The sequence below is a fragment of the Fodinibius sp. GM108 genome, assembly GCF_058386985.1.
This window is the reverse complement of sequence record NZ_JBYEIR010000006.1, coordinates 1-230,686: the sequence shown is the minus strand read 5'-3', so window position 1 is coordinate 230,686 and position 230,686 is coordinate 1. Positions and strand designations below refer to the sequence as shown.

The following is a 230,686-nucleotide window of genomic DNA, read 5'->3' as shown; positions in this document are numbered from 1 at the left end:
CTGCACCTTCAGAAAAAAGATGGAAAACTGCTCGTTACGAGTATTATCGACAACCTGGTGAAAGGTGCCTCCGGACAAGCACTGCAAAATATGAACCTGATGTTCGGACTCGAAGAAACGTCCGGACTTCAACTCAAAGCCACTCATTTTTAACCATGGAAATTTTTGATGTATACCCTCTTTTAGATCTCGAACCTGTTAAAGCGCAGGGAAACTATGTGTTTTGTGATGACGGTAAGAAGTACCTCGACTTTTACGGCGGGCACGCTGTGATTTCTATCGGACACTCCCATCCGCATTATGTGAATAAAATCTCCAAACAGCTAAATGACATCGGCTTTTATTCGAACTCGGTTCAAAATCCACTGCAACAAAAGCTGGCTGAAAAGTTGGGAGAATTATCGGGATACAAGAACTATCAGCTATTTTTGTGTAATTCCGGTGCCGAAGCCATCGAAAATGCACTCAAAATGGCCTCATTTCATACTGACAAATCAAAAGTTGTTTCCTTTAACAAATCGTTTCACGGACGCACAACCTCTGCCCTAAGCATTACCGATAAGGATGAATACACCGCTACGATCAACAAAGGAGGCGAAGTAATTTTTCTCGAACTCAATGACATCGAAAATCTTGAAAAGGAAGTATCGAAAGGTGATGTATGCGCTGTAGTTATCGAGGGGATTCAGGGGATTGGCGGCATTCATATTCCTGATGAAGAATTTCTCACAAAAGCCGAAGAACTGTGTCAACAGCATGATACCATACTTATCTGTGATGAAATACAGTCTGGGTTTGGGCGAACAGGCAAATTTTTCGCTCATCAATATGCGGGCATTGAGCCCGATATAATTACTATCGCCAAAGGAATGGGTAACGGATTTCCTGTTGCCGGTACGATATTGAGTCCGAAATTTGAGGCAAAACATGGGCGACTCGGTTCTACCTTCGGCGGCAATCACCTGGCTTGTGTTGCATCAACGGCGGTGCTGGAGGTGTTGGAAAACGAACAGCTTATTCGCAATGCAGCCAACAAGGGTAAAAAACTAATGGACGGGCTACCAAAACTTTCGGACGTTCAGGAGGTACGTGGCCGCGGCCTGATGATCGGTGTAGAATTTCCATATGCGATCAAAAATCTACGGCAAAAGCTAATCGAGGAGGAGCAAATTATAACCGGTGTTTCTTCGAATCCCAATGTACTGCGGCTGCTGCCCCCGCTGACAATCACCAACAACGAAGTCGAACAGTTTCTTAACGCAATGAAAAACGTATTAAAACACCACCAACCACAATGAATAATTTTACTTCTGTAACAGACGTCGAAAATCCATTAAAACTTGTGCAACAGGTTCTTGAAATAAAGAACAGCGGCACACAATCCGACTTGGGCAAAAACAGATCACTGGCTCTTATTTTCTTTAATCCCAGTTTACGCACGCGAATGAGTACACAAAAAGCGGCACAAAATATTGGTATGGATGTGATCGTCATGAATATCAGTGCTGATGCCTGGAATATTGAATTCGAAGATGGTACTGTGATGAACGGATCCACGCAAGAACATATCAAAGACGCCGTGCAGGTGATCAGCGGTTATTGCGATATACTGGGCGTGCGTACTTTTGCCAATCTTGAAAACCGGCAGGAAGATTATGAAGAGAAAGTACTCAGCAAGTTTTTGGAATATTCTTCGGTACCTGTCATCAGCCTGGAGTCGGCAACCCTGCACCCACTGCAATCGCTGACCGATCTGGCAACTATCACAGAATCCGGAATTGATAAACCGAAAGTAGTGCTGAGTTGGGCTCCGCATCCCAAGAAACTACCACAGGCCGTAGCCAATTCATTTCTGGAATGGATTGTAGAAACCGATGCCCAGATCACGCTTACTCATCCTGAAGGATATGAGCTTAGTAAACAGTTTACGGATGGAGTTACAATTTTGAATAATCAGAAAGAGGCCTTCGAAGATGCCGATTTTGTTTATACCAAAAACTGGTCCAGCTATTCAAATTACGGGCAAACGCCGGATGTAAAGAACAATTGGACCATAACCACAGAAAAAATGGATCTGACCAATCAGGGGAAGTTTATGCACTGCCTGCCAATCCGCAGAAATGTGGTAGCTACAGACGATGTCATTGACAACTCAATCGTTCACCAGCAGGCTCAAAACCGAGAATATGCGGCGCAGGCTGTGCTAAAGAATATTGTGGAGGCATTGTAATGGATACCTTGCAAGTTGTTAAAATTGGCGGCAATATTGTCAATGACGAGCATAAGCTTGATGAATTTTTAAGTGACTTTATCCAGCTAGACTATCCCAAAATATTGGTGCATGGCGGAGGTAGTTCTGCCACTGAATTATGTGAAAAACTGGATATCTCCATCCAAATGACCGATGGGCGACGCATTACCGATGGTCCGGCGCTGGAGGTTGCCGTGATGGTGTATGCCGGACTCATTAATAAAAAGATCATTGCCAAGCTCCAGGGCCATTCGTGTAATGCCCTGGGACTTTCGGGTGCGGATCTGAATACTATTCCTGCCGAAAAAAGAACCGGCACCAAGATTGATTATGGTTTTGTCGGTGATATCGAAGCTGACAATATAAATACGTATTTCATCAGGCGTCTGATGGATGAACAAATCGTGCCTGTTTTCCCGGCTATTACTCACGACACTAAGGGGCAATTGCTCAACACCAACGCTGATACCATTGCATCTAAACTCTCGGTAGCCTTGAGCAATGATTTCAACACTTCACTGATCTATTGCTTTGAAAAGCAAGGGGTACTTCAAAATGTTGAGGACTCTGATTCTTTGATTCCCCTGTTATCACAACAAAAATTTGCAGTATTAAAGGATGAAAAGAGTGTTCACGAAGGAATGATCCCCAAACTCGATACCGCCTTTGAGGCGTTGAGTCAAGATGTGGATCAGGTGCATATAAAACATGCCGAAAATTTATTAACGGATATCGGAACCGAGTTAGCATTATGAATAATCTAACAAAGCAGAGCATCGAATTGCTAAAAAAGCTTATTGCCACTCCCTCCTATTCAAAGGAAGAGGACGAGACGGCAAAAATTCTTCAGCAGTTTTTTAAAGATCATGACATCCCAACAAGGCAGCATAAAAATAATATTTGGGCAACGAATAAACATTTTGATGAGGACAAACCCAGCATTCTGCTGAATTCGCATCACGACACAGTAAAACCTAACTCCGGCTATAGCAAAAATCCATTTACCGCTATGGTGGAAGATGGCAAACTTTTCGGACTGGGCTCCAACGACGCCGGAGGTCCGTTGGTCTCACTTATAGCTACCTTTGTGCATTATTACGAGAAAGAAAACCTGAATTACAATCTCGTATTCGCGGCCTCCGCCGAAGAGGAAATATCCGGTGATAATGGCATTGTCGCTATTCTTGATAAGATACCAGAAGTTGATTGTGCTATCGTTGGCGAACCCACACAAATGCGAATGGCTATCGCTGAAAAAGGGCTGATGGTGCTCGAGTGTACTGCCAAAGGAGTCAGCGGACATGCCGCACGTAATGAAGGTGAAAATGCCATTTACAAAGCAGTCCAAGACGTTGAGTGGTTTCGAAACTATGAATTTCCCAAAGAGTCTGAAGCACTGGGACCAGTAAAGATGACGGTGACTGAAGTTCACGCCGGAAGCCAGCACAACGTTTTGCCAGACACCTGTGATTTTACCGTGGATGTCCGCAGTACAGACGCCTATTCCAACAAAGAAATTCTAGAGATTATTCAGGAAAGTATCGAAGCCACAATTCATCCACGATCTATTCGATTAAATCCGTCATTTATCCCGCTGGATCACCCGATTGTGAAAGCCGGTCAGGATTTGGGATTGGAGCAGTATGGTTCTCCCACGCTTTCCGACCAGGCATTTTTATCGGTCCCATCACTAAAAATTGGCCCGGGGAAATCGGCACGATCGCACACGGCGGATGAGTTTATTCGATTAGATGAAATTGAGAAAGGAATTGAAATTTATATCAAACTACTGAATTCAGTTATAAAATAAATTTTTACCAACCACCCCTACACCCCTCCTTGATAAGGAGGGGATAAAAATGCTAGCTAACAAAATTCTCCCCTTGCCAAGGGGAGACGTAAGAGGGGTTGAAAAAACAGGTGCTTAAATATGCTAATAAATACCACAGAGTTTCGCCGAGGATTACACAGAGTATCACTGAGTTACTCTGTGACTCCTCCGATCCCTCTGAGGTTAATAAAATTTTGCATTACGAAGCAGGAGCATCGTAACGAGATAATAACCAATTAACAATTAACCAATAACCAACACAATGAAACTCTGGGACAAAGGCGAACATTCGACGAGCAAAATCATCGATCAGTTTACGGTGGGCAACGATCGTATCCTGGATATGGAGATAGCCGAATACGATCTTCGGGCCTCCAAAGCACATGCGGAGATGCTAAACAGCGTCGGGCTTCTGACCGATGAGGAATGGAAGCAAATCCGTGATGAGCTCGATCAGCTGATTGAGGAGTACAAAAACGGCGACTTTGAAATCGAGGAGCAGTTCGAGGATGTACACTCCAAAATCGAATATGAACTTACGCAGGCACTGGGAGATACCGGTAAAAAAATCCACGCCGGACGTTCGCGTAATGATCAAGTACTCGTTTGTCTGCATCTGTATGTGAAAGATCAGATCGAGGAGATTAAGCAGCTCATAAAGGCTCTTTTTGATCGATTGATTAACCTTAGTGAAGAGCATAAAAATATTATTATTCCCGGCTACACCCACATGCAGGTGGCCATGCCCTCATCATTCGGATTATGGTTTGCCAGTTATGCAGAATCGCTGATCGATGATCTTCACATGCTGAATGCCGCCTATGAAATTGCAGACCAAAACCCGCTCGGATCAGCCGCCGGATACGGCAGTTCGCTCCCTTTGGATCGCAAAATGACGACGGAGCTACTGGGGTTTTCAACCCTGAAATACAATTCTGTAGCAGCACAGATGAGCCGTGGACGCCTGGAAAAAATGACGAGTTTCGGACTAAGCGCCGTAGCAAGTACACTATCCAAAATGGCAATGGATATCTGCCAATATATGGGGCAGAATTTTGGGTTTATCTCTTTTCCTGATGAGTTGACGACTGGATCGAGCATTATGCCGCATAAGAAAAATCCGGATGTTTTTGAGCTCGTCCGTGCAAAATGCAACAGCATACAAAACCTGCCAAACGAACTCACGCTCATTACCAATAATCTGCCAAGCGGCTATCACAGAGATTACCAGCTGCTGAAAGAACAATTATTTCCCGCTGTTCAGACACTTAAATCCTGTCTTCGTATCAGCGAGTTTATGCTTCAATATGTTGAAGTCAATAACGAGGCGATTGAGGATGAGCGATACAAATATATCTACAGTGTGGAGGAAGTAAATAAAAAAGTGCTCGAGGGCGTACCGTTTCGTGAAGCTTATCAGCAAATAGGAAAAGATATCGAAGAGGGAAGTTTTCAACCTGACCGGAATATTAAACACACGCATGAGGGCAGTATCGGGAATCTTTGTAATGATAAAATCAAGAAGAAGTTTGATCGTGTATTTGAGATTAAGGATCAGTCATAATTTAACTCTCGCATATTACGCGCGGATTTCACAGATAATTTGTAACTAAACAAATAAAAATTGATTCTATGAAAACAAAAGTCGCAATATTAGGCGGAGGAAATCTCGGTACGGCATTGGCTAACGGGCTGACAGGAACCGAAAAAGCAATCAAAAAATACAACACCACAGTCACGCGTCGAAATGTAGAGCTTATCCAACATCTCGAACAAAAAGGTATTGCTGTAACTTCCGATAACAAGAAAGCAGTAAAGAAATCAAAGCTAATTATTCTGGCTGTCCAACCTACGCAAATTGAAGGGCTGATTGAGGAGATCAGACCGGTGCTTGATCCCGAAAAGCACATTTTGATATCAACCATTACTGGTGTTACGGGCGAAGAAATTGCGGAATTAACCGAAAAAACGTTACCCATTATCCGCGTGATGCCTAATACTGCATCATCGATCAATCAGTCAATGACATGCATTGAGAAAACATCCCATAAAGAAGCAGAAAAAGCTACGATTGAACTTTTTAATACATTAGGACAAACACTACTCATTGAAACCGAATTGATGGAAGCATCTACCGTACTTGGTGCTTGCGGTATTGCCTTTTTTCTGCGCTATATACGGGCAGCATCACAAGGAGGAATTGAAGTAGGTTTTCACGCTGAGGAAGCCCAATTAATCGCTGCACAAACAGCACTCGGAGCATCGGGCTTGCTACTTAAATCCGGCGGACATCCGGAACAGGAAATAGATAAAGTAACCACTCCCAAAGGCTGCACGATAGCAGGATTGAATGAAATGGAGCACAATGGATTGAGCTCTGCCCTTATCAAAGGGATCAAAACCTCACACCAGATGATTGAAAAGATTCGGTGAATGCCTGTTGCTCGTGTGAATAGTTTGTTTCCTCCCAAACGGAAGCTTGATAGGAAAATATAAGACTGCACGATGAACGGCTCTCACTCCAGGACTTGATGGCTGTTTCAGAGTACAAGCTTGAACAAATGCACTAAAGTGATAAGGTGGACGCTTACCACAGCTATGAGAGGTTTATCACAGATCGGGGCGCTTATCACAGCCAAGGTGGACGATAACGACCAAGATTTATCAAACCAAGTCTTATCAACCCGATTAATGGCTATGTTTCATCACCGACAAGCGCCGCTTTCATATAATCCCGGCGCATTTCGGCAATAGCAGAGATCGAGATTCCAACCGGACAAACAGCTTCGCATTCGGCATAGTTGGAACAATCACCAAAACCTTCTTCTTCCATCTGCTCGACCATTGCTACCGTACGCTCTTTACGCTCGGGTTTACCTTGTGGCAATCGGTTTAGATGTGCCAGTTTAGCACCCGTAAACAGCGATGCCGAAGAGTTCGGACAGGCCGCTACACAGGCACCGCATCCGATACACGTTGCATAATCAAAAGCAGTGTCGGCAGTTTTTTTCTCTACGGGGATGGAGTTAGCTTCCGGAGCAGATCCTGTTTTGACAGAAACATATCCGCCCGCTTCAATAATACGATCGAAAGCACTTCGATCAACAACAAGATCTTTGATCACTGGAAACGCTTTGGCACGGAAAGGCTCAATGACTATCGTATCGCCATCACTGAAATTGCGCATGTGCAGCTGACACGTGCAAGTTAAATCTTTTGGTCCGTGAGGACGACCGTTGATCATTAGATTGCAAGAACCGCAAATACCTTCACGGCAATCATAATCAAACTCGACAGGAATACCACCATCTTTCAGGATTTGTTCATTAAGCACGTCCAACATCTCGAGAAATGACATATGCTCGTTGACGCTGTCAAGCGTATAATCAACGAATTCGCCGGGTTGATCGGGCCCTTCTTGTCGCCAGACTTTTAAATGTACGGTAAATGTATCAGACATAATTTATGTGCTCTAAAATATTTTAATAGTCATTCCGTAGAGAGAAACGACGAGAAATCTCAAGTAATAAAAGCTGCTTTCTATCTTTTGAGATCCTTCGCTTCGCTCAGGATAACTTCGTCATTTATAACTGCGTTGCTTCAGTTCTACAAATTCAAATTCCAGATTTTCTTTATGCATCTCTTCCTGCAGCTCGCCGTTAATGCCCTGGAACTCCCAGGCAGCTACATATGAATATTCCTCATCATTCCGCAGCGCTTCACCTTCCTCGGTTTGATGCTCTTCTCTCAGATGACAACCACAGGATTCATCTCGATGCAAAGCGTCTTTGGCCATCAATTCACCAAGCTCAAGGAAATCGGCGACGCGTCCGGCAAATTCAAGATATTTATTATAGTTTGTTGATTCACCGGGAACACGCACATTGTTCCAAAACTCTTCGCGAAGGTTCTGGATCTCTTTAACTGCCTCTTTCAGGCCTTCTTCACTGCGGGAAATGCCAACCTTATCCCACATAATTTGCCCCAGCTCGCGATGGAATTCGATTACACTCTTATTGCCATCGACACTCAGCAACTTATCAATATGACTCTGGGCATTCTGCGCCGCTTCATCAAAAGCTTCATGATCCTTGCTGACCTCATCGAGTTCAGTTCCGGCTATATAATTTCCGACGGTATAAGGAATGATAAAGTAGCCGTCCGAGAGTCCCTGCATAAGAGCACTTGCTCCAAGCCGATTTGCACCGTGATCAGAGAAGTTTGCCTCACCCGCTACAAACAAGCCGGGAATATTGCTCATCAGGTTGTAATCGACCCAAAGCCCGCCCATCGTGTAGTGCACAGCGGGGAAAATACGCATAGGCTCTTCATAAGGATTATCATCCGTGATATTCTCATACATCTCAAAAAGGTTGCCGTACTTCTCTTCGATAGATTTATGGCCTTCGCGTTCAATGGCATCACGGAAATCCAGATAAACCGCTCGTCCGGTTGCTCCAACGCCCATGCCGTCATCACAAACCAGCTTTGCGTTTCGGGATGCTACATCACGCGGTACGAGATTTCCGAATGCCGGATACTTTTCTTCTAAATAGTAATACCGTTCATCCTCGGGAATATCATTGGGATGACGATCGTCATTCTTGTCTTTAGGCACCCAAACGCGTCCATCGTTTCGAAGGCTCTCACTCATCAGCGTTAGCTTTGACTGATAATCTCCGGAAACAGGAATGCAGGTCGGGTGAATCTGCACGTAACAGGGATTGGCAAATCCGGCTCCGCGTTTGTGGCAGCGCCAGGCCGCCGTTACATTAGAATTTTTTGCGTTGGTAGATAGATAAAAAGCATTTCCATATCCTCCACTGGCCAGCACTACTGCATCGGCCATCCAGCGCTGAATTTCTCCGGATACAAGGTCCCGGGTCACAATGCCGCGGGCTTTGCCATCAATGATCACAAGATCAAGCATTTCATGGCGGGTGTGCATCTCAATTTTGCCCTCGTGCACCTGACGCATCATCGCCTGGTATGCACCCAATAGCAATTGCTGTCCGGTTTGTCCCCGGGCATAAAATGTTCTTGAAACCTGCGCGCCGCCAAACGATCGGTTGGCAAGTAATCCGCCGTATTCACGGGCGAAAGGCACACCCTGCGCAACCGCCTGATCTATAATTTCATTTGATATCTCGGCCAGTCGGTAAGTGTTAGACTCTCGCGAACGGTAATCGCCGCCTTTAATCGTATCATAAAAAAGGCGCCAAACCGTATCACCGTCGTTCGGATAATTTTTCGCAGCATTAATGCCGCCCTGCGCTGCAATGCTGTGTGCGCGACGGGCAGAATCCTGGATACAAAAACTTTTGACGTTATATCCAAGCTCGGCCAGACTTGCGGCAGCAGATCCCCCTGCCAAACCAGTACCCACAACAATTATATCGTGCTTTCGCTTATTGTTGGGAGCTACGAGTTGAATATCATTAAGATGATTGGACCACTTCTCTTCTATTGGTCCGGAAGGAACTTTTGAATCTAGTTTCATAGTTCTATGAATGATTTACAAAATGATTATTGGCATTGAATCAGGGCTGCTTCACAACCTCCGCCAAAATAGATATACAGAGGGATAAACAGGAATCCGACAGCCATCAAGACTGCGAAAATAATGCCGATAGAATAAACAACAGCTGAATATTGATTGTGCTTCATCGTCAAAGATGTAAAAGCACTCCAAAAGCCGTGACCAAGGTGGAATCCCAGTAAAACCATTACGGCTGTATATCCAAAGGCATAAAGCGGCTTTTGAAAAGTAATAATAAGCAGTTCTTTTAAGTCTCTGGCCTCTTCACCACTGGGCAGAGTAATCATATCGGTCGCTGCAAATTTGAAGGTATCGAGATGGATCACCAAGAATACCAGCAGTACAATCCCAGTAAATATCATAGATCGGGATGCCCAGGTCATATGGCTCGGCCCACCCTTACTTTGATACTTTTTATATCCTTTGGGACGCGCCTTTCGCCGATTCCACCAGATCGAAATTCCAATATAAGCATGTAGTAAAAAAGCTATAGCCAGCAATGCTTCAAGAAAATATAAAAGCCAACCCAAGTCTTCGAGAGCATACGCAGCCTCATTAAAGGCATGAACATCCCCAAAAACCTGGAGATTTGTATAAAGATGAAAAATGATAAAAATGATGAGCCCAACTCCGGTTATTCCGGTAAGAATTTTGCGACCGACCTGGGATTTAAGTGCGTCTAGAAATGATGGCATTGTAAATATTCAGTATTTAAACCATTAGTTAAATCATTAAAGAACGCCAACGTTGTCGTTCTCATTTCAGAGGCTTGAAGATGTGGTGAAATCGATAAAAAGGCAAGCAAACTAACTCTCGTTTGGATGCCATAATCTTATTCAGAAGTGTTCTAAATTGCGGCCTATATTTTTGATTTTTTCACCACTCCTGTTCCTTTAACGACAGCAATTTTAAATAAATGTTGGGCAACCAATGGCTGTATCACGAATCAGACAATACCTGTGCAGGCATTTGAGACTCTTCTCCATTTTCCTTCCGGCAAATTCATCTGAATAACAAAATAGCAAATCATAATCACCGTCACAGGCGGCTTCGCTTTTTAGCGCAAAACAAAAACTTGCGGTCATTCCCAAGAACCTTCGGGTGAAGAGGAATCATCAAGTGTGATGAACTGTATCAGAGGAAAATTTAACCCCTTCGGCAAAAACAAAAATGAGTCTTCACCACAAATAACTTATTATCCATTAACCGCTAAATACGATAAAGATAGTCCAAGTGAAAACTGTCAAAGAAAAAGTTAAAGCCGCCTATCGCGATAAGGGTTCCAAATTCATTGGATACCTGTTCCCAGTTTCATCTGTAAAAGAGTTTGATGAAACGTTGGAGCCTATAAAATCAAAATACCCCGATGCTACGCATCACTGTTATGGCTGGCGGATCAATCCCAATAATATTGAAGAATTTGCACAAGACGATGGCGAACCAAGCGGTACGGCGGGGCTGCCAATTCTGAATCAACTGAAATCATACGAGGTTGTAAACAGCGGATGTGTAGTCGTGCGATATTACGGTGGGACAAATCTTGGCAAGTCGGGATTGATACGCGCGTACAGTCATACGGCAGAACTGTGCCTGCAACAGGCTGCGCTGCAATCGTTAATTCCTACTCATCATTTTAAAATCACCTATCCATATTCTAAGCAGTCGCACATCGACCAGCTAAAGAATCAGTTCGACCTGAAGGAGATCAACAGCCAGTATCTTGAAAAGATAACGCTGGAAATTGCCTGTCGTTCGGAGCAGGCAGATGATTTTTTCAATTCTCTTGAGAGGCTCAGACATCACAATATTATATCCGAAAAGAAAGGCGAGGGATTTGTGACGATATAAGGAAATTAACTGGGTCTCAACACAGAACATTGCGACCAGATTGGAGAGGAGCAAGAGATTTATCTCCTTCCCTCGTTACAATGCTCCGCCTTATAACGAATTAATAGTCCGCGGGTGTAGGTTTGAAACAATTCGAAGTGTTTGTGCCGAGATATTTTCACACACTATCTACTTACCGCTTGTTTAATCCTGAAGTGGAATTTAAGTCATTGCCGTGCGGGATTGCGGGTCGGGGCCTGCAATGACGATGTTAAGTGATGTGCATAATATATAATGCCAGCTAAAAAACAGAAGATAAGATGAATTTGGCAGAACAATCTGAAAAGTAGCCGGAACGAACATCCCACCTCGACGTCATCCCGCACCCCGATGCGGGATCTCGCGCGGCAGGAAAACACCGACATGACACGATATACTAAACAGCGTTAAAAAATATTATTAAGTCGCAAAGCTCCGCGTCGTAACGAATAGAAAACAGCGCTGATGACATGGTGAGCAGATCCCAAATCTCCTTGAAATAATTTACAAACGAGTCAATGACTGGCATTTAGATACTACGCGAACTTTTTATTGGAGATCCTTCGGTTCCGCTTCGCTACTCTCAGGATGACATTGCTTTTATGTAGGATAGATTTGAATTCTGTGCGAGCCAACGCAAGTAACAATTTATGTTGCAATGAAAACTTTTTCACCTGAAAAACTGCCTGCCACTCCGTACCTTATCATTTGTTCAGAAAAACCCAATTATTACGTTATGAAGATCTATACTAAAAAAGGAGATTCAGGCGACACTTCGCTCTTTGGCGGTGATCGCGTTTCAAAATCGAATGAACGCATCGAAGCCTATGGCACCGTTGATGAGCTCAACTCTTTTGTAGGATTAGCTGCCAGCTATGGTCTCTCAGACAAAGGAACTGAACTCTTGCGAAAAGTACAGGAATTACTGTTTGCGCTGGGAGCCGATCTTGCTACTCCTTCCTCTGCCGAAACACGGATTGATCGTATCCAGGAAAGTGATATTACTTTTTTAGAGAATGCCATTGATGAGCTGGAAGAAGATCTTGAATCGCTGAAGAATTTTATCCTTCCCGGCGGATCACAAGCCGGTGCTACTCTGCATGTGGCACGAACGATATGCCGTCGGGCTGAACGCGCCGCCGTTGCCTGTCACAAAGTAGATGAGATCTCCGATACTTGTATTAAGTTTCTGAATCGATTGTCAGATTTCTTTTTTGTCATCGCACGATACGAAAATAAACAAGCAGGCATTCGCGAGGAAACGTGGAAACCGGAAAGACAGTAAGGTGTGGCAGTAGGCGGGTTGCAGTGGAAATAGGCCACTGCCTATTGCCAACTGCTAACTTTGAAAAAAACTAAGGAATTCAATTCACTTTATTTAAAACCAATTATTAAACTATGTCGCTAATGATTTCCGTCTCGGGTATCCGGGGCATTTTTGGAACAGATCTTACACCAGAAAACTTAACGCGTTTTACGGCGGCTTTCGGCAGCTGGACCGACAGTGGTAAAATCGTAGTGGGGCGCGATACCAGAGTTACGGGACAAATTTGTGAGGATATCGTTGCGGCAACATTGCAATCGGTAGGATGTGATGTCATCAAAGTGGGTGTTGTACCTACTCCTACTGTTGCAATGGCTGTGCTTAATCATCAAGCTGATGGAGCCATTATTATCTCGGCCAGTCATAATCCCGAGGACTGGAATGCCCTGAAGTTGTTAAACAGCAAGAGTGAGTTTCTCGATGAAGAACAAGGCAAAGAAGTTATTCGCATTAGCGAAGATCAATCATATACGTACAAAAAATTTGATGAAGTCGGCTCCGTAACTACGGACAATAAAGCGTTAGATTATCACATCCAGGAAATACTAGATCTGGACTATATTGATGCGGATCTGATTGCCTCTAAAAACTTTTCAGTGGCTATTGATCCTGTAAATGGAACCGGAGGTATTGCATTGCCGCCTTTGCTTAGGGCACTTGGTGTTAACACTATTCACTCGATCAACGATGAACCAACCGGCATCTTTGCACATGTTGCCGAACCACTGCCCGAGCACCTCCAGGATATCTGTGAACTGGTGAAAGAAAAGAATGCTGATCTGGGAATTGTCACCGATCCTGATGCCGACCGGCTGGCACTGGTCACTAATAAAGGTAATTTGTTCGGTGAGGAATACACACAGGCAGCGGCTTTTGATTTTCTGCTGGCTAAAAAATCTGGTCCATGTGCTACCAACCTTTCATCTTCGCGCGTGGCCGAAGATGTTGCCAAAAAGTACGGACAAAAATGCTATCGCTCCTCTGTAGGTGAAATCAATGTGGTAAAGAAAATGCAGCAAATAGATGCGGTAATCGGCGGTGAAGGCAACGGCGGTGTTATTAATCCGGATCTGCATTACGGGCGTGATGCACTAGTAGGAGTGACTATGATTTTACAAATGCTTGCTGAGCGTGATATAAGCTCCGAAGAATATCGCAGCAGCCTGCCAGACTATTACATGCGAAAAGATAAAATGAAGCTGACTGATGTAGATGGAGATGCTATCCTGCAAAAAGCAAAAGCTATTTATAAAGATTTTAATCCCGATACTACGGATGGCGTTAAAATAGATTTTGAGGATGGTTGGGTACATCTGCGGAAATCCAATACCGAGCCCATAATACGGATCTATTCGGAAGGAATAACCCTTGAAAAAGCCAGGGAATTAGCGGAAGAAGTGGTCCGGAGAGTGCAATGAAAAAGATGTTCATAAAACTGAAATAGCCAGTCCGGCACTATTTTTGGTCGCAACGCAGAACATTGCGACCAGATTAGGGGATTGGTCAAAGATATTTATCTCGTTACGATGCTCCGCGTCGTAACGAATAGCTTTGATTTGATCCTGTATCTTTCGGGCGGCGACACACTCAAATTTATTTAAGCCCTACTAATTTTCGAAGCATAGCAAAGCTGCCTCTATCCCTGATTTTTTCGGGGCTCATACTTTGTTATCTTTGGCATCATACTAAAATCAATATCGGAAAATTTTCTTATGATCACTTCAATGACTGGTTTCGGCCGTGGAGAAGCATCGGCCGACGGTATTTCTGTGACCGTTGAACTAAAAACGGTAAACAGCCGATATCTGGATATTTCACTGCGGCTTCCGCAATCTATTCAAGAAAGAGAGCTGGATTTCAAAGAACTGCTTCAACAACATATGGAACGCGGAAAAGTGAACACTAATGTACGTGTTGATAAAGCTGATACCGGTCAGCCGGAAATAACGTTCAATAAAAACCTGGTTCGGGGTTACAAAAAGATGCTCAATAACTTAAAAGACACTGCCGGAATTGACGCCCCGATTACCCTGGATTCGTTTTTAGAGTTTAAGGATATTTTTGAGTCGCGCGAGCAGGATCAGGAAACAAAAAATAAAATTTGGAAACTAACCCAAGATGCTACTTATGAGGCCGTTGAAAAGCTTAAAGAGATGCGTCTTCAGGAAGGGCGTCAGCTCGAAAAGGATCTTCTGGAACGTATTAATCATATAGAAAAAATGCTTACGATCGTTCAGGATAAAATTGAAGATCGACCTGAACAGATTAAAGAAGAGTTAATTGAACGGATAAATGAGCTGATAGAAAGCGACAAAATCGATCCCGATCGCCTTGAGATGGAAGTTGCCATGCTGGTTGACAAGGCTGATATTACTGAAGAAATTGTGCGCACAAAATCGCATATCAAGTTTTTTCGACAGGCTGTCAAAAATGAAGATTCCGTAGGCCGGCGACTTAATTTCTTGAGCCAAGAGATCAATCGCGAAATTAATACTATTGGCTCAAAAGCGAATGACTCAGAAATTTCTCAGTATGTCGTTCAGGCAAAAGAAAGTTTAGAACAGATCAGAGAACAGGTACAGAACGTTGAGTAAACCCACGCCAGGTAAAGTTATCGTATTAGTGGCTCCCAGCGGAGCAGGAAAAACAACAATCGCCAAACGCTTGTTGGCTGACTTCCCTCAGATTCGATTCTCAACCTCAGCCACCACTCGTCCTCCGCGTAAAAATGAGAAAGATGGCGTTGACTACTACTTTCTTAGCGAAAAAGAGTTTGATAAACGCGTGAAAGAGGGGGCATTTCTAGAGTGGGAATTTTACAGTGGAAATAAGTATGGAACCTTACAGTCTGAAGTTGATAAACTAGTGGAAACTGGGTATTTTCCACTGCTTGATATCGAAGTCAAAGGAGCACTGAATGTTCAAGAGCTCTATGATTCAGATGCCATTTCTATTTTCATTAAACCGCCATCATTGGAGGTGCTTAAAAAACGCCTCTCGAAACGTGGAAGTGAAACAGGCGATATGCTTGATAAACGTCTGAAACGAGCTGAAAAAGAAATGGAGTATGCTGAACACTTCGACTATTCTATCGTCAATGACGATCTGGAAACTGCATATGCAGAAATCAAGACGATAATAGAACCTTTTATTACGGATTAAAGCTGAATATACATTATGGCGATTAAAACACTTGATATTGAGAAGCTGAATAAAGATACCGGTAACCAATATGAGCTTATTTCGATTATGTCGAAACGAGCTCGTCAAATTGCCGCTAATGAAAAACTTCAGCTGGATGAAAAACTGAAATATTTTGAAGGCTTCGAAGATGACGATGACTTCTCTTTTAATGAAGAGCAGGAAAACATCTCTAAAGAGTTTGAACAACTTCCGCATGCCACACAGCGGGCAATTGATGAGATGCGGCGGGGAGAAATTTACTTCCGCTATCCACAGGAAGAAGACTAACTTATTATGTTATCCGGAAAACGGATAATTCTCGGTGTTACCGGAGGAATTGCAGCCTATAAGGCTGCTTTTCTTTTACGTGCCTACCAAAAAGCGGGCGCCGAGGTACGCGTAACCATGACGCCAGATGCTACGCGGTTCGTGGGCGTTGAAACATTTGCTTCTCTTTCAAAAAACGAAGTGGCCGTTGAGGTTTTCCCGGAAAATCAATCGGCTACGGAATCGTGGACGCAACATATTTCATGGGGCGAATGGGCAGATCTCTTTGTCATTGCGCCATGTACGGCTAATACTTTGGGTAAAGTCGCTCACGGCATTGCAGATAATATGCTGACCTCTACAGTGTTGGCGGCACGTTGTCCTATTCTGATATGTCCTACGATGGATGGAGAAATGTATGAAGCTCCGGCCGTACAGAAAAATTTATCCGAAATAGAATCTTTCGGATATTATATCCTGGAACCCGAGGAAGGATATTTGGCCAGCGGATTGGAGGGCAAAGGGCGTCTGCCCGAAACAGAGATCATTTTGGATAAAAGCGCTAACATTATTGAAAACTCACGCGCAAACGGGCCCTTGGCGGGAAGAAAAATTGTTGTAACGGCCGGTCCAACCCGTGAGCATATGGATCCCGTACGCTTTATTTCAAATCCCAGCTCCGGGAAGATGGGATTTGCCATGGCCGAGGCGGCACAGCGGCTGGGTGGCGATGTCACCATCATCCACGGACCCGTAACAATTCCTCATCCTCAAGGTGTATCAGCCAGGGAAATTACATCGACTGATGACCTTTTTGAGGAAGTAAAAAATCATGCTGATGCTGATGTTATCATCATGGCTGCGGCCGTTTCTGATTTTACGCCTACCGTATCCAGTGACCAAAAAATCAAAAAAGAGGATTCCAGCTCCTCGATTGAGCTTAAACGCACGCCTGATATTTTGGCTTGGCTCGGAGATCATAAAAAAGATGGTCAGGTACTTATTGGGTTTGCTATGGAAACGGAAAATTTGATAGAAAATGCCCGGGCCAAACTACAAAAAAAGAAAGCCGACTGGATTGTTGCGAATTCATTGACAGAAGAGAACGGAGGCTTTGAATCGGATCAAAATACGGTTTATCTGCTGGGGAAAGAGAACCAGGATAAGATATCGGGATCCAAAAAAGAGGTGGCAAAAAAAATTCTGGATCTCATCTTTGGTAGCTCATAAATTTACCCACGGATGAATCCGTGGGCTAAGAATTTTATTTAAAAGCTCACTTAAAGTGAGCTTCAGTTTTTGATTCTAGCCTGGTGATTCATCTTCGGGCTTGTAGGAAACAACATAACAACACTCCTCAACTATCAAAGTCACCAACTTTCTACTGGATCCCATACTCTGCTCGGAGACAGTAATCTGCAATTTTACGTTGTACAGCGAAGCAACACAATGAGATAAAGGCTGTTTACCCATTAAAGTTATAACGGAGCTCTGCTCCCGTTTTTTATCTCATCCACCCCCAATCTTCTGCTTGGGCATGTATTCATTTGGAAGCAGATCTTCTTCAGGCCCTTCTGATGCAAAAGCTTCGGAAAGAGATTCTACGCGAATCAATAAAAAAGATCCTTCGATTCCGCTATGTTTCAGGATGATACTGCTAGTTATTAATGCATTGTGAGGAGATTGCACCTCCGAACCACCTGGCAGATCGTAAATCCAGCCATCAGCCGGAGTAATATAATCAGCTGTCTTCAGACAGCTTTTGGTTTTTTCTTCATAGCCCGGTTCTTTTAAGGCCGGGACCAATGGCGGGAGATCCAAAAGCCCCTATCAACATTATTTCGACCAGAATCCGCCCACCGACGGATGGAACGGCAAAATCCATCATGGCAACTTCTCTATCTATTGGCTGGGTCCGATAAATTTGGAGCCCCCTATAATGTAAAAAACTTTCCCTACTCTTCCTCTGTGATCTGCTGTATTGCCGAATCATTAAATCGCTTTGACTTTTCAAACTGAATCCTGAAACATCCTCCCCCACTGTTTGATATCTCCAGTGATCCATTAAGCTGCTCGATCAATGTCTGTATAATATTCATTCCAATAGATGATTGTTCTTCAATAGAAAATCCCTCCGGCAGTCCTATACCATTATCTTTTATCTCGATAAATATCTGATCATCTACATTCCTCATATTCACCCAAATATTGCCTGACTCCTTCTCCTGAAAGGCATGTTTGTATGAGTTAGTGACGAGCTCATTTATTAAAATAGCACATGGAATAGCCTGATTAATATCCAATGTCACATCTGCAGTGTTTATCTCTATATCGATATGCTGATGATCGAGCGGCAATGTTCTTTTTACCTCGTTTATTAACCGTTCCACATATGTTTCGAAGGAGATATCTATAAAATCATTCGACTGATAAAGCATCTCATGTACAATAGCTATAGACTGAATACGCAACTGACTGTCATTAAGTACTTCTTTGGTTTTTTTATCATCAATTTCGAAAGCTTGCAGCTGTAAAAATCCGGAAATGATAGCCAGATTATTTTTAACCCGGTGATGAATCTCTTCTAACAGTACCTGTTTTTCTTTCAGCGATTTTTTAAGCTTCCGCTCTGTTTCTTTCCGATCGGTGACGTCTATATAAATACCAAAACCAGCAATAGGCTCTCCATCCAGATACACTGGAATAGCACCCAGTAAAATATCACGCGCCTCTCCCTTTTTGGTATATCGGACCACATCATCATAAAACTTGCCCTCCCGAAAATCATTACCCGGCATACGTGGTACAGAATTATACTGTTCTTTTGATACAATAACTTTATCCAGGTCCCTTCCAATAAGTTCTTCTTCCGAATAGCCAAACAGGTCTTCAAAACTTTGATTAACCATCTTTATCCTGTTCTCCTTATCCACCATAATAAGAGCTCCGGGAGCTTTCAGAAAAAGTTTGCGAAACATTTCTTCACTTTTTCTCAACTTTTCCTGAGCCTTTTTCTGCTCAGTCAGATCACGAACGATAGCTTGTACATATACCTCATCTCCCAACTCCAGCTTGTTTAAGCTTACTTCGGTATCTACAGGAGTCCCATCTTTCTTTTCATGCTTCCACTCAAAAACCTGCGGATCTCCGGCAAGAGCATTTGAAATTTTTTCATGTGCTTTCTCATCAGATCGGCGCCCGTCCGGCTGATAATCAGGCGAAAAATCCATAGGTGTACAACCAATAATTTCATTTTTACTGCAGCCGTAGATGTTACATACTTCCTCATTGCATTCAATAAACCGGTCTTCTTTCATCAGAAATATGCCGTCGTTAGCATTTTCGAACAGCCGCTGATATTTAAGTTCGGCTTTTTTCTGCTCTGTCAAATCCCGAATTATCGCCTGCAGATAAACCTCTTCTCCCAGATCCAAGCGATTTAAACTAACTTCTACATCAATAGGAGTGCCATCTTTTTTTAAATGCTGCCACTCAAACACCTGTGGTTTTCCTTTTAGAGCTCGTGCAATTTTTTTCTGTATCTTTTCAGAAGATTTACTTCCATCAGGTTGCTCTTCCGGAGAAAAGTCCAAGGGAGATTTTCCCAGGATATCTTCTCGTTCCGCTCCTAATAACTGTAGAAGTTTGTCATTGCAATCTATCCACTTATCTCTTTTTGCTAATAAGATACCGTCATTTGCATTCTCAAACAGTCGCTGATATTTCTGCTCAGCTTTCTTCTGCTCTGTTATATCCTCTAAAAAGGTCAGTGCCGAAATTAACTTTCCCTCATCATCACGCAATGCTGAGCCGTGAACCCGCAGATAAACCACCTGCCCTTCTCTGTTTTCAATCTGGATATCAAACTTAGATAAATCTTGATTCCCCGATAAAACTTCTTCGATTTTTTCCTCAACTACAGCACGATCCTCAACAGTATGGAAATTTATAATGTCAGCTGATTTGCCAAGGACCTGCTCTCTCCTATATCCAAAAATCTCCTGAGCTCGTTTCGACCACTCAATAATATTGAACTCTTTATCCCACTTTATCATGGCCAACGGACTCTCATCAATATGATGACTTAGCTCAAAAAATGCTCGCTCAGCCTTCCGCTCGGTCATCACCCGCTCCGTTACATCGTGGATAAAAACAATTCGGGCCTCCCGATCATCATAAGGATATGGATGGGCAGAGAGATCAACATAAAATATTTCTCCCTCTTTAGATTTATGCTGTACTAATTTCTTTTGGTTGTCCCCTTCTTCGTTCAATTTCTCTAGCACTTTATGCAACTGTTCAATCTGATCCTCAGGACGAATACTCTCAAGCGTAAGTTCTTCTACTTCTTTTTCTGTATATCCATACTTTTGCAGAAATGCTTTATTAGCCTCTAATATATACAGGGAAGTCTGATCATAAATAATGATCGGGTTGGGGTTCAGTTCAAATAAAAATCGATCCATATCCTAATGTCGATTTACTTTTGGATTAACCTAATAAGAACAACTAATCAGGTTTTTGCAATAGCAGGTAAATAATTTTAGAATTCCCATTTGTAGGTACGATGGGTTTTATGATGATGACATCCCAGCGCCTCAAGGCTTCGCTGCATCAACCAGTTTTCTTCACTCACCCAGGCTCCTTCAAGATACTCCAGTGAGGGAGCAGCTTCTTTTGTATACTGTATTCCACGAGTAAATGTAAGCGCCTCAAGTCCCATCTTTCGATATTTCGGACGCGTTCCATATACCAGTGTTCGCAAATGTTTGGCTCGCCGTTTAAACCAAAACAATTTGGGGTAATGCCACCAACGCAGACGCCCGTCTGTTTCTCTGGAAATCTCATTTAAATCGGGCACACATACTATAAATGAAGCCGGTTCTCCATCCACAAAAGCAATAAGTACACTTTCCGGAATCAATACCGGCTTAAGTTTATCAATCATATCTTCAACTGTATCACGGGCCAGTTCGGTAAATTCCTCTTCGCGTTCCACAATATCCTGATCACTCCAGGCTTCGTTATAGATCTGGCGAATATATTCTGCATCCCTGTAAATATTGTTCTTATCCAGCGGGCGCAACTCCACACCACGACGACTTTCTATACGATCGGTAATCTTTTTCATGCGATCCGGAATTGGCTGGTTGAAATGCCGTTTATAACTCCAGTGATCGTCAAGCTTTTGAGCTCCTGTCTCTTCCAACAGCTTTTTGTAATATGGTGGGTGGTAAAACATGCCATATATAGGAGGCTCTTCATAATTTTCAACTAATAATCCCCAATACGTATCATTTTCACCAAAATTAATGGGACCCCGCATAGCACTATAGCCGCGCTCCCGGTGCCATTCTTTGGCAAAATCAATTATGGCCTGGGCAAGAGCTGTATCGTTTTCCATTTCGATAAAACCGATGCCACCCATTGTGGGATCCAATACTTTATCTCGCTGTGGCGTGTTCATTACAGCAAAACGACCCACAACCCGTCCGTTATTTTTCACAACAAACCGCTCGCATTCTCCTTTATCAAAAAATGCGTTTTCCTCGGGGTCGAAAATATTCTCAATCTCAAAACGAAAGGGGGGAGCCCACTGCGAATAATCCTCATAAATACGAAAAGGAAGCGCGTGAAAAGCATCCACCTGTTCGGGTGATTCAACAGATTCTACAGTATAAGCCATAATTTTAGCTTCGCTTGAGCAAATTGGATTGTACCCCGCCGTATTTACCGAAATTTGAATAGATTTACAACAGAATAACAGCTATAATTACACGGCTCAAAGCCCAACTAAATATCAGTATCTGGATTGAAGGAACAAAAGAAAAAACAGCTGATAGCTTCATTGCTGCTCATCTCATGTATCATCAGCGGATATATGCTATTTGCCGGACCTGGGGGGGAGGGTAAACGACTCAACAGCCTGGCACAGGCCGATTCATTAATTCAGAATAAACTCTCGGAATTCAATATTAATGACGACCAAGTTCGCATATCCACGAATCGGGTAGACTCAAACTTCATCCGCAAAACCTATCATATTGGCCTCCCCTATCAGTTCTCCAAAACACAGTTTCACGCCGAATTAAACCGCACTCTACACCAGTATTCGATTAAAACACCTGCCAAAGTCACTTTCCCGGAACAAAATATTGATATCCATTTACTTATAAATGGAACAGTTATCCGCACACTGTCGCTGCAAACCGACCCGGAACTGGTTATGAACCGTAACAAGGTGAGTATTCTTATCACTACCGAAGAATTACCGGGAAAGACGCTAATTGCAAAGCTCGCAAGCCTTGGTGAACCTATTCCATTAGTCATAAAGATTGAAGATCCCATGCACGCTAATGAACTCAAAGAGATCGGAAGTCAGTATAATCGCATAATTTTTTGGCTGCAAAACAGCGATGGCGAAAATCTGATGACTGTAAATCCTGATAACGCCATTATAAAACTTAAACAACTTGAGGATATTCTGCCCAAAGCCCATATATTACAGCTCCGGCAAAATGATCAGAAGCAGCAACAGCTGATGACAAAAACGAATCTTACATTTATAAGCGCTGCCGATGCTTTTTTACTGCATGAAGAAATGGGGAAAGCCTCTTTTTTTGAAGAGCTGGATAAATTACGCAGCCAACCTGAACATTCTATCGCCATTATCAACGGAAGTAATCAGACACTGAACTGGCTTAAAGAAAAGCTTCCAGAACTGAAGAAGGCGGGTATTGATCTGGTACCACCGCCACAAACAAGTTTTTGATATGATCGATCGACTTAACGCCGATAAATGGCTTAAAAAATTTGAACTGACGGAATTTCCCGAACCTGAAGTTGTTGACCTGCAACACCCGGTACTGCTTTGTCACGGTTATGGTGCCATCGCATCTATCATTAAACCATCGCCCCTCTATGATGTATCTATGTTATTGCGTTCGCATAATGTGCTAGCCTATGCTCCAAACATTGTGCCTTATGCTACTATCGAAACGCGGGCCAAAGGCTGGGTGCGTTTAATTGAACAGCTTACGGAAAAATATGACTACGATAAGATTAATGTGATCGCACACAGCATGGGTGGACTGGATATGCGCTATGCATTATCAAAACTGGATATCAAAGATCAAGTTGCATCTTTTACTACAGTATGTACGCCTCACCGGGGGACCAGCCTAGCAGAGTTGACGCTTAAAACACCTGAGACTATCCGAGACAGACTGGCTGATTTTCTCGACTGGATGGGTGATCGCATCTATCCGCAAACCAAAAGTAACTCAGTTGATTCGGCCGAGCAGCTTACGCGAAAATATGTTACCAATGTTTTTAATCCCCAGATGCCCAATGTAGAGGGAATCCCCTATTATTCTTACAGTGCGGCCGTAGGCAAGGGAACTAATGAACCGATACGTGTTATTGCACGTTATCAAAACAATCACATCTTCGAAGAAGAAGGACTTAATGACGGTATGGTCTCGGTAGAAAGTGCCAAGTGGGGAGAGCATATAAAAACATCCAATCTTTCACATCTTGAGCAGATGAACTTGAGGCTCAAAGAAGACAGGAGAGCGCTGTTTGAAGACTTCTGGTTTGATGTAGTAAAGATGCTGGAATCGAAAGGGCATTAGGGATAATTAATATCGAATGACGAACAAGGAATTTCGAAGTTCGATAATCAACATTCAATAGCTCTAAAATGTTACCCACGGATGAATCCTCTAAAGTTACAAGGGAACTCTGCTCCCGCTTCTTTATCTTTTCCTGCTTAACACTTTTGGAGACAAAAATGATAGTATTACCCACGGATGAATCCGTGGGCTAAGAACTTTATTAAAAGCTCACTTAAGTGAGCTTCGGCTTCTTTGCTTCTTAGCCTGATTATTTATCTTTAGGCAACAGGCAAAAAACAGAATATAATCTAAGCTACTGCCGTACGAGATCGACTATATCGAATGACGAAAAGGAATTTCGTAATTTTTCATTCCATATTCCCTGTTCGATATTCTAAAGCTCAATATGCTCTTTCTCTTTTAACAGTTTATAAGCCGTCATATCATACTGGATAGGTGTTAGAGAAGCGTATCCTTTTTCCAATACATTGACATCAAGATCTTCGCCCTCATCGAGCAGCTCCAGTTTGCCCGTCATCCAGTAATAATCTCTGTTATTAGGGTCCACGCGACCCTCGAACTCTTCGACATATCGGCTGTTAGCCTGCCGTGCCCATTTTATTCCTTTTAACGGACCGGCCGGAACATTGAGATTTAGCGTTATTCCCTTGGGTAAACCTTCACTCAAAACGTAACCGATCACCTTACGTGCTGCCTCTTTTGGTCCGGATAGATCCGTATTCTCATCATAATCGGTACAACTTATTGCTATCGAAGGATAGCCAAGTATAGTACCTTCCGTTGCCGCACTAACCGTGCCCGAATACAAAATGTTAATGCCGGCATTACTTCCATGGTTAATTCCACTTACAACCAGATCCGGTTTTCGCTTCATCAGCTGATCGTGAGCCAATTTAATCGAATCAGCCGGTGTACCTGTCACTGCCTGTCCGCTAAATCGGCCGTCGATCTGGAATGAGCGCGAACGGAGCGGCGTATTTACCGTTACAGCGTGTCCGGCCGCACTTTGTTCACGATCCGGGGCAATAATCTGCACTTCACCGAATTCAGCCGATACTTCTGCCAATGCTTTAATCCCCGGCGAAAAAATTCCATCATCATTACAAACTAAAATAAGCGGCTTGTCGTCAGAATCACTCATACTATTCGTATTGCTCGTTTTCATTAGGAAAATCTCCGGATTTAATATCAGATATATATTGCTGAACCGCCTCAGTCATTGTCGTATGCATATCGGCGTAGCGGCGGAGAAATCGCGGTTTAAATTCTTTATTAAGCCCAAGCATATCATGTGTAACAAGTACCTGTCCGTCGCAATGTGAACCAGCTCCAATTCCAATGATAGGGATGGAGCATTGTTCTGAAACTTTTTTAGCCAGTGTAGCCGGAATCTTTTCGAGCACAATAGAAAAACATCCAGCCTCTTCGAGCCTTTTCGCGTCTTCCAACAGCTGTTCGGCCTCGGATGTTTCAGTAGCACGCACTTTATAGGTACCAAAATTATAGATGCTCTGCGGCGTCAGCCCAAGATGCCCCATTACCGGTATACCCGCCTCCACAATTTTGGTGATCGTCTGCACCACTGGCTTTCCCCCCTCCAGTTTCACACCGTGGACACCGGCTTCTTTCATCATGCGTCCTGCATTATTGAGGGCTTCTGTGGTTGTCACCTGATAACTCATAAAGGGCAAATCGGCAATTACAAGCGCCCGATCAACTCCGCGCACTACGCACGAAGCATGATAAATCATGTGGTCCATTGTCATAGGAATGGTGGTATCATAGCCCGCCATGACATTACTAGCTGAATCTCCAACCAGAATTATATCTATTCCCGCCTGATCAATTATACGAGCCATCGTATAATCATATGCGGTAAGCATACTTATATTATCCCTCCGCTCTTTCATTTCCATGAGCGTTTGGGTGGTAACTTTTTTGGGCCTGTCAGAAGATTGTTGGGTGCTCATCTAATTTTCACTTGGAACTATAGCAGCCGTTGCATCCAATTCACAAACAACGTCGTCGCCAACACGGGCTTCGGCTGTCATATTATAAAAATTTCTTTTCTCCTGGACGAGCTTTACTTCCATCTTAAGCTGATCACCGGGCACTACAGATTTGCGAAATTTTGCCTTGTTTATTCCGGTAAATACAGGAATATAATCCTCGGGATTATCAATATGCGAATGCATCAGCATTAAGCAACCACTTTGAGCTATAGCCTCAACTTGCAAAACACCAGGCATAATCGGACGCTTGGGAAAATGACCATTAAAAAACTCTTCGTTGGCCGTCACATTTTTTATTGATAATATTCTACCCTCCTCTACTTCCAATACTCGATCTACAAGTAAAAAAGGATATCGGTGCGGAATTAGCTTTTTGATTTCATCAATTTGTAAACTATCCATAGGTGTTAATACTTTTTATGAAATAAATAATAATATAGGTTTTATTTTACTGATCCTACATAGACGTAGGCGATACCACCGGTTAATTTTTCAAACATATGAGAAGTAAAAGATCCAGCTTCCTTCATCAGTTTAATAAAATCATTACCGGCCGGAAAATTTGCACTGGTACGAGGTAAATAGGTATAGGCTTCACGATTCCCGCTGATCCACCCCCCCAGCGTTGGCATTATATATTGACTGTATAATTCATACGGATATTTTAGCAATCCATTAGGTTGACCAAACTCCAATACGATAACTTGTCCGCCAGGTTTAACTACACGCGCCATCTCTTTTAGCGTCTGTACTGGATCATCAACATTGCGAATACCAAAAGCGATGCTTGAGATATCGAAACGATCATCTTCATAGGGCAGATCCATTGCATCAGCTACCTCAAAATCGACATCAAGATTCCTTTCTTCTGCTTTACCGGGAGCAGGCTCGATCATCTCCTTGCAAAAATCAGTCCCTAAAACATATCCACTTTCGCCCACTTTCTCTTTAAATTCCAGGGCCAGATCACCAGTTCCGGTGGCACAATCGAGCACATGATCACCTGGTTGTGCGCCACTAAGCTGTACCGCTCTTGTCCGCCAGGCATGGTGGACCCCAAATGAAAGTATGGAGTTTACCCGGTCATAGTCATCGGCGATATCAGCAAACATGCGGCGTACTTTTTCACTCATAAATCCAGTCTATAAAAATCATTTGCATTAGAACTTCGGAAGTTATCGGTTGATATTTCCGCTAACTTTTTACTTTAATCTGATTATTCAGATGTTCTGTTTTGTGAAGATATACCGGTTCAAACTGCCCACCATCCCAGCGGAGGTGATATAACGCTCCGTTAGAATGAGAAACACGATGCATATTACTTAAACCATATTCCAACCAATGGGATAGCAAAATACGAAGAAGTCTCCCATGTAGTACAAATAACAAATTTGTATTCGGCTGATTATCTATAATACTCTCAACTCTCTTTGCGGCCCTCTTTAAAACAGCTTGCGGACTTTCACCATTCTCACAGGCACAATCAACATTACCCGACTTCCATTTTTGATGCAGCTCTTGCAGCTCAGCTTTTATTTTTGAAGCCGGCTGTCCTTCAAAAACACCGAAATTCATTTCATCCAGGTCTTTATGTTCTATCACACTGCATTTATACGATTCAGCAATCACATCAGCTGTTTCGCGGGACCTCTTGAGACTACTGCAGAAAATTCCATCCAGTACCACATCTTGCAGATACGTGCCAATAGCCCGTGCTTGCTGAAGCCCGGTCTTATTTAGTGAGGCATCAATTCCACGTCCCTGAATTTGATTACGTCTGTTGTATTCGGTCTCCCCGTGTCGGGCCAGATATATATTTGTCAAAGCCAACGTTATTCTTTTCCCTGTTTACGACTTGTTGCTAAATCCACAAATTGATCTTCCATCTTCTGTACTTCTGTGGGTGGCAAATTATAGTACATACCGTATTTCACTAAAATCATCTTGAATACACGATCATTCAAGGGTAATTTTTTTTCTACATTTTTATCAATCTTATCCCATAACTGCTTTAACAATCCCAACTTCATCAGAAAGAAAAAAACCAGTCCAATTCCCGCTGCCAGATATTGTCCATTCATACCCACCGCACTAATAATAACCAGCGATGTTATTAATAAGTAACCATCTGAATTGAGCAGTTTTAATACTTTACCCAGATAAATAGTGACAAACGCACTTTTTGAGCGGTACCAAAAAAAGTGAAAGGCTATTGCAACAGCCGCAGCCAACACGGGATGAATAAATAACAGTAAGACTAATAAAATCGTCAAGGCCAGACTATCAGCACTGCGGACCCACGCCACGGCTTCTTCTACCAGCTTGTCAAGCGAGCGTTTGTCCAAAAGCCCCGGCACAAAATTTTCAATTTGATCCGAGGTAATATGGAACCAATCGCCTGTTCTGGTAACAATACCAAGCTGGGTTTCCAGGAATAAATTATTTGCTCGTGATTCACGATTTCTCATAGTGCCCAAAAATATCCTTCTTTTTGCAAAAAATGAATTTTTCTAATGTATGAAAGCTACGCCTGTGCAATGGTTAGTATCACTATCGGACCAGAACCTGCCTGTTGCAGAGAATGAGCAAGCTCAAAAGTAGTGGCTCCGGTAGTAAAGACATCATCAATGATAACCACAACCTTATCCTTAATCATTCTCTCATTTTTAACACTAAATGCATTCTGCATGTTTTTAAGACGTTTTTCAAGTGAAAACCCTGTCTGACTAAGGGTATTCTTTGTTCGAATAACATCTTTGATTCCGCTAATAGGTATTTCATCCCAAACCTCCTGAAAACCCTGCGCTAACTTAAAGGCTTGATTAAAGCCTCGATACCGAAATTTCAGGAAATGCAAAGGAACCGGCTGAATAACAGTCTCATTCGCATTAAATAACTCCGCCAGTAGCGGATGTTTTGTTACTCGATAACCTAATTTTCGGCCTAGATCAATCCCAATCGTAGTTAACCGTTCATATTTTAGCCGATGCAACAGGTTTTGCAAGTCTCCCCCTTTATCAAAGTTCCATAATGCATGCTGTGCAATAATTCCTTCAGGCAACAGCGTATCACTTGAAACACGTTCATTTTGTGGATTACCATCTTCAAAACGATGTTCCACACAAAATGAACATATTTGCCGCTCTTGCTGGGTATTCTCTCTTCCGCAACAGACACAAACATTGGGAAAGGCAATACGGGCTAATCCCTTCGTTATTTGATGTAATATACGTTTCACAACAACTTTTTATACATAAGACCCTTTTTGCAGGCTAATCCTTACAAGCTTCTTTGGTAAAAACTTTTGCCAACCGCTATATTTGTTTAGATTATGTGCCGCATAATTGGTTTGCCACCTTTTAAATTGATAATCGCTTATGGCATCACTCGGAAATGATCTTGCTCAAATTCGCAAAAAGCGGAATTTAACCCTCGAGGATCTTCAGGAAGCTACAAAGATTCCCAAACGGATCTTACGTTCTATTGAGGATGATTCAATCTTTAGTGATTTTGAAGAAAATCCTACTTATATCCGTAGCTATATTCGTGGATATGCCAAAGCCATATCCATTGATGACAAGCAGATTATCCGTGCCCTGGATAAATGGGAAGTAGGTGCATATGAGGGTTTTCTCCTTGAAATCGAGGGTATCGAGACATCCGATGAAGATAAAGCGGAAACAGAAGAAAAAGAAGAAAAAGATGAAAAAGAGGAAGCTCCCTCCCCCCCGGATGAAGATGAGGATATGATTCATGATCATTCACCGGCCTTTAAGTATGGGGGAGATCAAGATCCGGAATCAGATTCTGGATCTGTATCCAAGCCCAGCAGGTCCTCGGATAGATCCGATGTTCATTCTGTTAATTGGGCCCAAATGGGACAGCAGTTTGCCCCTCTTGAGTCAAATCGATCAAGAATATGGCTCGCTGTTATCATTGTTTTGGTAGTTGGGTTAGGAGGATTTTTCTACTTTTATTTCAATTCTGGCAGCGAACAGATCGCTGAATCTCAAAACAGTAATTCAGAGCAACAACAGGAAACTGAAGCAGCACTTAGCACTGATTCGCTGGAATTAAACATTTCACCATCTCCGGGAGATGACACCGTTGCTCAAACCCAGACAGAAGAGGTTGATACAAGCGGCTCAATTCAAAGTGAAAGAATGACTGCTCTTCCCGATACTCTTAATATGATTGTTTATGCTGCCTATGGCAGACTCGAGCCTGTACGGGTCTATACCGATATTATGGGTGATATAAACCCATACTGGATTGAAGAGGGAGAAGCAGTGCAATTTGACTTTGTCAATGAAATTCGAATCCGGGGACAACACAGTAATATCGTTCTTATCATGAATGGACATGTAGTTGAAGATTATCGGGAGCAGTTCTATAATCCGGATACTCGTCTTGTTGAAATCAACCGATCTTATTTCGAAGATGATCCCAAATGGTTACAACCCGCGCCGGATTCGCTTGGGATTGATGCCCCCTCCCCGTCGGTTATTAGAGAACGTCCTACTTTTAACTGATTTAATCGATTTAAGTTACTGCGCAAATGGATAGATCACAGGCGAAGCAACGCGTCAAAGAACTTCGCGAACTATTAGACAAAGCCAACAAGGCTTACTACCAGGAAGCACAACCATTCATATCTGACAAAGAGTTCGATGAATATCTCGCTGAGCTCGAAGAGCTCGAAAAAGAATATGATCTCGTCGATCCCACATCGCCGACTCAGCGGGTTGGAGGCGAGCCCAGCAGTGATTTTGAAACGGTTGAGCATCCCATTCCGCTACTCAGTTTAGATAATACGTACAACGAAGAAGAGCTCAACGACTTTGATCGGCGGGTGCGTGAAATACTTGGTCATGAAAATTTCACGTATCTGGCAGAACTTAAATTTGACGGTGCCGCTATACGTCTGCGATATGAAAATGGCGAACTGGTGCTCGGGGCCACACGCGGTGATGGTGAACGCGGTGATGACATTACCCGAAACATTAAAACGATCAAGGATATTCCGCTGCATCTGAAAGATAATTATCCCGAGGTAGTTGAAGTGCGTGGTGAAGCATATATGGAACGCGAAGCTTTTGCCCGTCTCAATGAACACCGCGAAGAACAAGGACTTAACACTTTTGCCAATCCACGAAATTCCACGGCTGGCTCATTAAAGATGCAGGATCCCCGCGAAGTTGCACGTCGCCCGATCCGTTTCTACAGCTTTGATCTAATATCGGAAGGGAATGATGAAAATATTACTCAATATCAGAAAATGGAGCTTTTGAAAGCCTATGGCCTTCCGGTATTCGAACATTACGAACAATGTGCAAATATTGATGAAATCCATAAACTGATCGGTGAATGGAAAGAACTTCGCAATGATCTTCCTTTTGAAACCGACGGCGTTGTTATTAAGGTCAATGAGCACAAACTGCGCGACAAGCTAGGTTCGACCTCAAAAGCACCCAGATGGGCTATTGCATACAAGTTTGAAGCAGAGCAAGCTACTACAACAATTGAGGATATCACTTTGCAGGTAGGTCGACTGGGGAAAATTACACCCGTAGCCGAGCTAAAAGCTGTGCAACTGGCCGGTACGATTATTAAACGGGCTTCACTGCATAACGAGGATGAAATTCATCGCAAAGATATCAGGGTTGGCGATCGCGTAGTGATAGAAAAAGCCGGAGAAATTATTCCACAGGTAATAAAGGTTGTAAATCCAGACCGCAAAGATCGCGGGCCCCGGTTCACTATGCCTGAATACTGTCCTGCCTGTGGCGAAAAACTGGTAAAACTGGGGGAGGATGTAGACTGGCGCTGCATCAATCCCGATTGTCCTCCACAAATTCGTCAGCGCATTGAACATTATGCCTCCCGCGATGCCATGGATATTGAAGGCCTTGGTGAAGCGGTCGTAGATCAGCTGGTAACGCAGGGTTTAATAAGAACATATGCCGATCTGTATGAACTTACCAAAGATCAACTTTTGCCCCTGGAGCGCATGGCTGATAAAAGTGCACAAAACCTGCTGGATGCTATTGAAGAAAGTAAAAAGCAACCGCTTGACCGCGTTATCTACGCGCTAGGCATTCGTTTTGTAGGAAAAACAGTAGCCCGTGATTTGGCTGATGGTTTTAAAAAGATGGATGCGCTCATGAAAGCTGATGCCGAAAAAATTGCTGAACTTGACTCTATTGGTCCTACTATTGCCGAATCAGTTGTCGAATTCTTTAATCAGCCACATAATCGTAAAATTGTGGAATCATTAAAAGAGCACGGGCTTACGTTTGAGATGAAGGAAAAAGAACAGGCCTCACAAAAACTGGAAGGAAAAAAGTTCGTACTAACGGGCAGTTTGCCATCGTTAACGCGCAAAGAGGCAACGGCTCTTATCGAAAAACATGGTGGTACCACTACCTCATCGGTGAGCGGTAACACAGATTACGTTCTTGCAGGTGATTCACCCGGCAGTAAATATGATAAAGCGCAAGAGCTTGATATACCTATTTTAAATCAAAACACCTTTCTTGAACTCATTAATGAAGAATTATGACGATCAACTTGTTGGAATAATAAGGTTATAAGAACGATAACTAAGGTTGGTATAGTTTTATAAACCAAGTATCTTACTCAAACAATATAGTTTTTCAGGTACTTTGACACTGAATGACTGATCACAACGACATTTTATGGGTATTCTCGAAAAATTAGGACTTGCTCCCAAAAAGCAAGAGGGAGCTCCTGTTATCGGAGAAAAGAAGAAAAGACAGGAAGAATCTTCATCTCTGAAATATAATCCTTACATCCGGGTTCTCATTTTACTCGGCTTTCTCGTGGTCCTTATCCTTTCTGTGCCACAGACCTCATTCAAAGAACCAGTCAGCTATGACATAGGTGAACCCTGGCGTGCTGATGACTTAACTGCTCCCTTTACTTTTGCCATCCAAAAAAGTAAGGAGGAGCTAGAGGAAGAGCGTCAAACTATTCGGGAGTCAACACCACCCATTTTTCATGTAGATTATGATGCTGAGATTTCAATGCAATCAAAGCTAGACTCGCTGTTTCAAAGATTAGAACCGATTACCGACAGCTATGAATCCTGGCAACAGTCCAAACAAGAAGGAAGTAGTAATACCGCCCGCGACAGTCTCGAATTTGCAAAGCTAAAGCAGAATTTTCCTGTAAATTTATCTAATGATTCATGGCAGACCCTGATGGAAAATTATCAGGCAGTTCAGGCCGAGGATCGTAATCCCAATCCAAAATCGGCATCTGCCAATCAATTTATTGCCGTAAATTTAAAACAACAGCTTGAGGAACTGATTAATGAACTGCTTGATGACGGTATCATTGATAGACCTAAAGACGAGCTTACCAATGATGAAATTACAATTCGGGATCTCAAAGAGCGAACAGAGAAAACGCTCAACCTTGTAAATGTACGTGATTTAACCGAGGCGCGGGAATATGCCCGTTACCGGCTCTCTCGAAATTATTATGAAGAGATGGCCAATGTGGGAACGGAGATTTTTAATCAAATTGTTGAGCCTAATCTCGTTTTTAGCGAAGAAGATACACAGACCCGTATAGAAGAAGCCCTTGAAGAAGTTTCAACTTCCAAAGGAGCTGTAGCCCAGGGACAGGTTATAATCCGCCGTGGTGATATTGTAACGCAAGAGAAATATAATATGCTTCAAAGTTTGGCAGAAGCACGCGCTCAAAACGCCTCCACTTTTGAACGCTGGCTGCGCTACGGCGGAGATGTGCTGGCTATTATCGCTATCTTAACCATTTTCTTCTTCTATCTGTATCTGTATCGCAAGTATATCTTTATGGACAATGCCATGCTGCTATTGGTATTGATAGCCATGTCGCTGATTGCCGTAGGAAGTTCTATCGCTTATGGATTTGATAACATCTCACCCTATATCGTACCTGTTGCCATAGCACCCATAATATTAACTATCATTTTTGATTCCCGGGTAGGCTTAATGTCTACCATTACCCTGGCATTGCTTACAGGACTCATTAATGGCAATAACTTTGAATACGTCACAGCTACAACAGTAGCTTGCAGCCTTGGATTATTCTCTGTGCGGGACATCAAAAAACGTTCACAGTTCTTCTTCACTACGCCGGGTATTGTGTTCATATCATATCTCGTTATCATCGTCGGCTTTAGTATGACGAGTTTTGACAGCTGGACACAGTTGGGCAATGAACTCTTTTTTGTGGGAATCAATGCTATCTTTATTCTCTTTACCTATCCATTGATTCTTCTTTTTGAAAAATCATTCCGCATCACTACCGATTTTACCCTGCTCGAACTCAGCGATACCAATCTGCCTATACTTAAAGAACTTATGACCCGAGCTCCCGGGACCTTTCATCACAGCCTGCAGGTTTCGAATTTGGCCGAAGCCGCAGCCGGTGCTATAAGGGCCAATAGTTTACTTTGTCGGGTAGGTGGACTCTATCACGATATTGGAAAAATGGAGAATCCCGGCTACTTCACCGAAAATCAAACTGAAGTCAACGAGCATGATAAACTGAAGCCACGGATGAGTGCCTTGGTTATTAAAGCTCACGTTTCCAACGGAGTTAAGATGGCCGAAGAGCATGGGCTTCCGGAAGTGGTAATTGATTTTATTCGAACTCACCATGGCGACTCGTTGATCAAGTTTTTCTGGGAAAAAGCCAAAAAGCAGGCCGACGCCGGCAAAAAAGAAATTCGTGAAGAAGATTTCCGCTACGATGGTCCATTGCCTCAAACAAAAGAGACGGGAATTCTGTTGCTTGCTGACTGTGTTGAAGCAGCATCGCGAGCGATGAAAGATCCGAATTATCAGAAACTTGAAAACCTCATCGATAAAATGGTTGATAAGCGGGTCAACGAGGGACAACTAAGCAAAACCCCCCTTACATTTCAGGATATCCGTATTATCAAAGAGACATTTTTGAATATTCTTGTGGGTATTTATCACAGTCGCGTTGAATATCCTGAGGAAGAAAAAGAAGAAGCTACCCAAAAAGAGATTAAAGCAGGAAAAGATATTCAAGAACATCCGGGAGCACCCAAAAGTCCACCGCCGGTTGACGAATACTATAATTCGTAAGCCCCATGCATTACGACGAAGAGCTTAAACGATATCTCCAGTTCATTAAGCTGGAAAAAAGCCTTTCCGAAAATTCCGTTGTCTCCTATAAAAATGATCTCGACCGGTATCTGAGGTTTTTGGCGAACGACCTGCGAATTCAAAAGCTGGATGGGGTCACCCTTCAACATATTGAAAAGTACCTGGAAGAACTTTCAGCAATGGATCTGTCCACGAGCTCTATTGCCCGCAACATTTCCAGCATACGCGGTTTTCACGAATTTGCCGTTGTTGAAGGATTAGCTGACGCTAATCCCGCCGAACTGGTGGAGCTGCCGAAAAAAGCACAAAATTTACCCGAGGTTTTAAATCCTGACGAAGTGGCTGCAATTATCGATATTCCCAACCGCGAATCTGATGCCGGTATTCGCAACGCTGCCGTCCTGGAAACTCTTTATGCTACTGGAATGCGGGTAAGTGAGCTCGTTAGCCTGGAACTTGATAATCTCATCTTTGAAATTGGATTTATCCGCGTGATTGGCAAAGGGAACAAAGAACGCTTGGTTCCGGTGGGAGAAGCTGCACAATCGGCTTTAGAGCATTATATAGAAGTTGTACGTCCTAAATTTCAAAGTGATAAAAACCCTCAAAAAGCCAAAAATAAAGTATTCTTGAGCCAGCGCGGCAACCCCCTTTCACGCATGAGCATCTGGAATATTGTAAACGACGCTGCCGAACGCGCTGGAATCGAGAAAAATGTATATCCTCACATTTTTCGCCACTCTTTTGCCACCCATCTGCTCGAAGGCGGTGCCGACCTACGGGCCGTGCAAGAAATGCTGGGACACTCATCCATTATCACCACCGAAATTTATACTCACGTAGATCGATCACTGCTGCACCAGGTGCATAAAGAGTTCCATCCGCGGGCCTAAAGCTTTAATCACAAGCTTGTCTTAAGCAATTCCGTAATTGATTTACGATCTCTTCTTATTTTAACTTCAATTTATAGTGTTAACTTATTATTAAAGGAAAAACTTTATAAGTTAACAGATAGATTATTTATAACAGAAGAGGGGGAGCCATGGACAACAAATCTGAACTTAACGATCTGTTAATAGATATTCGGCAGACAAGTGGTGACAATCTAAAAGAAAAAATATTTCCCTTGATCTATGGGGAACTCAAGAGAATAGCCTATTCCAAATTAGAGAAAGAGCAAAATATTTCACTTACTGCAACTGCCCTTGTACATGAACTGTATTTAAAAATGATTGATCAAACGAAGATCAGGGCTAAAGATAAAAATCACTTTATAGCTATCGCCGCTCGATGTATGCGCCAGATTTTAGTTGATCATGCACGCAAAAAGAATGCTGAAAAACGCGGGGGCAACCAAGAGGATGTCACCTATATTGATGAGTTATATAAAGCCCACCAAGAATCGGAAGATATAATAGATCTTGATGATAAGTTAAAAAAACTCTCTCATTTGGACCAACGCATGGCTGATGTTGTAACCCTTCGTTTTTTTGGCCAAATGACCGTTGAAGATACAGCTGATGCTCTTGATGTCTCAAAACGTACGGTAAAACGTGACTGGGCCAAAGCCCGGGGATGGCTCTACAAAGAGCTTAAAAAAAAAATAGCTGTTAGCTGCTACTAATGAGAGGTTAATTTATATTGACAGTACAATGAATCAACAGCTGTGGAAAAAAATTAACAAAATTGTTGATACAGCTCTGGAGTTAAAAAAAGAAAAACGCAAAATTTTTATACAAGAGCAGTGCCAGGGAGACCAACAACTGAAACAACAAGTCAACGACCTGCTCATATCTATTGAACAATCCGATAGCGAAAATTTTCTGGAAAATACTGCTGAATATCCAAAGTATCTGGCACAAGAAATTTCTGAAGAAAATATTGAAGAAGAAAGCACGACTCTGATTGGCACTACTATCGGCCGATATAAAATTATTGAGCTAATCGGACACGGGGGAATGGGATCGGTATATCGGGCCGAACGGGCAGATGAAATACACAGCCAAAGAGTAGCTCTCAAGTTGATGCGCCGCGGCATGGATACTCCATCCAATATTGCCCGATTTAAGCGCGAGCGCAAAATTCTGGCAAAACTCAATCATCCCCATATCGCACGTTTGATCGATGGTGGTGTAACTGATAACGGCCTACCCTACTTGGTGATGGAATATGTAGAAGGTAAACCGCTTTACGACTATTGTGATGATCACAATCTTTCCGTTAATCAGCGCCTTGAGCTTTTTAAATCGATTTGTGAAGCTCTGCATTACGCGCACAACAATGCAATTATTCACCGGGACCTTAAACCTTCGAATCTATTAGTTACTGAAGAAGGTCAAGTAAAGATTCTTGATTTTGGTATAGCCAAACTTTTAGAACCTGAAGATCCCGAAAGCAATATTTTTGAAACTCAGACCGGTGCCCGGATTCTGACTCTCGGTTACGCAGCTCCCGAACAAGTTGAATATCAGGCTGTTACCACAAAAACAGACATATATATCCTGGGAATTTTACTGTATGAACTATTAGCTGGCCTTCATCCTTTCGACATAGCTAAGAAGAAAATGGGCAAAATTGAGCAGCTTATCTGCCATAAAACTCCATTAAAACCCTCCAAACATTTTCGAAAACTTGATCCTGTTCGTCAACAAAAAATCGCCCAGTCTCGAGATTTATCTCCCGACAATCTGATAAAAAAGTTAAAGGGAGATTTTGATGCTATAGTAATGAAAGCCTTGCGCAAAGAACCTGAGGCACGATATAATGCCGCAAGCCAATTGCTGGAAGACCTTGAACGTAAGGAAAATAACCGCCCAATTATTGCCCGGAAAGATACCTTCAGATACAAGAGCCGGAAGTTCATCAAACGACATAAAACGGGATTAAGTGTTGCAGCGGGATTTTTATTGCTTATCATCGGTTTTTTCAGCTTTTACACCTGGCAAATTACTGAAGAGCGTAATATGGCTGAACAACAAGCTGAGAAGGCCCAGCAAATTTCAGGTTTTTTAGTGGATGTTTTCGAAGCAGGAAACCCCCATGTTGCTGAGGGAGATACCGTAACTGCTGTGGAGTTATTGGAAAAAGGAGTAGCAAAAGTTAATCAGCTAGAAAATAATTCTATAAAATCTGAAATGCTTACCATTTTGGGCCGATCATACACCGGCCTCGGCGAATATGAAACCGCGTCTGACCTTTTGGAAAGAGCAATTAATTTGAGCAAGCAAGCAGAGTCTGGGGATAACAGAATAACCCATGCAAATGCTTTGTACAGTTTAGGCTCACTTCATGCATATCAGCAAGATTTTGAAAAATCTGTCCCTTTTCTAAGGAAAGCATATAACATTCAATCAGAGGAAGTGGGCCATTCTGATCCTCAAACGATTCGCACTTTGACTACAATCGGAGTTTCTCTAAGAAATACCGGGAAACTAGATTCTGCCGAATATTATGTGCGAAAAGCTTTGGACATCCAAAATAATAATTCCTCTGTAGGCTCTGACAGCCTATTATTAAAAACCCAAAAAGATCTGGCTTATATACTGAGAAAAAAGGGAGATCACGGGGAAGCAGAAAAATTATACAAAGAGATTATTGAAGAAATTGGAGCGGAATCAAACAGTAACCAGTCAGATCTTAATCAAGTGTATAATAATCTGGCATACCTCTATAATGAGCAGGAAGAATATGAGAAAGCTGAAGAATATTATAAAAAAGCTTTGAGACTCTCGTCACAGATACGAGGTGATTCACATCCGATTACAAATATGATTCGCAGCAATTATGCTTCTGCCTTGGCTGTGAATAATAAATTTGAAGAGGCTGAAAATCTTTTCAAGGAAAACATTAAACTAAAAGAAGAAAGATATACTAAAAACCACTGGAGAACCGGGCAAGCATATACAACCGTAGGCTACTTTTTAATTATTGATAAAAAAGCATATGAGGATGCGAAAAGCTATATAAAAGAAGGAATTCAAATTTATGAAGATGTACTTGGTCCAGAACATCTGTGGACAGGCTATGCCAAAGGTTTATTAACGGCTACTGAATACATGAAGGGGAATCACGGAAGATCCGATTCTCTCTTTATCATCCACTATAACATCTTCAAAGAAAATGCAGATTCATTGGACAGTACGAACAAGGGACAAATCCAAAATTTAATAGACATCTATACCTCCGAAACAGACACCTCAAACAAGCGCTTTGTCAACGCCTATGAAAAAATTTTAGCAAATAGATAAACCTCCAATGATCTAGCTGAATACTATCCTTATCTATAGCTATTTAGTCAGGCAGTTGGTATCCCAATAGTTTGCCAAGAGATGACAGAGTTCTCATAATAAATTTCGGGGGCTTTTTGGAGATAACTTCCTGCTCATGATCCGTAAACAGCATACCCATCAGTACAAATGACTTGAAATTACCGGGAGGTAAAGTAACGCCTTCTTCAGTTACCAGCTTGTGAAAACGCCGGAAAAAACGCTCATACTCGAGCGCGGGTTGATGTACGTTTATTAATTCCACCGGTTCTTTATTTCTAAAAGTATGCGGGGTGCCCGGCGAAACGCTGTGTTTTTCGCCGGCCGCTACCTCCTTCCACTCATTTTCTACATTTACCTCCAGCACGCCCGAAATAACTTCATAACTTTCCGTGGCATGAGGATGAACATGCAGCGGTGGAGAATCCCCTGTAGTGCCATTAATCTCAAACCGCATTTCCAAATATTCCCCATTCGTATCCTTTGTAGATTGCGTAATTTCCCAGCGTCCTGGAAACCCTCCAAAATCCAAAACTCTGCTCTGTTTGCCAGTTTCCATAACATTGCTTTTTAAACTATCCATGTTTCAAAGATCAAAAGTGATCTATTTATAGGCCACAGCCGCGCTCGATGGTCCGGCCAACGGGATAAGCTCAGAAGAAGAATATCCCACATCGTTACACCACTCTTTAAATTCATTAAAGGTGAAATCAAATCCCTCCCTGGTCTCGATCAACATATTAAGAGACATGGTTAACCCAAATACATTTTTGGATCGGTCGTTATCGATAATATTTTCAATCACGATACAGGCACCGCCTTCAGGCAGACTATTATATGCCTTTTCAAGCAGGATTACTTTCTCTTCAAGCCCCCAATCATGTAAAATATTACCCATTGTAATAATGTCAGCCTCGGGTAACTCTTCTTCCCAGAAATCGCCGGCTATAGCTTCAACACGATCTTCCATTTCCCACTGCTTAATTTTTTCTTCAGCGATGGATGTTACTTTGGGCAGATCATACGTAATACATTTCATATGATCATGTTTACTGGCGACCTGTAAACTTAATTCTCCATCGGCTCCTCCCATATCGCAGAGCGTCTTATATTGGGAAAAGTCGAACTTATTAACCAACGCTTTAAAATTACCCATTTGAATACCGGCCATTGCCCGCGTCATTTGCCGTAATCGGTCTTCATCCTCATAAAGTATTTCAAAAAAGTCGGTTTCCTTGTGTTTTATTTCATTTTGGGGATTTCCTGTTTTTAAAGCCTCTTCGAGATCATCCCAAAAAGGATACAGACGATCATTTGCCATCTCCAGAATTCCACCTATATAACCTCTTTTATTTTGGTCCAGAAATCGATCTGAATCCGGAGAATTGCTATAAATTGCATTTTCTTTAATTCCTTCACGCTCCAGAAATCCCAAAGCAACAAGAGCATCCAGCCAGTCATAAAGTCCCCGGCCGTCCAGATCAAGTTCTTTACGTATCTGTTCTGCCGACAGTGAATTCTGAGAAAGCTTCGTAAAAAGCCCGAATTTAACTGCTGCCAGCAACACTTTGGAGCTCCAAAATCCAAAACCTACTTTCATGATATTTTTAGGCGTTATCTGCTTCTGTTCTTTCTGATCTTTTACTTTAGTATCCATAATCATCTCTCCTAATTTTGAATTGTAGTTATCGTGTTAAAGATATCTTAAGTATGCCATTGTTCCATATGGTAACGATGTGTGTCACTTAAGCTTTCCGACCGATAATGCTCATTGTAAAATCCCTCATCTACATGCCCGGCCTGGAATCCCATCAGGGTGTGAAACGGCGGATAGGTGGCCGGGAAGCGGCCATAGCGATCCCAAATATATTCGAGACACGAAACGGTGGCCGAAACTGCTTTTTCACTTATTTCAGGGACCTCGGAACTGACTTGATCTGGTTCCTGCCAACCGGCGTTTGCTTTACGATGTTCAAACACTCCCCGTTCACCGCCGCCGTAAACACCTCCTGACCTGTACTTATCGTCGACCACTGCCTGAACCGCATCTTCCATTGAGGAATAATAAGGTGGGGCGTAGGATTTTAGCAATACCTTGCCATCTTTTTCAAGCCCCACCGGATAGGACATATTTGGATTTTTTCCGGTCAATTTGAGCATTGTTGACGCAGGAAAAGGAACTGCCATGAATTCTGTGAGCGGCATAGATTGCATCCTAAAACCCAAAGCATCGAGCCATGATTCTTCATGTGCCGCATAAGCAGGAAATCCTGACAACCCCATAGCCTGACATGCAAGTCCGAGGTTCTGAAGAATCATGCCCTGTTCCACTGCCATTATCTCACCTCCTATTCTCTCAAACAAAGCAATTGGCATAGCTTTGCCGTTCTTGGGATCGTCATCAAGATGGCCACCATTGCTCTTTGCGAACTCCTTCAGGCCTGCCGGCAAATACATCCTGCGCTCGTCGAGTACAAAAAACTCGTTTCTCTCACTTAGAAATTCCAACATTGCGTTGATAGCTGCGTAGGTCAAGCTACTTACCGGCAGAAAGAAGGTGGTCCCTTCTGCATAAAGCGACCACCGGTTGCCGGCGATATTGAATGGTGATTCTGTAGGAGGAGCAATCCGCTCGTCAGCAATTTTAACACGCATCTTGCGCCAGGCCTTGACAAACTGCTCAGCTTGTGTCAGCTCTATAACATCTGCCAACACTTCCGGATCCAGATCCTGAGGTCTGCGTGCCAACCACGTTGTATTATCATCAATAACAAATACCGAAGCAGTATGAACGGCGTCGCCGCTGCTGACTGTTCGTCCCACAGAACGAGCCATCATGGTGCCACCGGCACCTTCAGCGTACGACCAGTCCGCCAATGAAGCTCCGGTGATTCCACAGGCAGCGAATGCCAGTATAGCCTGCTCTTCCTCCGTTAGCGGATATGGTTCTTGTTTGCTGCTGTACTTCGTAGGGCCGGACTCAATTTCCATTCCCCGGGAGAATCGTCGTGAGCGCCGTTTGAGCAAAGCCTCCAGTAATCCGTAGTCCTTCATTTTTTTATGTCCGCTGAAGCCATTGGATGATTGAGTAGAATTGTTAGATTTCATAGGGTATTATTTTCATTGTTATCCTCGGTTATCCGTTCTATCAATTACTTCATTTCTCATAATTGACCGGCCACATTGCCAATTCAGGATGAATGTCTCATTTTAAATATTCCTGCTTTCAATCTATTTGTCTTCATATTTTTCACACTGCTATTTTTACGCCGGTACAGCTTCTATTATGCTAACCGGTGAATCTGTCGGGATCACCTGCTCCAGATTAAAGCCAGCCTTGTTCAGGAGCTTATCATATTCTACCTTGGTTCGTTCTTTGCCGCCGGTCAACGCAAGCATCACCATATCGAGTTCATAACCCGGATGAGATGATCCATTTTCCGGAAGCACCATCTCTACAATCAGTAAACGGCTTGAGGAAGGCATAGCCTCACGGCAGTTCTGGAGAACTGAGAGACATCGGTCTCTTGGCCAGTCATGAAGAATGTGCGAAAGAATATAGGCATCTCCCCCCTCGGGGACTTCTTCAAAGAAATCTCCCTCCCTAAATGTAATTTTATCAGCTACACCCCTTTTTTTTAACAGTTCCGATGCTTGCTCAATAACCCGGGGAAGTTCGAATAAAGTACTATTGAGCCCCGGATAATTTTCATAAATCGTAGCAAGCATGTTGCCGGTGCCACCCCCGACATCCACCACTGTCTCGAAATTGGAGAAGTCGTACGCTTCGGCCACAGCCGGTGGTTCCGCACCATGAAAGCCGATCATTGCATTATTGAAATGAGTATTCATCTCCGGATGGTTGTCAATATATTCAAAAAAAGACATGCCAAACGCTTTCTCGAAACCGGGTTCTCCGTCCTCTAGTGTTTCAGGAAGTTTGAAAAATGCATTCCAGAATACCTCACCGGCCACTGTCAGAATGGTGGAACGCGCCTTACCCGGTGCACCGGTCTGAAGTGCTTCCCCCAATGGTGTAAGAGAAAAGCTCCGGTTATTCTCCATAGACAGAATACCGAAGTGTGCTAACGCCCGCATCAATCGGTGCAACGATGATGCATCGGTATCAGTCTGTTTGGCTAACTCCTCGGCTCTTTTCGGGCCCTCCGACAGATAGTCTGCCAATCCGATTTCAGCTGCAGAATATAACACGCGTGACTGTAAAAAGGCAGAACTCATCTGAATTAGTTTAACATGCGGTGGTAATATTTCTTCGGTCTGCTGACTTTCATTCTTAGCCATATCATTCACCTGTTAATTTTTTTGAGCTTCTATTTCGTCAGTAGTCGCAAAAGCCATCAAATCTCTGCGGGCAGAATCTTCTTAATTAGAGATATTATTATGTATCAGTTTCCGGATCCAACTCTTGGATTAGTTGGATGGAAGATACCTTCTGGATTGGGATACCAGATCCATGCGTGAAGCGTCCAGGCATGTATTTCATGTTCATGATGCCAGATTTTACCGTCTACACCGGGAAATTTTCCGTCAAGGTCAGATTGATCTTCAACTAAACTTTCGGGGATGAGATATTCTACCGCCACCAGTCGGCGCTTACTGTCATCGGCCGGATTGTCAACATACACGAGCGCCTCGGGCTGGGTCGGTATAACTTCCGTATCCATCAGGCTCTCTTTTAAGTAGTGATATCCCATTCCCGGTACGAACGGACTGACTTGCTCGTAGCCCGCTTCTTCAGCTTGGGTAACATCATGATATCGAGCTGTCGCTCTGCGGACTTGTGCTAATGTGGCACGCAGGTCGGAACCCAAATTTGGCTGCACTACATCTCCATCAGAATGACTCTCGATAGTTTTGATCTCACTGTTGTCTGGGCCGGGAACAGGATTATCAGAATCACAAGTAATCAAAAAAAATGTCGTCAAAAAAAGAACCGATATTTGAAGTAGTCGTAGCATAATGAGATAGCTTTGTGTTAGTATTTTATTCTTGTGAATGTATCTACATAGCATACTGCGTAATAGCTCAGAAAGTGAGGACAATTCTTTAAGATATTGAATAATAAAGTAGTATCATCTGTTTAACTCCTGAAACGAAAGGATGTGATTATTTTTATTTTTCACGACTCAAACCTTACACCATTTGATCATAGATTATACACTGCTGCACAATGCATATAATGAATTTCAGCCACAGGCAGAACTCTGCATATTCGGTGCTTTTACCCATAGATGCATAAAGACACGACCGCAAGCCCAAAAAGTGTATGATTTCTTCGATTGCTTTTTGTTAATTGGTATTTAAAGCGTTTTGCAGGCATTAAGGGGTCAGTATAATCATCACCAAGGGAACGATATGGATCAACAAAAGTGGGAAAAAATCAATGGTATCGTAGATGCTGCACTAAAATGTAAAGCAGAAAAACGTTCAACTTTTATCCAACAAAAATGCAGAGGAGATCGGGAACTTCTGCACCAGGTAACAACATTGCTTGAAGCAATTGAACAGTCCGAAACTAAAGACTTTCTGGAAGGTTTCGATAGCCTGGGGGAGTATCTGGCCAGCAATACATCCGATGGAACAAAGAACACTTATACCTCTTCCCTGATTGGTGAAACTATCGGCAAATATGAAATTACGGAATTGATAGGCTATGGAGGTATGGGATCAGTCTTTATGGCCAAACGGGCAGATGGGACTTATAACAAAACGGTTGCTCTCAAGATAATGCGGCGCGGAATGGACACTCCTTCCAATAATGCTCGCTTCAGACGTGAACGTGATATTCTGGCTCGACTCAACCACCCCAATATTGCTCGTCTGATAGATGGGGGCGTCACTACTGACGGTCTGCCGTACTTTGTTATGGAGTATGTTCAAGGGACTCCATTCATTGAATACTGTAATCAGAATCAACTTTCTGTAGAAGAAAGACTCAACCTATTCAAAATTGTATGCACGGCGGTTCGGCATGCTCACCGCAACGCCATTATTCATCGTGATTTAAAACCCTCCAATATCTATGTGACCGATGACGGAGCCGTAAAAATACTCGATTTTGGTATCGCCAAGCTAGCAGAATCAAACAATTCTGATATCACTTTTTTTCAAACCCGTACGGGTGCCCGAATTCTGACTCTTGGCTATGCAGCTCCGGAACAGTTCAAAGATGAAGCTATTACCACAGCGACGGATAGTTATACACTGGGTACCCTTCTTTATAAATTATTGGCAGGTGTTCACCCTTTTGATATAGCGGGTAAAAGTTTTGCGGCCACAGAAGAAATCATCTGCAATCATACACCTCTTCGACTATCAGAACAGTTTGCAAAACTCTCTAAACCAGAGAAAGCAGAAATTGCTGAACAACGGGGTACGGTTCCTTCTAGTTTAACTCAACAACTGAAAGGGGATCTTGACGCTATTGTTTTGAAGGCGCTTCGCAAAGAGCCGGAAGCACGTTATCAGTCCGTCGAACAAATGCTGGAAGATCTCACCCGGTATGAACAATCCCGGCCGTTGATAGCCCAAAAGGATACCTTTCGTTACAGGTTCAAAAAATTTGTCAGTAGAAACTATCGTTCTGTAATAGCTGCAACATTGATTTTAACTGCTGTTTTGGGATTTGGAAGTTATCATATCAATCAGGTTACAGAAGAGCGAAATATTGCTGAAAGAGAGACACAAAAAGCAGAGACTGTTAAAAACTTTTTAGTTAACATTTTCGGATCCTCGAATCCCGGCTCAACGAACTTTGAAGGCAGAGATGTATCTGCCAAAGAACTATTGCTGAATGGCAAAGACAAACTCGATCAGGAACTACACGGACAACCCGATGTTTACACCGAAATATTAATAGCCATTGGTGATGCATTAGGGAATATTGATGCTTTTGAAGAAGCTGAAAAAAGTTACAGACAGGCACTGTCAAAAGCCTCTGAATCTTCTGTCCCTCTTGAGAATAAAGTCAAAATTCATGTAAAACTTGGTCATTTGATACTGACCTGGAAAAGAAATGAACACGCTCGTCCGCTAGCTCTTAAAGCTCAGTCTCTATTACATGAAATAAATAATCCACCTACTGGCTTAGAGGCGTCTGTATTCGGCTTACTTGGTAAGATTATATCAGTAGCAGACAACTACCAAGAGGGCAACAGATACTTTGAGAAAGCTGATAGTCTATATAAAAGTGCCAGTATGCAAAACAGTGATGATTATATTCAGATGCTTACAGAATATGGCAGGTCACTACTCTACGTCTTTAACTTCAAAAAATCCGAAGAGATACTGATAAAATCCAATAAACTACATCGCCAAAAATATGACAAACCCACCCTTACTATCGCTGAAAATTATAAGTTTATTGCATGGACAAACAGGGAGATGGGACGTTTTAAACGATCAAATAACTTTTTTAAAAAATCAATTGAACTAAAAAAAGAGCTTACCGGACCGGAGAGTATACCTACTGCTAAATCTATGTATCACCTTGCACGAAATCATGCACTTATAGGTAATTTCAGGAAATCTGAAAAACTGGCTCAAAAGGTACTAAGTATTTATCAGGAAAAACTACAATCTCCGAACAATTTTATTCATCAGGCAAAAAATTATATAGCTATAGCCAAGTACAATCAAAATAAGTTGATCGAAGCAAGGAAGTTATTTGAAAATATAATTAGTGAAAGGCGCGAAATGAAAACTAATAATAAAATGTACTTAGCCGGCGTAATGTCCCACTTGGCCATAGTGTTTCAAAAAACAGGGAACTTCCAAGATGCTGTTTCTCTTCTTGAGGAATCGATTCAAATAAATGAAAAGAATCTGGGAACTGAAAGCCGCGGCGTAGCTGTCGATATGGTCAAGTTAGCCACAGTCTATCGCGAAATGGGGAACTACCGACAAGCCGAAGAATATTTTTTGCAAGCTAAATCAATTTTGAAGGAAGAAACACCGGAAAATCACTATCGCAGGGGCGAACTTTATCTTCAATTCGGCAAATTGGAACGGGACACCAATAACTTTCGCAAAGCCCAGGAATGTTTTAACAAAGCTTATAATATTTATCTCGATATTTTTGGAGAGGATAGTAACCGGACCAGAGAAGTGGCGTCTCTTTTAAAAAAAATAGCTCAGGCCTAGCGTATTTTAATCAAAAATAAACCGGATTAGAAGGACCTGATTTAATTTGGCCCTTTTTTCATGCAAATTTCGCATGTACTAGTAAACAAAGGACATTTATCAGGTTTATGGATCAAAAACGCTGGCAAAAAATTGAATCTGTTCTCGATAAGGCCTTGGATATGGACAGTTCAGACCACCAAACGGAAAAATTCATAAGAAGGACTTGTAAGGACGATAAACAGCTTTACAAACAAGTAATGCAGTTATTCATATCGGTAAAGCAAGCTGATGAGAATCAATTTCTGGAGAAGAGTTCACACTCATCTGATTACAAATCGTAAAACAAAATTTATCCCTTCTCATATTTTTCTATATTTGCGGTGTTGAACAAAAAATTCTGACATCTATCCAGAAAAATGAATACCGTATTCCGATCTCTTCTCATAATCCTTTTTGTCTTTTTCAGTCAATTAGAAATAGCAGTAGGTCAAATAGGCTGGTCCAAATCCTATGAAAATGGTATAGTAGTTACAGCCGACAAGCACGCTTCTGAGATTGGCCAACAGATATTAGAACAAGGTGGCAATGCCGTCGACGCCGCCGTAGCTGTACAATTTGCCTTATCAGTTACCCTGCCACGGGCTGGGAATATCGGCGGAGGTGGATTTATGGTGCTACAACTTGAAGACGGTACAAGCAGAACTCTCGACTTCCGTGAAAAAGCTCCGCTTCAGGCAACAAGCGATATGTATGTTCGAGACGGAGAATATGTCTCGGATCTAAGTCGTGAAGGCGGATTGGCTTCCGGTGTCCCCGGTGTTGTCGATGGTATGATTAAAGCCATTGAACGGTATGGCCATCTGCCACTTGAAACAGTTATACAACCCTCTATTGAGCTGGCACGCAAGGGATACAAGCTATCGTGGACACAGGCTAATGATCTAAATAACCGTTCCGATGTACTTAGCAAATATGATGGATCAAAAAAATATTTTGTGAAACAGGATAGTCAGGAATGGAAAGAAGGAGATCTCTTTATTCAGGAAGACTTGGCTCAAACTCTGGAACGAATTGCTAATCGGGGACGTGATGGGTTTTATTCCGGCAAGACGGCCGACCTGATTGTCGAAGAAATGGAAAAACAAGGCGGACTTATCTCATATAAAGACCTGGAACAATATGAAAGCGTTTGGCGTGATCCTGTTACCGCCTCGTTTCGGGGTTACGACCTGAATATTATGCCGCCGCCAAGTAGTGGCAGTATTGCTGTACATCAAATTCTGGATATGCTTAAACCATACGACCTGAAGCAGTTAGGATTCAATTCCGCCAAATACGTCCACCTTGTCACCGAAGCTATGCGCCGGGCCTTTGCAGATCGAGCGCACTTTTTGGGTGATCCCGATTTTGTGGATATCCCCACCGAAAGGTTATTAAGCAACGATTACAACAAGAATCGCATGCAAAGTTTTGATTGGAATCAGGCAACTTCCAGTGAAGAGCTCAGCCACGGCGATATCCCTTCATTCAGTGAATCCACAGAAACAACCCATTTCTCTATTGTCGATGAAGATGGAAATGCCGTTGCTGTAACAACCACACTTAACGGCAGCTTTGGAAGTAAAGTGGCTGTGGATGGGGCCGGATTTTTGCTCAATAACGAAATGGATGACTTTACAGCCCAACCGGGCGAACCCAATATGTTTGGGCTTATTCAGGGTGAGGCAAATGCCGTAGAACCGGAAAAGCGAATGCTCAGCAGTATGTCGCCCACTATTGTATCAAAAGGCGGAGAAGTCCGCATGGTGCTTGGCGCTGCCGGTGGTCCACGCATAATCACGGCTACCTTACAAAGCTTCCTGAATATGAGTGTCTTCGAAATGGATCCACAGCAGGCAACATCGGCCCCGCGTTTTCATCACCAGTGGATGCCGGACGAGCTTTACTACGAAGAATTTGGATTAAGTCCTGACACCCGTGAAAAGCTGGAAGAACTGGGACATGATCTTACCGTCTTCTACGGAGTGGGACGTGCACACAATATTTTTGTAAATGAAGATGGAATCAAATTCGGAGCACCAGATCCGCGTGGAGATGGGGCAACAAAGGGTTATTAAAAAAGGCAGATTAAAGAAACTAAACTTTTATAAATTCTTTGATCACCATAAGTTTTAATCACGTATTTTATAAAAGGTGATGATACCGACATCCCTCTTCAATAACATTTCAAAACAAAGAGGAAACACTTTATGGCCACAGATACTGAAACAGTTGTAGAATCGATTCAATGGCGGGATGATCACGTTCGCATTCTCGATCAAACTTATCTTCCCAAACGTGAGGTTTACAGTGATATTCGTGATGTAGGCCGAATGTGGGAGGCGATAAAAAAATTGCGCATCCGCGGAGCGCCTGCCATCGGCATTGCCGCAGCTTATGGTATGTATTTGGGGATTAAGGATCTGCCCGAAAACGCTTTCGAAAGCTTTTGGGTAGAAGTCGAACGTGTGGCAGAGTATCTCGAAAATGCCCGACCGACGGCCGTGAATCTAAAATGGTCATTGAACCGAATTAAAACCACGATACAAGCACATAAAGACAAAGATATTTCTGAAATTAAAGAAATTGTCCTTAAAACTGCCCGAACCATCCACGATGAGGATAAACGCATTTGCAAGAAGATTGGAGAAAATGGTGCAGAACTGGTAAGTAAAGGTGATAAAATCTTAACTCATTGCAATACAGGAAGCCTGGCTACAGGACAATACGGCACAGCTCTCTCTGTCATTTTTCATGCTCACGAAGCCGGCAACGATATTCAGGTATGGGTTGATGAAACACGTCCCCTGCTGCAGGGAGCGCGCCTTACCTCATGGGAACTGATGAATGCCGACATCCCGATGAGGCTGATCACAGACTCTACCGCCGGTTCTCTAATCAGGCGCGGCGAAGTAGATATGGTGATCGTCGGCACCGATCGTGTTGCAGCAAACGGCGATACCGCCAACAAAATCGGCACCTATCCCCTGGCTGTTATTGCCAATGAAAACGATGTGCCTTTTTATGTAGCAGTCCCACTTTCAACAATAGATATGAAACTCGAAAGCGGTGATGAAATCCCCATCGAAGAACGTGAAGGAGATGAAATCACAAGTTTCAACGGATCACAGGTTGCCCCTAAAAAGGTAGAAACGTATAATCCCGCTTTTGATGTGACGCCCCATAAATATGTGACAGCTTTCATCACTGAGAAAGGTATTATAAAACCGCCTTTTGAGGAGAACTTCAAAGCTCTTTTTGAAGATTGATACCGAAAAGCTAAATAAATTGGGAATGAGATGGAATAGGAACTTAAGAATAGACAAAAATGATGCTGTCATTCCGAGGAGGCCATGATTTTGGACGACGAGGAATCTCAAATGAATTAAAGGAAATTACTTTCTTACAATAAAAACCACTTTTACCATTTGAAACCCCTCTCCCGCAATTTCTCCGGATCGGAATGACAGTATTAGAAGAAACTGATGTTGCTTCGTCTTATCTCATCCGGAAGCTCTGCTCCCAGTTAACCCCAGCCAAATTCCAATGCGGAGCGCCCTTGGCTCTTTCAGATGACTACGTCCGAGATTAACCTAAATTTGAGGCAGTTTATAAGCCATTCCACACATCAAGAATTTCATCACCGTCTATACTGCCGTGAGAGCCGTGCCAAACAGCTTCTCTATTACTGATTAGTATGGCTTGTGGAGATTCGTGGCGAACGTCCAGCTCCGAGGCGATGTGATTTGACGCTTCGCGTTTTTTTACCACATTCACAAAATGCATATCAGCATACTCGAGGATATCTGCAGCGGCTTGTTCCAGATTTCCTTTGGCTACAAAACAGACGCTGCAGCGGTGGCTGTGTTTATAAACCAGCTGTGGTTTGTTTTCAGATTTCTTCAGAATATCATCAACCTGTGCTGTTTCGTTGATAGTATTCCATATTTCATCAGTGTCTGATCCGGAAAAAGAATTCTTTACGGCGTCGAATAAACCCATAAAAGATATTAGAGCTAAAATTGTTACAGATTGAAATCATGCCCATAAACAAAGGGGAGACTCTATATCATTCCGTTTAATCTCCGAGGCAAATGCCTATGTCGCGAGCTGTCTGTACGGTATCACTTTCCAGGGCTACCGATTTCATTTTGCCCGCAATGCTGGTTATAGGAATTCGCGTCAGTTTATTATCCTGGAGCACAACCAATTTATTATAATCCCGCTCCTGAATGCATCGGATCGCTGCAGCACCGAATCGTAATGAGATCAGGCGATCATAAGTAGAAGGTGATCCGCCGCGTTGCAGATGCCCCAGCACCACAGTCCGGGATTCTTTACCCGTCCGCTCACTGAGCTCTTCGGCGACCCTGTCGGCTATTCCTCCCAGCTTTTCCTGCTGCCCCACCGCTTTACCTTTTGTGACCACTTCGCCATCCTTTTCAATAGCGCCTTCGGCCACCACAATCATCGTATAGTGAAGACCGCGTGCTTCCCGCTCCTTAATCTTTTCTTCGATGGAATCATAAGAAAACGGTATCTCGGGGATCAACACCACATCAGCTGAGGATGCAATACCCGCATACAAAGCAATCCATCCGGCATAACGTCCCATAACCTCTACCACCATCAATCGGTGATGTGACTCGGCCGTAGTTGTAATCCGGTCGATAGCTCCGGTGGCAATATCGATAGCCGTATCAAAACCGAGCGTTACATCACAGCCGTAAATATCATTGTCAATGGTTTTGGGTACGCCAACAATATTAAGACCCTTTTTAATGAGCTTGCTGGCGATATTCATCGATCCGTCACCGCCAATGGCTACCAAAGCATCAATGCCATATTCATCAAATGTCTCCACGAGACGGTCCGACACATCCTTGGTATCCCAGGTCCCATCTTCTTTTTTATAAGGCATTTCAAAGGGATTGCCGCGATTGGCAGTTCCTAAAATAGTTCCGCCCTGCAGCGTTATTCCCTGCACAGCCTTCGCATCTAACTTCACGAAAGGTTCATCCGTATAAATAGAACCATATCCATTCTTAACGCCATAAACTTCCCATCCTCTCTTTAACGCCGCCAATGTTGCAGCTCGGATAGCCGCATTAAGTCCCGGAGCATCACCGCCCCCCGTATTAATTGCTATTTTCATAAATTATTAAATGTTTTCTTCCAGTGGCTCTCGTTGGGTTCGAAACACTTCTTCTACCCGATCAATTCCAAGTCCGCGCCGCAACACTTTTGTGTTGTCATCAGTCATGTCCAGAATCGTGGTCTCTCTGGCAGGCAGATCTTGTTGATTATCGATCGTTACATCCACAAGTTTTTCAAACTCGCGAAGAAATGGTTCCCGCTCAAACTCTTTCAGGTCCTCACCATCGATCCCCGGCTTTTTGGCTGTAATTGCCAGCATAGGATGACCCAACTCACGCACCAACCCTTCAGCAATAGGATAGTCGGGCACCCGAAATCCTACGGTTTTTTTCTTTGGATGGATTAGCAGCTTGGGTACTTCTTTGGTTGCAGGTAAAATAAATGTATAGGGACCGGGAATAAGCCGCTTGATCAGTTTAAAATTATAGTCAGAAATATGAGCAAACTTTGCAATTCCCGACAGAGAATCGCAGAGAATAGTCAAGTGATCGTCTTTCCCCAATTCACGGATTTCCCGGATACGCTTAATACCTTTTTTATTTTTGTAATCACAGCCGATAGCATACTGGCTATCGGTCGGAAACAGCACAACTGCTCCCTCTCTGATTTTGTCAGATACTTCAAAAAGTCGTTTAACATGTGGCGTTTCGGGGTGCAGTTTGATTCGTTCTGCCATGAATAAGACCTCAGTTTTTTTAATGTTAATACGAACTGGATAAGCAGTTAAAGTGCAGGGAATGATACCTTTTAGAATGTTGTGATAATAAACTAAATGAAGTGGTTTTTCTTATCATTATTTTCTTCTAATTATCTGCACTTGATTGTTATTAATAACACATTGATTTCGGATAATCAATACAATTTAAAACAAACCCAGAACTAAATTATTACAATTATGGAAACATCAGTTCAAGCTCAGTGGTTAGGGCATTCAGCATTTAAATTAACAACTCCAAACGGTAACTCAATATTAGTTGATCCTTTTTTATCGCAAAATCCCACAACACCCGAAGAATATAAAGAGCAAACCGATGTAGATTATATTTTGCTCACTCATGGACATGCCGACCATGTGGGTGATACGCTCGATATTGCCGAGCAAACAGGATGTACAGTAGCAACCATGGTTGAGCTTTCTCGGCTACTGGTGAGTAAGCACGATCTTAATGAAGATCAGGCTGTTGAATTTAACAAAGGAGGCACCGTTGAATTTGATGATTTCTCCGTAACAATGGTTTCTGCTAACCACAGTTCATCCTTCCAAAGCGATTACGCAGGCGAACCGGCAGGACTAATTATCTCTTTTGATGATGATATTACTTTTTATCATTTAGGTGATACAAATATCTTTTATGATCTTGAACTCTATGGTGAACTTTATGAGCCGGATGTTATTGCTGTGCCTATAGGCGGACACTACACAATGAGTCCAAAAGAAGCAGCTATGGCCTGCGATTTGATTCAAGCCAGCTACGCTGTCCCCATTCACTACAGCACAATGCCGGTTATGGTGGATGATCCTGAAGAGTTCAAAGAGCTTACTGAAGAATCTACAGATACTGAAGTTTGGATTCCCGAAGCCGGCGAAGATTTTTTGGCATAATTCACAAATTTCCAAACTCAGCAGTAGGGGCACGGTGCGCTGTGCCCCTGCGCTATTTATCGCCTTCTGTTTATCATGCTTTTCGCCGGCTGACAGTTCAGCACATCCTGCTAAATTTTTCTGTCATGTGATAGAACACCCATTCCGTTACTTCCTGCCGCAAAATTCTGCATAGGACCTGCTTTATGAACCACTAAAGGATCACTACGCCCGAAAGTAGCTTGGCTATGTAGGGCTAATACTGCATGATGATTATTATTGATACCGCTTTCATCACAGTCATTACAGACTGGCACAGCCTGTGGATTGATCCGCAATATCCTGACCTGTTGAAGAATGTAATCAGTGAAATGGCATTTTGATAGCCGCTGTTCTGAACGATTGCTATATATATCTTTCAAGCCGTGTGGGATGACGATAAGAATGGGGGTTTAGACTTCTGCCCGTTGACGTCATTCCGACTAAACTCCGAAAGCATTCGGAGCTCACGGAGTAATCTGCAATAGCACCAGGCGGAGACTTGCCATCATATAGCCCGGCCTTGAAAGGACCGGGCTACAAAGAAAACCAGAAGCTGTCTGAAGACAGCTTGATATCGTAGCTTGCTATCATCATGTGCAGTTTTGACGTCATTGCGGATTTGATCACAATCCGCCAATAATTGGACAGGGCTCGTATAGCAATAAACAGAAATACCTGTTAGCTAACCAGAACAACGTTTCTATAGCACGAGCAGACGCTCGCGCTATCATTTCTTTTCTTAATTACATTCCCAAGCTGGAGCTTGGGAATGAGATATGAGCTCGTTTCGGCTACGCACCAGAGGTACGTTAAACAAGATGTTAATGGTAAATCGCCACAGCCTACTCTTAAATATATCTCGCGCGGGAAGTAAGTCCCGCGCTAATGATGATTACAAACATAACGACACAAACTGCTTAGATATGGCAATAACTGCCTGTTAGTGTTTTTAATCATATACTATTCACGAATAAACCCGCAGGAGAAAAAAGATGAGAACGCCCGTTACAGATACATATAACCAAACGGGCAATGTTACTTTAGAAATTTTGCGATGAAGCCGCAGTTTACCGGAAAATGCCAAATAAAAACTAGTCAAGATCATAGGCATAACCACTGCTGAAAGGATGATGTGTGTAATCAGAATAAAAAAGTAAATCGGCCGGATAAGCCCCTCTCCCGTGAAAGGAGTACTGCCATGAAAATTGTGATAAATGACATAACTGATCAGAAAAAAAGTAGAAGTTACAAAGGCCGTTAGATTAAATTTCATGTGACGACTGAAATTACGGCGTAAAATCGCCCGATATCCCAAAAGAAGAAGAACAGTGCTGGCACTATTTAATAAAGCATTAAGCGCCGGAAGGCTGGTAATCAAATTTGAGCTGTAATCGCTCCCTCCCTTGTAATAGATGAGCCAGATTAAAAAAACGAATGCCACAGTACTTATTAATAATATAACGCCAATAGCTTTTGCCAAGCTGATATCCTTCAGCAGATCAATCGTAAACGGTTCGTCAGAAGTCATTCTGCAATTCTTATTCAAATTTTAGCAACGCCTAAAGTAAAAAATATTGGTGATTTTTTATCATTATAAATCAGAAAGTCCGAACAAAATAGATTCCAAGAAGCTGTCAGTATCAGCGATTAGCTACTCGAACTGCTTGTTACTATTTATATGCCGGTCGTTCAAGCCAACTCTAAACACGACAGATACTTTCAAATATTTTTTAAGAATATTATCAAAATCCCGTTAGGCATTTTTGGAAAATAGATTATATCTTAGGCCTCTTGATTTTCGACCCTAAGGAATTGATCTACACATAATCTATTTAGAATCGATTTAAATATGAAATTAGACATTTTTTGAGGTTCTAAATGAATGGGATTTTCCATACTTTCAGGCCGAACTTTCCAGAGAACATCTGCTAAACTAAGCAACGATAAATCTTAAGATCCAATGGCTCAGATTTTTCCCAAGTGGGCAAATGAAGTACCTCAACGTATTTTGCTCGGGCTTATTATTTTCGCAACTGTAACTGTAGCAGGAGTTTGGTATTATTTTTCTCCCGAATATACCGATGTTGGATATGCTCCCGAGCAGCCCATCGAATACAGCCATAAGTTGCATGCCGGCGAACTTGATATTGACTGCCAATATTGCCACACCAATGTTGAAGAATCGCAACATGCCAATGTACCGGCAACTCAAACCTGTATGAACTGCCACAACCAAATTGATGGATCTCAAAATCCTGAGGAAGTGCAAAAAGTTCGGGATAGCTGGGAGAATAAAGATCCAATTGAATGGGTTCGAGTTCATAATCTGCCTGACTACGCGTATTTCAATCATGCCGCTCACGTAAATGTTGGCGTGGGATGCGAAACCTGCCATGGAAGAGTTGATCGTATGGAAAAAGTGTTCCAGAAAGAACCATTGAGCATGAGCTGGTGCCTTGACTGTCATCGCAGCCCTGAAGAGTATGTACGTCCTGTTGAAGAAGTTACAACTATGGGATATGAAGCTGAAGATCAAATAAAAGTGGGAATGGAGTTGGTTTCCAAGAACAATATAGATCCCCCAACAGACTGTCAGAGTTGTCACTATTAATTTCTAGGTACCACCGAACGAATCTGAATTAACGCAATCGTAACGGAATGAGCGAAGAAGTAAAAAATCCAAATTACTGGAAAAGTCTGGGCGAACTTGCCAGAAACGATGAATATGAAAAGTACGTCGAGCGTGAATTTCCAGAAAATGCTACCGAACTAAATGATGAAGTATCCCGGCGCAGCTTTCTGCGCGTGATGGGTGCTTCTATTGCATTGGCGGGATTCACTGCCTGTCGGCGCCCTGTTCAGAAAATTGTGCCGTTCACCGAGCAACCGGAAGATATTACGGAAGGCAATCCTCTTTACTATGCTTCGGCAATGCCTTTTCAGGATTCGCTGTCGGGATTGGTTATCGAAAATAACGAAGGACGCCCCACCAAAATTGAAGGAAATGAACTGCACCCTGCAAGTAACGGCAATACCAGTATTTTCGGCCAGGGAGCAATTCTTGACATGTACGATCCCGATCGCTCGCGGTTTATCCGAAATGAAGGTGAACGATCTTCGCTAAATGCTTTCGTTGATTTCTGTAATCAACATTTTTCTGATACCAACCAGAATGTTGCTTTTATATCAGAAGCAAACTCCTCACCTACGTTCAACCGATTAAAAGAGCAGGCCAAACAGACTTTTGCCAACACACAATGGATTACATATGAACCGTTTGGCGAAGATAATGCCCTTGAAGGCACAAACATTGCTTTTGGGCAGCGGTTACGAACTTCGAACAAGTTTGATGAAGCAGAAGTCATTATAAGTTTTGACGATGACTTCTTAAATCCAGCCGCTAACAAGAACAGTGTTGAAGCCACGAGACGTTATGCAGATGGACGCGAAATTATGTCCACCGAAGATGATATGTCTCGGTTTTATGCTATTGAAAGCACTCATACACTTACAGGCTCCAATGCCGATAACCGACTGAGAGTTAAATCAGGCGAAATCGATCTCTTTATATATGCCCTTGCCGCTGAGCTTGCGAATTCTGTCAGCGGATTGTCAGCTTTCCAGGGATATTCTAACAAGTTTTCTGATCACGAATGGATTCCCGTCCTGGCAGAAGAATTACTTACCAATCAGGGTGATTCCATTCTTACAGTGGGACGTGAGCATGCACCGGAACTTCATGCTACAGTAGCTGCAATGAATGCAGCACTTGGCAATGCGGGAGAAACGGTAATCTATCTAGAAGTTCCTCATATCGAACAGCAAAACAATCGAAATGCTTTTGGCGGATTGGTCAACAATCTAAACAACGGACAAATCGATACGGTTGTGATCGTTGGCACCAATCCTGTTTTTACCGCTCCGGCTGATCTGAATTTTGAGGAAGCACTTTCTAACGCCGGACAGGTTATTCATTTATCTGACTATTACGATGAGACCTCAAAGCAGGCAAACTGGCACATCAATCGTGCTCATTTCCTCGAAGCATGGGGCGATGGATACTCTTATGAGGGGACGCGTTCTATTATCCAGCCACAAATTGAGCCGCTGTATTCAGGTGTAAGTGAGATTGAATTTCTCAACATCATTGTAAATGGTGAACAAACAAAGGGATATGATCTCGTTCAGGAAACATGGCAAGATTTTTATCCTTCAAATTTTGAAAGCCAGTGGGAACGTGCCCTGCACGATGGGACCGCAGGAGAAGAACTGTTCTCTGCCACATCGCCACAGATTTCGAACCAGTTTAATTCAGAAGCAAGCAATTTTATAGCTGACGCTAACCCCTCGGAGGGTATGGAACTGGTTATCCGGGCAGATTCTACCGTGTTTGACGGGCGGTATGCCAATAATGGATGGCTACAAGAGCTTCCCGAGCCGATGACCAAGATTACCTGGGATAATGTCGCGCTGATGAGCAAGAAGACCGCCGACGAGCTGGGGGTTAAGGAAGCAGGTTTGGGCAAAGCTGAAGTAGAGATGATTGCAATAACTGTCGATGGCACAACGGTTGAGATGCCCGCATGGGTCCAGCCGGGTCACGCTGACGACAGTATCACTGTTACCGTAGGATACGGGCGCGAAGGAATTGGCCGGGTTGCAAACACAACAGGCTTCGATACCTACCCTCTTCGCACCAGTGAAAATATGCTTTTTGCCAGCGATATTTCCGTAGAGAAAACGGACAAAACCTATGAAGTTGCCTGTACGCAAGATCATCATTCCATGGAAGGACGATCGCTATTGCGTCATGCAACGCTTCAGGAATATCGCGACAACCCGGATTTCTCCACCTATGATTCTGCTTATGATGCAGAAATGCCGGGACTGGCTTATGCTGAAGAACAGGGACATGATGCGCCACTCAGCATTTTTGATGCTATTACGAAAGAAGATTACCCCGATGATGAACCGCAGTGGGGTATGGCAATCGACTTAAATGCCTGCACAGGTTGCGGCGTATGTACTATTGCCTGCACGGCAGAAAATAACATCCCGGTGGTAGGTAAGCGCGAAGTCAGCCGCGGACGAGAAATGCACTGGATTCGCAACGATCGCTATTTTGATGGTGATGTAAATGAACCCAAAGCACTGCACCAGCCGGTGCCTTGCATGCACTGCGAGTTGGCACCGTGTGAACAGGTTTGCCCCGTAGCGGCAACAACACACAGCGATGATGGCATGAACCAAATGACGTACAATCGCTGCATAGGAACCCGCTATTGTGCAAATAACTGTCCCTACAAGGTTCGGAGATTTAACTTCTTCAATTATTCAGAAGAATTTTTAACCGGCGGCGATGATCCGGAAATTATTCAGATGGCTATGAATCCGGAAGTGACAATACGTTTCCGCGGTGTGATGGAGAAATGTACTTACTGCGTGCAGCGTGTTAACCGGGCCAAAATTGAAAGATCTATTGAAACGAACGGTGAGACGAAAAAACCCGAAGATGGTGCTGTTGAAACAGCTTGTCAGCAAGCTTGTCCCGCTGATGCAATTTACTTTGGTGATCTCACCGATCCCGACAGCCAGGTAGTGCAAACGAAGAAAAACAATCGCAACTACCTGATGCTTGAAGAGCTTAACACGCGTCCAAGAACGTCATATCTCTCAAAAATCAGCAATCCCAATCCGAAACTGGCTTAATTTCCAACAATTCTACGATGAGCACAGATTATCAATACGTACCGGAGCCAAAACTCGTAAAAGGTGATCATACCTTTGGGAGTATTACTAATCTTATTGCTAAAACTCCCTTGTCTCCCACGCCCAAATTGTGGTATCTCGCATTTGGACTTGCTAACCTCCTACTTATCGCAATGCTCGGGGCAGTTGCATACTTGGTCTGGGATGGAACAGGTATCTGGGGATTGAACAACCCTGCCGGATGGGGTTGGGCCATTATTAACTTTGTTTGGTGGGTTGGTATCGGTCACGCAGGTACGTTGATTTCTGCTATTCTCTTCCTGTTCCGTCAAGGCTGGCGTACGGCCATTAACCGCTTTGCGGAAGCTATGACAATCTTTGCCGTAATGTGTGCGGGCTTGTTTCCGGCCATTCACGTGGGACGTATCTGGGTAATCTACTGGGTTTTCCCCATCCCTAACCAGATGGCTGTTTGGCCCAACTTCTCAAGTCCGCTGTTGTGGGACGTATTCGCCGTTAGTACCTATTTCACGGTATCACTACTCTTCTGGTATGTAGGCTTAATTCCCGACTTTGCCACATTGCGAGACAAAGCAAAAAGCAAAATTGCCAAGATTTCATATGGTATTGCTTCACTTGGCTGGACAGGCAGTTTTCGCAACTGGTGGAATTATGAAAAAGCCTACATGATATTGGCCGGACTTGCCACTCCGCTGGTACTTTCGGTACACACAATTGTATCGTTCGACTTCGCCGTTTCGGTGATTCCGGGCTGGCACAGCACAATATTTCCGCCCTACTTTGTTGCCGGCGCCATTTATTCGGGTTTTGCAATGGTTCTTACGCTGATGCTGATCGCCCGCAAGATCTACAATCTTGAAGATATTATGAACATCGACATCATGGAGAAAATGAATCTCGTGATGATGGTAACAGGCAACTTAGTTGCCTTTGCATACCTTATGGAAGGATTTGTTGCCTGGTATAGTGGCTATATTTATGAACAAGGAATTTTCTGGCTCTATGTCGTCGGCCCCTATGCATGGGGTTTTTGGATCCTGATGTTCTGTAATGTTATTACTCCGCAATTTCTCTGGTTTAAGAACATCCGGAGGAATGTAGCTATAACTTTTGTTATTTCGATCATCGTGAACATCGGCATGTGGTTTGAGCGATTTATGATTGCCGTTGCTTCACTTTCAACCGACTTTATGCCTTCGGCCTGGGATTATTATTCCCCCACATTCTGGGATATACTCACTTATGTAGGAACCTTCGGATTATTTTTCACTTTCTTCCTGCTGTTTCTGCGCTTCTTACCCATGGTCGCGATTGCAGAAGTAAAAGGTGTTATGCCGCAGGCTGATCCGCATAATTACGACGAAGAAACACAAGAATTTGATATAGAGAAAACCGAACCTGTTGTGGTTCAAGAAGAGCAAACTGTTTAGTAACTGATTATATATGGACGCAGAAAACAAACAAGTTTATGGCGTTTTAGCTGAGTTTCGTAATCCGAAAGAACTGGTTGATGCAGCCGCTTCGGTAAAAAAATCCGGCTATCAGGATTTTGATACATATGCTCCATTTCCTATTCATGGAATGGAAAAAGCGATGGGACTGAAAAACTCTCCTCTCGGCTGGATTGTACTGGTTGGCGGATTGATCGGTATGGTAGGAGCGCTTACCCTCATGATTTGGGTTATGGGATATGAATATCCCATAAATATTAGCGGAAAACCATTCATAAACTTGCCTGTATATGTACCTGTAACTTTTGAGCTTACAGTACTGTTGTCTGCTTTTGCCGCCACCTTCGGAATGCTTGCACTAAATAATTTGCCACGGTTGCATAATCCGCTTTTTAATGTAGAACGTTTCGAAAAAGCTTCTGATGACGGATTCTTTGTCTGTATAGAAGCTACTGACGATCTATTTGCGGAAGAAAAAGTTATCAAGTTGTTCCGCGATAATGGAGCGACACATATTGAAACCGTGTACGATTCGGAATAATTGACTTAAAAAATCTTAGTTTGCACAACAATCAGATGAAAGTTACCAAGCATATATTATTAGCAGCTTTTGTTCTACCACTGGTATTGTCTGCATGCCGCGGGCAGCTCTCCGAGAAAGAACCAATTCATCCCAACATGAATATGGACCAACAACGGCGCTTTGATGCTCAGGAAAAAAATGAATTTTTCGATGATAATCGTGCTATGCGTAAACCGGTTGAAGGGACCATTGCTCGTGGCAAACTGAAAGATGATCCTGCCCTGTACCAAGGGATAAATGAAGACAGCAGCTTTGTTGACGAAATTCCTGTGGATGTAACAAAATCATTTATTTATCGAGGGAAAGAACGATATGAAGTGTTCTGTACGCCATGTCACGGCCTTACCGGAGATGGGAACGGGATTGTCATGGCTAATAACTATGGCTATGTACCTGCACCCAGCTTCCATATAGAGAGAATACGTAATCAAAGTGATGGATACTTGTATTCAGCAATCACTAACGGTATCCGTACAATGCCTTCTTACGCTACCCAGATACCGGTAAAAGATCGCTGGGCTATTGTCTCATATGTAAGAGCATTACAACGCAGCCAACATGTTCCTGAAGAACAACTGGAACAGTATGATGTGGATATTGCAGAACTACAGAAAGAGTATCAAGAAGAACAGCTGGCGGCACAGGCACGTGAAGAGGCTGCAGCTGCAGGTGAAGACGATGAAGTTTCGGTAGAACGCGGTGAAACCGTAGCTCAGGACAACGGGTGTATGACTTGTCACTCTACCGATGGTACCAAACTGGTAGGCCCCACCTGGGAGAATCTATACGGGCACGAAGTAACACTGGAAGATGGATCAACAGTAACTGCTGATGAAGATTATATACGCGAATCTATCGTTGATCCCAATGCCAAAATTGTAGAGGGATTTCCCCCGTCAATGACGCCGTATGATTATTTGAGTGAGAGTGAAATTAATTCGCTTATTGAATACATCAAGTCATTGAGCGACGAAGAATAAAATTTTAACACAGTTAAGTATTTAAACAATTGGTTTAGTTTATGAGCAAGCCTAAGATAACCGATACGCTGCAGTTTCCTTCTGATCTTAATATTACCAAAACGCTCTTTGGTGTGGGGATTGTAGGTCTGTTGGCCAGCGTTATTGGCTATTTCCTGGAACACGATCAGTTTTTCTTCTCTTACCTGGTGAACTTTGCTTTTTTCTCCAGCATTGCACTGGCAAGCTTGTTCTTTGTAATGCTCCAGCATTTGACACGCTCAGAATGGAGTGCTGTTCTCCGCCGTATCCCTGAAGCGATTTCTTCTAATATGTGGATATGGGCACTGTTTATTATCCCTATACTTTTAGGCATGCATTCGCTATATCACTGGACACACGCCGATGCTGTTGCCGCCGATCCGGTTCTGCAGGGTAAGGAACCATATTTGAATACTCCCTTCTTTATTATCCGTCAGGTTATCTATTTTGGACTTTGGAGCTTCTTGGGATACCAGATGTACCAAAAGTCCGTTGAAATGGATGAAACCGGAGACTGGGGCCTGCAAACACTGTTACGACGAACCAGCGGACCGGGGATCTTCTTCTTTGCTATTACTCTTGCTTTTGCTTCTTTCGACTGGCTGATGACGCTTGACCCGCACTGGTATTCTACTATTTTTGGCGTGTACTATTTTGCGATGAGCTTTCAGGGACTTTTTGCAGCTCTGATTCTTATTGTGCTGTTCCTCTGGAAACAAGGATTGCTTACGAATACTATTAAGAAGGGACATATTTACGATCTTGGCGTACAACTCTTTGGATTTACGGTATTCTATGCCTATATCGCATTCAGTCAATTTCTTCTAATTTATTATGCCAATATTCCCGAAGAAACCGTTTGGTATCTGGAACGGCTAAACGGCGGATATGAATATTTAGCATACTTCTATTTGTTTGGTCGATTTGTAATTCCATTCGTAGTACTACTGCCAAAATGGACAAAATCGAACTTCAAAATTGTCGGCACCATATCTGCATTAATCCTTGCCTCACATCTGGTTGAGCTCTACTGGATTGTTATGCCGGTGCTGCACCATCATGGTTTTCATTTTGATTGGATTACTATCACCAGCTTTCTGGGTCTTGGAGGTATTTTTATGGGACTGTTTTTCTATCGTTTTAAGCAGAGTAAAATGGTTCCCATTAACGATCCAAAGCTGGCTGATTCACTTGATAAACACTAATTTTAACCAAGCTAATACGCTGAAAGCAGTAAGGGTCTGCCCGCTGCGAAAAAAGCCTTTACACTTATATGGCAAGTGAAGAACAAAATTATTCCGCCGCATTTAAGAAAGAAGTAGCCCAAAAGGCACTCGATCGTTCAAAACAGAACTTAGACGAGCTCTCTGAAGAATATAATGTGCCCGTATCAGTAATATTGATGTGGGCGACCGAGCTTGAAAAAGGCGGGGAAAATGTTTTTGAATCCGAAAAAGATATTGAAGAGGAATCGACCGACGAACACGAGCGGGTCGATGTAGAAATTTCGGATGGCAAAGTAGCCGATTCAGTGGGTCATGGAGTAATGCTTGATCAACTGAACTATAAGCGGCTCGTTTTTTGGAGCGTTTTCGGCATAATTATCGTTAGTGTAATTGTACAGGCTCTCTATGAATTGTATCATTATAATCAATCGTTTGTAGAAGAGCGTGTATCTTCGGAGAGCCAATATTACCAGGCAAACCAATTACGTCAGGAAGCAAAACAACAATTGGATAGCTTTGGTGTTGTAGATCTTGAAAATCGTATATATCGAATCCCAATCGACAGCGCTATTTCAAATATGGCTGCCGATGAAGAATAACTGGTTAGTACTATGAGATACACAGGCGTTGCGATTGCTCTTTTTTGCCTGTTCCTGCATCCAATCACAAGTTTTGCCCAATTAAATAAGCAAAAACCAGATGATTTAGACGATGTAGGAGTAACCGAGCGTTTAGGTGAGCATATACCGCTCAATTTAACATTCGCCAACGCTGAAGGCGATTCAATAGCACTACAGGAAATATTTGAAAAAGAAAAACCGGTACTGCTTAATCCGGTGTATTATGAATGCCCGCAGTTGTGCTCTATGATTAAAGAGGCCATCTATAAAGGTGTTAATGACCTAAAATGGTCTCCGGGTAGTGAATATAATATTATTACGTTCAGCATTGACCCAACAGAAAAAACGGATCTGGCTGCTGACAATAAACAACAATATTTAAATAAGCTGGATAGACAAAATGCCCAGGAAGGTTGGCATTTCTTAACCGGCAATGAAAAAAATATAAAACAACTGACTGAGGCGGTGGGATTCGACTACCAAAAGCTCCAAAATGGCGAATATGCACACGGAGCTGCCATCATGTTTTTAAGTCCCGATGGTAAGATTACCCGCTACCTTTATGGGCTCGAGTTTGATGAATTTGACATGCGGAATGCGCTCTATGAAGCAGCTGATGGCGATATTGGAAGCACGGCAGAACGAGTACTTCTCTACTGCTATCAATATGATGCGGATTCCAATTCTTATGTGCCGGTGGCCTGGAAAATTATGCAAATCGGTGGCTTTGCTACCGTGCTAATTCTGGGTATATTTATCGGTTTTATGTGGATGCGATACAGATATTCTAATAATGAAAAGAAAATAAAAGATACGAATGGACGCGCTTAACGATCTATTTCTTCCACCAGCAAAATCAACGCTGGCTGAACATACCGATACATTATTTTGGTTTGTTCACCTAAGTAGCTTGGTGTTAACAGTTGGACTAATTGCAGTAATTATATATTTCGTATATAAGTATCGGCGAAAGTCAGAAGATGAAGTAACACCGCTCATAACTCACAACAACAAACTCGAAGTTACTTGGTCTGTAATTCCCCTCATTTTGGTGATCATAGTTTTTGGATGGGGCTATCAGGTATTTTTGAATCAACGCGTTGTGCCCGATGACGCCTATGAAGTGCAAGTAACAGCACAAATGTGGACCTGGCAATTTACTTATGAAAATGGAGCGCGATCCAATAATGAATTACACGTACCTGCTGACCGACCGGTGAAACTGATCATGAATTCCAATGATGTGATCCATTCCTTTTTCGTACCGGATTTCCGGCTGAAGCAAGATGTGGTACCTGGCCGCTACACCGAAATGTGGTTTAATGCTCCAGAGCCGGGAGAATCGATCATCTATTGCGCAGAATATTGTGGTGACGGTCACTCCGACATGCTCGGAGAAGTAATTGTACATGAACAAGAAGAGTTTGAAATGTGGCTGGCTGAAAATGAAAGCGGAGGCTCTAAACCCGAAGATCTTGCTCCTGCTGAATGGGGCGAACAGTTGGTACAAGAGTACGCATGTAATACTTGTCACTCGACAGATGGCACACGACTAACCGGTCCAACATGGCAAGGCAAGTTTGGAAGTGAAGAGGCTCTGTCCGATGGTTCTACCGTAACTGTTGATGAAAATTACATACGAGAATCTATCTTAGAACCTAGTGCTAAAGTTGTTGAAGGTTTTCCTGATGTCATGAATACCTATCAGGGACAGCTTAATGACGAACAGATCAACGCTATTATAGAATATATCAAAACACTGCAATAACAAACATGGATACAGCAGAAGCAAGTTCTCCACTCAAAAAAATACAGGTACAACGGTTTAAACCCGATAATGACCCTGACACACATTATCTAAATGAAGAAACAGGCCTTTGGGCTTGGATGACAACTGTCGATCACAAAAAGATCGGCATCATGTTTCTGGCAGCCCTGACCTTCTTTTTCTTTGTCGGAGGTATCATGGCTTTGCTGGTTCGGACCGAGCTGTGGACCCCCGCAAAAACTTTTATTCAGGCAAACACCTATAACCAGCTCTTTACCCTGCATGGGGCAATCATGGTTTTCCTGTTCTTGATTCCCTCCGTGCCGGCCGCACTGGGTAACTTTATTCTACCATTGCAACTGGGTGCCAAAGATGTGGCATTTCCCAGGCTTAACTTATTAAGCTTTTATCTGTATCTGGCTGGAGCCTTCATTGCTATTTTCGCTATCCTCAGTGGTGGTATCGATACAGGATGGACCTTTTATACCCCCTATTCCAATACTACGGGTGGAGGGGTTACCATTATGGTTTTCGGAGTTTTTGTAATAGGATTTTCATCTATCCTTACCGGCGTTAACTTTATTACAACCATTCATAAATTGCGAGCTCCAGGACTCACGTGGGATAAATTGCCTCTCTTCTGCTGGGGATTGTATGCAACCAGCGTTATTCAGATCTTAGCAACGCCCGTGCTTGCTATTACACTGGCACTCGTTGGAATGGAACGTATTCTGGGAGTCGGAATATTCGATCCTGCTATGGGCGGTGACCCGGTTCTCTTTCAGCACTTTTTCTGGTTTTACAGCCACCCGGCTGTGTACATTATGATTGTACCGGGATTTGGTGTAGTCTCCGAAATTATAACAACCTTCTCGAGAAAGCACATTTTCGGTTATTGGGCTATTGCCCTTTCTTCTCTGGCTATTGCCTTTATTGGCTTTCTCGTCTGGGGACATCACATGTTCGTGTCCGGACAGGCGACACTGGCATCAATGGTATTCTCATTCCTGACATTCCTCGTTGGTATTCCAACAGGCATTAAAATGTTCAACTGGACTGCCACCCTCTATAAAGGCTCGATCGATCTAAAATCTCCACTACTATACATATTTGGATTCTTCTTCCTGTTCCTTGTCGGTGGTTTTACAGGAATTGTACTTGGCACTATCGCCCTTGACGTTCACCTGCACGATACCTATTACGTAGTCGCACACTTCCACTTTGTGATGGTAGGTGGTATGGTGATGGCATTCCTCGGCGGCTTACACTATTGGTGGCCGAAAATTACCGGTAAAATGTATAATGAGACATTAGCTAAAATTGCCTGTTTAACCATCTTTATAGGTTTTAATGTTACCTTTTTACCACAGTTTGTAATGGGTTCCCAAGGTATGCCCCGCCGCTATTTTAATTATATAGAGCAATTTCAGGGAATGCATCAAATATCAACGATCGGTTCTTACATATTGGGAATAGGCTTTATGTTAATCTTTTACTACCTGATGAAGTCTATTTTTTCCGGAGAAAAAGCAACAGCCAACCCATGGGGCAGCCGCGCTATGGAATGGCAAGTAAATAGTCTACCGCCCTTGCACAACTTCCATCACACACCTGTTATCATCAACGGACCGTATGACTACCACAAGCCCATGGAAGAATTCCAGCTTGGGTTAGCAGGCTCCGGCGACGGACATGGTGAGGAAAGCGACTTTGATGTACATGCCGAAGGCGATAAAATCGAAGCTGAATAACAGTTTAACTTTAAAACAGTACAATACTGATTATGGCAAATCATTCTTCATCCACATCAGAAACCAGGTTTTTGCAGCATCATTTTGTGGATGCTGATCAGCAGTTCGACGCTGCCAAAATGGGAATGTGGATTTTTCTGGGTACCGAAATATTAATGTTTGGTGGATTATTTGCCGCCTATATCGTCTACCGATTGTGGTATCCCGAACTATTTACGTTAGCTTCAGAAGAGCTTGACACTATTTTAGGGACAGTAAACACGTTAGTGCTTATTGGCAGTAGTCTGACTGTGGCCATGGCTATTAGATCGGCTCAGATTAATAAAAATAGAAATATTATCATTTATCTGGGCATTACACTAGCACTGGCCGCCACATTTATGGTTATTAAGTATTTTGAGTGGACTCACAAATTTCATCTCGGGATATTTCCGGGACAATTTTATTCCTTTGAAGGTATCGATCACCCACAAGCAAATGTATTTTTTAGCCTCTATTACCTGATGACAGGCCTGCACGGTTTTCACGTGGTAATAGGAATGGGATTAATGGGCTGGTTGCTGTGGCGATCATTCAAAGGGCATTTCAACAGCGAGTATTATACGCCCGTTGAAATCACAGGTCTCTACTGGCACCTGGTTGATATTATCTGGATTTTCCTTTTCCCACTGTTCTATCTAATTGATTGATAACTCTAAAACGATTTACAGCTCATGAGTGGACACCATATATCCTCAAGCAAAACATTACTCAGTGTAGCAGGAGCACTATTTATCTTAACAGTACTGACTGTTGCGGTTTTTTATCTACATATCCCTGAGCCATGGAATGTTATTGTCGCGATGGGAATTGCAATTTTTAAAGCTGCACTTGTAGCCCTGTTCTTTATGAATCTTTGGTGGGATGAAAAATTCAACAGTATGATACTGGTATTCTCCTTCCTGTTTTTTGGACTTTTAGTTGGTCTGACACTGATCGATACCTTATTCCGGTCAGAGGTTATCCCTGGTTTTTAACCCACAATCCTTTTCGTGTTATTAGCCGGTCGAGATTTCGACCGGCTTTTTTATTTTATCTACTTCTTTCTTCTCCTTTTTCCTTCCTCAATAGTTAACTAGTTCAAAGGTTAGGAAGATGCTCACGAGAATGCATCACTAATAGAAACAGTAAAAATTCGAAAGCAATAAGAAGGGCAACACCTACCAGATGCACAACTTGATATACAGGCGGCAATCCTAAATAGTATAAACCGACACCTGTCAATATTTGCAATACAATCATTACAAAAATAATTGCACCCAACTTACTAAGCTTTTCAGATTCTGTTCTCTGACAAATATAAGCCACACCAGCACCCACAATAAAGACAATCCAGGAGAAACTTCGATGGATTTCATCTATTAGGCCTACACGTTGAATCCACGTTTCTCTTGGCGGGGGTACTGCCATATTTTTAAGCAGATCAATCCCCTCTCTGACTTGTGTCCCAAAAATAAGCTGTACAAATGTAGTAACCATCAATACAATGACAGACCAAAAAATCCAGCGGGATGCTTTATCACTGATCTCTATAGAAAAGTTCTGAGCAGAAGCTTTAAAAACGGCATAAATGAGTGTCATCATGATCACCATCGCCAAAAACATATGAAGGGTTATCAACCATTCATCAAGTCCGGTCATAACAACCTGTCCCCCAAGCCAGCCCTGTATCAAAACCAACACAAAGGCCGTCGCCGAACTGTAAAATACGGCAGGCTCGCTTTTGCGATATCGAAAAGATAAAACAAAAGTAGCGGTAATTAATAAACCAATAATCACACCAATCAGACGGTTAATATATTCGGTCCACGTTTTAAAGACATTAAATTGAGAGGCATCAAATTGGGCAGGCAAATCTGCTACTGATGTGGGTGGTATCCATGATCCAAAACATTTTGGCCAGTCAGGACATCCCAGACCAGCGCCTGAGGCACGCACAAGTCCGCCGACAAAAATTAAAAATATGGTTGCTCCTACCGTAGTAAGTGCAATCTTTTGATAGGTGTTAAGTTTCATTCTTACGTAAGATAAAAAATGCTAAAAATGGGGTGAGTGGATAATACTAACTGTAAAAATTACTACAAAATATCTTTTAGATTCTTTAACGCAGGGTAACAATTTTAATAAGAAATATGTATTTTAGACCCCCTTATTAAAGACAAGCCGACATGAAGTTAAGCACCGTACTCTCCCTCTCAAAATTCATCAATACCGATAAAATTTCGGCGTACTATGAATTAACCAAACCCGGAATTACATTAACGGTATTGGCTAGTATGGTTATAGGTTTTGTCTTGGGATCCGGGAGTCAAATTAATTTTGTTACCCTTGCTCACGCCACATTGGGAACATGGCTGATTGCATCGGGCACCGCTGCTCACAATCAGTTTATGGAATGGCGTTTTGATGGAAGAATGAAAAGAACAAAAAAAAGACCTGTCCCATCCAGTAAAATAAGTCCTCGTAAAAGCAGCCTCTTTTCACTGGGATTAATCTTCGGCGGACTTTTTTACCTGCTTTTTGCTGTTAATTTTGTTGCAGCTGTTGTTTCACTGCTTACCACTCTTATTTACCTGGGGATATATACCCCCATGAAGCGCGTATCGTACGCTAACGTCTTCATCGGAGCCATCCCCGGAGCATTGCCCCCTGTTGGTGGCTGGGCCGCTGCAACGGGACATCTGGGGAGTACAGGCATGTGGCTGCTCTTCGGGATTGTCTTTCTTTGGCAAATTCCACACGTGATGGCTATCGCATGGGTTTGCAAAGATGATTACTCCAATGCAGGATTTAAAATGCTTCCAAAGGATGACCCCCAAGGCTTAAAAGCTGCCGGCTGGATGATCTCTTGTCTTGTTACACTGCTTCCGGTCTGCTATGGCCTATATTATATCGGCATGAATAGCTGGCTGTACCTGACAGGTACCCTTATCAGCAGCGTAGTCTTTCTTTACTACGGGCTAATCTTTTTAAAAGATCGAGACAAATCATCGGCGAAAAAATTGATGTTTGCTTCATTTGGATATCTGCCAATCGTCTGGGCATTCATCATAGTTGATCTTCTTGTTCTCTAATTTTCCTCCGGAATTCTGACAACCACTCTGCTCGTTTCTTTTATACATCGTATTATTTTTTTGTCTAATTTATAGATGAGAAATTAAAGGAAGAGAGTATGATGCACCGATCACTCATATTTATAATAATTATTATCGGGATATTTGCAACTTCGTGCGGCTTAAACTTGAACGCTCCCGATAACGGAGGCAACGGCACTGATCCCGATACTACCGCCATCTACCGCAACGCTACCTCTTCACATCTGCCCGAACTACCAGGCACTTCTACAAAGGCCAAAGCTGGTGATATTGACAATGATGGTGATCTTGATCTTGCTGTAGCATCAGAATTACAGTCCAATAAACTGCTGATTAACAACGGGTCCGGTGAATTTTCGGATGAATCAAATTCGCGTCTGCCTGCACAGCAATACGATTCTCGAGATCTATTAATTGCCGATTTAAATAATGATGGAAATCAGGATCTCTTTTTCGTGGGCAATCAAAATGAAACCAATGAATTATATATTAACGATGGTGGAGGCACCTTTTCCGATCTTACAAACCGTATTCCGCTGTCAGGTACGTCAACATCAGTAGCAGCAACAGATGTAGACGGAGATGGATCGACTGATATCCTGATAGGAAATCTCGGCCAAAATGTGATGCTAATGAACAGTGGAAACGCCTTCTTCAATAATCAAACAACCCAGCGACTACCACAAATTTCAGACCCTACACGCGATATCGAGTTCGCTGATATTAATGGGGATAATCGCCGTGATATCATCATCGGCAACGAAAACATTAATCGTATCTGGATCAATACAGGACAGGGATTTTTTTCGGATCAGACAGAAAATCGTATACCATTGATCAATGAGCTGGAAGAAACATACGATGTAAATATTGCAGATATCGATGGAGATGGAGATCGCGATCTGTATTTTGGCAATACAGGTTTTGAAAATAATGCCAATCCCCAAGACCGGATTTTAATTAATGACGGCCAAGGCTTTTTTTCGGATCAGACCACCGATTTACTACCAACCATCACCACTAATACATATGACGCCGAACTTGCAGACCTTGATGGAGATGATGATTTGGATCTGGTTGTCGGAAATTATGATGGAGGTATTCGCATACTTGTTAACAATGGAGATGGATTTTTTTCGGATCAAAGCAGTTCATGGATTCCCGATAATTTTACTCCACGCATAACCGATCTGGAAATCGCTGATTTTAATGATGATAACCTACCTGATATCTATATCAGCGTCCGCGACGGGCAAGATCAGCTTTTGTTGCAACGAGAACCGTAATAGATATTAGCGATTGGGATACCAGTCTCTCAATCGCACATCTATATTCTCATTCTCCCAGTTCACTATCTCTTTAAATCGCTCAATATCCTGTCCCCGGTGATGATAGGGATACATAACTGCAGGCTCAAAATCCAGCACTGCACTGGCGGCTTGGTAGATATCCATCGTGTAAGGCAGATTCATACAAACAAATGCCACATCAATGTTTTCAAGTGACCGCATCTCGGGAATATCCTCGGTATCGCCGGAGACATAAACATTTTTGCCGCCAAAAGTCATAACATAACCGTTGCCCCAGCCTTTGGAATGACGAGCTGTTTCATCATCAGGCAGATTGTACATTGGCACCGCCCGTATAGCAATATTCGAATACTCCGCCTCTTCTCCGTTTGCCAAAATAACAAGCTGATCGGAAAACTCATCCGGTAATTCATCGGCCACAGACTGCGGTACGATCATAGCGGCTCCTTCTGTATCCAAAGCTTGTAGCGTTTCAACATCCATATGATCTCCATGAGCATGAGTAATCAGGATCAGATCCGGTGAGTCTATATCCTCAAAAGCTTCAGCCCCACCTGTAGGATCTACATATACCTGCTGATCATCCCAGCTCAACACGAGCGTACCGTGCTGAATGGGATGGATTGTTAAAAAACCATCCTCAGTTTGTATCTGATCAGTATTTGTTTGCTGAGCTGCAACATTAAATGACAGGAAGAAAAACAGTACAGAAGTATAAAATACTATTATAGATTTCATCGGTCTTCTTACGGTTTAGAATCTAATATTGATTGGATTTGTTGCTTAAGTTCGGGCAAGTCATTTTCAATTGTCGACCACACCTCATTTACATCAACCCTGAAATATTCATTTAGAGAGTCTTAAAAATCCCCACCATGTCATGCTGAACTCCTGTCCTGAACTTAATTCAGGATCTCTTCAGCATCTATTGCTAGTTTTAGTTTAAAGCTATTAAAACAAATTTCATCTATAGATCCTGAAATAAATTCAGGATGACATGACGGAATCAGCAAGATTTCCTTACGTTCAGCCTTTATTATTTATCAGTATTTGTAAAACCTTTTATCGGTATTTCACTCTTAGCAAATCTTTTGTACCATCGTTTAAACGTTATCAATTAAAAGCCTTTTTTCCAATGCATCTTTTTAAACGCTCTACCTTCCTCTTAGCATTTCTCTTACTCACTACAACGGTCTTTGCTCAAACTTCGGATACATACTTTCCCACCCGTTTCGACTGGGAGCAGAAATCCCCGGAAGAAGTTGGGATGAATGCAGCTGATATTGAGGCAGCGGTGGAATTTGCAAAAGATAACGAGTCATCGAATCCCAAAGACCTGAACCTTCACCTTAATACCCGCACTAATGAGCCATACAACAACATCATTGGTCCGGTAAAAGAACGCGGTCCTATGACGGGCATGATTATCAAAGATGGCTATCTCATGGCCGAATGGGGCAAACCACACCGGGTGGATATGACATTCAGCGTCACTAAGAGTTTTCTCTCAACAATTGTTGGTGTAGCCTGGGATAAAGGCATGATTGCGAGTATCGATGATAAAGTGCAAAAATATTCGCCGGTCGAGCATTTTAACTCTGAGCATAATTCTAAAATTACATGGGATCACCTGCTGCGCCAGACCAGTGACTGGGAAGGTGAACTTTTCGGCAAACCGGACTGGGCTGACCGTCCACAGAAAGAATTAACAAAAGAAGTCATTAATAGAGAGCGGAATGAGCCCGGAACCGAGTGGAAATACAATGATGTACGCGTAAATTTACTTGCCCTGGCCGCACTTAAGGTGTGGAGAGAACCGCTTCCCAGCGCTCTTAGAAAGCATGTAATGGATCCTATTGGTGCCTCGAATACCTGGCGCTGGTACGGCTATGAAAACTCGTGGGAAAATATCGACGGTATAAAGATGCAGTCGGTGAGCGGCGGCGGACACTGGGGCGGCGGTATGTGGCTCAGCGCTTACGACCAGGCAAAATTTGGTTATTTATTTCTTCGGGATGGTAACTGGGACGGTGAACAGATTATCTCGGAAGATTGGATTGAAATGGCTCGTACGCCCACCGAAGCAAATAGCGGCTACGGATATATGAACTTCTTTTTGAATTATGATCAGGAGCGTCTGCCCAGTGCGCCCGAAGATGCTTATGTTTTTCTTGGATCCGGTATCAATATGGTCTATATCGACCAAGAAAATGATCTGGTTATCGTTGGCCGATGGATTTCAGATTATGAAGCCATGAATGAGTTTGTGGGACGTGTGATCGAAGCGATAGAGTGAATTCATAAATCTGAATCAATTCAGGAATCTTTCGAATCCTAATTCAAGATACCAGTCACTTTGAGTGCCTGATATACTTTTTGAAAAAATTCTGTAAGGATCTCCCCTTCTAAAGAGACTTACTATGTAGATCGAGATTCATCTCGATCTATGTTTATTTCTAGTCCTTGGATGGGATCGCAATAAACTTCGATCTACATTTTAATGATTGGGATCCAACTGTTATGGGTAGTTATTACAGAAGAAATTTGCCACATTATCAACCGGAATGTGGAGAGTTTTTTGTAACATTTCGCTTGGTTGACTCTCTCCCAAAGGCTGTAGTTGCTAAACTGAAGCAAGAAAAGAAGCAGGTGCTAAGTAAAATCAATCCTGATGATAAACTATCAATAGCTAATTATCGTAAGCGTCATTTTGCCAAATTTGATGAACAGCTTGATAAGTCAGTTACCAGCAACCACTGGCTTAAAGAGGATAATATTGCCAAGATTGTAGCAGAAAGACTTCACGAATTTGATAATTTAAAATATATATTGATTTGTTACTGTATCATGTCAAATCATGTGCATTTGTTGTTTAAATTGCTGGAGCAAAAAGACCCTGCCCAAAATAACTCTTATCCGGTTACAGATATTATGAAATTAATTAAAGGGGGTACTGCTTATCGGGCTAATAAGCTATTGAATCGTAAGGGACAATTTTTGCAACACGAAAGTTATGATCATTTGATCAGAAATGATAAAGAAAGAAAAAATATAATCAGATATATCTTATTAAATCCGGTCAAAGCCGGGCTAATTAATAACTGGAAATGGAGTTATTGCAAAAAGGATTATTTGCTAGCATAGATCGATTTAATTTCAACAATCTAATTCTGGAGCACTTACATAGCTCAACCCCCTTACGTAAATCGAGATTTATCTCGATTCGAATTTTATACAGTGATCGAAATAAATTTCGATCTACCTTCGTACTCAAGCTCGACTGCTATAATGGATTTCAGATTATGAAGCCATGAATGAGTTTGTGGGACGTGTGATCGAAGCGATAGAGTGATTATTTTTAGTTGGATTGCACGAATGCTAACCGTCCGGAGGCTGGTTCTGCCGTCGGGCGGGTAGAGAAGACTAAACCTCTCCTTCCGCTCATCAAACTACAAGGTGCTTATTGGCACGAGCGGACGCTCGCGCCATGAGGTTGGGCCTCTTTAGTTTTTCCCTACAAGTGGGGAGAAAAACTTCATAATAGATTCAATCTCTTTAAAAGAATCTTCCTTCCCTGCCTGTAGGGAAGGAGTCAGGGGAAGGGTTACACTTTAGGCATCCTTTCCATTCGCCGGAAGGCCAATTTCAGCCGCCCGACGAAAAAATCACTCATAAATCGGCGGATACTTTGCCGGATTGGCTTCGCTCATCAGTGCATATACCGCCTCGAAAATATCCTCTTCATTAGGCTTGGAGAAGTAGTCACCGTCTGAGCCATAAGCTCCTCGGTGCTCCTTTGCAGTAAGGCACTGCGGCTCAGAATCGAGGTAATAATACCCTTTCTGCTCCTGGATTACCTTATTCATCATAAATGCAGAGGCACCGCCAGGCACATCTTCATCCACAAAAAGTATGCGATTGGTCTTTTCAAGTGACTTCACGATGTCATGATTGCGATCAAAAGGCAGTAACGTACGAACATCAATAAGTTCTGCCGAAATACCTACATCTTCCAACTCCGGCAGCACTGATTCACAAATATTACAGGTAGAACCATATGAGACAATAGTAATATCGGTGCCTTCGGAAACGACATTTGGAATTCCGAGGGGTACGGTAAATTCACCAAGGTTGCTCGGCAGATCTTCTTTCAATCGATAAGCATTCAGAGGCTCAATAATCAGCGCGGGATCATCACCGCGCAGCAGCGTATTATACATTCCGGCAGCATCTGTCAAATTTCGTGGCACGCATACATGCACACCGCGAATCCCGTTGATAATCATTCCCATCGGCGATCCCGTGTGCCAGATACCTTCGAGTCTGTGCCCGCGAGTACGGACGATAACCGGGGCTTTTTGTCCGCCCATACTTCGGTAACGAACAGTCGCCAGATCGTCGCTTAGCCCCTGAAAGCAGTACAGAAGATAATCCAGATACTGAATTTCCGCTATGGGACGAAGCCCGCGCATAGCCATGCCAATCCCCTGGCCCAAAATTGTCGCTTCCCTAATTCCAGTATCGCTTACTCGCAGCTCACCGAACTTTTCCTGCATATTTTCGAGACCTTTATTCACGTCTCCAAGCTGGCCGGTATCTTCACCGAAAACGAGTATCTCTGGATATTTCTCAAAGAGTTTGTCAAAGTTATCACGCAGTACTACACGACCATCCACGCTTTTTGGTTCATCAGGATAGGCAGGCGGCACCTCTTCGATATTCAAAGGCGACTCATCAGTTTCGCTGTAAAGATTACTAGAATACCGCCATTCGTTAGCCTTTGTATTTTCTTCAAGCCAATTTTTTAGCTTCTCTTTCGCCTGTAAATCTTCATCCCTAACTGTTCGGAGTGCTTTTCTGGCACCTGAAAATGTATGCTTGCGAAACGGCACCAGCGCAGTCTTCATTTGCTTCTTAATCTCCTTCAGCTGGTCGGAACGACCACTCTCCTGAATCAGCTCATCAAGTATCCCACTGACCGTATTCATATCAGTTTTCAACTCATCTGTATATGCTTTCCAGGCTTCTTTTTGAGCCTTTTTAGTTTGATCTTTAGCTTCTTCTTCAATCTCCCTGAGCTCTTCTTCAGTTGCAATATCTTCTTCAAGTAGCCATTCTCTCATCTGATTAATACAGCAATACTCCTCCTCCCACTGCAGCCGTTCCTCAGATTTATATCGCTCGTGCGATCCGGATGTCGAATGTCCCTGAGGTTGAGTTACCTCTTTAACATGCACCAAAACCGGCACGTGTTCTTCACGAGCTACAGTTTCTGCCTTTTCATACGTTTCCATCAGCGCCGGATAATCCCACGCCTTCACAGTCAAAATTTCGACCCCTTCCTTGTCTTCGGTTCGCTGAAATCCCGATAAAACTTCGGAAATACTTTCTTTTGTAGTCTGATACTTTTTTGGGACTGAAATTCCATATCCATCATCCCAAACAGAAAGCACCATCGGCACCTGCAAAACACCGGCCGCATTTACCGTCTCCCAAAAAACCCCTTCGGAAGTACTGGCATCACCAATTGTTCCCCAGCCAATTTCATTACCGTTATTAGAAAATTTCTGAAACTTGTCCTTATCGAGAAGCGTTTCGTGATTTCTATATACTTTTGATGCCTGTGCCAGTCCCAGCAATCGCGACATCTGTCCTGCTGTCGGTGAAATATCGGCGGATGTATTTTTCATCTCAGTTAAATCTTTCCAGCTGCCATCATCGTTCAGACTACGCGTGCTAAAATGAGCATTCATCTGACGACCGCCGGAATGAGGTTCAGCATCGACATTGGCATGCGCATAAAGCTGGGCAAAAAACTGCTGGACGGTCACCTGTCCAATTGCCATCATAAAGGTTTGATCGCGATAGTATCCGGCCCGGAAATCCCCATCTTTAAAATATTTTGCCATTGCAATCTGTGGTATCTCTTTGCCATCTCCGAAAATACCAAACTTAGCCTTTCCGGTAAGTGTTTCTTTACGCCCGATATAAGAGGCCTCTCGGCTTTTGACAGCCAATTTATAATCTTCTAGAATTTCTTGCTTCTTTTCACCGGTCACAGAAATAGCCGATGACTTACTATCCTTTTTCTTAGTTTTAGTAGGTGCCATAACATTTCCTTCATTAATTCAATAATTATCTATAAAGCACTCTTTCTTGCTTCATAGAAAACAGCCAAAACAAAAAGAAGTTAGAAATTAGAATTATATGTCTGAAGGTTTGCAATTTCATATTTTCCAAACTCCATCTTCAAACTTCCAATTTCTAAAATTATTCCATAAATCCGCCTTTTGTCATCTTAATAGGATCCAGTGCCTGGTCAAGTTCTTCGTCGCTCAGATCGGTCATTTCTCGTGCTACTTCTTTAACGGGACGTCCCTCAGAAAATGCTTTCTTTGCTATTTTTGCAGCATTATCATAGCCAATCAGAGGATTCAGCGCTGTTACTAATACGGGATTACGTCCCACCATATCAGCAATCCGCTCTTTATTTACCGTTAATCGCGAAACTGATTTCTTAGCGAGATTTAGTGCTGCATTTCCAAGAATATTGATCGACTCCAACAGATTATGAGCCACAACTGGTAACATTACATTAAGCTCAAAATTGCCCGACTGTCCCGCCACAGTGATGGCCGAATCGTTGCCAATAACCTGCGCACAGACCATCGTGACAGACTCTTCGATTACGGGGTTTATCTTGCCCGGCATGATTGAAGAACCCGGCTGAAGCGCTTCCAACTTGATCTCTCCGATTCCGCTATTGGGACCCGAATTCATCCAGCGCAGATCATTGCCAATCTTCATAAGTCCGGTAGCTATTGTTTTAAGCTGGCTACTTAATTCAACGGGAGCATCCACCGTTGCTTGTGCTTCAAAATGATTTTTCGCTTCTCTGAACTCGTAACCTGTTTCTTCCGAAAGAGCCTTGGCCATTTTAGCTCCAAACTCGGGATTGGTATTCAACCCCGTTCCTACAGCCGTTCCTCCCTGTGGGAGCTCGGTTATTCGTTCCAGCGCCGACTCCAACCGCTTAACCCCCAACTCCAGTTGACGGGCGTATCCGTCAAACTCTTGCTTGATCGTCACGGGCATAGCATCCATCAGGTGCGTTCGTCCTGTTTTTACCACTTCAGCAAACTCATCACCTTTCTCCATAAAAGCTTTTTGCAGCCGTTCCAGTGCGGGAATTAAGTTTCTATTTACAGCCAATACAGCAGATACACGAATTGAGGTGGGAATTACATCGTTTGAACTCTGTCCGTAATTTACATGATCATTGGGGTGAATCGTTGTCTCCACATCATCATCCTTAATCTCATTTGCCCGCTTTGCAATAACTTCATTGGCGTTCATATTTGTGGATGTACCCGAACCCGTCTGAAAAATATCAATGGGGAAATCATCATCAAACTTACCTTCGCTTACTTCGCTGGCAGCCAGCTCTATGGCATCCGTAATACCTGCGTCCAATTCACCAAGCTCAGCATTTACGCGGGCGGCATTTTTCTTTATCAGGCCCAGTGCTTCGATAAAACCTCTGCTGAATCGGATATGACTTACTGGGAAATTTTCGACTGCACGCTGGGTTTGTGCGCCGTAGTAGGCATCTTTTGGTACTTTAACTTCTCCCATTGAATCTTTTTCGATTCGGTATTCGCTCATAATTGATTAATAATTTTAGTCAAAAATTATTTTTATTCTTTGACAGTAAGGTGCTCTAAGGTAGGAAATTTTTAGGAATTTTCGGAGTAATCCCTTTACCTAAATGAATTGCCATTCATGTAAAAAGCTTTCCTCGGGTATATTTTATATGATAGTAGAATCGTCCTTGAAAGCTGGTTTTACCTTCAAATCATCCGTTTACTCCAGAATAAAAAGAGTTAGCCAGTGAATTCACAAAGAACTATAAGGCAAAAGGGTAAATATTCAACATAAACTTATTAGATATTAGAATTGCTTTAAATTTTCTTTGATGTGTTAAGAATTCCTCAAAACAGCTCAAAGATCCTTGCAATACATCCGATAGGTTTTTTCGATCTCCGCACCTAATTTTTCGGCTACTCGAATCATGCCTTTGTTGGATTCAAGAACCCAACTCAGCTCTGAAGAATTGTAACCAACTTCTCTGCCATTGAGAATAGCTTCTTTATGGAGTAACGCATCAATGCCTTTACCACGATACTCAGGTATAACTCCCATGAGTGCGGTACGAATTTGATCTATGTTTCTCCTATGCCAGAGCAGTTTAAAAATTCCGGTGGGAAACAATGTGCCGTCCATATGCTTTAAAGCCTGATTAAGATCGGGCAGAGCAATTGAAAATGCCACCGGCTCTCCCTCAACTTCGGCAATATGAGCAACTTTGGGATCCAGAATAAGCTTCAGATCCTTGGCCAGATCTTCCAGCTCTTTTTTTGTTAGAGGGATAAATCCCCAATTCTCCGACCATGCACTGTTAAAGATATGACGCACAATCTCAACCTCCTCCTCGAGATTTTTCAGATCAACTTCTCGTATCTTAAGCTTTGGAATCCGCCGCCGCACAATTTCCTCTGCCCGATACATCCGCTCAAGATTCACCGTAGACTGGGTTACACGAAAAGCGTACAGGTCCATTTTTTTTGCAAGCCCTGTACCTTTCAGAAGTTTGTCATAATAAGGCTTATGATAGGGCATCATGATACTGGGATCGTATTCAAAGCCATCCACTAATATCCCGATTTCATCCATCATACTGGGATTGGCAGGGCCCAAAACATCTGTATGCCCCCGCTGCCGAAGCCAGTCGCCGGCTGCTTTAAAAAGCAAATTTGCAACCGACTGGTCATTTATACACTCAAAGAAGCCAAAAAAGCCTGTTTTATTATTGTGGTGCTCATTGTACCGGCGATCTTGAATCGCAGCGATACGACCACAAATTTCTCCATCTTGTTCGGCCAAAAAAAGTGCTATGTCACCATTCTCATAAAATGGATTTTTGTCTTTATCAATAAGCTTTTTCTGCTCCATCTTAAGCGGAGCGATCCAGTGCTCATCACCAGAATAGTGGTTATAGGGAAAGTCTATAAATTGTTTACGCTCGCTTTTGGATGTTGCAAGCGTAATACCATTAATACGTCGAGCTGCAGAAGTCTTCAAAATTTATTCTGTTTCGTCGATCAGTGAATGTCCATTTCGATCGATAATACCCTGTTCTATTCCCACTTTGCGGAAGGCTTCGAGAATACGATCCAAATGTTCGTCGGTATGTGTAGCCATATAGCTGGTGCGTACAAGTGATTGACCGCGCGGTACACCCGGAGGTACAACAGCATTCACATAAACACCGGCTTCGAATAAACCTTTCCAGAATTGGAAACAATCGGTCATTTCACCGATAACCACTGGAATGATGGGAGTCTGGCTGCTCCAGACATTAAAACCCATATTTCGCAGAGAATTTCGCATATAATTCGATATCTCTTCGAGACGCTCCAGCCTCCAGGTTTCTTCTTTCAGAATTTCAAGTGCTTTTAAGACTGTTGCTACATTTGCAGGCGGCATGGAAGCGCTAAAAATATGTGCCGGGGAATTATGTCGGATATATTCTATCACCGCTTCATCACCAACCAAAAAGCCACCCAGTGAAGCAAATGATTTCGAAAATGTTCCACTAATCAGATCTACATCATCCATCAATCCAAATGTAGAAGCCGATCCTCGACCTCCATCTCCTATTACGCCAATAGCATGTGCGTCATCAAGATAAAGACGGGCATCGAAACGTTCCTTCAGCTCCACGAGCTTCGGCACCTTGGCTATTGTCCCCGACATGGAAAATACGCCATCACTGACAATAATCTTTCCCGCACTTTGATCGGCACGTTCAAGCTGCATTTCCAGCTGTTCCATATCATTATGACGGAAACGCATTGTCTTTGCGTTCGAGACTAATGTTCCCGTTACGATACAGGCGTGATTATCTTTGTCGGAAAATATAATATCTTTTCGTCCTGCAATAGTCTGAATAGCTCCTTCATTTGTCTGATATCCTGTGCTAAAAAGCACACAGGAATCCTTATTCATAAAATCAGCCAGTTTTTCTTCCAGCTCGAGGTGCAAATCAAGGGTTCCATTTAAATACCGTGAACCTGTACAGCCTGTACCGTATACTTTTAGAACATCTCTGGCAGCCTCAACAACTCGTGGATCATTGGTCAGACCAAGATAATTATTAGAGCCGGCCATGATAACTTCACGGCCATCAATCTGAACGGTTGTACCGTCAGTGGCTTGTAATGGTTTAAAGTAAGGATAAAGACCCTGCGATTTTATTTCATCAGCTTTAGTAAAATCGTAAGCCTTCGTAAAAATATCGTTTGTAGTTACTTCAGATTTAGAATCAGCCATTCGTCTTTTTTTCGGCTTTTGAAAAGTGCTCATCGTTGCAAATATACCTCCATATTAAGCATCAATCAAATTATGACTTAGATAAAGTTATTTCTAATATTTGTGGGTGTACTGATTGATAACATTCTCCAAAAAATCTATATACTGCTGGGCTACCCGGTTCCAGCTGAATTGTTTCATTACGTAATTACGGGTTTGCTCAGAGAAATGTTCCAAATTATCCGAAAGGATCTGATGAACTTTCTCTGCAAACTGGTGGTCATCACGCGGAGGAACGCGAAATCCATTTTTACCTTGAGCTATTACATCCTTTATCCCCTCCAAATCAGCTGCTACTGCCGGTGTACGGGCCATATTAGCTTCTAACAACACAATACCAAATCCTTCCATATCTCCTTTGACAGGAACATTAGGCATTATAAAAAGATCAGCAGCTGCATACGCTTGCTTTAGTACTTCATCGGGTTGTCGACCCAGCAAGAAAATATGTTCTTCCTTTTCAGATTCTCCGGCGGCGTCCTCAATACTATCAAATTCAGGTCCGTCGCCAATTGTAACATATACACATCGTTCATCTATTTTGGGAAATACTTCACGAATAAACCATTCATGTCCCTTGCGTTCTACTTTTCTTCCCACGGTAAGCAGCATAAAATTGTTCTCCAAAGGTATGCGAAAGTTCTGCTGCAGACGATTGCGCGACTCTTGTTTATCGGGAAAATTATTAAGCTTCTTGAAGTCAAAACCGTTTGACAACGCTACTCCCTTTTCGGGATCCATTTCCCGCTTAATGCATTCCTCACGCGTAGCTCGAGAAACAGATATCACGCCGTCGAGACTGGCAAATATTTTGGGTACAAACCATTGATATGGTTTCACTGACAAAGTAACATCGCGTCCGTGATTAATGGTAACCATCGGCACAGATACTTTATGCCTGATAAAATAGGCCAGACTTGCAGTTACCATAGATGAAAACAAAACCACATCAGCCTCGTATTCGCGAATGGTATGAGGCAGGCGAAATAACTGGTTTCCTAAAAAGCAAAGAGTACTTATTGCTATGCGCCCTTCACCGGATACATTTATTGTCTCCGTAAAAATTTCAACTGAGTCTTTGCGTCTTAATTCCTGCACAAGTTGCTGGCTTACGCGCTGCATGCCTCCCACATTTTCCAGAATTTCACCTTCAGGAGGATGAGTATGTGATACGTAGAGAATTCGCACTTATAAATATTTAAAAGCTAAAATTTAAGGGTGGGTCGAGGTTCTTCCAATGCTTCATGATAATTATCAAGCAACTTAGTGTTGACGTTTTCCCAGGAATAAGCCAGCGCCTTTTGTCGCGCCGCCTTACTCATGGCATCGGCAAGATTCGTATCTTCAGTAATATTTGCCACACATTCTGCAAATGCTTCGGTATCTCTGGGAGGAGCTAAAAATCCATTAACGCCCGATTCAACAAGTGATCGACTACCGGTGGCATCGGCAACTACACAAGGAAGACCGCTCGACATTGCCTCCAGTGTTACATTGCCAAAGGTCTCGGTTTCGGAGGGAAATAAAAACACATCACTACTGGCATAAGCCCTGCTCAATTCATCACCCGTGACAAAACCGGTAAAATGAGCCTGCGGGAGCATATGCTCTAACTCTTTCTTGGCAGGTCCATCACCCACGATCATAGCTCTAATATTGGAGTGAGTCTGCTGTAACTTTTTTATGGTGTCAACAAATGTCTGCAGGTTTTTCTCCCATACCAAACGCGATACAAACGTCACAATCTTTTCTTCATCATCAAATCCAATTGACCGGCGCCATTCCATATCGCAATAATCGGGACTAAACTGATCCGTATCGACTCCGCGAGCCCAGATCCGGATTCCATCAGTAATACCTTCGTCATTCAGCTCATTAGCCATAGAAGGAGATGGTACATAAATATGCTTACACTGACTGTAGAACCACCCCAAATACTTCCATCCCAAAACCTCTAACATATCGAGGTTGTAATACTTCAAATAACTGGTGAAATGTGTATGATACGAGGCAACAATCTGAATATCATTGGCCTGACCCCATCGCATGGCACGAAATCCCAATACATCAGGCGTAGCCAGGTGTATCAGGGTAGGATCAAATTCACGGAGCCTGTTTTGAGCTGCTTCGGGAAATCCTACAGTAATACGATATTCCGGACGTCCCGGCATAGGAACAGAGGGCACTGAAATAAATTCACCCTCATGATCAATTTCAGGTTCATCGACGGTGGGTCCAAAGACAATAACGGGCACATCTTTTTCCTGCAAAAAAGCCACTAATCGGTTGAGCGTCAGCGACACCCCATCCTGAATATGGTTATAATTTCCTGTAAAAATTGCGACCCGGAGCTCACTCATAAATTTTCCAATCGATCATTCATATTTGTATCTTCTGCTTGTAAAACTTGAGATTTTTCAAACAGGCCCCAAATATACAAAATTTGATGAAAGCCTTCGTAACCGGCGGGACAGGTTTTATTGGAAGTCATCTGGCAGACAAACTAATTGAAAATAATAGCTTTTCAGAAGTCCGCTGTTTAATCCGGAACAATGAAAAGTGGCTGAAAGGCAAAGATTTTGTACGTGTAAAAGGTGATCTCAACGATCTGCCTGTGCTTAAAAAAGCCGTACAGGATGTGGATGTAATCTTCCATATAGCCGGACGCGTTAAAGCTCCAACGTATGAAGAACTGGAACAGGCTAATGTTGAGGCTACGGAAAATCTTTTGCGTATTGCTCAACAGGCAGGAGTGCCAAAAATCGTTGTGCTTTCATCACTGGCTGCCGTCGGTCCCAGCCAAAACGGACCAGTTACCGAAGATGCTTCTATGCATCCTGTTAGCATGTACGGTAAATCCAAAAAGCAGATGGAGCATGTAATTCATGATCTGGCCGATCAAGAAACATCGATCACGATATTACGCCCACCGGCCGTCTACGGACCACGTGAAGAACAGATCTACAGCTTTTTCAGAATGGTCAATAATCGCATTTGTCCGATTATCGGGGATGGTAAACATCCCAAAATATCGATGGTGTATGTAGGAGATGTAGTAAATGGAATACTCAAAGCAGCCGATCAAAAAACACCGGGTGTTCACACTTACTTTATATCAGGTCCTAAAATTTATACATGGAACGAAATACGCGGAACTACAACGAAAATATTGGGTAAAAAGAATATCCCCATTTACGTAAAACCCCAATTTGTAAAGAAGATTGCGGGGGCCGTAGAAAAAGCTGCATCATTTTTCGGAGTTTATCCCGTTCTTAACAAGGATAAAGCAAAAGAATTAATTCTAGAATGGACTTGCTCCAATGAAAAAGCTCAGCGCGAAATCGGCTATACCCCTGAATATTCTCTTGGCGAAGGGATCTCCCGAACAATTCACTGGTATCAAAGACATCATTGGCTATAGGTTATGAAAAATTGGATCGTCCTTTTTACTGCTCTGTTCATAAGCATTTCGACAAGTACAACAGCGCAACCTGCGCTTGAAAAAGATTATTCCTATGTGATGGAAATCCCATCATTAATTGCGATGGATAGTTCTCCTGCACATTTATATGCGCTATCAGAGTCGGAGGGAATGACTGTATTTCGAACACATCCCGATACGCTGCAGTGGCTGTACTCTTCTACCGGCATGGAGCAGAGAGGAAATACAATGACCTCCGACATCCGTTTTGCATACCTGTATGGAAACGGCCGACGTCTTACAGTGCTTGAACCTACGTCGGTGCTGGGCGTTTATTCATCGACGCTGTTGCCGTCCAACCCACGAGATGCCAAACGAATTGATCAGAATTTATATGTAGCTCTTGGTGATAAAGGACTCGGTAAAATTTCGCTGCGCACCCCCGCCTCTGTGGATTCAACCATGGACTTTATTGAACGGTCGCGTCTTAGTGAAGAATACATTGTTGATCTTGAAGCTTCGGGGGATCAACTTTTTGCCCTGGCGCGGGATGAAATGCTCTTTCAATTTAAATACAGTGATGAAGAACTCTCACTCTCCAGAGAGTTTGACCTGTCAGAAAATATTGACAGTATTTACCTGATCGACCGCACTCTTTTTGGTTCGGATGGGGATGGAAACATCTATGAAATCGACAGCAGTGGCAACTTGTCTTCACTGGGTAGGATCGGCGAACCCGTTAAGAAAATTGAATCATGGGATGACTGGTTGATCATTAAGGGTAACTCCAATCGGATTTGGACATCCTATCAAAATAGAAGCCCGGAACTCTGGAAAGAAAATAGTGATGCTGGAAATTATTTTACGGTCACAAAGGGTAACCTCTGGCTCAGCGAATATAATAAAGTGAGCAAAGTTGTAACAAGAACTCCTCAAGCTGCATCCGGCACCACACAGAAAGATCAACAGCGAGGATCAACAACTAATCTGTCGTTGAAAGAAATTCCCAATCAAACCATCCCTCATTCACAACCCCTGCTTCTCCCTATCGAGATAGGTGACAATATGCCTGCAAATGCAGTGCAGTTTACCTATCAATCTGATATTGATGATGCTGAAATACGCGGGCAGAGTTTCTATTGGCGTCCCACATCAAGTGATGTTGGCAATCACCGGGTAAAAATTATAGCCTCTACAAACAGCGGACAGATCGACAGTACAAGCTTTAACATTGAGATTAAGTCTTTTAATGCTCCGCCCCGCTTTGCGCCCATTCGTCCGATAAGCATACCAGTTGGTGAAGAGTTTACACTCCCTTTCAAGGCTACTGATCCCGATGCAACGGACAGTAATATGGTACGCATAATGGGGGTAAACTTACCCGAAGGGGCTACCATCAATGAAGCGACAGGAAGATTCACATGGACTCCCTCGGTCCGCCAAATTGGCGAAAATAAATTCCGTGTTATTGCTACAGATCAATATGGAGCTGCCAATTCTGTTGATGTAACCATCAATGTTGTTGAGAATAAGCGAGTAGAAGATTCCGGAAATTAATTTCGTACTGAAACACACTTGTCATCCTCTGCCCTATTCGAGATCTTATCTGGCAGCCTCTAGCTACTTTTAACCTTCACATTAATTACGTTTTGGAAAGCTCGGTTTTTCAGGAAAAATTACTTGCCTGGTATGATCAAAATAAACGAGAATTACCGTGGCGCGATTGTGGAGATCCATATAAAATCTGGCTCTCCGAAATTATGTTACAGCAAACACGGGTTGATCAGGCCACTCCCTACTTTAAACGCTTTGTGGAACATTTTCCTACGGTTCATGATTTAGCCGATGCTGAACAGCAGGATGTGCTAAAAGTGTGGGAAGGCCTCGGCTATTATAGTCGAGCGAGACATCTGCACGATGCCGCGCAGCTGGTCGTCGAAGAATTTGACGGGAATGTACCCGACAGCTGGGATGAAATCACTGAACTAAAAGGTGTCGGTCCATACACTGCTTCTGCTATCCTGAGTATTGCGTACGATAAGCAACATGCTGTTGTTGACGGCAATGTAATACGTGTGCTTAGCCGCTATCTGGGTATTGAGGATGACGCCCGAAGTACGAAAACTAAAAATACTATTCAAGAAGCAGCCGATGATCTGATTCCGAAGAAACGCCCTGGTGATTTTAACCAGGCTGTGATGGAACTGGGAGCTACAGTCTGTACACCCTCAAATCCTGACTGCTCAGAATGTCCTTTGCAAGCAAATTGTGTGGCTTATAAAACGCTAAAAACAGATGAAATTCCATACAAATCCCCCGCAAAAAAACGTCCGCACCACCAGATTGGTGTAGGCATCGTTATGAATGATGATGAGGATGTGCTTATTGCTCTTCGTCCTGAAGATGCTATGCTTGGCGGACTTTGGGAATTTCCCGGCGGTAAGCAAAAAGAGGATGAGAAGATAGAAGAAACTGTTATCCGGGAGCTAAATGAAGAGCTGGGAATTGAGGTTTCTATCACTGAACCGTTTATGAAACTTGATCATGCATATTCGCACTTTAAAATTACCTTGCACGCTTATTTATGCACTTTGGAGAATGGCACTCCGGAACCCAAATGCAGCCAAGAGGTGCGCTGGATTTCGATCGAAGAGCTGGAGGATTTCCCTTTCCCAAAAGCCAATCGGAGGCTGACAGAAAAACTGATGAATTTAAATAAAGGTCAGCAGGAGTTGGAAATATAGTCTGATTGATCCGCCATCTCTTATTTGTTTTTGTAGACACTCTGTATCCTTATAGGAAAACTGCCAGGATAGATGTCTCCGCTTCGTTCCCTACGGGAACTTCGGTCGAAATGACGTCGTTGGTAGTTTTTTCATGGTAAGCTGCTTTAGCAGATTTCTGACAACCGATTGACTATAGAGTTTAGGTTTTTTCGCTTTTACGTCATTCCGAGCGCGCGGAAGAATCTGCAAAAGCGCCTTACTTTCTCCATCTGTTCGCTGGGTTTGCGAGCCGATGGATATTCAGGCTTCCTTTGTTCGAGGGAACAACCCTCTCACAACTAAGAGAAACAATCAGAGGTAAATAATTAGCGCGGGAATTAATTCCCGCGCTCGTGATGATTTACAACCTTAATGAAGCACTAATTCCCGAAAAAATGGTTTGGCTTTATTTTGATTGAAATCAAATACATTATAGCCTTGACAAATATCTTATATGATCCGGATAGTATCTTGATTTATCTTAAATTCAGATTTTCACCTAATCTAAGAAGCCATACGTAATGCCTACTGCAGAACTTAAAAAACGATCTCCTGAACAGGTCAGAGAACTTAAACCTTTTCTCGACCGCTGGGTGGAGAAAATTGAAGAACCTGGTTATATCAACTCTGATCCGGTGCTCTTTATGCATGCCTTCCAGGAAAAAGAAGATCAACTGTTAGCTGGTTTTTTTGCTGCTACTATGGCGTGGGGACGACGTGATGTTGTGATCCGAAAAGTGCGTGACTTTCTGGATCGAATGGATAATCGTCCCGCTGATTTTATTGCCAATTTTTCCGATCGCGATGCCCGCCGGTTTGAGGGGTTCAAACACCGTACGTTTAAACCGGTGGATATGAAGTGGCTGACCAAGATATTACAGTCGATTTTATTAAAATACGGCTCTTTTGAAGATTTTTGGGAGGTTTGCTATAAGCAGGCCAATGCTAATAATCGACCTCTAATGGCTGTATTCCATGAACAGTTCTTCGCCCAGCACCCGGAGGCTCCACAGCGCACCCGAAAGCATGTCTCCAATGCTGCCAAAAAAAGTTCTTGCAAGCGGCTTTATTTATATCTTCGGTGGGCCATCCGCGAAGACAGTCCGGTTGATTTGGGATTGATGAACTTTATGCCAGCATCTGAACTGATGGTTCCACTGGATGTTCACGTTGCTCGTCAGGCCAGAGTACTCGGATTACTTACCCGCACTTATAATGATTGGTGGGCAGTCCAGGAGTTAACGGAATCGTTACAGCTACTGGACCTTGAAGACCCTGCAAAATATGATTATGCCTTGTTTGGACTGGGCGTCCACCAAGATGAAATCCCAGATAAGTTTATTCTAAACAAAGAGTTCTTAGCAAATTAAAGGTCATGGATAAAGCCTGGTTCCTGCCACCTTTTTGTCATTCTAATGAGCGAGTAAGGCACATAAAGAAGAATCTCAAATGTAATAACTGTCGTTCCCTTCAGGCTTTGCCCGCAGCTCTTTAATCGTTTGAGCTCCCTCGAAAGACCACTCGGGATGATTTAATCATATGACAGAGAAAACCTGTGTTACTGAAATGATCTTGATATTTTCTGTGTTATAATTATGCACATTTCCAAAAAGATGTTTATATTTGGCGTCCGAGAATTGAAATAAAAAGGTAATTTAATATATGGTTGGAGTAGAAGTAAAAGATAACGAAAGCATTGACCGGGCGATCAACCGGTTCAAGAAATTGGTAACTCGTTCACGCATTCTGAATGAGTATAAAGAAAATCAGCAGTATACAAAGCCCTCGAAAGAACGACGAGAGGCTCTGAAGAAAAGTATTCGTGAACAACGCCGACGTGATCGCAACCGGTATTAAGAGTTTTTTTATTCTTGTATATAAGCTCTTCAGTTAATCCTGAAGGGCTTTTTTTATCGAAGCTGATATATTTGTTACATCTGTGACAGTTAATTCATCACTTGATGTTACTTTATTGGCTTTCGGGATTATAGCATGCTCAAAGCCGAGTTTACGGATTTCGCCGAGCCGCTGCTCAATTTTGTTTACAGTGCGCACTTCGCCTCCCAGCCCCACTTCACCGAGAAATGCCATTTTATTAGAGATTGGCTTATCAATCAAGCTGGATACTAGTGCCGAGGTAACCCCCAAGTCAGCAGCGGGATCGTTTATTTTTAATCCACCCGCTATATTCAGATATACATCCTGCCCCGAAAATTGATAGCCGCCCCTCTTCTCTAAAACAGCCAACAACAGAGACAGGCGCCGATAGTCAAAGCCGTTAGCCGTCCGCTGCGGAGTTCCGTAGTTACTTGGTGTTACGAGCGCCTGCACCTCAACCAATAGCGGTCGTGATCCTTCTACGGAACAAATTACCGCATTCCCACTAATCTTCTCATTATATTCTGAGAGAAACAGCTGTGACGGATTCAGCACATCAATCAGTCCTGATTCTTTCATCTCGAACACACCAACTTCCTGGGCCGGACCAAAGCGATTTTTGATACTGCGAAGCATCCGGTAGTTGTAATTGCTATCCCCCTCAAACTGCAGGACCGTATCTACCATATGTTCGAGCACACGCGGACCTGCAATATCTCCCTCTTTCGTAACATGACCGATCACAAGCGTTGTTATATCCTGTTTTTTAGCCAGCTGCTGTAAAAGTGCTGCACACTCTTTCACCTGTTGAATACTACCGGCCATGCTTGTAAGCTCAGTGCGATAAACGGTTTGTATTGAATCAACAATCAGTAAGTCAGGATTCAACTTTTGTGCTTGTTTTAAAACTTTATTGATATCCGTCTCGGTAAATATGTAGAAATTGTTCGAACTAACACCAAGACGCTTAGCCCGCTGCTTTATTTGGGCTGCCGATTCTTCTCCTGCACAGTACAAAATATCCAGATCAGGACGTGCTTCCCCAATTTGAAGTGTAAGCGTGCTTTTACCGATACCGGGCTCACCGCCAATTAGGACAAAGGAACCAGGCATAAATCCACCGCCAAGCACACGATCAAGCTCTTGAATATTACTGAAAAACCGCTCCTCAGCTTCTGCTTCAATCTCATCCAGCTTTTGCGGATCTTCGGATTCTTTTAATCCCTCAACTTTCCCCTTGTGCTCCTTTTCTGATTTCGTCTTGCGCTCAACCTTAAACTCTTTAAAGGTATGCCAGCTACCGCAATTGGGACAGTTTCCCAGCCATTTAGTCGAAGAATGTCCGCACTCTCCGCACACATATTTCATTCGATCTTTAGGCATTATACTGACTTAGATGAGAGATCACTTTCAACTGGCTCTTCCGATGAATCATCAAAAGTATCAACTACGGATCGATTTACATACCAGGTAGTAGCCATCATACCCAGTCCCACAGTGATATAGTAACTGATTATCCGCCATGCAAATACGGCCAGTCCGATAAATGCTTTACGGTCAATGAGCGGTCCCTGGAAAATAGCAAACAAGCCCTCTACTCCACCACTTCCGCCCGGCGTAGGCATAATTAAAAATGCGAGATTCATTGCCAAACTTCGCAATATCGATAGAATTACATCCGCCGGCAGTAGACTTAAGACTACTATAGTAGGTAATGCTACACGACAAAGCCAAGACATCGTGGATAGAAAAAAAGCTTTGAACAAAAAGCTCTTGGGCTTTTTTCTAAGTTCATGCGAATATTCTACAAGATTATCGGCCTCTTCCCTGACCTTGGCTCTCCACCGTTTCAAAAAAGGCAGTCGAAATACAAAATTGACAACTCTCTTTATGGCATTTGGATTTTTGAGCACTCCGTAAGCCATCAATCCAGCATAACTTAACAAGCCTATATATAGTAATGCCATCGAAGCGTGCCCCACCATACCCGTGTTATTGGGAACTACCTCGAAAAAAAGTCCCGATACTACTAAAAGCGGAACCGCGAGGGCAAACCAAAGCTGGTCGAGTAACAGGCTGTAAAGGATAATAGCAGTGGACTGGCCGAAGTTGAAACCCTCTTTTGTCATTGCATAGGTAGCCATGGGCGCCCCGCCAACCACAGATGGTGTAATAGAAGAAGTAAAATCCCAGCTGAGCATCACCCGGAAAGAAGCCATCCAGTCCAACGCTTTTTCAGATAGATACCTGATTTTTGCAGCCGAAAATCCAAGTCGAAGAAATGAAACCACAACAGCGAGAATAAGTCCCGGCAATCGTTTTGGCTTTAGGTGCTCCAAAACCCCTGGCGTATAGGTTAGATAAATCAGAAACGCCATTGTGGCGACACTTAAACTGATCGATATGACAAGATATTTTTTTGAAAAATACCTTTTCGGATCATCTTGTATGTGCTCTTCCTTGGTGGTCAACTACAGCTAAGTCTAAATTTATAAGTGCGGATTTAATATAATACAAAAACACAGGAGAAAATCGGGAACATCTGATCCACAAATAAAACAAACCGAGACTATAAAAAAGGCCTTATGGAAATCACCATAAGGCCCCGTAATAGAAAGTTGTAAATTTATGCCACGGTTATATCATCATCCAGGTACACATCCTGAATCAAGTTTAGTATCCGGACTCCCTCGTCCATAGGTCGCTGAAATGCCTTTCGCCCGGTAATAAGTCCCATGCCACCGGCACGCTTGTTAATTACAGCTGTGCGAACTGCCTGGGCAAAATCGTTTTTACCGGATGCACCGCCTGAGTTGATGAGCCCGGCACGTCCCATATAGTTATTTGCTACCTGATAGCGAGTTAAATCGATTGGATGTTCACTACTGAGTTTATCATAGATATCTTCGTCGAGCTTACCGTATGACGAATCACCCATATTCAAAGCTTTATAACCGCCGTTGAGGGTAGGCTGTTTCTGTTTAATGATATCGGCCTGAATGGTTGCTCCAAGATGATTTGCCTGGCCAGTTAAATCAGCAGCGGAATGATAATCAGTACCATTAACTTTAAAAGCAGAATTGCGTGTATAGCACCATAAAATCGTAACCATACCCAGTTCATGAGCACGCTCAAATGCTTTCGATACTTCCTGTATTTGCCGGCTGGACTCTTTGGATCCAAAGTAAATCGTGGCACCAACAGCCACAGCTCCCATATCAAACGCGCGCTCAACAGAGCCAAACATAATTTGATTATACTCATTGGGATAAGTCATCAGCTCGTTATGATTAATCTTAACGATAAACGGAATTTTGTGAGCATATTTCTGGGCAACCGATCCCAATACACCAAAAGTAGAAGCAACTCCGTTGCATCCGCCTTCGATGGCAAGCCTTACAATTTTTTCAGGGTCAAAGTAATCAGGATTGGGCGCAAAAGAAGCACCACCGGAATGTTCAACACCTTGATCAACAGGTAGTATCGATACATATCCAGTTCCTCCGAGTCGACCATGTCCCAACAATGTCTCCATATTTCGCAATACACGCGGGCTGCGATCAGAATCAACTAAAATATCATCAACATAATTTTCACTCGGAATATATAATTTTTCTTTGGGTATGGTCTCACACTTATGTGTTAGTAAATCTTCAGCCTCATCCCCAAGTAGTTCTTCAATACTCTTTGTTGCTAAAGCCATGGCTTAGCTCCCGTTATTTTTTAGTAATGTTATTTATTTAGAGACCAATAATATAAGTGATTCATAATGAAATGACTAGTCATCTGTGACAGGCAAAACCATATAACATTAAATAATACCTTCCATCGATCTTCATTAAAAAAATCTATATCTTTATCGGCTAAATAAGGATACATTCAAAAGTTTGTTATGAAAATAGGTAGTCTTGATCTGGGCGACAACCCCATTCTTCTTGCTCCAATGGAAGATGTCACGGATTCTCCGTTCCGTACTATTTGCAGGCGGCGGGGAGCGAGTATTGTATACACAGAATTCATCAGCTCGGAGGCTATTGTTCGAGATAATGATCAAGCCATTCATAAAATGGATTTCACCGAAGATGAACGTCCGTTCGGTGTACAAATTTTTGGTGCACGAGAAGAAGCAATGGAAGATGCCGCTAAGTTTGCCGAAAGTCAGAATCCTGATGTTATAGATATTAATTTCGGGTGTCCTGTATATAAAATTGCTAAAAAGGGTGCCGGAGCCGGATGCCTGCGTGATCTTGACATGATGGAAGAAATGGCGGCTAGTGTTGTGGATGCAGTTGACAACATTCCGGTTACAGCTAAAACCCGCCTGGGCTGGGATGACCGGACAATCAAAATTCGAGAAGTAGCTCTACGACTCCAGTCGGTAGGCATCAAAGCTCTTGCCATCCACGCCCGTACACGTTGTCAAAAATACAAGGGTGATGCCCGGTGGGAGTATCTAAAGCATGTTAAAGAAACTCCAGGTCTCGAAATTCCGATCATTGGAAATGGTGATGTAACGTCTCCACAGGAAGTAAAACGGATGTTTGAGGAAACGGGAGTTGATGGTGTAATGATCGGCCGCGGTGCTATCGGTAATCCCTGGATATTTGAACGATCTCGGCATTACCTGGAAACGGGTGAATTGTTGCCTGAACCCTCTGTTGAAGAACGTCTTGAGCTGTGCGCTGAACAGCTTCGCCGTTCGGTCGACCATCACGGTGAACGGTATGGCGTAATCATTATGAAAAAACATTACGGACAATATCTGAAAGGAGTTCGTAATAGCCGTCAACTGCGAGCGGATATCATGAAAGAAAAAGAGATGAAACCTATTCTTGAACTCTTGCTCAACTTTAAGGATCAGGAAATGTTCGCCGTAGCTTCTTAGCAGCTAATTCTCAAATAATCAGAGGTGGGTTTTCTCAAATGAGTGTCGGAGGAATCATATCCTGTAGACTTTCCTGAAATAATAAAACCGAATCCTCTTCCATAGGAACTAGGATGAATGGAAAGGATAATCTACAAACCTGTACCACAGAGTTTCACAGAGCATTCACAGAGGTTCACAAAGAGGTTTTTCTCTGTGGTTCTTTGAGCTTCTCTGTGAAACTTTGTGTAATAACGTATTTTCTCAGTCAGGGCTAATTTCCACCATCGGTTTATGGAATAGCCTCATGCTGCCCTGTTATGGTTAGGAGAATTCATCGGTTATTTTTGAATCAATTATCCTGATCGAACGTAAGCTGTTGATGAATCCCAAGAAATGTAATTTCCATGCTAAATCGAATCCTCCGCCTGCTTGCAGCCGGATTAAATGCTTATAGTTTTTACTCCAATCCGGTACGGTTTATCATCAGTGTCCTCTGCATAATTTTCATTCCCTATCTTGCCTATGTCTTCTGGGGCGCCCTTGTAATCATAATCCTTTCGGCATTAGGAATTTATTTCATATATAAAGCCATCACCAATGGAAAGAATAATACAACATACTACTAACTGCCATCCTGCTGTAATTTCGATGCTTTATCAACCATCTCAACCTGCAAAGGCTTAGATTCTGATCCAGTATAAAATGAGACATGTGGAAATGGAATTTCAATACCTTCTTCGTCAAATCGTTTCTTGATCTCCTCTTGTATTGAATTTTTGAGGTGGATCCATTCATCGACAGGTGCCCATATCCTGAAATCCAGATCAATGGAAGAAGTGCCAAACGCCTCAAAAATAATTTGCGGCTCGGGTTCGCTTAGCGAATACTGATTCTTCTCGGCCACATCCAGCAAAATCTCCCGGACCTGATTTATATTTTCTTTATAGGCTACGGAAACTTTTGCATTGAATCGCCGGATTGGGAACCGGGTCAGATTAATGACTTCAGTTTTAATGATCGTTTCGTTGGGAATGCGTACAAACATATTATCAAATGTGCGAAGTTTCACAGAAAGCACATCAATAGACATCACGATGCCGATGGTGCCTCCCACATTGATGATATCATCCACCTTGAATGGCTGTTCTGCAATCAAAAATAACCCGCTTATTATATTTGATACGCTGGTTTGTGAAGCAAAGCCAAGTGCAACACCGACAATACCAGCTCCTGCAAGCAGTGGAGCCAGGCTGATTCCCAGCTGTCCCATTATGCTGATAATCATCAACACTAAGCCGGTGTAAAACACGATTTTACCGGCCAGCATACCATAATGGGGAGCATATTTTTTAGAAAAAAATGAGCGGGCCCATCCCCTGAGAACAAACAACAGCGGTAAAGTGATAACGATGATTAGAAGTACTTTAATCATCAGGTGAAACGTATCTTGGGAGACGTAATCGGTTATATCAAACCAAACTTGCTGGATATATTCCATAATATAAGTAGTAGGTGTTGTCTAAATTTTTTGGATTTCAGAAAAAGCGCTTAAAAGTACGGGTAGCCAAGCTTTTCTGTATCTTTTTTCGCGGTTCGGTAATCAGCTTATCCCTACTGATACCATCAGGGAGTTTCCCGCTCATGATTACATCGCTGTTTAAACTTTCGCCGTGATAGATGATCTCGGTTTCGTCGGCCCATAATTCGTTCTCTTGCTCGAACATTTTCAACCGCTCCACTCGATAGCAAAAGTTCTCAAAATTAAGGTCATCTTCTGATTTATTAGAAACAGAAATGGGACAGTTTACCAGGTACGGCTTGGGATCAACCTGTGATAAACTTCTGCGGGCTTTCGTAGTAGCATGATAGCAAAGCTCTCCTTCGATAAAGTCACCAAACCAGGTGCGCGAAAGCTTAACTGTCGGTATTTCTAACAGTTGATAATTAATGGCCGGAATCCGGATACAGACCCATATTGGTATTCGAGCAAAAATATCGATCTTGGTACCGGGACTGATCTTCAACGGATACTCTGATTTCACAACCAAAGGCTTATCCGGAAATACAGGCTGCAGTTTTATTTTGCGAATCTCACTCTTTATAGCCCATCTACTCCACTCCAGATCATCCGGAGGATCAGAAATATTTTTCTTGTTAGAATCCTCATACTGATGGCCAATCCAAATGTCGGCATCTTTTAATAAGATCCACAGTCGAAGGTCCCCGATAGAAATCGATTCAATTTTTCCGAGCTCGAGTTCCCATTCACCCCAAATATTTTGAACTTCTGTCATATTTGTTGAGTATAGCTTGTCTTTAAAATCAGTTGATCACATTCGTATTCATATATGGCTGCAAAACGTCAGGCACTTTGATGCTACCATCCTTTTGCTGATAAATTTCCAGGATAGCCGCTACCACCCGCGGAAGCGCCAGTCCAGAGCCATTTAATGTATGCAATATTTCTGTATCTCCATTTTCTCTGCGATGCCGCAACATCATCCGCCGCGCCTGGAAACTGCCAAAATTAGAGCAAGAACTTACCTCTAACCAACGCTTCTGGCCCGGACTCCAAACTTCCAGATCGTATTTTTTTGTCTGTGTAAAACCCATATCTCCGGTGCACATCAACAATGTACGGTAGGGAATATTGAGCTCTTCAAGCAGAGATTCAGCATATTCGCGTAAGCTTTCCAGCTCATCATAAGCCGTATCGGGATGTACCATTTTTACCAGCTCCACTTTGTCAAACTGGTGAAGGCGATTCAGCCCCCGTACATCTTTTCCGTACGATCCCGCTTCGCGGCGCCAACATGGGGTATAGGCAACATAATAAAGGGGGAGATCTTCATTTTTTATGATCTCCTCACGATGGAAATTTGTTACCGGTACTTCAGCGGTGGGAATCGTAAAAAAATCATCGCGCGGTATCTCGTACATCATATCTTCTTTATCGGGGATCTGTCCCGTGCCGCGAGCAGAATCTTCATTCACAAAATAAGGTACCTGCAGTTCGGTATATCCCTGCTCTGTGGCTTTATTGATAAAATAATTGATCAGAGCACGCTGCAACCGCGCCAGCGGCCCCACATAGAAAGGAAATCCAGCACCGGTTACTTTGGCTCCCCGCTCAAAATCAATATATCCTTTCTCTTCGACAAGCTCCCAGTGAGGTTTTCGCCATTCTTCCTCATCAGGTGTTCCCCACGTTTTAAAAACCTCGTTATCATCTTCCGTCTGTCCAACCGGCACCGACTCATGAGGCACATTGGGAATTTGCAACAACAGATCTTCACGAGCTTGTTTTAGTCCTTTAAGCTCATCTTCTTTCTCCTGAATATCTTCTTTCAACTTACTGGTGTATTGGATGATTTCCTGGGCCTCTTCTTCTTTGCCCTGCCCCATCAACTGCCCAATTTTTTTGGCCTTCGTATTACTTTCGTTTCGTAGATTATCGGTTTCTTCCACCAGTGAACGCCACCGTTCGTCAACACTCAATACTTCATCTACAATTTCGGGAGCATCTACTCCCTTATTCTTCATTGCTTCTTTTACTTTTTCGGGATTTTCACGAATAAAAGCGACGTCTAACATTGAAATTATTTTTAACGATTCAGATTCATTTGGGCTAAAGATAATAAAACTTGGGGATTTGTAAGGAAAGGATATAGATAATGGAGAAACCGTAAGCTGTCAGTATTCAACTGCCAGCAAAGCTAGTAATTGGCGGCTAATAACTCACTCTCCTTTACGCTCTGTGGCTAAGAATATGGGCGCCTCCGCATCCTGCCATACACAGAGCGTATACTTCTTGTCCCGACGCGGAGCATCGGGACAAGATAGTATATAAAACTATAGCCTCTCGTGAGCAAGAGCCACTTGCTCCTCGTTCCAAAGCTCCTGCTTCGGAATAATTTGCTACATTCCCGAGCTGGTGCTTGGGATGAGATTGGAAGGTTATTTAACCGCTGAACGGGTAATATACTAATTAATAGCTATTCTCTTATTCTTTAAAATTTTGGTCGATTTATCTTTAAAACTGTTTGATCTCCTAAGTAATTTAGGTTATTTTCCAAAAAAAATAGAAAATTAAGGAAAATTCCCCTAATTATGGCTCAAGGTTTAGATGAGATTGATATTCAAATATTAAAACACTTGCAAAAAGACGGCCGCTCTCAACGGAATAAGCTGGCTGAAATCGTGCACCTTTCTGTGCCTTCCGTCTCAGAACGTATGCGTAAACTCGAAGAAAAAGAATTGATAACAGAATACCGTGCCATTCTGGATGGAAAACGGTTCAAGTTTGATATAACGGCATTTGTATTTGTTGAAGTAGACAGTTCTGATAACTACCCAAAGTTTGTAGAGAAAGCAGTTGAGGAACCAGAAATACTGGAATGTCATTCCATCACCGGTGATGGCTCTCATATCCTGAAGATAAGAACTGAAAATACTGCATCATTTGAAAAACTTCTCTCTCGAATTCAATCATGGGACGGCGTAAGCAAAAGCCGATCTAATGTTGTACTAAGCAGTTTTAAAGAAACAACAGAACTGCCGATTGAGAAGACAATTGACCCGAAATAAATATCAGACCTACAAACATTGACAAAAATTCGGTCCCGCCTTCTATTACTTGTGTTAATCATACTTTCAGGGTCCCATTTTTCGGCTTACGCACAGCGCAGCGTGGGAGTACAATGGGAGGAACCCGAAAGCCAGAAGACGGCAATCGAACAGCTTCAGCGATATAACCAACTTGGTGTTTCGATACTTGAAGTTAAATCACCGCTTTCGCCGAATATCTGGGAAGAAACAGACAGTTTGGGATTAGAGGTATATGGCAGTTTGGATATTCAATTTCCAACTGCCTCCCTCTTTTCAGATCCGGATTCAGCCCTGATTGAGACAATAGAAAGCAAGACATCGGCTTACCTGTCTCAACAATCTGTTCGGGCTATAAATCTCTTTGAATATGGAGCTATTCATGATCCGTCTTTTTGTCAAGGCCTGCAGATTATTGCTGAACAGATTAAAGAACAACGGCAGATTAACTTATATTTTACCCATCGACAAACTGCCGATCTTGATACACTATCTGTTGATTACATGTTTTGGGATGTGTTCATTTCATCCGCAAATATAGATACACTTTCTATTCCCCGGCATTCGGCTGTTGGCGGATATCTTTTTTCTCCCTCTCAAAATTTGCAGGAATATTTAACGCCGTTCAAAAAATTCCTGAATCTCACCAGGTCTGCCTCTGACAAGCCCATCATTTTAAAACAACAATGGCTCAACTCTACTTTGGATAACCATCCACAATTCTCAAAAACGCTACAGTCTATATCTTCAAAATCAGAGGTGGTTTTCCCCCTTCCGGAAGAATCGTTACCCACTTCACAAGTTTCAGTTCTGCCTATATTATTATTACTTGCTGTATGGGGAACACTTGCCCTGCATTTTAATTCCAGTCCTCTGTATCGCAAATCTTTGTTCCGTTATTTTACCGCCCATAAATTTTTTATAGAAGATATTTTTCAGCGATACATTCGATCTTCATTACCGGCACTGCTTATTATTCTGCAAAATAGCTTCTTATTGGCTGCTTGCATTTATGCGACTCTTTTTGGCCTTTTAACACCCCTGGGCGAAGAAGCACTTACCTATCACTTTTCTTGGTTCAGTACTTTTGATTCCGGCCTTTTCTCCATATTTATCTGGAGCTTACTACTAATTTTACTGACTTCTTTTTTGAGCATTCTATGGCTTTATCTAAGTCACAAGAGAATCAGCTCATTCACCCAAATCGCAACAATATACGCCTGGCCACAGCAAGTAAATATAATATTGGGCACAATAGTAATCACTCTTTTCTCGGCAGGTGCAGATCCTAATACCGTTACTGCCTTTACTCTTATAGCTTTGGTTGTATTTATATTAAGCTTTCTTTTTGCATCGATAGATACAGCCCGGTTTGCACGATCCAAAATACTGCATCAGGCAAAAACAAGTTTCCTTTATCTGACATTGTGGGTGGGAGCAATGGTTTGGATCGTCAGTACTGAAGAATGGATGGAAGTTATTTTTCTGTCGCTAAATCTTAAGTGATCTGCTTGCGAAGGCGTGCTACCGGAATATTAAGCATTTTACGATATTTGCTAACCGTACGGCGGGCCACCTTGTATCCCTGCTTTTTCAGCTTTTCAGCAATGGACTGATCGCTCAGAGGGCTATCTTTATCCTCATTATTTACAATCTCCCGAACGGCATTCTTCACTTCCCGGCTCGACACTTCTTCACCGTTCTCCGTTTCGATTCCCTCACTGAAAAAATATTTCAATTCAAATACACCAAAATGTGTCTGAACATATTTACCATTTACCACACGAGAAATAGTTGAAATATCAAGGTTTACGCGCTCGGCGATATCTTTCAGAATCATCGGCTTTAATCCTTCACCATGCTTGAAGAAATCTTCCTGCAGCGCCACGATCGTTTTCATGGTATTCATCAACGTATTCTGGCGCTGGCGAATTGAATCAATAAACCATTGGGCCGACTCTATTTTATTCTTAATAAAGTTCTTCGTCTCTTTTGTCTGCTTGGTCTTCTTTTTTTTCTTCTTGAGATCATCCCACATCTCTTTGTAGCGGGGAGAAATGCGCAGTGGAGGAACATTGCCGTTATTTAGTGTTATTACAAAATCACCGGCGTCTTCGTCATCGTCATTTTTCTTTTCAGAAGGCTGATAATAAACCTCAAAATCCGGTTCAATATAATTTTGTGTATCATCAACGGCATTTCCCACGCCGCCCGGTTTCGGATCCAATCCTTTAATACATTCAAAAGCTGCTTTTAACTTTTCACTACCTATATCCAGCTTCTTCTTGAGCTTTTTAAAATGCTTCTTCTCAAACAGATCCCAGTGGTCGCGCAGCATTTGAATGGCTATTTGACGAGCTTCCGAATCATTCTCCATCATCTCAAGCTGAACCAGCAGACAATCACGCAAATCACGAGATGCTATACCTATGGGATCTAATCGTTGGATCTGCTTTCTTACTTTCTCAACCTCTTCTTTTGAAGTAAGTGTACCTTCATTAAAAGCAATATTGTCGACAACCGCTTCGATCTCGCGTCGAAAGTATCCATCATGATCCAATGAACCTAAAATCTGATTGGCAATTAATTTTTGTTCCTCACTTAGATTCAACAGGCTTACCTGGTGCTCCAGTTCTTCAAGCAGCGTTTCATGATACGGATTCGGCAAGTCGCGCCAGCTCTCATCACCGCCACCGCCTCCACTATAACTTCCACTACCGCTATAGCTTTCGTCATCGTCATGCATATACTCATCCCAATCGATCTCATCATTCTGATCTACCGGATCAAGCTCTTCATTATTTTCAGTCTCCGTTTCCCACTCCTGGCTTTCCATTTCATCCAGTGAATCATTCTCTGCTTCTTCCAACACAGGGTTAACTTCCAGCTCTTCTTTAACACGTTGTTCTAACGCTATAGTAGGAAGCTGCAGAAGCTTAATATACTGTATCTGCTGCGGTGACAGTCGCTGTTGTTGCGACTGCTTCTGATTCATCTGTTGGCCGGTTTTGAGCATTACTTCAGCCTCTTTTATTTGTTCTTAAAACTTCTTGTCTCCAAGATACCTTTTCTATCAACTAATATAAATCCCCAATTCTGATTTTTGGCATTAAATTTGTGTAATAAAATTTTGGAGATATTAATTACGAAAAAAGAGCTACATTTTTTAAGGAGGAAATTCGAAAGACCATCCATGTCGTGCTGAATCCTGTCTTAAAATCGATTCAGGGTGATCTGATGCTAAGTTTTGCTTAAAAAGCCTTTAATCGATTTTCACCTATAGATCCTGAAATAAATTCAGGATGACACCTCCCTGAGAATTTTTACTTAACAAAGCTCAAAATTCTTTCCTGCTTTCTGTGTTATACATCCTTTCATCTCTAATTCAAGCAGTTTGGGCAGCAACTTGTGAGATTCGACTTCCAGCTCTTCGGCAAGAGTGTCAATATGCAGAGGACGTGATTCGAGCACCTGACAAATTTGAGAAGAAAATTCATCCAGCTCTACTGTTTTCCAAATTTTTTCTGTAAATGCTTTTTCCGGCTTCGCCTGATCATGCTCGGGATCATAATGAACTTTTATCTCTTCCATAATATCCTCAACATTCTGAACCAGCTTCCCCATAGCACGTTTAATCAGAGTGTTACAACCTACCGAATTAGGATGCCCCAAAGCATGGGGAATAACAAATACCTCCCTGTTTTGGTCAAGAGCCGATTTTGCAGTAATCATACTACCGCCGTCAATTCCTGATTCCACAACCAGCGTACCATAACTCATTCCACTGACAATACGGTTACGGACGGGAAAGTTTCCCATATCGGGTTTTGCACCAAGTGGAAACTCCGAAATTACAGCTCCGCCCGTCTCAGCAATTTTTCCGGCCAGCCCAATATGATCTTCAGGATAAATCCAGTCGATACCCGATCCCAATACAGCCACTGTTTTACCTCCTGCATCAACTGTCGCCCTGTGGGCAACTCCGTCGATCCCAAATGCCAATCCACTGACGATTGTCAGCCCCTGCTCTACCAAAGTCCGGGCAAATTTATCCGCCATTTTGCGACCATATTTACCTGCTTTTCGCGTGCCGACAATAGATATGCTGTGGGTATCCAATACGCTGCGATCTCCTTTAATCCAGAGCATGATAGGCGGATCATAAATTTCGCGCAGCAAAGTGGGATAATCGTCATCCCAGTAGGTCATAATCTGTGCACCGATGCGATCCGTTTTCTCCAGAATCCGATCCACCTCATCCCATTCGTTGAAGGTGACTATATCATCGGCCGTCTTAGGACCAATACCATGGATTTGCTCCAGTTCGTGACGTTCCAGGCGAAAGATCAGCTGTGGATGGTCAACGCCCTGTAGTAACATCCGAATACGTTGCGCACCCAAATTATCGATAAGATGTAAGGCAATAAATTCTCTAACCGGTGGATTCTTTGTCTTCTCTTGATGATTCAATGTCTTGCAATTGGTTCCAGATGAGTTCTTTAAGTTCATCTATATGGTAGCCCGTTGCAGCGGAAATTTCAACTACCGGTATATCAATATCAATTTCCTGATCCAATTCATAGTTTTCCTGAAGATCCATTTTAGTAATAGCAAGGATGCGCGGCTTATCAAGCAGGTCTGAACGATAGGCTTTTAACTCATCTAAAAGCGCATTGTACTCGTATTCCACATCCTGTTGCGAACTCACCATAAAAAGCAGCAAATTATTCCTCTCAATATGTCGCAGAAACTGCAATCCCAGGCCACGTCCGTCGTGAGCTTCCTCAATAATACCGGGTATATCGGCCATCACAAAGGTACGGTAATCGGCCATCGTTATGACCCCCAGGTTGGGCTGAAGCGTTGTAAATGGATAGGAATCAATTTTTGGTTTGGCACCCGACATCGCCGAAAGCAGTGTGCTTTTACCCGCATTCGGAAATCCCACTAAACCTACATCGGCAATCAGTTTAAGTTCAATTTCGATAGCCCGCTCTTCGCCTTCTTCCCCATCCTGTGCATGACGCGGCGTTTGATTGGTTGAGCTTCGAAAATGCCAGTTTCCCAGACCTCCTTTGCCGCCTTCGGCCACAACAATCTCCTGATCATGCTCAGTAAGTTCGCCAAGACGCTCTTTCGTGTCGGCATCATAAATAACACAGCCCAGTGGAGCTTCTAGTATTTCATTTTTACCATCTTTACCCTTCCGCTTGCTAGACTCTCCTCGCTGTCCATCTTCGGCGTTTACATATTTTCGATAACGGAGATCGAGAAGCGTATTCAACTGTTCGTTACCTTTTAAAACGACATCGCCTCCATCGCCGCCGTCACCACCATCAGGGCCACCTTTGGGTACATACTTCTCTCGTCGAAAGTGAACAGCTCCGGGTCCCCCGGATCCACCGGTCACATAAACTTTAGCATAATCAGCAAAATGTACTCGGCCCATATCTATAGATTTTCCAGAATAAAATTATTCAACTTCTTAAACAGATGTTTACGGGTATTTCCGCCGTATATTCCATGCGTCCTGTTGGGATAAAACATCGTTTCAAACTGTACTCCAGCTTCAATAAGCTTATCTACAAACTGAACAGTATTTTGGAAATGAACGTTGTCATCACTGGTTCCGTGAACCAGCAGATAATTTCCCTCAATCTGATCAGCATAGTTCATAGGAGCCCCTTTTTTATATCCCATGCTGTTCATTTTTGGTGTCTGCATAAAACGTTCGGTATAAATGGTGTCATAAAACTTCCAGTTTGTAACAGGTGCCACAGCAATAGCAGTATTAAACAAATCGCTACCTTTCGCCAGCACGAGTGTTGATAGAAATCCGCCGTAGCTCCAGCCCCAAATTCCCAACCGTTCCTCATCGATATAATCATAGTTTTCTATCAAATATTGGGCGGCATCAATCTGATCCTGTACCTCGTATTGTCCCAGCTTACGGTAAAGCTGCTTTTCAAAATCCCGGCCACGGCCTCCTGTTCCCCTGTTATCAACACTAACTACAATATAACCTTGTTTGGTTAGGTAGCGGTGCCACATCGCACGTTGGCCCGATGAAAAAGATTTAGTCACCGTTTGGCTGCCGGGTCCGCCATAAGCATAAAATAAAACCGGATATTTCTTTTTCGGATCAAAATCGTGAGGCTTCAAAATATAAGCGTTGAGCGTGGCCTGCCGCAACGGAACTTTAATATACTCTTTTTCGGGCATCTGGTACTGCGACAGTGTATCTTCGAGAACAGTGTTATCTTCAAGCGTACGTACCTTTTCGCCATCGTCTGTATACAGGGTAAACTGGGGTACGGTATCCGGATTAGAAAAGGTTTCGATATAAAATTTGTAATCGCGACTCATATTGATCTTGTTCCATCCCTCACCGTCGCTGATCTTTTTCTTTCCCGTACCGTCAAGATTGATACTGTACAGATGGCGCTGAAGAGGAGATTCTTCGGTACTCACATAGTAAATCTTGCCGGAATCCTCATCACATCCCACAAAATTGGTAACCTCCCAGTCACCTTCTGTTATCTGGCGGACCAGTTCGCCATTCATTTTATATAAATAGATATGATTATACCCTGATTCTTCGCTGGTGTAGATAAAATGTTCACCGTCATTCAAAAATCTCAAATTATCATTTACGTCAACCCAGGCATTGTTGGTCTCCGTTTTGATGATTTTTGTATCTCCTGTGTTCACATCGGCCAACATCAAATCCTGTTTATTCTGCAGGCGATTCATGCGGCGGATAGCCAGCGTATTGGGATCTTTTGTCCAGTTAATACGTGGGATGTATTGATCGTTTTCAGAATCGATATCCATCCATGTCGTTTCTTCTTCTGTCAGATCGTAAACCCCAATTTTAACGATCGAATTCTCTTCACCGGCTTTTGGATATTTAAAACGTGTTAGTCCCGGATACAGATCCCCCCATTCGGTCATCACAAATTCTTTAACCCTCGACTCATCGAAGCGGTAGAAGGCTATTTTTTCTCCGTCCGGAGACCAATACCAGGCTTTGGCGATGCCAAACTCCTCTTCATAAACCCAATCGGCTGCTCCATTAATTATCTTATTGAATTCTCCATCCGTAGTTATTGCTTTTTCTTCTCCTGTCTCCAAATCCACCCAATAGATATCATTCTCCTGCACAAAGGCTGCTTTATCACCGGTCGGAGAAAGTTTGGCGTATTGCTGCTTTTGATCCGATTCAGTCAATCGTTTTAGCTTTCCGGTTTCGATATCGTAGATGAAATAATTTTCCCGCGTACTGCGGCGCCAGATTGGCTCTACATCACTTTTCAGCAAAATTTTTTGCTCATCCGCAGAAAACTGGTATCCCTGAATCAGGATTGGCTTATGGCGATTTTTCAGGACCAGATCGGTTGAGGAAACTACTATATCATATTCACCGGTAACAACATCATATTTTCGCAGCTCTATATTTCGGGAAGTTCGTTCCAGCGTAGTATAATAACGGCCATCTTTCATCCAATTTATATTCTGGATTCCATTCGGCGTAAAACTCTCATCAAAAATATGATCGAAAGAGATGGATTTAGCCTGCTGGGCCGAGAGAGGTTGAGTAATCCAGCCAACAAATAAAATCAGGAACAAAATTTTTCTCATTGGCATGTTCACTACCGTTGAAATGTATTAAAATATCTACCGCGGTGGGTAAAGGATAAGAGCCGTTATCGGGCCTATCAGACCAACTGGGTAACTTTTACTCCTCAAATTTATGCTGTAGAATTTTTATGAGCTTTGTAAGTTTATCTTTGATCTGTGGCCGTGGCGTGATAAAATCCAGGAAGCCATGCTCAAGTAAATATTCCGACCGCTGAAAACCCTCCGGAAGATCACGTCCGATTGTTTGACGAATAACACGCGGACCTGCAAAACCGATAAGAGCTTCAGGTTCAGCGATGTTAAAGTCGCCGAGCATGGCAAAACTGGCCGTTACACCTCCTGTAGTGGGGTTGGTCATCAGCGATATATACGGTACACCGGCCTCTTCAAGCTGTGCCAGTTTTGCTGATGTCTTGGCCATCTGCATCAAGCTTAGCACACTTTCCATCATCCGTGCTCCACCAGATTGAGAAATAATAATCAGCGGGAATTCATTTTCGCGTGCATGATCAATGGCCCGGCCGATACGTTCGCCTACAACCGATCCCATACTTCCGCCGATAAAATCAAAATCCATACAGGTTATTACCACATCAAGCTCGTTCATCTTGCCAACTCCCACACGTACGGCATCACTGTGACCTGTTTTTTCCTGATATTCTTTTAAACGATCGGAGTATTTTTTACGGTCCTCAAATTCCAGCGGATCTGTAGGAACAATATCCTGACCAATCTCCTCAAATTCTCCGTCATCAAACAGAAAAGAGAAATACTCATTACTGCCAATACGAAAATGATACCCACTCAGCGGATCGACCCACAAATTGTCTTCGAGCTCGCGCCGATGCACCGTTTCTCCAGTCTTGGGAACTTTCACCCATACGCCCTCGGGCATCTCTTTCCGCTGATTGGTTTGAATGTTTTTGTCTTTTCTCTTAAACCAAGCCATAAGGAATTAAATTTCTTTTAAAAGGAACCCAAAAATAATGATTCTGGCTCGAAGCTAAAATATTTTTATTCGGATGTAATTAGGTTCTGCAAGTTATTTAATTACAGGAATAAAAAATGTGTAATAAAGAAATCAACTGTCAACAAACATATAAATCAGAAATAATAAATAATTAAACCTGATTGGATGTATAGTATTTCGGATCAAATAATTCAGCGTCCGTTTGATGGTAAAACTGATCAGCTCCTGAGTTATATAATTTGATCAATGAGCTTGCCGAAATTTTATCCGCCCCAAAAGTTTTAGCTTTCTGGCACACATTTTTATCAATTCGTTGTATGCCTGTTCCGACTATAGCATCTCCGCTGCGAACCATCTTTTCAAATGCTCTAATAGGGATAACTTCTACTTCGTCATTAGAATATAGTTGTCCGCCATCATACTTAAATTTTTGGTGATAAACATGAACGCGTCGTGCATCAATAATACTATGAATAGTTTTTGACGAAGTATCTGCATCCACTGCATTTATAGCAAACGAAGCTAGTGTATTTACCCCATATAGTAGCACTTTTGTCTGAAACAATAATCCTTTGACAGCACTGGCGCTGATCCGTAATCCGGTATATGAACCCGGACCCTCACTTACCAGCACAGCATTTAAATCGGGAACTGCAAAATTATGCTCGTCTTGCAGCTCTTCAATGAACAAAAAAAGCTGCTCGGAATGTGACCCGCGCTTTTCGATCCGTTTTTCAAAAACAGATCCACGGTCATCACAAAACGCCACGGCGCAGACTTTTGTCGCTGTTTCAAGTGCTAGTATCATTGATTGTTCTATAATTTATCAGATGCTCTTTTTTTAACACCCAATATAATAAAAAGCTAACCTGTGTGATTTCTAAAACTTTTTACCCACGGATGAATCCGTGGCCTAAGAATTTTATCAAAAAAGCTCACTTGAAGTGAGCTTTGTTTTTTTTGCTTCTAAGCCTGATGATTCATCTTCAGGCTTTAAACAACTCCGTCGTCACTCCGCACCAAGACAGTGTCCGACTACTCATCCGACGAATAAAACCAGAAAATCAGTCCTCTATCAACCAGGCTGTATTACTTAACTCGGTCCAGTGCTTATATAGCTCATAAAGCTGTGGAAAATAGTCGGCAGAAAATTCTTTCTGCGAAATATCGATCTCATATCCATAATCTAATCTGCCTTGATTCATATCGTATTGTTCCCTGAATTCGGCACCCACAAAATTCAGTGATTCATTCTGTCGCCCTTCATCCACCGAATATCCCGACGGCAATGTTATAGAATAGGAAACATCTAGTTTTTCGGGCGAATCTAATGTGATTGGGAACTTTCTGGTGGCTTCATCGAAAGGATTTTCTGAACGATACCCAACGATCATCGGTCTGAATTTGAGTCCGTCGGTAAAACTGGTTGCATAGTTTGGAATTTCAAAGTGACCTGAAATTTCAATAGGCTCTCCGATTTTATCAATATTATCAATGCTAACATCATTTAATATTACTTGAGGATAACCGTCAAAAAGCGTTTGCTGTAAAATTTCTGCATTGCCACTCCCGTCAGCTTTCTGACGACGTACAAGCTGGGCCGGATATCCCCGATGTGTGGCATCAACTTTACCCTTCAGCGTACCATCAGGATCAAGTTGGGCATCAATAATTACCTGGAGCTCAAATTTACTTTCTGCAGGTTCAATATTGATCCATTTGTAGTCATTTTGTTCGAATACAATTCCTCGACTGCCATACGTATCAGAGGGGACTAAACCCGGATAGCTATGAGGAAAGCTTGCATCCATAAAATAATATTGGCCCGCAATCTCAGATCGTACCAGCTGCCCGTTAAATTGATAAAAGGATGGGAAATCCATATTAATTTTCCCCGCCTCGCGCGTTGATGTAACCACCGGATCGGCCTCGATTCCCGCTCCACGAAGCATAGCAATCAGCGTTTGGTTTATAGCTGCCTGATCTGCTGACTGCCCGCCAATTACCGCTTCACCTCGCATACTGCTATAGGGAGTATGTGATCCCGAAAAATTAACCCGGCGATTCAAATAATGAAATATGCTATCCTGAATAACCTCTTTGGTATGCTCATTCAATGAACGGGCGATAGAATCTCCTTTCGCCTCGGCCATTTTATTTTGACTGATTTGCTCCCACGGATTTGTCTTTTCACGCATGCGAGCTACCACAACCTCCCAGCTGTTCTCCAACTGCTGACGCGGATTACCAAATTCACTGAGCATAAACTGTATTTTGCCCCGATAATCATCCAGCGACGAAATAAATGCTTCCTCAGTAACTGCCGGGACATCACGGGCGATCCATCGTTCTGTTACCACCGGCGGCGGCTGAGGCACAGTAAAAACTTTAGGGACCGAGCTGGTATCAGTGTAGACAATATCATTCTGAAGTTGGCCGTCATAATTTTCAATATGTGCCTGGTACCGCAAATATTTAGGATACGTAATCGTCACTTTCGCATTCGATGTTGGTACCTGGTGGGACAGAAAAAAATCGGGCAGCTCCTCGATATACCGGCGCTGAATCTCATAGCGGTATTCCACTACGGCTCCTTCTTCTACTGCCGGCATCCCAAACTCTTTTACATTATATCGTGGATTTATATTGATAGTGCGAATGTCCTGCTCTTGCAACGGAATCTGTTTTCCTGAGGGTAGATGGGTGTATCCCTCAATAGACATAATCTGTTCCATATTATTTTCAAAATAGTACGGGATAGTAATGATGGAAGCTTCTGGATCTTCTGCATCAAAAACTTTCCGGCGTACATGATACTGCAGAACAGCAATAATCGATCCCTCTGTTTCCCGAAAAGAAATATCAAGCTCTTTATTTACTATCTGGTGTGAAAACTCCTCGCCACTTGGAGATTGCATCTCGAATAAAGAATCGGGAACACTGCCAAACTCGGCATCAGGAATCTGCTGAGCGTTAGCAACAGCGCCAAGGAACAAAAACAGTAAAAGAGTACTAGTTAAGTAATGATGCAAAGAGGTTATCATGTCGTTGAGATTTTAGAACTCAATAACGATCAGCCGGCAGTTTCATTCTATATATTATTTATCACGAAGTGATTCTTGTTATAAATGGCCTCCGCTCGTCCCAGCATGGTATCACCGAGATAAGGAGAGTTCGTCGATTTGGAATGCACCACCTCTTCAGTATAGGTCCACTCTTCATCAGTATTGAATAGCGTCAAGTTTGCATTCACACCTTCTTCAATTTCAGGAACTTCTAGATTGAGGATTTCACGCGGTCTTTCAACGAATTTCTCAATCAGCTCGCGCAGAGATAATACTCCGGAATCGAGCAATCGCCGCACGCTCACGCTCCAGGCTGTTTCTAATCCAATAATACCATTGGGAGCATAAACAAACTCTACCTCTTTTTCCTGAATGGCGTGAGGAGCATGATCTGTGCAAATTACATCTATCGTACCGTCGGCCAGTCCTTCAATCATTGCATCGACATCTTCTTGTGTACGAAGCGGTGGATGCATTTTCACATTTGTATCAAAATTGCGGCGCTCAATTTCCTCATCCGTCAGATCAAAATGATGCGGACAAACTTCCGTGGTAATATTGATTCCCCTGGCCTTGGCTTCTCGCACCAGATCTACCGCTTTGGCGGTACTGATATGTGCCACGTGAATATGTCCGCCGGTATATTCAGCCAGCAAAATATCGCGGGCAATCATCGTCTCTTCGGCAATGCCGGGTGTCCCATCGATGCCGAGTCGCGCCGAAACCTTGCCCTCGTTCATGTGTCCCGGACGCGAAAGCTTCAGATCTTCTTCGTGGTTGATGATCGGCATATTCAGCATCGAAGAATACTCCAGCGCCACTCGCATCAGCTGCGAATTAAACACCGGATCACCATCATCGCTGAAAGCCACTGCTCCACCCTCTTTCATATCTGCCATCTCAGCAATTGAATCACCCTCCCGCTCTTTGGAGACACAACCAATGGGATGCACCTCAACCGGTAAATCCGCAGCTTCTTTTTTGATGAACTCTACCACATCGCGCGTATGAATCGGCGGATTCGTATTGGGCATACAAGCTACTTCGGTAAATCCTCCAAACGCTGCAGCACTACACCCGGTTTTGATCGTCTCTTTGTGTTCATATCCCGGTTCACGCAGGTGGACATGCATATCAATCCATCCGGCCGAAACATAAACACCGTCCCCGTCATGTACTTCTTCATCTTCCTCTTTGGGATCTAATTCATTGCCAATTTCTGAAATTATTCCATCCTTAATTCGGATATCAACCGTTTCAGATCCGTCAAAATCAGTCCCGACAGGACGTACATTTTTCAAAAGTAAATTTGGAGTGTAACTCATAAAAACTTTCCGTTATTTTTGATGCTAATATACAAAAAGCATAGAGCTGATGAAGTTGATTTCACTGATTTAACAGATTGCCTCTTAATACTCTTTAAATAAGGTACAGGGACTTAACAACCGTACCCAAAAACTGATAACTGATCACTATTAACTGATACACTGTGCATGTCACAAGCAGACCTTTTTACTCCGCAAACACTCACTGTCTCCGAGCTGACGCAGGAGATAAAAGTCATTTTAGAAGGCAACTTTCTGGATATCAAAGTGGAGGGTGAAATCAGTAATGCCTCCACCAGCCGGAACGGACATACCTATTTTACGCTTAAGGATGAAGATGCACAGCTTTCGTGTGTTATCTGGAGCAGTACTGCCCGCAGGCTCAACGTTGAACTGGTTGACGGGCAGCATATTATCGCAGGTGGCGATATCCAGGTTTATCCCCCACACGGCAAATACCAGCTGATTGTACGATCGGTGGAACAGGCCGGAAAAGGAGCGCTGCAGGAGGCGTTCGAAAAACTAAAAAAGAAACTGAAAAAAGAAGGATTATTTGATGATATCCACAAAAAGCCCCTGCCCAAATTTCCATTCAGAATAGGTGTGATTACCTCAGCAACGGGCGCCGCTTTTCATGATATTACAGATACGCTGGAACGCCGTTGGCCTATGGCAGACGTGTTATTGCATCACGCAAGCGTGCAGGGAGTCAATGCCGCGCCGGAGCTGGTAAAAGCAATAAACTGGTTCTCTCAAAAACAGAATGTAGACTTATTGATCATTGGTCGCGGCGGCGGATCACTCGAGGACCTCTGGCCTTTTAACGAAGAAGCCGTAGCCCGTGCGCTCTTCAACTGCAAAGTTCCTACTATAAGCGCAGTAGGACATGAAGTGGATTTTAGCATTTGCGATTTTGTGGCCGATGCCCGGGCTGCAACACCAACGCAAGCTGCTACTTTGGCCACTCCTGATATCAATGAAGTCCGCATGTTTACCGATGATCTCTCAACCCGGCTGCATGATATTATGGATAGACGAGTCTCTGATCACAAAGAAGCCATCAAAAAACTTGTAGAATCTCATGCCCTGATGGCGGTAAAACAGAAAGTGAACAATCTCCATGAAAAGGTGAACTACCTCACTGACCGGCTGCAACACAAACGCGAAGTACAGTTCATGCAAAACCGCGAAAAATTGAATGCGCTACGACACCGGCTGGAGCTAAAAAATCCCAATGCACCTCTGGAACAGGGATATTCACGCGTCTGGCAGGGTAATAAATGGATTCAATCGAGTGATGATTTTGAGACTGAAAAAGAGGCTTTACTAGAATGGAAAGATGGAGAAGCAGAGATTAATTGAGATGACATACGAATTCTACATTTTAGGCAGCATGTGTATAGAACCAATCTTGTCCGTACCTCCGGTGCGGAACGCCAGACATTCCCAAGCTGAAGCTTGAGAATGAGATAAATCGGAATGGAAAAATAATTCCTCTAACAAAACCGAAATGTGTAGGTCGAACAGGCTGTCCGACCAGCCGGGCAAGCCGCCCGGCCTACGTAAATTCATTGTCAGTTAATTCCGATAATGAAGTTTAATTTTGTGTCATCCTGTCCGACGACTGGCGGATCAGGATCTGATGCAAGAAATCAAAATAGAGCTTCTAATAACACAGATATCTACAGATGCTGATCCGAAAGCTTTCTGGACAGATGACATGTGAAGTGCTTTCCACAACAGAACATTAATATATCTTTGATCATCTGTGATAATCTGGTTGGCATCCAACATCTGCGAGACAAGAAATAAAATTGTATAATGAAGTAATGACAGTCTGATTAAACTACCAGCTTATGCTTGAACAATATCGGATTCAGGTTCAATACAAAACACGTCAGCGACAGATCTGGAATGCACTTCTTGCACTGGCAACGGGGATTTTAACAGTAATCTATCCCAATTTTCTGTATTTAATTGCGGGTGGGTATCTTATTGCACTGGGACTATTGTTTATCACTTTTCGGATACCGGCCACCTTAGCCGCAGTGCCGATTGTTGCAGGAACTATCATTTTTATATTTCCGGAGTTAATCCCCATCACTTTTGCCGCATTCCTTGGCGTTTTCGGACTGATATTTTTGTTCGGCTTCCAATTTGTATTACTGGGAATGATCACTCTAATCATTGCCATACTCATTGTCGCCAACCCAGATTCCGTAGCATACCTGATAGCCACATTTCTGCTCATATATTCTGTTTCTAATCTTATTCGCTACTATCAAAATTGGCACAGGGGAAATGGCAGCGGTTCTGCCGGTGAGATTCATTTTTAGTTCGAGCCGCAGATATACGCGGATAAATATTTAGCCACAGATTTGCAGAGATATAAACAGAGATTAAATCCGTTTTTGACCTGTGAATATCTGTGACCACAAATCAACTTCTCAACTTATTCATCGCCATTGCCTACCTGTGCCGGGTAGCAACCGAGCACTTTCAGTGAACTGGCTTTGCGTTCCAGTTCTTCAAGGGCAACACGCGTATCAGGATTGGCAATATTCCCCTCAATATCCAGATAAAACTGATATTTCCAGGGCTCATTGGGCTTGGGACGCGATTCAAGTTTTGTCATATCAATCCCGTGATCGGCAATAATATTAAGGCAACCAACAAGAGCTCCCTGTTCATGCGTTGTTACCATCAGTAATGAGGTTTTGCAAGGAATCTGCGTATCCACTTCAACAGGCTTTCGAGCTACTACAACAAAACGAGTGAAATTCTCCGGTTGGTTAGCCAAATCTCGTTCTAGAATTTCAAGCCCATAAATATCAGCCGCATAACTTCCAGCAATAGCTGCTTGTGAGAGATCACCGTCTTCAAGCACTTTTTTTGCCGACATCGCCGTATCGATATATGACTCTACTTTGCAGTCATGCAGATTGGCCAAAAAGTTACTGCACTGGGCAATAGCCTGTGGATGCGAAATAATACGTCGAATACGGACCGGTGATACTTTCTCAAGTGTCAGTAAGCAATGAATTACCCGAATGGCTTCCTCGCCTACTATATGAAGTTGATCATCTCCCAGAATGTCATAAGTCTCATTAATAGATCCGGCAGTGGTATTTTCTATCGGCAGGATAGCATAATCCACTTCTTGATTTTCTACCGCTTCTGCAGCTTGGCGAAAGGTATCATAGCCGAAGCAGTGGACTTCGTCGTATCGCTCTTCAAAATGACGAATAGCTGCCTGATGACTAAATGCACCATCCGTTCCCTGATAAGCTACGCTCACAGTATCAGCATCCTTACGAGCATTCTGGTGATCGACCAGCGAATGAGTCTGAAAACGTACAGAATGATGAATGATATCTTTAAACAACTGTTCGGCGAAATAACGATCAAGCCCAGCTTCACGAGCTAGCTTGTTAATTTTTGCCAAAAGTTCTTCTTCTCGATTCCTATCACGGATATGTTTTTTGTCATTGATTTTAAACTCTGATACTTCACGCACCAATTCCTGCCGCTTTGCCAGTGCATCAATAATCTTCTTATCCGTTTGATCCAGTAATTTTCGTATTTCTTCTAATCTATCTGCCATATTCTTGCTGCTGCTATTAAACTCAGTAAAGCTGATAGAATATCAGAATATATCCTTTAATGAAAGCAAAACTTTGGGAACCGAATAATTTTGAACAAGGAATTATGAATGATAGAACGCGGAGAACACTGGTTGAACAGATTACCGCTGATAATATAAAAAAGGGACTCCAACTCAACATTCTGCGGTTCGAATTTGCTTGTTCTGCGGTTCTATGCCGTTGATTTACGATAACGGAAAATGGCTGCGGGTAGAATAATTGCCGCCATCAGTCCGAGTATTCCCGCCAGATGCTGTACTTCGGCCCACCCCGCTCCTTTCAGCAACACCATCCGCATAATATCAATAAAATGAGCTATGGGATTTAACAACGTTAATTCGCGAGCCCAATTCGGCATGCTTTCTATGGGAGTAAACAATCCGCCCATAAGGATAAACACCACCATTAAAAACCATGCAATAAACATCGCTTGTTGCTGAGTGTTCGTGACTGTAGATATAAACAGTCCGATTCCCTGTACTACAAGCATAAATATTCCTGCGATACCAAAAAGCAGCCACACACTCCCCACGAAAGGAATTCCAAATCCATACCGGGCGATGACTAGTCCCACAGCCAGTTCAAACAAAGCAATAATCCAAAACGGTAATAACTTACCGGTGATAAACTGGTAACGCTTTATTGGTGTTACATTGAGCTGTTCGATCGTACCGATCTCCCGTTCACGAACAATATTCATTCCCGACAAAAACATGCCGATCATCGACACCAGCACGACCAGGATACCCGGCACCATATAGTTGATATAATCCAGGTTTGGATTGTACCAGCTGGCGGTAATGATATCGATCTCTTGCCGATTAGAGAGCTGAATATTTTCTACTATTGGTTGGATATCGGAGTTAAAGTCCTGAATAATGGAGCGTCCATATCCCTGGATGAGCCCGGCAGTAGCACCATCTACGGCATCAATATTCATCTGTACACTAGTGGGCTTTCCGGCCGAGAGGTCACGCTGGAAATTTCTAGGAATGACTAAGCTCATTCGCACATCATTGCTCCGCATCTTTTCAATTCCGTCATCAGTATCAAAGGAACGATCTTGCAGGGTGAAGTATCCTGATGCCTGGAATTTCTGCACCAGTTGTCGAGAAGCTTCTGACTGATCAAAATCCACAAGGTGGAACTGAACTTCACGGAGCTCATAGGTAGCGGCAAAAGAGAGAACAACCAGCTGCACAACAGGCATTAAGAAGATAATGGGTAGCATTCCCTTGTTGCGGAAAATCTGGAGGAATTCTTTTTGAAGTAAAAACTTTATTATTCTCATTTTGAAGTTATTGATATTTAATTTATTGAATTGTTGAATTACTGAATCAACATCATTCATTAATTCATAAATCAACAATTTTACTCCAATCTCACTTTAAAATTCTTGATGCTAAGTGCGATGAATCCTAACGTCATCACGAGCAGAATCAGCGTTTCCTTCCACAGGAACAGCAAGCTAGAATCTTTAAGCATGATACTCCGGACAATCACCAGGAACCAGCGCGCGGGAATAAGATTGCTAATCCACTGCAAAATCATCGGCATGCTCGAAATCGGGAAAATAAATCCCGAGAGCAAAACCGTCGGCAGCAGCAAACCTGCCAGTGATGCCATCATTGCCGTCTGCTGATCGTTAGCTTTCGCAGAAATAAATACACCCAACGCCAAGGCAGTAAAAATAAATAGCAGAGATTCAGCCAGGAAAAGGCTGTATGATCCCCTAAAAGGAACATCAAATACCCAGCGGGCCAGCGCCAAAATGGTTAATACGTTTATGAAAGATAGTACTAAATAGGGCAGTACTTTTCCTATGATGATCTGACCCGGACGAAGTGGCGAAACGAGTAAAATTTCCATATTGCCCATCTCTTTTTCACGGGTGATGGAGATAGAGGTCATTAGTGCAGAAATGAGCATCAAAATGACGGCGATGAGTCCGGGCACAAACAAGTTTACACTTTCGAGCTCGGGATTGAAAAGCATATTTGCACTCATGGTAATGCCACCTCTTTCGATCTCCGGTCTCTCCCCTGAACTTTGCTGGTAATCCACAATAATCGATTCGGAGTACTGCTGGATGAGCTGTGCCAGATTTGGATTGGAGGCATCGGTAATAATATTTACAGTGGGCCCCTCTCCCCGCTGCAGTTTGCGGGCAAAATCAGATTCAAAAACCAGTACTTCGTCAACTTCTCCCTGCTGAAAAAGAGTTTCAATATCTTCATAACGCTGAATCTGTCCCTCAACCGTAAAATATTTTGAGGCGTCAATCTTGCTTATAATCTGCCGTGTCACCTGGTCATGTGAGGCATCCAGAACCATTACTTCTGCATTTTGCACTTCATTGCGAATAGCAAATCCAAACAGCAGCATCTGGATAATCGGCATCCCGAACAGCACAAGCAGCGTCCGTTTATCACGGTAGATCTGCTTGAATTCTTTTATGACAAAACCTATGAATGATTGCATTATTTTTACCACTTTGGCACTAAGGACACTTAGTTATTTTCTTAATGATATAAGTGTCTTAGTGGTTGATTAATCACTGCGTTTTGCACCTCTTGCCAGTTCAATAAATACCTCTTCGATATCATCAGCATTAAATTTCTTTTTCAGTCCAGCCGGCGTATCCAACGCATCAATCCTACCGTCGACCATAATGGAAACACGATCGCAATATTCGGCTTCATCCATATAGTGTGTCGTCACAAAGACGGTCGTGCCATCATCAGCTACTTTGTAGATCTGTTCCCAGAACTGCCGACGTGTTATGGGATCAACGCCGCCCGTTGGTTCATCCAAGAAAATAATTTTGGGATTATGAAGAAGCGCCACAGAGAAAGCCAGCTTCTGCTTCCATCCAAGCGGCAGCGAGCCAATTTTTTTGTTTTGAAGCTCTTTCATATTGAGCATTGTAACAAGCTCCCCGGATTTCTGTTTAATTTCCTGACTCGAAAGACCATAAATCCCGCCGTAGAGACGAATATTTTCACGCACCGTCAGATCCTCATAGAGCGAAAACTTCTGACTCATATACCCGATCTTTCTTTTAATCTGTTCAGCCTGGGAATAGACATCATACCCCGCAACTTTTGCCTCACCTTCGGTCGGGACCAGCAATCCTGTCAGCATTCGCATCGCGGTGGTTTTACCCGCGCCGTTGGCTCCGAGAAATCCGAAAATTTCTCCCTGTGCAACCTCAAACGAAATATGATCGACGGCGGTAAAGTCACCGAATTTTCGTGTCAGATTATTTGCTTTTAATGCTACTTCAGCCATAGTCTTCTAATTCTAATTCAGGCCACAGATCCTTACAGATGAAAATTTATCGGGTGTTTATCTGTGTAAATCTGTGGCATATTACTTTTCCTTTTCCATCAAACGAATAAACATATCTTCAATTTCAGGGGTAATCTCCCTTACCTCAGGATTTTCGATCCCATGTATTGCCAAATACGACGTTAGTTCTGCCGGGCTCACATCTGATCGTTGATCTGTATAATGCACGAATTCGCCAAAGGGCTGTACCGAATCAGCAAATTCATATTCTCGAAGTACCTGGATCAGCTTATATTTTTCCGGGGCTTTAATCGCCCACAGCTTTTCATCAAACTGATGAGTTATTCTGGCCGGGGTATCGATGGATAAAATTTTCCCTTCCTGCATCAATGCTATGCGATCGCACTGCTCAGCTTCATCCATATAAGGAGTGGAAACCAAAATTGTAATTCCTTCATCTTTAAGCCGGTGAAGCATCTGCCAGAATTCTTTCCTGGATACGGCATCCACACCAGTTGTTGGCTCATCTAAAAACAGTACCTCAGGCTTGTGGATAAGGGCACAGCTCAACGCAAGTTTCTGCTTCATTCCTCCGGACAATGCACCCGCCAAACGATCTTTGAATGGCTCCAGCTGACTGTATATAGGCTTAATTAGCTCATAATTTGTTTCGATCGCGGTACCGAAAACCGATGCAAAAAATGACAAATTCTCTTCAACCGACAGATCCTGGTACAATGAAAAACGACCGGGCATATATCCAACTTGAGGGCGAATCTGCTTGTAATCATCGACAGCGTCCAATCCCAGAACAGTTGCCTGGCCGGAATCGGGTTTTAACAATGTTGTCAAAATACGGAAAATCGTAGTTTTCCCGGCGCCATCGGGCCCGATCAAACCAAACAGCTCCCCATTATTTACTTCAAAAGAGATTCCTTTCACGGCTTCAGTCTTGCCGTAGGATTTTTTGATATGTTGGACTTTAATTGGCTTCATAATAAAAATTGTGTCATCCTGAACTTGTTTCAGGATCTGTTGCAGTAGATGCTGATCCGCCAGCCGGCGGACAGCATGACATGTATAAACCGCTTCTTTAAACAGTTTTTAAAAATCCCTGGTGATGATCTGCGGCTAAGAGAAATTAAAAATTAACTTCTCCGGGCATTCCAATTTTTAGAATTCCATTAGGGTTCGGAACTTTAACTTTGACAGCATATACCTGGGTGACTCGTTCTTCTTTTGTCTGTATCATTCTGGGTGTAAACTCAGCATCCGACGCTATCCAGCTAATTCGCCCGGTCATTGACTGATTTTCTTCCGCATTTTTGTCCACTAGCACTTCCACCGTCTGTCCCAATTTTACGGACGGAAGTTGTGCCCCGCTAATATAAATCCGCAATTCCAGCGTATCCAGATTGGCGATTTGATATAGCGGTTGTCCTTTTTGAACCAGCTCGTATGGCTCAACAAAAGTAGTAAGCACCGTACCATTAATGGGATTAATAATTCTGGCATCCTCAATCTGATCTTCGATCTGGGCTATCTGTGCTTGTGTCGCATTTATTTCTGCCCGAACCGACTGCTTCTGTGTTTGCAACGCATCAATCTGTTTGTGGATGGTGCGAACACGGGCCTGCGCATCATCCAGCTGTTTTTTTGTAGCTGCACCATCCTTGTGAAGTGCCTGAATTCGATTGAGATCATTTTGCGCCGTTTCCAACTCACTTTTCTGCACCTCCACCTGTGCATTAATATTTTCAATCCTGGCCTCAATAGATTCCAGCCGGGCCTCCAGTTCATTTCTCTGTAGTACAAGTTTTGACGTATCCACTAATCCAACTTGCTGATCTGCTCTTAAATCAGATCCTTTTTCAACTTTAAAGCTCAAGAGCTTCCCTCCCACTTCTGTTGAGATAGTTGTCTCCGTTGCTTCAAACTGCCCATAGGCATCGGACTTATCATTATTGTTACATCCGGAAATGACCATTCCTAACAAGGAGAATGCCATTAATTTCAAAGGTAGTTTCTTGAATAGACGCACCCGGTTTGGGGAATTATTTATAGTTTGTGTCCAATCTTTCATTGTTGAAACAGATTTCGTTAGCAGCGTTTTCATGTTAATTTCCTCTTACCACACTTGTTAAAATTCTCTGCTTTTCTGGCTCGGAATTCTCGTACCCCCTGAGACTTGTAATCTGGTTGATTTCTTTGCCTTCTAATACCTCAACTAGAAACCTGCTCACAAACAGTGAGCGGGTATAGTCGGCGTGGTTATGGATTACATCACTGCAATCAATGACATGAACTTTGCCATACGATTCCAAAGCGCCTTCAAAGTCTGATAAACCTGCATATCCAAGCGCCTGCTCCCATTCAATAAAACGAAACCAATATTTTAATATGCCATCATTGCGATTATAAAAAGCATATAGACTCTGTACCTTTTCTAGTAGCTGAGGTGGAATTTCTTTCTTTAAAAGGATGTCTTTCGAAATCGCGGCACCAAAGGAAAAAATATTCCTAATTTTAATTGGTGCTTCTTTCCTGAGAGTTTTAAACCCCACCACCGCAGCCAAACTATGCCCCATAATATCAATGGTGCAGTTGGCTTCTGTAAGTGATATTAGCCAATTCCGCATGCTTTGCGCGGCTTTATCAGTATTTTTCTTGGCATGAAAGTAATCCAATTCGGAATTTCCAGCTGGCCAAGTGTATCCCAGGATATAATCGTACTTGTTTTCCAGGAGACGCGACCACCGAGTTTTAAGTCGGAGGTACTCCTGCACTACATAGCAAAATGGATTATTGAAACCATGGATAATCAGCAAGACGTTTTGTGAGGCGACTTTTGACAGAAGCATATCCCTTGAGAGCCTAACCTGCCTGTTCGGCCCTCCAATGTATCGAACTCGATCTTTCTCACTGAATCTCTTCCCGTCGGTAAAATTTTTTCTCGAGCTAATCAGATACATAACGTTTTTCATCTTTATTTTAAATTACCCGACAGGAAATATTCCACCCTGCCGGGTAGTAGGGATTATGTGTGGGTTATCTAATTTTTTGTTATTCCCTGAATAGGAATACCGAGCGTAGTCAGGTATTCAATTTGTGCCTCTGCAAGTTCCACTCGGTTTATAAAAAGAGACAGCTTTGCCTTGTTTGCTTGCGTCAATTCTGTGACATACTCGGTTGCGGTTATAACACCATTTTCGAGCTGACTTGCACTTTCTTTCACTACCTGATTTCGGAGTTCTACGATCTTCTTGTCACGCTCTATATTCTCTCGGATGGATAAAATCCGCTCACTAATTCGATCCAGAGAAGCATATAGTTGTTTTGTAAAAGCCTGTTGGTTCTGAGTAACTTTACGCTGCTCTAATTGTAAAATCTGCATCTCACGACTCGTGTTGAGGAAATCAAACAGGTTCCAGCGCAACTTTAATCCTACCATGTAATAGTCGTGAAAATCATCATTCAAGAAATTGAGTCCTGGCCTTCCATAGTTTGCAGAACCAAAAGCTGAAATGCTGGGTACTTTTTTTGTCCGGGCCAGCTCCTGCTGCTGCTCCAGCATCTTCTGAGTACTATTAAAAAGATCATATTCAGTACGAGTGGGTTGCAGAGATTGATAATCAACCTCTAATTCAGGTAGTTTCAAGCTGGTTGTAATTTCCACCTTTTCACCGATAAGCTCACTCAAAACCTGGTAATTCCCCCTGATGTTGGATTGAATACGAGCTGAGTCCTGACGTGCTTTAATAAGTTCAGCTTCCAAAATGTATTGTTGGCTTGATAACAGCACGCCATTTTTTACCTGGGAACGGACAGATTCCAACCGCTCCTGCAGTTCTTCGATAAGCAAGCTATTGACCCTGCTCTGCTGTTGCGACAATAGTATTCCGAAATACACCTGATCCACCTGCGATCGAATCTGATGCAATTCAACCTCCGTGGAATGCACTTCTTGTTCACCTTTTGCTTCCTCTAACTTTTTGCGGATACCTATGGCCCCTCCATTGAAAATCTTCTGCGTAACACTTACCGAAGCTTCGTATTGATCCTTGCTCACAGCCGCGGGGCCCGCGCCACCTGGTAATGAAATGTTGGTCACTTCCGATTGATAACTTGCCTGCCCACCTACATTTACTTGCGGATAATATCCCGTTTGGGCAATGTTAACATTCAAATCTGTAATCTTTTCCTGTAGCTCTATGTTTTTTGCAATGGGATAGTTCTCTTTAGCTTGCTCATAACAATATTGCAAACTGATAGAATCAGCCGGTGCCGACTGTTGAAAACTGCCCATCGCTAAAAAGATGACGATTAGTATCTTCATTATCTTTTGTAGTTAATGGCGTTCAAAATAAAGTCAGACAGAAATGCTTTCCGCTCTCTGATAAATTCCACATAGTCGGATTCATCCATCCCAAATATGGTTTCTATCATTGTTCTTCCAATAAAAGGGAAGAGTATTAGCCCGATAATGCTAATCATGAGCTGTTCCGGTTTAACCGGATCCATATTCCCCTGCTCTATCTCGTTCTGGATCTGTATGAGAAAACTTTTGGGAGGGTGGATGTTTTCCTTTTCGATAAAATCTTTAAAACGGTCAGGATGCTGATGCATCTCGTGTAATACAAACTGGACCAAATGCGGATTGTCCTGTAAAAAGGCATAATACGTATCAATCAGCTGATCAATCTTCTCAGTAAGACTATCTTCCGAATTTAAAACACCAAAAATAACTGGAAATAAACGCTTTATCTCACGCTGAAAAACCTCCTGAAAAAGCTTGTCCTTGCTTCGGTAATAATAGTGCAGCATTGACTTGTTGATTTCCGCCTCATTAGCAATTTCCTGCATGCGTGCCCCGGCATATCCCTTCCGCTGAAAAACACGACATGCCGCTTCAAAAATTTGTTCTTCGGTATCCAGTTCTTTGTCTGTCATAAGCAGTATGTTTTTGATTTCAATAGTAGTTTAAGTCATTCAACTATTTGATTCAACCATATGGTTGAAATTTTTGGTTGAAAATATAAAGTCCGTAAGTATATACAATTCAACGGGTTATAGAAAGTCCAGGGAGAATAGGAAAATGATAGGACAGAGTTTCAGCTACTTCACTGTGCGGAGAGCTAGCCGATCCGATATTTCAGCTCTTCAATTTTTTGGAGGATTTCTCCGCGGTCCATCTCTTGATACCGCTCGGGCAGAAGCTCTTTAGATGTGCATTCAATAACGGCACTGAGCGTTTGCAGTTCGACTTCTTCCGGATAGGTGGGCGGGAGGAAGTCATTAAGAGCGGCATCCAACACTTCTGGTGTAACTTTTTCCAAATCTTGGGCAGCGGCACGAAACTTGGCTCGCGTCAGCGCCGCTTCCATATCGGCTCCGGAGAAAGATTTTAGTCCCTGTTTAATAACTTGTGGGATATAATCTTCCGTAAGCTGCAATCCCGTTTTCTTTTTCATTACTTCAAAAAGCTCGATCCGCTCCTCTTTGGTGTGCGGCGGAAATAGTGCCAGGTGCTCTTCGGCCCTCCCCTGTCGCTTGAGATCAACAGGCATCAGATCTGGACGTGCCGTCATCAAAAACCAGATAATCTCACCACGATTACGGGTATCACTCATGAATGTGGAAATTTGCGAAAAGACACGACTGGATACACCACTGTCGCCGCTGGCATCACGGTCACCAAGATAAGCATCGGCTTCATCGATCATCACAGTAACTGGAGCCATAGCTTTGAGCAGTCCCAGAATCTTTTCCAGGTTACCTTCCGTCACACCTTGCCACTGACTACGGAAATTTTTGAGTTTAACCATAGGAATACCTACCTCGCTTGAGAAACAGGTCACCATAAAAGTTTTTCCCGTACCCACTGGTCCACAAACCAGATATCCCATTGGCATTACATCCTGATTTCCATTTTTCAATGCTTTCACTGCCTGACGAAGATGCTTCTTCACCTTTGTGTGCCCGGCTACATTATCGAGCGTATAGTCGGTTTCCACAAATTCCAGCAATCCATACGCCTCGGCCTCAATAAGTTCTTTTTTTACGTCAGCCAGCCGGTCATGCGTTATCTTTTGCCGATTTTCCCTGGCATTAGAAATAATACTTCGCAGATTTATGAAATTAAGTCCCGCCGTCTGCTGGGCTACTACCTTTTCACTTACCTCAGACACCTCTCCAAAGTCATTACTCGATAGCTCATAGTTAATAAATGCCCGCCGCTGTTTCTCATCCGGAATATCAATTTTTATATCATTGGTATATGGATTCTGAACCAGTGTTTTATTCAGATCAGCCATATTTTCAGAGATAAGCACCGTTGTAAAGTCCGCAGCTAAAAACATGGGATCGTGCGCCCAGCGAGAGAGATAAACAAGTGAGTTACGATCTTCTGATCCGGTCGTACCGCCCTCACTCATTGGCACTATGGTATCCGCGTAATCGATAATCAGGGCAATGCTTTTTTTGTTATCAATTCGAACACGGAAATACTGCTCAAGAAGTGAGAATACGCGAACCGGATCCTTGGGCAGATTATTGGCATAGTCGGTGCCCATCAGCGAGTCGCGTCCGGAAAGGGCACGATTAAAATCTTTCTGACTCTGCTGATCCCGAAAGTAAATACCCGATGAACGATCATAGAAGATCACAAAATCCCGGGCCCCAAAAAACTCCTCAGATAAAAAGGATTTCAGCCGGACGAAATCCGTACCTTCTTTGCGCTCCAGCGGCACCAAATCATGTACATTGCCATGCAATATAAACTGGTTTATTGTACGGCTAAGATATTTTTGGGCAAATTCTTGAGCCCATTTGGGATAATGATCGAACATACAGGTTGTCAGTTGTCAGTTGTCAGTTGTCAGTTGTCAGTTGTCAGTTGTCAGTTGTCAGTTGTCAGTTGTCAGTTGTCAGAGGTTGCTGGTTTTTGGAATTGATGTCAAATTTCATTTCCGAAAATTTAAACTATTTCTACATTTCATTGCTAAAAAACCCTCCTATTCACTGCTTTCTCCACACCCGCCTGCTGTCTCCTGCCAACTTGCTTACGGTTCCATAACAACCAACTTAACCGTTTCGATGCGGCTGGGTGTGGCTTTGCTAATGATAAATTTATGACCGTCAATCAGTAGCTCTTCATTCACTTTGGGAATCCGGCCAAGCGTATTAATAATATAACCGGCCACAGTTTCATATTCGTTTGATTCTTCCGGAAGTCCAATTTCGGGGTGCTCAGCAATCAAATCCTCAATCTCAACGCCTCCACTCAAGATGTAAGTATTGCCAGACAGCTTTTTAACAAAATGTTCTTCGGTATCATATTCATCCTGAATATCACCCACTACTTCTTCAAGCAGATCTTCGATCGTCACCATTCCGGCTGTTCCGCCATATTCGTCTATAACCACAGCTACCGAAATATTCGAGCTCCTGAATTCCGAAAGCAGATCTTTTGATTTCTGTGATACCGGCACCAACTTTATGGGACGAATTATCTCAGTCAAATTTTTAGGATTGCTAAACAGATCGTAAGCGAAAATCACCCCGATAATATCATCTATACTTTCCTGGTAAACAGGTAGTTTAGAAAATCCCGAGGAAATAAAAAGCTTCAGCGTTTCTTCTATGCTTGTATTTTTTTCTACGGCAACAATATCCGTACGCGGAATCATCGATTCTTTTACGCGCTTATTCGATAGCTCAAGCACGTTATGCAAAATTTCTGAATCCTCTTTATCGAGATCTTCGCCCCCGGTATCACGCAATTCACTAAAGATAAGCTCAACATCCTGGCGGCGGAATACTCTTCCCGACCGGTCTATTTCTGGATTAATCAGTCCGATTATAAAATCCGATGCCTTGTCGGCTATATAGATCAACGGACGAAATATCCAGTTGAATATTTTTTGTGGTACGGCCACAACTTTTATCCACCAATCGGCGTGGATCCGAAATAATGCTTTAGGCAATATTTCGCCGAAGAGCATGATAATAACAGAGGCAATTATTGTTTGAATAACCAATACGGTAGCGTTTGATGGAATTGTCCCTACCCACTGGCTATAAATTTCGGTAATCGGTCCCACCAAAAATATCGTCATCAGCGTGGCGTAAATTACATTTATTATATTGTTGCCGACCAGCGTTGTTGTGAGAAATGTCTGTGGATTCTGAACAAAATAGTTAACGTTGCGACCTGCCAAAGAGTTTTTTCGCGACTCAATCTCCAGCTTTAAGCGGTTGGCACTGACAAAGGCGATCTCCGATCCCGAAAAAAAGCCGCTGAGAATGATGGTTAAGATTATGAGTAGTAATTCGGTCATTTAGAATATCGGGGTATAAGGGTATACGGTATAAGGATGTAACTAGCTAGATTTTTCCTTTCTCTTTTTTACGTAGCTTATATAGCCATTTATGATTTTCTTAGCCTCTTCAATTAACGTAATACCTTCATCGAACAATGTTCTATCAATAAAATTTAAATCGAGACAGGTAATCAGATGATCCTTTAGCTCATAAACCGAGGCGCGAGAGATTCTGTAAAACTGTATTCCTTCCTGATAATGAAACCGTCCATAACCTTCAGCAATGTTTGCTGTAGCACTTACTGATGCGTCTCTGATTTGTCCTCCAAGCTTGTACTTTTCTTCTTTGGGAAGTGTAGGTAACACTTTTTTATAGAAGAAAAGCTTAACTCTTCTGGCCCGCTTCCAAGCATTTAGTGAGGTAAAATCCCTATCCTTGTTATAGGATTCCGAGTTCTCTGCAACAAACACTTCACCTGAATTTTTGATGATATCAGAATCCATACCTATATCCTTATTTCCTTATATCCATTACTTGCCTTTGAAGTCAGGTTTTCGTTTTTCCAGGAATGCTGATGCTCCCTCTTCGAAATCTTCCGTTTCACAAAGTTGTCCAAAAAGATCCGCTTCAACCTGGTAACCTGAATGGGTATCGGAATGGAAAACAGCTTTTATAGCACTACGTATAGCCAGAGGACCATTCTTTAGCATTTTTTCAATTAGCGATACAGCTGCTTCTTTGGGATCTTCATTCGTTATATCATTCACCAATCCTATTTCACGTGCTTCATCAGCTTTAATCTGTTTGCCGGTCAATATCATTTCCAGCGCCCTGGCGCGACCGACCAACTGCGAAAGCCGTTGTGTACCTCCGTATCCAGGGATAAGTCCCAACCCTACTTCTGGCAGACCAAAGACAGCATTTTCTCCCGCGATACGCAGGTGGCATGCCATAGCCAGTTCGGCACCGCCACCAAGAGCATAACCGTTGACAGCAGCAACTACGGGCTTGCGGGTATCTTCAATCAGCTGAAAAATTTGCTGTCCCTTCTGCGATGCCATACGACCCGACCGTTTACCGAGCGAACTTAATTCCTTGATATCAGCCCCCGCAACAAAAGCTTTTTCACCAGCGCCCGTAACAACAACAGCTTTCACCTCTTCATCAATCTGAATATCCTTGAAGGTACTGGCAAGCTCGTTAAGCACCTCATCATTTAACGCATTAAGTTTATCGGGGCGATTAATAGTAACTGTAGCAATGCCATTATTATCGGTTTCAACGATAATAGTGTTATAGGATTGGCTCATAAATAATGTTATTCTTTAACGCGGTTCGAAGTATCAATTTTTGATTCAGATTCTGATTCCTGCTCTTCATCGATTTCAAGAAAGTCGGAATCTAAATCAAGATCGTCAAGGTCAGAGTGCAAAGGTAAGATATCTCGGTCGAGCTCATCAATAATCTGTGAGGTCTCTTCAACTTCTTCAAGCAGATTATCCAGCTGAAAACCGATCTCTTCGGGATTACTCATCGTCATCGATTGCTCATAAATGTAGCGGATGGCATCTTCAATCGTCTCGAGATGAGTTTCGCAGATTAGATATTTCTCTTTTGCAATCTCAAATTTCTTCAGCCGTTTCTTCAGAATCCCCAATCGGCGTGCCTTCGTCCGCTTTAAACGATCCGATTCCATATTTTTAATTTTATGCTCCTCTTCCCGCACCTCTTTCTTAAGACGTTCTTCAACCGATGTATTCATATACAGCTGATATCGCTTGTGCAGATCCAGCAGCGTCAGATAATTAGAGATAAGCTCTTCGATTTTATTCCGGATATTTTCGAGCAGCCCCTGTGAACTATAAGGAAGCTTATCAAAATTTTCTTTGATGAGTTTTGCCAGATGCTTAAGCACCAAAAAGCGTTTTTGGCTTTTTTGATCCAATTCCTGAAAAGTTGACTTTTCTTCAGCTGCCGGATTTCGTTCACGAATTTTCCGCAGCTTTATATTTTTCCGGAAGCGGGGCAGGCGCGGGACAATCCCCAAGTACATAAGTTCAACACCAAACGTAATAGTTAGAATTACATTCGAAACCAGCCCCATTCCGCTCATTGCAAATGCTGAAACAGTTGCCACCAGCAGTACTCCTAAATTCAGCGGATGCAAAAATGCTTCCTTGGTAAAATTAATGGATTCTTCTTCACTCATAATACTACTCCTTTTCACGGGATTCGGTGTCTGTTTCTGAGTTCCGGCTGTCCGGACCACCTCCGCTGCCAATGGTTTTGTTGACTTCAAGAGAGTCGGCCTGGTCTTCGATTTCCTTATATAAAAGCCCCATTTCCAGCTTCACCTGCCGCAAGGTGTTTTTGGCTTTTTCTTTTGTCATCTCTTCATCAAGCTCCTGCTCTTCAACTCCTGAAACATTCTCATCCGCTAAACTTTCCATCGCTACATCCAGCCGGGCTTCTACCGAAGCCAGCTTGTGTTTTACGGAATGCAAAAAATCATCGAACGAATCGAGCAGCTGACTCTTATCCATATTCTTGAGGGCTTCGGTAATGTTCTGAGTTCTCTTAGCCCTCGAATAACGCTCTTTGGTCTGCCGAATCTTGCGATAATGCTCTTTATACTCCTCCTTCAACCGCTCGCGCTCGCTACGACTATCCTCAGACATGATATTTAGGCTTTATGATTTCGATCGTTCTTTATTACCGATCGTCTTGCTTTGTTCTTTATCTTTTTCAGGAGATTCTTCCTCAACTTCAATTTCTTTACCCTCAGAAGAACCCACACTTTTCTCTTTTTCGGGAGCCTCTTCTTTGCCCATATCACTCTTAAACTGTTTTACCAGCTCCTGGGCTCTTAGTTTCTCAGCATTAGCCTCAATTTCCATCGTTTCGGTATCCACACTGTCCAGCGCCAGCTCCATACGGGCTTCGTTTTTGGCCGTTTGTTCGTTCAGGCGATTAACCATTTCATCATGTGTTTGATCAAGCCCACCCGTTTCAAACTGCTCAAGCGCATCGGCTACACGACCCTGCCATTCGGCCCGTTCGCTGGCACGCAATGCTTCTTTTGCTTCCTGGATCTTGCGATCCTTCTCACGGACAAATGCTTTCTTTACCTTCAATGCTTTCTCATACGCCTGCTCAGCATATTTAAGCTGATCTTTTGCCGATGCAAGATTCTCCTTCGCATTTTCAAGCTGCATGGCATATCCTTCGGCGATATCATCACGGTCGGCATTAATCGCTGACTTGATTTTCGCCGTAAGGTCTTCAATCCGCTTTTCATATTTCTTAACCTCTTTCTGAAGCATGATCATGTTTGCCTTAACCGTGGCAATATTCTCATTCATCTGTGGTATCTGATCGTTAAGATCCCGGATATTCTGTTCCAGAATAAGCTTCGGGTCTTCCATAGAACTGACAAATCCACCAAATAGCGACTTTATTGCGCGAACAAATCGTTTAAACATAGTATTATTTATTTTTTATTGGTCTTACCCTTGCCCTAATCGATTATCTCTGACACTTCATATTGTAATATACATCATTTTAAACTTACGTAAAGAATATCGAAATGTTATATCAAATTTAAGACCGCCTTGTTAGCTAATACAACTTATTAAACAAACAGAACTACTTTCTTAATTCATTTCTATAAGATAAAAGCCAACTGTTGTTATCAAGCTTTTGCTATTGCTTAACATTCTTAAGAGCTAATAATTATTAAATCCTTATTACGTAAATGAAAGATTTTGTTGCGAATTTTCTTGGTTTATTGCCATAACTTTCACCTTGATAATTGTCAAGGAACATTAAAAAATACATTAATCTTGAATGGAATGGATTCCATCACAGTCAACACGATGAGTAATCATAGACGAAGCTTTTGGCTTTTCTGCATCAACAGTAAATGCCTTCTCTAAATACTCCTTCGAAGCCTCCACTGAATTGCGATCGTTGGTATAACCAGTTGCAAGTGTGTCGCCTTTTTCTACCTTTGCACCAACTTTATGATGCAACTCAATACCCGCGGCCGGATCAATTCCATCCTCTTTCGTCTTCCTTCCAGCCCCTAGTTCTAATGAGGACATACCAATATTATAAGCGTTTATTCCGGTGATATAACCCGATGCAGGAGCTTCAAAAGAAAACTTGTGTGCAGCCTCAGGATAGCCATCAAAATTTCTCAGTACGCTTGTGTCACCTCCCTGAAGTTCTGTAAGTTGCAACCATTTTTCAAAAGCCTGTCCGTTGGCAACCGCCTCTTTACTTTTCTGAATTCCCTCTTCAACAGTAGTAGCCTTGTCCCCCAACATAATCATCGTTCCAGCCAGCATATGAGTGACTTCCATCACATCATCAGGCCCATTACATTGAAGCGCCTCCATCGATTCCTCTACTTCCAGCCAATTACCAACCTTATATCCTAACGGCTGGTTCATATTAGTAAGATAAGCAACCGTTTGCTTTCCAAAATCTTCACCAATTGCGACCAGAGTCTCAGCTAACTTTAGTGCATCTTCTTGCGTTTTCATAAAAGCACCCGAACCGAATTTAACATCCAGCACCAAGGCATCAATACCTTCGGCAAGTTTCTTGCTCATGATGCTGCCGGCAATCAGTGGAATCGACTCAACAGTTGCCGTAACATCGCGCAGAGCATACAGACGCTTGTCGGCCGGTGCGATATCATCGGTTTGTCCGGCCATCACCATTTTGCATTCGGATAGAATCTGCCGGTAACGATCCAGAGAAATATCCACAGAAAACCCCGGGATAGATTCCATTTTATCCAGCGTACCGCCGGTGTGTCCCAGTCCCCGCCCCGATATCATGGGTACCGGTATATCATAACTGGCAACAATCGGCGCCAAAATGAGAGAGAGCTTATCCCCCACACCTCCCGTTGAATGTTTATCTACTTTTTTGCCTGGAATATCGCTCAGATCAAGTATCTTTCCGGAATGCAGCATAGCTTTAGTCAATGCCGCACATTCATCATCATTCAAGCCATTTAAAAAGGCCGCCATCAAAAAAGCACTCATCTGATAATCGGACAGCTGATCCTGGGCATATTGATCTATTAAAAAAGAAATTTCATCGCGCGTCAATATCTCTGCATCTCTCTTTTTGCGGATTAGTGAAACAGGATTAAATGATTTTGAAGCCATATAAAAAATGATCTAACTTAAGTTTATTCTAAAATAACGTGTTTTTCTTCAAAAATTGACAGCCCCAAAGTTTCTGATGATCAATGTCTTAGCAGATAAGTACTTATATAATATAAGCACTTATTTATCCCCGGAAATTAACCTTACCCTCTATAATCCAGCCAACGGATTGCCTGACCTTGAGGAGGTAAATGCACTTCTTATTCGCACAGTGAATCCTATCAACAAAAGAACTGTACCCAATATTCCTACATCGCTTTCTTTTGTGGGTACGGCTTCTGCGGGTAGTGACCATGTAGACATTCATTACCTTAAAGAGAAAAATATAACATTTTCGGATGCGGCGGGATGTAATGCCCGATCAGTGGCAGAATACGTGGCAACTGCTCTATTACTCTGGTCTGAAAAACGAAAGGTTAACCTGTCCGAACTCTCTGTCGGCGTTATTGGTGCAGGACATGTGGGCAGGCAGGTGATCCATCTTCTCAAAAAACTAGATATTCCCTATAGGGTATATGATCCACCAAGAGAATATCGTGATGAAAAATTCAGCTCATGCTCACTCGATGAAGTTCTACAGTGCCATATCCTTTCTTTTCACACCCCATTGACCCGGGACGGAAAATATCCTACCCATCACTGGCTCGACAAACAAAAACTTTCGAATCACCAATTTAAGCTGATTCTGAACACATCGCGTGGCGGTGTTATCGATGAAAAAGCACTATTGAAAGCAAAAAGTAATGATACAGTTGGGGATATCATTATAGATACCTGGGAAGATGAGCCACACTTTCATTTATCGACCGCCCGGCAGACTTTTATAAAGACACCGCATATTGCCGGATATTCCCAACAGGCCAAATCCAATGCCTCAAAAATTGTTGCCGATGCTTTGCTGCATCACTTTAAATTGGATCCGCCGGAAAACAGAAAGAAAGAAAGTGCTAGAATCGTTAAAAAAGATATCGCAGAATTCAATTCACTTTCATCAGTATTGACGGAGCTCCATCCAATAAAAAGATATGAGAATGAACTGGAAAATATTATTTGTGATTATCCTGAAGAAAGGGATATGCGATTCAACAAATTACGTGCAGAATTTCCGCTACGCCAGGAGTTTGCCCAAACCTACTTGCCAAACAACTACTTCAAAAAGTTTCCGATTTTGCAGGATTTAGGTTTTTCAAAAAAAGATTAACTGTGATTTGTACCACAGAGAAATCAGAGTCAATCGCAGAGGTTCACTGAGGGTATGTGTCCTCTGCACTCTCGGCGGTATCCTCTTTACAACTCTGCGGTCAATACTAGCAACAATGAGCCAGTTAATCGAATAGATAAATCTGAGGCAGTTATTGTCAGCCGGCGATTCCGAATAAATTAAGTGCATTTCTGTCGGTAACTGCGATAATTTCTTCGAGCGGCATATTCATCACTTCGGCCAATCGTTCAGCAGTATATTTCACAAAGGCAGGCTCATTGCGTTTGCCTCTTTTCGGATCAGGTGCCAAATAAGGAGCATCAGTTTCGAGCATCATTTGATCGAGCGGTAACTGGGCTACAGATTCATCAACACCGGCATTTTTAAAAGTAAAAATGCCTCCTATTCCCAGTTTGAGCCCCAAATCTATCGCCCGCTTACCCTCGTCCGCCGTACCTGTAAATGAATGCCAAATCCCCTGCAGACTACCATCCTGTTCTTCTTCAATAATACCAAGCAGGTCTTTGGTACTATCCCGGTTGTGAAGAATAACCGGCTTTTCGACTTCTTTGGCTACTTCACAATGGACATGCAAACTTTCTTTCTGACCGGCTTTGTAATCATCACTCCAATAATAGTCCAAACCAGTTTCACCCACAGCAACAATATCATCGTGCTGACAAACGTCAAACAGTTCCTTCTCTGTTATATAAGTTCCTTTATTTATGTCGGTAGGATGGATTCCCGCCATTTTGTGAAGTTGTATCTTGGGATGATGAATGGCATCCATCTTCGGCAGCGAACCAAAGTTTATAGCGGGCATAAAGATATGTGTTACTCCAGCCTCGGCGGCCCTGTTCAGCACTTGATCTCGATCATCATTGAACTGGTCGGAGTAAATGTGGCAATGGGTATCTATCAAAGTACTACGCTACTTCTAATGTGTGAAATTCTTCGAGACGTGCCATGGGATCTTTAACAAATAAACCAGGTCTCAGATCATGTTTCCTCAATATCTCCTTAATCATTTCTTGGTGTGCATATGCCACTGAACCAATAAAACGCACTTCATGATCAGTAGCATTGGTGTATTTCAAGACAATGCGAGAAATGAAATTTTCAAATCCTTCGTACAACATCTCTTTAATAAAGGGATGATCGGCATGCTCACCCAAAAAAGCACCATAAGAAGCTATAAATCTGCTTTTTTGAGATCCGTCATACAATCCCTTATTAATATGATCAAGCGACATGTTATAATTTTTCTCAAGATCTTCTTTGAGATCATCAGGTATTTCGTAGCGGAAGTATTTGTTAATCAGCTTTTTGCCAAAATATCCGGCACTTCCCTCATCCCCCAAAATAAACGCCAGTGAAGGTATGTGCTCGAGAATTTTTTCCCCATCATAAAGACAAGAGTTCGATCCTGTACCAAGGATACAAGCTATTCCGGGCTCATTATGGAAACAAGCGCGGGCGGCCCCCAGTAGATCATGATAAATTTGGATTGATGTATCCGGAAAAGTATAATCCAGTGCTTCTCTTACAATGCTTTCTTTTTCTTCACTGTCACAACCAGCTCCATAAAAAAAGAGCTCTTTTACAGTTGAATCGAGCTCTGGCAGTAAATTATGTTCTATAACTTCTTTAATACTTTCTGTGGTATGATAATAGGGGTTCAGACCCTCGGTGTACATCGTTCGACTATCGGTGCCATCAGTCAAACACCATTCAGTTTTAGTAGCACCGCTATCAGCAATTAAAATACTCATAATATCCTACTTATTATTAATTAGCCGCCCAATCTAAGTAATTTATATTGAAACGTGAAGGAAAGATCTCTCATAGAGACTATCCGAAATTCTATCTATAATAGACAGTATAATAATGTATAAAAATACTCACAGCGGATGAAACTTACCTATAGCAATTATCTGAAAATTGATGAGCTTCTCGAACTACAAAAACTCCGTTCGGAGCCTGAGGAGCATGATGAGATGCTTTTTATCATTATACATCAAACCTATGAGCTCTGGTTCAAGCAAATTCTGCACGAGTTAGAAAAACTACGTCCTGATCTTGAAGCGGGAAAAACCTGGGCGGCCGTAAAAACGATGAAACGAATTTTGACAATCTTGAAGACGATGGTTGCCCAAATTGATATCCTGGAAACAATGACCCCGCTGGAGTTCGACAGCTTCCGCGGTTTTCTGGATGAAGCCAGCGGTTTTCAATCGGTGCAATTCCGGGAATTGGAGATCGTGTGCGGACTCCGATCAACACATATCCTGAGAGTTCACGAAGATCAGCCGCAGTATGTAAACCGAATGAAACAGCGTATGGAGGAGCCTACCCTGTGGGAATCTTTTTGTTCGTTTTTGCAGAAAAAAGGATACGAAATCCAAATGCCTGAACGAGTAAACGAAAACGGATTGCTTTACGAGCCTTCACAACATAACCAGGATGTCTTGCTCGATGTAATGCAGAATGATCCCGAAACGGCGATGCTCTGCGAGCTGTTTGTGGATTTTGATGAAGGAATGCAGGAATGGCGATATCGACATGTAAAAATGGTGGAACGCACAATTGGCAATAAAATGGGAACAGGGGGATCTAGTGGTGTTGATTATCTGCGCGGAACCTTACACCAGCGAATTTTTCCCGATCTGTGGGAAATTCGATCGGAAATTTAAATACCTGCTTCCTTCATGAAACTTAGCATATCAGCTATGCTCATAGCAAACAGAGATTCACAGACAAAATCAATGTAATGAATAATATTGATCAACTAGCTAACAGACTGGCGCCACACTATTCTTATTTTGATGTGCAAAATAGACTGCTTTTTACTGGTCATTCCCATCAAGCCTGGCCTGATGTTGCTCTTGAGGGATTGAAAGAGTCATTCACCTCAGCGGCTTCCGAAGTGGACAATAAATGGGAGCCGGCTTTTGAAAAGGCTGAAATGTTACGTGGCTATCTCCGGGATTACTATGATGACCCTGATGGTTTATACTGCCTGGGACAGAATACTCATCAACTGTTGGTTTCATGGCTTTCTAGTTTTGATCTCAAAGAAAAACCGAAAGTAATTACCACTGGCAGTGAATTCCACTCGATGCACCGACAACTGCAACGATTAGGAGAAGAAGGGCTCAAAATTGCAACAGTGGATGGACATTCGAACGATATCACCGAGCAAATTAAGCAGCAGGTCGACGATCGAACTTCGGCGATCATGCTTTCCCGAATCTATTTCGAAACCGGAATAGTAAATCAGCATATATCCGAAATTGCACAACTAGCTCGTAATCATGGTATACCACTATTAATTGATGATTATCACGGCACTAATGTTGTACCTCTTTCGATTCAAGAGCAGAACCTAGAGGACTGTTTTTTTCTGATAGGCGGCTACAAGTATCTACAGTGGGGGGAAGGCAATTGCTTTTTGCGCTTCCCAGAGGACTGTGCCTTGCGTCCTGCTATCACCGGCTGGTTTGCCTCATTTAGCTCGCTTGATGAAGCACGGGATGACAGTGCTGTACAATTTGATGATGGAAATCAGCGTTTTGCTTCGGGCACGTATGATCCGGCATCACAATTTAGGGCGGCTAAAGTTGTAGCATTCTTCCGGGAACAAGAGTTGACACCCCCAGTTTTGCGCCGGCAGTACTTAAGTCAGGTTGAGTTGCTAAAAGAACTGTTCTTAGAGAAGGATTTTGATCCGGAGATTATCACTCTGCGACATGATCGGCCTCTTGAAGAGAACGGCGGTTTTCTGGCATTGCGATCTCCGTTCGCGCGAACAATTTGTGCTCAGTTAATGGATAAGGGCGTCTTCACTGATGCCCGCGGCGATGTGCTTCGATTCGGCCCGGCTCCCTATATAAGCTCTTCGCAAATCGAACAAGCCATCAACAGGCTTGGTGACATAGTCGAACAACTCAACCCCTGATTTTGTAAGGATTGCTCTTTTAAAGGATCTTACTAACAAACTCGGTGAAACTCCGTGCCTTCTCTGTGGAACTCAGTGTAATATTTCACAGAGATTCACCGAGTAGTCACAGAGTTGCTCAGAGAAAATAATGCAATTAAATAAACTGACAGAAAATATTATTGGTGCTTCTATTGAAGTACACCAAAAACTCGGGCCCGGACTTTTGGAATCCGCATATCAAAAAATGTTTATCCTATGAAATAAGTCACCGCGGACTTTCAGTTAGAGAACAAGTCCCCTTGCCAATTACCAATTATCTATAAAGAAATTCATCTAGAACATGGTTATAGAATAGATTTAGTTGTTGAAGAAAGAGTTGTCATTGAAATTAAAACAGTTGAAACATTAACTGATGTGCATACCGCCCAATTGTTGACTTATTTAAGACTGGGAGACTTTAAACTGGGGCTGCTTATAGATTTCCATGTTACTTTATTGAAAGATGGAATCAAGCGACTTATCAATTGAATAGCTTTAAATATTGTAAGGAATCACCTTTCTACCGGTCTTACTATTAAACACTTTGCGAAACTTCGTGTATTCTTTGTGTGGCTTTGTGTGGAATGATCAAATTTCATTTATCAATTCACAAACAGATAAAACAATGCCTAAAGCTGTCAAATATGATCTTGAGGAACGAACGTTACAATTTGCCAAAGCGATAAGAAAATTTGTCAGAGAACTACCTAAAGACATTGGCAACATTGAAGACGCGAAACAATTGGTTAAAGCTTCGGGATCAGTAGGTGCAAATTATATAGAGGCCAACGAAGCCGTTAGCAAAAAAGATTTCAAATTCAGAATTAAAATATCCAGAAAAGAAGTTAAAGAATCTCGCTATTGGTTAAAGTTGATTGATACTAAAAAAAGGAAAGAATCTGAAACTATACGAGAGGAACTAATTCAAGAATCTACGGAACTCCTTAAGATATTCTCTTCAATTTTAATCAATTCAAAGTAATAGCTTAGATTTAAGATTCTTTGTTATTTGAATTCTGGATACTTGGAATTTAGTATCAGCTGACACTATGTTGTCAGTTTTATTTAATATATTAGCGGGTAAAGCTCAAAAAACTAATTATATCTCAACTTATGTCTGACAACCAAGATCGCGAAAAGGCACTGGAAATGGCCATCGGCCAAATTGAAAAACAGCACGGAAAAGGCACCATTATGCGGCTGGGCGACGAAGCTAAACAAAATGTCCCCAGCATCTCCACCGGTTCTATTATGGTAGATTATGCTCTGGGTGTGGGGGGCGTGCCCCGCGGGCGTGTGACTGAAATTTACGGACCCGAAGCCAGCGGTAAAACAACACTGGCTCTGCACGTTATTGCCGAGGCTCAAAAAGCAGGAGGCTATGCCGCCTTTGTTGATGCCGAGCATGCTTTTGATCCCCGATATGCCAAAAACCTGGGTATCAACACCGATGAACTGCTCGTCTCGCAACCAGACAGCGGTGAGCAGGCACTCGAAATTACCGAAACGCTCATTCGCTCCGCGGCCCTTGATGTTATCGTTGTGGATTCGGTAGCCGCTCTTGTACCCCGCGCCGAACTCGAAGGAGAAATGGGCGATTCGCACATGGGACTGCAGGCGCGTCTGATGTCACAGGCCATGCGTAAAATCACCGGGATTATCAACAAAACCCGAACCTCTGTAATCTTTATTAATCAGATCCGTGAGAAGATTGGAGTCATGTTCGGTAATCCCGAAACAACTTCCGGCGGACGTGCACTCAAGTTTTACTCATCAGTACGTATGGATATTCGACGCATCGGATCGCTTAAACAGGGGGATGATGTTGTCGGAAATCGCACAAAAGTTAAAGTTGTCAAAAACAAAGTAGCTCCCCCCTTTAAGGAGGTAGAATTTAATATTATTTATGGCAAAGGGATTTCTCGCATGGCTGAAATTCTCGATATGGCCGTAGAATTTGATATCATCGAAAAGCGCGGTAGCTGGTACCGATACGATGGAGAACCTATCGGACAGGGTACGGATAATGCTATCGAATTTCTCGAATCGGATCCTGAACTGACCGAAAAGATTGAAAAACAGGTACGGGAGCAGATGAATCCCCCTGAAGAAAGCGAAAAAGCAGAAGAAAACGGACAAGACAAATCCGACGACGATTCTGACAGTGACGATTAACTATGGATGATGATGCGGCCGAACTACTGCCCGGGGCAATTTCTTCAATCCAGGTTCAAAAAAATAACAAGGAGCGATATTCCATTTTTGTTGATGGTGAATTTCTGCTCGGTGTCGCTGAGCAGACGCTCCTTGAATATAACCTGAGAAAAGGCGTTGAAATAACCCCTGCCTTTTTTCGAAAACTGCAACGCAAGGAAGGGCGATTCAAAATAAAATCCTACTTGATGAAGCGCCTGGGGAGACGTGATCATGCGCGCAGGGAGTTATTCAATAAAGCAGTGCGCAAAGATTATCCCAAAGATGTTATAAATAGTGTATTGGATGAATTAGAGGAAAAAGGGTATCTGGACAATACCAAGTTCGCAGAAAAATTTGCATCCGATAAAGGTAAATACAGTAAATGGGGACCGGCCAAAATAAAAGCACATTTGCTAAAAAAAGGCATTTGTAAACCTGTTGCTGAACAAAGCATCAAAAAAGCCTTTGAAGAGATAGATCTTGAAGAGACATTTTTTAATTTGGTTTTAAAAAGGAAAAGGCGCTTTTTGAGAGAAGAAGATCCTTATAAACGCAAGAAGAAAGTGCTGAATCATTTAGCACGAAAAGGATATCGAGCTTCAGATATATATGATCATCTGGATGAGCTAATGAAAGTCATAGAGCAATGAAGAATATTACTCTTGAACGTGTAGTAAAAGCATTATTGGTTCTGGCTGGTATATCAGTCGTAGGCCTCCTGATGTACAACTACAGCACGCTTTTGGGTTATGCTATTATAGCGATGATATTCAGCTATATTCTCGATCCGCTGGTAAATCGAATGCAGGCAGCGGGGCTAAACCGTACCTTTTCTATTGTTCTCACCTTAAGTGCACTGGTGCTTATTCTTGTTTGGATTTCAACCAATGTCATTCCTATAGTTGCAAATCAAATGGTTGAACTGGCAGGGCAATTGAATGTCCAGAATATTGAAAACATAACCCGCCAAATCGAATACAGAATTACACAGAAATTCGGATTCTTGCCTGAAGGATTTCTTAGCGATAATCTGATTGACGTCCTCCAGGAGTTATTTGATGTTGGAGAAATACCAACAGCAGTAAGTAATATTATCGGCATTTTTACGAACATCTTTTCAGCAGCAATTATTATCCCATTTGCTACATTCTTCTTTTTAAAAGATGGTACCAAAATTCGCCGCGATCTTCTGCAAATTGTACCCAACAAATATTTTGAAACTACGCTCAGCCTCATTGACAAGATTGAAAGCCGATTGGGTCTTTACTTCCGGGCCGTAATGCTGCAAAGTTTTATCGTTGCCTTTGCTTCATATGTTGCCCTTTCTATCGTCGGTCTTAATAACGCACTTTCGGTAGGTATAGCTGTTGGTATTGCGAATACTATTCCTTACTTCGGCCCTATTATCGGCTATGTGTTATCAATAATCGTTTCTATTATTGAAGTGGGTAATTTTTCACTGGTTCTGCCTTGTGTGTTGGCCATTCTTTTCGTTCAAATGCTCGATAATGTTGTACTGCAACCGCTCATCTTTTCAAAATCTGCCGACATGCATCCGGTGGCCATCCTGTTTATTATTATGATTGGAGCCGAAACAGCGGGAATCCTGGGTATGCTTGTAGCTATCCCTATTGCCACAATTATAAAGATCACATTCAATCAGATAAGCTGGAGCCTTAACAATTACTATGTATTCCGATCCGAATCTACCGACTCGGCATAAGTCATATTTTCCCACCAAGAAAAATTGGAGCTTAATCTGTCCACTTTTTTGATTATCTTTGCGGCGAACAAGCTGAAAATTATCTGCTCTTCACTTTGGTTAATATTGTTGTTTTTGCTTCCGGATCAGGTACGAACTTTCAATCTATTATTGATGCCGCCGAAAATGGCCAAATCAACGGCCAAATCCGCGGACTCATCACCAACAAATCCGAAATAAAGGCCATTGAACGTGCTCAAAATCACGACATTGAGCATGTGGTTCTAACCCCTTCAGATTTCTCGGACAGACAGGAGTACACAGAAGCACTTCTGGATCAATTGAAGAGATGGGAGACCGATCTGATTGCACTGGCCGGATATATGATTAAAATTCCGACAGAAGTTATCGGCAACTATGAAGATCGAATTGTTAATATCCACCCCTCCCTGTTGCCCAAATATGGCGGCAAAGGTTTTTATGGGATGAATGTGCATCAGGCCGTGCTTGAAAATGAAGAGGTTGAATCCGGCTGTACCGTGCACCTGGTAACGGAAGAATATGATGCCGGGCCCATTCTTGATCAAACCAGAGTTCCAATCAAGTATTCTGATGATGCCACTACGCTGGCCAAACGAATTCTTAAAGAAGAGCACAAGCTTTTTCCAAAGGTAATCGCAAAGTTAGCTGATCAACTAAATAAATCTAACAAATAACGTGTCACTACAACCACTTTCCGAACTCCCTCAAAACGCCCTCACTATTAACAGAGCCCTGATTTCTGTTTCCGACAAAACGGGAATTGTTGATTTGGCAAAACAACTGCATACCACAGGTATCGAAATCATATCAACCGGTGGGACGGCAAAAAAAATTCGCGAAGCCGATATTCCTGTAACTGATGTTAGTGAGATAACCGGATTTCAAGAGTGTCTCGACGGGCGGGTAAAAACGCTTCATCCCATTATACACGGCGGAATATTGGGAAGAACAAGCTATCAGCCGGATCTGGATGAAATGAAACAATTGGATATCAAGCCTATAGAGCTTGTAATAGGTAATTTATATCCCTTTAAAAAAACAGTGGCACAACCCGATTGTACACCGGCAATTGCTACCGAAAATATTGATATCGGCGGACCTACCATGATCCGGGCTGCAGCTAAAAATTTTGCTCATGTTTGTGTATTAACATCACCAGATCAGTACAGCGAATTAATCGATGAGCTTAAAGAAAATGGCAGCATATCATTTGAAAAACGACGACAGTGGGCAAAAAGCGCCTTTAATCATACTGCAAATTATGACGCCGCCATTGCCAACTATTTTAATGAGTTGGATAATAAAACCAAAGAACTGCCGGAACAGCTTAACATCTCACTGCCAAAGTCACAGACACTGCGCTATGGAGAAAATCCGCATCAAAAAGCAGCAGTTTATGGTGATCAATCAACATATATTGATTGTTTCCATGGCAAGCAGCTAAGCTACAACAATTTTATGGATGTGGATGCTGCCCTGCGTTTGATTACTGATTTCAAAAATTCGAAACCAACTTGTGCCATTTTTAAACATACGGTACCCTGCGGCGTAGCCTCGAATAAACAGCTCTCTGCAGCCTGGGATAAAGCTTTCCAAACAGATACAATGTCTCCTTTCGGCGGCATAGTGGTTGTTAATAAAGAGCTGGATCTTGACACCGCCCAAAAAATTGACGAGATTTTCACAGAAATTATTATTGCGCCATCATACAGCGATAGCGCCCTCAAGCTGCTGAAGCAGAAAAAGAAAAGGCGGCTTATCCGCATGAAACAGTTCCTCAATGTAGAGGATACAAAAAATTTCAAATCGATATTCGGCGGTGCCCTTAGCCAGGATACTGACTCTCTGACTACTACAAAAGCGGATCTGAAAACCGTCACAAAACGTAAGCCTACAGAACAGGAAATTGAAAACTTACTGTTTGCCTGGAAAGTTGTGAAACACGTAAAATCAAACGCTATAGTGTATGCTAAAAATGAGCAAACTATCGGGATCGGGACGGGACAAACCAGCCGTGTAGAAGCTTCGGAAATTGCCATTGCAAAAGCACAGCAAGAAGGCCTATCACTTGAAGATACAGCTATCGCTTCAGACGCTTTTTTCCCTTTTGCCGATGGTATAGAAGCAGCTGCCGAGGCAGGTGCTCGCTGTGTTATTCAACCTGGCGGCAGCATTCGGGATGATGAGGTTATTGAAGCAGCTGATAACCTGGATTTAGCTATGGCATTTACCGGGAATCGGCATTTCCGCCACTAAATATCGCTGCTAATTTGTTTTTTACTTTTAATCACCATTAATTCGCAAATAGATCTACAAAATTGTATTTTCACCCTTATTATTTTGAGATTGAATTGATTACTCTCAGCTCATCTACAGAAAACAATCATGGATAGAAACACACCTAAAGAGAAAAGGAAGCAGAAAAAACAAAGCTGGTTCGATTGGTTATACACCGACATTGCAATTGATCTTGGGACGGCAAATACGCTCATCTACTCCCGCGGTGAAGGAATTGTTCTCAATGAACCTTCTATTGTGGCTTTAAACATGCAGAACGAGCCAGTCGCCAGCGGTCATGAAGCCCGTCTGATGCATGAAAAAACACATAAAAATATTCGTACTGTTCGACCACTTCGAGATGGAGTTATTGCCGATTTTGAAGTAGCCGAACAAATGATCCGCGGAATGATCGACAAGGTTAAAATGAAGTGGTATTCCAGCACCAGACAAATGGTCGTTTGCGTACCTAGTGGCATTACCGAAGTCGAGCGGCGGGCTGTCCGCGACAGTGCCGAACATGCCGGTGCCAAGGAAGTACATCTTGTTGATGAGCCGATGGCAGCCGCAATTGGTATTGGTTTGAATGTGCACGAGCCGATCGGTAATATGATTGTGGATGTAGGCGGTGGAACTACTGAAATTGCTGTCATTGCTCTTTCAGGAATAGTATATGCCCAATCGGTGCGGTTAGGCGGTGATGAGCTTAATGAAGATATTATTAACTATTTTAGACGAAATCATAATCTGCTGATTGGAGAGCGAACAGCAGAAAATATTAAGTGTGAAATTGGTTCGGCTGCTCCACTTAATGAAGAACTTGATATGGAAACGAAGGGTCGGGATTTGGTGAACGGTGTCCCACGCATACGCCATGTGTCATCTAAGGATGTTCGTGAAGCGATTTCGGAGTCAGTCAATACAATTGTAGAATCTATTACCAAGTCGCTGGAACAGACACCGCCCGAACTCTCGGCCGATATTTTGGATCGTGGAATTATGCTAACCGGTGGTGGAGCCAAGCTCAAGAATCTTGATAAACTTATTATGGAAACAACTGACCTCCCGGTTCATATCGCCGAAGATCCATTGACGGCTGTAGTACGGGGTACAGGAGCCATCCTTGAGGATCTTGAATACTACAGAACAGTCATTTCATAAAGGAGAATAAAGTGAATGCGGTTCAGACTTCCCAGAATAGCGGATGCAAAGGATCATATTATTACAGCTCTGCTTCTGACTATTGCCATCGCGCTGATGATCGGAAGGTACCAAGGCGGCTTAGATAATCTGCGGAAAGCTTCTATTACTCTTTTTAGTTATCTCGAAGAACCGCTTTCTAACGTTAGGGTATATCGACAGGCTTTAAAAACAAACACCTATCTGCGAAAGCAAAATGTGTTGTTGCTCGATGAACTCAGCCGCTTGCGATCTGCGGAACAACGTAACGAGCGACTGCGTGAAATGCTTCAGTTCAGTGCCGAAAGCGATTTAACGCTGTATCCGGTTCAAATTGTTGGAAAAGAGCTTAATCAAGTAACGAACTCACTGACTGTTGATGCAGGCTCTGAACAAGATATTAAAAAAGGAATGCCAATGGTTTCATCAGACGGCCTGGTTGGCAAAGTTATACTCACTGCTCAGGGATATTCACAAGTTATGCCCTTTTTGAATTCGATGTTCAGAGTAAGTGCCAAACTTCAACAATCAAATGCGTATGGCATTGTTTCCTGGGATGGAAAATCAATTGAAGAGTTACAGCTCAATTATGTTCCACAAACCATTCAGGTGGACAGCGGCGAAGTAGTGGTAACATCGGGATTAAGCAATCAGTATCCACCCGATATTCCTATTGGAGAAGTCGTTCGAACAGAACCGCAGGTAGGCAAAGAAACACAAATAATTTTTATACGACCATTTGTAAACTTATTTGAAATCGCAGAAGGATTTATCACCAAGTTCGAACCCGATACAACGATCCAAAGACTTAACGAACAGTACCAGAATATTTTAGAATGAATCCGGAACGGTTAAAAAATGTAGGGATCGGCCTTGTATTTCTGCTAATGCAGGTGATGCTTTTTCGGCATCTTAAAATTTATCAGGTTCAGCCTGACCTAATACTCATTTTTCTGGTTTGGTACATGGCCCGCAAAAACCGAACAGCAGCATTATTTATGGCCGCCGGACTAGGATTTTTACAAGACGCTTTATTGGATCTATGGGGACTACACATGTTCACAAAAACGTTATTAGTTTTTATAGGATACAACTTTATCCCTCAGGGTGCCAAAAAAAGGTTATTAGTAGGACAGGTATTCTTGATTATAGCCATTGCCAGTCTGTTGCATAATCTCATCTTTCTGGGACTTAATGCGTTAATCGAAAATTATTCGGGAGAAATGTTCTTTTGGCGTCAATTGCTGGGAAGCAGCCTGTACACCGCAGTTGTTGCAAGCTTTATTCAACTGTTCAGAACCAGATAATAAGTAGTTATGGAATATCGAAAAAAACAACGAACGCAGATTTCCGTCCGTGTTTTACAAGTCTGTATTATCGTACTCGGCTTGGTTATTCTGGGTCGCCTGTTTCAGTTGCAAATTCTTGATTTTGATACATATCGTCCCCTTAGCCGCGAAAATTCACTTCGCCAAGAAGTAGTTACACCAGCCCGTGGATTAATATACGATCGTAATGGACGCCTGCTGGTAGATAATGAGCCCATTTATTCAATTACCATCACACCAGCTAATTATAATCCCGAAAATACCCCCTTGTTGGCCGATTTAATGGGTGTGCCTGTTGAAACAGTGGAAAAACGAATTCAGGAAGCTCGTGACTATTCTTACTATCGTGCATCACGACTTTTTACTGAAGTTGAATTTAAAACATTCTCTGTAATTCAGGAGAATATCTGGAAACTGCCTGGTATTGGTCATCAGATCGAAAGTAAGCGGCATTATCCCATTGACAGTCTCAAGGCGTCGCATATGCTCGGATACCTGCGAGAAGTATCAAAAGAAGAATACCTTAAAACCAAGAATTATCATTTAGGTGATAAGGTGGGCAAAAGCGGCTTGGAAATGGCCTACGAAGAGCATCTGCGAGGCACAAAAGGTATGAAGTACATCAAGGTAAATGCTATGGGCCAAAGTCTGGGATCATATCAGGATGGAAGTATTGACGAAGCTCCACAAAAGGGAGCTGATCTTTATACAACAATAGATACTGATCTGCAGATTCTGGCCGAAGATCTTATGGAAGGTAAAAGAGGGGCCGTTGTGGCTTTGAATCCCGATGATGGTTCCGTACTTAGCTTGGTAAGTTCACCCCAGCACGATATCCGCAAACTTTCGGGGCGTATTGACAGCGATTATTGGCTTTCTTTAAATGCTGATACCACTAATCCTCTTTACAACCGTGCCCTTTCAAGCAGCCAACCTCCCGGTTCAACATTCAAACCTCTTATGGGTTTAATGGGATTAGAGTTTGGGATCATTACGCCGAAAACTACTATTGACAATCCCGGATATTATTCTCGCGGACGGCGATATAACGATCTTGCAGATCCGGGAAAATATAATCTCGGGAAAGCTATACAGGAATCGAGTAATACTTTTTTCTTTTGGCTGATGGACGAAATTGTAAAAAAAGAGGGCATCAATCGCTGGCATGAACTGGCATCCTCCTTCGGACTGGGACAAAGAAATAATATCGACATACCGAATGAACATATAGGTACACTTCCAGACAGCACCTATTTAAATAGAGTACTTGGCGAAGGGAATTGGGGTGTCGGGGATCAGCTTAGTCTGGGCGTAGGCCAAGGATTTTTAGGAGCTACCCCCTTGCAAATGGCTCTTGTAGCTGCACAAATTGCAAACGGTGGATATCACATTCAGCCACACTTAGTTCGATCTATTGAGGAAAGTGACGGATCAGTTATGTTTACGAATCCTGGAAAAGAAAAAATTTCCTGGATTGATCCTGCTAACCTTACAGCTGTGAAAAAGGGCATGCGGCGTGTTGTTACCAACGGCAGCGGTCGATATTACGCAGATCTTGACAGCATTAAAGTAGCCGGAAAAACAGGAACTGCTCAAAACCCACACGGCCAGGATCATGGCTGGTTTATTAGCTTTGCTCCGGTGGATGATCCCGAAATTGCCATTGCAGTGCTGGTTGAAAACGCAGGCTATGGCTCTATTTCAGCGGCACCAATAGCATCACTTTTAATTGAAAAGTATTTAACCGGCGAAATTAACCGGTCCTATGTTTACGACTACGTGAAAAATTTTAAACCCCGAGCAGAAAATACTGAAGAGGAAGAATCGAATGATCAATCTGCGGAAACTTAGCTGGTCGCTAGTTCTTTTATGGGCAAGCTTGATTATAGTGGGCCTGGTGGCAATTTACAGTGCCACACAAGGTCCCGTCGCTGAATTTTTGCCCAGCTATGTGCAAATTAACTTTTATAAACAACTGATCGCCTTTGGCATTGCCATACTGATTTTAGTTGGCTTGCAGTTCATCAATCCCCGCACCTTTCAGGAAGGGTCATATGTGTTTTACGGCATTGGTATCTTACTAATGATCCTTACTCTGTTCGTTGGTAAGGAAGTTAGTGGATCCAAAAGCTGGCTTGTAATTGGCCCTTTCAATTTGCAGGTCAGCGAATTGATGAAGATTGCTACCATACTGGCCGTTGCTAATTATTTAACGAGCCGTCGAAATATCTCAGCCGAAAATTTAAAATCGGCTCTGATAACAGTCCTACTCATTTTATTTCCCGCAATACTGGTTCTTCTTCAAAATGATACAGGTACTGCTATTATTTTTATAGCACTAATACCTGTCGTACTTTTTTGGTCGGGTCTTCCCTACGGAATCTCGTTGTTCATAATTTCTCCGGCCATCATCGGATATATGAGTATCATAAGTTGGTATTGGGGGCTTATTGCAGCGGTTATAATTACGCTCATTATTTTTGCGTTGCAGCACAGGACCTGGCTTACTTTCACCTCATTTGCCACAGGCGTTTTAATTGTCATAACTGTTCAAGTTGCCCTCTTTCAAGTACTGCAACCGCACCAGCGCAATCGCATCGAAGCATTTACCAACCCCTCGTTTGATCCACAGGGAGCAGGCTGGAATGTCATACAGGCAAAAACAGCTATCGGCTCCGGCGGCCTATACGGCAAAGGATTTATGGAGGGTACCCAAACTCAGCTACGGTTTTTACCCGAGCAGTGGACCGACTTCATTTTCTGTGTGATTGGCGAAGAGTTCGGATTTATTGGAGCTGCTTTTGTAACTCTGTTAATGCTGGCACTACTATTACGGCTGCTACAGGCTGCCGCAACTCACAAACACCCTTTTGCACAACTTGTGATTGTGGGTGTCATGACGGTATTCCTGACCCACTTCTTCATCAACGTAGGATCTGCTTCGGGTCTGTTACCCGTAATAGGCTTACCGCTGCCATTTATTAGTTATGGAGGATCTGCCCTTATAACAAATACCTTAATGCTCGGTATCTGTTTAAATCTCGACTTCTATAAACGACAACTCAGTATCTATCGATAAGTTAAAGAAAGGAAAAAATCTACTCCAGAAACCGATCAACTATTATTCATCAATAAAACTTTCGGTTCGTAAACTGAAGCTCTGCCGATGCCATTTAGTAGCCCCATGTTCTTCCAGTCCCTCAAAGTGCTGAGGTGTGGGGTAACCTACATTCGTATCCCAGCCGTAATGGGGATACTCTTCATGTAAATCAATCATCCATTCATCTCTGTAGACCTTTGCGATAATCGAAGCCGCAGCAATACTCATTGAGCGATCATCGCCACCTACCAAACATTTATGGGGGCACAAACCCGCGCTAAAGCGATTACCATCCACCAATAAATAATCGGGATTAGCACCTTTTGCTTCTGTGCATTTTGTCATCGCTTTAATGGACGCATGCAAGATATTTAGCTCATCAATTTCTTCCGGGCTACACCACTGGATCGTCCAAAATTCGGCTTTTTCTTTTATCTCCTGCGTCAGTTCTTTTCGTTCTGCCAGCTCTAATGTTTTGCTGTCTCTGATCGCATCGATGAATGTACCGGGTTTGAATATTACTCCTGCAGCAACTACCGGACCAGATAAGCATCCTCTGCCAACTTCATCGAGCCCCATAACGCGTTCATAATCTTCATCCCAAAGCCGCCGCTCAAAAGCAATTCGATCGACAGGGTCCCCGTTTAAATTGCTGGAATTATTCATTACTATGAATTAAAAGAATCTTCATTGCGTTAATAATACACCTGCTAAAGTCAATCTTTTTCGTATGCATTTCAAGTACCAAAAATGGGACGAACGATTTGCCAGAAACAAAGGGAAATCCCCCTTTGACTCGCTTTGGGACACATTTCAAGAATTGCTGACCATTGCCAGCGGTGATGTTTCCCAAGCTCTCAAGTGGCTTAATGAGCTAGACAATGAATACGGCCTAACTGAAGAATTTGATGATTACGGTATAGGTGATTTTATAGATGAGTTAAAAGAGCGGGGCTACATCGAAAAAGACGATGAGCAGCAAATTTATGTCATTACCCGCAAGGCAGAACGCAGCCTGCGCAAACGTTCACTAGAGGAAATATTCCGAAGTCTTGACAAAGGGGCAGACGGCAGACATCAGACCGTCTACACCGGCAAAGGGCTCGAACGTCAGCCTGAAACCCGTCGGTGGCAACAGGGTGATGATATCGCCAATATCGACAGTGTAGGCACTATGATGAACATGCTGAAACACAGTAATATCGATCAGATGGGCCTTAAAGAGGATGACATCCGCGTACACGATACAGACCACTACACCTCGATGGCAACCGTTCTGCTGATCGATTTGAGCCACTCTATGATTCTTTATGGCGAAGATCGCATCACTCCCGCCAAGAAAGTAGCAATGGCTCTTTCCGAACTCATCCTAAACAATTATGCAAAAGACTCACTGGATATAGTTGCTTTCGGAAATGAAGCCTGGAAAATAGATATCGAAGATTTACCCTATCTTGAAGTAGGACCCTATCATACAAATACACAACAGGCTCTGCAGGTAGCAAGACACATACTGCATCGTCGAAAATTTGCCAACAAACAAATTTTTATGATTACTGATGGCAAACCATCGTGTATCATCGAAAATGGCAAGATGTATAAAAACAGCTTTGGGCTCGATCGTAAGATTGTCAACAGAGTACTTAATGAGGCCGTAAAATGCCGTCGCGATAATATAGATATCACGACCTTTATGATTGCACAGGATACCTATTTGCAAGATTTCGTTCGCGAACTGACAGAAACCAATAAAGGGCGAGCTTATTTTGCGTCTCTTGATAACCTGGGCGGCTATATTTTTGAGGATTATATACGGAACCGTAAACGACGAGTCGACTAAATGAAAAAGGGCAGCCGGTATGAGCTGCCCTTTTAGTTTCTACAAGTCCTGGAAGTGGCTTTATATACCCAGTTCTCTCATTACCTGATCGGTAATGTTGTACTTCTGTTCAGCCTCATCAGAAGTATAGAGAATAATAGCATCGCCTTGACTCGTTGTTGTATTAATCACATAAGTAAGCCCTCTTTCTTGGGCTACAGTGCTCACTGCAGAGTCGATTTGATCCAGTAACGGACTTACCAATTCTTGTTGACGCTGCTGAATTTCTTGCTGAATTTGAGACTGAAATTGTTGCAACTCAGCATTCAGCTTACCAAGCCGTTCTTCTTCTTTTTTCTTAGCTGACTCAGAAATAACCGACTCCTTTTGCTGATATTCCGATACCTGTTGCTGAAATTCCTGTTGCTTTTGAGCGAACTCTTCTCGTTTACGTTCAATAAAGTTCTGCAGCTTTTGTTGAACTGCTTTCATTTCAGGCATCTTATTAAGAATAGACTGGGGATCTACATAGCCAATTTCAAGATTTTGAGTTTGTTGTGCCTGTATTGTTGAAAGGCCGGTAAAACCGACAACAAATAAGCAAAGAAGAGTTACTGATAGTATTCGTTTAATCATAGTCCCGTTATTTTTGTTAATTAATTCTGAGCAGATGTTCCGTTAATGTGTTCTAAAACTTCGTCTGTAATATTCAGCTGCTGACTTTCCGAATAATAGATAACATTCTCACCAGTGTTGGTAGCTTCATTTATGACAAAATCCAGATTCCTTTCTTCTGCTACAGCAGCAATGGCCTCATCCATCTTCTCATATAATGGTTGTAATAACTGAGCTCTTCGCTGCTGTATTTGTTGTTGTAATCCTTGCTGAAACTCCTGCAATGATGCCTCCATCTGTGCCAACTGCTGTTCTTGTTGACGAGCCTGAGCATCTGTCAAATTTTCTTGATTTTGCTGGAAAGTAGCCACTGAATCCTGAAACGATGCTGTTCGCTCTTGCAGCTCTTGTCGCTTTTCCTGAATAAAGCTGTTAAGCTGCTGTTCAACTTCAGAGCGTTCAGGCATCTGATTTAAAACTTCCTGTGCATTCATATAACCGATATTAACCTGGCCGAATGCAGTTGTGCTTGCAATAAACAAGAACAGGAAAAATATACTTCCTAGCTTTCTAAACATTATTTCTGCTTGTTTTGAGATTCAAAGATTTCAGGCGTGTGAGTATAACAACAATTTTAATTAATTGCTTGTATCATTCAACGTAATTCCAAGCTCTTGTAGTACCTCTTCGTTCAAATTCCATTCTTCGCCGCCATAGAGCATATTTGAGTCTTGTGCCCGATCAAAAACAAAATCAAAGTTTTGCCTTTGTGCCACTACATTTACGGCTTCAAAAACTTTACGCTGTATCGGTTCAAGGAGCTCTTTCTGCTTCTGAAAATATTCTCCTTCAGCTCCAAATTTCTGATTCAGATATTGCTGACGTTCTTCTATTTTATCCTGAATTTCCTGCTTTTTCTTAGCTTTTTGCTCATCAGTATACAAAATCTCCTTCGACTGATAATCTTCCTGCAGCTGATTTATTTCCTGCTCGAGTTCTTCCAGCTCGTTCTTCCATTCTTTGCTGATAGAACTCAGCTGCTGTTCAATGCCTTCATATTCCGACATCTGTGACAGGATATAATCAGTATCAACATATCCAATCTTTTGATCCTGAGCCTTTAAATCCATACTTGCCACAGTGAGCAAGCAGCACAAGATCATGCTATGTAAAGCCCCTTTTATCATTAAAATGGTGCACCAATATTAAACAAGAACTGCCATTCACCGGGTTGAACATCATTTTGTACTCCCGGCAGATCAATACCATCCAGACGATAGCCATAACTAAGATCAACCAGTCCAAGAATAGGTAAATATATTCGGGTTCCCACACCTACGGCACGTTTTACATCAAATGGAGCAAATTCTGACGGTTCTAAATAAGAATTACCCGCATCCATAAAAAGGTACGGATAAACCTGAGCCTGCTCTTCAGTAATAGCGGGGTAGCGTAATTCAAGTGAGTATTTGGTATATAAACGTCCACCAACCGCTTCACCATCCTGAATCGGGGATATAGATCCATTTTGGCCACCGGGGAAACCGCGGAGATCAATATTATCATCCAGAAAACTTTGTCGTTGCTGTAACTGTGTACCGCCCAGTTTAAAACGCTGGAAATTACTTCTCTGTCCTTCTATGAGATATCCCAGATAGCCGTACTCTACCGTATTGGTCAGAACCAGTTTTCCAGCAACAGTGGTATGATTCTGGTAACTTGATTTCAACTTATAAAACTGTGAAAAACCTGGCAGTGGAGGCGCAAGTTCGCCTGATAAACTTATCTTTGAACCGGTAGAAGGAGAAATAGGATTATCTGTTGAGTTACGCTCCAAAACCTGCTTGATACTCAAAATGCTGGAGGTACCCTCTGCCAAAAATGAGGCTCCGCCAGCCACATCATACAATTGATATGAGAGCACCGATCGGTGTGTAAAATAGTCGTCGGGCCAATTCAGACGACGTCCAAGTGACACACTACTTGAAAGCAACTCATTGCGCTGTGAACTGCCTCGATAGCTTATTAAGTCATAACTGGTATTCACACCCAGGGATAAAGGTTTACCACCCAGCCATGGCTCCTGAAAGCCCAAGCTATAGCTCTGATAACCGCTTCCCGTCACCTGTACTCCAAGCGACAGTTTTTGTCCGTCACCGGAAGGAATGGGATTCCAGCCTTCTCCCCGAATGGCACGTTGCATTGAAAAGTTATTGAAATTGAGCTTGGCTGATAAAATAAGCCCGATACCTTGTCCTCCGAACCCACCGGAAAACTCAAAATTGTCTGTACTCTGTGACTCATCAAGGATATAATTAATGTCAACAGTATTATCTTCACGATTGGGAGAGAGATCCGGCGTTATAGCCTCAGGACGGAAATATCCCAACTGACCAAGTTCACGTATTGTGCGAATGATAGCCTCTCGGTTATACTTTTGACCGGGAACCGTTCGCAGCGTTCGACGCACAACATCATCATGTGTTTTGGTGTTTCCTTCAAATGAAACCTCTCTCACATGGGCAATTTCATCCTCCGTTATTCGGATATTGAGATCAACCGAATCTTCTGCTACCATTTCCATCTGGGGATCAGCTCTAAAAAACAGGTATCCAATATTTTGATACAGGCTGGTTACATCAGGACCAGACTGATTTTGGTGTAGACGTGTTTCAAATTTCTTCTGATTGAAAACTTCACCTTTCTCAAATCCAAGAGTCTGAGTCAGCTCATCGTCTGTATAAACCGAATTACCATCCCAGTTAATTTCGCGCACCTTGTATTGTGGCCCTTCAGATACTTCTAAATTCACTTTGAGGCCCTGTGCATCATTAGTTAGAAAAAGAAGACGGCGCTGCGTGTAAGGAAAAGTATAAACGGTATCACTCATTATCCTGAAATCCAGAAAACCGTGTTCGCCGTAAAAATCCCGCAGATTATCTTTAGCCGTCTCAAAATCTTCTTCTTTGAACAATTTCTTAGAGAAAAACTTCCACCAGCGATCTTCCTTTATTTCTCCCAGTGCTTTGCGCAGTTCTTTGTCGCTGAACTGTTCATTACCGTCGAAGGTAATTTCTTTTACCTCAAGGCGTTCACCGGGATCAACATCAAAATTGACGGTGACACGATTACGTGCAGAATCGGTTAACGCTCTTGAAACATCAACCTCTGTAAACCAGTAGCCTTCATCTTCATAGTATCGCTCGATCGTATTGATCGCCTGCGCTATGGACGATTCCGTAACAGCATATCCTCTAATAAGCGTGATTCTGTCACGCAGATCACTCCGCTGTGATCTTTTTACTCCGTTAATTTCATATTCTTCAAGCCGCGGTTGTTCCTGCACAACAATTTTTAAGTAAATGCCATTACCTTCCCGCCCGGTCTCCAAAATTTCAACATTCGAAAACAAGCCGGTTCGATGTAAACTCTTAATGGCACGCCCAAGATCTTCACCCGGAATAGTAATTTCGCTACCCGGCTGCAAACCGCTTGTTCCAACGACAAACTCCTCTCGAGAAGTGGTAAGTCCTTCCACCTCAACACCCAATACCTCAAATTGCTGAGGCATTGCATTCATCGGGTTGTGAATATCAATCGAAGAGGTGGAATCTGAAGTAACTTCTTGTGCTAAGAGTGGACTGCTTATAAAGCAAAATACAAATAGAACAAAAAATAATTTCTTCACGTGGGTTAATCCTTGAAACAAAATGAGCTTTAGGTTATTTGTATGAAGGTTAGGATGTCAGCTCTTGAACGTATAGACTTGGTGAATTCTTTTGATTTTTCTCAGAAAGTTTTCCAAATCTCCGTTCTCGTTGTTGAAAAGATTGGATAGCTTTATATAATTCATCCCGCCGAAAATCGGGCCAATAAGTCTCGGTAATATATAATTCAGAATATGCAAGCTGCCACAGTAAAAAGTTACTGATCCGATATTCACCGCTGGTACGAATAATCAGCTCTGGATCGGGAATGTCTGCCGTTGACAAATGAGCACTGATCAGTTCATCATCGATATCTTCCGGGTCAACTTCGCCCTCTTTTACCTGGTGGGCCAGCTTTTTAACTGCTTCTGTAATATCCCAACGTCCTGAATAGCTTAATGCCAGACATAAATGCAACCGATCATTATCTTCTGTAAGTTCTATGGCTTCGCGTAATTCGCGCTGGCATCGTTCAGGAAAACGGTCAATTTGTCCGATCGTTTCGAGCTTAATGTTATTCTCATTAAGATTATCGGCCTCTTTTCGGAGCGAACTGGCTAGTAAACGCATCAATGCGTTTACTTCCATTTTCGGGCGCCCCCAGTTTTCTGTTGAAAAAGCATATAATGTAAGATATTTGACACCAATTTGAGCACAAGCCTCGGTTATATCTCTCACCGAATCTACACCAGCTTTATGACCGTAAGAGCGAATATTACCACGACTTTTGGCCCATCGGCCGTTGCCATCCATAATAATAGCGATATGTTCAGGAATCTGACCTTGCTCTGTCAGCATAGCCTGCGATTCCTTATCGCTATCTTCCTGTGCGTTATTTGTCAGCGAAATTGGTTTCAATGCTAGTATCCGTGTTTTGTTAAGCTATCAATATTAGAGTATTATACTCGTTATATCAAACTTATAAGCTTATAATTGATCAATTTCTCTTGTCAGTGTAAGCATTTCCAAGAGGGCCAACGTGGCTTCTGCTCCTTTATTACCTCTATCCCCTTTGAGGCCGCTACGTTCCCGGGCCTGCTCTACAGTATCTGTAGTTAAAACGCCAAACACCACCGGCTTATTTCCCACCAAATTTAAATCCGTAACTCCACGATTAGCGGCGTCACAAACATAATGGAAATGTGGAGTTTCGCCACGAATAATGGCTCCCAGCGTTATAATACCATCAACCTTGGGCAAAAGTCGATTCGTTGTAAAAGGAATTTCATAAGCTCCGGGGCAACGAGCTACGATAATTTGTTCATCTTTAAATCCTTTATTTTGCAAAGTCTGCAAAGCTCCCTTCAATAACTCATCTGTTATAAAAGAGTTCCACTTAGCAACAACAATTCCAATTTTAAACGATGTATCCTCACTATTTCCCTCAATAATTGTATGACTCATAAACTTGCTTCAATTTTTTTACGCTTCTGGGTCATGCGCTCAAGACGATCTACAAATTTGGTATTAATCGTTGCCACTCCAAAAAACTTTTTATACTCCTTATTTCCGCCGTGAAAATCGCTGCCACCAGTTTTCAATAAATTATGCTTTTTAGCAAACTCTTCAATATACTTTTGTGTGCTGTAATCATGGCTGGGATGAATAAACTCAATGCCATCTACCCCATCATCAACCAAGGCTTCAAGCTCATCCTCACTAAAAATATTACCTGGATGAGCAATTACAACCGCCCCTCCTGCTTCTTTGACTGTTTCTATTACCTTTCTGTGAGAATGATATTCATTATGGATTTCACCCAGTGATTCATCGCTCAAATATCTGATAAAAGCTTCCTTAAATGAAGCCACATATCCCTTATCAATAAGTACCGAAGCGATGTGCGGACGTGCTAAAATTCCACCGTTGGCCTCAGCTTTAACTTCTTCAACGGTAAGCTCGAGTCCTTCTTTAGAAAGCTCATTGATAATCCATTTCGCGCGCTCTATACGTGAATGATAATGTTCGGCCATCATCTGCTTAAACTTCTGGTTTCGGGGATCAAAGCAATAAGCCAGCAAATGACATTCACGTCCATTGAAGTCGGCAGTGATCTCGACGCCTGGCAAAATTCTTACACCATACTCTTCAGCAACTTCTCGTGCTTCCAGATATCCGCGAATAGTATCGTGATCGGTGATTGAAATAACATCTAATTTATGCTCGCGGGCACTTTGTACAATTTCTGTTGGCGTAGAATGTCCATCAGAAGCTGTGGTGTGAATATGGAGATCTGCTTTAGCCATGGGTTAATTCGAAGCGGACAAAATATTATTATATCGATTAGAATCATAAAGCAGACTGACAGCCTCGTTTACAAAGGAATCATGAGGTAGTGATGCCTCTGTCTGCCCTTTTTGTCCTTTATAACGAGCAATAAGTTCCAGATACAATTTCTTTTCAAGCTCATCTCGTTCTTCTGAAAATGCCTGCTTCTTATATTCTTGAATATTTTGTTCCAGTGCTTCTATATGATTATTAGCCTCTAAATCTGTTTTCTTGAATGAAGAATCAATTTTTGCCAAATATCTTTCTGAGGGCGTTTCGTAATTGAAATCCCGATCCTCAACAAAAGACAAAAAGTCATTGTACAGCTTTTCAGAACCCATTTTTTCGATCAATGTATCATTATTGGCAGCAAAATAATTGGCATATTCAAAAAACATATTCTTTTGCATCAATGAAGTCTGAAGCAGAGATGGTTTTTCAGCAGACACTTCAACATCGGGTGCAATACCATCCCCATCATAAACTACACGTCCGTTACTTGTTTCAAAAGCTTTCTTTAAAGAATCAGGCTTGGATATTGCTGTATTCTCTTCATCATGTAGATAGCTGACAGACTGAATACTGCGCCCGCTGGGAATGTAATATCTGGAAGCAGTAAGCTTTAGTGCTGTGTTATATGAAAGTGAACGTACGACTTGCACCAAGCCTTTCCCAAAACTTTGTTCTCCCATGACAACACCCCGGTCCATATCTTGCATAGCACCGGCCACAATTTCCGAAGCACTGGCACTGCCACCATTTTGCAGAACAACAAGTGGTAGATCGGGAACTAATGGGGTTTCTTCAGTTCTAAATATATTATTGTGCTGGCTCAAACGTCCACGTGTTTCCACTACCATTTTTCCCTGTGGCACAAATTTATCTACGGTAGCTACGGCCTCATCAAGCAATCCTCCGGGATTATTTCTTAAATCAAGAATCAACCCCGTAAGCTCTTTTTGTGATTGAAGATTCTCCAGCTCCTGCCGTATTTCATCAGCTGCATTCTGTGAAAAGCGATTCAGCAATATATAACCCACATCCTGGTTATCTCCCACAAATCCGGAATAAGCAACATTATTTACCTCAATGTGCTGGCGCTCCAGCTCAAAACTTATTGGATGATCAATGCCATACCGCTCAATAGAGAGGGTAACCTGTGTTCCGGGTTCACCAGTTGTAAGATTTTGCACCTCTTCAGGTGTCATATTGTCAACTTCAACACCATCAACTCCTGTGATAATATCTCCGGAACGGATACCCTTTTGATGGGCTGAATACCCCTCAATAGGTGCTATAACTACAATTTTTCCGCCTCTATATCCGACATCCAATCCCACACCGCCATAACTGCCCCGCGTCATTATCTCCATATTTTGCTTCTCGGCTTCATCAATCATCACCGTATATGGATCAAGCGACTCAAGCATGGCGTTGATACCTTTACGCATCAACTTTTCGGGATCCACTTCATCCACATAATGGAGGGAAACTTCGCGATACACTTCACTAAATATGGTGAAGTTCTTCTTGATGAGGAAATAGATATCCGGATTGCGGACAAAACCCGCCACTGCCAGCGATGTCACCACCAGCAAGCCGGCAATTATACATTTCCTCATCGCACTCATAAACTTCTCTGCTGTCTGTTATTTTACTCGCAGCTCCTGTCCGACATAGATCCGAGAACCGTTCAAGTTATTAAGCTGCTTCAGCTGTTCAACGGACATACCAAAAGACTGAGCAATTTTTATCAATGTATCATTCGGTTGTACAGTATATGATGATGTCCCAGCAGTTGCACTGCCACTACCTGTATCATCAGCAGATGCCAAATAAGCCTCTGTTACATCTTTGCCAGAACGCTGTTCACGTTCAATTTGCTGCTTCTTACTAAACGACATCGAATTGATTTGTTTATAATACTCAGATTTAGATTCCGGAACATATATAGTTAACGACTCTCCGGGACGAATGGTATTTGAGGAATTATTCCATGATCGAATTTGCCAGGATCGAACATCATACCATTCAGCAATGTGACCAATGGTATCTCCATTCTTAACCTTATAAGTGATTTTTGTACTGTTCGAGGGGGCTTTTGCTTTGGAAGATCGATTACGCGACGTCTGACCCCGCGGCTGATGTGTTGGCCTATTCACAGCAATCTGTTCACTACTGCCGGGAGCCAATGGAACAACTATTTTCTGTCCCGGATAAATCGTACTCGACAAACTTTCATTGGTCTCATGAAGTGCTCTGACCGATGTCCCGTATTTTCTGGCTATATAACCCAATGTTTCGCCCTGGCTCACCGTATGCATAGCTACATTCTGACTGCGTTTTTCTTTGGGTATATCTTTGTAATTCTGTGCAAATTGCTCTTTCGTACCAGCAGGTAGCTTTAACGGATACTTATTTGACGGAGGCGTAGCCCAACGTAAAAGTTCAGGATTATATTCCTTCAACTTCTCAGTGCTGATACCAGCGGCTTTTGCCAATTCATCCAGCGGCATTAAGGGGTCTACTTCAAAAACATCATAACCATATTCTTCATTTTCATAATGTTCTTTGAATCCAAATTTCTCGGGATTCATATCAATCATAGTGGCAGCGATAAAACCGGGAACATAACCCTGTGTTTCTCTCGGTAAATACGGAAGTGCCTTCCAATAGTCCTCTTCGCCAGCAGAACGAATGGCACGTTTTAATCCTCTCGGACTGATATTGTAGTTTGCTATCGCCAAATGCCAATCGCCCCAAATATTATATAAATCCTTCAAATGACGAGCTGCGGCGCGTGTGGCTTTTTCGGGATCGCGCCGCTCATCAATCCACCAATTTACTTCCAGACCATACATCGAACCGGTAGCACGTATGAACTGCCACATTCCCACGGCTGAAGCCCAGCTACGTGCTTGTGGGTTGAGTCCGCTCTCTACCATAGCCAAGTGAATGAGCTCAGTTGGCACATCTTCTTCTTCAAATATTTTACGCATCATCGGAAAATAGCGCTTTGAGCGTTTCAGCCATTCCTCCATTACTTCAGGACGCTTGAGCGTGTAATACATTAAGTGCCGATTTACCTGGCGATTTTGTACCAGCGGCACCTCCGTTTTGGTTGTGGTAATGTTTTCAGGCAAAACATATCCTTCATTCATCCAGTCATCTTCTCCGGAATACAGCTCTTTCTGAATGGCAAAAATCTCTCCCTCCACCTGTTTAGATGAGTCTCTGATACCATAAAACTCCCGATACTCGGTCATTACCGAGCGGTAGAGCTCACTAAAACGTCTGTTAGACTGAACCTCGGGATAAGTATCCAACAAATCCTGCAGCGAATTTAACGCATCGGTAATATGCTGTTCGGCACTAAGAGGGTCATCCTGAACCTGTGCCTCGATTGCATTAACATGGGTACGATAAATATTGGCGATACGCTGCATTATATCTTTCTGAAAATCATCCAGTTCTTGCTGTGGACTTGAATCATCCGGTACAAAATCTTCATCTTCTGCCACCATCGGATTATTATAAGGCAGGAGTTTTGCCGGCATTTCTACCTCTTCAAGTTGTATTTCTGTGGTATCCTGTTGTTGAGCAAATGCCGGAGCCAATCCAACAATAAAGATGAGAACTAGCATTAGCTGTACCTGATTAAGCATAGAGTTTTTTCCGTTAGAATTTTGAAATTTAGGATTTCCAGAATTTATTGTACCCCGATTGTAAAAGATATACTACAACAAAAGCAACAATTTATTAAAAAATATTAATATTACCTGTTTTTAGTCCACTTTTGAACCAATGGCCAGCGGCGACCGGTTCCAAAAGCCTTTGCACTAACTTTTAAGCCCGGTGCAGCCTGAAATCGCTTATATTCCATTCTGTCTACCATGGCTGTTATTTTACGTACCACAGAAGCATCAAAACCCCGATCGATGATATCCTGATTCGAAAGCTGTTCTTCAATATAAGCCTTTAGAATAGGATCAAGCACATTATAATTTGGTAATGTATCAGCATCTTTCTGGTTTGGACGCAGTTCGGCGCTCGGCGGCTTGTCTATAACTGCCCGAGGGATGACTTCATCCTCAAAATATTCTTCATTCAGCCAGCGGGCCATCTCATAAACCTCAGTCTTATACAGATCGGATATCACTGCCAGTCCTCCCGCCATATCCCCGTAGAGAGTAGCATAGCCCGTCGCCAGTTCCGATTTATTTCCCGTATTCAGCAACATATGGCCAAATTTGTTAGAATAGGCCATCAGTAATGTGCCGCGTATACGCGGCTGTAAATTTTCTTCGGCGACTCCAAAATCCGTTCCTTCAAAAAGCGGCTGCAAAATATTATTAAACTGCTCATAAGCTTCTTTTATTGGCAACTCATGAAGCTCAATTCCCAGATTTTCGGCTAACTTTTCAGAATCAGTGATGCTCCCTTCCGACGAAAACTCAGAAGGCATCGTAATACCGACCACATTTTCGCTCCCCAAGGCTTCGGCAGCAATTGTTGCAGCCAGGGCTGAATCAATTCCACCGCTTAATCCCAACACTACACCATCAGCAACACCTGTTTTGCGCAGGTAATCCCGCAACCCCAAAACCAAAGCACGAAACATCTGTTCTGTTTTTTTGGGGATCTCAGACAGAGATTTTTCTGTATGGGGGAATGTTTCATCTCCCCTCTGCCAATCCACATCAATAGATGAACTCTCGAAAAGCGGAGCCCGATTAATAACTTCCCCACGACTGTTTAGAACAAGCGAATCACCGTCAGATACCAGTTCCGTATTGGCTCCCACCTGATTGGTATAAAAAACAGGAAGCTCATGTTTTTTACAATGGTGTTGCAACATGCGCAGCCTGTCACTTGGTTTGTTACGGGAGTAAGGCGAAGCCGAAAGATTAAAGATAGCTTCCGCTCCCTGATTCGCCAGCTCGTCCACCGGATTAACCTCATAACTCAAATACGGAAGTTCGAAGTTATGCCAAATGTCTTCGCAAACAGTGATACCTAGCTTTCGACCCTTAAATTCAACGCATGAAAAAGATTCACCTGGTTCAAAATAGCGGTGCTCATCATATACATCATAGGTCGGCAGCAGCGTTTTATTGACTTTCGCAATTATCTCACCGTGCTGGGCCAAAAGTGCACTGTTAAAACATTTGCGCCCCGCTCCGGAATTGGGAGTTATCGTGCCGAAAAGCAAAGCAGTTTCATTGGTTTGCTCCGTTATTTCGACATTTGCATCATAAACAGCCTGTAAAAACGCTGGTCTTTCCAGCAAATCCATCGGGGAATAGCCACAAACAACAAGCTCCGCCAGCACCAGCAAATCAATGTCATCGGCCTCGGCACTAGTCAGAGCATCTGTTATCAACTCCACATTCCCGTTTATATCCCCAATTGTAGGGTTAAGCTGTTCCAGGCGAACTTTCATTAAAATATCATCTGTTATTTCTATTCTGCTGCATAAACCTTTTCACCAGCCAACCATGTTTCGAGAACCTTGGTTTGCCAGATTTCAATGGCCGGAACTTCAAAAAAATCGCGATCCACAAGAATGAAATCGGCCCATTTTCCGGGTTCAAGGCTGCCCAAAACATCTTCTTGATGGGCGGCATAAGCTGCATCAATGGTAAAAGATCTGAGGGCTTGCTCTCGGGACATGCTTTCCGAAGGATACCAGCCCCCTTCTGGATTCCCTTCATGGTCCTGACGCGTTACGGCGGAATACAATCCATAAAAAGGATTTACATCCTCTACCGGAAAATCCGAACCTGAAGCTACTACTGTACCCTGGTCTAAAAATGTCTGCCAGGCATAACCACCTTTAATCCGTTCCGGACCCACCCGGTCTTCAGCCATATTCATGTCGCTGGTGGCGTGTGTAGGCTGCATTGAAGCAATAATATCCAGTTCTTTAAAGCGGGAAATATCATCGGGATGTACTATTTGAGCATGCTCAATACGATTTCGCAGTCCCTGATCTCCCAAACTATCTTTAGCATTTTCAAAAGCATTTAGTGCCTGGCGATTAGCGCGATCCCCGATAGCATGGATATTGGTCTGAAATCCTGATGACATGGTTTTGAGGACCATCTGATTCATCTCATCCTGATCATTAAATAACAAGCCTCGATTGCCGGGTTCATCGCTGTAAGGCTCAATCATGGCCGCACCACGGCTGCCTAAAGCTCCATCCGCATAAAGCTTGACACTACGAAGCGCAAGCAAATCATCTTTATAAGACTCTATGGGACCATCTACAGAAAGAGAATCAAAAGTTTCTCCAGCACCGCTTATCATTCCATATATGCGGGTAGTCAGACTGTCCTGATCGGCAAAATTTGTATAAAGATTCCAGGTATCTTGCCCAACACCCGCATCGTGTACACTTGTCAATCCATGGCTGCGCATCTGTTGCAGGGACTGCTGAAATGCCACACGCTGTTCTTCAGGACTCGGATCAGCAATTTCAGACTCGATAAGACTCATAGCTCCATCCACGAACACCCCTGTAGGCTCACCATTTTCATCACGAATAATTTTTCCGCCTTCAGGATCCTCAGTATCAGCCGTAATGCCAGCCATCTCCATAGCTTTTGTATTTGCCCAACCGGCATGACCATCAACACGGCTCAGCCAAACTGGCCGCTCACTAACCACTTCATCTAACTCGCTGGCTGTCGGGAAACGACCAATTTCCCAGTGAGTATGATTCCATCCGCGCCCTTGTACCCAATTTAAATCAGGATACTCCGAGGCATATTGCTCTACACGTTGCTGGGCTTCATCAAGCGACTGACTTCCAGCTAAATTTACATTAATCTCCTGGAATCCAAGTCCCATAACATGAGCATGAGCGTCGATCAATCCAGGCAGCATAACCTTGCCTTCTGCATCAATCACTTCGGCATCATCACTTGCCTCGAATGTGGTATCATTATATACATCAATAACTTTACCACCTTCAAAAGCAATAGCCGAAAACTTTTTCAGATCCCCATCATAAAACGTATAGCCAGTTACATTTTGAATAATTGTTTTTTGAGACTGATCACTATCTTGACAGGAAAATCCTATGAAACCAAGTATTAACACCAGCAGAACAGTTGTAAAATAATTATTCATAACCTCGTGTTTATTAATAATTTAGAACCTAAATGTATAGATTATATGAGCGGAATGAAATATAGATTCCCGCAATTCTGTAATAAAATTAGAATACGCTGAATGTCGATCTCTGGTCCCAATTTTCTATTTTGGGCAACAGGCTTTCAGGAGCAAACTCTAACTTATCTAATTGATTAAGCGGAACCCACTTTAAATCATGCAGCAGTTGTTGGTCCCACGAAAGTTCCGGATCTCTGCCTTTTTTGGGTTCTTCTCCCGTAATGCCAGTGACTTCAAAATAAAACTCTACCGCGTGATAGGGATCCTCTACGAGTTCATTAATATGTACAAGATCCCGAACGGCAACCTGCAGATTGGTTTCTTCGGCAAATTCCCGTTTCAGACAATCCTTCAGATGTTCCCCGAATTGCAATCCGCCGCCGGGAGGTGTCCACACAAGATCATCGACGACCGGTGAATGAATTTGGGCCAGCAAAATGGCATCATCTTTAATAAGTAATCCGCATACACGTACGCGCAGCTTATCCCGAAAAGATGATCCATCGGCCATATCATTATCCTAGTTTACAACTGCTTTTGTTCTTTTGATGGGAATATTCAGATCGTGATTTTTAGCATGTCGGAGGCTGGCTTTCACAAAATCCACAAAAAGCGGTTGGGGATTTTTCACCGTAGAGCATAATTCCGGATGAAACTGCACGCCTACAAACCATGGATGATCGGGCAGCTCGATAATTTCAACCAGATCGCGTTCGGGATTAAACCCGACAAGCTCCATACCCTCTTCAACAAGCTTATACCGCAAATTATTATTTACCTCATAACGATGCCGGTGGCGCTCTTTAAAAAGCTCTTCACCATATGCTTCGTATGTCTTGGAATCTTTTTTGACTTTACAGTCGTATTGTCCCAAGCGCATAGTGCCGCCTTTATCCTCAATATCCTTTTGGTCAGGCATCAAATCAATAATGGGATACTCTGTATCTTCATCAAACTCCGAGCTGTTGGCATCTTCCCATCCGCAAACATTGCGGGCAAATTCTATAACAGCACACTGCATCCCCAGACAAATTCCAAAGTAAGGAATATCATTTTTACGGGCGTAGTTGGCTGCCGCCAATTTACCATCGATGCCGCGCGCACCAAAACCCGGCGCTACCAAAATGCCCGATACATTATCCAGCTTCTTCTTTATATTATCTTTCGACAAGTCATCCGACTGAATCCAGCGTATATTAACCTTGCAATCGTTTACTGCGCCTGCATGTATGAATGCTTCCACAATCGACTTGTACGCATCGTGATGCTCAACATATTTGCCCACCAGAGCAATCGTTATTTCTACCGACGGATTACGAACAGCCTCAACAAAATCGATCCACTGTTCAAGATCGGGCTCATTGGTATCGAGTTTTAATTTTGTAATCACCCGCTCGTCCAATCCTTCACCCTGCATCAGCAGCGGGACCTGGTAAATGCTGTCTGCATCAAGCGAGGCGATCACATCCTGAATTTCGACATTACAGAATTGTGCTATTTTCTTGCGGATTGTTTCGTCCAGCTCATACTCCGACCGCGCCACGATAATATCCGCCTGCAATCCACTTTCAGACAAAGTTTTAACAGAATGCTGTGTTGGCTTTGTCTTGAGTTCGCGTGCTGCAGAAAGATAAGGCACCAGCGTCAGATGAATGGAAAGTGTATTTTCCCGTCCAACATCATAGCGCAGCTGCCGCACTGCTTCGATGTATGGCAAACTCTCAATATCACCAACCGTACCTCCAATTTCGGTGATTACCACATCATAATCACCCGATTCACCCAGTGCCAATATGTGTGATTTAATCTCATCGGTAATATGCGGAATCACCTGAACAGTTTTCCCGAGATATTCACCACGCCGTTCTTTAGAAATTACATCATTATAAATACGGCCGGTCGTCACATTATTTTCCTGGGATGTCTTAATATCCAAAAAGCGTTCGTAGTGTCCCAGATCAAGGTCCGTCTCTGCCCCGTCTTCGGTCACATACACTTCTCCATGCTCATAGGGATTCATTGTTCCGGGATCCACATTGATGTATGGATCCAATTTTTGGACGGTGACTTTTAGACCACGGGCAACAAGAAGTCGCCCTAGCGATGCACAAATGATTCCTTTTCCGAGAGAAGATGTAACTCCGCCCGTTACGAAGATATATTTAGTGGACATGTGAGGTTTTTTTGTTGAGGTAATATGAAAAATAGAAGGTTTCAGCTCACCATTCAAATGGATTTGCTGTCATTTTTAATTTTGTTCAAATTTATTAAAAGGAAGCTTTGCCCCCTCATCTATAGATCCTGAAATAGTCCAGGATGACACCCAGTTTTTTTAAGCTCTATAAAAACTTCTGATTTGAAATTTTTCTTTCTCTGCAAATTAGTTTCTCAAAAATCATCTTCTTTTTAACGATGATAATCTTCTACAACATTTCTTAGCAAATCCGGCTTATTGGTAAAAATTCCATTTACGCCCGCTGCTATCAACCTCCGCATTCGATGCTTCAGATCAATGGTATAGATAAAACTAGGGATATCATGATCCCTCAAACTTGCCAGTCGTTTTCTCGTCAACTGTCGGTAACTACAATTGAATGCGTCGGCATTATATTCTTCAACCAACTCATGTGGCAGTTTTCTTCTGGATTGCGACCGGTTATAAAGAAGAGCTGCCGGCATTTCAGGATCCAGCTTTTTAACATGTTTTATAGCCTGATAGTTAAAACTGGAAAAAAGCACATAATCCTCCATATCATGTTTTTTTACCAGCTTCAGCGATTTCTCAACCACTCCTCCTTCCAGCTGATCGGTGACAGCTTCTGTTTTAATCTCAATATTAACCGCAATTTTACCGGTTGCAAATTCCAGCACTTCATTGAGCGTAGGTATCTGTTGATCAGAAAAGCGTTCGTCAAACCACGATCCGGCATCCAGCTTTTTAAGCTCCCTGAGGGTATAATCGCTTACCATACCGCGGCCGTCGGTGCGCGCCTTTAATTGTGCATCATGCAAAACCACCGGAATGCCGTCTTTGCTTATCAGCACATCCAGCTCAATCATTTCGGCATTCATTTCTACAGCTGCCTTAAATGCAGCCATTGTATTCTCCGGATAATAAGCACTTGCCCCGCGGTGTGCAATGATAGTAAATCCATCACCGTCATCATTATACAGCGAGGGCAAACGATATTTGTGATCCATATTGGATTGAGCAAAAGTTTTTGTAACTGAACAACAAGCAGCTGCTAAAATAAGGCAGAAAAGCCTAACCCGCATTTTTCAGTGGTATTCATTTATAAATTCTATCTTAAATATTATAACACACTTTTCTCAAAATTATAGTGTTCAAATAATCACAGTTGTATAGCATCGAAATTTTGCTCGTGTGTTGCTACAAGTCAATGCCCCGGTCAACGCACACAAGTAAACACAGCACTATTGACTGAGTATTACCCAGAGACAAGTTACTTGAGAGCTTTACAAATGCGATGTCACCTGTCCGCCGGCTGGCGGATCAAGGTCTGGTGCAAAACTTCCATTTGGAGCTTCAAAAGAGCGACTGCTTACAGATGCTGAAACAAGTTTAGCATGACATTGTGGGGTGTGAAGCTCTCTTTTGCAAGGTTAGCGGGCTAACTCTCATGCTGAACTTTCCATCTCAGATATTCCACTAATTCATCTATCTGGTTTTTCTGATAAAAAATTAATCCCACATTAATCAGAAAAACTGCAAAAATGATTAAGAAAAATGTTTGGCTCAGCTGCGTAATATCAAAGTAAAAAGAATACCCGAAAAACAGGATAGCTGCTAAATTGACTGCCAACTGAATCCATTTATTGCGCTTCTTCTTATGGAGGGCTTCGATCTGTTCGTCAGCCGCAAGAGAGAGTTCATCTTTTTTGAGATGAACCGTTAAATAAGATTGCAATTTTTCTTGTTTATCCGGATCACTAAAGTCGGTCATTTTTAATTTTTGGCTTTCATCACCCGCCTTACAGCGTTGCGTTTCAGAGAATTATAGTTACTGGATTTTGCGCGTATAATATACACAAGATATGATCCAATGATAGTTGCTAAACTACCCAGAAATATAAAAAATCCAGATAACCACATCGGCTGAATTAATCCCAAAAAAGATGCCACCAAGATGCACAGACCCATTACTATTTGGCTGATAGCACCAAGCAGTTGCAAAATCCTCATAGAGTGCATCTGTTTAATGAATCTTTCGACCCCCGATTTCTGTGAGGAATCTTGTATATTTGATGACTCTGAGGATGATGACTTTTGATTTCGATACATAATAAATCCCCTTTTTGCTTGGACCTGATAAAAATATAACGCAAAAAAATTCTTGATCAATCCGATATGACTGAAAACGACACAAATAATTTTATCTATGGCCGCAATCCAGTAGAAGAAGCACTGCGAAACGAGGCAGAGCGGATTGAAAAAATTTTTGTCAGAAAGTCGGTCCGCAATTCTCAACTCACTGATCTGTTCGATTTAGCATCGCAGCACCGAATACCAATTTCACATGTACCGGGCTCCAAACTTCACCAGTTGGTGGGAGACGTCAACGATCAGGGTGTAGTCGCTCAGATGAGCAAGATATCATATGAAGATCTGGAAACCTGGCTTGATACCATCGATACATCAACCTATCCAGCCGTCCTGTTGATTGATGAAATCACTGACCCGGGAAATTTAGGAGCCATACTTCGCACAGCAGCAGCTGCGGGCATTTCGGCTGTACTTGTCCCCAAACACCGGCAGGCGCCGATCAATGCCACAGTATATAAAACATCAGCTGGTACGGCAGGACGTATCCCGGTCGTGCGGGCCGGGAACCTCAATCAGGCTATCATGAAACTTAAGGATGAGGGATTCTGGATTGGCGGACTTGATATGGGGGGCGATCAACTGCTTTGGGATTTAGAGGTAGATAGACCATTAGCGTTTGTTGTCGGTAATGAGGAAAGTGGCATCAGCCAAAAGACACTCGAGCACTGTGACTACACTTTTCGTATCCCGATGAAGAACGATGTAGAATCACTTAATGCTTCAGTAAGTGCAGCGTTGCTGTGCTACGAATGGAATCGCAAAAGTGAATAAGATCCTGTCTGTCATAAGCAGATTATATGCCTATCAATCTGATTTACATCCTTCTTTTACAGGCACTCATCTGGGGCATAGTTCGCAGTTTACCCAACTCAGATCCACTTAATCAAAAACAATGGATGATCGTAGCTGTGACAGGCCTTCTTTTGGGTATTTTGATGGACCTCCTATTTGGTGCTTTCGGCATCTTTTTTTACTTGCCCGATGGCCCCTCCGCTTCTCCGGTTGCAGCACATAGCCTTGATATCTATCTGTTATTAATAAATGCTTTTTTCTCCTATGGAATAGCAGCAGCAACCTTCGCCCTGGTATTTGATTCTTTAGCAGTTAGTTACGAAAAATCAACGGCACTATGGTTAATTTTTCTGGGGCTTGCAGTCAATGCAGGAATACTGGGCGTAATATTTTCACCGGAACAAAGCATTGCATTGTTGGTTTCGTGGGGGCTGGTAATTGTATCAACCGGTGAATGTGTGCTAATGTTGAATAATCGCGCGGGTCCACTGATCGCCTTCTTATCTCGAAAGACCTACATCCCCTTTTTAAAACTCTGGGTGTTTAGTGTAGTTATAGGTACCAGCTACGAATTTGCCAATTTAATTTTCCCCTTCTGGATTTGGCTCCCCAATTCTGATTTTTCACAAACTTTCCTGCGACTACTAATGATTATAGCGGGGTATTTTGCTCTATTTCATCCTATATCAATAGTATGGACTTTATTTAACCCAAAGAGAAAAAGATGAACTTGAATCGTGATAGAGTTTTTGTGCTGGTTTCAACCTTTCTTGCCGTACAAAAAGAGTGCGAAGTGAATTTGAGAGAGGAACCTGTCCTCATCCAGGGATACGGCACAAGCCTCTATCTTTTCTCCACAAATCTGAAGATGAATCATCAGGCTAAGAAGCAAAAAACCGAAGCTCACTTTAAGTGAGCTTATTGTAAAATTCTTAGCCCACGATTCATCCGCGGGTAAAAGTTTTCTATAGGTATTTACATTCCCAAGCAGGAGTTTGGAATGAGATAAGTTCTGCTTAATTAAGTTGCTACACAGCTTAGCAACAGGACTTTTCTATGCTATTAATTTCATTTTGCAATAGACCCTAAAAATAAATTCAGGTTGACACAAGATTAAATAAAACATCTACTCATACAACAAATACTGTTCTCGAGCTTCTGCAAACTCTTCAGCTGTCTTATCCCAATTATTCTTGTAACCTTCATTATCCAACTGCTCCAGGAAATCCGCTTTGTCGACTCCGCTCAATCGCTGAATAAAGTCGTTAAGCTCTGCATCCGGCGTAGCATCCATCATTGCAGCCATCAGCTCAACTCCCAGTTTAACGGGATCAAACCTGCTGAAGTCGGTAACCTGTATTTCAACTCCATGACATCGCTCTCCCTCGAACTTGGGATTTGGAGCTTTGCCGGGCATTGATTCAGGAATAAATGAAATCCGCTCGATGTTAACACCCGCAAATTTTCGACGGAGCGGTGCTATATGAGAGGTTGTCAGCTTTGTTCCCGGAGCACCAATCTTTAAAAAAGGATCCGAAGTACCTCGTCCCTCAGAAATATTTGCACCCTCAAAAAGCACGGTCCCCAAATAAACGAATGCATGCTCAAAAGTAGGTAGATTGGGCGAAGGCGGAATCCATTCCAGACCAGTATCGGGCCACAGCATTGACCGCTGCCACCCTTCCATCGGTACTACTTTAATATCCGCATCGGAAGCATTATCAATCCACTGCTCTCCTACCATCATTTTAGCCAGTTCGCCGAGTGTCATACCGTGGGCCATAGGGATGGGATAAGCACCTACAAACGACTCGTGCTGAGGTTCCAGCATCCAGCCAGAGATGTAATTTCCCCCGGCCGGGTTCGGCCGATCCAGCACCCAAACAGCAACATCTTCATGAGCCGCCGCTTCTATGATATTTCCCATTGTAGCATTGTAGGTGTAAAAACGGGCGCCTACATCCTGCATATCAAAAAGAAGCAGATCCACTTCCTCCAGCATTTCGGGAGTAGGAGTCCTCGTTTCGCCGTACAGTGAGAATACCGGCAATCCCGTCGCCTGATCGACTCCATCCTCGATTTTTTCGCCGGCCCCGACATCACCCCGGAAACCGTGCTCGGGTGCAAAAAGAGCCGTTACATTTACATCCCGAGCCATCAGTGTATCCAGCATATGCGAATTCCCTACCCGTGCTGTAGGATTCATAACCAATCCCACTCTTTTGCCTTCCAATTCATCGAGATGGTTATCAAGCAACACCTCAGCTCCTACTTTTACAGTTCGTTCTGTTTGTGGAAACATCGATGAATCACATCCCGTAACTAAGAAAATAAAACTGCAGATAAGAAAAAGGAGATTACTTCGCATAGGCTGGCTTTTTATTATAATTGCAGCGTAATGTTTTAATTTCGCCCGACAAAAGGGAGAGAAGTCATATTTCAGTTAAGAAGCGATTAAGAAGCTCCTCTCCCCCTAATGTTAGGGAGAGGATAGGTGTAGGTCAATAAGGACTTAAATAAGCTTACGATTTATTTGCCACGACTTCGGCTTCGCTAAAAAAGAATGCCGCTTCTTTTCGTCCGTTTTCTACAGAATCAGAGCCGTGGATAATATTTTCACCCACGCTGTCAGCAAAATCAGCTCTGATTGTCCCTTTTTCGGCTTCGTTGGGATCAGTGGCCCCGATAAATTCACGAAAATCTTCGATGGCATTTTCTTTTTCTAAAATCATAGGCACGCAGGGACCACTGGACATAAATTCAACCAAATCATCGAAAAATGGTCGCTCTTTATGCACGGCATAAAATCCGCCGGCCGTATCTTCTGTCAGGCGTGTCATTTTCATCGCCACGATACGAAAGCCAGCTTCCTGTATCCGCCGGGTAACTTCGCCAATGAGCTTTTTTCGCACACAATCTGGTTTCAAGATGGTAAGAGTTCGTTCAACAGCCATAAATAATTATTAAAGATTTGTAACAATTAGTGGTTTCAATTCTCTTGTTAGTAAAGGACGCTAAATATAAAACATACATTTTTAATTACCGAAGTGAATTAGCGGCCAACTTTTAAGAGAATCAGGGATCAATGTTCAAACAAGAGCCAATACATATTTTGTGGCAGTGGCAGCTTAAATCTACGCCTGAAGAGTTGTGGCCGCTGATTACTGATACAAATCAGTTATTTAAAGATATCCGGCAACCGAGTATTCAATCCGCACATCTTTCCAATAATGTTGAACCGGGGTTCATTCAGCTATCCTATAACGGCATTAATCGATACGAAGTTTGGGAAGAAGAACCTTATGAATGGGAATATCCCTTTCGCTTTGGGGTAAAAAGACATTACCAAACGGGACCATACAAGGACTTAAGGATTCTGATCGATCTTCAACCAAATAAGAATGGTACACAAATAAAAGTTGAGCTACAGGCCAAACCCAGAATTAGCATTTTATCACTGCTGACAACACTGAAATTAAAAACGCTTGTCAAAAAACGGCTAAAAAATACGATTTATAATTATGATCAAACTGCCCTTAAAGGGGAAATGCTATACCAGTCAGCAAAAGAGAAAAAGCTGGTGCGTGGCGGTCAACAACGCCTGCAACAAATTCTGGAAAAGCTTTATAACAGCGATGTATATGGTCATATCCTTGAAAAGATCGTTGACTATATTCGTCGGGCTGACGACTTAAAGCTAAAACGAATACATCCTTACGAATTAGCCGACCAATGGGGAGTTTCACGTAAACATGTATTGGAAGTATTTCTTTACGCCGCCCAGGCTGATCTGCTGAATTTTAACTGGGATCTCCACTGCCCTCATTGTCGCAACCTACAGCACTCGGTAAAAACCCTGAACCAAATTCACGAGCCCATCTATTGTGATGATTGTGAGCAGGATTTCAAAGTAAATTTTAACAAAACAATCCGGCTTACCTTTTCACCAAATCCGCTTGTGCGTAAAATCGACCGCGCCCGATACAGCATGCGCGACCCCGGCTCAAAATCACATATTTTTGTGCAACAGTACCTGCGTCCGGGCGAAGACAGGTTTCTCAAGATCAATCTACCTGTAGGTACATATATTTTGCGATCAAGTAAATCCAAGGGATCGGCCACGATACATGTCAGTAAAGAAGGCAGTGAAACCGTACATATCGAACTCCATTCAAAAGGTCTGAGCGGAGAAGAAGCACACATAGTGCAATCTCCGAATCTTAGTCTTAAAAACAGTAGTTCTCACACACAGATGATTACTCTCGAGAAAAAATCCTGGAGCAATCAGTCTGTTAGCGCAGCTGAGGCTACATCTATGCAACTATTTCGCGATCTTTTTTCAGACGAAGTGCTTAAAAAAGGTGAGAAAATATCGGTTGACAATCTAACATTTATGTTTACCGATCTCTTTGATTCAACCGGCATGTATAATGAAGAGGGGGACGACAAGGCTGTCGGGCAGGTTATCAATCACTTTGAAATTTTGCAGCATGCTGTGGCTTGCGAAGATGGTGCGATCGTTAAAACGATCGGTGATTCCGTGATGGCTGTTTTCTGTGAGCCGGATCAGGCTTTCCGCGCTTATCTACACGCTCAGCAGATGTTAGATGAAGATGATCAGTTCAAAAATGAACTACAGCTTAAGGCCGGTATTCATCACGGAAGCTGTGTAGCTGCGAATCTTAACAGTCGTATCGACTATTTTGGCGCCACCGTTAATATTGCTTCACGTTTTGTGGATTTTGCAAGTGAGAATGAGGTCATTATCTCTGAACAAACGTTTGCTGATCACAATCTCAATAAAGCTCTCAATGGGCATCAAACAAAAAGTACCATCAAAAACATCAGTACCCGACTCAAAGGATTTGACAAGGAGTCATTCTCAATAAAGCGTATTAAAATTGATAACTCTCCTCTCCGTCTGGCGATATAGTTATTAAAATTATCATTTGAGAGCCATCCATTCTTACCGTAGCTTAACTGAGTGACAGATATTTCTGTCTATTCATAAAATATTATCAAACTATATTCCAGAATGAGCAGCTACAAAAATTCCGATCCACCGATTGCACACGGTTCCAAGGTAATGAAAAGACAAAAACGTATAGCACTGATCGCCCATGATCACCGCAAGTCAGATCTCATCGACTGGTGTGAATTCAATGCCGGGTCACTATCCAAACACAAACTTTTTGGCACGGGAACAACAGGCACGATGATTGCCGACCAAGTTGGTCTTGATGTAACGGCATTTAACAGTGGGCCTCTGGGCGGTGACCTCCAGATTGGAGCTGCCATTTCGGAAAACAAAATTAACATGATGATATTTTTCTGGGATCCGCTGCAAGCCCAGCCCCACGATGTCGATGTCAAGGCCCTTCTGCGGATTGGCGTGCTTTATAACATTCCCATAGCCAATAACAGAGCATCCGCTGATTTTATGATTTCCAGCGATCTTATGGACAAGGAATATAATCGTTTTCTCGTTGATTATAGTCAACGTTTTTCTAAAGATATCAAGAACAAGGATACGTCATGACTACTTCTGAGCAAAACCGGCTGGCTGATGAATCGAGTCCTTACTTGTTACAACATGCAGAGAATCCCGTAGATTGGTACCCTTGGTGCGATGAAGCCTTTGAAAAAGCGCGCCGTGAAGATAAACCAGTGCTGGTTTCAATCGGCTATGCTACCTGCCACTGGTGTCATGTTATGGCCCATGAGTCTTTTGAAGATGATGAAATCGCTCGACTCATGAACGAGGCTTTTGTCAATATTAAAGTGGATCGCGAAGAGCGCCCCGATATTGACAATACCTATATGATGGTCTGCCAAATGCTTACCGGCAGCGGAGGCTGGCCGCTCAATGTTTTTTTAACTCCGGATAAAAAACCATTCTATGCAGCCACGTATATTCCCAAAACAGGGCGCCAGGGGCGGCCGGGTATGCGGGAGCTCATTCCGTGGATTTCACAAATATGGGAAAATGAGCGAGAAAAAATTGACAACTCATCCGATGAAATAATTGATGCCTTTCAGAAGTCAAACCAGTTTGAAGGCGGAGATCAGCTGAACCAAACTCACCTGGAAAAAGCTTATTCTCAATACAAACAAAAATTTGATGAAACCTATGGCGGCTTTGGGTCATCCCCCAAATTCCCCAGTCCGCATAACCTGATGCTGTTACTTCGCTATGCTGAAAACCATGAGGATTCAGATGCCCTTCAAATGGTTGATAAAACACTCACGCAGATGCGAAGGGGCGGTATTTTTGATCATATCGGATGGGGATTTCACCGCTATTCGACTGACCGTGAGTGGCTTGTCCCCCATTTCGAAAAGATGCTATACGATCAGGCATTGCTACTGATGACCTACACTGAAGGCTGGCAACTGACAGGGAATGAACTCTTCAAACAAACAGCAGATGAAATAGTCTCTTATCTCTTGCGCAAGATGCAGGATGAGAATAACGGGTTTTACTCGGCCGAAGATGCTGACAGTGAAGGCGAAGAGGGTAAATTTTATGTTTGGAGCGTTTCGGAAATCCGGGATCTATTGCCCATGGCGGAGGCGGAGCTGGCTATCGAGGTTTTTAACTTTACTGAAGAAGGCAATTATGAAGATGAGTCCACGGGACGTCGTACCGGTAAGAACATCCCACATCTAAAAAAACCAATGGATGAGCTTGCCCGTGAACGTGATATGGATGAGGAACAACTGCGGTCAACACTTGAAGAGATTCGTCAAAAGTTGCTGAATGCCCGACAGGGCCGCGTGCATCCCCTGCTTGACGATAAAATCCTCACCGACTGGAATGGATTGACGATTGCAGCTCTTGCCAAAGCCGGACGTGTTTTTGATGATGAAAACTATATAAAACAGGCCGAATTGTGTTGGCAATTCATTTCATCTCATATGATTACTGAGGATAATATACTCAAACACCGCTACCGAAACGGCGACGTAGCCATTGACGCTCACGCCGATGATTATTCGTTTTTGATCTGGGGACTGATTGAACTTTATGAAACCACATTCAAGACTGAGTATCTAGAGAAGGCGATTTCTCTTAACCAACAGTTTATTGATCACTTTTGGGATGATGAAAATGCAGGCTTTTTCTTCACTTCGGAATCGGCTGAAGAACTGCTGGGACGAAAAAAAGAGATCTATGACGGTGCTATGCCTTCGAGTAATTCCGTGGCGATGATGAACTTGCTCCGGCTGGGTCGCATAACCGGTAACACAGAATGGGAACAGATGGCTGAAAAGGCGCAACAGCTATTTTCCAAAGAGATAACAAACGCTCCCACAGGGTTTGGGGCCGCACTACAGAGCGTTGATTTTACGAGTGGTAATTCACAAGAGATCATCATTGCAGGAAATCCCAATGATTCGGTAACACGATTAATGCTGAAAAATCTTCACGATCAGTTCTTACCTCGTGCACTCATCCTGCTGAATGATCCCGAAGATGATAAAATCAAAGAACTGGTTTCTTATCTGTCGGATTTTGACATGCAGAATGGAAAATCAACAGCCTATGTATGCCAGAATTATAGCTGTGAACTGCCTGTAACAGATCCTGAAAAAATGATGGAGCTGATTGAGTGATTTTTCTATGACCAGGATAATTTGCCTCAAAACTCATAACCGCAGAGGAATCAGAGGACCGCTGAAGTTATCCTGAGATACTATACTCTGTAGTTAATCCAACTGATTTTTATACTAACAGAAATTAATAGGAGATGGCAATGTTTTCGCAAATATAATTATCCTATCCTCTGTGGTTACCTCCGCGTAACTCTGCGGTTCTTAACAATAGAATTGAGAAAGCTTCCCCTGAAAAATTACCAGATTATTCAGCTTCCAATGTAATCACAGAAATATTGGGCGGTGCATTATAGCGGATGGGTGCAAGAGTAAATCCCAGACCATTATTGACATTTATTGGTAATCCTTCTTCCTCATAAAACCCCTGGACATACTCTGTTTCTCGTTCAGAGGCCGAAAAGCTCATTCCCATAAACGGCACGCGCACCTGTCCCCCGTGGGTATGTCCGGCAAGGATTATATTATAACCATTATCTCGGGCACTGGTTATTAAATGATCCTTTACCTGGTGAGATGCAAATATTTTTAACGATACACCCCTGGCACTGCTGGTAAGTGAATCAACGACTTCGGGATCAGAGTCTTTGCTGTAAACTTCGGTGACGCCAGTAATTGCAGCTTGCAAAGAAGTGTCGATATCCACGATGTGATTTTCATCCTGCAGAAGCGGAATACCCTGCTCCTTCAGCGCCGGCTCTATATGTTCGAGGCCCGCCCAGTAATCATGATCGCCAACTACAGCATACGTACCGTACTTTGACTGGATCTTTCCAAACTCCTCGGCAGACATTTCGATAAAATCGGTACCGTATGATATTAAATCACCGGTAAAGATTATCAGATCAGCATTCTGCTCATTTACTTTTTGAATATACCGAGCTATTTGCTCGCGGCCGGTATACTCATCACCCTGAATATCGGAAATGTGAACAATCTTGAAACCTTCTAATTCTGACGGCAACCGATCAACCTCAAGAATAATGTTTTCTGTTTCAATCTTGGTTGTATCACTGTACACTTTGAACCCTGTAAAGCAGAATACCAGCACAATAATAAGGACAACAGCCTGTGCGTGAATTTGGGCAATTCGCTTCTGATCCCACGGGGAAAAACGAGTCATTAGTTTGATAACATCTGCCAAAATTACCCAAGTCACCAACTGAAAAACGAACACCAATCCAAACCAAAACCAGTAAGTAAGCAGTTTGGGATATTTAAGTACCTCGATATCTTCGCTGATATAGAAATCCACAAGACCGATAATCGGAAATAAATAAAAGGAAAAAAGTAGTATTGGGGGCAGTGTTTTTGTCCATCTCTTACGCGAAACAAATTGCCGAAATATATAATACAATCGAAATGAGAGATAAAGTACGGCTGGTGTCATCAAGACAGACACCAACAGTGTCATTCTAAAAAGCCAGGGCACTACTCAAATAGTTTAAAAGTTCTTATTATATTTTTGATGGACTTAGCCTAATGGAAATTCAGGATTTCTACAAGTCCCTTTTTTGATTCGAAAACCAATTTAAATGGTGTATTGGGGTAAGAGGAATATTAATCTCACTACGTTCGCTATGTTTGCAGACTTTGAAAATATGCCCCACCGCGATTCTAATGATGAAATAGAGTTGATGAGACGCATTAAAGCTCGTGAAGAAGAAGCACTATTGGAGTTGTATGATCTTTACAGCGGACTGTTATTTGGGATGATCATGTCCATTGTAAAGAAACGTGAGAAAGCTGAAAAATTGCTTGAGGATATTTTTGTGACTGTCTGGAATAACGCCGACTCATTCAACGAAGAGCGTGGCAATGTTTTTATTTGGATGGTATCCTTGGCACGCAATCATACCATCAATAATATCAGACCTGCAACAACGAATACAGTATCGCTTTTGTCAGCAGACGATACTCATGACCCGATGAGAACAACTATCTTTTCAGACCGGACCGAACTAGTTAAAAAGGCGTTGCATGAAATTCCCGAAGAGCAGAGCGAAATTATAAAAATTGCATCCTACAGAGGTCTTACCCAATCAGAAATTGCCGATCATCTAAACACCACAATTGATACCGTTAAAACCCGCTTGCGCAATGGAGTAAAAAATTTAAAACGTATCATGGGAGATTATATATCCAATGGCTAGTGAAAATTCGTATAACGAAAAATTCGAGCAGCTCTGTGCGGGTTATGTGTTGCATACCCTCGATAATGCCGAACGGCAGGAGTTTGAGCAGATGCTCAAGGATGCCTCTGAACAAGAACGTGCACTCTACCAAAGTATGCACTCGGCTGCTAATCAGCTGGCATTTACCGTCAAAGGTAATGAGCCTGACCCAGCTGTAAAAGAGCAGCTGATATCCCACATACGTTCTGGCGACCAGGAACTAGAGCAGCAAGATACCTCCGCGGCATCCGAAATCAGCAAAGAAACGGAAGAGCCAAAAGATGGTTTCGACTGGTTTTCTTTTGCCATTGCTGCTTCATTTGCCCTGCTTATAATTACGCTGAGTCTCATTTTTTATTCCTTTAATCTAAACTCCGAAGTCAACGAACTGGAGTCTCAAATTGAACAACAGGAAAGTCAAATTACAGAACTCGAAAACGATCTGCGCGAAAAAGAACAGATACTGAACATCATAGGTAACCCTGAAATTGACATTGTTGAACTAGCTGGTATGGAAGCAAATCCCAACGGTTACGGGAAGATTATTTGGAATAACGAAAATCAACAAATGGTACTTCAGGCTTCAAATCTGCCTGCACTTTCTCAAGGGAGAGTATATCAGCTGTGGGCGCTTACTCCAGACGATCCTGTAAATGCGGGTGTTTTCACTGTTAACGAGGAAACCAATAATTTTTACCGGATTGAATTAACCTCTGATATCTTACAATCAGTGAATGGTTTTGCCGTCACTATGGAGCCGGAAGGCGGCAGTCAACAACCCACTGGCGATATGTATCTGATGGGGAATGTGGAGTGAGCCAGTAAGATGGTAGAAAGTAAAAAGTAGAAGGTACAGCAGCATTTATTTAGCAGCTGTAATACTCTCTACCTTATACTAATTCTGACTCATCTGCTGGAAAAGGTAGTCCTGAAAACTAAGAACCTGAACACCTGACGGTATCTGCACCATTGCTTTTGCTACAGGCGATTCGTTAATCGTATTTGCTTCCAGGCGTGATATCATTTTATCATTACGGAATACATCCACTTTCACCGGGAAATAGTTTTCCTTAAAAACCAGATCAGTCGGAAAACTGCTGACTATATTTTGAGCACTCCCACTCCACGGTTCCGCAAGCATACCCCAATTCATTTCGACATCCTTGGTCATCCAAACTTCGGTGTATTCATTTTCTTTATCTTCATCTCTGAATATAAACTTTTCGGAATTATATCCCTGGATCACCGCCTTTTCACTCGTGCGTTCATATGCTATATCCTCTCCCTTATCAGCAACTTGTTTGGTCGATCCATTGCCATTTTCAAACATCTGCATTAATGAAGTTATATCTGATTTAGAGATCTTGAGCGCTTTGTCTTCTCCGGTCAAAAAAACAAAATCCTCAAAATCCAGGCGTACCAGCACTCCTTCTGTCTGTATAGACCCCATAAAGTCATATTTCTTTTCACCTTGTAGTAAGATCCGGTTCGGCGTTACATACATGGTAAACTCGTCCTGCTTTTGTTCATTTCCGTCGGATGAATACTCGTAACTGTTGTATGTAATTTGACCTTCAAATTGTGCGGAGGCGGGCTGTGTGAAACAAGCGACCACAACAATGGCCGAAAGAAAATATGTTGCTTTTTTCATAAGAGGGAGTCTAATTCATTTTCAATTTATACTACCTTTTGTACATCGCTAGTAAATACAATGTTTCAGACAAAAAGTTAAGCCTGCCTGAATAAACAGACAGGCTCTGGTAACGAGTAATACGATATTAAATTATGCTTCCTGCAGAACGTTGGTATCCACGTTTACCTTGTGGATCCATCCGCCGCCTACAACATCGTCTCCTTCGTAGCAGACTACCGCCTGTCCGGGTGTAATAGCTTCGCGACCTGTGGGGAAATTAACCTCAATCTCATCATCGCCGAGCTGCTTCAACTGCCCTATAACGCCGTCATCGTTGTAACGAATCTTGCCGGTGATCTCCATTTCACCGCCCGGTACTTCGCCATACTTGCTCAGATTGATATTTTTAGCCCGGCAAGTCGTACTTACGAGATCTTCCTTTTCGCCAATGGTAATTACATTGGTTTCGGGATCGATGTCGGTCACATACACTCGTTTGCCGAGTGCCAGATCTAAACCTCGGCGCTGGCCTATGGTGTAGAAGGGGTACCCTTCATGCTCACCGACGATATTCCCGTCCTGATCAACAAACTTGCCACCTTTTACGCGCTCTTCAAGTCCGTCAACGCGATCTTTTAAAAATCGGCGATAGTTATCGTCAGGCACAAAACAGATCTCATACGAATCCGGCTTGTCGGCTACTTTAGTAAGACCAAACTCTTCAGCCAAATCTCGAATTTCAGTTTTTTCATAATTACCAAGCGGAAACTTCGTACGCGCCAGATGTTTTTGCTCTACTCCCCAAAGGGCATATGACTGATCTTTTTTGGGATCCAATCCCTTTGAAATAACATAGCGACCATTTTCTTCGCGTACATTTGCATAATGACCTGTTGCTATAAAATCACAGCCCAAGTTATCAGCCCGACGCAGCAATGCCGCCCATTTGATATGAGTATTACAAAGCACGCAAGGATTGGGGGTACGTCCGTTCATATAGTCATCCACGAAACGGTCGATCACCCAGTCGCCGAACTCGTCACGAATATCAACAATGAAATGCTTGAATCCATGTTTGACAGCAATCTGCCGTGCATCGTTCATAGATTCAAGTGTGCAACAACCGGTTTCTTTATCTGACTTACCGCCTACGCGAGAGTAATCCCACGTTTTCATCGTAATTCCGATGACATCATAGCCTTGTTCTTTGAGCATAACAGCAGCTACGGAAGAATCCACACCTCCGCTCATCGCTACTAGTACTCGTCCTTTGTTACTCATGGTTTTATAAATTTGGGGATACAACTGAACCTTCGAAGATAAGGTTTTTTTATGTATTTGTTGTGAAGAATACTTGGGAATAACGAATCGATGAACAAGGAATTATGAATGTTGATCTTTTTCGAAGCTCATCATTCCTTATTCAAGATTGAAATTCTACATATATAGGTAGGGTTTCCAATCTTCCTGCACGCCTCCCATGATAGACTGCAGAAAGGTGATATGGATTGGACGGAATGGTTTTCGCTTTAGCGGCATATCTGCCTCTTTAGGTGTGCGATTTCCTTTTTTAACGTTGCAATCGTCACATGCCGTTACCAGATTTTCCCACGTATCTCTGCCACCCCGGCTTTTCGGCAATACATGATCAATCGTAAGATTTCGGGACGCCCCACAATACTGGCACTCTTTAGCATCCCTTTTCATAATATTGTGGCGGGATAAAACGATCTTGTTGTATGGAATATTGATATACCGCCTTAACCGAATAACCGAAGGATAAGAGTACTCCTCTGATACTGTCCGGATTTTTCGTTCAGGATAGTCGTGCAACAATTCAGCTTTGTCCAAAAACAGTAACTTCACAGAGCGATGTACGGAACATACACTTAGAGGCTGATAATCTTTATTCAATACAAGAACATTCGCCTTCATAGCATAATATTTTATTTAATGCATATGGTGTGGCACTAAGCCAAAAGTAGATTTTGAAAACTTTAGTGTAGAATCAACATGAAATTTTATTCAAATGCAACACGAAAAGCGGCTTTAAAGTTGTCCGACAGGGATAATCAGGATATTGTGGTATCAAAAAAGAACTCGATGTAATATTATTTATTGATTTTAAAGATGTATAAAATAAAAGTATACACGAAACGATAAAAACCTCAGATAATTATTATAGCCTGGAAATCTTTCCTATATCATCTGACAAATTTTTCATACCTTTTTGCATTCAAAAAAATGGGATTTTGAAATATTAATTGTAATATCAATCCCAGAAAGGAAACAATAAAAGATCTGATTTCTTATCATCATCTATGCCTTACAATAAAAACATGTATACAACCGGTTACTACAAAGAACCCGGTCCCAAGCTCGACGAAGACTCCCCCTTTGAATCTATGATGGAACGGTTTCGGTTTGCAGCTGAAATCCTCGAACTCGATGAAGGTTTGTTCCAATACCTGGCCAGTCCTGTAAAGCAGATTACGGTTTCGATACCTATCGTTATGGACAGCGGTGAAATAAGAGTCTTTGAAGGATATCGTGTTATTCACAACAATCTGCTTGGTCCGTCGAAAGGTGGAATCAGATACGCTCCGGATGTGACACTGCAGGAAGTTAATGCCCTGGCTGCATGGATGACATGGAAATGTGCAATTGTAAACGTACCATTTGGCGGTGCCAAAGGTGGTGTACGATGCGATCCCAATCAACTTTCGAACAGTGAGCTTGAACGACTTACCCGCCGCTACACGGCTAACATGCTCGAGGTTTTCGGTCCCGACCGCGATATTCCCGCCCCAGATATGAATACCAATGAACAGATCATGGCCTGGGTTATGGATACGTACAGCATGAATGCTCACAAGACTGAAACAGCAGTTGTAACCGGTAAACCTATTATTCTGGGCGGCTCACACGGACGCAAGGAAGCAACCGGACGCGGTGTGGTAACGGTCACACTAGCTGCACTAAATAAGGCGGGAATCCTTCCCAATAAATGTTCTGTAGCCGTGCAGGGATTTGGTAATGTAGGTTCCGTAAGCGCAAAACTGATGTACGAGCAAGGGGCAAAAATAATTGCAATAAGCGATATCTCCGGCGGCTACTACAACGAAAATGGCATTAATATCCCCGAAGCTATAGAATACGCCCGAAAAAATAATAATTCACTTGAAGGCTACAGTGAGGCAGAAAAGATCACCAACGAAGAACTGTTGCAGCTAGACTGCGATGTACTTATTCCTGCCGCAAAAGAAGATCAAATAAATCGTCATAATGCTGGTAATATAAATGCGACAATAATTGCTGAAGGGGCAAATGGACCGGTAACTGCTAATGCCGATTCTATTCTGGAAGACAAGGGAATTATGGTAGTTCCCGATATTCTGGCAAACGCCGGCGGTGTTACCGTCTCTTACTTCGAGTGGGTTCAGGACCGTCAGGGGTATTTCTGGACCGAAGAAAGGGTCAACAGACGATTAAACCGTATGATGCGCAGCGCTTTTGACAACCTGTTTGAAGTCCGTAACGATTACGATGTTACTCTGCGACAAGCTGCTTATATCTTTGGCATTAACAAAGTTGCCACTACCTTGAAAATGCGCGGACTCTACGCTTAAAAGTGCCAAGGATCATCATTCTGCTGTAGACACTTTCTTATTAAAGCTTTAGTGTATGTCTTTTTCTGATACAAAAAAATTAGTGCTCAATTCAAAGTTCGAGGAAATGAATAGGATTGAGCCATTTGTCCAAAAGCTACAGAACTGGGCCGGTTTTAGTGAAGAAGACTCTAGTCGCATTATGCTGACGCTCAGTGAAGCCGTCAATAATGCAATTATACACGGCAATAAAGAAAATCCTGATAAACAGGTGCAAATCCAGACGAGTCTAAATCGGGATGAACAGATTTTAGAGATTAGTGTAGAAGATGAGGGAGAAGGGTTTGATCCCGATGATCTTCCCGATCCACTGAAAGAGGAAAATCTGCTTAACGAAGGTGGCCGCGGGATCTATTTAATTAGAGAATATGCCGATGAAACGCAGTTCTTTGATAGTGGCAGGAAGGTCGTGATTACTTTTCATTTAGATGACTAGCTTCATTTTCTTTTGCTTCTCACAAATTGCTGTCTCCATCACCAGCTGATCTACCACAACCTCTTTTTGACGTGATGCATCTTTTGGCCTCAGCACGCAATTCTTAGGCCGTGGTTAAAACCGTAAAGTCGAGAAAGTAGACATATCAAAGTCAAAATTCACCGGTGTCAAGAATCTGGGGCGGAACCCAATTGGGATGGTTTTTGTCAGTACAGCCTACGTAGCCTAAGCTACTTCGGATCAAGCCAAAAGGTACCCCAAAAGTAAGCACCAATTTCATGCTTTTTTCCTTTATAGCCGAATCCTAGCAATATAAAAGGCGATAGATAACTCTATCGCCTTTTATATCTTTATAAGTGGTATAAGGTGCTAATTAGTCACCTGTGCTTCCAGCTGCTTCTTCAGCTGAGATTTGGGAACGGCACCTACAATCTGATCCACCACTTCACCGTCCTTGAAAATCAGCAGTGAGGGAATACTTCGAATGCCGTACTTCGTAGATGTTTCAGGATTCGAATCTACATCAACTTTTCCAACTTTGGCTTTGCCTTCAAATTCTCCGGCAAGCTCTTCCACAATAGGGCCAACCATCTTGCATGGACCACACCATTCAGCCCAAAAATCGACAAGGACAGGCTTGTCTGAATCAGCATTTAATACCTCTTCTTCAAATGAGTCGTCTGTAAGTTCTATAGCTTTACTCATATTATATGTACTACATTAATTAGTGTTAAGATCCTTCTTTGACGGCAATAATATCGCACATTAAAAACCAATTATCACATCATTTATTATTATAAAGCAGATTGCAAAAACTTATCGGCCATTGCCATTAGTGCGAGTCAACTTAACAGCATCTTCTCCGACCAGTGATTTCAATCCTCCAAGCAGTTCATCATTGGGATCTATAACAAATTTACGCACATGCATTGCAAAGGGACGTTTAGCCTCACTGCTTAACACATTAAAGCGAATATTCGTTTGTCCCTGGTGCTTCTTAAAAAGCGATGCCATCTGTTCCAGATCCCCTTCTTCTACATAATTGGTGTCAATATCTATCTTTAGCTCAATCTGATCCTGGTATTTCTCTCGCATGCTTGCAATTCGTTCAAAATTATTGGCAATTATCTGAGGATGTCCGCGCCGTGTATCAATGTGACCGTCAACAACTACAAGGGTATCAACCTGGATCATACCCAGATTACTGTCATAGACATCATTAAAAGCAATAACCTCAATATTTCCGTGGCGATCCTCCATCTGCAAGAAAGCAAACGGACGTCCTTTTTTGTCCGTTACACGTTTTACTTCGGTGATAATTCCTGCCACGCGAACATCGGTACGATCTTCAAGTTTGTCGAGCTTTTCCGGATCCAGGGTATGTGAGCAGAACATCTGAACATCCTCTGCAAATTTATCCAGCGGGTGCCCGCTCAAATAAAAGCCGATAAGCTCGCGCTCTTTATTCAGTCGTTCAATACTAGACCACGGCTCAACATGTTCGAATTGGGGTTCATCAATAGCAGAAGCATTGTCGCCACCATCTCCGAACAGATCAGACTGATTGGAGTTTTCCAGCTCCTGTACACGAGAACCATAGCTTATAATCACATCCATATGCTTGAGCAGCTGATGCCGATTGTCATTCAGCTTGTCGAACGCCCCTGCTTGGAACAGGCTCTCCAAGGTTCTTTTGTTGCAGATACTCGAGTCGACCCGGCGGGCAAAATCATAGATAGACTCAAATTTGCCATTCTCCCTTCGCTCTTTCACAATTTCCAGTACCACGTTTGAGCCAACTCCCTTGATAGCTTCCATACCATACTGAATGCGCCCATCCACGGCCACAAACTTGCCCTGTCCGTTGTTGATATCCGGGGCGTCAACATCGATTCCCATTCGGTTACACTCTTCAATAAATTTCGAAACCTTATCGATATCGCCCATATTATGGCTCAGTACCGCCGCCATATATTCAGCCGGATAATTGGCTTTAAAAAAGGCGGTCTGATAGGCAACAACCGAATACGCCGCCGAGTGCGACTTATTGAATCCATAATTGGCAAACTCAGCCATAATGTCGAAAAGCTCTTCAGCCTTCTCCTCGGACACGCCATTGTCAATGGCCCGTTTTGTAAATGTCTCACGCTGCTGGGCCATCACTTTCTGCTTCTTCTTACCCATCGCCCGGCGCAACAGATCCGCTTCTCCCAGCGAGTAGTTGGCAATTTTCTGGGCCGCCTTCATAATCTGCTCCTGGTAAATCATAATGCCGTACGTCGGCTCCAGAAGCTCCTCCAGATCCGGATGGGGATACTCAACTTCAGAGCGCCCGTGCTTGCGATCGATATACTCCGGGATAAACTGCATGGGGCCCGGACGATAGAGCGCATTCATGGCAATAAGATCATCCAGCTCGGTCGGCTTCAGCTGCTTGAGATATTTCCGCATGCCATCCGATTCAAACTGGAAGGTACCTATCGTATTCCCCTGCTGGTATAACTCAAAAGTTTTCTCATCATCTTCCGGGATTTCATCGAGCTCATAATGCACCCCGTGATTTTCTTCCACATATTCGATGGCCGTTTTAAGGATCGACAGAGTCTTTAATCCAAGAAAATCCATCTTCAACAGTCCGCATTCTTCGGCGTGCGGACCATCGTACTGGGTAATCAATTCTTTATCTTTCGAAAGCGCTACCGGCACGTATTCGCTGATTTCTCCGGGAGCAATGATTACGCCTGCAGCATGAATACCGGTTTGCCGCGCCGACCCTTCCAGCGTCTTGGCATAACGCATCATTTTCTGGATCTGGGGATCGGGATGGTCAAAAAGTTCCTGAATATCATCGGCCGATTCGGGATTTTTCGACTTATCCAGCACTTTGTCAAAGGTGTTGAGTCCAGGCTGATCTGGGAATAACTTGGTTATACGATTTACTTCCTGCAGCGGCACGCCCAGAACACGACCCACATCGCGGATCGCTGTCTTGGCTTTCATTGTGCCATACGTAACGATCTGAGCTACTTTTTCGCGGCCGTACTTTTCGACAACGTAGTCGATAACTTCCTGGCGACCGCTGTCATCAAAGTCGATATCTATATCAGGCGGGCTCACACGCTCGGGATTCAAAAAGCGCTCAAAGAGCAGGTCGTGCCGCATCGGGTCAATATTGATAATCCCCAGACAGTAAGCCACAACCGAACCTGCGGCGGAACCACGTCCCGGCCCGACAAACACATCACGCTTGCGCGCCTCAGTAGTAAAATCCTGAGTAATCAAGAAATATCCTGAAAAATCCATCCGGCTGATAATCGCAAGCTCCTGCTCAATGCGCTCGGTGATCTCCTGCGTTATTTCTCCATAGCGCTTCTTGGCCCCTTCATAGGTCATATGGCGCAGATACTCATCCATCGAGTCAAACCGGTCGGGGATGCTGTAGTGCGGCAGCAACAGCTCGGAACTAAGGTCGATGTCCTCAACCTTTTCTATAATCTCATTTGTATTGTCGATCGCCGAGGGAAGATCGCTAAAAAGCTCCTGCATCTCCTCGGGCGTCTTCAGGTAAAAGTCCGTGTTCAGGTTGTCGTCATCATCCGTAAAACGAAACCGGTTGGGATCATTAATATCCGCATTCGTCTGCAGAGCGAGCAGTATATCGTGTGCTTCTGAATCCTCCTCATTCACGTAGTGGCAGTCGTTCGTAGCCACCATTTTCACATTATATTCCTTCGACCATTTCACCAGGATTTCGTTGCACCTGTCTTGATCATTGAGACCATGCCGCTGCAGCTCGATATAATAATCGTCCCCAAAAACATTAAGGTACCACTCAAAAACTGCCCGGGCCTCTTTTTCACTTTTGTTGATTATCGTTTGATTGATCTCACTGGCGATACAACAGGTAGTAGCAATTAATCCTTCAGAATGCTCGGCCAGCGTGGGCTTATCAATGCGAGGTTTATAATAAAGCCCTTCGGTGTATCCCAGTGAACAAAGCTTTGACAGATTTTTGTAACCCGTCATGTTCTTGGCCAGCAACACCTGGTGATAGCGCGTGCGATCCTTTTTATCATCCATTCCCGAGGGAGTGACATAAAACTCACATCCGACAATCGGCTTTACATCGTGCTTATGGGCTTCATTTACAAACTCCGGCACCCCAAACATGTTTCCGTGATCCGTAATGGCAATGCCGGGCATGCCGTGTTTTTTGGATTTCTTGATGAGCTGACTGATGCCCGCTGCCCCGTCGAGCATGCTAAACTGCGTGTGATTGTGGAGATGTGAAAAGTTCATTCAGGTTATTGAGATTTGGATGACGAGTTTGAATAATTATACGATTCCTGTACCACAAAATTAAGCTGTTTCTTTTATAAAACCGCAGAGGCGCAGAGGAATTTACGGAGTCGCGCAGAGATCTTATTGTCTCTGTGAAACTCTGTGTTTACTTCAAATATCAGATTTAACTAATGGAAGCGTTGCATACACAAATGTCACCCTGAATTTATTTCAGGGTCTGTTGCAAAAATTATCCTAAAAGCTTCTAAAGAAAAATTTGCTGGCAGATGCTGAAACAAGTTCAGCATGACATTGGGTTTTTACAAGGATCTCTATCGACTAAATAATTTTCTTAATTTTTAAATGTTGCAATCTATTTGGCTTTTACTCTTTTTTACCGATCACCTGCAAGAAAATACGCCGCGTCCGTGATTTATTGTCGTGATTAATAATCACAACCTGCTGCCAGGTGCCCAGAACCGGTTCTCCCTGGTGCAACGGAACGGTAATGCCCGGCCCCATCATCGTCGCTCGCATGTGTGAAAAACCGTTGTCATCGCCCCACGTTTCTCCGTGGCGCGTTATTTGATCGTGTGGGGCGAACTCTTCCAGTTTATCCTGCATATCTTTCACCAGCGCCGGCTCAAATTCAATCGTCGAGACAGAGGCTGTTGAACCTATGGGGAAAATATGAATTATACCCTCCGAAAAACTGCTCTCACGAGCAAACTTTGTGACTGGATCAGTTATATTTTTGATATCTGAAAAACCATCTGCATCTACTGATATCTCTTTGCTAATAATATCCATAAGAAGTAAAGTTAGTAGCTATTTAAATTTAATGATCATGTTTATAACCGCAGAGGTTCGCGGGGAATCCGCAGAATTGCTCAGAGAATATTCTTTCTCTGTATCAACATAACATCAGTAATACAGGATCTAAGATTTTTAATATGATGTATATTTCTGCAAAAACGACTGTAGTGCATTTCGATATTTGACTTCTGTTTCCCAAAAACCGGATCCATGAAGCCCGTCCAGTTCTACAAAAACCTTAGGTTCATTTGCGGCCTCAAAAAGCTCTTCTCCATAGTGATATGGCACAACTTCATCCTCATGGCTGTGGGCCATAAATAACGGCGAATCGATCTCTTTTATATTCTCCAGCGTATTATATTCATACCTAATCAACCACCGCACCGGCAGCCAGGGATATACATCAGCCCCCAGATCGGCCGCTGTAGTAAATGTAGATTCAATTATTGATGCCGCGGGATTCCTGCGCGCCGCCAGCCATGCAGCTACCGATCCGCCGAGGGATCGTCCCATGATAACTATTCGTGATTCCGAAATTCCCCTGTCAGAAACCAGATAATCCCATGCCGCTTCTGCATCGCGATAGGTCCCTTCCTCGGTCGGATTACCCTCGCTTTTGCCATAGCCCCGATAGTCAAAAATGAATACATTCAGCCCCATTTGATGTAAAAACTGAATAGTTCTTGTCCGACCTGAAATATTCCCGGCATTACCGTGTAAGTACAGGGTTGTCAAATTGGTGGAATCACTGGGCACGAACCAACCGTGGAGCTCAAAACCATCTTCCGTTTTGAAATAAACATCCTCAAATTCATAACCCAAATCTGCAGGAGTAGTGGTAATGGTACTAAAAGGATGATAAACCATACTGGACTGCATAAAATAGACCAGAATCAAGATCGCTGCATATCCAACGGCAAGGCTGCCAATAATCCACATCATGTTTCTAATCAGTTGCAAAAAATCACCTCTTTTTTTCCCCATGGATAAATCCGTGGGGTTAAGATCTATATTCAGAAGCTCACTTAAGTGAGCTTTGATTTTGCAGGGCCTGATGAATTAATCTTTAGGCATTAAAATGCATTCTAACCCAATTTTTATCTTCCACATAATGCATTGGGATAGTCGGTTTATATCAGAATAATATAATACGAAGAAAGCACTGGTTTAACTATTAGTCCCCAGCCTTACTTCTTTTCTGGGAATATGCCTGGCTCCATCCGGATGAAGCTTGCTTTCATAAAGCACTATGCTATTTACCGATATGTCATCTATACGAAAATCTTCATGCCGCTCTATGAATGAGGCAATTTCATTTTTGGGTGTGTTTTTAACCCGGCCAATAGTCACATGAGGCGTAAACGAACGCGGTTCGGGTTCGAATCCCAAGTCTGTGCAAAGGTCTTCGATCGTCTGTTGCAAATTTTGCAGTGGATGATCTTTATTGATTCCCGACCAAAGTATGCGTGGCGGACCTCCTCTTGGGAAATACCCAACTCCTTCCATTGTAATGGAAAAAACTGAGGTATTTATTGCATCAAGAGCTGCCTGCAACTCCTCTAGCTTGTGAGATTCGGTATCCCCCAAGAACTTGAGCGTCAAATGGAATTTATCATTCTGCTCCCACCGAACGCCCTCTATGGGTTGCTGCAATTTACTTAGCTCTTTCCCGACTTTCTCGGGCATTGGGATAGCAATGAATAATCGCATCAGTGATAGCGAACTTCAAAATCCTCAAATTCTTCGTCTGTTTCTTCTACCGTTACATCGATATTATCGACATGGCTGGGACCCGGTCCTTTTTCACAGCGGTTCACCATCTCCCGGATATGATCAATCGGCCCGGCAAAAACCGCCTCTACACGCCCGTCAGGCAAATTTTTTACCCAGCCATATACACCCACTTCTTCGGCATTAACCTTTGCAAAGTGACGAAATCCTACTCCCTGTACTCTTCCTTCAATAAGAACGTGCGCCTTTTGCATAAATTTCGGATTGCTCTTTTGTTAACTCTTTAGCTCTCAATAAGTTAGTATATCAATTCCAAGGGGCTAATGTACTAATCTAAGAGGAATTCTCGAACTAAAAACGAATTAAAGCCATAAAGTTTGTATAATTCTAATGATTAAATCCTACAGTAATTAGCCCAGAATTAACTCATGACACTCACACAACTCTCATATATCGTAGCCGTCGACCGTTACCGCCATTTTGCCACTGCAGCAGAAAAATCTTACGTCACACAGCCCACCTTGAGCATGCAAATCCATAAGCTGGAAGACGAGCTTGGTGTAACAATTTTTGACCGTTCAAAATCGCCGGTTATTCCCACCGAAATCGGAGAAAAAATTATTGAAGAAGCCAAAGAGATATTAAAGCAGTCCAAGCATATCGAAGATCTGGCCTCTCTCAAAGATGAAGAACTACGGGGTACTTTCCGGATCGGTATAATACCTACTATAGCTCCATATTTACTTCCCCTGTTCTTGCGTAATTTCAGAAATAAATATCCGGAAGTTCGGCTGATATTTGAAGAGGTTGTAACTGATGAATTGCTTGATCTTCTTGACCAGGATTATCTGGATATAGGTGTCATTGCAACTCCCGCCGATCGGGGTAATATTTTTGAAGAAGACCTTTATTACGAACCATTCCTGGGATACGTTTCTGAAGATCATCCCTTGGCCAAAAAAGATCGACTTACCGTCGATGACCTGGAAATTTCAAATTTGTGGCTGCTCAACGAGGGACACTGCTTTCGCGATCAAACCGTAAAGCTGTGCAAGAAATTCAGAAAGAATAAACTCGACGATCCCAAAATTGAATTTGAAAGCGGCAACCTGGAAACGCTGAAACAACTGGTCGAACAAAATTTCGGCATGACACTGTTACCCTATCTTGCTAAAAACCAGATCAATGAGCGCTGTGCAAAAGCGCATCTTCGCCACTTTGATAATCCTGTACCCAGACGTAAAGTCCGCGTAGTATACGGACGAGAATACCTCAAGAAAAACATCATAGAAGCCTTCAAAAAAGAAATATTTGCCGTTATACCTGAGGAGTTAAAAAAGGAGGATGCAGGTCTTCTTGTAGAATAAACTAAGGGACAGAATTCTTAGTAATTCTATGAAACCTTCCATACTTTTGAGGTTTCTTTTTCAATCCGAAAAGCAGTAGTATCTTGGAACATTCGGTCACCCTCTGGGTTATTTTCAACATCTTTATTATAACCATGCTCATCGTCGATCTGGTTGTTTTGCACAGAGAAGACGAAAAAGTGAGCATCAAAGAAGCACTTATCTGGACAGGAGTCTGGATTGCACTTGCTCTTATTTTCGGGATTGGCGTCTATTATTATATGGGATCAGAGATTGCTCTCGATTATTATACCGGCTATTTGATCGAGAAATCATTGAGCGTTGATAATATTTTCGTCTTCCTGTTAGTCTTTTCCTACTTCCAGGTGCCGGATCAATATCAACACAAGGTACTTTTCTGGGGGATTTTCGGTGCTCTTGTCATGCGGCTTGTCTTTATCTTCACAGGCGTTGCCCTGCTCGATCGCTTTCACTGGATCATTTATGTGTTTGGCGGCTTCCTTGTTTTTACCGGGATAAAACTGGCGATGGAAAAAGATAAAGAGGTACATCCCGAAAGAAATCCGATGCTAAAGCTGGTTCGCAGGATTATGCCAATTACCAAGAGCTATCACAGCTCTAAGTTTTTTATCCGGCGGATGGGTAAACTTATTGCCACTCCGCTTTTCGTTGTCCTGGTTGTTATCGAAACAACCGATCTTGTTTTTGCCCTCGACTCGATCCCCGCTATTCTGGCTATCACAAGAGATGAATTCATCATTTACAGCTCAAACGCTTTTGCGATCCTGGGGCTGCGAGCGCTCTTTTTTGCTGTGGCGGGAATCATGCGCATTTTTCATTATCTGCATTATGGATTGTCACTTATTCTGGTTTTCGTGGGGGTTAAAATGCTGATTTCGGAATTTTATCACATTCCTACTCCCTATGCACTGGCGTTTATCGCTATTACTCTCACAGTTTCCGTTGTAGCCTCGATTATAAATCCCAAAGAGGAAATTCCTGTTCCTGAGGAAAAGCTTCCGGACGAATAAACTGCCATGAACTTTGAGCAATTTTCCACAAACTGGTTTCTGCTTTACTCCCTGGTTATCGGCTTTTTAGCTATAGCAGGAGGACTGGCACTTATCCTAAAAAAACAGAATGTTGCTTCGTTCTTCACGGAAGCCGCAAAAGATGAGAAGCCTCCTATCTTACTCGTTCGAATTTTGAAATATTTTCTGCTGTTTTCTTTACCGGGACTGGTACTGGCATTTATACCATTCTCCTGGATCGAACTTATATTTACACTTTGGTGCTTATTGCTGATTTATATTGCAGGCATACGGCTGGTCCGCTGGGAAGAAAGTCGCACGCTGATAAAAGTAAATGCAGGAAATTTGCCGGATATTATCCGCAGAAGCGGTGCCATAATGGTGTCAGTAGGTCTGGCTATTTTTCTACTTGCTTATTTTATAATACAACGAACTCAATTCTGATGAATATAACCAAGGCGGGATATCACGGTATTCTGCTTCCGGAACTGAATATTGGCTTTGACTATAGCGGTACTCATGCGCAGCATACCTTTATATCGCACGCCCATTCTGATCATATGCCGCGAAGCAGCGGGGGTAGCGTCTATTGTACCGAGAATACCTATAAGCTGATGCGGCGACGTGGCTACGAAGGTGATGCCATCACATTGGATTTTGGAGAAACTCTTCAGACAAAAAATGCTGATATAACCCTTTACCAGGCGGGACACATTTTGGGATCGGCTATGTTTATGGTTGAATCAGATGAGGGATCGGTACTCTATACCGGTGATTATCGCACGCCGCCGTCACCGGCTTCTGAAGGTTTTTCTATTCCCGAACAGGTCGATCATTTTATTACTGAAGCAACTTTTGGTCTTCCGATCTATAAATGGGATTCCCACCACAAACTGGCTCAGGAAATCCGTTCATTTGCTTCATCATCTCTCGACGAAGGATATACGCCCATTTTTCTGGCATATAACTTAGGGAAAGCACAAGAAGTAATGCATCTGTTGGCGCCGCTGGAACATCCCGTCCAAATTCATGGCGCGGGATATAAAATGTGCGACGTCTACGAAGAGGCCGGTATCGATCTCGGAAATTACTCTGCATACGACCGGGAAACGTGTGAGGGGAATATTATCATTGCACCTACATCTGCCGTCAGTAATGGTCTGGCTTCAAATGTTCGTAAAACACGTATTGCCTACTGCTCGGGATGGGCGGCACGGGAAGCAGCACGTACACAACTGACGGTGCATAAGCTGATCCCCCTTTCAGACCACCTCGATTTTTTTGAACTGATCCGTCTTTGCGAAAAACTAAATCCCCAGATGGTACATATTACGCATACGCCCAATGCAGATGTGGTGCGTCATTATCTGGATGAACGAAATATAAAGTCGCGATTTTTAGATATGGAGATCGAAGAAGATGACTAAGGAACACAGATTTAGCAGGTTTCGCTGGTTAATATGGAAAAAAACTGTGTAAATTCGCCGAATCATTGTTATACGCATCCTATTGACCATAGTGAACTATGAAGGAAAATTCGTTTCAATATTTAGCAGAAACTGCGCAGCAGATTAATGAAACGCGTAGCACGAATACAAAAATTAAATTATGTGCCGAATATTTCCGATCTGTTGATGCGGATGAAGATTTAAAGCTTGCCGCTCAATTTTTGGCTGAAGGAGCTTTTTCTTCTGTCTCAGGCAAACGAGCCTCCGTCGGAAGTCGCACCTATTCTACCTGTGCCGCTCAATTCTGCGAAATCGATTACGAAAAAGTGTTTAAACCCTGTAAAACTGCTCTGGGCAGCGGATCAGAAGCCATCGAAAAGCTGATGCACAACATTGAAGCGGCCCGAAAAAAACGGAATCCCGAACAGCTTTTTCTTGCCGAGATTGAGAATATTTACCATGAACTTTACCGGGCATCGTCACGCGCCGATAAACAACAGATTCTTCGCCAGGCATGGACCAAAATGACGCCCCTGGAGATCAAGTATTTTATCCGCATCATGAGCCAGGGATCACTTCGTATCGGATTTGAAACAAAAAGCGTAGTTTCGGCACTTGCGCAGGCTTTCAATAAGGATATTGAAGAAGTACGCTATGCCCATATGATCACCGGCAGCACCGGAAAAACGGCGGTACTTTGTAAGAACGATGAGCTTGAAGAAGCCACTTTTAAACTTTTTCATCCGCTCTCATTCATGCTGGCATCACCCATAGAAAGCCGGGCCGTAGACAATATGAATGGCTATATAGCTGAAGAAAAGTTTGATGGCATGCGTGCACAGGCACATATCAGCGGACAACAAGTGGAGTTATATTCACGGGACCTCAATGAAATCACCCACTCTTTTCCGGAGATCACGCAGTTCTTCCTTAAACGAGATCTGCCCAACCTTGTTTTAGACGGAGAAATTTGTGTCTATAAAGATAAGGAAATTCTGCCGTTTCAGCTCTTGCAAAAGCGGATGGGACGAAAGAAGCCGGGCAAAAAAGTTCTGGAAAAGTATCCGGCGCTGTTTATCTCATACGATGTACTCTTTCACAAAGTTCATCCTACATTTGATCTTCCGCTATCGAAAAGGCGGCAACTTCTGGAAGATCTCTCCGAGAGTCACTCATTACCTATTACCAATCAGTTTGAAGTCAAGGATCGCGATCATATAGACGAGTTATTTGACAGAGCGCTGGCGCACGGTAATGAAGGGTTGCTGCTCAAGAAAAAAGACAGTACGTATGAGTATGGTCAGCGCCGGAAATCATGGCTCAAAGTAAAAAAGCCGGGGGGCACGCTGGACACAGTGATCATGTATGCTCATGCCGGAAGCGGAAAGCGCGGCGGTTATTATTCCGATTTTACACTCGGTATCAGTGTAAAAGAAGATGAGCGCTACGAAGAAGAGTTTATCCCCATTGGTAAAGCATACGGTGGATATACGGACGAGGAGATGGAACAGCTTAATAAACGAATTAAAGATCTGACTGTGGAGAGATATGGCCCCACCCTCGGCCTTATCCCCGAAATTGTGATAGAACTGGAATTCGATGATATCCAGGTCAACAAGCGTACCAAAGCAAATTACACGCTTAGGCTTCCGCGTTTCAAAGCTATTCGATGGGATTTAGGTCCCGAGGACACCGACACGCTTAAAGATGTGGAGCGCATGTATCAACAGAAAATAGATCGAGACCGGCTGAAGCAGGAAGAGAATCCGTCGTTTTATTTTCAAAGTTGATTCACCTTAGCATTTGAATCTTCAGGTATCTATTTATCATTTCGGTCGGCCGGGCGGATCAGAGAAAGGAGTTATCGCTACCTCGGAAGAAGGATTACTTATGAAATCGAATAAAATATCACAATTAGAGCAACAAGGAATAGGAATACCAAGATACCTTAACGACCTCTGCTTAATCCGGAAAAAATCAATCCTGTGGTGTCAAACCGCCACGTTCCAATCCGTCAAACAATGAACCTAGCAGATTATCTGCCTCACGGGAAGATACTTCATACATCTGCCACTGCCCCATGTTTTCACTGTCACCTGTAAATTGGATCTGTTTTTCGAGCTGAAAAAAAACTTGCGATCCCGAATTACTTTCTGAAACTTCTGCAATAATACGATATCGTTCGTTGCTGCCGCCATCCATACCCTGACCCACACCTGTACTGTTTACTTCTCTCCAATTTGTCTCAATGCGTCCCTCTTCCATGCTTGATGAGACAATCTGCCACTCTTCATCGACAAGTATAGCGGCCTCGTGATTTCTTAACACCTGAACAGTACTTTCATACTCTTCTGAAGTTCCTTCCTGATACAGCTGATATGTTAATCCTCTTTGGTCTTCATCGGTCATCTGATAAACAGAACTACTACCACAACCTATTAATAAAAAGCTAATAAGGAACAGACTAAGAAAACGTATCATGAATGCTTTGATCAGTCATTTTAATTAATACAATGGGTTAAAGAAGAAGATAAATACCAATGTCCCAACGTTCTGATTCAATTTTTATGATGATAAATTGATCAAGAACAAATTTCTTGTTATTTCACTACGTAATCATATGTCCCGTGAATGTATTATAATATTTCTGTATGAGCAATTGGACTCTCAAATCCATTCCACCACACGACTGGTTTCTATGCCTCGATATCGATCAGTATTTTGATCATGAACACAATCCTGAAACTGTTTTTGAAGAGGGATTTACGCGTCCCATACCAGTTGGCGACCGTGATATTTTGGTCACTACCTTTTTTAATGGGGATCCCGAAAATCCGGAGTTCCATTTTGAAAGCCCGGAGTCACTAAGCCAAAATGAAATTGAAGAGGCTAATAAAAGCCTGGCGCGAATTTTTGGGACAAACATCGATTTACGTCCATTTTATGATCAAGCGTCAGACGATTCGGTGATAGGTCCGCTACTTACTCAATATCACGGTTTTAAACGTATGGCCCGGGCTAATCTTTTTGAGGATACCATCAATCGAATTATTCAGATGCGTCTGTCGCACAAACCTACAGCCAAAAAGATGGTGTATAAAGTGCGTGAGAATTACGGCTCATTAATCACAACAAACGGGCAAAATATTCCAGCGTGGCCTCGGCCGCACCAACTGGTAAAGGCCGATCCGATGAGCATTCGAAAGCTGGGTCCCACCAAACGGAAGGGCGAATATATTATCGGCTTTGCCGAGGATCTGCTTTCCGGCGAACGTGACCTTGAGCATCTTGAATCTTGTCCGCCGGATGAATTCTACGAAACGATGACTAAAATCCGGGGTGTAGGACCAACATCAGCCCAGCAGCTAATGTTTTTTCGTGAACGTCCGGATGCTGTTTTCCCAAGCCATAAAAAGAAAGGTAAAGAAAAGGGACACCGGCGGTGGATAATTCTTAACTACGGCGGCGATCCCGACAATACTTCGGAAGAAGAGTTTCAAGAGATGATAAAAAACTGGGAAGGCTACGAAGCCGCTGCCCTTGAATTTTTGTTTGTAGATTGGGTACTGCGCGAAAAGGAGAAAAAACAAAAATCTTAGAATCTTTCAAGAGCTGTTATAAAGATTGTTATAGTTCACCAGGGAATTTTCCCCTTATCTTCCGGTAAATGTCTTTGCGGCATTTTCGGCTGATCCAATTCTACAAATACTATGGTCTGTCGGGCGGATCAGAAAAAGGCGTCACCTCCACTTCGGGAGAAACCTCACTTTCATTTTTGGAACCATCTACCGCTGTCAGCCGGTAATAATAGGTAGTACCATTTTCCAGACCCGTATCAGTATAATCCGTGCCAGATAACAAATTTCCGCCATTGACCGGATCCATATCCGACACGCTGGAAAAACTCTCTGTGCCACGATATACATTATATCCGTCCAAATCATCTTCGGTGTTGGCATTCCAGACCAACTCAATCTCCCCATCACCTGACATCCCATCCACTCCGCCCGGTGCAGAAGGAGGTGTGGTATCTTCGATATTATCATTATTATCGGGGGGATCCTCTTCATCATCGCCGGAATCCGACGGATTTCCACCACATCCCGCCAATATCAGCAAGAATGTTATACAAAGCATTGGAAACAGTCGTTGAGTTTTCATAGTAATTAGTTATTTGGTTATTTGCTATCAGTTATTAGGTGGTTCTCCCTAATAACTAATAACCGATAATAGATTTTTACTTTATCAGCATCATCTTTTGGATATGCCGGTGGCTGCCGATTTCAAAGACCGCAAAGTACATGCCGCTGGCCTGCCGGGAGGCATCAAAAGTAACAGTGTGAATACCGGCCTCACGAACTTCATTAACCAGTGTACTGACCTTCCTCCCGATCATATCATATACTTGCACCCTGACCTCGGACTGCTCGGGCAGGGCAAACTGCAAGGTGGTGGTTGGGTTAAACGGATTGGGATAGTTTGGCTTTATGCTCACTTGTTCCGGTAACATATTATTTTGTTGCTCATTCAAGTACCGGCTGTCTCCCATCACCAGAAGTAGATCGGTTGATCTTTCCTGTGGGACGTACTGCACACTCTGTGGAGACAGCAGATCGTATGTTTTTCCTGTCTTGGGGTCCAGTATTACCAGTCGTTCCATACTATAGTTTTCAATTCCTTCGGCCCTGATCGTCACAGGCTGCTCCGGCTTTGCCGTTAATCTCACCGGAAACTGCTGCCCCTCTGTCTGATGTTCACGATATATTCGGGCAAAAGTATTTGTGCGTTTGTTTTTTGGCTCTTCGGGGTTCGTAAACCTGAGTGAAGCCCTCTCAAAACCACTCGGCGGTGCTACAATATCAGGTCGGTGCTTTTGCTTATCCCGATAAAATGCAATACTACTGGATGAGGTTTCATAATCTTTTTCAACGGTTATCAACCGAAGTTCCCGTTGCTTATCCCCCTCTTTTTCTTTGACTGATGCAGGAACATACGGTATTGTCAGCTCTTCCAATTCTTGATCGTTAAGAAAGTAAAAAGCCTCTCCAAACCGGGCGGATGCAAATTTTGCAGCCTCTTCAAATGATCCGTCAAATCTCCATATTGGTTGTAAACTGTCTCCGTTTGCTGAAGATACTTCATCCCAGGAAACGTCAATATCCAACGGATTGGAAATAATATTCCATCCCTCGTGTAACGGTATTCTGGCTTGATTTTGATCATCCAGCTCTACCATCGGCAGAATATCGTTATAGCTAAACAAATCTTGATGTGTCACCCAAAACCCATTACCCGGCTGAAAGGCAAACTGTTCGCTGCCGTCATATTTCACCAGGTAATCCTCATCAGTGCCGTCATCCCAATAGGCTTGCCAGTGTATTTCATGGTTCCCTTCTAATATACTTCCCAGCGATGTGTTAGATGAGCCGGGCAAAGCTACCAACCGGTAATCCTCAGGGGAACCGGTATCACCAAATGTAATATTAGCATCCGTAACTATTTCTTCGGGGGGGTCTACAGCAAAATTAACAATCAAGGTCTTTTCTATTTGCTCTTCGGTGTAAACAGTATCTTTAATCACTACTTTAACTTCCTCTCCATGTTTTCCGCTGCCGGTGAAATTCCAAACAAATGGCTCAGAGTCAGCCGGTTCTATAGATAAGCTGGTAGTACCGGATATGCTAAACTCAAAAGGCTGGGTTTCAAAAGAGAATATTGAAAATATTTTTGTTGCTGCCGTATCTCCTGTTGTTATTGTCAGTGAGTCAACGCCAAAAGGATTTTCATATGACGGATTGACTGTGATTTCATCCGGAGTATCGTAAAAACCACTGGCATCAAATGGATAAGTTATTTGAGAACTCAGGGAAGTGTTTTCATTATTTTTAACCTTAACCACCAATTCGGAATTAGCATTTACAGTTGCCGATGCGTAATTCAACCAATAAAAAGAGTTGCTTTTTCTTTCAAGAGATTCCTGGACCTCAAGAAATTGGTTTAGCACATTATTAAAATCAGGATCTATAAAAGTACCCGCATTCCCAATTTCCCGAAGTGCTTCAGCATCAAAATCATCGGGATCAGCCTCAATACCAATCGCATACACTTCTTTGAAACCTCGGGCCGCATTTACGTCATACAGCGTAAATTCATTAGCGATATCCTGACCGTCAGTAAATAAAATCATGAAGTTTTGCTCTATGTAGTCAAGACCAAACACATCTTCACCGACGTCTTCCAAACCGGCAATAGCAGCCCCGTATAAGTTCGTTCCACTTAATTCAGCAAGTTCTATATCGTTTATAATATCCAATAATTCTTGCTCTTCGGCAGTAAAATCGATCTTTTTTTCAATTTGTCGGGCAAATACATAAATCGCGATACTTTGGTTAGGTAACTTGTTTTTAACAAATTCACTTGCAGCATCCTTAATTAACTCAAGATTTTCCTCTCCGATACTTTGGGAGTTGTCAAGTACCATTACCGTATTAAGCTTGGAATTTACCCGGTCCAACCGATCAACCTGATATCGACTTTCTGTCGGAGATATCGGTGAACCATTCTCTGAGAGCACAAATTCATCATTTTCTAAAAAAGTTATGCCTTCCCCGGAAATATCCTCGGCATGCAGCATGATATTCACATAATTGGGCTCAGTTATAAAAGTTGAATCTTCTTGTAAAATTATATATTCCGGCTTGACCATAAACTCTGCGGTAACCCACTCACTGCTTAAATCAGCACTGTTGTATTGTCGTTGAATCCGCCAAAAATACGACCGATTTTCAGTAAGAGTCCCAAGTGATGCAGAAGAAAGCGATGTTACTATAGCCCCTTCTTCATCATAAAGTAGTTCGCTAAAATCTGCATATTCAGAAGCCTGAATATTAAAAGTGTAATTATCAGGATCTTTCTCGCTCTCCCAGGTGAAATCAAACGGGAGCGTTACTATAGCTTTATCTCCCGGAGTTATTAATACCGGTTTATCTATAGCCAGCGTAAAGCTTGATTCAGTCCATTCACTCGTAAAATCGCTATCGGATTTTGCAACCCGGCGTACTCTCCAATAATAGGTTGTATTGTTCTCAAATTGATCATAATTAAGTTGGAGTGAATGTGCGTTATAATTTTCTTCTTTTTGAATTATTTCGCTGAAATCAGGATCTGTAGAAATTTCGATAGTAAAATCTATGTGATCACTATAAACTTCGGGCTCCCATTCCAAGGTAAAAGGAGGGCTTACCTGAGAATTATTAGCAGGAACTGATATTTCGGGCGAAGAAAGGCTTTCCAATGCCGTATATTCGATAATTCTGCCATTATCACCAACAAACCACCCTTTACTGGACTCTGTGAAATAAACAGAATTTAGATTGTAGGTATCATTAGTTGTCTTAGTGACCCAGCCTCCTCCACTATCATCTGTGTAAAGAATAGTACCACCGTTTCCCGCAATCCAACCAGTGGTTGAACTTGTAAAATAAACTGAGTTCAGATGTTCACTTACTCCACTTGACTGTGAGGTCCAATTTTCTCCTCCGTCGGTTGTATGAAGAATAGTCCCGTTATTTCCCACAGCCCAGCCAGTTGTTTCGTTGGCAAAATAAACTGAAAATAAATCTTCCGTTGTACCGCTGGATGCAGTTTCCCAGTCTTCGCCTCCATTTGTAGTACGATAGATAATACCATCTTCACCAACAGACCATCCTGTTTCGCCATCGGTAAAGTATACCGAGTATAGTTCTTTGGAAATTCCATTAATTTGATCTGCCCAATTTGCTCCCCCGTCAGGAGTGTGAAGAATACGGTCATGACCAGCCACCCAACCTTTTTGGGAATCAGCGAAATATATTGAGTTTAAATCTCCGGAATTAGAACTATTAAACTGATATCCCCAATTTTCACCGCCATCTACTGTTTTAAGGATGCCATCTCTTCTGTCAACTGCCCATCCATTTTGGGAATCAGTGAAATATATTGATTCATGAACTCCGGCAATGTAATCAAAACTCCCCTTCCAACTCTCTCCTGCATCTGTAGTTTTTAAAATATTTCCACTTGCTCCAATCCATCCATTATCTGAATCCAGAAAAAACACCGAATTCAACGTTCCACTTCCTGCACTCGCAACATCAAAAAATTCTATTCCTGTCTCTTCCTGCGCAAAGCTCTTTGTTGATAACAGGAGAAGAAATGCTATGCCTATTACAACTCCTGCTCTATTTATTCGAAAACTCATCATGTTATTTTATCCCGTTATGATTTAATAGACTGTAGATAATTACATTATTAATTATCTCTGCTCAATCTCAAAGTACCCCTTGGTCTCTGCGACACCTCCACTCGTCAAAGCCCCGTAATAGGTAAAGGTCTGCCGCTCTTCGATACTTTCTTTATTTCCGTCCCAATTTAATACATATCGTTCATGACCATTTCCTTCATAATAGAGATCCACGACTCCTATATCTATCGTATCACCCGGATCACCGCCGCTCCACTCCCAATGCGTTGTGGGCAGTGATGAACCATCGGAACCTTCACCCCGGATAGTATCTTCGCTTTCAAAGTAATAGACGGTTCGGGATGAAATTTGCAGATTATCGGGATTTGAAATAACCTCGGTATTGTAAATAACCAGCTGATATCCGATAAGGTCTTCCGGCAGCTCGGAAGGCAGCTCGAATTTATCATCCTTACAACCGCTGATTAATAGTATTGTTGCCAATGCGAATGAACATACTAACTTCTTCATAGTACTCCCGTTTACTTAGAAATCAAGTCTATAGTATTAATTATTACCGGCAATAGAACCACATAGTTATGTGGTATTTGTGAAATCAGTAATCTTCGAAAACATATTACCTTTCAGAATTTACCCTTGAACATTGGGTCCCACTAAAAGAAAGGGCGAATATATTATCGCCTTTTGCCGAGGATCTGCTTTCCGGCAAACGTGATCTTGAGCATCTTGAATCTTATCCGCCCGATGAATTTTACGAAACGATGACAAAAATACGGGTGGGGCCCCTTCTTCAGCCCAGCAGCTAAAGTTCTTCCGTGAGCGTCCGGTAAAGAAAAGGGGCACCGGCGTTGGATCATCCTCAATTACGGGCGGCGATCCCGACAAAACTTCGGAAGAAGAGTTCAAGAGATGATAATAAACTGGGAAGGTACGAAGCTGCCGCGCTTGAATTTTTATTTGTGGACTGGGTACTGAGCGAGAAAGAGAAAAACCAGCAGAAACCTTAGAATATTTGCCGAAGCTGTCACTGTTTTTAAGAGGGCTTTGCAAAAAAATATCCTGTGAAATGTCATCGCAAACCCGCGGTTTTCAGGGTGTGGCGATCTCCACACGAGAAGAGATTGCCGCATTTCGCTCGTTTCATTCACTCCATTCGCAATGACACAGTGTTTTACAAGGCATAGAGGGGACGCGATTAATCGCGTCCGTACCAGCGTTCAGTTTGACATAGACGGTTTTGCAGAATATCAACATCACTTTCTCTGCAAACTATTCTTTTCAACACCCTCAAACGTAATTTCCACAGGTTCTATGTGCCCCTTTTCATCAAAGGTCATCTAATCAATACTGGTTACCCGATGATTAGGATCTGTTTCACCAAGAGGTCGACGATGATAGACAATATACCATTCCTCTTCCTCCGGCACTTTGATTACGGAATGATGACCGGCACCGGTCGCTACAGATGAATCCTGTTCCAAGACAACACCAATCCGCTCAAAAGGTCCGAGTGGTGAATCGGCTATGGCATACGCCACGCGATAATCTGGACCGCCCCAACCCCCTTCTGACCACATGAAGTAATATTTATTTTTCCTGATAAACATAAACGATCCTTCAACATATCCCTCGGGCGTTATCTCTTTGAAGATTGTCCCATCCTCAAAAGGCTCAAATCCGGTGAAGTCATCATTTAGTTTTGTAATGTTACAGTGTCCCCACCCGCCGTAAATCATGTAGTATTGTCCGTCCTTGTCCTCGAATACAAATTGATCTATTGGCTGCGCGCCATTATGAAATTTACTCAGTAACGGTTTTCCCAGGTAATCCTCATACGGTCCGCCGGGCTTGTCGGAAACTCCGATGCCTATTCCACCCATTTGCTCATCTTCTTGAATATCATTGGCGGCAAAAAAGAGAAAATATTTGTCATCTTTTTTTGTGATGGATGGAGCCCACATCGCACTGTCGGCCCAGGCTACCGCAGCAGTATCAATAATTCGTTCATGTTTCTCCCAGTTTACCAGATCCGGAGACGAAAACGCATCCATAAAAACCTGCTCGTCGTAAGGTGCCGAGTAGGTGGGAAAAATCCAGTACTGATCGCCAAAAACGGCCCCTTCGGGATCGGCATACCATCCTTTAATTACCGGATTGCCGGCTTTTTCTACCTCTTGTGCAACCAAGGATTCTGAACAAAAGAATACTATAAGGATGGCGAATATATATTTCATAATCCTCTTATTGGAATTAAAAAGAAACCGATTTTTAATAATCATGACTAATCCCACAACGAGGTTAACAATAGCTAATTTCCTTGATAAACAACAACCTTTGCCACTATCGGCAGGTGATCGGAATATTCCACATCAATAGTCTGAAAGTCCAGCACCTCCCAATCGACATTATTTGACAGCCAGATATAATCAATTCTATTCTCCGGATGGTGTGTCGGATATGTAAATTCCAAACTTTCTTCTTGGAAATTCGCTGTATCAATCCACAGTTCCTGCATTATTTTATATTCCTTCGTACCGGGATCAAAATTAAAATCACCGGCTAATATAACAGGTTGATCCTCTTCCCTTAACTGCTGGTTCACCTCTTCGACCTGTGCCAGTCTATTTTCTTTATACTGATGATCAAGGTGAGTGGCTCCAAAAATGATGGATGAATCATCCGTAGAATCCAAATTCAACAGCACCCGGGGCTCTCCTTCTTTGGGGTTCGGAAACATCACTTTCTGAACCTTTCCAACTTTTTGACTAAGAATGGCTACCCCATATCCTCCTCCCTCAAAATCCAGTGCCTTTCCGAAATAGCTGTTCATTTCGGTAATTTTAGCAAGGCTATCTGCCAAATCAAAAGTCTGACCATTATGCACTTTCCCGAGACGTGAGGTCATGCTGTCAACTTCCTGCAGCGATATAAAATCAGGATCAATATCTGTGATAAAGTCTGCAATTTCCTGGACCGTGCTTCGGTTTTCCTGTGGATGCTCAGCGTGATAGATGTTATAGGACATCACTGTCAGTGTATCCTGCTGTGCATTGCACGGGAGGATATTTGTCAGACAAAATATACCTGTTAATAGCAGGCTACTCTTCAGCATAGAGCTCCTCTTCTTCCGGGCTGATCTCGATCAATTTTCGCCAGGCTTTGTACAGGTATGCACTGGCCACAAAAGTTACCAGCGTGAGAACACTTGCCAATGTCCAGTTCCCGTAAATCCAGTAGCCGGTAGCAAAAAGAGCACCATAGACAGCTACACAAGCTAACGCCATACACAAAATACCTTGTGGCACACGCCATGATTCATCTTCCAATGGCTCAACACTACGACCTTCTGCTTTGGCTTCATCAATTACTTTACGCCAACCAGGCCCTCCCGGTCGTGCAACCTCACAAAAGTTTACCAGCGTATCTTTGTCAGTCGGACGTGTCATATACATCACGATAAGCCATCCGATGGTTGTTACTAGGATACCAACAATTAACTCTTGCCATCCTGTAACTTCCGGAAGTCCGGTGTAGGAATGAGCAAACTGGAAGTACAAGGCAACGGCAAAAGCAATAAACAGTGCCGCAATTTCACTGGCTGCGTTAATACGCCACCAAAACCAGCGGAGAAGGAAAATCAGTCCCGTGCCAGCTCCAATCTGCAATATTATTTGAAAGCTTTCGAGGGCATTTTGTAACAGTAGTGCCAGTATCCCCCCCACAACCATTAATAAGATGGTAGATATACGCCCGACTGCGACTAGTTCTTTCTCTGAACTCTCCGGTCGAATAAAGCGCTTATAAAAATCATTGACCAAATACGATGATCCCCAGTTCAGATGTGTTGAAATAGTTGACATATAGGCTGCAGTCAACGAAGCCACAACTAATCCCAGCCATCCTGTAGGAATAAACGTCAACATGGCAGGATACCCCATATCGTCATCAGCTACCGCAGAAGCATCCGGGAATGCTTCTTTCATAGCTGCAATATCAGGGAAGACAATGATTGAGCATAATCCTACAATAATCCACGGCCATGGACGCAGGGCAAAATGTGCGGCATTAAAAAAGAATACAGCCGCAATGGAGTTGTTCTCATCTTTTGCCGCAAACATACGCTGTGCAATATATCCGCCACCTCCTGGCTCTGCACCCGGATAATAAACACTCCACCACTGAATCAGCAAAGGAATAATAAAGATGCCAATGGCTTGAGACGGATCAGAGAAGTCGGGTAAAATATTAAGTTGACTTACTACTTCTTTATGACTGAGCAAACCGTCTAAGCCTCCGACATCCGGATGATCCAAAGCCACATAGGCCGCAATCAAACTTCCGCCGATGGCCAGAAAAAACTGGAAAAAGTCGGTAAGGAGCACCCCCTTTAGCCCACCTAATGAGCTGTAAATTACAGTTACAATACCTGCAATGACCACCGTCTCAACCGGCGTCAATCCCATTAAAACACCGCTTATTTTGATAGCTGCCAGAGATACTGTAGCTATTATGACAACATTAAATATAAATCCCAGGTAAACAGCCCGGAAAGCACGCAAAAAAGCAGCTGTTTTACCACTGTATCGAAGCTCATAAAATTCGACATCGGTTAACACACCCGATCGCTTCCACAAATTGGCATACACAAAAACGGTTAACATGCCGGTAAGCAAAAATGCCCACCAAACCCAGTTGCCGGCAACACCATCCGTACGGACAATATTGGAAACCAGATTAGGAGTATCGGTAGAAAACGTTGTAGCAACCATCGAAATCCCCAACAGCCACCACGGCATATTTTTACCGGCAGCGAAAAACTGCTCAGAATTTTTTCCCGCCTGGCGCATCACCCAAACGCCAATGATAATTGAAAAAATCATATAAGCGCCAATAATGGCCCAGTCGATGGGTTCTAGCAGCATAGAACGTCTATTTTAAATTGAATGTATAACTGATCAATCCGGGAAATTTGATTATTAAATGAAATCCAACTTTTTGCCAAAATCAATAGCTGTTCACCGCTTTTTAATAGCTTTTAAAAATCTCTTTACAAAGTTCCAGCATTTTTCCTAATGTAGATGCGAGTTTAACACAAAACCATATCCTCTGTATGAAACATATTGCATCACCTTTATTACTGATCATCTTAACATTAATGAACTGCTCAAAAGCAGACCCAGACCGACAGAAAGCCCCTTCTGTCATACCAGAGCCTGTTCATATGCAGGTTCATGATGGCTCGTTTGTCATAGACAGAGAAACAAGGATTGTTCTCAAAGATGACCAAGAGGATATTACCAATATTGGCACCCAGCTTAAACACGAGATTAATTCTGGAATCGGTTCCAATATTGAAATTTTCTATGAAAGTAATGGTTCTCCTGCCGAAAATGTCATCAGCTTTTCTATTGAAGATTCCGAGACTTTTGAAAATCCAGAGGGATATAAACTGAAGGTCGACCCCCAAAAAGTATCTGTTAAAGCATCCAATCCTGCAGGTCTTTTTTATGGAATGCAAACACTGCTCCAACTGATGCCGTCCCAAATTTACCAGTCGGATTACACGTTGGTCCCGCAAAATACAGAATGGAAAATTCCCAGCGTTGAAATTCGTGATTATCCACGGTTCGAATATCGCGGCATGCATCTGGATGTCGGCCGTCACTTTTTCCCGGTTGAATTCATCAAAAAGTATATCGACCTGATGGCAATGCACAAGATGAATCGTTTTCACTGGCATTTGACTGAAGATCAGGGCTGGCGGCTTGAAATTCAGCAGTATCCCAAACTCACAGAGGTCGGGGGCTGGCGTGACTCTACACTGATTGGCCATTACGGATCTGACATTTATGACGGTAAAGAGTATGGTGGATATTATACACAAGATGAGGTACGTGAAATTGTGGAATATGCCCGGCAGCGGCATATCACTGTTATTCCCGAAATTGAGATGCCGGGTCACGCTTCAGCAGCGCTGGCAGCATATCCCGAATATGGCTGTGTAGAAGATAAAGATTATCAAGTGAAGACGACCTGGGGAATATTTGAGGATATTTACTGCCCCAGTGAGCAGACGTTCATATTCCTAGAAAATATACTTGTAGAAGTCCTGGAACTTTTCCCCGGGGAATATATCCATATTGGCGGAGATGAAGCACCGAAAAAGCAATGGGAAGAAAGCGAACTGGCCCAACAGGTTATTGAAAGAGAGGGACTAAAAAATGAAGAAGAACTACAAAGTTATTTCATCACCCGTATTGAACAGTTTCTTAATGAAAACGGACGGCAAATTATCGGCTGGGATGAGATTCTTGAAGGGGGACTGGCACCCAATGCAACGGTTATGAGCTGGCGCGGAATGGAGGGCGGAATCGAAGCGGCCAAACAAGAACATGACGTTATTATGACGCCGACAAGTCACGTATATCTGGATTATTATCAGGCTGATGAAGAATCAGAACCGCTGGCTATCGGCGGATTTTCGCCACTCAAAGAGGTCTATAACTTTGAACCTGTACCGGATGCTTTAACGGATGAAGAATCGCAGTTTGTTATAGGAGCACAGGGAAATGTCTGGACCGAATATATGCACAGCGGTGACAAAGTAGAATATATGGCTTATCCCCGTGCCTCGGCTATTGCTGAAGTTACATGGTCCCCGAAATCAAAACGCAACTGGACCGATTTCTGGCGGCGCATGCAAACACACTTTGAGCGATTCGATATTCTAAATGCCAATGCAGCTGAACATTACAGAGGTAAAATTCCTGTTTTTGATGAATAAATAGTGCTGCGATGTAGGGTGGTTTTTTACTTCAAACAATCCGTATCCGGTTTGGGACCAGCAAGCTGGAAAAATTATAAATCCGGCTTCCGCACACTATGACTGACTGTTGTGTTCATTTTTTGTCACCAAAAAACGAACCAAAAAAGTGTCCGGCTGAGAATGCTGTAACCGCTGTACCCTTCGGGTGGAATAATTTTGATGGTCCATTAACACCAGAGACAATTTCGTTGTTAATCGCCGGTACAAAATTATTCATTTCACCCTCTGGGCTCCGCACACCATTCGTTATGCCGGATGGACTAAAACCGTGACATTTTCAAGTAATCATCTTCCCTATAATGTTCGGGAGAGGATCTCAACAAACACTAATACAGGCTTTACTATCGGTGGGATAAGGATTTTCAGAATTTATGTTCTTGAGGCTCTGTTAGTAAGTACCTTTCATGGCAAAAATCTTACAAGACCCTTAATCCTGGCCATCCTGATTCAATATGCATATTCCGCACCGGAGGTACGGAACGAGGAGAAGCTTAAGTTGTTAGAAGCTCTACTGCCGACCCAACGGAACGCGGGATTTCAAATCACGCACTACTAATATTCCCTCCTCTTGAATCTTAGCCTGATGAAGAAAACTGCTGAAAAATAAAAAAGCCCCACCTCCGATAACATTCGGAAAGTGGGGCTTAGAAATTAGAAACCAAGGTTCTAATCTTTAATACACCTGATAGCTGGTTATGCCGTGTTCTGTCAACGTAATAAGCTGTTTAAAATCTTGAGTCGGATGATAGCCATTCGTCCCAAGTTTACCGTGCTTCTTTCCATCGGGAGGCGTAAGCGAAAAGCTGGTGATCTCCGACGGATTATTTAGGTTAAAAACATAAACATTTTGTTTGCCGGAAAGAACACGTTTGGATTTTGTTACCAAAAACCGATCGTCGGTTTCAAAATTAACTAACTTCCCTTCAAACGAACGACTGTATAATACCTTAAGGTCAGACTTATCTGCTACAACCACTCCTTCAAAGCCAATGACAACAATACTATTTCCAGCTTCGTAGATATATTTGGCTTCGCCCAGATCATAATCAGAATATGTAGAATCAATAAGTGTGTTCCCGTTATTCAGGTCAAATTTGTAGAGAGATTCTCCCCCGGCAGCCCAACCTACATTATCTTTATAGATTACATTCGTCACATGATCCTCAAATGGAGCTGTCAACTTCCAGGATAACTCACCGTCCCTTTTGGAGAAGGCATAAAATCCCAAATCTTTAACGTTACCAACAATATTCGATACATTTCCGGACATGGTATCAGGCAATGAGGATGACAATCGAATAACGATATCATCTTCTGTTAAATGCATCTGACGTATATCAGGTGTGCTTTCCAACGTAGTTTTCCAAATAGGTTCTCCCGTTGTAAAATCAACCTTTTGCAGTTCTTTATCGGGTACTCCCACGGCTTTAACTTCTACAGGATTCACAGCATATACTGCCTCGGTATCGAATATCGGAGCTGCTGTCTCAGGTGTTTCCATGAGATTGTATTCTGTTGTAAAACTTGCCAATTTAGTGTCACCTTCGAGTTTTCCATCCCGAGTGCCAAATATCCGGCGGCCATCCGCAAAGTCAAAAAACTCCGCTGAACCACCATAAAAATTCAGATGTACCATTTCATTTACTTTGGCAATACTTTTCACCTGTTCACTGCGTCCTTCATAATCTGACTGCCAAACTACTTCACCAGTTTCCGCATCGACAAGCAAAACTTGTTTAAATGATTGTTCTTCATCAGCATTTTCCAATATATCTTTCAGACCGCTCATGCTAGTGGTTATTAGTAACTGATCAGTATCAGGCAAATAATCAACTGCTGCTATTCCCGTACCATCTATCTCTGTATTCTCCCACAAAACCTCTCCGGATGGTTGCTCAATCAGATGCAATTTCTCAACAGTTCGAAATAAAAAGGCGTCCTTTTCAGGAACTTCCTTAATCATGCTTTCAATCAAACGTGTTTGCAAAGCTACCGCAGACATTCCTTTGGCACCAACAGATCCTTGCAGCAAATTGTTAACCGCGATGTTAGCCACATCTTTATACTTGTCTAAATTCCACACATAAGATGTTGATGTCCAACCCTCCTCTCCGGTTTCTAAATCAATACTCCGAACTTCATCTTCTTCCTCTACACGGTTGAACAGCAGAATTGAATTTAACCCCGGAAGCTCTTTATGAAAATATTTTAGATCAACCCGCTGACTTAATAATAAATCTTCTTTGACTTGCTCTTTATATGTCCGGCCAATTTCAGAAAAGAACCCCCCTCTTTCACGAATGTCGTTTTCTATAACACGTCCGTTTGAACCATCGAGCATGATCATATCTTCTTTATTCTGGACAATGATATGATCTGATTGGGTAACTTGGGCACTATTAAATGAATCCCAATTTACACTATAACTCCAGCCTTGTGGAATTGTAGCAGTCTTAGTTGAGGCGCAGTAGCTAAGAAATAGTATTACCCCTACCAACAAAAAGCCATTAGTATATTTCTTCTTTTTCATCTTGAAAATATGATCTGTTAATATTGCGGTGTTCGTATATATATGCGAAAGGAATCAGATAAACAGATCATACCAAATAAAAAAGCCTCATCCCGAATTATCGGGATGAGGCTCTCATAATTAGCTAACGTAAGGCGTCAGCGAAGATGGGTTTACATCATTCCACCCATTCCGCCCATTCCGCCCATACCGCCCGGCATACCGCCGCCAGGACCAGCAGGACCATCATCATCATCGTCATCGCCTTTAGAAGGCTTATCAGAGATGATGGCTTCGGTTGTCAGCATCAAGCCGGCAACAGAAGCTGCATTTTCAAGCGCCGTACGCGTTACTTTTGTAGGATCGATAACGCCGGCTTCGATCAGATCCTCATACTTCTCAGTTCGAGCATTGTATCCGAAGCCTCCTTCGCCGTCAAGAACCTTCTGTACAACGATTGAACCTTCTGCACCAGCGTTATTAGCGATAATTCGCAGCGGCTCTTCAAGTGCTCTGTGGACGATATCGAAACCAACTTCCTGATCGGGGGTTTCGCCTTTCAGATCTTCAAGCACTTTTCGAGCACGGAGCAGCGCAACGCCACCACCGGCTACGATTCCTTCTTCAACAGCAGCGCGGGTAGCATGCAGCGCATCTTCAACACGAGCTTTCTTCTCTTTCATTTCTACTTCAGAAGCAGCTCCGATGTTGAGTACTGCAACGCCGCCGCTCAGCTTAGCAAGACGTTCTTGCAGCTTCTCACGATCATAATCAGAAGTGCTGGACTCAATTTGTCCTTTAATCTGATTTACGCGGGCTTTGATATCATCATCTTTACCCTGACCGCCAACGATTGTGGTGTCATCTTTTGTGATGTTCACACGATCTGCGGTACCAAGGAAGTCAAGCGTAGCATTCTCAAGCTTGTATCCGCGCTCTTCAGAGATAACAGTACCGTCAGTTAAGATCGCGATGTCTTCCAACATCTGCTTACGACGATCACCGAATCCTGGCGCTTTAACAGCTGCAATCTTGAGCGATCCGCGCAGCTTATTAACAACCAAAGTAGCCAGTGCTTCGCCTTCGATATCTTCGGCGATGATCAGCAGCGGCTTACCGGTTTGAATTACTTTTTCAAGAATTGGAAGCAGATCCTTCATATTCGAGATCTTGCTGTCGAAAATCAGGATGTGCGGCTCTTCCAATTCAGCAACCATATTTTCGGAATCCGTCACGAAATAAGGCGACAGATATCCGCGGTCGAACTGCATACCTTCAACCGTTTCGAGATAGGTTTCAGTACCTTTGGCTTCTTCTACGGTAATTACACCGTCTTGGCCGACTTTTTCCATTGCGTCAGCAATATTTTGGCCAATCTCTTCATCGCCGTTGGCAGAAATAGAACCAATTTGCTTAATGCTCTCAAGGCTGTCACCAACAGGCTGACTTGTTTTGCGAAGCTCCTCAACGACAGCTTTAACTGCTGTGTCGATGCCGCGCTTCAATTCCATCGGATTCGCTCCGGCAGTCACATTTTTCAGGCCGGTTTGAATGATGGATTGTGCTAATACAGTAGCAGTGGTCGTTCCGTCGCCAGCATTATCACTGGTTTTAGAAGCAACTTCCTTCACCATCTGAGCGCCCATATTTTCCCGCTTGTTGGACAGCTCAATTTCTTTTGCTACTGTAACGCCGTCTTTTGTAACGGTCGGCGATCCGAATGATTTTTCAATTACTACGTTTCGTCCACGCGGTCCCAAAGTGACCTTGACAGCATTCGCAAGCTTGTCAACGCCTTTCTTGAGAGCATCGCGCGCTTCCATATCGTAATGAACTAGTTTTGCAGACATATTGTCTTCTAATTTTTTATGAGTTTATAGTTTAAAATTTTTGAGCAATGATATGCTTATTCAACAATTCCCAAAATGTCGGATTCACGCATGATCAAATACTCTTCACCATCAAGCGTGACTTCAGTGCCGGAATACTTTCCATAAAGCACTTTGTCGCCTTCATTCACCGACATTTCAATTTTACTGCCGTTTTCTACTTTGCCCGGTCCTGCCGCAACAACGGTGCCTTCCTGCGGCTTTTCTTTTGCCGAGTCAGGAATGATAATTCCAGATTCCGTTTTTTCTTCAGCAGGTGCCGGCTGAACCAAAACGCGATCACTTAACGGTTTGATTTTAGATTTAGCCATATGTATGACTCCTAGATTTGAGTTATTAATTGAAGTTGAAATTATTTGAGTTCAGCAAAAATGCTGGAAATACTTTTTGAATCAGTTATAAAAACTGTACTTCATTTTTAGGTACTAAGGTGAGCAAGTACCATACCAAACTTTTCGAGAATGTCAGATTTATCGCCAAATAAGCCTTTAGATGTAGTAAACGCCAAATGATAAGATATTTCCCTACTACTTCTTTTAAACCTGCTTTTCAGATAGTCGAAATTTCAGGTCAAAATGCCATCTTCCTTCAGGCGTGCTGTCAACTTTTCATACATGGGTGGCTTCCAGGCTTCGGCTCGTTTATCGAAATCAAATCCATCGGGCAACTGATCTTTGGCAACGAGCGGTTTTAAAGCGTTACTTAACTTTTTTCTTCGCTGGTTAAAAGCCGTTCTTACCACCTTCTTCAGATCTTGATCACTGCACTGCAAGTCTGGTTTATCAAAGGTTAATTTCACTACAGCACTCTCTACGTTGGGCTGGGGACGAAAACAGTGACGCGAAACAGGAAACAGAATTTCAGGTGTACACATCAGCTGTGTTTGAACACTCAAGATTCCATAATCTTTAGTCCGGATATCAGAAACAAGACGCTCCGCAACCTCTTTCTGCATCATCAAAAGTGCATCAGAAAGCAGCCGGCGATTTTCGAGTAGGGAGAATAATATTTGGCTGGTGATATAGTACGGAAGATTTCCCACCACATGAGTTTTTCCTTTTCCAATTGATAAAGATTGCCAATCAGCATCTAATACATTTTCATGGTGAATCTCTAAATCATCAAATTTATGATTTAGTACCTCAATGGCCCGCTCATCCAGCTCCACAACAAGCAGATCTTCAAAACGTTCTACCAGAGCTCCAGTAAGTGCACCAGTTCCAGCACCTATTTCTATTACGCGATCACCTTCGCGGGCTGGTATTGCATCTGCAATTTTTTGTATGATATTATCATCTGTCAGAAAATGCTGTCCTAAACTTTTTTTAGGTCTAATACTCATAAATTTATGGAAAATTTAACCTGCTGGATTTTACAAAAACAAAACATATTCTTATTTGAAGGATACTCTGCAAATTATTCAGTGATTAAATTGAGGTTTTGCTTAGCGTCTACAGGTAGATTAAATTATCCTTAATAATCCAATTTCAGAAAAATAATATTATATGGATATCAATCCGTTGGAAACTGAAAAAATGGGCATTCAGACGCTGGAAAAGCGGCTGATGAAATCCGAATCCAATATTTCCCTAAAGATAGGGTTACCAAGGGAAGTCTCCAATGATGAACGGCGCATTTGTCTGACACCCGGTGGAGTATCTGTACTCGTATCAAACGGCCACGAAGTGTTTATTGAGCAAGATGCGGGAGCAGAAGCTAATTTTACCAATGATGAATTTGCCGATGCTGGTGCTGAAATCGCCCTCAGTATTGAGGAGGTGTATAATAAGTCCGACATGGTCGTCAAAGTCGCCCCGCCTACCGAATCAGAATTAGAACTTCTGGAACACAAACATACACTGCTCTCTGCGCTGCACCTGGGTAATGCTACAGAAGAATTTATTGACACGCTTATAGAAAAGGCAATTACGGCTATCGGCTTTGAGTTTATAAAAGGCGAAGACAAAGAATTCCCGATAGTACGTATGATGCATGAAATTACGGGTTCTATGTCCGTACAAATCGGTGCTCATTATCTGGAAAAATCCGAAGGCGGGCAGGGTATAATGCTTGGCGGTATTTCTGGGATTCCTCCTGCCACTGTCGTGATTCTTGGCGCCGGTATTACTGCCGAATACGCAGCCCGCACTGCCCTGGGATACGGTGCCCAGGTTTTTGTTATGGATAATGAATTAGCCCGGCTCCGTCATCTCGAAAATGCCCTGGATCGGCGGATTATCACATCTACTGCTAATTACCAGTACCTGTCATCTGCTTTGCAATATGCCGATGTTCTGATCGGCGCTGCTATGTTTGAGGGAGAACGAGCTCCGTGCCTGGTGACTGAGCCAATGGTTTCTTCAATGAAACCGGGAAGCGTTATTGTGGACACGGTTATTGACCAGGGAGGATGTATCGCCACCAGCAAAGCGACCACTCATTCGCATCCTACCTACTTGGCCCATGATGTGATCCACTATTGTGTACCCAATATTCCATCGAATGTAGCTCGTACGGCAACCTATGCGCTGAATAATGTAATCGTGCCTTACCTACTGGCCATTGGCGATGCGGGAGGTATCAAAGAGTGTTTATGGACTAATACGGCTCTTCGAAACGGCACCTATGTTTATAAAAAGCATCTGACCAAGAAATCTCTTTCCAAGATTTTTGATATGCCATATCGCGAAATTGAAATGCTCATTGCCAGCCAAATTTAATGGAGTTAAATAAACCAGCTAAAATTGTATTGGGAGTCTTAACACTGTTTCCACTGCTTCTTGCTGCCGGCACATTCCTTTTTGCACTCTATCACTTTGCCTCTTTTTTATTTCTTAATGATCCAAGTATGCCTATGCAATTTTTTTCCTACCTGGCATATATACTTCCCTACACCTTCTTGTTTTTTCTACTTTACCTGGGATTGGTCATTTTCTATCTGATCCACACTGTGCAGAATCAGCATTTAGATACTGAAAAACGCTTTTTGTGGATTACTGTTCTATTATTCCTGAATGGAATTTCTATGCCTCTGTATTGGTACATTCATGTTTGGAAAGAAAAGGAATCTGCTCATCCACATTCAAAATCATCTTTCAATACTGGATATGAATCAGGAACTAAACCCCGGCAATTTTAAACGGATTTGCATCCTAAACTGGCTGCTGAGTTTACCTTTCTTTTTGCTCTTTTCATGGCCCTACCTGTATATAGCTGAATTTGCAAATATTGAAAAAACGATTGCTTATACAGGATGTATTTTCTTTTCTGTTCCTTTTATGATAACAATCCTTCACGGACATGTAACGTTAGCACTGGGAGAGGCGCATCGCCATCACTATTACGATTGGCTGGAGGATAAACCTTTAACATACGGACTACTTTTTCATCCTGTAATGATGAGCACTCGATTTCGCCTGATACTACTGGTGGTGAGCTTTCTACTTTTTATTACGGGATTACTACTACAGATTTAGTTCCTTACTTCTCTTCACTCAGCAGAATTTCCTCTGCGTTCTTCGTGGATCCCTTCGTGAAACTCTGCGGTTATTTCACTCAAAATATTTACTAACCGCAGAGGTAATCAGAGGAAGTCGCAGAGTTACACAGAAATAATATTGTTAAGCCTCCGCGCAACTCTGCGGTTAAACAAAATAAAACACTAATAAGCAGTACCGCCTTTAATTTCATCAACCACCTCGGGGTCAACAAGTGTGGAAGTATCACCCATATCATCGGTTTCACCGGCGGCTATTTTCCGCAGGATACGACGCATTATTTTGCCAGATCGGGTTTTTGGAAGTCCCTCTACTACCTGCACTTTATCCGGCTTTGCAATAGGACTGATAATCTGGGATACGAGGTCGTGGATTTCAGTTTTAAATGTCTCCGGATCAGAGACGCCATCTTCGCACGTCATAAAAGCAAAGATCCCCTCTCCTTTTACATCATGCGGATAGCCAACGATAGCAGCCTCTACCACTTTGGGATGCTCATCAATGGCATTCTCGATTTCGGCAGTTCCCAGTCGGTGTCCCGAAACATTCAACACATCATCAACCCGACCGGTAATACGATAGTAACCATCTTCATCACGGCGACAGCCATCACCAGTAAAGTAATATCCCGGATATTTGTTGAAATACGTATTCATATAGCGCTCCTGATCACCCCACACGCCGCGGGTTATACCGGGCCACGGCTGCTTGATGACCAAGTCACCCTGCACGCCATTACCTTCAACTTCCTCCTTTGTTTCATCATCCATTAACGCAGGTTCAACCCCTGGAAGCGGCAAGGTTGCAAATCCAGGCTTTGTAGGTGTAACACCGGCAATGGGTGAAATCATAATACCGCCGGTTTCGGTCTGCCACCAGGTATCGACAATAGGACAGTTTTCATTTCCTATCTCCTCGTTGTACCAGTGCCAGGCTTCCTCATTAATCGGTTCGCCGACCGTACCCAGCACTTCAAGAGAACTTAAATCGTGCTCTTTAACATATTTAATATTCTCTTTCATCAGTGCGCGAATAGCCGTCGGCGAAGTATAAAAATGGGTTACATCATACTTATCGCACACGGCCCAAAGCCTTCCGGGATCGGGATACATCGGCGTACTTTCAAAAATGATTCCCGTAATTCCATTCAACAGCGGACCGTAAATAATATAGGAATGCCCGGTAATCCAGCCCGCATCAGCCGTACACCAGTACACATCATCACGACCAACCTGAAATACATTTTTCAACGTATAGCTGACATAGGTCATATATCCGCCACAGGTATGAAGCTGACCTTTGGGCTTACCGGTTGATCCCGATGTATAGAGAATAAAGAGCGGGTCTTCGGCATCCATCTCAACGGCTTCGTGATCGGCGGATGCGTCGGCCATTAGATCGTGCCACCATTCATCACGTCCTTCTACCCAGTTGATATCATTCTTAGTCCGCTCACAGACTATCACATTTTCAATTGTAGAACAGTCTTCAAGAGCTTTGTCCGAAATTTCTTTCAGCGGTACCAGTTTAGTGCCACGCTGAAGTCCGTCATTGGTAATCAGCATCTTGGCGTCGCAGTCCTGAATACGTTCGGCCAGCGACTGGGCAGAAAATCCCGCAAAAACAATAGAATGTACTGCGCCAACGCGAGCACAGGCCAGCGTTGCAATGGCAATCTCCGGCGTCATAGCCATATAAATAGCCACACGATCACCTTTCCCAATTCCTTTTGATTCCAGCACATTGGCAAATTTACAGACCTCTTTGTGAAGTTCACTGTACGTCAATGATCGCGGTCCCTCTTCAGGATCATTCGCCTCGAAATGAAAAGCTACTTTGTCCCCGATTTCATCCAGATGACGGTCGAGGCAATTTTCTGTGATATTCAGTTTACCCCCTTCAAACCACTTAATATTTCCTTCTTCAAAACTGCCGCTGTGAATATTATCCCACTTTTTATGCCAGTCAAATGTCTCAGCATAATCCGCCCAAAAACCCTCTCGGTCTTTTACACTTTTACTATATTCTTCTTGATATTCGTCAAATGATGTGATCTGGAATCCCATATCTAAATGTGCTTTAATTACTGTTAATCCATTTAGTACAGCTGTGTTTTATAATAACTAATTTTGCATTTTCTTTTAAATAATTATTCACTGGAAGCCCTTCCCGATTCAGCCGGATATCGAATCTTTTCGACCATTTCCTGCACTTCATGAGGTGGTTTTGCTGTCAATCGCGAAACAACTACGGCTATCACAAGGTTGACGACCATGGCAATGGTTCCGAAGCCTTCGGGAGATATACCCCACCACCAATCTTCCGATGTGCCGCCGCCAAAACCTCCGAGCTTATATTTAATCATGTAGAAAAGCATCAGAACAATGCCTACGATCATCCCCGTAATAGCTCCCTGCCGATTCATGCGCTTATCAAAAATACCCAGGATGATAGCCGGGAAAAATGAGGCTGCCGCCAAACCAAATGCCAGGGCTACCGTAGCCGCCACAAAGCCGGGTGGATTAATGCCGAAATACCCTGCCACCAGCACTGCAAATCCAGCCGCGACTCGCGCCCAGATCAGCTCTCCCTTATCCGTTATCTTTGGATAAATCTGCTTTTTGATGAGGTCGTGTGATATACTGGTTGAAATAACCAGTAGTAATCCCGCTGCAGTAGAGAGCGCAGCTGCCAGTCCACCTGCGGCCACGAGTGCGATCACCCAGTTCGGCAGATCAGCAATTTCCGGATTGGCCAGCACCATAATATCCTGATCAATCGTAAGCTCGTTCCGATCTTCATCAGCCACATAGCTGATAATTCCGTCATCGTTTTTATCCTCAAAATCGATTAAACCGGTCGTCTCCCAGTTGTTAAACCACTCCGGCACTTCGCTGTACTCTTCACTTGAGACAGTTTCAATAAGATTTACACGTGCAAAAGCGGAAATAGCGGGGGCGGTCGTATAAAGAATAGCAATAAAAAGAAGCGCATATCCCACCGATTTTCGGGCATCTCTCACTTTGGGAACGGTGAAAAAACGGACGATTACATGCGGTAATCCGGCCGTTCCGACCATCAATGCAAAAGTAATAGCAAAAACATCGAGCGTGGATTTTGAACCTGAGGTATATTCTGCAAAGCCGAGCTCTACATTCAGCTGGTTGAGTTTATCCAGCAGATAAGTATTAGAACCGTCGGCCAGCGTGCTTCCAAATCCAATCTGTGGCAAAAATACATCCGTAAGCTGTAACGAGATAAAAAAGGCGGGCACCATATAAGCGAAAATCAAAATGCAATACTGTGCCACCTGTGTGTAAGTGATCCCTTTCATTCCGCCAAGTACCGCATAGAAAAAGACGATGCACATTCCGATAAGTACACCCATATTAATCGGCACTTCCAGGAAGCGCGCAAAAACAACCCCCACGCCACGCATCTGTCCCGCAACGTAGGTAAACGAAACGATAATGGCGCAAATAACAGCCACTGTTCGCGCCCAGTTGGAGTAATAACGATCACCGATAAAATCAGGAACCGTAAATTTACCAAATTTTCGAAGGTAGGGTGCTAACAACAAAGCCAAAAGCACATATCCGCCGGTCCATCCCATCAAGTAAACCGCACCGTCATATCCCATAAAAGAGATCAATCCCGCCATGGAAATAAAAGATGCGGCTGACATCCAGTCGGCGGCGGTGGCCATACCATTTGCAAAAGGAGAAACTTTATTGCCCGCAATATAGAAATCGCTGGTCGATCCCGCCCGCGACCACACCGCTATGCCGATGTAAACTGCAAAGGTTATACCTACTAACAAATACGTCCATGCCTGAATGCCCATGCTTTTTTGATAATTGAATTATTGAATTACTGAGTTACTGATTTGTTGAATTATTGATTTTCTGGCCTGGCCAATGCGTAAATATTAATCCTCATGTACATCAAATCTTTTGTCGAGGCGGTTCATGAGCCATACATACACGAAGATGAGCACCACAAATACATAGATCGACCCTTGCTGGGCAAACCAGAAACCCAGTTCGAATCCGGCAATTTTAATTTGATTCAACTCGTCCACAAGCAGAATTCCAAAGACATACGACACCAAAAACCAGATTGCCAATAAAATACTGACGTAGGTGAGATTCGCACGCCAATAAGCTTTTCGATTTTCTTTCTCCATACGTCCATCACCAATCCTTTTTATAATTATATCCTATTCCAACTAAAATTTTTTTTGTTGATAATCAAGTTGATACCAGATCTAATGTCTTTCTACAATTTTAAATTCTTAACCGCAGAGGAAAACAGGTAATCGCAGAGTCACTACAGAGTTTCTCGTTGCCCTCTATGGATCCATCTGTATAACTCTGTGGCAAGGAATAACAAGTTAAACAGAGATAGGCACTGAGTTACACCAGTCGAATTCTTCTTTCTTAATGTGCAGTTTAAAATCGCAAACTTCTTTTTCTGAATTTCCGTTACCTTTACTTGTATCTAAAAATCGTTGTATCACCAGATGGAAAGTATAGGACATCAAAAAATTGAAGAGTGGTTTCAGCAGCGGGGATGGCAGCCTTTCGACTATCAGCGAAAAGTTTGGAAAGCTGTACTAGCCGGTAAAAACGGGCTGCTGAATGCCCCAACCGGAAGCGGCAAAACCTATGCCCTGTGGATGCCTGTGCTTATCAACTGGATTGATGAGCACCCGGAAACTTACCAGGAACTTGCGGACAATGGTCTTCAGTTGTTGTGGATTACTCCCCTTCGCGCCCTGGCCCGGGACATTGAACAAGCCCTGCAACAGGTAGTTGATGATCTGGATATTCCCTGGCAGGTAGCCCGGCGCACCGGCGATATATCATCCTATCAAAAACAGAAGCTGAAAAAGCAGATGCCGGAAGTGCTGATCACCACACCCGAAAGTCTGCACATCTTGATGGCCCAAAAAGGATATAAGAATTATTTCTCAGATCTGGATACAATAGTCATTGATGAATGGCATGAACTAATGGGATCAAAACGCGGTACTCAAACGGAATTGGGGCTCTCGCGGCTCAAACACCTTCGTCCCGATTTATCGATCTGGGGCATCTCCGCAACCATCGGAAATCTGCAGGAAGCCCTGGACGTGCTGCTGGGTGCCGAGGCTCATAATCAGGATTCAGTTATCATTAAAGCCGATGTCGAGAAAAAATTAGAAGTACAGTCTGTACTGCCAGACGATGTTGAAAAGTTTCCATGGTCGGGACACTTGGGAACAAAACTCCTGCACAAGGTACTGCCAATTATCGAAAACAGCCGGTCTACGCTCATCTTTACCAATACCCGATCACAGTCCGAGGTGTGGTTTCAGAGGCTATTAGAAGCCAAACCGGAACTGGCCGGCACAATTGCGCTCCACCACGGATCACTCAGCAAAAAGATTCGACGGTGGGTTGAACAATCACTGCATGAAGACAGATTAAAAGCCGTTGTTTGTACATCCAGCCTTGATTTAGGCGTTGACTTTGCTCCGGTAGAGACGGTCGTCCAGGTCGGAAGTCCCAAAGGGGTAGCGCGCTTCTTACAGCGAGCCGGGCGAAGCGGGCACCAGCCGGGATCAACCAGTCGTATCTATTTTGTACCCACCAATGCGCTGGAATTGATCGAAGCCGCCGCACTTAAGACCGCGGCTACTCAAAAAGTAGCGCTGGAAAGCCGTGATCCTATCCTAAAACCTTATGATGTACTCGTTCAATATCTGATCACGCTAGCGGTTTCAGATGGATTTAAGCCCGATCAGCTGTATAAAGAGGTCAAAACCAGCTTTGCGTATCAGACACTCAACAAGAAAGAGTGGAAGTGGATCATGAATTTTATAACGACTGGCGGTCAGGCACTGACGGCATATGATGAATATTCCAAAGTCGTAGAAGAAGATGGACTCTATAAAGTGGTCGATAAAAAGATTAAGCGGCGTCACCGCATGTCGATTGGGACCATTGCCAGCGATACAATGATGAACGTCAAATATTTGAACGGGAGACGTTTGGGCAGCATCGAAGAATGGTTTATCGCATCTCTAAACCAAGGTGACAAATTCTGGTTTGCAGGACGTAGTCTGGAGCTGGTTCGGACCAAACAGATGACTGCTTATGTGCGGCGGGCTAATACATCCAAAGCAAAAGTGCCGAGCTGGATGGGCGGGCGCATGTCGTTATCCTCAAATATGAGTCAGATGCTGCGCCACAAATTACATCAGGCTATTGAGGGCTCCTCGGATGATGTGGAACTCGAAACCATCCAACCGATACTGGACGTGCAAAACAGGTGGTCTACGCTGCCGGATGAAGATGAGCTGGTAATCGAGCAGACGAAATCCCGCGAAGGCCATCATCTGTTTTTTTATCCCTTTGAAGGACGCTATGTACATGAGGGGATGTCGGCGCTGATTGCCTACCGCATTTCCCAGATTACTCCCATTACTTTTTCTATTGCAATGAATGACTACGGTTTTGAGCTTCTCTCGGATAAGGAAATTCCGATAAGAGAAGCTCTGCAAAATGATCTCTTTTCGGATGGGAATCTTATTGAAGATATCTTTTCCAGTCTGAATGATACCGAGCTGGCCAAACGGCGCTTCCGGGGAATTTGTCATATTGCAGGATTAATTTTTAAAGGTTTTCCTGGTCAACGTAAAGCCGGGCGCCATCTGCAATCTTCAGCAGGGTTATTTTTTGATGTATTTGATCAGTATGAACCTGATAATTTATTGTTGCAACAGGCCTACGATGAAGTACTTTCCTATCAGCTTGATGAAGTACGACTACGCAAAGCACTTAAGCGAATTCAATCTCAGCGAATTACGCTGAAGAAAACCGATCGATTTACGCCGTTCGCCTTCCCTATTATGGTGGATCGACTTCGTGAGCGGCTTAGCTCAGAAAAACTTGCAGACCGCGTACAACGAATGCAGCTGCAGCTCGAAAAGCATACTTAAGTTAATTACAGAGTTTTCACAGAAATGGATGGAAAATCTGCGCACCTCCGCGACTCCCTCTGTGTCCTCCGCGGTTAAAAAAGTGTAAATTTAGTAAACCGCAGAGTTGCGCAGAGGATGCCGCAGAGAATCTAAAGAGTGAATATATCAGCTCTGCGTAGCTCGGTGAATTCCTCTGAGACCCTCTGCGGTAGAAAATAATAGTGTGGTTAACCGCGGAGGGATACGCAGAGGGACCTTATCCGGAGGGAGAGAGATCAGAGCGAAACTCAAAAGTATCAGTCATAGATATAAAAAGCTGTACCCCGGGTACACAGAGAGACAAAAAATTACACGGAGGTTTCTCTGTGGTCCTCTGTGCCCCCTCGTGACACTTTGTATAATAAAGAACCATATCTACGGCAAGAGAAATTAGACCGCGCCTCCTCTGTTAATTTCTTTTGAATAGAGATCAGCGGTTTCATACATTCACAGCTATGTTTGAACACGCCAAAGTTTTTAATTTAAAACACCAGCGATTTTGGCTTCTGCCGGAAAAAGCAGTGTATTGGCAGAAGAAAAAAATGCTGTTAATAAGTGATCTCCATATTGGAAAGTCGGGACATTTCAGAAAAAATGGCATTCCTGTCCCAGATCAAATAAATGAAACAAATCTCAATTCTCTTGATCAAATCTTAGATAAAACATCTCCCGACCATCTGATCATTTTGGGAGATCTGTTTCACAGTGATATCAACAACGAATGGCAACAATTTGTCAAGTGGCGAAAACAGTATCGCCAACTTGAAGTAAGTCTGGTTATTGGGAATCATGACATTTTAGACAAGCAGAACTATCACGCAGGAATAATTAATGTTTTTAATAAGCTTTCTCTTGACCCTTTTTTATTAACACACGACATTAATCTATTTGAAGATCCTGCTGCATCAGATCATTACATTTTAAGTGGACATGTACATCCCGCCGTTAAGTTAACCGGTCCAGGACGACAGGCCATAAAACTACCCTGTTTTTATTTCGGAAAAGATTACGGAATTCTTCCTGCCTTTGGAGGATTTACTGGGACTGACGTGATAAAGCCTGGGAAAAAAGATAAAGTATTTGTAGTGGCAGATTCTCAAATCTTGTCTGCACGAAAAAGCTGAACTACTGAATGGACAAGAGCTAATATCTCTTAGAATTAACCGCAGAGTTACCCACAAAAGTACTTTTCTGTGGTAAGTTTTAACCGTGAACTACGCTAATATTTGCCGTGGAAGCAACAATAAAGTAACATCTCTGCGAAACCTGCGGTTTCCTCTGATTTCTCTGCGGTTCTACTGTTTCCATTTTCGCTTAAAGCAGTGGTGAAGACGACTTATAATCCGGGACTTCTTTGTCCGAACATTGGCTCCTGAAATATCAAAATGCGCGCTTGCTTCTTTGGTAGTGGCATCTGGTTTATCAATGAAATATTCAATAAACTTTCGTGATTTTTCACGCAGCTCATTGAGACAAGCCTCCAAAATCTTCTGTCGATCTTTATCCATTAGATTTTGCACCTGCTCAGCCGGGTCAACCAAATGCTCTTTATGATTTTCCATGGGGTTATTAAAGCGATGCTGCTCCTTAGAATAACGAAAATATTCATGACGACAGGCCCGGATCATATAACTAAAAATATATTTTTCCTCCTGAATATTATCCTTTCGTATCTGCTCATATACCTTGGTAAAAGCTTGTTGTACACATTCCTCAGCATCCTTTTCTTCGGCCCCTACAACTACCATTAAATAATCTTTAAGACGAGATAGTAATTCTTTTAGCAGTTCATTGGCCTTGCCCTCTTGTCGCTGCTGAAGAGCATAAACTAATTCTGAATAATCAACTTTAGAGTTACTCAAGATATTATGATCTCTTATTAGATGAGCTTTACCGATCCCGATTATTATACCAACTGTACCGTCTGTAGATTCTGTCTCTAATATAGGACTATTAAGTAATCAAGCAAATATCAGCATGAGGAATATATTAAAAAATTAAAATTTTTAAAGGTATGGATAATTACATTATTTGACTCTTGATGTTATTAATAACATCAAAATACAGTATAAATCTTTTATTTATAAGTCAAAATTACTATTAGGCTAATTTTTTAAGCCAATGTAATATTTGTTACAAATTAATTCCCGGGTCAACATCATAAGAAACCAGATTTTTTTGTAACAAAACATTCGCGAAACACTCTTGTAATCAAGAACCAGTATGTTCAAAATTCTCAGACTATTAATCCTGGGAGTATAAATCATACTAACGTTACAATTTATCATTCTAATAAAACCAAGGATCACTATGAAATCTCTCGCACATAAACTTATCGCTTTCACATTTGTTATCGCCATGGCCGCCGGTTGCGGCTCAGTCACCGACGCCGGACTCGAGACCCAGCCCGACCAGACCGAAATCGAGCAGCCAACACCACAGGCTGACAATACCGACTTCGGCACCGAATCGGACCAAGATCCGATCTATGACAAGCCTGAATAGCGCTCCAAAATTTCAT

General features: G+C 42.8%; 198 protein-coding genes and 2 pseudogenes (1 of these 200 cut by a window edge). 92 read left to right on the top strand and 108 right to left on the bottom strand.

The annotated features are described in order from the left end of the window. From argC to proC, 7 genes are all read left to right on the top strand, one after another. Positions 1 to 153 carry the 3' portion of an N-acetyl-gamma-glutamyl-phosphate reductase gene (gene argC / locus ACT3ID_RS12875; protein ID WP_491542454.1) on the top strand. 825 nt of this gene lie to the left of the window's left edge, so the window shows 153 of its 978 coding nt (coding positions 826-978); its start codon lies beyond the left edge, outside the window; it ends in the stop codon at positions 151 to 153. A gap of 2 nt (positions 154 to 155) precedes the next feature. Next, positions 156 to 1,298, top strand: a complete 1,143-nt coding sequence (locus tag ACT3ID_RS12870) for an aspartate aminotransferase family protein (protein WP_491542453.1) — start codon at positions 156 to 158, stop codon at positions 1,296 to 1,298. Further along, complete coding sequence (locus ACT3ID_RS12865) at positions 1,295 to 2,230, top strand: N-acetylornithine carbamoyltransferase (RefSeq protein WP_491542452.1); 936 nt, start codon at positions 1,295 to 1,297, stop codon at positions 2,228 to 2,230. Before ACT3ID_RS12870 ends, ACT3ID_RS12865 begins: the two co-directional genes overlap by 4 nt. Beyond that, positions 2,230 to 3,006: an acetylglutamate kinase gene (gene argB / locus ACT3ID_RS12860; protein WP_491542451.1), complete on the top strand. Its 777-nt coding sequence runs from the start codon at positions 2,230 to 2,232 to the stop codon at positions 3,004 to 3,006. Before ACT3ID_RS12865 ends, argB begins: the two co-directional genes overlap by 1 nt. Continuing rightward, positions 3,000 to 4,061 carry a M20 family metallo-hydrolase gene (locus tag ACT3ID_RS12855; protein ID WP_491542546.1) on the top strand — a complete coding sequence of 354 codons (1,062 nt, stop codon included), beginning with the start codon at positions 3,000 to 3,002 and terminating at the stop codon, positions 4,059 to 4,061. Before argB ends, ACT3ID_RS12855 begins: the two co-directional genes overlap by 7 nt. Positions 4,062 to 4,344: 283 nt before the next feature. Beyond that, the gene (gene argH / locus ACT3ID_RS12850) at positions 4,345 to 5,646 is read left to right on the top strand and encodes an argininosuccinate lyase (RefSeq protein WP_491542450.1); all 1,302 of its coding nucleotides are present in this window, start codon (positions 4,345 to 4,347) and stop codon (positions 5,644 to 5,646) included. A 68-nt stretch (positions 5,647 to 5,714) separates the two neighbouring features. Next, the gene (gene proC / locus ACT3ID_RS12845) at positions 5,715 to 6,515 is read left to right on the top strand and encodes a pyrroline-5-carboxylate reductase (protein WP_491542449.1); all 801 of its coding nucleotides are present in this window, start codon (positions 5,715 to 5,717) and stop codon (positions 6,513 to 6,515) included. A gap of 262 nt (positions 6,516 to 6,777) precedes the next feature. On the opposite strand, the gene ACT3ID_RS12840 is transcribed toward proC, so the two are convergent. The 3 genes from ACT3ID_RS12840 to ACT3ID_RS12830 form a co-directional block, all read right to left on the bottom strand. Further along, a complete protein-coding gene (locus ACT3ID_RS12840; protein ID WP_491542448.1) occupies positions 6,778 to 7,542 on the bottom strand; it encodes a succinate dehydrogenase/fumarate reductase iron-sulfur subunit in 765 nt (254 codons plus the stop codon). A gap of 120 nt (positions 7,543 to 7,662) precedes the next feature. Next, complete coding sequence (locus ACT3ID_RS12835) at positions 7,663 to 9,582, bottom strand: fumarate reductase/succinate dehydrogenase flavoprotein subunit (RefSeq protein ID WP_491542447.1); 1,920 nt, start codon at positions 9,580 to 9,582, stop codon at positions 7,663 to 7,665. A 26-nt stretch (positions 9,583 to 9,608) separates the two neighbouring features. Next, the gene (locus ACT3ID_RS12830; RefSeq protein ID WP_491542446.1) at positions 9,609 to 10,316 is read right to left on the bottom strand and encodes a succinate dehydrogenase cytochrome b subunit; all 708 of its coding nucleotides are present in this window, start codon (positions 10,314 to 10,316) and stop codon (positions 9,609 to 9,611) included. A gap of 538 nt (positions 10,317 to 10,854) precedes the next feature. Here ACT3ID_RS12830 and ACT3ID_RS12825 point away from each other — a divergent pair. The 7 genes from ACT3ID_RS12825 (at position 10,855) to coaBC (ending at position 17,491) form a co-directional block, all read left to right on the top strand. Beyond that, complete coding sequence (locus tag ACT3ID_RS12825) at positions 10,855 to 11,469, top strand: IMPACT family protein (RefSeq protein WP_491542445.1); 615 nt, start codon at positions 10,855 to 10,857, stop codon at positions 11,467 to 11,469. Positions 11,470 to 12,145: 676 nt separating this feature from the next. After that, complete coding sequence (locus ACT3ID_RS12820; RefSeq protein WP_491542444.1) at positions 12,146 to 12,772, top strand: cob(I)yrinic acid a,c-diamide adenosyltransferase; 627 nt, start codon at positions 12,146 to 12,148, stop codon at positions 12,770 to 12,772. Between the two features lie 113 nt (positions 12,773 to 12,885). Then, a complete protein-coding gene (gene glmM, locus ACT3ID_RS12815; RefSeq protein ID WP_491542443.1) occupies positions 12,886 to 14,229 on the top strand; it encodes a phosphoglucosamine mutase in 1,344 nt (447 codons plus the stop codon). A 294-nt stretch (positions 14,230 to 14,523) separates the two neighbouring features. Continuing rightward, positions 14,524 to 15,405 (top strand): YicC/YloC family endoribonuclease, encoded by an 882-nt coding sequence (locus tag ACT3ID_RS12810; protein ID WP_491542442.1) that lies wholly within the window; start codon positions 14,524 to 14,526, stop codon positions 15,403 to 15,405. Continuing rightward, positions 15,398 to 15,973, top strand: coding sequence for a guanylate kinase (gene gmk / locus ACT3ID_RS12805; protein ID WP_491542441.1), 576 nt, complete (start codon positions 15,398 to 15,400; stop codon positions 15,971 to 15,973). The genes ACT3ID_RS12810 and gmk overlap by 8 nt, the downstream gene beginning before the upstream one ends. A gap of 15 nt (positions 15,974 to 15,988) precedes the next feature. Further along, positions 15,989 to 16,282 (top strand): DNA-directed RNA polymerase subunit omega, encoded by a 294-nt coding sequence (locus tag ACT3ID_RS12800; protein WP_491542440.1) that lies wholly within the window; start codon positions 15,989 to 15,991, stop codon positions 16,280 to 16,282. A gap of 6 nt (positions 16,283 to 16,288) precedes the next feature. Then, positions 16,289 to 17,491 carry a bifunctional phosphopantothenoylcysteine decarboxylase/phosphopantothenate--cysteine ligase CoaBC gene (gene coaBC, locus ACT3ID_RS12795; protein ID WP_491542439.1) on the top strand — a complete coding sequence of 401 codons (1,203 nt, stop codon included), beginning with the start codon at positions 16,289 to 16,291 and terminating at the stop codon, positions 17,489 to 17,491. 279 nt (positions 17,492 to 17,770) lie between these two features. Here the strand turns inward: coaBC and ACT3ID_RS12790 are convergent, their stop codons facing one another. From ACT3ID_RS12790 to ACT3ID_RS12780, 3 genes are all read right to left on the bottom strand, one after another. Continuing rightward, positions 17,771 to 18,082 carry a hypothetical protein gene (locus tag ACT3ID_RS12790; protein WP_491542438.1) on the bottom strand — a complete coding sequence of 104 codons (312 nt, stop codon included), beginning with the start codon at positions 18,080 to 18,082 and terminating at the stop codon, positions 17,771 to 17,773. A gap of 134 nt (positions 18,083 to 18,216) precedes the next feature. Further along, positions 18,217 to 20,727 carry a PAS domain S-box protein gene (locus tag ACT3ID_RS12785; protein WP_491542437.1) on the bottom strand — a complete coding sequence of 837 codons (2,511 nt, stop codon included), beginning with the start codon at positions 20,725 to 20,727 and terminating at the stop codon, positions 18,217 to 18,219. A gap of 77 nt (positions 20,728 to 20,804) precedes the next feature. Further along, positions 20,805 to 21,947: a hypothetical protein gene (locus ACT3ID_RS12780; protein ID WP_491542436.1), complete on the bottom strand. Its 1,143-nt coding sequence runs from the start codon at positions 21,945 to 21,947 to the stop codon at positions 20,805 to 20,807. A 126-nt stretch (positions 21,948 to 22,073) separates the two neighbouring features. On the opposite strand from ACT3ID_RS12780, the gene ACT3ID_RS12775 reads away from it, so the two are divergent. Both ACT3ID_RS12775 and ACT3ID_RS12770 read left to right on the top strand, forming a co-directional pair. Next, complete coding sequence (locus tag ACT3ID_RS12775; protein WP_491542435.1) at positions 22,074 to 23,033, top strand: hypothetical protein; 960 nt, start codon at positions 22,074 to 22,076, stop codon at positions 23,031 to 23,033. Position 23,034: 1 nt separating this feature from the next. After that, on the top strand, positions 23,035 to 23,895 hold the full coding sequence (locus ACT3ID_RS12770) for an esterase/lipase family protein (RefSeq protein WP_491542434.1): 861 nt from the start codon (positions 23,035 to 23,037) through the stop codon (positions 23,893 to 23,895). A 376-nt stretch (positions 23,896 to 24,271) separates the two neighbouring features. On the opposite strand, the gene surE is transcribed toward ACT3ID_RS12770, so the two are convergent. The 7 genes from surE to ACT3ID_RS12735 all read right to left on the bottom strand — a co-directional run bounded on the left by surE (position 24,272) and on the right by ACT3ID_RS12735 (position 29,148). Further along, positions 24,272 to 25,039 carry a 5'/3'-nucleotidase SurE gene (gene surE, locus ACT3ID_RS12765; protein WP_491542433.1) on the bottom strand — a complete coding sequence of 256 codons (768 nt, stop codon included), beginning with the start codon at positions 25,037 to 25,039 and terminating at the stop codon, positions 24,272 to 24,274. Position 25,040: 1 nt separating this feature from the next. Continuing rightward, complete coding sequence (panB, locus tag ACT3ID_RS12760) at positions 25,041 to 25,868, bottom strand: 3-methyl-2-oxobutanoate hydroxymethyltransferase (RefSeq protein ID WP_491542432.1); 828 nt, start codon at positions 25,866 to 25,868, stop codon at positions 25,041 to 25,043. Then, a complete protein-coding gene (gene fabZ / locus ACT3ID_RS12755) occupies positions 25,869 to 26,312 on the bottom strand; it encodes a 3-hydroxyacyl-ACP dehydratase FabZ (RefSeq protein ID WP_491542431.1) in 444 nt (147 codons plus the stop codon). It lies immediately after the preceding gene. Between the two features lie 41 nt (positions 26,313 to 26,353). Next, positions 26,354 to 27,043, bottom strand: a complete 690-nt coding sequence (gene ubiE, locus ACT3ID_RS12750) for a bifunctional demethylmenaquinone methyltransferase/2-methoxy-6-polyprenyl-1,4-benzoquinol methylase UbiE (RefSeq protein ID WP_491542430.1) — start codon at positions 27,041 to 27,043, stop codon at positions 26,354 to 26,356. A 61-nt stretch (positions 27,044 to 27,104) separates the two neighbouring features. Then, the gene (locus ACT3ID_RS12745; protein ID WP_491542429.1) at positions 27,105 to 27,734 is read right to left on the bottom strand and encodes a histidine phosphatase family protein; all 630 of its coding nucleotides are present in this window, start codon (positions 27,732 to 27,734) and stop codon (positions 27,105 to 27,107) included. A gap of 8 nt (positions 27,735 to 27,742) precedes the next feature. Beyond that, a complete protein-coding gene (locus tag ACT3ID_RS12740; RefSeq protein ID WP_491542428.1) occupies positions 27,743 to 28,378 on the bottom strand; it encodes a hypothetical protein in 636 nt (211 codons plus the stop codon). Positions 28,379 to 28,434: 56 nt separating this feature from the next. Then, positions 28,435 to 29,148, bottom strand: coding sequence for a ComF family protein (locus ACT3ID_RS12735; protein WP_491542427.1), 714 nt, complete (start codon positions 29,146 to 29,148; stop codon positions 28,435 to 28,437). Between the two features lie 139 nt (positions 29,149 to 29,287). On the opposite strand from ACT3ID_RS12735, the gene ACT3ID_RS12730 reads away from it, so the two are divergent. The 6 genes from ACT3ID_RS12730 (at position 29,288) to ACT3ID_RS12705 (ending at position 39,303) form a co-directional block, all read left to right on the top strand. Next, positions 29,288 to 30,442, top strand: coding sequence for a helix-turn-helix domain-containing protein (locus tag ACT3ID_RS12730; RefSeq protein WP_491542426.1), 1,155 nt, complete (start codon positions 29,288 to 29,290; stop codon positions 30,440 to 30,442). Between the two features lie 26 nt (positions 30,443 to 30,468). Further along, positions 30,469 to 32,472, top strand: a complete 2,004-nt coding sequence (gene ligA, locus ACT3ID_RS12725; protein WP_491542425.1) for an NAD-dependent DNA ligase LigA — start codon at positions 30,469 to 30,471, stop codon at positions 32,470 to 32,472. 136 nt (positions 32,473 to 32,608) lie between these two features. Further along, on the top strand, positions 32,609 to 35,035 hold the full coding sequence (locus tag ACT3ID_RS12720; RefSeq protein ID WP_491542424.1) for an HD family phosphohydrolase: 2,427 nt from the start codon (positions 32,609 to 32,611) through the stop codon (positions 35,033 to 35,035). Between the two features lie 5 nt (positions 35,036 to 35,040). After that, a complete protein-coding gene (gene xerD, locus ACT3ID_RS12715; protein WP_491542423.1) occupies positions 35,041 to 35,949 on the top strand; it encodes a site-specific tyrosine recombinase XerD in 909 nt (302 codons plus the stop codon). A 149-nt stretch (positions 35,950 to 36,098) separates the two neighbouring features. After that, positions 36,099 to 36,680, top strand: a complete 582-nt coding sequence (locus ACT3ID_RS12710; RefSeq protein ID WP_491542422.1) for an ECF-type sigma factor — start codon at positions 36,099 to 36,101, stop codon at positions 36,678 to 36,680. A gap of 28 nt (positions 36,681 to 36,708) precedes the next feature. After that, positions 36,709 to 39,303: a protein kinase domain-containing protein gene (locus ACT3ID_RS12705; protein ID WP_491542421.1), complete on the top strand. Its 2,595-nt coding sequence runs from the start codon at positions 36,709 to 36,711 to the stop codon at positions 39,301 to 39,303. A gap of 43 nt (positions 39,304 to 39,346) precedes the next feature. On the opposite strand, the gene ACT3ID_RS12700 is transcribed toward ACT3ID_RS12705, so the two are convergent. The 5 genes from ACT3ID_RS12700 to ACT3ID_RS12680 form a co-directional block, all read right to left on the bottom strand. Further along, positions 39,347 to 39,880: a cupin domain-containing protein gene (locus ACT3ID_RS12700; RefSeq protein ID WP_491542420.1), complete on the bottom strand. Its 534-nt coding sequence runs from the start codon at positions 39,878 to 39,880 to the stop codon at positions 39,347 to 39,349. A gap of 45 nt (positions 39,881 to 39,925) precedes the next feature. Further along, positions 39,926 to 40,978, bottom strand: coding sequence for a methyltransferase (locus ACT3ID_RS12695; RefSeq protein WP_491542419.1), 1,053 nt, complete (start codon positions 40,976 to 40,978; stop codon positions 39,926 to 39,928). A gap of 47 nt (positions 40,979 to 41,025) precedes the next feature. Further along, entirely contained in the window at positions 41,026 to 42,429 is a 1,404-nt protein-coding gene (locus tag ACT3ID_RS12690; RefSeq protein WP_491542418.1) for a hypothetical protein, read from the bottom strand. A gap of 156 nt (positions 42,430 to 42,585) precedes the next feature. Next, on the bottom strand, positions 42,586 to 43,623 hold the full coding sequence (locus tag ACT3ID_RS12685; protein WP_491542417.1) for a methyltransferase: 1,038 nt from the start codon (positions 43,621 to 43,623) through the stop codon (positions 42,586 to 42,588). A gap of 104 nt (positions 43,624 to 43,727) precedes the next feature. Beyond that, a complete protein-coding gene (locus tag ACT3ID_RS12680; protein WP_491542416.1) occupies positions 43,728 to 44,300 on the bottom strand; it encodes a hypothetical protein in 573 nt (190 codons plus the stop codon). Positions 44,301 to 44,697: 397 nt separating this feature from the next. Here ACT3ID_RS12680 and ACT3ID_RS12675 point away from each other — a divergent pair, with 397 nt between their 5' ends. From ACT3ID_RS12675 to mtnA, 3 genes are all read left to right on the top strand, one after another. Continuing rightward, positions 44,698 to 47,484, top strand: coding sequence for a tetratricopeptide repeat protein (locus tag ACT3ID_RS12675; RefSeq protein ID WP_491542415.1), 2,787 nt, complete (start codon positions 44,698 to 44,700; stop codon positions 47,482 to 47,484). Between the two features lie 398 nt (positions 47,485 to 47,882). Next, a complete protein-coding gene (ggt, locus tag ACT3ID_RS12670; RefSeq protein WP_491542414.1) occupies positions 47,883 to 49,583 on the top strand; it encodes a gamma-glutamyltransferase in 1,701 nt (566 codons plus the stop codon). A 132-nt stretch (positions 49,584 to 49,715) separates the two neighbouring features. Next, the gene (gene mtnA / locus ACT3ID_RS12665) at positions 49,716 to 50,774 is read left to right on the top strand and encodes an S-methyl-5-thioribose-1-phosphate isomerase (protein WP_491542413.1); all 1,059 of its coding nucleotides are present in this window, start codon (positions 49,716 to 49,718) and stop codon (positions 50,772 to 50,774) included. Positions 50,775 to 51,114: 340 nt separating this feature from the next. Here the strand turns inward: mtnA and ytxJ are convergent, their stop codons facing one another. The 3 genes from ytxJ to ACT3ID_RS12650 form a co-directional block, all read right to left on the bottom strand. Continuing rightward, positions 51,115 to 51,507 carry a bacillithiol system redox-active protein YtxJ gene (ytxJ, locus tag ACT3ID_RS12660; RefSeq protein ID WP_491542412.1) on the bottom strand — a complete coding sequence of 131 codons (393 nt, stop codon included), beginning with the start codon at positions 51,505 to 51,507 and terminating at the stop codon, positions 51,115 to 51,117. Positions 51,508 to 51,583: 76 nt separating this feature from the next. Beyond that, positions 51,584 to 52,660 (bottom strand): 6-phosphofructokinase, encoded by a 1,077-nt coding sequence (locus ACT3ID_RS12655; RefSeq protein ID WP_491542411.1) that lies wholly within the window; start codon positions 52,658 to 52,660, stop codon positions 51,584 to 51,586. 6 nt (positions 52,661 to 52,666) lie between these two features. After that, complete coding sequence (locus ACT3ID_RS12650; RefSeq protein WP_491542410.1) at positions 52,667 to 53,338, bottom strand: L-threonylcarbamoyladenylate synthase; 672 nt, start codon at positions 53,336 to 53,338, stop codon at positions 52,667 to 52,669. Positions 53,339 to 53,557: 219 nt separating this feature from the next. On the opposite strand from ACT3ID_RS12650, the gene ACT3ID_RS12645 reads away from it, so the two are divergent. Further along, on the top strand, positions 53,558 to 54,265 hold the full coding sequence (locus tag ACT3ID_RS12645; RefSeq protein ID WP_491542409.1) for a metal-dependent hydrolase: 708 nt from the start codon (positions 53,558 to 53,560) through the stop codon (positions 54,263 to 54,265). Between the two features lie 985 nt (positions 54,266 to 55,250). On the opposite strand, the gene ACT3ID_RS12640 is transcribed toward ACT3ID_RS12645, so the two are convergent. Continuing rightward, a complete protein-coding gene (locus ACT3ID_RS12640) occupies positions 55,251 to 55,814 on the bottom strand; it encodes a DUF420 domain-containing protein (RefSeq protein WP_491542408.1) in 564 nt (187 codons plus the stop codon). Positions 55,815 to 56,246: 432 nt separating this feature from the next. Here ACT3ID_RS12640 and ACT3ID_RS12635 point away from each other — a divergent pair, with 432 nt between their 5' ends. The 12 genes from ACT3ID_RS12635 to ACT3ID_RS12580 all read left to right on the top strand — a co-directional run bounded on the left by ACT3ID_RS12635 (position 56,247) and on the right by ACT3ID_RS12580 (position 69,432). Continuing rightward, entirely contained in the window at positions 56,247 to 56,897 is a 651-nt protein-coding gene (locus tag ACT3ID_RS12635) for a cytochrome c3 family protein (RefSeq protein ID WP_491542407.1), read from the top strand. A 47-nt stretch (positions 56,898 to 56,944) separates the two neighbouring features. Further along, complete coding sequence (locus ACT3ID_RS12630; protein WP_491542406.1) at positions 56,945 to 59,995, top strand: TAT-variant-translocated molybdopterin oxidoreductase; 3,051 nt, start codon at positions 56,945 to 56,947, stop codon at positions 59,993 to 59,995. Between the two features lie 17 nt (positions 59,996 to 60,012). Next, positions 60,013 to 61,446 (top strand): NrfD/PsrC family molybdoenzyme membrane anchor subunit, encoded by a 1,434-nt coding sequence (gene nrfD, locus ACT3ID_RS12625; protein WP_491542405.1) that lies wholly within the window; start codon positions 60,013 to 60,015, stop codon positions 61,444 to 61,446. 13 nt (positions 61,447 to 61,459) lie between these two features. Next, positions 61,460 to 62,008 carry a DUF3341 domain-containing protein gene (locus tag ACT3ID_RS12620; RefSeq protein ID WP_491542404.1) on the top strand — a complete coding sequence of 183 codons (549 nt, stop codon included), beginning with the start codon at positions 61,460 to 61,462 and terminating at the stop codon, positions 62,006 to 62,008. Positions 62,009 to 62,028: 20 nt separating this feature from the next. Continuing rightward, on the top strand, positions 62,029 to 63,030 hold the full coding sequence (locus tag ACT3ID_RS12615; protein ID WP_491542403.1) for a c-type cytochrome: 1,002 nt from the start codon (positions 62,029 to 62,031) through the stop codon (positions 63,028 to 63,030). A gap of 41 nt (positions 63,031 to 63,071) precedes the next feature. After that, positions 63,072 to 64,256, top strand: a complete 1,185-nt coding sequence (locus tag ACT3ID_RS12610; RefSeq protein ID WP_491542402.1) for a hypothetical protein — start codon at positions 63,072 to 63,074, stop codon at positions 64,254 to 64,256. 68 nt (positions 64,257 to 64,324) lie between these two features. After that, a complete protein-coding gene (locus tag ACT3ID_RS12605) occupies positions 64,325 to 64,876 on the top strand; it encodes a transposase (protein WP_491542401.1) in 552 nt (183 codons plus the stop codon). 12 nt (positions 64,877 to 64,888) lie between these two features. After that, positions 64,889 to 65,728, top strand: coding sequence for an SCO family protein (locus ACT3ID_RS12600; RefSeq protein WP_491542400.1), 840 nt, complete (start codon positions 64,889 to 64,891; stop codon positions 65,726 to 65,728). Next, complete coding sequence (gene coxB / locus ACT3ID_RS12595; protein WP_491542399.1) at positions 65,715 to 66,665, top strand: cytochrome c oxidase subunit II; 951 nt, start codon at positions 65,715 to 65,717, stop codon at positions 66,663 to 66,665. Before ACT3ID_RS12600 ends, coxB begins: the two co-directional genes overlap by 14 nt. 5 nt (positions 66,666 to 66,670) lie before the next feature. Further along, positions 66,671 to 68,416: a cytochrome c oxidase subunit I gene (ctaD, locus tag ACT3ID_RS12590; RefSeq protein ID WP_491542398.1), complete on the top strand. Its 1,746-nt coding sequence runs from the start codon at positions 66,671 to 66,673 to the stop codon at positions 68,414 to 68,416. A gap of 32 nt (positions 68,417 to 68,448) precedes the next feature. Then, a complete protein-coding gene (locus ACT3ID_RS12585; RefSeq protein WP_491542397.1) occupies positions 68,449 to 69,105 on the top strand; it encodes a cytochrome c oxidase subunit 3 family protein in 657 nt (218 codons plus the stop codon). A 24-nt stretch (positions 69,106 to 69,129) separates the two neighbouring features. Further along, positions 69,130 to 69,432 carry a cytochrome C oxidase subunit IV family protein gene (locus ACT3ID_RS12580; RefSeq protein WP_491542396.1) on the top strand — a complete coding sequence of 101 codons (303 nt, stop codon included), beginning with the start codon at positions 69,130 to 69,132 and terminating at the stop codon, positions 69,430 to 69,432. Positions 69,433 to 69,535: 103 nt separating this feature from the next. On the opposite strand, the gene ACT3ID_RS12575 is transcribed toward ACT3ID_RS12580, so the two are convergent. Further along, on the bottom strand, positions 69,536 to 70,471 hold the full coding sequence (locus tag ACT3ID_RS12575; protein WP_491542395.1) for a COX15/CtaA family protein: 936 nt from the start codon (positions 70,469 to 70,471) through the stop codon (positions 69,536 to 69,538). Positions 70,472 to 70,623: 152 nt separating this feature from the next. Between ACT3ID_RS12575 and cyoE the strand changes: the two genes are divergently transcribed. Beyond that, a complete protein-coding gene (gene cyoE, locus ACT3ID_RS12570) occupies positions 70,624 to 71,529 on the top strand; it encodes a heme o synthase (protein WP_491542394.1) in 906 nt (301 codons plus the stop codon). A gap of 98 nt (positions 71,530 to 71,627) precedes the next feature. Further along, the gene (locus ACT3ID_RS12565; protein ID WP_491542393.1) at positions 71,628 to 72,836 is read left to right on the top strand and encodes an FG-GAP repeat domain-containing protein; all 1,209 of its coding nucleotides are present in this window, start codon (positions 71,628 to 71,630) and stop codon (positions 72,834 to 72,836) included. A gap of 6 nt (positions 72,837 to 72,842) precedes the next feature. On the opposite strand, the gene ACT3ID_RS12560 is transcribed toward ACT3ID_RS12565, so the two are convergent. Together ACT3ID_RS12560 and ACT3ID_RS12555 are read right to left on the bottom strand one after the other, a co-directional pair. Continuing rightward, entirely contained in the window at positions 72,843 to 73,598 is a 756-nt protein-coding gene (locus ACT3ID_RS12560; RefSeq protein WP_491542392.1) for an MBL fold metallo-hydrolase, read from the bottom strand. 8 nt (positions 73,599 to 73,606) lie between these two features. After that, positions 73,607 to 73,696: pseudogene (locus ACT3ID_RS12555) on the bottom strand (HepT-like ribonuclease domain-containing protein); the annotation flags it as partial. Between the two features lie 299 nt (positions 73,697 to 73,995). On the opposite strand from ACT3ID_RS12555, the gene ACT3ID_RS12550 reads away from it, so the two are divergent. Next, positions 73,996 to 75,156, top strand: coding sequence for a serine hydrolase domain-containing protein (locus ACT3ID_RS12550; protein WP_491542391.1), 1,161 nt, complete (start codon positions 73,996 to 73,998; stop codon positions 75,154 to 75,156). A gap of 224 nt (positions 75,157 to 75,380) precedes the next feature. Beyond that, positions 75,381 to 76,004, top strand: a complete 624-nt coding sequence (locus ACT3ID_RS12545) for a transposase (RefSeq protein WP_491542390.1) — start codon at positions 75,381 to 75,383, stop codon at positions 76,002 to 76,004. 521 nt (positions 76,005 to 76,525) lie between these two features. Here ACT3ID_RS12545 and ACT3ID_RS12540 read toward each other — a convergent pair. The 6 genes from ACT3ID_RS12540 to ACT3ID_RS12515 all read right to left on the bottom strand — a co-directional run bounded on the left by ACT3ID_RS12540 (position 76,526) and on the right by ACT3ID_RS12515 (position 85,651). Next, on the bottom strand, positions 76,526 to 78,970 hold the full coding sequence (locus tag ACT3ID_RS12540; RefSeq protein ID WP_491542389.1) for an alpha-ketoacid dehydrogenase subunit alpha/beta: 2,445 nt from the start codon (positions 78,968 to 78,970) through the stop codon (positions 76,526 to 76,528). Between the two features lie 160 nt (positions 78,971 to 79,130). After that, complete coding sequence (locus ACT3ID_RS12535) at positions 79,131 to 80,525, bottom strand: class II fumarate hydratase (RefSeq protein WP_491542388.1); 1,395 nt, start codon at positions 80,523 to 80,525, stop codon at positions 79,131 to 79,133. A 336-nt stretch (positions 80,526 to 80,861) separates the two neighbouring features. Next, complete coding sequence (locus ACT3ID_RS12530) at positions 80,862 to 82,001, bottom strand: GNAT family N-acetyltransferase (protein WP_491542387.1); 1,140 nt, start codon at positions 81,999 to 82,001, stop codon at positions 80,862 to 80,864. Positions 82,002 to 82,004: 3 nt separating this feature from the next. Then, positions 82,005 to 83,252: an aminotransferase class I/II-fold pyridoxal phosphate-dependent enzyme gene (locus ACT3ID_RS12525; RefSeq protein ID WP_491542386.1), complete on the bottom strand. Its 1,248-nt coding sequence runs from the start codon at positions 83,250 to 83,252 to the stop codon at positions 82,005 to 82,007. A gap of 93 nt (positions 83,253 to 83,345) precedes the next feature. Then, positions 83,346 to 84,479, bottom strand: coding sequence for a glycosyltransferase family 4 protein (locus ACT3ID_RS12520; RefSeq protein ID WP_491542385.1), 1,134 nt, complete (start codon positions 84,477 to 84,479; stop codon positions 83,346 to 83,348). A gap of 17 nt (positions 84,480 to 84,496) precedes the next feature. Beyond that, the gene (locus ACT3ID_RS12515; RefSeq protein WP_491542384.1) at positions 84,497 to 85,651 is read right to left on the bottom strand and encodes a glycosyltransferase family 4 protein; all 1,155 of its coding nucleotides are present in this window, start codon (positions 85,649 to 85,651) and stop codon (positions 84,497 to 84,499) included. A gap of 86 nt (positions 85,652 to 85,737) precedes the next feature. Here ACT3ID_RS12515 and ACT3ID_RS12510 point away from each other — a divergent pair, with 86 nt between their 5' ends. The 5 genes from ACT3ID_RS12510 (at position 85,738) to rpsU (ending at position 91,334) form a co-directional block, all read left to right on the top strand. Further along, positions 85,738 to 86,712, top strand: coding sequence for an NAD-dependent epimerase/dehydratase family protein (locus ACT3ID_RS12510; RefSeq protein WP_491542383.1), 975 nt, complete (start codon positions 85,738 to 85,740; stop codon positions 86,710 to 86,712). 3 nt (positions 86,713 to 86,715) lie between these two features. Beyond that, positions 86,716 to 88,269, top strand: coding sequence for a putative Ig domain-containing protein (locus tag ACT3ID_RS12505; protein WP_491542382.1), 1,554 nt, complete (start codon positions 86,716 to 86,718; stop codon positions 88,267 to 88,269). Between the two features lie 92 nt (positions 88,270 to 88,361). Beyond that, entirely contained in the window at positions 88,362 to 89,456 is a 1,095-nt protein-coding gene (gene mutY / locus ACT3ID_RS12500; protein ID WP_491542381.1) for an A/G-specific adenine glycosylase, read from the top strand. 542 nt (positions 89,457 to 89,998) lie between these two features. Then, positions 89,999 to 90,847, top strand: coding sequence for a TIGR02757 family protein (locus ACT3ID_RS12495; protein WP_491542380.1), 849 nt, complete (start codon positions 89,999 to 90,001; stop codon positions 90,845 to 90,847). Between the two features lie 292 nt (positions 90,848 to 91,139). Further along, complete coding sequence (gene rpsU / locus ACT3ID_RS12490; protein ID WP_491542379.1) at positions 91,140 to 91,334, top strand: 30S ribosomal protein S21; 195 nt, start codon at positions 91,140 to 91,142, stop codon at positions 91,332 to 91,334. Positions 91,335 to 91,367: 33 nt separating this feature from the next. Here the strand turns inward: rpsU and radA are convergent, their stop codons facing one another. The 3 genes from radA to ACT3ID_RS12475 form a co-directional block, all read right to left on the bottom strand. Further along, positions 91,368 to 92,738 carry a DNA repair protein RadA gene (gene radA / locus ACT3ID_RS12485; RefSeq protein ID WP_491542378.1) on the bottom strand — a complete coding sequence of 457 codons (1,371 nt, stop codon included), beginning with the start codon at positions 92,736 to 92,738 and terminating at the stop codon, positions 91,368 to 91,370. Then, positions 92,738 to 93,826 carry a lysylphosphatidylglycerol synthase transmembrane domain-containing protein gene (locus ACT3ID_RS12480; protein ID WP_491542377.1) on the bottom strand — a complete coding sequence of 363 codons (1,089 nt, stop codon included), beginning with the start codon at positions 93,824 to 93,826 and terminating at the stop codon, positions 92,738 to 92,740. The genes radA and ACT3ID_RS12480 overlap by 1 nt, the downstream gene beginning before the upstream one ends. Before the next feature lie 155 nt (positions 93,827 to 93,981). Further along, complete coding sequence (locus ACT3ID_RS12475; RefSeq protein WP_491542376.1) at positions 93,982 to 95,058, bottom strand: class I fructose-bisphosphate aldolase; 1,077 nt, start codon at positions 95,056 to 95,058, stop codon at positions 93,982 to 93,984. A gap of 189 nt (positions 95,059 to 95,247) precedes the next feature. Here ACT3ID_RS12475 and dusB point away from each other — a divergent pair, with 189 nt between their 5' ends. Beyond that, complete coding sequence (gene dusB, locus ACT3ID_RS12470; RefSeq protein ID WP_491542375.1) at positions 95,248 to 96,240, top strand: tRNA dihydrouridine synthase DusB; 993 nt, start codon at positions 95,248 to 95,250, stop codon at positions 96,238 to 96,240. A 386-nt stretch (positions 96,241 to 96,626) separates the two neighbouring features. Continuing rightward, positions 96,627 to 96,848: a hypothetical protein gene (locus tag ACT3ID_RS12465; RefSeq protein ID WP_491542374.1), complete on the top strand. Its 222-nt coding sequence runs from the start codon at positions 96,627 to 96,629 to the stop codon at positions 96,846 to 96,848. On the opposite strand, the gene ACT3ID_RS12460 is transcribed toward ACT3ID_RS12465, so the two are convergent. Genes ACT3ID_RS12460 through serS form a run of 3 tightly spaced genes read right to left on the bottom strand, consistent with a single transcriptional unit; the run spans position 96,845 to position 99,816 of the window. Beyond that, a complete protein-coding gene (locus ACT3ID_RS12460) occupies positions 96,845 to 97,720 on the bottom strand; it encodes a mechanosensitive ion channel family protein (RefSeq protein ID WP_491542373.1) in 876 nt (291 codons plus the stop codon). The genes ACT3ID_RS12465 and ACT3ID_RS12460 overlap by 4 nt on opposite strands. 37 nt (positions 97,721 to 97,757) lie before the next feature. Beyond that, entirely contained in the window at positions 97,758 to 98,516 is a 759-nt protein-coding gene (locus ACT3ID_RS12455; RefSeq protein ID WP_491542372.1) for a DUF432 domain-containing protein, read from the bottom strand. Between the two features lie 28 nt (positions 98,517 to 98,544). Further along, positions 98,545 to 99,816, bottom strand: coding sequence for a serine--tRNA ligase (gene serS / locus ACT3ID_RS12450; RefSeq protein WP_491542371.1), 1,272 nt, complete (start codon positions 99,814 to 99,816; stop codon positions 98,545 to 98,547). Between the two features lie 516 nt (positions 99,817 to 100,332). Between serS and ACT3ID_RS12445 the strand changes: the two genes are divergently transcribed. Together ACT3ID_RS12445 and ACT3ID_RS12440 are read left to right on the top strand one after the other, a co-directional pair. Then, the gene (locus ACT3ID_RS12445) at positions 100,333 to 100,809 is read left to right on the top strand and encodes an Lrp/AsnC family transcriptional regulator (RefSeq protein WP_491542370.1); all 477 of its coding nucleotides are present in this window, start codon (positions 100,333 to 100,335) and stop codon (positions 100,807 to 100,809) included. Between the two features lie 102 nt (positions 100,810 to 100,911). Next, positions 100,912 to 102,333, top strand: a complete 1,422-nt coding sequence (locus ACT3ID_RS12440; RefSeq protein WP_491542369.1) for a hypothetical protein — start codon at positions 100,912 to 100,914, stop codon at positions 102,331 to 102,333. On the opposite strand, the gene rpoN is transcribed toward ACT3ID_RS12440, so the two are convergent. The 8 genes from rpoN to ACT3ID_RS12400 form a co-directional block, all read right to left on the bottom strand. After that, positions 102,326 to 103,822, bottom strand: a complete 1,497-nt coding sequence (gene rpoN, locus ACT3ID_RS12435; protein ID WP_491542368.1) for an RNA polymerase factor sigma-54 — start codon at positions 103,820 to 103,822, stop codon at positions 102,326 to 102,328. The two genes, ACT3ID_RS12440 and rpoN, sit on opposite strands and share 8 nt — an antisense overlap. A 332-nt stretch (positions 103,823 to 104,154) precedes the next feature. Beyond that, the gene (gene dprA, locus ACT3ID_RS12430; protein ID WP_491542367.1) at positions 104,155 to 105,297 is read right to left on the bottom strand and encodes a DNA-processing protein DprA; all 1,143 of its coding nucleotides are present in this window, start codon (positions 105,295 to 105,297) and stop codon (positions 104,155 to 104,157) included. Further along, complete coding sequence (gene obgE, locus ACT3ID_RS12425) at positions 105,260 to 106,276, bottom strand: GTPase ObgE (RefSeq protein ID WP_491542366.1); 1,017 nt, start codon at positions 106,274 to 106,276, stop codon at positions 105,260 to 105,262. The genes dprA and obgE overlap by 38 nt, the downstream gene beginning before the upstream one ends. A 2-nt stretch (positions 106,277 to 106,278) precedes the next feature. Then, positions 106,279 to 108,468 (bottom strand): S9 family peptidase, encoded by a 2,190-nt coding sequence (locus ACT3ID_RS12420; protein ID WP_491542365.1) that lies wholly within the window; start codon positions 108,466 to 108,468, stop codon positions 106,279 to 106,281. A gap of 97 nt (positions 108,469 to 108,565) precedes the next feature. After that, a complete protein-coding gene (gene accD / locus ACT3ID_RS12415; RefSeq protein WP_491542364.1) occupies positions 108,566 to 109,417 on the bottom strand; it encodes an acetyl-CoA carboxylase, carboxyltransferase subunit beta in 852 nt (283 codons plus the stop codon). A 172-nt stretch (positions 109,418 to 109,589) separates the two neighbouring features. Continuing rightward, positions 109,590 to 110,246, bottom strand: a complete 657-nt coding sequence (tsaB, locus tag ACT3ID_RS12410; protein WP_491542363.1) for a tRNA (adenosine(37)-N6)-threonylcarbamoyltransferase complex dimerization subunit type 1 TsaB — start codon at positions 110,244 to 110,246, stop codon at positions 109,590 to 109,592. Positions 110,247 to 110,502: 256 nt separating this feature from the next. Then, positions 110,503 to 112,482, bottom strand: coding sequence for a DUF3858 domain-containing protein (locus ACT3ID_RS12405; RefSeq protein ID WP_491542362.1), 1,980 nt, complete (start codon positions 112,480 to 112,482; stop codon positions 110,503 to 110,505). Between the two features lie 47 nt (positions 112,483 to 112,529). Then, the gene (locus ACT3ID_RS12400; protein WP_491542361.1) at positions 112,530 to 113,828 is read right to left on the bottom strand and encodes a dihydroorotase; all 1,299 of its coding nucleotides are present in this window, start codon (positions 113,826 to 113,828) and stop codon (positions 112,530 to 112,532) included. A 168-nt stretch (positions 113,829 to 113,996) separates the two neighbouring features. Here ACT3ID_RS12400 and xseA point away from each other — a divergent pair, with 168 nt between their 5' ends. Together xseA and ACT3ID_RS12390 are read left to right on the top strand one after the other, a co-directional pair. Beyond that, the gene (xseA, locus tag ACT3ID_RS12395) at positions 113,997 to 115,190 is read left to right on the top strand and encodes an exodeoxyribonuclease VII large subunit (protein ID WP_491542360.1); all 1,194 of its coding nucleotides are present in this window, start codon (positions 113,997 to 113,999) and stop codon (positions 115,188 to 115,190) included. Positions 115,191 to 115,684: 494 nt separating this feature from the next. Then, entirely contained in the window at positions 115,685 to 116,164 is a 480-nt protein-coding gene (locus tag ACT3ID_RS12390) for a hypothetical protein (protein ID WP_491542359.1), read from the top strand. A 116-nt stretch (positions 116,165 to 116,280) separates the two neighbouring features. Here ACT3ID_RS12390 and pheA read toward each other — a convergent pair whose 3' ends face one another. The 17 genes from pheA to ACT3ID_RS12305 all read right to left on the bottom strand — a co-directional run bounded on the left by pheA (position 116,281) and on the right by ACT3ID_RS12305 (position 134,268). After that, complete coding sequence (gene pheA / locus ACT3ID_RS12385) at positions 116,281 to 117,432, bottom strand: prephenate dehydratase (protein ID WP_491542358.1); 1,152 nt, start codon at positions 117,430 to 117,432, stop codon at positions 116,281 to 116,283. A 212-nt stretch (positions 117,433 to 117,644) separates the two neighbouring features. After that, on the bottom strand, positions 117,645 to 118,763 hold the full coding sequence (locus ACT3ID_RS12380) for an ABC transporter permease (RefSeq protein ID WP_491542357.1): 1,119 nt from the start codon (positions 118,761 to 118,763) through the stop codon (positions 117,645 to 117,647). Positions 118,764 to 118,843: 80 nt separating this feature from the next. Next, positions 118,844 to 119,953 (bottom strand): ABC transporter permease, encoded by a 1,110-nt coding sequence (locus tag ACT3ID_RS12375; RefSeq protein WP_491542356.1) that lies wholly within the window; start codon positions 119,951 to 119,953, stop codon positions 118,844 to 118,846. Positions 119,954 to 120,022: 69 nt separating this feature from the next. Then, on the bottom strand, positions 120,023 to 120,763 hold the full coding sequence (locus ACT3ID_RS12370) for an ABC transporter ATP-binding protein (RefSeq protein WP_491542355.1): 741 nt from the start codon (positions 120,761 to 120,763) through the stop codon (positions 120,023 to 120,025). A gap of 81 nt (positions 120,764 to 120,844) precedes the next feature. After that, positions 120,845 to 121,759 (bottom strand): ABC transporter ATP-binding protein, encoded by a 915-nt coding sequence (locus tag ACT3ID_RS12365; RefSeq protein ID WP_491542354.1) that lies wholly within the window; start codon positions 121,757 to 121,759, stop codon positions 120,845 to 120,847. Positions 121,760 to 121,904: 145 nt separating this feature from the next. Then, a complete protein-coding gene (locus ACT3ID_RS12360; protein WP_491542353.1) occupies positions 121,905 to 122,879 on the bottom strand; it encodes an HlyD family secretion protein in 975 nt (324 codons plus the stop codon). A gap of 1 nt (position 122,880) precedes the next feature. Next, on the bottom strand, positions 122,881 to 123,624 hold the full coding sequence (locus ACT3ID_RS12355) for an alpha/beta hydrolase (protein WP_491542352.1): 744 nt from the start codon (positions 123,622 to 123,624) through the stop codon (positions 122,881 to 122,883). Positions 123,625 to 123,815: 191 nt separating this feature from the next. Next, complete coding sequence (locus ACT3ID_RS12350) at positions 123,816 to 125,099, bottom strand: TolC family protein (protein ID WP_491542351.1); 1,284 nt, start codon at positions 125,097 to 125,099, stop codon at positions 123,816 to 123,818. Next, positions 125,099 to 125,713 carry a TetR/AcrR family transcriptional regulator gene (locus tag ACT3ID_RS12345; protein ID WP_491542350.1) on the bottom strand — a complete coding sequence of 205 codons (615 nt, stop codon included), beginning with the start codon at positions 125,711 to 125,713 and terminating at the stop codon, positions 125,099 to 125,101. The genes ACT3ID_RS12350 and ACT3ID_RS12345 overlap by 1 nt, the downstream gene beginning before the upstream one ends. Before the next feature lie 185 nt (positions 125,714 to 125,898). Then, positions 125,899 to 127,611 (bottom strand): ATP-binding protein, encoded by a 1,713-nt coding sequence (locus ACT3ID_RS12340; protein WP_491542349.1) that lies wholly within the window; start codon positions 127,609 to 127,611, stop codon positions 125,899 to 125,901. A gap of 213 nt (positions 127,612 to 127,824) precedes the next feature. Then, positions 127,825 to 129,102 carry a hemolysin family protein gene (locus ACT3ID_RS12335; RefSeq protein ID WP_491542348.1) on the bottom strand — a complete coding sequence of 426 codons (1,278 nt, stop codon included), beginning with the start codon at positions 129,100 to 129,102 and terminating at the stop codon, positions 127,825 to 127,827. A 42-nt stretch (positions 129,103 to 129,144) separates the two neighbouring features. Next, the gene (locus ACT3ID_RS12330; protein WP_491542347.1) at positions 129,145 to 129,588 is read right to left on the bottom strand and encodes a four helix bundle protein; all 444 of its coding nucleotides are present in this window, start codon (positions 129,586 to 129,588) and stop codon (positions 129,145 to 129,147) included. Positions 129,589 to 129,615: 27 nt separating this feature from the next. Further along, positions 129,616 to 130,395, bottom strand: coding sequence for an enoyl-CoA hydratase/isomerase family protein (locus ACT3ID_RS12325; protein WP_491542346.1), 780 nt, complete (start codon positions 130,393 to 130,395; stop codon positions 129,616 to 129,618). Positions 130,396 to 130,403: 8 nt separating this feature from the next. Continuing rightward, positions 130,404 to 131,294 (bottom strand): hypothetical protein, encoded by an 891-nt coding sequence (locus ACT3ID_RS12320; RefSeq protein WP_491542345.1) that lies wholly within the window; start codon positions 131,292 to 131,294, stop codon positions 130,404 to 130,406. A gap of 4 nt (positions 131,295 to 131,298) precedes the next feature. Then, the gene (locus ACT3ID_RS12315) at positions 131,299 to 131,763 is read right to left on the bottom strand and encodes a hypothetical protein (RefSeq protein WP_491542344.1); all 465 of its coding nucleotides are present in this window, start codon (positions 131,761 to 131,763) and stop codon (positions 131,299 to 131,301) included. A gap of 12 nt (positions 131,764 to 131,775) precedes the next feature. Beyond that, on the bottom strand, positions 131,776 to 132,567 hold the full coding sequence (locus tag ACT3ID_RS12310; protein WP_491542343.1) for a PspA/IM30 family protein: 792 nt from the start codon (positions 132,565 to 132,567) through the stop codon (positions 131,776 to 131,778). Between the two features lie 354 nt (positions 132,568 to 132,921). Continuing rightward, the gene (locus ACT3ID_RS12305) at positions 132,922 to 134,268 is read right to left on the bottom strand and encodes a thymidine phosphorylase (protein WP_491542342.1); all 1,347 of its coding nucleotides are present in this window, start codon (positions 134,266 to 134,268) and stop codon (positions 132,922 to 132,924) included. Positions 134,269 to 134,437: 169 nt separating this feature from the next. Between ACT3ID_RS12305 and ACT3ID_RS12300 the strand changes: the two genes are divergently transcribed. Beyond that, positions 134,438 to 135,469: an NAD(P)-dependent oxidoreductase gene (locus ACT3ID_RS12300; RefSeq protein ID WP_491542341.1), complete on the top strand. Its 1,032-nt coding sequence runs from the start codon at positions 134,438 to 134,440 to the stop codon at positions 135,467 to 135,469. Positions 135,470 to 135,626: 157 nt separating this feature from the next. Here ACT3ID_RS12300 and ACT3ID_RS12295 read toward each other — a convergent pair whose 3' ends face one another. Both ACT3ID_RS12295 and ACT3ID_RS12290 read right to left on the bottom strand, forming a co-directional pair. Beyond that, positions 135,627 to 136,391, bottom strand: coding sequence for a TatD family hydrolase (locus ACT3ID_RS12295; protein WP_491542340.1), 765 nt, complete (start codon positions 136,389 to 136,391; stop codon positions 135,627 to 135,629). Positions 136,392 to 136,395: 4 nt separating this feature from the next. Beyond that, a complete protein-coding gene (locus ACT3ID_RS12290; RefSeq protein WP_491542339.1) occupies positions 136,396 to 137,241 on the bottom strand; it encodes a hypothetical protein in 846 nt (281 codons plus the stop codon). A 138-nt stretch (positions 137,242 to 137,379) separates the two neighbouring features. On the opposite strand from ACT3ID_RS12290, the gene ACT3ID_RS12285 reads away from it, so the two are divergent. The 15 genes from ACT3ID_RS12285 to rodA all read left to right on the top strand — a co-directional run bounded on the left by ACT3ID_RS12285 (position 137,380) and on the right by rodA (position 151,251). Next, positions 137,380 to 138,162 carry a tryptophan 2,3-dioxygenase gene (locus ACT3ID_RS12285; protein WP_491542338.1) on the top strand — a complete coding sequence of 261 codons (783 nt, stop codon included), beginning with the start codon at positions 137,380 to 137,382 and terminating at the stop codon, positions 138,160 to 138,162. 77 nt (positions 138,163 to 138,239) lie between these two features. Continuing rightward, entirely contained in the window at positions 138,240 to 139,427 is a 1,188-nt protein-coding gene (locus tag ACT3ID_RS12280) for an aminotransferase class V-fold PLP-dependent enzyme (protein ID WP_491542337.1), read from the top strand. A gap of 130 nt (positions 139,428 to 139,557) precedes the next feature. After that, positions 139,558 to 139,668 (top strand): GxxExxY protein, encoded by a 111-nt coding sequence (locus ACT3ID_RS12275; RefSeq protein WP_491542336.1) that lies wholly within the window; start codon positions 139,558 to 139,560, stop codon positions 139,666 to 139,668. 53 nt (positions 139,669 to 139,721) lie between these two features. Then, complete coding sequence (locus ACT3ID_RS12270) at positions 139,722 to 139,937, top strand: GxxExxY protein (protein ID WP_491542545.1); 216 nt, start codon at positions 139,722 to 139,724, stop codon at positions 139,935 to 139,937. 136 nt (positions 139,938 to 140,073) lie between these two features. Beyond that, entirely contained in the window at positions 140,074 to 140,430 is a 357-nt protein-coding gene (locus ACT3ID_RS12265) for a four helix bundle protein (protein ID WP_491542335.1), read from the top strand. Between the two features lie 131 nt (positions 140,431 to 140,561). Further along, complete coding sequence (gene recA / locus ACT3ID_RS12260) at positions 140,562 to 141,623, top strand: recombinase RecA (RefSeq protein ID WP_491542334.1); 1,062 nt, start codon at positions 140,562 to 140,564, stop codon at positions 141,621 to 141,623. Between the two features lie 2 nt (positions 141,624 to 141,625). Next, positions 141,626 to 142,294: a regulatory protein RecX gene (locus ACT3ID_RS12255; protein ID WP_491542333.1), complete on the top strand. Its 669-nt coding sequence runs from the start codon at positions 141,626 to 141,628 to the stop codon at positions 142,292 to 142,294. Further along, positions 142,291 to 143,367, top strand: a complete 1,077-nt coding sequence (locus ACT3ID_RS12250; RefSeq protein WP_491542332.1) for an AI-2E family transporter — start codon at positions 142,291 to 142,293, stop codon at positions 143,365 to 143,367. Before ACT3ID_RS12255 ends, ACT3ID_RS12250 begins: the two co-directional genes overlap by 4 nt. 95 nt (positions 143,368 to 143,462) lie before the next feature. Beyond that, positions 143,463 to 144,062, top strand: a complete 600-nt coding sequence (gene purN / locus ACT3ID_RS12245; protein ID WP_491542331.1) for a phosphoribosylglycinamide formyltransferase — start codon at positions 143,463 to 143,465, stop codon at positions 144,060 to 144,062. Position 144,063: 1 nt separating this feature from the next. Then, positions 144,064 to 145,644 carry a bifunctional phosphoribosylaminoimidazolecarboxamide formyltransferase/IMP cyclohydrolase gene (gene purH, locus ACT3ID_RS12240; RefSeq protein WP_491542330.1) on the top strand — a complete coding sequence of 527 codons (1,581 nt, stop codon included), beginning with the start codon at positions 144,064 to 144,066 and terminating at the stop codon, positions 145,642 to 145,644. Between the two features lie 129 nt (positions 145,645 to 145,773). Next, positions 145,774 to 146,826 (top strand): rod shape-determining protein, encoded by a 1,053-nt coding sequence (locus tag ACT3ID_RS12235; protein ID WP_491542329.1) that lies wholly within the window; start codon positions 145,774 to 145,776, stop codon positions 146,824 to 146,826. 15 nt (positions 146,827 to 146,841) lie between these two features. After that, positions 146,842 to 147,684 carry a rod shape-determining protein MreC gene (gene mreC, locus ACT3ID_RS12230; RefSeq protein ID WP_491542328.1) on the top strand — a complete coding sequence of 281 codons (843 nt, stop codon included), beginning with the start codon at positions 146,842 to 146,844 and terminating at the stop codon, positions 147,682 to 147,684. Beyond that, complete coding sequence (mreD, locus tag ACT3ID_RS12225; RefSeq protein WP_491542327.1) at positions 147,681 to 148,151, top strand: rod shape-determining protein MreD; 471 nt, start codon at positions 147,681 to 147,683, stop codon at positions 148,149 to 148,151. Before mreC ends, mreD begins: the two co-directional genes overlap by 4 nt. A gap of 9 nt (positions 148,152 to 148,160) precedes the next feature. Then, the gene (mrdA, locus tag ACT3ID_RS12220; RefSeq protein ID WP_491542326.1) at positions 148,161 to 150,023 is read left to right on the top strand and encodes a penicillin-binding protein 2; all 1,863 of its coding nucleotides are present in this window, start codon (positions 148,161 to 148,163) and stop codon (positions 150,021 to 150,023) included. After that, positions 150,001 to 151,251 (top strand): rod shape-determining protein RodA, encoded by a 1,251-nt coding sequence (gene rodA, locus ACT3ID_RS12215; protein WP_491542325.1) that lies wholly within the window; start codon positions 150,001 to 150,003, stop codon positions 151,249 to 151,251. Before mrdA ends, rodA begins: the two co-directional genes overlap by 23 nt. Positions 151,252 to 151,293: 42 nt before the next feature. Here rodA and rnhB read toward each other — a convergent pair whose 3' ends face one another. Further along, positions 151,294 to 151,938, bottom strand: coding sequence for a ribonuclease HII (gene rnhB / locus ACT3ID_RS12210; protein ID WP_491542324.1), 645 nt, complete (start codon positions 151,936 to 151,938; stop codon positions 151,294 to 151,296). A gap of 64 nt (positions 151,939 to 152,002) precedes the next feature. On the opposite strand from rnhB, the gene ACT3ID_RS12205 reads away from it, so the two are divergent. After that, the gene (locus tag ACT3ID_RS12205) at positions 152,003 to 153,112 is read left to right on the top strand and encodes a vWA domain-containing protein (protein ID WP_491542323.1); all 1,110 of its coding nucleotides are present in this window, start codon (positions 152,003 to 152,005) and stop codon (positions 153,110 to 153,112) included. A gap of 60 nt (positions 153,113 to 153,172) precedes the next feature. Here ACT3ID_RS12205 and ACT3ID_RS12200 read toward each other — a convergent pair whose 3' ends face one another. The 16 genes from ACT3ID_RS12200 to ACT3ID_RS12125 form a co-directional block, all read right to left on the bottom strand. Beyond that, positions 153,173 to 153,727, bottom strand: a complete 555-nt coding sequence (locus ACT3ID_RS12200) for an OmpH/Skp family outer membrane protein (protein WP_491542322.1) — start codon at positions 153,725 to 153,727, stop codon at positions 153,173 to 153,175. 20 nt (positions 153,728 to 153,747) lie between these two features. Beyond that, positions 153,748 to 154,284 (bottom strand): OmpH/Skp family outer membrane protein, encoded by a 537-nt coding sequence (locus ACT3ID_RS12195; protein WP_491542321.1) that lies wholly within the window; start codon positions 154,282 to 154,284, stop codon positions 153,748 to 153,750. A 60-nt stretch (positions 154,285 to 154,344) separates the two neighbouring features. Next, positions 154,345 to 154,836, bottom strand: coding sequence for an OmpH/Skp family outer membrane protein (locus ACT3ID_RS12190; RefSeq protein ID WP_491542320.1), 492 nt, complete (start codon positions 154,834 to 154,836; stop codon positions 154,345 to 154,347). 56 nt (positions 154,837 to 154,892) lie between these two features. Continuing rightward, the gene (bamA, locus tag ACT3ID_RS12185; protein WP_491542319.1) at positions 154,893 to 157,277 is read right to left on the bottom strand and encodes an outer membrane protein assembly factor BamA; all 2,385 of its coding nucleotides are present in this window, start codon (positions 157,275 to 157,277) and stop codon (positions 154,893 to 154,895) included. A gap of 166 nt (positions 157,278 to 157,443) precedes the next feature. Next, entirely contained in the window at positions 157,444 to 158,271 is an 828-nt protein-coding gene (gene uppS / locus ACT3ID_RS12180; protein WP_491542318.1) for an undecaprenyl pyrophosphate synthase, read from the bottom strand. A gap of 69 nt (positions 158,272 to 158,340) precedes the next feature. Beyond that, positions 158,341 to 158,817, bottom strand: a complete 477-nt coding sequence (gene ribH / locus ACT3ID_RS12175; RefSeq protein WP_491542317.1) for a 6,7-dimethyl-8-ribityllumazine synthase — start codon at positions 158,815 to 158,817, stop codon at positions 158,341 to 158,343. Further along, positions 158,814 to 159,659 (bottom strand): PHP domain-containing protein, encoded by an 846-nt coding sequence (locus ACT3ID_RS12170; protein WP_491542316.1) that lies wholly within the window; start codon positions 159,657 to 159,659, stop codon positions 158,814 to 158,816. The genes ribH and ACT3ID_RS12170 overlap by 4 nt, the downstream gene beginning before the upstream one ends. A 3-nt stretch (positions 159,660 to 159,662) precedes the next feature. Continuing rightward, positions 159,663 to 161,312, bottom strand: coding sequence for a S41 family peptidase (locus tag ACT3ID_RS12165; RefSeq protein ID WP_491542315.1), 1,650 nt, complete (start codon positions 161,310 to 161,312; stop codon positions 159,663 to 159,665). An 18-nt stretch (positions 161,313 to 161,330) separates the two neighbouring features. Beyond that, positions 161,331 to 163,325, bottom strand: coding sequence for a LysM peptidoglycan-binding domain-containing protein (locus tag ACT3ID_RS12160; RefSeq protein ID WP_491542314.1), 1,995 nt, complete (start codon positions 163,323 to 163,325; stop codon positions 161,331 to 161,333). A gap of 131 nt (positions 163,326 to 163,456) precedes the next feature. After that, entirely contained in the window at positions 163,457 to 165,124 is a 1,668-nt protein-coding gene (locus ACT3ID_RS12155) for an NAD+ synthase (RefSeq protein ID WP_491542313.1), read from the bottom strand. 20 nt (positions 165,125 to 165,144) lie between these two features. Next, on the bottom strand, positions 165,145 to 166,818 hold the full coding sequence (locus ACT3ID_RS12150; protein ID WP_491542312.1) for an amidohydrolase: 1,674 nt from the start codon (positions 166,816 to 166,818) through the stop codon (positions 165,145 to 165,147). Between the two features lie 88 nt (positions 166,819 to 166,906). Next, a complete protein-coding gene (locus ACT3ID_RS12145; protein ID WP_491542311.1) occupies positions 166,907 to 167,371 on the bottom strand; it encodes an NUDIX domain-containing protein in 465 nt (154 codons plus the stop codon). Positions 167,372 to 167,380: 9 nt separating this feature from the next. Further along, a complete protein-coding gene (gene pyrG / locus ACT3ID_RS12140) occupies positions 167,381 to 169,033 on the bottom strand; it encodes a CTP synthase (RefSeq protein ID WP_491542310.1) in 1,653 nt (550 codons plus the stop codon). 233 nt (positions 169,034 to 169,266) lie between these two features. Then, positions 169,267 to 170,061 (bottom strand): glycerophosphodiester phosphodiesterase, encoded by a 795-nt coding sequence (locus ACT3ID_RS12135; RefSeq protein WP_491542309.1) that lies wholly within the window; start codon positions 170,059 to 170,061, stop codon positions 169,267 to 169,269. 431 nt (positions 170,062 to 170,492) lie between these two features. Continuing rightward, a complete protein-coding gene (locus ACT3ID_RS12130) occupies positions 170,493 to 170,825 on the bottom strand; it encodes a hypothetical protein (RefSeq protein WP_491542308.1) in 333 nt (110 codons plus the stop codon). Positions 170,826 to 170,827: 2 nt separating this feature from the next. Further along, positions 170,828 to 171,064: a hypothetical protein gene (locus tag ACT3ID_RS12125; protein WP_491542307.1), complete on the bottom strand. Its 237-nt coding sequence runs from the start codon at positions 171,062 to 171,064 to the stop codon at positions 170,828 to 170,830. A 165-nt stretch (positions 171,065 to 171,229) separates the two neighbouring features. Between ACT3ID_RS12125 and rlmB the strand changes: the two genes are divergently transcribed. The 3 genes from rlmB (at position 171,230) to ACT3ID_RS12110 (ending at position 172,913) form a co-directional block, all read left to right on the top strand. Beyond that, the gene (rlmB, locus tag ACT3ID_RS12120) at positions 171,230 to 171,976 is read left to right on the top strand and encodes a 23S rRNA (guanosine(2251)-2'-O)-methyltransferase RlmB (RefSeq protein ID WP_491542306.1); all 747 of its coding nucleotides are present in this window, start codon (positions 171,230 to 171,232) and stop codon (positions 171,974 to 171,976) included. 125 nt (positions 171,977 to 172,101) lie between these two features. Continuing rightward, positions 172,102 to 172,725, top strand: a complete 624-nt coding sequence (locus ACT3ID_RS12115; RefSeq protein WP_491542305.1) for a hypothetical protein — start codon at positions 172,102 to 172,104, stop codon at positions 172,723 to 172,725. Continuing rightward, a complete protein-coding gene (locus tag ACT3ID_RS12110; protein WP_491542304.1) occupies positions 172,722 to 172,913 on the top strand; it encodes a hypothetical protein in 192 nt (63 codons plus the stop codon). Before ACT3ID_RS12115 ends, ACT3ID_RS12110 begins: the two co-directional genes overlap by 4 nt. Before the next feature lie 210 nt (positions 172,914 to 173,123). Here the strand turns inward: ACT3ID_RS12110 and ACT3ID_RS12105 are convergent, their stop codons facing one another. After that, positions 173,124 to 174,365: an exo-beta-N-acetylmuramidase NamZ family protein gene (locus ACT3ID_RS12105; RefSeq protein ID WP_491542303.1), complete on the bottom strand. Its 1,242-nt coding sequence runs from the start codon at positions 174,363 to 174,365 to the stop codon at positions 173,124 to 173,126. A gap of 154 nt (positions 174,366 to 174,519) precedes the next feature. Next, entirely contained in the window at positions 174,520 to 174,951 is a 432-nt protein-coding gene (ndk, locus tag ACT3ID_RS12100) for a nucleoside-diphosphate kinase (RefSeq protein WP_491542302.1), read from the bottom strand. Positions 174,952 to 175,082: 131 nt separating this feature from the next. Here ndk and ACT3ID_RS12095 point away from each other — a divergent pair, with 131 nt between their 5' ends. From ACT3ID_RS12095 to ACT3ID_RS12085, 3 genes are all read left to right on the top strand, one after another. Next, the gene (locus ACT3ID_RS12095; protein WP_491542301.1) at positions 175,083 to 176,930 is read left to right on the top strand and encodes an adenylate/guanylate cyclase domain-containing protein; all 1,848 of its coding nucleotides are present in this window, start codon (positions 175,083 to 175,085) and stop codon (positions 176,928 to 176,930) included. Between the two features lie 153 nt (positions 176,931 to 177,083). Next, positions 177,084 to 177,536 (top strand): methylglyoxal synthase, encoded by a 453-nt coding sequence (locus tag ACT3ID_RS12090; protein WP_491542544.1) that lies wholly within the window; start codon positions 177,084 to 177,086, stop codon positions 177,534 to 177,536. Beyond that, a complete protein-coding gene (locus tag ACT3ID_RS12085; protein ID WP_491542300.1) occupies positions 177,533 to 179,614 on the top strand; it encodes a thioredoxin domain-containing protein in 2,082 nt (693 codons plus the stop codon). The genes ACT3ID_RS12090 and ACT3ID_RS12085 overlap by 4 nt, the downstream gene beginning before the upstream one ends. A 244-nt stretch (positions 179,615 to 179,858) precedes the next feature. Here the strand turns inward: ACT3ID_RS12085 and ACT3ID_RS12080 are convergent, their stop codons facing one another. Continuing rightward, entirely contained in the window at positions 179,859 to 180,866 is a 1,008-nt protein-coding gene (locus tag ACT3ID_RS12080) for a metallophosphoesterase (RefSeq protein WP_491542299.1), read from the bottom strand. 280 nt (positions 180,867 to 181,146) lie between these two features. On the opposite strand from ACT3ID_RS12080, the gene ACT3ID_RS12075 reads away from it, so the two are divergent. Beyond that, a complete protein-coding gene (locus ACT3ID_RS12075) occupies positions 181,147 to 181,764 on the top strand; it encodes a sigma-70 family RNA polymerase sigma factor (RefSeq protein ID WP_491542298.1) in 618 nt (205 codons plus the stop codon). Beyond that, entirely contained in the window at positions 181,757 to 182,602 is an 846-nt protein-coding gene (locus ACT3ID_RS12070; protein WP_491542297.1) for an anti-sigma factor, read from the top strand. The genes ACT3ID_RS12075 and ACT3ID_RS12070 overlap by 8 nt, the downstream gene beginning before the upstream one ends. Positions 182,603 to 182,680: 78 nt before the next feature. Here ACT3ID_RS12070 and ACT3ID_RS12065 read toward each other — a convergent pair whose 3' ends face one another. From ACT3ID_RS12065 to ACT3ID_RS12055, 3 genes are all read right to left on the bottom strand, one after another. Next, entirely contained in the window at positions 182,681 to 183,436 is a 756-nt protein-coding gene (locus ACT3ID_RS12065) for a hypothetical protein (RefSeq protein ID WP_491542296.1), read from the bottom strand. A 132-nt stretch (positions 183,437 to 183,568) separates the two neighbouring features. After that, positions 183,569 to 184,699 carry a tRNA 2-thiouridine(34) synthase MnmA gene (mnmA, locus tag ACT3ID_RS12060; RefSeq protein ID WP_491542295.1) on the bottom strand — a complete coding sequence of 377 codons (1,131 nt, stop codon included), beginning with the start codon at positions 184,697 to 184,699 and terminating at the stop codon, positions 183,569 to 183,571. 156 nt (positions 184,700 to 184,855) lie between these two features. Beyond that, positions 184,856 to 185,353 (bottom strand): HNH endonuclease, encoded by a 498-nt coding sequence (locus ACT3ID_RS12055; protein ID WP_491542294.1) that lies wholly within the window; start codon positions 185,351 to 185,353, stop codon positions 184,856 to 184,858. A 386-nt stretch (positions 185,354 to 185,739) separates the two neighbouring features. Here ACT3ID_RS12055 and ACT3ID_RS12050 point away from each other — a divergent pair, with 386 nt between their 5' ends. Both ACT3ID_RS12050 and ACT3ID_RS12045 read left to right on the top strand, forming a co-directional pair. After that, entirely contained in the window at positions 185,740 to 187,047 is a 1,308-nt protein-coding gene (locus tag ACT3ID_RS12050) for a Glu/Leu/Phe/Val family dehydrogenase (protein WP_491542293.1), read from the top strand. 55 nt (positions 187,048 to 187,102) lie between these two features. Continuing rightward, positions 187,103 to 187,522, top strand: a complete 420-nt coding sequence (locus ACT3ID_RS12045; RefSeq protein WP_491542292.1) for an ATP-binding protein — start codon at positions 187,103 to 187,105, stop codon at positions 187,520 to 187,522. 369 nt (positions 187,523 to 187,891) lie between these two features. Here ACT3ID_RS12045 and trxA read toward each other — a convergent pair whose 3' ends face one another. The 6 genes from trxA to ACT3ID_RS12015 form a co-directional block, all read right to left on the bottom strand. Beyond that, on the bottom strand, positions 187,892 to 188,227 hold the full coding sequence (gene trxA, locus ACT3ID_RS12040) for a thioredoxin TrxA (protein WP_491542291.1): 336 nt from the start codon (positions 188,225 to 188,227) through the stop codon (positions 187,892 to 187,894). Between the two features lie 111 nt (positions 188,228 to 188,338). After that, the gene (gene dnaE, locus ACT3ID_RS12035) at positions 188,339 to 191,821 is read right to left on the bottom strand and encodes a DNA polymerase III subunit alpha (protein WP_491542290.1); all 3,483 of its coding nucleotides are present in this window, start codon (positions 191,819 to 191,821) and stop codon (positions 188,339 to 188,341) included. A gap of 366 nt (positions 191,822 to 192,187) precedes the next feature. Then, entirely contained in the window at positions 192,188 to 192,613 is a 426-nt protein-coding gene (locus ACT3ID_RS12030; RefSeq protein ID WP_491542289.1) for a secondary thiamine-phosphate synthase enzyme YjbQ, read from the bottom strand. Between the two features lie 138 nt (positions 192,614 to 192,751). After that, positions 192,752 to 193,603 carry an alpha/beta hydrolase gene (locus ACT3ID_RS12025; RefSeq protein WP_491542288.1) on the bottom strand — a complete coding sequence of 284 codons (852 nt, stop codon included), beginning with the start codon at positions 193,601 to 193,603 and terminating at the stop codon, positions 192,752 to 192,754. Between the two features lie 183 nt (positions 193,604 to 193,786). Further along, positions 193,787 to 194,329, bottom strand: a complete 543-nt coding sequence (gene thpR / locus ACT3ID_RS12020) for an RNA 2',3'-cyclic phosphodiesterase (RefSeq protein WP_491542287.1) — start codon at positions 194,327 to 194,329, stop codon at positions 193,787 to 193,789. Continuing rightward, on the bottom strand, positions 194,329 to 194,604 hold the full coding sequence (locus tag ACT3ID_RS12015) for an acylphosphatase (protein WP_491542286.1): 276 nt from the start codon (positions 194,602 to 194,604) through the stop codon (positions 194,329 to 194,331). Before ACT3ID_RS12015 ends, thpR begins: the two co-directional genes overlap by 1 nt. 174 nt (positions 194,605 to 194,778) lie before the next feature. On the opposite strand from ACT3ID_RS12015, the gene ACT3ID_RS12010 reads away from it, so the two are divergent. The 5 genes from ACT3ID_RS12010 (at position 194,779) to ACT3ID_RS11990 (ending at position 199,986) form a co-directional block, all read left to right on the top strand. After that, positions 194,779 to 195,717, top strand: a complete 939-nt coding sequence (locus ACT3ID_RS12010; RefSeq protein WP_491542285.1) for a hydrogen peroxide-inducible genes activator — start codon at positions 194,779 to 194,781, stop codon at positions 195,715 to 195,717. A gap of 83 nt (positions 195,718 to 195,800) precedes the next feature. Then, entirely contained in the window at positions 195,801 to 196,748 is a 948-nt protein-coding gene (locus ACT3ID_RS12005) for a TerC family protein (RefSeq protein WP_491542284.1), read from the top strand. Between the two features lie 6 nt (positions 196,749 to 196,754). After that, complete coding sequence (locus ACT3ID_RS12000; protein WP_491542283.1) at positions 196,755 to 197,192, top strand: hypothetical protein; 438 nt, start codon at positions 196,755 to 196,757, stop codon at positions 197,190 to 197,192. Continuing rightward, complete coding sequence (locus tag ACT3ID_RS11995) at positions 197,192 to 198,175, top strand: MBL fold metallo-hydrolase (RefSeq protein WP_491542282.1); 984 nt, start codon at positions 197,192 to 197,194, stop codon at positions 198,173 to 198,175. Before ACT3ID_RS12000 ends, ACT3ID_RS11995 begins: the two co-directional genes overlap by 1 nt. Positions 198,176 to 198,273: 98 nt before the next feature. Continuing rightward, positions 198,274 to 199,986, top strand: coding sequence for an ATP-dependent DNA ligase (locus ACT3ID_RS11990; RefSeq protein ID WP_491542281.1), 1,713 nt, complete (start codon positions 198,274 to 198,276; stop codon positions 199,984 to 199,986). Positions 199,987 to 200,173: 187 nt separating this feature from the next. On the opposite strand, the gene ACT3ID_RS11985 is transcribed toward ACT3ID_RS11990, so the two are convergent. Next, complete coding sequence (locus ACT3ID_RS11985; RefSeq protein WP_491542280.1) at positions 200,174 to 200,677, bottom strand: hypothetical protein; 504 nt, start codon at positions 200,675 to 200,677, stop codon at positions 200,174 to 200,176. A gap of 170 nt (positions 200,678 to 200,847) precedes the next feature. On the opposite strand from ACT3ID_RS11985, the gene ACT3ID_RS11980 reads away from it, so the two are divergent. Next, complete coding sequence (locus ACT3ID_RS11980; RefSeq protein WP_491542279.1) at positions 200,848 to 201,795, top strand: DNA-3-methyladenine glycosylase family protein; 948 nt, start codon at positions 200,848 to 200,850, stop codon at positions 201,793 to 201,795. Positions 201,796 to 201,904: 109 nt separating this feature from the next. On the opposite strand, the gene ACT3ID_RS11975 is transcribed toward ACT3ID_RS11980, so the two are convergent. The 6 genes and pseudogenes from ACT3ID_RS11975 to ACT3ID_RS11950 form a co-directional block, all read right to left on the bottom strand. After that, a complete protein-coding gene (locus tag ACT3ID_RS11975; RefSeq protein WP_491542278.1) occupies positions 201,905 to 202,357 on the bottom strand; it encodes a fibronectin type III domain-containing protein in 453 nt (150 codons plus the stop codon). Positions 202,358 to 202,433: 76 nt separating this feature from the next. Further along, on the bottom strand, positions 202,434 to 206,438 hold the full coding sequence (locus ACT3ID_RS11970; RefSeq protein WP_491542277.1) for a YCF48-related protein: 4,005 nt from the start codon (positions 206,436 to 206,438) through the stop codon (positions 202,434 to 202,436). Positions 206,439 to 206,489: 51 nt separating this feature from the next. Next, positions 206,490 to 206,948, bottom strand: coding sequence for a hypothetical protein (locus tag ACT3ID_RS11965; RefSeq protein ID WP_491542276.1), 459 nt, complete (start codon positions 206,946 to 206,948; stop codon positions 206,490 to 206,492). A gap of 743 nt (positions 206,949 to 207,691) precedes the next feature. Beyond that, positions 207,692 to 208,672 (bottom strand): annotated as a pseudogene (locus tag ACT3ID_RS11960) (glycoside hydrolase family 43 protein). 74 nt (positions 208,673 to 208,746) lie between these two features. Next, positions 208,747 to 209,550 carry an endonuclease/exonuclease/phosphatase family protein gene (locus tag ACT3ID_RS11955; RefSeq protein ID WP_491542275.1) on the bottom strand — a complete coding sequence of 268 codons (804 nt, stop codon included), beginning with the start codon at positions 209,548 to 209,550 and terminating at the stop codon, positions 208,747 to 208,749. Further along, positions 209,537 to 211,360: a sodium:solute symporter family protein gene (locus ACT3ID_RS11950; protein ID WP_491542274.1), complete on the bottom strand. Its 1,824-nt coding sequence runs from the start codon at positions 211,358 to 211,360 to the stop codon at positions 209,537 to 209,539. Before ACT3ID_RS11950 ends, ACT3ID_RS11955 begins: the two co-directional genes overlap by 14 nt. Positions 211,361 to 211,548: 188 nt before the next feature. On the opposite strand from ACT3ID_RS11950, the gene ACT3ID_RS11945 reads away from it, so the two are divergent. Further along, positions 211,549 to 213,222, top strand: a complete 1,674-nt coding sequence (locus ACT3ID_RS11945) for a beta-N-acetylhexosaminidase (protein ID WP_491542273.1) — start codon at positions 211,549 to 211,551, stop codon at positions 213,220 to 213,222. Positions 213,223 to 213,937: 715 nt separating this feature from the next. Here the strand turns inward: ACT3ID_RS11945 and ACT3ID_RS11940 are convergent. The 4 genes from ACT3ID_RS11940 to rsmA all read right to left on the bottom strand — a co-directional run bounded on the left by ACT3ID_RS11940 (position 213,938) and on the right by rsmA (position 219,004). Continuing rightward, positions 213,938 to 215,794, bottom strand: a complete 1,857-nt coding sequence (locus ACT3ID_RS11940) for an outer membrane protein assembly factor BamB family protein (protein WP_491542272.1) — start codon at positions 215,792 to 215,794, stop codon at positions 213,938 to 213,940. 152 nt (positions 215,795 to 215,946) lie between these two features. Further along, entirely contained in the window at positions 215,947 to 217,623 is a 1,677-nt protein-coding gene (groL, locus tag ACT3ID_RS11935; protein ID WP_491542271.1) for a chaperonin GroEL, read from the bottom strand. Between the two features lie 56 nt (positions 217,624 to 217,679). Beyond that, positions 217,680 to 217,973 carry a co-chaperone GroES gene (gene groES, locus ACT3ID_RS11930; protein WP_491542270.1) on the bottom strand — a complete coding sequence of 98 codons (294 nt, stop codon included), beginning with the start codon at positions 217,971 to 217,973 and terminating at the stop codon, positions 217,680 to 217,682. A 254-nt stretch (positions 217,974 to 218,227) separates the two neighbouring features. Further along, positions 218,228 to 219,004 carry a 16S rRNA (adenine(1518)-N(6)/adenine(1519)-N(6))-dimethyltransferase RsmA gene (rsmA, locus tag ACT3ID_RS11925; protein ID WP_491542269.1) on the bottom strand — a complete coding sequence of 259 codons (777 nt, stop codon included), beginning with the start codon at positions 219,002 to 219,004 and terminating at the stop codon, positions 218,228 to 218,230. Between the two features lie 163 nt (positions 219,005 to 219,167). On the opposite strand from rsmA, the gene ACT3ID_RS11920 reads away from it, so the two are divergent. Continuing rightward, complete coding sequence (locus ACT3ID_RS11920) at positions 219,168 to 220,382, top strand: alanine dehydrogenase (RefSeq protein WP_491542268.1); 1,215 nt, start codon at positions 219,168 to 219,170, stop codon at positions 220,380 to 220,382. 327 nt (positions 220,383 to 220,709) lie between these two features. Beyond that, positions 220,710 to 221,138 carry a hypothetical protein gene (locus tag ACT3ID_RS11915; RefSeq protein WP_491542267.1) on the top strand — a complete coding sequence of 143 codons (429 nt, stop codon included), beginning with the start codon at positions 220,710 to 220,712 and terminating at the stop codon, positions 221,136 to 221,138. Between the two features lie 185 nt (positions 221,139 to 221,323). Here ACT3ID_RS11915 and acs read toward each other — a convergent pair whose 3' ends face one another. The 3 genes from acs to ACT3ID_RS11900 all read right to left on the bottom strand — a co-directional run bounded on the left by acs (position 221,324) and on the right by ACT3ID_RS11900 (position 225,345). After that, a complete protein-coding gene (gene acs / locus ACT3ID_RS11910; protein ID WP_491542266.1) occupies positions 221,324 to 223,225 on the bottom strand; it encodes an acetate--CoA ligase in 1,902 nt (633 codons plus the stop codon). A gap of 83 nt (positions 223,226 to 223,308) precedes the next feature. Then, the gene (locus ACT3ID_RS11905; protein ID WP_491542265.1) at positions 223,309 to 225,003 is read right to left on the bottom strand and encodes a sodium:solute symporter family protein; all 1,695 of its coding nucleotides are present in this window, start codon (positions 225,001 to 225,003) and stop codon (positions 223,309 to 223,311) included. 84 nt (positions 225,004 to 225,087) lie between these two features. Next, positions 225,088 to 225,345 carry a DUF4212 domain-containing protein gene (locus tag ACT3ID_RS11900; RefSeq protein WP_491542264.1) on the bottom strand — a complete coding sequence of 86 codons (258 nt, stop codon included), beginning with the start codon at positions 225,343 to 225,345 and terminating at the stop codon, positions 225,088 to 225,090. A 336-nt stretch (positions 225,346 to 225,681) separates the two neighbouring features. Here ACT3ID_RS11900 and ACT3ID_RS11895 point away from each other — a divergent pair, with 336 nt between their 5' ends. Beyond that, positions 225,682 to 228,144 carry a ligase-associated DNA damage response DEXH box helicase gene (locus tag ACT3ID_RS11895; RefSeq protein WP_491542263.1) on the top strand — a complete coding sequence of 821 codons (2,463 nt, stop codon included), beginning with the start codon at positions 225,682 to 225,684 and terminating at the stop codon, positions 228,142 to 228,144. A 476-nt stretch (positions 228,145 to 228,620) separates the two neighbouring features. After that, the gene (pdeM, locus tag ACT3ID_RS11890; RefSeq protein ID WP_491542262.1) at positions 228,621 to 229,289 is read left to right on the top strand and encodes a ligase-associated DNA damage response endonuclease PdeM; all 669 of its coding nucleotides are present in this window, start codon (positions 228,621 to 228,623) and stop codon (positions 229,287 to 229,289) included. Between the two features lie 171 nt (positions 229,290 to 229,460). On the opposite strand, the gene ACT3ID_RS11885 is transcribed toward pdeM, so the two are convergent. Beyond that, positions 229,461 to 230,027 carry an RNA polymerase sigma factor gene (locus tag ACT3ID_RS11885; RefSeq protein WP_491542261.1) on the bottom strand — a complete coding sequence of 189 codons (567 nt, stop codon included), beginning with the start codon at positions 230,025 to 230,027 and terminating at the stop codon, positions 229,461 to 229,463. 448 nt (positions 230,028 to 230,475) lie between these two features. On the opposite strand from ACT3ID_RS11885, the gene ACT3ID_RS11880 reads away from it, so the two are divergent. Beyond that, entirely contained in the window at positions 230,476 to 230,670 is a 195-nt protein-coding gene (locus ACT3ID_RS11880) for a hypothetical protein (RefSeq protein WP_491542260.1), read from the top strand. Positions 230,671 to 230,686: the final 16 nt, after the last annotated feature.

What these genes read in the sequence shown, in the direction of transcription:
- ACT3ID_RS12870 (WP_491542453.1), top strand. Translation starts at nt 156, where the DNA reads ATGGAAATTTTTGATGTATACCCTCTTTTAGATCTCGAACCTGTTAAA.
- ACT3ID_RS12865 (WP_491542452.1), top strand. Translation starts at nt 1,295, where the DNA reads ATGAATAATTTTACTTCTGTAACAGACGTCGAAAATCCATTAAAACTT.
- argB (WP_491542451.1), top strand. Translation starts at nt 2,230, where the DNA reads ATGGATACCTTGCAAGTTGTTAAAATTGGCGGCAATATTGTCAATGAC.
- argH (WP_491542450.1), top strand. Translation starts at nt 4,345, where the DNA reads ATGAAACTCTGGGACAAAGGCGAACATTCGACGAGCAAAATCATCGAT.
- proC (WP_491542449.1), top strand. Translation starts at nt 5,715, where the DNA reads ATGAAAACAAAAGTCGCAATATTAGGCGGAGGAAATCTCGGTACGGCA.
- ACT3ID_RS12840 (WP_491542448.1), bottom strand. Translation starts at nt 7,542, where the DNA reads ATGTCTGATACATTTACCGTACATTTAAAAGTCTGGCGACAAGAAGGG.
- ACT3ID_RS12835 (WP_491542447.1), bottom strand. Translation starts at nt 9,582, where the DNA reads ATGAAACTAGATTCAAAAGTTCCTTCCGGACCAATAGAAGAGAAGTGG.
- ACT3ID_RS12830 (WP_491542446.1), bottom strand. Translation starts at nt 10,316, where the DNA reads ATGCCATCATTTCTAGACGCACTTAAATCCCAGGTCGGTCGCAAAATT.
- ACT3ID_RS12820 (WP_491542444.1), top strand. Translation starts at nt 12,146, where the DNA reads ATGAAAACTTTTTCACCTGAAAAACTGCCTGCCACTCCGTACCTTATC.
- glmM (WP_491542443.1), top strand. Translation starts at nt 12,886, where the DNA reads ATGTCGCTAATGATTTCCGTCTCGGGTATCCGGGGCATTTTTGGAACA.
- ACT3ID_RS12810 (WP_491542442.1), top strand. Translation starts at nt 14,524, where the DNA reads ATGATCACTTCAATGACTGGTTTCGGCCGTGGAGAAGCATCGGCCGAC.
- ACT3ID_RS12800 (WP_491542440.1), top strand. Translation starts at nt 15,989, where the DNA reads ATGGCGATTAAAACACTTGATATTGAGAAGCTGAATAAAGATACCGGT.
- coaBC (WP_491542439.1), top strand. Translation starts at nt 16,289, where the DNA reads ATGTTATCCGGAAAACGGATAATTCTCGGTGTTACCGGAGGAATTGCA.
- ACT3ID_RS12785 (WP_491542437.1), bottom strand. Translation starts at nt 20,727, where the DNA reads ATGGATCGATTTTTATTTGAACTGAACCCCAACCCGATCATTATTTAT.
- ACT3ID_RS12780 (WP_491542436.1), bottom strand. Translation starts at nt 21,947, where the DNA reads ATGGCTTATACTGTAGAATCTGTTGAATCACCCGAACAGGTGGATGCT.
- ACT3ID_RS12770 (WP_491542434.1), top strand. Translation starts at nt 23,035, where the DNA reads ATGATCGATCGACTTAACGCCGATAAATGGCTTAAAAAATTTGAACTG.
- surE (WP_491542433.1), bottom strand. Translation starts at nt 25,039, where the DNA reads ATGAGTGATTCTGACGACAAGCCGCTTATTTTAGTTTGTAATGATGAT.
- panB (WP_491542432.1), bottom strand. Translation starts at nt 25,868, where the DNA reads ATGAGCACCCAACAATCTTCTGACAGGCCCAAAAAAGTTACCACCCAA.
- fabZ (WP_491542431.1), bottom strand. Translation starts at nt 26,312, where the DNA reads ATGGATAGTTTACAAATTGATGAAATCAAAAAGCTAATTCCGCACCGA.
- ubiE (WP_491542430.1), bottom strand. Translation starts at nt 27,043, where the DNA reads ATGAGTGAAAAAGTACGCCGCATGTTTGCTGATATCGCCGATGACTAT.
- ACT3ID_RS12740 (WP_491542428.1), bottom strand. Translation starts at nt 28,378, where the DNA reads ATGAGAAATCGTGAATCACGAGCAAATAATTTATTCCTGGAAACCCAG.
- ACT3ID_RS12730 (WP_491542426.1), top strand. Translation starts at nt 29,288, where the DNA reads ATGGCATCACTCGGAAATGATCTTGCTCAAATTCGCAAAAAGCGGAAT.
- ligA (WP_491542425.1), top strand. Translation starts at nt 30,469, where the DNA reads ATGGATAGATCACAGGCGAAGCAACGCGTCAAAGAACTTCGCGAACTA.
- ACT3ID_RS12720 (WP_491542424.1), top strand. Translation starts at nt 32,609, where the DNA reads ATGGGTATTCTCGAAAAATTAGGACTTGCTCCCAAAAAGCAAGAGGGA.
- xerD (WP_491542423.1), top strand. Translation starts at nt 35,041, where the DNA reads ATGCATTACGACGAAGAGCTTAAACGATATCTCCAGTTCATTAAGCTG.
- ACT3ID_RS12710 (WP_491542422.1), top strand. Translation starts at nt 36,099, where the DNA reads ATGGACAACAAATCTGAACTTAACGATCTGTTAATAGATATTCGGCAG.
- ACT3ID_RS12705 (WP_491542421.1), top strand. Translation starts at nt 36,709, where the DNA reads ATGAATCAACAGCTGTGGAAAAAAATTAACAAAATTGTTGATACAGCT.
- ACT3ID_RS12700 (WP_491542420.1), bottom strand. Translation starts at nt 39,880, where the DNA reads ATGGAAACTGGCAAACAGAGCAGAGTTTTGGATTTTGGAGGGTTTCCA.
- ACT3ID_RS12695 (WP_491542419.1), bottom strand. Translation starts at nt 40,978, where the DNA reads ATGGATACTAAAGTAAAAGATCAGAAAGAACAGAAGCAGATAACGCCT.
- ACT3ID_RS12690 (WP_491542418.1), bottom strand. Translation starts at nt 42,429, where the DNA reads ATGAAATCTAACAATTCTACTCAATCATCCAATGGCTTCAGCGGACAT.
- ACT3ID_RS12685 (WP_491542417.1), bottom strand. Translation starts at nt 43,623, where the DNA reads ATGGCTAAGAATGAAAGTCAGCAGACCGAAGAAATATTACCACCGCAT.
- ACT3ID_RS12680 (WP_491542416.1), bottom strand. Translation starts at nt 44,300, where the DNA reads ATGCTACGACTACTTCAAATATCGGTTCTTTTTTTGACGACATTTTTT.
- ACT3ID_RS12675 (WP_491542415.1), top strand. Translation starts at nt 44,698, where the DNA reads ATGGATCAACAAAAGTGGGAAAAAATCAATGGTATCGTAGATGCTGCA.
- ggt (WP_491542414.1), top strand. Translation starts at nt 47,883, where the DNA reads ATGAATACCGTATTCCGATCTCTTCTCATAATCCTTTTTGTCTTTTTC.
- mtnA (WP_491542413.1), top strand. Translation starts at nt 49,716, where the DNA reads ATGGCCACAGATACTGAAACAGTTGTAGAATCGATTCAATGGCGGGAT.
- ytxJ (WP_491542412.1), bottom strand. Translation starts at nt 51,507, where the DNA reads ATGGGTTTATTCGACGCCGTAAAGAATTCTTTTTCCGGATCAGACACT.
- ACT3ID_RS12655 (WP_491542411.1), bottom strand. Translation starts at nt 52,660, where the DNA reads ATGAAAATAGCAATTAATACGGGGGGCGGTGATGCTCCGGGACTTAAT.
- ACT3ID_RS12650 (WP_491542410.1), bottom strand. Translation starts at nt 53,338, where the DNA reads ATGGCAGAACGAATCAAACTGCACCCCGAAACGCCACATGTTAAACGA.
- ACT3ID_RS12645 (WP_491542409.1), top strand. Translation starts at nt 53,558, where the DNA reads ATGGAAACATCAGTTCAAGCTCAGTGGTTAGGGCATTCAGCATTTAAA.
- ACT3ID_RS12640 (WP_491542408.1), bottom strand. Translation starts at nt 55,814, where the DNA reads ATGACTTCTGACGAACCGTTTACGATTGATCTGCTGAAGGATATCAGC.
- ACT3ID_RS12635 (WP_491542407.1), top strand. Translation starts at nt 56,247, where the DNA reads ATGGCTCAGATTTTTCCCAAGTGGGCAAATGAAGTACCTCAACGTATT.
- ACT3ID_RS12630 (WP_491542406.1), top strand. Translation starts at nt 56,945, where the DNA reads ATGAGCGAAGAAGTAAAAAATCCAAATTACTGGAAAAGTCTGGGCGAA.
- nrfD (WP_491542405.1), top strand. Translation starts at nt 60,013, where the DNA reads ATGAGCACAGATTATCAATACGTACCGGAGCCAAAACTCGTAAAAGGT.
- ACT3ID_RS12620 (WP_491542404.1), top strand. Translation starts at nt 61,460, where the DNA reads ATGGACGCAGAAAACAAACAAGTTTATGGCGTTTTAGCTGAGTTTCGT.
- ACT3ID_RS12610 (WP_491542402.1), top strand. Translation starts at nt 63,072, where the DNA reads ATGAGCAAGCCTAAGATAACCGATACGCTGCAGTTTCCTTCTGATCTT.
- ACT3ID_RS12605 (WP_491542401.1), top strand. Translation starts at nt 64,325, where the DNA reads ATGGCAAGTGAAGAACAAAATTATTCCGCCGCATTTAAGAAAGAAGTA.
- ACT3ID_RS12600 (WP_491542400.1), top strand. Translation starts at nt 64,889, where the DNA reads ATGAGATACACAGGCGTTGCGATTGCTCTTTTTTGCCTGTTCCTGCAT.
- coxB (WP_491542399.1), top strand. Translation starts at nt 65,715, where the DNA reads ATGGACGCGCTTAACGATCTATTTCTTCCACCAGCAAAATCAACGCTG.
- ctaD (WP_491542398.1), top strand. Translation starts at nt 66,671, where the DNA reads ATGGATACAGCAGAAGCAAGTTCTCCACTCAAAAAAATACAGGTACAA.
- ACT3ID_RS12585 (WP_491542397.1), top strand. Translation starts at nt 68,449, where the DNA reads ATGGCAAATCATTCTTCATCCACATCAGAAACCAGGTTTTTGCAGCAT.
- ACT3ID_RS12580 (WP_491542396.1), top strand. Translation starts at nt 69,130, where the DNA reads ATGAGTGGACACCATATATCCTCAAGCAAAACATTACTCAGTGTAGCA.
- ACT3ID_RS12575 (WP_491542395.1), bottom strand. Translation starts at nt 70,471, where the DNA reads ATGAAACTTAACACCTATCAAAAGATTGCACTTACTACGGTAGGAGCA.
- cyoE (WP_491542394.1), top strand. Translation starts at nt 70,624, where the DNA reads ATGAAGTTAAGCACCGTACTCTCCCTCTCAAAATTCATCAATACCGAT.
- ACT3ID_RS12565 (WP_491542393.1), top strand. Translation starts at nt 71,628, where the DNA reads ATGATGCACCGATCACTCATATTTATAATAATTATTATCGGGATATTT.
- ACT3ID_RS12560 (WP_491542392.1), bottom strand. Translation starts at nt 73,598, where the DNA reads ATGAAATCTATAATAGTATTTTATACTTCTGTACTGTTTTTCTTCCTG.
- ACT3ID_RS12550 (WP_491542391.1), top strand. Translation starts at nt 73,996, where the DNA reads ATGCATCTTTTTAAACGCTCTACCTTCCTCTTAGCATTTCTCTTACTC.
- ACT3ID_RS12545 (WP_491542390.1), top strand. Translation starts at nt 75,381, where the DNA reads ATGGGTAGTTATTACAGAAGAAATTTGCCACATTATCAACCGGAATGT.
- ACT3ID_RS12540 (WP_491542389.1), bottom strand. Translation starts at nt 78,970, where the DNA reads ATGGCACCTACTAAAACTAAGAAAAAGGATAGTAAGTCATCGGCTATT.
- ACT3ID_RS12535 (WP_491542388.1), bottom strand. Translation starts at nt 80,525, where the DNA reads ATGAGCGAATACCGAATCGAAAAAGATTCAATGGGAGAAGTTAAAGTA.
- ACT3ID_RS12525 (WP_491542386.1), bottom strand. Translation starts at nt 83,252, where the DNA reads ATGGCTGATTCTAAATCTGAAGTAACTACAAACGATATTTTTACGAAG.
- ACT3ID_RS12515 (WP_491542384.1), bottom strand. Translation starts at nt 85,651, where the DNA reads ATGAGTGAGCTCCGGGTCGCAATTTTTACAGGAAATTATAACCATATT.
- ACT3ID_RS12510 (WP_491542383.1), top strand. Translation starts at nt 85,738, where the DNA reads ATGAAAGCCTTCGTAACCGGCGGGACAGGTTTTATTGGAAGTCATCTG.
- ACT3ID_RS12505 (WP_491542382.1), top strand. Translation starts at nt 86,716, where the DNA reads ATGAAAAATTGGATCGTCCTTTTTACTGCTCTGTTCATAAGCATTTCG.
- ACT3ID_RS12495 (WP_491542380.1), top strand. Translation starts at nt 89,999, where the DNA reads ATGCCTACTGCAGAACTTAAAAAACGATCTCCTGAACAGGTCAGAGAA.
- rpsU (WP_491542379.1), top strand. Translation starts at nt 91,140, where the DNA reads ATGGTTGGAGTAGAAGTAAAAGATAACGAAAGCATTGACCGGGCGATC.
- radA (WP_491542378.1), bottom strand. Translation starts at nt 92,738, where the DNA reads ATGCCTAAAGATCGAATGAAATATGTGTGCGGAGAGTGCGGACATTCT.
- ACT3ID_RS12475 (WP_491542376.1), bottom strand. Translation starts at nt 95,058, where the DNA reads ATGGCTTTAGCAACAAAGAGTATTGAAGAACTACTTGGGGATGAGGCT.
- dusB (WP_491542375.1), top strand. Translation starts at nt 95,248, where the DNA reads ATGAAAATAGGTAGTCTTGATCTGGGCGACAACCCCATTCTTCTTGCT.
- ACT3ID_RS12465 (WP_491542374.1), top strand. Translation starts at nt 96,627, where the DNA reads ATGCTAAATCGAATCCTCCGCCTGCTTGCAGCCGGATTAAATGCTTAT.
- ACT3ID_RS12460 (WP_491542373.1), bottom strand. Translation starts at nt 97,720, where the DNA reads ATGGAATATATCCAGCAAGTTTGGTTTGATATAACCGATTACGTCTCC.
- ACT3ID_RS12455 (WP_491542372.1), bottom strand. Translation starts at nt 98,516, where the DNA reads ATGACAGAAGTTCAAAATATTTGGGGTGAATGGGAACTCGAGCTCGGA.
- serS (WP_491542371.1), bottom strand. Translation starts at nt 99,816, where the DNA reads ATGTTAGACGTCGCTTTTATTCGTGAAAATCCCGAAAAAGTAAAAGAA.
- ACT3ID_RS12445 (WP_491542370.1), top strand. Translation starts at nt 100,333, where the DNA reads ATGGCTCAAGGTTTAGATGAGATTGATATTCAAATATTAAAACACTTG.
- rpoN (WP_491542368.1), bottom strand. Translation starts at nt 103,822, where the DNA reads ATGAATCAGAAGCAGTCGCAACAACAGCGACTGTCACCGCAGCAGATA.
- obgE (WP_491542366.1), bottom strand. Translation starts at nt 106,276, where the DNA reads ATGGGCCGAGTACATTTTGCTGATTATGCTAAAGTTTATGTGACCGGT.
- ACT3ID_RS12420 (WP_491542365.1), bottom strand. Translation starts at nt 108,468, where the DNA reads ATGAGAAAAATTTTGTTCCTGATTTTATTTGTTGGCTGGATTACTCAA.
- accD (WP_491542364.1), bottom strand. Translation starts at nt 109,417, where the DNA reads ATGGCTTGGTTTAAGAGAAAAGACAAAAACATTCAAACCAATCAGCGG.
- tsaB (WP_491542363.1), bottom strand. Translation starts at nt 110,246, where the DNA reads ATGATACTAGCACTTGAAACAGCGACAAAAGTCTGCGCCGTGGCGTTT.
- ACT3ID_RS12405 (WP_491542362.1), bottom strand. Translation starts at nt 112,482, where the DNA reads ATGATAACCTCTTTGCATCATTACTTAACTAGTACTCTTTTACTGTTT.
- ACT3ID_RS12400 (WP_491542361.1), bottom strand. Translation starts at nt 113,828, where the DNA reads ATGAGTTACACTCCAAATTTACTTTTGAAAAATGTACGTCCTGTCGGG.
- xseA (WP_491542360.1), top strand. Translation starts at nt 113,997, where the DNA reads ATGTCACAAGCAGACCTTTTTACTCCGCAAACACTCACTGTCTCCGAG.
- ACT3ID_RS12390 (WP_491542359.1), top strand. Translation starts at nt 115,685, where the DNA reads ATGCTTGAACAATATCGGATTCAGGTTCAATACAAAACACGTCAGCGA.
- pheA (WP_491542358.1), bottom strand. Translation starts at nt 117,432, where the DNA reads ATGGCAGATAGATTAGAAGAAATACGAAAATTACTGGATCAAACGGAT.
- ACT3ID_RS12380 (WP_491542357.1), bottom strand. Translation starts at nt 118,763, where the DNA reads ATGAGAATAATAAAGTTTTTACTTCAAAAAGAATTCCTCCAGATTTTC.
- ACT3ID_RS12375 (WP_491542356.1), bottom strand. Translation starts at nt 119,953, where the DNA reads ATGCAATCATTCATAGGTTTTGTCATAAAAGAATTCAAGCAGATCTAC.
- ACT3ID_RS12370 (WP_491542355.1), bottom strand. Translation starts at nt 120,763, where the DNA reads ATGGCTGAAGTAGCATTAAAAGCAAATAATCTGACACGAAAATTCGGT.
- ACT3ID_RS12365 (WP_491542354.1), bottom strand. Translation starts at nt 121,759, where the DNA reads ATGAAGCCAATTAAAGTCCAACATATCAAAAAATCCTACGGCAAGACT.
- ACT3ID_RS12360 (WP_491542353.1), bottom strand. Translation starts at nt 122,879, where the DNA reads ATGAAAACGCTGCTAACGAAATCTGTTTCAACAATGAAAGATTGGACA.
- ACT3ID_RS12355 (WP_491542352.1), bottom strand. Translation starts at nt 123,624, where the DNA reads ATGCTTCTGTCAAAAGTCGCCTCACAAAACGTCTTGCTGATTATCCAT.
- ACT3ID_RS12350 (WP_491542351.1), bottom strand. Translation starts at nt 125,099, where the DNA reads ATGAAGATACTAATCGTCATCTTTTTAGCGATGGGCAGTTTTCAACAG.
- ACT3ID_RS12345 (WP_491542350.1), bottom strand. Translation starts at nt 125,713, where the DNA reads ATGACAGACAAAGAACTGGATACCGAAGAACAAATTTTTGAAGCGGCA.
- ACT3ID_RS12340 (WP_491542349.1), bottom strand. Translation starts at nt 127,611, where the DNA reads ATGTTCGATCATTATCCCAAATGGGCTCAAGAATTTGCCCAAAAATAT.
- ACT3ID_RS12335 (WP_491542348.1), bottom strand. Translation starts at nt 129,102, where the DNA reads ATGACCGAATTACTACTCATAATCTTAACCATCATTCTCAGCGGCTTT.
- ACT3ID_RS12330 (WP_491542347.1), bottom strand. Translation starts at nt 129,588, where the DNA reads ATGGATTCTGATATCATCAAAAATTCAGGTGAAGTGTTTGTTGCAGAG.
- ACT3ID_RS12325 (WP_491542346.1), bottom strand. Translation starts at nt 130,395, where the DNA reads ATGAGCCAATCCTATAACACTATTATCGTTGAAACCGATAATAATGGC.
- ACT3ID_RS12320 (WP_491542345.1), bottom strand. Translation starts at nt 131,294, where the DNA reads ATGAGTGAAGAAGAATCCATTAATTTTACCAAGGAAGCATTTTTGCAT.
- ACT3ID_RS12315 (WP_491542344.1), bottom strand. Translation starts at nt 131,763, where the DNA reads ATGTCTGAGGATAGTCGTAGCGAGCGCGAGCGGTTGAAGGAGGAGTAT.
- ACT3ID_RS12310 (WP_491542343.1), bottom strand. Translation starts at nt 132,567, where the DNA reads ATGTTTAAACGATTTGTTCGCGCAATAAAGTCGCTATTTGGTGGATTT.
- ACT3ID_RS12305 (WP_491542342.1), bottom strand. Translation starts at nt 134,268, where the DNA reads ATGGCTTCAAAATCATTTAATCCTGTTTCACTAATCCGCAAAAAGAGA.
- ACT3ID_RS12290 (WP_491542339.1), bottom strand. Translation starts at nt 137,241, where the DNA reads ATGAGTATTTTAATTGCTGATAGCGGTGCTACTAAAACTGAATGGTGT.
- ACT3ID_RS12285 (WP_491542338.1), top strand. Translation starts at nt 137,380, where the DNA reads ATGAAACTTACCTATAGCAATTATCTGAAAATTGATGAGCTTCTCGAA.
- ACT3ID_RS12280 (WP_491542337.1), top strand. Translation starts at nt 138,240, where the DNA reads ATGAATAATATTGATCAACTAGCTAACAGACTGGCGCCACACTATTCT.
- ACT3ID_RS12275 (WP_491542336.1), top strand. Translation starts at nt 139,558, where the DNA reads ATGCAATTAAATAAACTGACAGAAAATATTATTGGTGCTTCTATTGAA.
- ACT3ID_RS12265 (WP_491542335.1), top strand. Translation starts at nt 140,074, where the DNA reads ATGCCTAAAGCTGTCAAATATGATCTTGAGGAACGAACGTTACAATTT.
- recA (WP_491542334.1), top strand. Translation starts at nt 140,562, where the DNA reads ATGTCTGACAACCAAGATCGCGAAAAGGCACTGGAAATGGCCATCGGC.
- ACT3ID_RS12255 (WP_491542333.1), top strand. Translation starts at nt 141,626, where the DNA reads ATGGATGATGATGCGGCCGAACTACTGCCCGGGGCAATTTCTTCAATC.
- ACT3ID_RS12250 (WP_491542332.1), top strand. Translation starts at nt 142,291, where the DNA reads ATGAAGAATATTACTCTTGAACGTGTAGTAAAAGCATTATTGGTTCTG.
- ACT3ID_RS12235 (WP_491542329.1), top strand. Translation starts at nt 145,774, where the DNA reads ATGGATAGAAACACACCTAAAGAGAAAAGGAAGCAGAAAAAACAAAGC.
- mreC (WP_491542328.1), top strand. Translation starts at nt 146,842, where the DNA reads ATGCGGTTCAGACTTCCCAGAATAGCGGATGCAAAGGATCATATTATT.
- mreD (WP_491542327.1), top strand. Translation starts at nt 147,681, where the DNA reads ATGAATCCGGAACGGTTAAAAAATGTAGGGATCGGCCTTGTATTTCTG.
- mrdA (WP_491542326.1), top strand. Translation starts at nt 148,161, where the DNA reads ATGGAATATCGAAAAAAACAACGAACGCAGATTTCCGTCCGTGTTTTA.
- rodA (WP_491542325.1), top strand. Translation starts at nt 150,001, where the DNA reads ATGATCAATCTGCGGAAACTTAGCTGGTCGCTAGTTCTTTTATGGGCA.
- rnhB (WP_491542324.1), bottom strand. Translation starts at nt 151,938, where the DNA reads ATGAATAATTCCAGCAATTTAAACGGGGACCCTGTCGATCGAATTGCT.
- ACT3ID_RS12205 (WP_491542323.1), top strand. Translation starts at nt 152,003, where the DNA reads ATGCATTTCAAGTACCAAAAATGGGACGAACGATTTGCCAGAAACAAA.
- ACT3ID_RS12200 (WP_491542322.1), bottom strand. Translation starts at nt 153,727, where the DNA reads ATGATTAAACGAATACTATCAGTAACTCTTCTTTGCTTATTTGTTGTC.
- ACT3ID_RS12195 (WP_491542321.1), bottom strand. Translation starts at nt 154,284, where the DNA reads ATGTTTAGAAAGCTAGGAAGTATATTTTTCCTGTTCTTGTTTATTGCA.
- ACT3ID_RS12190 (WP_491542320.1), bottom strand. Translation starts at nt 154,836, where the DNA reads ATGGATTTAAAGGCTCAGGATCAAAAGATTGGATATGTTGATACTGAT.
- bamA (WP_491542319.1), bottom strand. Translation starts at nt 157,277, where the DNA reads ATGCCTCAGCAATTTGAGGTATTGGGTGTTGAGGTGGAAGGACTTACC.
- ribH (WP_491542317.1), bottom strand. Translation starts at nt 158,817, where the DNA reads ATGAGTCATACAATTATTGAGGGAAATAGTGAGGATACATCGTTTAAA.
- ACT3ID_RS12170 (WP_491542316.1), bottom strand. Translation starts at nt 159,659, where the DNA reads ATGGCTAAAGCAGATCTCCATATTCACACCACAGCTTCTGATGGACAT.
- ACT3ID_RS12165 (WP_491542315.1), bottom strand. Translation starts at nt 161,312, where the DNA reads ATGAGTGCGATGAGGAAATGTATAATTGCCGGCTTGCTGGTGGTGACA.
- ACT3ID_RS12160 (WP_491542314.1), bottom strand. Translation starts at nt 163,325, where the DNA reads ATGCTAGTTCTCATCTTTATTGTTGGATTGGCTCCGGCATTTGCTCAA.
- ACT3ID_RS12155 (WP_491542313.1), bottom strand. Translation starts at nt 165,124, where the DNA reads ATGAAAGTTCGCCTGGAACAGCTTAACCCTACAATTGGGGATATAAAC.
- ACT3ID_RS12150 (WP_491542312.1), bottom strand. Translation starts at nt 166,818, where the DNA reads ATGAATAATTATTTTACAACTGTTCTGCTGGTGTTAATACTTGGTTTC.
- ACT3ID_RS12145 (WP_491542311.1), bottom strand. Translation starts at nt 167,371, where the DNA reads ATGGCCGATGGATCATCTTTTCGGGATAAGCTGCGCGTACGTGTATGC.
- pyrG (WP_491542310.1), bottom strand. Translation starts at nt 169,033, where the DNA reads ATGTCCACTAAATATATCTTCGTAACGGGCGGAGTTACATCTTCTCTC.
- ACT3ID_RS12135 (WP_491542309.1), bottom strand. Translation starts at nt 170,061, where the DNA reads ATGGATCACAAATATCGTTTGCCCTCGCTGTATAATGATGACGGTGAT.
- ACT3ID_RS12130 (WP_491542308.1), bottom strand. Translation starts at nt 170,825, where the DNA reads ATGACCGACTTTAGTGATCCGGATAAACAAGAAAAATTGCAATCTTAT.
- ACT3ID_RS12125 (WP_491542307.1), bottom strand. Translation starts at nt 171,064, where the DNA reads ATGAGGATTTTGCAACTGCTTGGTGCTATCAGCCAAATAGTAATGGGT.
- rlmB (WP_491542306.1), top strand. Translation starts at nt 171,230, where the DNA reads ATGACTGAAAACGACACAAATAATTTTATCTATGGCCGCAATCCAGTA.
- ACT3ID_RS12115 (WP_491542305.1), top strand. Translation starts at nt 172,102, where the DNA reads ATGATCGTAGCTGTGACAGGCCTTCTTTTGGGTATTTTGATGGACCTC.
- ACT3ID_RS12110 (WP_491542304.1), top strand. Translation starts at nt 172,722, where the DNA reads ATGAACTTGAATCGTGATAGAGTTTTTGTGCTGGTTTCAACCTTTCTT.
- ACT3ID_RS12105 (WP_491542303.1), bottom strand. Translation starts at nt 174,365, where the DNA reads ATGCGAAGTAATCTCCTTTTTCTTATCTGCAGTTTTATTTTCTTAGTT.
- ndk (WP_491542302.1), bottom strand. Translation starts at nt 174,951, where the DNA reads ATGGCTGTTGAACGAACTCTTACCATCTTGAAACCAGATTGTGTGCGA.
- ACT3ID_RS12095 (WP_491542301.1), top strand. Translation starts at nt 175,083, where the DNA reads ATGTTCAAACAAGAGCCAATACATATTTTGTGGCAGTGGCAGCTTAAA.
- ACT3ID_RS12090 (WP_491542544.1), top strand. Translation starts at nt 177,084, where the DNA reads ATGAAAAGACAAAAACGTATAGCACTGATCGCCCATGATCACCGCAAG.
- ACT3ID_RS12085 (WP_491542300.1), top strand. Translation starts at nt 177,533, where the DNA reads ATGACTACTTCTGAGCAAAACCGGCTGGCTGATGAATCGAGTCCTTAC.
- ACT3ID_RS12075 (WP_491542298.1), top strand. Translation starts at nt 181,147, where the DNA reads ATGGTGTATTGGGGTAAGAGGAATATTAATCTCACTACGTTCGCTATG.
- ACT3ID_RS12070 (WP_491542297.1), top strand. Translation starts at nt 181,757, where the DNA reads ATGGCTAGTGAAAATTCGTATAACGAAAAATTCGAGCAGCTCTGTGCG.
- ACT3ID_RS12065 (WP_491542296.1), bottom strand. Translation starts at nt 183,436, where the DNA reads ATGAAAAAAGCAACATATTTTCTTTCGGCCATTGTTGTGGTCGCTTGT.
- mnmA (WP_491542295.1), bottom strand. Translation starts at nt 184,699, where the DNA reads ATGAGTAACAAAGGACGAGTACTAGTAGCGATGAGCGGAGGTGTGGAT.
- ACT3ID_RS12055 (WP_491542294.1), bottom strand. Translation starts at nt 185,353, where the DNA reads ATGAAGGCGAATGTTCTTGTATTGAATAAAGATTATCAGCCTCTAAGT.
- ACT3ID_RS12050 (WP_491542293.1), top strand. Translation starts at nt 185,740, where the DNA reads ATGCCTTACAATAAAAACATGTATACAACCGGTTACTACAAAGAACCC.
- ACT3ID_RS12045 (WP_491542292.1), top strand. Translation starts at nt 187,103, where the DNA reads ATGTCTTTTTCTGATACAAAAAAATTAGTGCTCAATTCAAAGTTCGAG.
- trxA (WP_491542291.1), bottom strand. Translation starts at nt 188,227, where the DNA reads ATGAGTAAAGCTATAGAACTTACAGACGACTCATTTGAAGAAGAGGTA.
- dnaE (WP_491542290.1), bottom strand. Translation starts at nt 191,821, where the DNA reads ATGAACTTTTCACATCTCCACAATCACACGCAGTTTAGCATGCTCGAC.
- ACT3ID_RS12030 (WP_491542289.1), bottom strand. Translation starts at nt 192,613, where the DNA reads ATGGATATTATTAGCAAAGAGATATCAGTAGATGCAGATGGTTTTTCA.
- ACT3ID_RS12025 (WP_491542288.1), bottom strand. Translation starts at nt 193,603, where the DNA reads ATGGGGAAAAAAAGAGGTGATTTTTTGCAACTGATTAGAAACATGATG.
- thpR (WP_491542287.1), bottom strand. Translation starts at nt 194,329, where the DNA reads ATGCGATTATTCATTGCTATCCCAATGCCCGAGAAAGTCGGGAAAGAG.
- ACT3ID_RS12015 (WP_491542286.1), bottom strand. Translation starts at nt 194,604, where the DNA reads ATGCAAAAGGCGCACGTTCTTATTGAAGGAAGAGTACAGGGAGTAGGA.
- ACT3ID_RS12010 (WP_491542285.1), top strand. Translation starts at nt 194,779, where the DNA reads ATGACACTCACACAACTCTCATATATCGTAGCCGTCGACCGTTACCGC.
- ACT3ID_RS12000 (WP_491542283.1), top strand. Translation starts at nt 196,755, where the DNA reads ATGAACTTTGAGCAATTTTCCACAAACTGGTTTCTGCTTTACTCCCTG.
- ACT3ID_RS11995 (WP_491542282.1), top strand. Translation starts at nt 197,192, where the DNA reads ATGAATATAACCAAGGCGGGATATCACGGTATTCTGCTTCCGGAACTG.
- ACT3ID_RS11990 (WP_491542281.1), top strand. Translation starts at nt 198,274, where the DNA reads ATGAAGGAAAATTCGTTTCAATATTTAGCAGAAACTGCGCAGCAGATT.
- ACT3ID_RS11985 (WP_491542280.1), bottom strand. Translation starts at nt 200,677, where the DNA reads ATGATACGTTTTCTTAGTCTGTTCCTTATTAGCTTTTTATTAATAGGT.
- ACT3ID_RS11980 (WP_491542279.1), top strand. Translation starts at nt 200,848, where the DNA reads ATGAGCAATTGGACTCTCAAATCCATTCCACCACACGACTGGTTTCTA.
- ACT3ID_RS11975 (WP_491542278.1), bottom strand. Translation starts at nt 202,357, where the DNA reads ATGAAAACTCAACGACTGTTTCCAATGCTTTGTATAACATTCTTGCTG.
- ACT3ID_RS11970 (WP_491542277.1), bottom strand. Translation starts at nt 206,438, where the DNA reads ATGATGAGTTTTCGAATAAATAGAGCAGGAGTTGTAATAGGCATAGCA.
- ACT3ID_RS11965 (WP_491542276.1), bottom strand. Translation starts at nt 206,948, where the DNA reads ATGAAGAAGTTAGTATGTTCATTCGCATTGGCAACAATACTATTAATC.
- ACT3ID_RS11955 (WP_491542275.1), bottom strand. Translation starts at nt 209,550, where the DNA reads ATGCTGAAGAGTAGCCTGCTATTAACAGGTATATTTTGTCTGACAAAT.
- ACT3ID_RS11950 (WP_491542274.1), bottom strand. Translation starts at nt 211,360, where the DNA reads ATGCTGCTAGAACCCATCGACTGGGCCATTATTGGCGCTTATATGATT.
- ACT3ID_RS11945 (WP_491542273.1), top strand. Translation starts at nt 211,549, where the DNA reads ATGAAACATATTGCATCACCTTTATTACTGATCATCTTAACATTAATG.
- ACT3ID_RS11940 (WP_491542272.1), bottom strand. Translation starts at nt 215,794, where the DNA reads ATGAAAAAGAAGAAATATACTAATGGCTTTTTGTTGGTAGGGGTAATA.
- groL (WP_491542271.1), bottom strand. Translation starts at nt 217,623, where the DNA reads ATGTCTGCAAAACTAGTTCATTACGATATGGAAGCGCGCGATGCTCTC.
- groES (WP_491542270.1), bottom strand. Translation starts at nt 217,973, where the DNA reads ATGGCTAAATCTAAAATCAAACCGTTAAGTGATCGCGTTTTGGTTCAG.
- rsmA (WP_491542269.1), bottom strand. Translation starts at nt 219,004, where the DNA reads ATGAGTATTAGACCTAAAAAAAGTTTAGGACAGCATTTTCTGACAGAT.
- ACT3ID_RS11920 (WP_491542268.1), top strand. Translation starts at nt 219,168, where the DNA reads ATGGATATCAATCCGTTGGAAACTGAAAAAATGGGCATTCAGACGCTG.
- ACT3ID_RS11915 (WP_491542267.1), top strand. Translation starts at nt 220,710, where the DNA reads ATGTTTGGAAAGAAAAGGAATCTGCTCATCCACATTCAAAATCATCTT.
- acs (WP_491542266.1), bottom strand. Translation starts at nt 223,225, where the DNA reads ATGGGATTCCAGATCACATCATTTGACGAATATCAAGAAGAATATAGT.
- ACT3ID_RS11905 (WP_491542265.1), bottom strand. Translation starts at nt 225,003, where the DNA reads ATGGGCATTCAGGCATGGACGTATTTGTTAGTAGGTATAACCTTTGCA.
- ACT3ID_RS11900 (WP_491542264.1), bottom strand. Translation starts at nt 225,345, where the DNA reads ATGGAGAAAGAAAATCGAAAAGCTTATTGGCGTGCGAATCTCACCTAC.
- ACT3ID_RS11895 (WP_491542263.1), top strand. Translation starts at nt 225,682, where the DNA reads ATGGAAAGTATAGGACATCAAAAAATTGAAGAGTGGTTTCAGCAGCGG.
- pdeM (WP_491542262.1), top strand. Translation starts at nt 228,621, where the DNA reads ATGTTTGAACACGCCAAAGTTTTTAATTTAAAACACCAGCGATTTTGG.
- ACT3ID_RS11880 (WP_491542260.1), top strand. Translation starts at nt 230,476, where the DNA reads ATGAAATCTCTCGCACATAAACTTATCGCTTTCACATTTGTTATCGCC.